Here is a 230,686-nt window from a genome sequence, read left to right as displayed (position 1 = left end):
GATTCTTCGTCTGATAAGCCTACACGAACCATTGCATCTCTTACTTGATCTGCGATACCGATTCCAGCCGTACCAGCACCAAACACAACGACACGATGCTCACTTAACGGTACACCCGAAGCTTTTACTGCCGATAATACGGCAGCAAGTGAAACTGCCCCTGTACCTTGAATATCATCATTAAATGTACAAACGTCATGACGATATTTATCTAAAATTTTTCGTGCATTTCGAGAACTGAAGTCTTCCCAATGTAAAAGTGCTTTCGGGAATTGTTTATTTACCGCTTGTACAAATGTATCAATAAATTCATCGTAAGCTTCACCTGTTATACGAGTGTGACGATTTCCAATATAAAATGGATTGTTTAATAATTCCTCACGATTTGTACCTACATCTAAAATTACCGGTAATACACGGCTAGGATCGATTCCAACTGCGGCCGTATATACAGCTAATTTCCCGATCGCAATGTTAATTCCACCAACACCCCAATCACCAATTCCTAATATACCTTCTCCATCTGTTACAACGACTAAATCAATATTTTCAGCTGTTGCACCGATATTTGCAAATGCATCTTCAATACCTGATGGATCGTTAATTGATAAATAAACCCCACGCGGTTTACGGTATTCATGACTATATCTTTGAATTGCTACACCAACAGTTGGTGTATATACAATTGGTAACATTTCACGTAAATGATCTGTTAATATACGATAAAATAATACTTCATTTCGATCATGTAACGCAGTTAAGTATACATTCTTTAATAAATCATCTGGCTGAGAACTAAATTGTTCATATGCTCGGCGTGCTTGTTCTTCTAACGTTAAAACCGCTGGCGGTAATAACCCTTTTAAACCTAACTCTTCTCTTTCCTCTTGCGTGAAAGCTACCCCTTTATTTAAAAGTGGTGTTGATAATACTTCTACTCCTCTTAATGTCGTTTCTAATGAACCATTAGAACTTACTGCAAACTTACTCATAACATCCCTACCTCTATTTATATATGGCATTTCTATATTGTAAACAAAGAAGATGGGCTTGTCCCCTCTCTTTTTTTAATTTTTCTTTAAAAGAGTTGCTCCTGCAATCCCTGGGTGTGTCATTTCAAATGGATCTAGAATTAACTCTAAGTCTTCTTGTGACAATACACCATTTTTCACACAAAGTTCTCGAACGGATTGACCTGTTGCAATTGCTTCTTTCGCAACACGAGCTGCTGCTTCATAACCGACATGAGGGTTCACGGCTGTAATAATTCCTACACTCTTCTCAACGTATTCTTTTAAACGATTTTCATTCGCTTCAATTCCTATTAAGCAATTATCTGTAAAGGCACGGAAACCATTATTCATAATGCTAATAGATTGAAGTAAGTTGAAAACAAGTACTGGTTCCATAACGTTTAATTCTAATTGTCCTGCTTCTGAAGCAAGGCAAATTGTATGATCGTTACCAATTACTTGGAACGCAATTTGGTTAATAACTTCTGGCATAACAGGGTTTACTTTCCCTGGCATAATAGAAGAACCTGGTTGACGAGCTGGTAGCATAATTTCCGCTAAGCCAACGCGTGGACCTGATGCCATTAAGCGAAGGTCATTCGCAATTTTAGACATGTTCATCATACATACTTTTAATGCTGCAGATACTTCAGTGTACGCATCAGTATTTTGCGTTGCATCTACTAAATCTTCCGCACCAACAAGCGGTAATTCACTAATCGTAGCAAGATGTTTTACAACTGCTTCAATATATTCCGGATCTGCATTTAACCCTGTACCAACTGCAGTTGCTCCCATATTTACTTCATATAAATGTTGACGTGATTGCTTAATACGTTTCATATCACGTTCAAGTACACGAGAATACGCTTTAAACTCTTGTCCAAGACGAATCGGCACAGCATCTTGTAAATGTGTACGTCCCATTTTAATAACATGATCGAACTGTTCTGCTTTTAATTCAAATACATCATGCATATAACCCATCGTTTGTAATAGGCCTTCTAACGCATTTAATGTTGCGATATGAATCGCTGTTGGGAATGCATCGTTTGTTGATTGTGCCATATTCACATGGCTATTTGGACTAATATAATGATAGTCTCCCTTTTCCATTCCCAATAATTCAAGGGCACGATTGGCAATGACTTCATTTGCGTTCATGTTCATTGAAGTACCTGCACCGCCCTGAATTGGATCGACGATGAAATGATCGTGCCATTTTCCATCTAGAATTTCTTGAGCAGCTTCTGCAATTGCTTTTCCCTTATTCAATTCCAATCTTCCTACATCTGTATTTGCAATAGCTGCGGCTTTCTTTACAATTGCAAACGCTTTAATTAAGCCTTCATGAATTTTGTAACCTGTGATTGGAAAATTTTCAACAGCACGTAAAGTTTGAATTCCATAATATGACTTGGTAGGTGCTTCCTTTGATCCCAAAAAATCCTTCTCAACTCGCATGTTCTTATTTGTAGTTGACATAATAATTTCTCCCTATATTAAATGTACAGCCGAAAAAAACAGATGAATCCATTATCAATTATCGTCAGATTTAAGTGTTAAATCATATGCTAAAGGTGTTTCAATAATCTCTTTAATTTCTTCTAATTTATTAGTTTTTCCAAGCGTCCACATCACTTTTGCTATGATGGCTTCGGTATTCATATCTCCTGATAATATTACTTGATGCTGCGCCACTTTCCTTCCTACTTCATAGAGAAGTATATCTTCTCCTTCTTCCAAGCATTGAGTAGTAATTACTACAGCAATCCCCATTTCAGACAGTTCTTGAATTTTCGAAAGCAAGTTCCTTCCTTCAAAAGGTAATCCACCGTTACCAAAGCTTTCAATAATGATTCCTTTATACAAATCTTTTAGACAATCAAATATCTCCGGTTTTGTACCTGGATACAATTTCATAAGAAAAACATCTGTACATAAATTAGTATTTACTGAGAGTTCATTATGAATAGAAGTTGGCTTCCAATGATATTTCACTTCATTTTCATTTACTTCAGCAACATATGGATAATTCACACTTTCAAACGCATCATAACTTTTTGTTCGCATTTTAACGGCCCTTGTCCCAATAATGACCCGACTATCAAAAACAATAAACACACCGCCAACATCCTCACAGGAAAATCTAAGGGCATCAGCTACATTTTTCTTTGCGTCTGTCTTTTTAAAACTGATAGGTACTTGTGAGCCTGTTAAAACAACTGGTTTTCTTAAACCTTGAAGCATATAAGAAAGCGCAGAAGATGTATAGGCTAACGTATCTGTCCCATGTGTAATCACAAACCCGTCGTAATCATCATAATGATTAAAAACAGCATTAGCCATTTCTATCCAATGCTCAGGCTGCATATTGGTACTATCAATATTCATTAAGATTTTGCAATCTATTTCTAAGTTTTGGGATGACTTTGAAAAATAATTCAACAATTCCTCAGCTGATAATCCTGGAACAAGCCCTTCATTTCCCTCCACAGATGCAATTGTTCCACCAGTTGCAAGTAATAAAATTCTCTTCATACAAAACACCTCCATAAAATAAACAACTATACATCGTTCGCGAAATGCGTATTTATAATTATCATTATAGAACTTAATTTGAAATAATCAAGGTTTCGTATTCAATACGCGTACTTTTTCTGTTTTTGATTATTTTCTTATGTTATAATTGATTTAATAAAAATAGATGGGGTATGAGACGAATGCTGGAACGTTTATCTGAATTAAGAAAAAATCGAAAATGGTCCTTACAAGATACAGCAGATCGACTTGGGATTGCAAAAAGCACCTATGCTGGGTATGAAAATGGTTATAGATTGCCTTCATTACAATCTTTATCCAAAATAGCAGATTTATTTAATACATCCGTAGATTATATAATAGGCCGAACTGAAAATTTATATCAAAACAAAGATGTAATTGATATTACAAAACTACTGAAAGATCCAGATCAAACACTTGCAATAGACGGAGAAGTACTATCAACTGAAGAAATAATTGACTTTATTGCTTTTATGAGAAGTAAACGCGAACTAAGTTCCAAAAGACTAGAAAATATTTTATCAACATTTGAAAATTGATTGAATAAAGAATAAGAAAGAACGACATTGTACTCTTTAAACTTTGAAGTACTTATACAATTTATTTGTAAACGACATGTATGCGATTAGTGTGGGAATAGTATTAATCAAAATTTATTTTATTAACTTTATATTTATAGTTTACTTTTTTGTTATTTTACGTAAAAAAAGAAAAGTATCCATTTCTAAAAAGATACTTTTCTTTTTTATCTTAGTGTAAACTATGCTGTCCTAATAATTATTCCTTCCTCATTTGAAATAGGCGTCTCATAATTTCTCCACTTACAGAATAATCTTCACGTGCTGATTTCTCTGAGCCAAATATCCTCCAAATTCACTATCTGCTTCAAAACTTATTTACTCAATTACATTTAATTACAGGTGAAATTATAAACTCATTTCTTTGCCTAATACAACAAGTTTCTTTTTATTTCCCGAATAAATAAACCCTTATTTAATTATGTTATAAATTCACATCAACATATCCTATGCCCACATTATTCTTCCGTTTCATAATGGACTGGTAACAATAACATCCAACGAACAAATGTATTTTCCCATGGGTTCACCTTTTCTTCACGCCTTTGTTTCACTAATTTTGGAATCTCCACAAAATGATTTTCAATATCGTCGCTTAATACTTGTTGTGTTTTAATATTTCATAATTTCTCGACTGCGTCAAATGAGTCGTAATAAGAAAATAAATGGAAATGATTTTGTGGACTGGAGCAAGCACTCTATCATTAGCTTTGGAATTAGATGAATGAAATTGAAAATAAAAAAACAGCAACTTTTATGCAAAAAATAGGGAGACATAAGGAACTATTGTGAGGTCGAAAGGCGCCGCCTTGTTTCTTGCTATCGATAATGAGCTGTTATGTAAATTTCACATGAATACAATATGCATAATTTTTGTTCTTTTTTGGAAATATAAAATTGTACGGTTTATAAGAAAAAGCATGGAATAATGAGAAATAATGAACCTTCTAAAAATAGCAATCCTGAATTATGGATAAGGAAGTGACCCACGAGCAGCTGCAGAGAAAGTGAAAACACCAGATATCTGGTTAACTGTAATTTTAGGTGGGCTAGTCGCGATGATGATAGGCGTTATTGTAGTTAAATTAGGTCAACAGTTTTCAGGAAAAACCTTTTATCAATATAGCCAAGAAATTGTAGGGAAATGGATGGGCGGGTTACTAAGTTTACTCCTTGTATGTTATTTTGTAATGATGTGTGGGTTTCATACTCGTGCATTAGCAGAAATAACAAGTTTCTTTTTGTTGGAAGGTACCCCGCCTTGGGCCATCGTGATGTCATTTATGTGGGTGAGTCTCTATCTAATCATGGGCGGCATAAATCCCATTGCGATTGGATTTTTTTTGTTGGTTACCTTTATAAGTTTTAAAATATTTGAGATAAATAATCTGCGCCCGGTACTGGGATTGGGAATCATACCAGTACTAAAAGGAATCAAAACAACCGCTCTCTCATATACAGGTTTTGAAAGCATGTTGATTATAATGGCGTTTATGAAACAGCCAAATAAAGCAGTAAAAGCTGTTCTAGTTGGAATTTCTATCTCACTGATCGTTTACTTGATAACTGTTATAATAGTCATCGGTGTGTTTTCCATCGATGGAGTGATAACAAGAACATGGCCGACGGTTGACCTCATGCGAAGTTTTGAAATACCTGGTTTGTTATTTGAACGATTTGAGTCTTTTTTGCTCGCAATATGGATTATGAAAATGTTTACTTGCTTTAGCATTGGTTATTATGCTGCTTCTTTGGGACTGGCGCAACTTTTTCAAAAGAACATTCATCCATTTATATTTGGTTTACAACCGCTGTTACTTCTACTTGTCTTAAAATTAAAAAAGAGCAAGCAGCTTAATTGAAAAAAGACAAAACCCGTTAGGGCTTATTACGTATGCGAATTTTTAAATAATCTACACTGATCCCCTATAAAAAGTAAAAAACTCCCCTGAAAATTTTCTAATGCAGTCTTAGCTTGATGGGCATGCGGCTGTACCCCTATATACCTCTCTTATAACAAATAAAAAAAGAGCTTTAATTCAAGCTCTTTTTAAATTAAGCAATAAATATTTCATTTTTATATTAATCCCAAAATTAGCATGCATGCATTTATATTTTTACTTGTTCTATACTTACATTACAGATTAATAAATTAATATCTTATTTTTTAGAATTTATTTTTTCTTCCAATTTCTTAAATCTCATTCGCTTGTTACAATCATTTTCCTTTTATTGTTAAGTAATTAATTTATTTCTCAACAAAGATATTCAATATGTATACACTTCTAATCATGCTTGGAACTTACATTAAATAACAAACTTTAATAAGTTAAGGTCCTTACAAGGCGAAAATCCAATAAAAAAGTACACCACTTTCTTTAAGTGATGTACTTTTTTATTTAACAGAGTAATTCTTCCTTTTTACTTTCTTCTTAATGGATTTATAACTTCAACGATTTTACCATCTTCTTTGTATACACGTGGAATTCTTCGGTCTAACATACACGTTATCTCATAGTTAATTGTCCCTAACGTATCAGCAATCTCTTCTACTGTAATCTCTTCATTACCTTGCTGACCATAAAAGACAACCTCAGCTCCAACATGTAAAGGCATAGCTTTCGTCACATCAAGCATGAGTTGATCCATACAAACCCGCCCAATAATAGGTACTTTTACACCATTAACTAGCGCATATCCTTTATTTGATAATTGACGGCTAAATCCATCTGCATATCCAATTGGAATTGTAGCAATCCATTCATCACCTGTCGCAACGTAAGTATTACCATAACTTACACCACGCCCCTTTTTCGCATGTTTCACATGAGCTACTTTTGACTTTAATGTTAAAGCTGGTTGAAGTGAAACTGTTTTATGGTCCACTTCTTTTGATGGATACATTCCATATACCCCTATTCCAACTCGAACCATGTTTTGAAATTCGTTATCTAGCTCCATTGTTCCTGCACTATTGGAGCTATGAATGAGCGGCAAATGAATCCCCATATCTTTCGCAGTATTTACAGCCTTCTCAAATAAACCTTTTTGCATAAAAGTATATGCTTTATCTACTTCATCAGCAGTTGAGTAATGTGTAAACATTCCTTCTACTTCTACATGTTTCATTTCTTTCAATTCTTGAAGAAACGGTGTCACTTCTTCTTCTTGTAAGCCAATTCTACTCATACCTGTATCAATTTTAATTTGAATACGTGCTTTCTTTTGCAGACGTTCCGCTATGCGGTCAATATTTCTTAAATCCTCAGTCCGATATACTGTCATCATAATATCGTATTCAATTGCATCTTCTACAGCTTCTTCTGGCGTATAGCCTAAAATTAAAATTGGTACAGTAATTCCTGCTTCACGCAGTTCAATTCCTTCATCTATAAAAGCAACAGCAAGATGACTTATTCCAGCTTTAATCGCTGCTTTTGCAATTTCAATAGCCCCATGACCATATCCATTCGCTTTTACTGCTGCCATCATTGCAATGTTTTCATCGCTTACACGTTTTTTAAATTCTCTTACATTATGTTTTACAGCATCTAAATTAATTTCAATAATTGTATTTCTTCCGTATCTTGAAATCATTATTCTAACTCCTAACTCAATAATTCCATTCTATTTATCATTCAATAGGACATTTAACAATATAATACTTTTCATTTTTTTCGTCAAACTACACGAATTTTCGAAATTTTTAGTATGATATAATACTCTTAAGATAATATTATAAACGGATGTGAGGAGAAATTCAATGTTTGTTCAAGCCACACTGCACCAATTAACATTCGGAATCGATTCTACAATACAGATGTTAGAACACGTTACTTCCGATGAATTACAACATCGCCCTATCACAAACAAGCGATCCCTCTTTGAAATTTATACACACTTATCTCTTATTTGTTATGCCGATCTTCCTATTTTAAACGGGGCATCATTGAATTGCCCAATAGAAAAGGAACGGTTTTCCGTCCCTTTCTATTTCTCTTATTTTTCATTAATAGTTTACTTTCTCTACATCCCAATAATACTTGCTAAACGCTTCTGCTAGTACATCAATAGAGTTATACAATTCTTCTAATGTATTATCAACACCACCAACCTCTACAAGTAGAGCGTTTGGGGATAAATCTTGATTATATGTACCATCCCCCTTATTTTTGTCTTTTTTAAAAATGCCTCGGCTGAGTCCATAATAATGGTTATCTAAATATGAGTTAATTGCGTTTGCAATTCTCATATTTTCTTCTCGCCCTTCATTTTCCATCCCAATAATGAAATAAAGTCTTGCGTATGACTTTCCATTAATCACTTTTGTTGTAACATTCTTACGCTGATCATCTCGGTGAATATCAATGGGAAATACGATTTGCTTATTTTGAGCTAGCGCTTCTTTTACATATCCATGCGATGCTTTATAAGCCTGATACCATTTCATCTTTTTCTGCGCTAATAAATCTCCCATGTTTGTCTTATCATGTAAAGCTTGAATTCCTTGTCCTTCTAATTGCTGTTTTAATCTCGTACCAAGGAGTGAAACATTTACATCCGGACTCGATGCTTCATCTGGAATTTTTGCTCCAGGTAATAACGGTAAAAACGATTCCCAACTATGCGTATGATAAATAAATACTGCATTTTTTCCCTCTATAGCATTTCCTTTCTTTTGAATAGGATTATTCTTTTCTGCTTCCTTAACTTTTTCTTTAGCCACTTCACGCTCTTTCGTAATTTCTTCTATCGGTACACTTGATTCATTTGGTATATTTGTATAATCTGTTCCTTCTCCAGCTACAAGAATGTCAGAATAATAGTTTGCCATTCCTGGTATTTCTTTTCCCATAAAAGTTCGAATATCTTGCAAACGCATATCTGTTGTTAATGAAAACAATAACGCTCCTACTGATTCTCGTTTCTTTGTTTGAAAATATTCAAAAGAAAAATAATGATTTTCCATTTCAATCATTTGCATAAATCCTTGTAAGGAAATTTTTCCAAACCATTGATTCACATAATATGATTTCATTGTATGTAACATCGTTGTAACTAACGATGCAGCCACTAAAATGAAAAATGCATAAGAACACAATAAAATTATTATCTTCTTACTATGTGCCTGAGAATGTACAAAATACTTTTTCATCGTACCACCCTTTCTATACATGGGTATGTACAAGCTTTATGCGATATACATTCTGATTTACACTATTATGTCCTGCACGTTTTGAAGATTAAATATATGCACATACTATCTAATTCGTATATGTATTTTCAGCTTCATCTTATTCAGAAATAAAGAATTACAAACATCCACTCCAAAAAAAGAAGAGAAATGGCAAGCATTTCTCTTCTTCGTTTCTATTGTTCTGTTGTCGTATCTATAGAAGGCTGCTTTTTCTCTTTAAACAGCTCTCCAATTGCTCCTAAGCTTCCTAATGTTTCAACGGCATTTGATGGAAGGAACACCTTGTTTGCTGGCCCTTTTGCAATCTCAGTTAGAGATTCAAACGACTTGTACGCAAGAATACGCTCATCAAGTCCTGCTTGGCGCAGCATTTGAATACGATTTTGTTCAGCTTTCGCAATTTCTTCAATTGCTTTTGCTTCCCCTTGTGCTTCTAATTCTTTCGCTTGTCGCAAACCTTCTGCCTCCCGAATGCGCGCTTCTTTGTCACCTTCAGCCATTAAAATTTTACTTTGTTTTTCCCCTTCCGCACGAAGTACTTTATCTTGTTTTGCTGCTTCTGCTTCTAGGATAATTGCACGTTTATTACGTTCTGCTTTCATTTGTTTTTCCATCGCTGCTTGTATGTCTTTTGGAGGATTAATATCAACAACCTCAACGCGTTCAATACGAACGCCCCATTTTTCTGTTGCTTCATCAAGCGCTAAACGAATTTCTGTTGAAATTTTCTCACGACCAGATAACGTTTCATCAAGCTCCATTTTCCCAATGATTTGTCGCATTGTTGCAGATGTAATATTACGAACCCCAAATTCATAATTTGAAATTCCATATGTCGCAAGCTCTGGATCAACAATTTGGAAGAAAATAATCGTATCAATCTCAACTTGTACATTATCTTTTGTAATTACTTTTTGCGGTGGTACATTCGTTTGTTGAATACGCAAATCATGATAAATACGTACGCGATCAATAACTGGGATAATCATATTTAAACCCGGATGCATAATGCGCTGAAATTTACCTAGACGCTCTACAACCCCTACTTTTTGCTGCGGAATAATTTTAATTGTTAACACAATAAATACAATAACAATTAATGCTAAAATAATCGATAATGTTAAACCAATCATTATAGTTCACACTCCCTTTTCACATGTACAACTGTACTATTCCTTTTTACAACAATAACGCTTTCTCCATCTAAAATTGGTTCATCAGAAACAGCAGTCCACATATCTCCATCTATTTTCACAATGCCATTTGCTTCATTTGTAATCGTTTTCACTATTATACCTTTTTTACCAACAAGTTGATCAACTGCATCTGTATACCCTTTTGCCTCCCGAAAATTCTTGGAAATACGTTTTGTAAAGATTGTCAAAATAAGACTGACAATAGATGCTATAACCACTTGGAGAAGCAAAGAATTGGGTACAAATAGTGCAATTAGACCTCCGACCACTGCACCTATTCCAATCCACAATAAGTAAAACGTAACAGTCAACATCTCTGCGATAAATAAAAGCCCGGCAATGACAAACCAAATCACCCATCCTGCCATGTACAACCCTCGCTTCCATTCTATTTTTTATATGTATATGAGAGAAAGAAAACTTTATCACGTCGTATCAAATAACCGTTAAAAAGCTAAGGCATCCATACACAAATAATAGAATTTTACTATCATTAAAAGGCATACCGTGTCCCATCGATTAATAGATGAAGAACACATTAAAATGTTATATTAATATATTCTTCATTACGCATGATAAATCCTTTCAAAAAATGACAAAAAAGTATTTTTTCAAAAATGAAACCATAAAATAAATAACCTAGATAAGACAAAATAACATTATTTAAATGTACATTTCCTACATATCAGCTAATTCGGTCATATATACGTCTTACTGTTGTTTACACTATGCTGTTTATCACTTATCGATACTTAACAGCAAAAAAGCGATATCTCTTAAATAGAAATATCGCTTTCTTGTTTACGTATATACTTTTCTTTTATAAAACATCGTCATTCCGCCATTTCCCCCTCAAAATTTAGGGGAAACAAAGAGGAGAAGATGGACCCCCCACTGATGGAAGTTTCACTTTATCCCGCATTAACGGGCAGTAAGACCCCTTAGAGAAAAGCGAAGAAGATAAGTTTGGGATAACTGCCCGTAAAAGCCCGATTGGTTCAACTAACCATCAGTGGGGGATGAGGCTCCCCACTGATGGAAGTTTCACTTTATAACTTCTTCTAAAGTGAACTGATTCTCATATAAATACATCGCATATGGATTCCCAACGTAACGAACATGCCACGGCTCATACGTATATCCTGTTATGGCTTCTTTTTCTTTCTCATAACGGATAATAAAACCAAATTTATGAGCATTTTCAGCAAGCCACTTTCCTTCCTTCGTATCTCCAAATAAAGGCTCTAATTGAAAATTTGCAGATTGTGATGTAATGTCGATTGCTAATCCTGTTTGATGTTCACTTGTACCGGGAACTGCACTAGACATCGCTGTTTTTGCTTCCCCATCTTGTTTTTTATACATCGTATTTAATGCTTTTTGCCGTTCAAATGAACGAAATGCGGAAACAGCATATAAAAAGATTTTTTCACTATTTGCTTGTTGAAACATGCGCTCTAATTCTGCAGCAGCTTCTTTACGCATTTTCTTTTTTTCATTATCGCCTTCATATAAAAAACGAACTTTTGGTATAACTAAATCGTGCGGTTCATACAAATGTGGTAAACGCCTTTTCTTATTCACTAGGACAAGAGTTGAGTCTGGATTGTTAACAACCGCAAGTCCTCCCTCTACTTTTGCAATTGTTTCTTGTACCTTCGGAAAAACAACGTTTCCTTGCGCTTCTATCGCTTGTTTTTCCTTATACTCTCTATATTGCAGCATTGCAATCGTAATCGTTCCAATGACAATCGCTATACTAAACAACATCCATTTTTTCTTCATATAACATCCTTTTATTCTAATAATTTTTCCACACAATACTCATCAATTTCTGTTACGCTCCATAACGGTTAATTCTAAACATCACATACCACATATTTTTTCCCATTCTCTCATCCTTTTAAACCATTCTCTTCAAATTATTTCCAAATTCCAAGTATACTTTTGCTTCTTATACTGCGATTTACCTATTCATTACGATTACGTTGTTTACATAATAAAATTATTTGCAAGAATCACTTTATAAATGAACATTCGCTACTTTTTTTCTAATTCCTTTCCCTTTTCCATAAGATAAAGAGACAAATTTCGATGCAAAACAAATAGCGTAAGCAACATTTGCTTACGCTTAACCATTCACTTTCTCCGCTTGCCAATAGTACTCACTAAATGCTTCCGCAAGTATGTCTATACTACGATTAAGTTCCTCTTCTGTATTATCAACACCGCCTACTTCAATTAAAATCGCTTGACCAGATAAATCTTGATTGTAGACCCCATTTCCTGAACTAAAATCTTTTTGAACTACTCCTCGGCTCAATCCAGGATACTTTTCCTTTATTGACTCATGCAGCGCTGTTGCCAATTGCAAGTTTTTTGCATAATTTTTGTTTCCCTTCCCAATAACAAATGCCAACTTTGCATATGATTTATCACCAATCTGTTTCGTCGTTACATCTTTCCTTGCACTGTCTCTATGCATATCAATAAAATATTGAAGCTGTCTATTGCTCGCCATTGCTTCTTGCACAATCTCACGAGACATTTTATAAGAGCTATTACTGTTTAATCCTTTACTAATTAATTTCCTACCTACATCCGTTGTATCATTTACTGCTCCAATTCCGTGACTTTCAAGCTGTTCACGAAATCTGTTTCCAAACAAAGAAATATTTGTTGTTGAACTCGTTGCTTTATTAGGATCCGGGTTATTCGTTAAATTTAATAATGGCAAATATGACTCCCAGCTATGTGTATGATAAATAAATACGATTTGCCTATTTCCTGTCGTTTGTGCTGGCTTCGGTTTCTCTTTATTCGATTCTGTATTTTGAGGTTGCCCTTTCTCTCCTGTCCGCTCTTTTACAAGCTCTTCTAGAGGTACACTCGATTCAATTGGCAAATTCGCATAATTTGTTCCTTCTCCAGCAATCACAATTTCCGTATCATATTTCGAAAACCCTGGGAGTTCTGTCCCAATTAAACTACGGACGTCATCAAAGCGGATATTTGTCGTTGCAGATAAAAGAAACGAAGAGATAGAAAAATCTGCGTTTAAATGACGATATTCTTGTGTAAAGTAACGATTTTCTGAACCAAGCACATACATATATCCATTCATAGAAAGGTCATTTAACCATTTATATAAATACGTTGACTTTGTTTCTTTTAATGATGTTACAATCATACTAACAAACAAAAAAGCAGCCATCATTCCTATTAAAAATAGAAAAATAAATTTTGGAAGACTTGTCCGTTTTACATAAAAATAGCTTCGATTCATTAAATCACCCTCTCTCTATGAACATATGTACAAGCTATAGAGAATAGACCAAAGAAATTTTGGCAATATTGGCAATGAGGTGAAAAGAATTGAAGCTGATAATTGGATTATTTCCTATTATATTATCTTGTTTTTTTGTCTTACTTGCGGTACATCCACGCATTCGCATTTTGTTAGATCTATTTGCATACGTTTGTTTATATGGATTTGGCATTATTGTTTCATTAGTTGTATACGATGTATTACTTCAACATACTGTTTTTATGACAACAATACATCGTATATTTTTAAATCCCCTGTTTCTGCTTACTGGTGCGTATATCGGTATATACGTTTTATATTTGATACTGCATAAACTCATTTCAAACGTAAGAAATTAAGGGAAGGTGATTTGATGAAAACGTTTATATGCTAATATATAATGTAGAAAATGTATTTATCGTAAACGTGATCTCCTTACAGTTGCTTTTTCACTACTTGAAAATTTTCTGCTGCACACTTTAAATATGTTTTTCTATGTCCCCTCCGACTTTTTAGCTGATCGCTGTCCCATTCGGCACTTCCATACCTGGTTCCAATAAAATAACGTCGCCTTTTTCAGGAACACCACCAAGCACAAGTACTTCAGATTTGAATCCAGCCACTCGTTTTGGCGGAAAATTAACAACCGTAACAATTTGCTTTCCAATGAGTTCTTCCGGTGTATATCGTCGCGTGATTTGCGCACTTGACTGTTTCATTCCAAGTTCACCAAAATCAATCTCCAACTTAATAGCGGGTACTCGAGCTTCAGGAAATACTTCTGCTCGATAAATCGTTCCAATACGAATATCTAATTTCAAAAAATCTTCAAAAGTAGCCATTTCAATACTCCTCCTTACCATTTATATTAGACAGTTACTTTTATTTCCCTTCAAAAAGAAAGATGCCTATGCACCTTTCTTTTTTACTCCCTACAATTCTTTCAAACTAGATAAAAAAATCCATCTCCTATTTCCAGAGATGGATTTCCCTCTTACTCTACAATTTCCACTTCTCGTGAATTTTTCATTTCTTCCACATGTATAACACGGAACCCGTGATCTTCTAAATCTTTTAAAAGTGGTTGTAATTCTTCTGCCGCAAATCCTTCTCCTAATGTAAACATAATTCTACGTACATATAGTGCGTTGTTATCAAATGTCATTAGACTTTGAATTCCACTATACTTTTTCAGTACAGTTGATAGCTTTTGAATAGCACCATTATAATCTTGCGTCCCGATCATAACTGAATACACACTAGAGTGAAGGCCCCATGCATCTTCTAATAACTCAAATACTTTTTTATGTGTTAAAATACCAAGAAAAAATCCGCTATCATTTACAACAGCAATATATGGTAACTCTTTAATTGTAAAGAACACTTTAAAGAATGAAGAATCTTCTTTGACATATCCATCTTTATTGCGCAATAACTCTTTCACATTATCATTTAAAGAACCTTTATATTCTAAAATATCTACTTTATAAATATTCCCTAAGAATGTTTCTTCATTTTTATCTAGAACTGGAACACAGCGATATCCTGTTCTATTTAAATGATCTAGCGCTTCTTGTAACGTATATGTATCCTTACAAAATAACACTTCTTTTTTTAAAACATAGTTTCCCTTTACCCTCATAAAAATCCCCCTTATGTTAAAATATATTCTGTGTCATAAATATATAATATTTTCAGAAAAAAATAAATAATTTATTTAACTTTTCTGACTTCTTTTATTATCTTTCATCATTTCTTCATAAATATTTCATTTTTTCAACAAATATGGAAGGAAATATTATATGAAAATTTTCTTTCCTATCGAAAAGAGATTGTATCTTCCAAAAAGAAACGTTAAAATAATAGTAATAATTTTCTGAATTTTATAAAAGTAGGTGAAATATATAGTGTCTTCTATTATCTCTTATGTGTATCGTTTTCTTTTGGGCTTTATAGCTATTATTCTTATTAGTCCAATTCCTGCTGTTCTTCTAAACAACAAACAATCCTATTTTGAAGTACTATATACCATCATCCATCATTTGGTACATTTTCGTTCTATCTCTATTCCGATGACAGATTGGATTCATGAATCATTCTTTTTTTCTTCTTACCAACCACACGATATATCAAAATCATTTAATTTACATGAAAATTCACCCCCGTTGTTCCCGTACATATGGAAATTATATTTTTTATCTATGATGCGATTCTTACTTTCACTTACTATCGGTTTTCTCATCAGTCTTAAAATTGGTCGATTTTTTATTAAATTATCTCCTAAAAATAGAAAACGTTTTTCATTTTTACGCTGGATTCCATTTTCATTTGGTACTGTCCTACTACAATGTATCATCATGACGCTTTTTCTATTCACAGCATCGTACATATCTTTTCCATACCTTTCTTCCCTTTTAATCATTTGTAGTACGTCCATGATTATTATTATACAAGCCATCAAAACATGGATTCCTTTCTTATATACAGTACAAGAAACAACTCATGTGCATGATTCAGCTTTTTTTAGTAATACACTTTTTACTTCGCTGCTTGCAAGCCATAAATCTATCGTTAGTTCCATATTGATTTCCTTTATATATATGGAATGCATTTTTCATGTAAATGGATTATTTCAATTGATTGTACAGTATTGCGTTAGCTCACCAATACTTGTTACAATAGGGCTTTTATTGCTGTATATCCCATACATGCTGATTTCTCTCTTACAAATATTATGGAAAAGAAATCGCCATATTGCGCATATTCATGCACTATCACGCACAACAATAAAGTGAAACTTCCATCAGAGGGGGGCTTTATCCTCCTCTGATGGAAAGCTCTTATCAATCGGGCTTTTAGGGGCAGTTATTCCCTACCTCTCTTCTTCGCTTGTCTTTGAATCTTGAGGTGGGGGGCTTACTGCCCGCGAATAGCAGGATAAAGTGAAACTTCCATCAGTGGAGGGGTTTTCATCCCCCACTAATCATATTCTTACGACCATCTTTTTGTAAAATTTCACATTTCTCCCTCCTTTCTTTGACTATTCTTTCCTTTTCCATATATTATTAAAGTAAAACTTTTATTCAGGAGGTGACATCTTTATTCTAAGTTTAGAATAAAGAATATCCTTGGACATACTAAAACTTTTTCTCATCGCTTTACTCATTCTTATTTCCGGCTTTTTCGTTGCATCAGAGTTTGCTGTTGTGAAAGTACGCAAAAGTCGGATTGACCAACTTGCCAATGAAGGTAGTAAACAAGCAATCCTAGCAAGAAAAGTTATTTCCAATTTAGATGTATACTTATCTGCTTGTCAGCTCGGTATTACCATTACTTCATTAGGACTCGGTTGGCTTGGTGAACCTACTGTGGAGCATTTATTGGAACCGCTTTTTGAAAAAATGAATATAACAGGTTCAATGAAACAAACCTTATCAGTTATTATAGCTTTTAGCGTCATTACATTCTTTCACGTGGTACTAGGTGAACTCGTTCCAAAATCATTTGCTATTCAAAAGGCCGAACAAATTACATTGAAGTTCGCAAGACCTTTAATTCTATTCGATAAAATAATGTATCCTTTTATTTGGTTATTAAATAGCACAGCACTCTTTTTCACAAAACTATTTGGATTACAACCGGTAAAAGAAAATGAACTTTCTCACTCTGAAGAAGAGTTACGCCTTATTTTAAGTGAAAGCTATAAGAGCGGAGAAATTAATCAATCTGAATATAAATATGTAAATAATATTTTTGAATTTGATGATCGAATTGCAAAAGAGATTATGGTTCCACGTACTGAAATGATCTGTTTATCAACTGAAAATTCATTAGCAGAAAATATGGAAATTATCGCTACCGAAAAATATACACGTTATCCCATTATCGGAAAAGATAAAGATGATGTTGTCGGAATGATTAATACAAAAGAAATCTTTCATGATCAAACAAAAGGGGCCAGTAAGCCGCTAGAGTCATACATACATCCCGTTTTAACAGTATTCGAAACTGTGCCAATTAAAAAGGCACTCATTCATCTACAAAAAAATCGTGTCCAACTAGCAATTATTATGGATGAATATGGTGGAACTGCAGGTCTTCTTACAATGGAAGATATTATTGAAGAAATTATTGGTGAAATTCAAGATGAATTTGATATAGATGAAACACCAATGATCGAGAAACGGAATCCAACATTAACATTACTTGACGGAAAAGTACTTATTTCTGATGTAAACGATATGTTTGGCCTTCATATCAATGATAGGGATTTAGATACAATCGGAGGCTGGTTCTTGTCACAAACAATTGACGTAAATATTGAGCCAGGCCATATTATTCAATATGAAAATTATCAGTTTAAAGCATTAGAATTAGATGGCCATCAAATAAAAAAAATTGCCGTTAGTAAAATAGATACACAAAAAGGAGCTACACTGTGAACGTCTTATTAACTATATGTATTATCGCTTGTTTCATTATATCGTTCATAGCGTTTATTTATCCGATTATTCCAGGTATACTTGCTTTATGGGCTGGATTTTGTATTTATCAATTTGGTATTAACGACTTAGAATTAACAAGCTCATTTTGGTTTATTCAAATTGTATTTACAATTATTATTTTCACTACTGATTTTATTACGAATAGCTATTTCTTAAAAAAGTACGGAAGTACAAAATGGAGCGAACGTATCGGCATGATTTCTATTATTGTTGGATCGTTCTTTTTCCCGCCATTTGGGCTAATTATTATCCCATTCCTTTCCGTTTTCGTAACAGAATTAATGCATAAAAAAGCACCACAAGAAGCCTTTATGGTTGGGGTTGCAACAGTTATCGGATTTTTAAGCAGCACAATAGCTAAAGCGATTTTACAAATCATTATGATTATTATATTTGTATGCTATATTATTTTTTAGCCATCCTTATGATAAGGATGGCTTTTTAATAGGCAATGCCCACCCGTTTTTTATAATGAATATCATGGTAAAGTAATTGATAAGCAAAACGGGCTGTATCTCCAACTGTGATCTTCACACCACCTAGTGGTAACACATCTTCTTCAGTTCGATAAGTAGCTATTTCTTCTCCATCTATTAAGTGTGTTGGACAGACAATCGTCCATTGTAATTTGCTATCCTTTAAAGCCAAATAAGCTGCTAAATGGTCTTCTGCTGCTGCCGTTGTCTTTCGACGTGATTCACTGGATTGAAAGCGATATAATTGCGGATTCGAACGTGCCTGTAAAATTCCAGCCGTTCCAATTGTTATAATTCTTATAATCCCTGCCTCGTTCATAGCGTCTATAATATATGGCAAACTTTTTGATAACGTTCCGTTTCCATCGGTACCAAGTGCACTAATTACAACATCTGCTCCCTTTACACACTCTCTCACATCTTCTTCATTCCATACATTTCCTTCTATTACACGAAAATTCTCATGTTGTATTTGTAGCTTCTCTTTATTTCTCACAAGCGCTGTCACCTTATGATTATCCCGTAATGCAAATTTTACAATTTCGACTCCAACTCGACCTGTCGCCCCAAATAAACATATATTCATACTAACTCACACCCTTTCACTCTCTCTATTGTTTCTGAAAAAGCAAAAATACACAACAAAAAAGCTTTCTCATTGATCGAGAAAGCTTCTATCATCATATAACACTTATTTCTTTTCACTAGAGCTAGAGGAACTATCTTTTGAATCTTTCGAACCGTTATCTTTTACTTCTCCACTCGTTTCTTTATCCTTGCTTGTATCTTCTTGTTGCGTCGTCTCTTCCTTTTTCTCATCTTTACTACAACCTACCATAAATAAAGAGCTAGCAAGTGCAACGGCAGTTAACGATTTAACCCATTTATTCATTTGCTTATCCCCCTTTTGATAGAATATGTACATTCTTATATTACTTTTCTATTTTGAAGAAAATATTAGAGATTAGTAAAGAAATGGTAAATAAATTATGAATTTTTCCAAAAATCACAAATGAACTATTTTAATTTCTTTCTCATTTCGTTTATACTAAAAAAAATTCGGAAGAAAGGTTGATTGAAATGGAACTTGGATTACAAGGAAAAACAGCGCTAGTTGTTGCATCAAGTCAAGGACTAGGAAAAGCAATCGCTATTCAACTTGTTACAGAAGGCGCAAATGTAATGTTGTTGAGCCGTAACGAAGAGAAATTACAAAAAATCCAAAAAGAACTCACTCAATTGAATACTGGAAACGTTGCTTATACTGTATGTGACATAACAAATACTGAACATATTAAGCAATCCGTAGAACAAGTCATCCGAACATTCGGAACGATTGATATTTTAATAAACAATGCCGGAGGTCCAACACCAGGTACATTTGAACAATTATCAGACGAAAATTGGTATCGTTCATTTGAATTAAATTTATTAAGCTACGTTCGGATGATTCGTGAAGTACTTCCACACATGAAAAAGAACGGCGGAAAAATTATTAATATTGCTTCTTCTTCTATCAAAGAGCCAATTCCTGGTCTACTTCTATCTAACACATTTCGTGTAGGTATTACAGGCTTAACAAAAACGCTCGCTTCTGAATTTGCACCGTATAACATTTTAATTAATACGATTGCACCAGGACGAATTGCTACTGAACGCGTTGCTTCTCTTGATACTATGGCTGCTCAGAAACGAGGTATTTCAGTAGAGGAAGTACAAAAAGAATCCAAAGCAGCCATTCCACTCGGAAGATACGGGCAACCTTCAGAATTTGCGACATTTGCCACATTCCTTGTATCCGATGCAAACACCTATATGACGGGTCAATCCTTTTTAGTAGATGGTGGCATGGTAAAAGGATTATAAAGAGTTTGAATTTCAAAAATTTAATTTTTGTTACATATTGAATGAAAAATAACAAAAAGACAGCGGTACCGCTGTCTTTTTCATCCATATTTCTCCACATCAATCCTTGTTTTCATGCTATACTCTTTTTTCATAACATATTGCCACACGCTGTATGCGTTTCGATTCATTTTCAAAAAACAACTTTCTAAAAAAGAACGAAATTCTGGATTTGCCACTTGGATCGCCACCTGTGCATACCCAAGTGCCAATCGCTTCAAATGTGAAATATACGAAAAGGCAATTTCTATATCATCTTTTTGTCCACTATAGTTCGTATGCACTGTTTCAATTGATGATGAAACTGGATACTTACCAATAACATGCTGTACATTTTCACCTTCTTGAAAGTTAATCTGTTCATTATACGCTTGTAATAAGTATGGTAAATGTTGCTGTAACAATTCTTTTAATTCATTATCACATACTTCTTTCATATACTCACCAATTACACATATTACTTCATAGCTATAACTCATGAGTTCGTCAATATAATCCATTCAATATTTCCTCCTCTCTACTGATATGTATGCTATAAATAGAACGACAGAACTTTTGATACTCTTGCAAGAAACTTATCCCACATATTCATTTTTTCAAAGTCTTTCTCTGAAAATTGTTTTGCTTCCTGGAAATCCCTTTGCAAACTACGTTGTATTTCACCAATGATTTTTCCTTCATAAATAAAACAATCTGATTCTGCATTTATATAAAAACTACGATTATCAAAATTCGCAGTTCCGATATCTGCAAACTTATCATCAATAAGAGTCACTTTCCCATGAAAGAAACCATCTCGATATTGATATATTTCTGCTCCAAAACGCAGTAATTTTTCCAAATAAGAATAAGCTGCCTGCTTTAATAGCAAAGCATCACTTTTGAAAGGGACAAGAATTTGTAATCTTACTCCCCTCTGCAATGCATTTTGTAATCCCGTCATCATTTCTTTACTGGGCACAAAGTAAGGAGTTGCAATAACAATTGATGTTTTCGCACTTTGTATCATCTCTTTGTAATATGTCGTCCATAAACCTTTTCCATCTGTAAATACATATCGATACTTGTTACTTCCTTGTATAGCCGTTATCTCATATGGGGATAACTCTTTCCCAGTATCCAATTCCCAATCTTTTGCAAACTGGCTTTTCATATCCTGTGCACCTGAACCAGTAATACGAACATGGTAATCACGCCATTTTCCAAAACGACGATCCTCGCCAAGGTATTCATTCCCTATATTGAATCCCCCTACATATGATATATTCCCATCTACTACCGCAATGCGGCGATGATTGCGATTATGAAGTGTATAAAAGAAATTTTTAAAACGAGGCTTTTTACTAAACGTAAATTGCACACCACTCTGCTCTAATTCTTGTATCGTTTTTTTATTTATTTTATATCCTCCAACCCGGTCCACAGACAATTTCACATCAACACCTGAAGCTGCTTTTTGCTTTAATAATTGTAAAAATTTTTTACTTACCTTATCTTTACCTACAATATAAAAATGAAGATAAATATACTGTTTCGCCCGATCAATATCAGCAAAAAGATCTCGATATAAATCATTTCCATCTACATAAAGCTTAAAATCACCATAACGAATCTGTGATATCTGATTTTCTTTTACACTGTTTCTGCCTACCTCTACATCTGCGTTCATCCATATCACCAAAATTCCTATACATAAAAGGAGGACCAGAAGTTGTCTCATCAAAAATCCTTTCCTTTCAAATCATCATTTTTATAGGTTTCCCCCTCACTATATCCCTATTCAATAAAAAACATCATTTACATGGCATATATCCCTGTCAAATCATTCTGAAAGTGCATATTGTATTCTGTAACCTAAAACAAAAGGAGGAAAAAACAATGGGCTTTGGAGTTCACGGCGGCGGGTTTGCGTTAGTTGTTGTATTATTTATCCTCTTAATTATTGTGGGTGCTGCTTGTTTTTGCTAACTAGCTATCCACTTCATACAACTTTTATGTAGACCAAAAAACTATGAAAAAGAACATCTAGTGATTAGATGTTCTTTTTCTGTTTATAATGATAATATGAACCTTTCATCAGTGGAATTTTTCTGTATCCCCCACCTAATCTTTGCTTTTAGCATAACTTTGAGGTAAGGATATTACTGTCCACGAATAGCGGGGAAAATTTTATAAAGTTTTCATTTATAAAAAAGAAGCCGATTTTATGAATCGGCTCCTCGGTATACATATGGATCTTTTGGAGATTCTACTGTACTCCATTTTGTAACTTCTAATACAGGTATATTTGCGTGAAACGGTTGATAAAACTCTGTTGAAATTGTTCCTTCAACTTGAATCCAATCATCATTCTTCCACTGAGCATCTTCTGGTTTCTTGACCAGCATCCCATACACACCTGAATCAGCAACACAGTGAATAATTCCAAAGCGGAATACAAAGTATTGTTCTTTTTTAGAAGAATCATCACGGAATACAAACCCCTTAAAAGAAATGGTTTTACCCGTGAATTGGCCAGGATAGTTATATACTACTTCCATCCCTTTCAAAAAGTCTGTATCGTTTAAAGCAATTTTATCTTTTGTTACGAATTGCTTCTTCTCTTTTTCCATGAGTTCCCGATAACCTTCTTGTCCATAGTAAATGCTCGTATCAGGTTTTAAAAACTGTCGATTCATAAACGGGTCTGTATTTCCTGGCTCCGCAACTGGGAAATGAAACCCTTTTGCTTTCACGATATCAGAATCTAATGTTGCAATTGGGAGAAAGAGCCCCGTAATAATCGGAAAACAAAATATTGTATACGTGACAATACGTTTCCACCGTGTGTTTTCGTCTTTTGAATGATCATGACCACAATGACTTGTATTGCAACCACATTCATGATCATGGTCATGTTTACCATGCTCTTTTTGAAATGCGATAATCATTTGAATCACAGTTAAAAAACCTAAAATAATCGCTGCTGTTTTTGATAAATACGCATATTTCATATTGATATATTTCGTGATATCACCCGAAATATGAAGTTGTGCTAACAAAATTGTAAATCCAAGTAAAATATAAGCTCGAAACATCGATTACCACCCCATCGCATAAATGAGTAGTGAGCTTGCATAAACAACAACTGTAATTAAAACAATAACTACAATAACAAAACGTGTTTTAAAATTCGCAAGCATCATAATCATATTTTTAATATCTACCATCGGTCCATATACAAGAAAGGCGACTAGAGCCGGTGTTGCAAATGTACTTTGGAATGAAGATGCAATAAACGCATCAGCTTCTGAACATAGCGACAAAATAAAAGCAAGTCCCATCATAACAATTGGTGAAGAATACGGTCCTTGTCCAATTGCAAGCAGTGTAGAAGTCTTCACAAAAGTTTGTACGCTTGCCGCAATAAGAGCACCGATAATTAAAAATTTCCCCATTGAGAAAAACTCTTCCACAGCATGTGTACATACGTCCCAAAATTTTTGACGAAATGGACGATTATGATCTACCACTGGAAAATTAGTATCTCGTAGTTGATGATCTTTAAACATAAACGATAATACAAGACCAACAATAACAGCTACAATAATAGCTACAATAGCACGATACCAAACCATATGCATACTGCTACCAAACGCTACATATGTCGCAAATAAAACGATAGGATTTATAATCGGTCCAGTCAGCATGAAGGCAATACCAGCGTAGGGCGGTACTCCCTTTCCGATTAGGCGTCGAACGATTGGAACTATTCCACATTCACAACCAGGGAACATCATCCCTAGAAAAACAGCTAATAATACAGACAGAAAACGATTCTTCGGCATCCATTTTGCTACCATATCTTCTGTCACAAACATTTGAATGAATCCTGAAATGAATACACCAATTAATACAAATGGCAATGCTTCAATTAAAATTGAAATAAAAATCGTATTCATTTGCAGGAACGCTTTTGGTAAATGAAACATTTCCATGATGCATATCCCCCATCTTTTCAGTAACAATAAGTAATTGTAACTGGAATCCATAAATTGAACAAGTAGTTATAAAAATTAACCTAAATGGCATATTATACATATTTCATTTCGCAGATTAATGAACAGCAGTGTGCAAAAATGCTAATTTCTCAGTACTTTATAGCAAAAAAGCTGTTTTGGAAATGTTCCAAAACAGCTGATTTTCATATTAAAAATAACGTTTCTTCCAAAAAACAAAGGCCATTACGCAAGATAATATTGCAGATATAATCATAGCCATTAAAAAACCATGAGGGTTTCCACTTAAAGGAACCGGAACGTTCATTCCGAAAAAACTGGAAACCATTGTTGGTACTGATAATATGATTGTCATAGAAGTTAAAAACTTCATAACACTGTTCAAGTTATTGGAAATGACAGAACTAAATGTATTCATCATACCACTTAAAATATGGCTATATATTTCGGCCATCTCAATTGCCTGCTTATTTTCAATTAATACATCTTCAAGTAAATCTTGATCATCTTCATACATTTTCAAAAATGTATTATTTCGCATCAATTTTTGAATCACAATCTTATTTGCCTTTAAAGATGTCGTAAAGTACACTAAGCTTTTTTCAAGTCCTAATAAAGTAAAAATCTCTTTATTTTTCATCGATTTATTGAGCTCATGCTCTAAATCCGTTGTTTTTCGATTAATCTGTTTTAAATAACGTAAATAATAAGTAGAAATCGTATATAAGAGCTGCAGTGCAAAACGCGTCTTTTTAAAAGTATAAAATTCTTTAATACGCTGATTAATAAAACGTTCAAAAATCGGATTCTCTTCCAAACAAATTGTAACAAAACATTCCGGCATGACAATCATACCAATCGGAATCGTATCATACATTGAATTTCCTTCTTCGTCATGTCTAACTGTTGGAATATCGACGATAATTAAAGCATTATCATCTTCTTTTTCAATACGTGAACGTTCTTCATCATCCAAAGGGTCTTTAATGAAGTCCAATTCTACGTTTAATGTTTGAACTAAAAATTGAATTTCTTCCTCTGTTGGATGAAGCACATTAATCCAACAGCCTTTTTGAATTTCCTCGATTTCTTGTAGTTTTCCGTTTCGGTCTGTTAAATAAATATTTAACATACTATCACCCCGATTCTTTTTACATGTAGGAACCAACCTCACTTTGAAATAACAGTCTATTTTAAACCGCCATTTTCAGCATATGAAACAAACGAGAAGATTTCAATAGAAAATTCCTTTGAAAACGCTTTCCATCACAAATTATTAAAATAGAAAAAGACAGAGCGCTCTCTGTCTTTTATTGACATTATGTTGCCTTTATAACATATTTGGAAAGTATCCACAAGTTAAATGAAACTGAAACAGTATAACCAGCATACGTTGCAATAATAAAACTAATATAGTCAAATTGCTGAAGCAATACAATATTTAGCACAATTTTTATACCTACTCCTATAAGCAAACCAAGCACCGTTTTTCGCTGTTGATTAATTCCTTGTAGCATGGCCGCTGTTACAGAAAAAAGTGAAAAAAGTATACAAGCCGGGGCGTAATAGCGTAAAATCACACTTCCTATTGCTGGATCATTCCCCGTCCCAAATAGTAATGTATATACTGGTTCAGCTAAAAGCATCATTCCTAACGATGCTGGAATCGTAATGAATACCACAAGCAAATTTGTCCTTGTAAAATGTTTATATAATAACTGTTCATTTCTTGCTACATACGCCTTTGTCATTTCAGGAACGAGCGACATGCTAAAAGCTGTAGCAACAGAAACTGGAATTAATACAATCATTTGTACAAGCCCAATAACAGCATTCATTTTTTCTGCTTCCCGTTGTAAATATCCCATCTGCATTAATAACTTATTAATTGTAAATGTATCAATTGTTTGATACAAAGGAATTGCAAGACCTACAACAACAAATGGAATGGAGTATGCAAATAATTCTTTATAAAGTGTAAAAGATGACTTTGTCGTTTGCGGAACACTCATACTTTCTTTTTTCTTTAAATGTCTTCTTCTCTTTATGTAATATCCAATTAAGATTCCAAGCCCTGCTACTGCCCCTACAAAAGCACCAAACGTAGCAACTCCAACCGCCAACGCTGTTGATCCTTTATATATATGGAGCACCGCAAAACTTCCGATTAAAATTGTTAGCACTCGAAAAAATTGCTCGACCACAACGCTTGAAGCAGATGGACCCATCGATTGAAACCCTTGAAAAAATCCACGTAATAAGCTCATCGATGGTACAATTAATAAAGCAAAACTCACGATTCGAATATTATATGTAACAGCCGTCACACTATTGCCCGTCTGATCTCCACTATCAATAACAATTTTCGCCAACTGAGGAGCTAAACAATATAACAATAAAAACGATATAACTCCCATAAAAATCATAAAAATAAGCCCGCTTTTCAATACTCGCTTCACCGTGTAATAATCGTCTAATTCATTATATTTAGACACCATTTTTGACACTGCTAATGGAAGACCCATTGTTGCAATACTAAGCATAATTGTATAAGGACGATAAGCATATGTATACAATACATATCCACCCGTTCCAACCATCGCAGTAAAAGGAATAACGTATATAAACCCAAGCATTTTCGAAATCATCGTTGCCATTGTTAAAAAGAATGTTCCGCGTAAAAACGGTGATCCTTTCATGAAATTCCTCCGCTATACTGTTTTACTACACCATATGGACAACTTTCTACTTTTAGAACTTATACAAAGTGAAACATTGATAAACTTAGCCCTTACCAATCGGGCCAGTTATTCCCACTTATCTTCTTAAGAAAAGCGGAATAAACAAAGAAAAAGCCAATGAAAATCCATTGACTTTAACGACCTGTTTTTCTTTTTTTTAATATTTTCATGCCTATGTATACAACAATAAAAAGAATGGCAGCTATTGCGAAATAATGCGTATAGTCAGCAGCGTATTCTTTAATATGACGCCAATTTCCACCAAGTTGTTCACCGAAATAAATAAACAAAATAGACCACGGAATAATTGCTAGTACCGTATATATTGTAAATCGTTGTAATGACATTTTAGCTAACCCTGCTGGAATCGATATCGCATGACGTACAACTGGAATAAAACGCGCAGAGAAAATAACACCTACACCATATCGATTAAACCATGCTTCTGCCACATCTAAATGTTTCTTTTTAATCAATATATATTTACCATATTTTTCAACAACTGGGCGCCCACCATAATATCCAAGCCAATAAAGGAAAATTTGTGCTAAAGTTCCACCAATCGTTCCGGCAATGACTGCCCCAACGAAATTAAGTTCTCCCTTTGCAACTAAAAAGCCCGCATAAGACAGTACAATTTCACTTGGAATGATTTCAATCATGAGTCCTAGCGCAATCCCAAAATACCCTAGGCTTATAAAAAATTGTAGTAACTGATCAATCAAATTTGCTAGCATTTTTCACTTATCTCCTTTTTTTACTTCACATACTTTCCTATTATTTCATAAAACCATGTCCTTGCCAATATGTCGTTACCTATTCGTATAAAACTATGTAATAATTAAAAGTATATACTAAAATATTTCGAATCAGAAGGGAGAAAGTGCTCGATGGAATATAAATTACTAGAAACTATTCCAAAAAACAGGAAAATAATAAAAGATTTATTGACCTTATACGAAGAAATTTTTCAAGTCTCCAATACAAATCTACTAAGAGAAATAAATGAAAAGAAACATTTACTTTTAATACTTGCATTCGATCATGAAACTGTAATTGGCTTTAAAATTGGCTATGAAAGAAAAGAAAAGCATTTCTATAGTTGGATTGGTGGTGTACATCCAAACTATAGAAAACAGGGCATTTCTTCAAAACTGATGCGTATGCAGCATAAGTGGTGCAAAGAGAATGGCTATAAGACAATCCAAACAAAAACAAAAAATAAATGGAGAAACATGCTTATGTTAAATATTAAACATGAATTTAATATTATCGATACATATACCGATGAAAAAGGTGAAACAAAAATCATATTAGAAAAAACATTGTAGTTATCAAAGTAACTTTACATATAATCTTTGTTATTTTTTCAATCTATTAATCTTTCTTTATTCGGATTTTTCATATAAGCAAACATTTGCCGGATTTGCCATTCCGTATTTCTTCCTATCGATAACTCCGGCAATTCGTCTTCTCCAAAAAACTGAACATCTTCTGTTTCAATACCGATTTGTCTTTCACCACCTACTATTTCACAGCTAATAAATATTTTGTATACATCAATTGCAGAAGGTGATGATTGATGTTTCTGCTTATCAAAGATAGATAGTAATCGAAAATTTTCTACTTTGTAACCTGTTTCTTCTAACACTTCTTTTTGTGCAACTTCAGTAGGTGTATAACCGATATCAGCCCATCCACCTGGAAGTGCCCATTTCCCATCACTTTTTTCTTTTACAAAAAGTAACTTCCCTTCTTGAAATACGACCGCTCGTATATCTACTTTTGGAGTTTGATAGCCCGTTTCATTTGCAAATAAATGCTCAACCACTTCCCAATCCATTTTTGTATAATGTGACATCATTTCAATTGATAAGTTCCGAAGCTCTTGAAAACGTTCTATATCATAAACATCTTTTGAATATGCTAATCCTGTCTGGGCAATTGCTTGTATTTGTTTTACCCATTCGATCCACTTTATCTCCATCACTTCACCTTCCCCCACCTAGATTACATTTATTGTATAACAAAAAAAAGAGATTGGTCTTTCAATCTCTTTTTTGTTCGCCTTCATAATTCATCTAAATGTTCTATTATAAATCCACGACGCTTTTCAACATATTGAAAAATCAAATTTGGTTCATTATCAAATGCATCTATTTTCTTTTTCATGTACGGATCTTGCAAAACATATGGCCGAATTTCTCCATGCATTCCTTCTACTTTCGATTTTATATAATCTACTGTAAACTGGTTTGAGAGAATCTCCTCCAAAATTTTCCGATACTTCTTCCTAAATACATCAACATCAAGTAATCTAGCACTTAATGTATTAAATCCTTGAATGCGAGAGTAATCATATCTCATCTCTCGACCTCGCACATCTCGCCCCCATGTTGCATCATAATCCCATGGAATCATTTCAAACAACTTTGTTTCTTCATTATGATAGAGTGCATAATTGTGAACAAATCCATCGTAGTTTTGCGTGAATACAACACCGGCTAACCATCGTAAATATTTATCAACATCTACATATTTTACAATCTCTTTCTCATACGCCGCTCGCGAAATTGTATTTAACTGATAGACAAATTCACTTATATATTCTTCGCTATGTTCATTTCTACATTTGAACTCATATCCGACTGATAATTTCGTTTTTATACCCTTATCTAGTTCACTCATTAAAGAGAAATTAGCATCATCATCGATTGCATAATAAATTGAGCCGCTTGGCAAATTACGGCTACGTAAAAAGTTTTCATCTACAGATTCTAACTGTAAATAAACGCCCTCAAATCGATTATTAATCTTTACAAGAACATATTGCGACTTTGGAGATAACGTACCTATGTCAGAAAAAAAGTCCAGTGATAACTTATTTCTAATTAAAGACGAATCATTAAATTCGGAATTTAAATGCATTTCGTGTACACCTTGAAAAAATTTCGGCTTGTAAAACATTACATGATATGATTTTTTCTCAAATTCCCGAATGTGAGAGCCGCGATATACGATATCAATATCATACTTTCTTTTTCCATATGTTAACTTAGCTGGAACAGGATCATCAGACCAAACATCTTTTCGCAGCGCTACAATATTCATTGGATGAATATAAAATTCATAAGAAGGTAACATATTCTCCCTTCCCTTCTCTTTCATCTACAATCAATGTATGCTTTTCCTTTTCCTCTTGCCACATCCGCTATATGTTTTTTATTACATTTTAACGCTTTTTCAGGCAAATAAAGAAATTCCTTCATAAAGTGAAACTTTAATCAGTGGGGGGTTTTTCATCCCCCACTGGTTATTAGTTGAACCAATCGGGCTTTTACGGGCAGTTTATCTCCCACCTAACTTCTTTAGAAAAGCGGAAGCGGCTCGCTCAGAATCGCAGGACGCCCGCGCCCCCGTCAGAGAGGCGCTCTTTGCCTCGTCCGAGGGGGCGAAACGACCGAAGATTCTAGCCGCTAGAGCTGGACAATGCTTTCACTGAATTTTGAGGTGGGAGTATTACTGCCCGCGAATAGCGGGATAAGTGTATACAAAAAGGCTTAATCTTTTGGTCTATAAAGATAAAAAGAGGGAGTTATGAACTATGATATTCGAAAAGTAATAGAGGAAATAAGGCTTACTGGAATAAAATAACTTTCATATCAAAAGCCCTGTTCCCACAATCAGAAATGTGACAATGTTCCTACTGTCCAAAGATAAAAAAATGCACTTCTATGACGAAATGTATCCGCTATTCAAAATACACTACCAAACAAAACATTCCTGTAGATCAAAAAATTTAACTATTAATAGCATAGTTTCACTAAACAGAGTAGACTACCTACCGCAGACCCTCCCTTAGGATAAACCACCATTTTCCAAAAAAAATAAACACAATCCATCTGCTTAACATATTTTATTAACAGAAAACACATTATTTAAAAATAGATGGAAATCTTATTTCTTTCTAAGGGGGATTTTGATAGATGTATACCAAAGATGATATTCAAAAAGCAGTAGAAGAAGTGAAGAGCGCTGGCATGGAAGACTTCTTGAGCCAAGAGCCTGAGTCCTACTCTAAACGTTCTCGTTCTAAACGTTCTCGCTCTTGTCGTTCCCGTTCCGAACGTTCTCGCTCTTGTCGTTCTCGTTCCAAACGTTCTCGCTCTTGCCGTTCTCGTTCTAAACGTTCTCGCTCTTGCCGTTCTCGTTCTGGACGCTCTCGCTCTTGCCGTTCTCGTTCCAAACGCACTCGCTCTTGTCGTTCTCGTTCCAAACGTTCTCGCTCTTGCCGTTCTCGTTCCAAACGCACTCGCTCTTGCCGTTCTCGTTCCAAACGCACTCGCTCTTGCCGTTCTCGTTCCAAACGCACTCGCTCTTGCCGTTCTCGTTCCAAACGCACTCGCTCTTGCCGTTCTCGTTCCAAACGCACTCGCTCTTGTCGTTCTCGTTCTGGACGCTCTCGTTCTTGCCGTTCCCGTTCCAAACGTACTGGTCCTCTCAGTCGTTCTGGACGCTCTCGTTCCAAACGTTCTCGCTCTTGCCGTTCCCGTTCCAAACGTTCTCGCTCTTGCCGTTCCCGTTCCAAACGTTCTCGCTCTTGCCGTTCCCGTTCTGGACGCTCTCGCTCTTGCCGCTCTCGTTCTGGACGCTCTCGCTCCAAACGTTCTCGTTCTGGACGCTCTCGCTCCAAACGTTCTCGCAGCTAATATCATATATGCTCAAAACACATACGAATTCATTCCTTACTCTAACAAATTCAAAGTGGCCTTAACTTTTTTTAAAACACAAATAGACCGCTTTAAGCGGTCTATTTATCTATTAACTTTATAAAACTATAATCTCTTTATATCTCCTCAAAATGCGCAATATCAGCAAACATGTGAATTATACTTTGTCCTTCTTTAACTTCAATCATACTTAAACTTGCACTATGCATGAAAGGACCATCCCATATTTTTTCGATAGAGCGTTGTTCAAAGTGTCCCATCATAAGCAATGATGTAACAGCATGAGAAACAATTAAAACACTCTCTCCCTCATGCTTTTTAAGTATGTATTCAAGCCCCTTTAATACACGCGCTTTTGTGTCATAAAAATTCTCCCCTAAATTTGATTCATATTGATGCGGTGCATTCCAAAATAAATCAAACTCTTTCGGGTATTTTTCTTGCAATTCAACTTGTGTATATCCTTCCCAAACTCCCATATCAATCTCATATAAATGTTCATCTGCTACAATCGGAATATCTCTATCACCTCTAATTAACTGAGCTGTGTGCATCGTTCGTCCGCTTGGACTACTGTAAATAATATCAAGCGGCATATTTTTCATGCGGTTTCCTAATTGTTTCGCTTGCAGCATTCCAGTTTCGGTTAAATTAGAATTTTTTCTACCTTGCATTCTTTTTTCTACATTCCATTCTGTTTCCCCGTGACGCGTAATGTATAACATCGTTTTCATAATTATTTTCTCCTTTACCAACTCGGTCTATCATCCCACGGTTCTAATGTTCCCACAATCCATTCCTGTTGTTTATTTTGTAATCCTGCTATAACACCACTTACAATTTCAGTATGTGTTAGCCATCTAGAACTTTTTTCTTCTACCACAAAACCTAATATAATTCGATAATAACTACATAAAGAAGAGTATCTTACTTTTTTATCAGATTTATAAGCATTGCTTCCAAGTATATGAAATAACTCCCATTTTTTCGAAAACACTTCAATCTCCTCACTAATCATTTGCAATGCATCTACAGCTGTGGAATGAATCCAAGCAACAACAAGAGTAATTGGGCCATTGTTTTTTATTGAGTTTTTAATTTTAGCACGCAATTCATCACTATCATGATAATCAACAGCTAAACACGTAACTCTTTCAGAAGCCTTACATATTTTTTTAATTTCCTCTAAACGCTTTACATTCCGACCGATTACAGAGGTATGAAAACCTTGTTCAACAAACCACTTTGACACTTCCTGTAACATTCCCGTTCCACCAACGACAAGCACATGCATGACTTCTCCTCTCCCTCCGATATTTAGTAAAATACCATATGCGGTTTTGCTTCTTTGTAATATTGTACTCTCTCTTGAAGTGTCCCTGTATGAAATTCAAATTTATGACCATCTGGATCAGTAAAATAAATAGAATCACAATCTCGCACATCACGTTCTCGTCCTTGTAAAATATGTACCTTATTAGATTCAAGACGATGTAATAAGGCTGCGAAATCCTCTTTTTCTACCGAAAAAGCAATATGTGTATACGACTGATTAATTTCATTTCTTGGAATATCCTTTTCTTCATTTAACGCAAACCATATTCCACATACGTCAAAATAGGCGAACTTTCTACCTTTTACAAGTAACTTTCCTTCCAACACGTGTTCATAAAACTGGATTGATTTCTCTAAATTAGACACAGAGAAGCAAAGATGATTCATTCCTTTTATCACTGTCGTTATCTCCTCTCAACAAAAAAGATGCGCAATATTCGCGCATCTTTATCGTACTATTTTTTTGTAATATATGTCCATTTATAGCTAAAATCTCCGCCAAATGTATGCTTAACAGTTCCTTTTACCTTAGACTTTTCAAGGAAAGCAACGCTCTGCTGGTAAACTGGAGAAATTGCAGCATCATCAAATAAGATTTTTTCCGCTTCAGAAAGTGCCTTCCATCTTGCTTTCTCATCTGTTAGCAACTCACCTTTTGATTTTGCAACTAGTTCATCATATTTTGGGTTAGCATATGCCATTTCATTAAATGCGCTATCTGAAGTAAACATATCAATATATGTCATTGGATCTGGATAATCCGGGCTCCATGCTGATAAAGAGAAATCATATTGTAACTTCTTCTCTAAATCTAACTTTTGCTTAAATGGCTGCTGTTTAATATTTACTTTTAAACCAGGTAAGTTTTTCTCCAGTTCTGATTTAATGTATTCTCCTACTTTTTTCAAATTATCTTTATCGAAGTTTAACATTTCAACTGTAATCGTATCTTGACCTAACTCTTTTTTCGCTTCTTCCCATTGTTTTTTCGCTTTTGCTGCATTATCTTTACCATCACGGAAGTTTTTATTTGTTTCACGGAAGTCTTTTCCATCCGGTCCTTTTGTAAATTTTTGTGGTACTAAGTAATATGCAGGTAACGAGCCATCGTTTAAGATCGTATTTGCAATTCCTTTTTTATCATACGCTAGGTCAATAGCTTCACGTACTTTTTTATTCGCAAAAATTGGATTCTTCTCATTAAAACGAATAAAATACATACGTGGGTCTAACTCTGATTTAAATTCTTTGCTGTTTCTATACTTATCAACAAATTCTGAACTTAAAATTACTCGATCTACTTCGTTAGTGTCATATAAATTTACAGCTGTTGATGTTTCCTTTACAACGCCTACATTAATTTCCTCTAACTTCACATTATCTTTATCCCAATAGTTTGGATTTTTCTTTAATTGATAACTTTGTTCATGCTTCCATTCACTCATTACAAATGGTCCATTATACAATAATTTATCTGCCTCTAATGCGTATTTGTCACCTTGTTCTTTCACATACTTTTCATTTAGCGGGAAAAATGTTGGGAACGTCGTAAGCTCTAAGAAATACGGTGTAGGTTTCTCCAATTCCACGACTAATGTCTTATCATCTTCTGCTTTTACACCGAGCTGTTCAAGCGGTAGTTCCCCTTTATTAATTTTCTCGGCATTTTTTACATCAAACAAAATAAAAGCATATTCTGATGCTGTTGCTTTATCAACAGCACGACGCCAAGCAAACACAAAATCTTGTGCTTTTACAGGCTCTCCGTTTGACCATTTTGCATCACGCAAATGAAATGTATACGTTTTCTTATCAGCGCTAATTTTTACATCTTTAGCCATACCAGGCGTTGGCTTATTATCTTTATCCAACCGATATAATCCTTCCATTGCGTTTACAAATACACGAAACGATACAGTATCAGTTGACTTTGATGTATCCATAGAAGGAATTTCTGCTGTTTCGAGTAAATTTAGCACTTGTTTATCAGCAAGCGCTTCATTGCCGCTCTTTTCTGTTGTTGATGCTTTTTCTCCATTTCCACATCCGGCAACTAACACACTTGTAGAGAGTGCAATTGCTGTAATAAGTGATGCTTTCTTCTTCATAAACCTTTTCCCCTCTTTCTATATATAACAATTAAAAATAAGACCAAGTACTCTTGATTAGTATTATACATAATTTTCTGATAATTTCAAATACTATCTGTAAAAAAAGAAAAAGTGACACATGTCACTTTTATCTCACAATTAACGAAAATATAATTCTGTTAGTATAAGTTTTACTTTGTAAAATACCCTTATCATCTCATGAGAACAGATCTTAACAATTGAAAGATTTGTTCTATTATCTTAAAAACCCTTCATGCTTTAATAACCATTCTTTCCGCCAAAGTCCACCTTCATAACCTACTAATTTCCCGTTCTTCCCAATAATCCGGTGACAAGGCACAATTATAGAAATCGGATTTCTACTGTTTGCTCCGCCAATAGCACGTACAGCTTTTGGATTTCCAATTTTCTCAGCAATATCAAGGTAAGAGGCACTTTTCCCATACGAAACACTGCAAAGCGCATTCCATACTTGCTTCTGGAATGGAGTTCCTATTGCTTGGAGCGGTACAGTAAATGCTGTTCGTTTCTTATGAAAATATTCATCTAGCTCCATTACACACTGCTCAACGATCGGATGAAGAACATCTTCTTGTTTTTGTTCTACAAATAATACTGAAGAAATGCCGTTCTCATCCCCTTTTACTTCAATCCATCCAAGTTCACTTTCATAATATGCTTGATACATAAAAACCTCCTAGTTTTTCATTTATTTGCTATTGTATCATGACGTAAACCTTTCATTCTTAAACAATGGGATTATAGTGATTCACTAAACGTAGACTAATCATAACATAATATTTCTTTAAGCATTTCGTTATGGAAAAAAAGAACGCGATGCTACAATATTATCAAAACGATTCATTCAACCATTCTGGATTTATAAACAAATTAAGATTGAATCATTCCCATTTAGACGGAATAAAGGAGGATCATTATTGTGAACAGCCAGTTATTTTCACCGTATACAATTAAAGATGTTACACTAAAAAATCGAATTGTTATGTCACCTATGTGTATGTACTCCTCTAACAACGAAGATGGAAAAGCAACAAACTTCCATCTTGTTCACTATGCATCGCGTGCAGCTGGTCAAGTAGGGCTTGTTATGTTAGAAGCTACAGCAGTAACACCTGAAGGACGCATTTCCCACAAAGATTTAGGAATTTGGGATAATGAACACATAACGGGTCTACGTCAAATTGTCGATATAATTCATGAATATGGAGCAAAAGCAGCTATCCAAATTGCACATGCAGGTAGAAAAGCTGTTCTCCATACAGATCCTATTGCACCATCAGCTATTCCTTTTGATTCTTCTATGAAAATTCCTGTACAGATGAGTAAAGAACAAATACACGAAACGATCACAGCCTTTCGAAATGGAGCGGCACGTGCAAAAGAAGCTGGATTTGATATCATCGAGTTACATGGAGCACACGGTTATTTAATTAATGAATTCTTATCTCCATTAACAAATCACCGTACAGATGAATATGGGGGATCCCATGAAAACCGCTATCGTTTTTTACGGGAAATTATTGATGAAGTGAAAAAGGTATGGAATGGTCCGTTATTCGTTCGTATCTCCGCTCATGATTATCATCCAGAAGGTTTAACTATAAAAGACTATGTAACATTTGCGAAGTGGATGAAAGAGCAAGGCGTTGACCTTATTGATTGTAGTTCCGGGGCTGTTGTACCAGCACATATTGATGTATATCCTGGTTATCAAGTATCTTATGCAAAACATTTAAAAGAACATGCTTCTATCGCTACAGGGGCTGTTGGACTTATTACAAGTGGCATACAGGCAGAAGAAATTTTACAACAAGGTTCTGCTGACTTAATTTTTATCGGCCGGGAGTTATTACGAAACCCATATTTTCCAAGAACAGCCGCGAATGAACTTGGTTTTGAATTAACTGAGCCATTTCAGTATAGCCGAGCTCCAGGAAGAATTAAAAACACTACCAAATAAAAAGAGAGAGAAGGCACCTTCTCTCTCTTTTTATTTCATCTTAGCAATTTCCGAAGATTCATGTATATGAACCCCTGACTCTTCACGCAGCGCTGTTACATACATTCCTCTTGCCACTTGCTCTGCTGAAATCGGCTTATATTTTGTAAAAGACCCTTTAAATAAAAACGGCATAATACCTGAAATCTTTTCTCCCAGTCTTTCTCCAAAACGAAACTCTTCTCGCTCTCCAAGTAAAAGAGATGGTCTGAAAATATGAATGCCTCCTATGACTAGCTTCTTAATATCTTTCTCCATCTGTCCTTTTACTTGTGAATAAAAAAATAGTGACCTCAGATTCGCACCCATAGAAGAAATAACAAGAAAATTTTGTACTCCTTGTTCTTCTGCTAAACGAGCAGCACGTATTGTATAATCATAATCAACTTTTTTAAAGTTTTCTTTCGTTTTTGCTTTTTTAATTGTCGTACCAAGGCAATTAAACACATCATCTACAGCAAAAAATTCTTTATATTGTTCTAAAATCGAAAAATCCACTTGCTTTTGCTGCAATTTTTCATGTTCCCATTCCAGCGGTTTTCTTACAAAAATCGTAACTGAATCGTAATAGTCCGAATCAATCAGTAACTGTGTAACTTCTTGCCCGACTAGGCCACTAGCTCCAAGTACTAATGCGGTTCTTGTTTTCATCCGTTTCTATACCTCTTTATTTTCTAATATCTTTCTCTATCATAAGCACAGCGTAAGACAATATGCAAGCGCTTTGTTTATTCTTTTTCTCTTTTTGGCATCTCAGTAATTGTATTTGGATCTCCTAAATTCCGAATAAGTGCTTTTAAAAAAAGAAGCACACATGATAACGGACACACAACAGCCAATATCAATAAAATCGCTTCGATCCCATATTCCACTCACTCATCCCCTTTTCTGCACCCTCTATCACACTATATGAAAGAAATGGAAAGATATATGCAAAAACATAAAAAATAAACCATAGCATTGTGACAAATTTAGAACAAATTATAAATCGTAATCATTATTATTTATTGCAACATTTCCAAAGATGTATTATACTAAATCGGTGAATCAAAACGTAATTATTCCGTTTTATTTAAAAGAAAGATATTCTTTCTTTTTGTTAGAGAAAATGAATGCTAGAAAGTAAAGAGATGAGGAGCATAAAATGAAGAAAAAATCACTTATATTTTCATTCGTACTAATATTTACCCTTATATTTGCTGGATGTTCGAAACAAAATAACACAGCAAATAAAAAAGACGGCAAACTTTCCATTTATACAACTATTTTCCCCTTAGCTGACTTTGCTAAAAAAATCGGTGGTGATTATGTAGACGTAACAGCCATTTATCCACCAGGTGCAGACTCTCATACGTATGAACCAACTCAAAAACAAACTGTACAAGTTGCCAAAGCAGATTTATTTGTATATAACGGAGCTGGATTAGAACCATTTGCTGAAAAAATGGAAAAAACATTAAAAAATGAAAATGTTAAAGTTGTGAATGCATCAAAAGATATAGAACTACGATCTTCAACTGAAGAAGAACATGAAGATGGACATAAAAACGAACATCATGATAAAGACCCTCATGTTTGGTTAGACCCAACACTTGCCATGAAGCAAGCTGAAACAATTAAAAATGCTCTTGTAGAACTACAACCTGAACATAAAGAAGTATTCGAGAAGAATTTCGCTGCATTGCAAAAAAAATTCACAGATTTAGATAGTCAATTTAAAGAAGTGGCTGATCATGCAAAGACAAAAGAAATTTTAGTTTCTCATGCTGCATACGGATATTGGGAGCAACGCTATGGTTTCAAACAAATTCCAATTGCAGGTATCTCTGCTTCTGATGAACCTTCTCAAAAAGACTTGGCTACTATCGCAGCAACGGCCAAAGAGCATGGTTTAAAATATATTTTATTTGAAACATTCTCTACACCAAAAGTAGCAGAAGTCATTCAAAAAGAAACAGGAACAAAAATCTTACGTTTAAATCATCTTGCAACAATTTCCGATGATGATGCGAAAAAAAATAAAGATTACTTTACATTGATGGAAGAAAACATTAACACTTTAAAAGAAGCTACAAACTAAATGCACCTTCCCTTTCAGACAGCTGAAATTTTTTCAGCTGTCTTTTTCATAGGCTACAGTTTGACTTAAATACAATAGCAGAAAGTACAGATCAAAACTACGTTCGAGGTTTAATAATAAACACCGAAAATTCTAAAATAGTAACCAATTTCTTTAAAAAATAAAATGAAACTTCCATCAATGTTTTTTTCATCCCCCACTGATGGAAATCTCTTACCAATCGGGCTTTTACTGCCCGCGAATAACGAGATAAAATTTAAATAACCAAAATTCATGTTAAAACAGTTATTGGTTCAAAAAAGCTAGTTGAAGCTGGAAAAGATTAATTGCACACTAAAAACAAGCCTGCAGTTCAAAACGCAGGCTTATTTTATACATTCCTGAAAATGCTCTTGAAACCATTCTTTATTTAAGTCTTTACCAATGAAAACAATCTCACTGACACGTTCTTCTCCTTCTTGCCACTCCCTGTCATATGAACCAGCGAATAACGTGTGTACACCTTGGAAAACTATGCGGCGATTTACCCCTTCAACAGATAATATTCCTTTATAACGGTATAAATACTCTCCTAATTCTTGTACAACAGCTGACATCCATTCATTTATCTTTTGTAAATCAAGAGGACGCTCTTCCCTTAGCACAAATGACTTTACACCTTCTAAATGATGTTGTTCTTTATGCGGATAAATTTCTAACTTATCACGCGTTTTAAATGTTTGTATATCTAGTAATGAGGGAATATCTACTTCACAATTTGTTGTTGGGATTAATTTTGCAGTTGGATTAATCCCTTGTATTTCAATAAGCAAATTTTCTTTTTCTACTGGTTCTATTAGATCCAATTTATTTACTAAAACCATATCAGCAAAAGCAATCTGTTCTTTTGCTTCTAAACCTTTTTCAAAGTGTTTATGTATATGATAGCTATCTAGTACAGTTACTACACCATTAATTTGGTATGCAGACTGAATAATAGGGTCTAAAAAGAATGTTTGAATAATTGGGCCCGGATTTGCAAGCCCTGTTGTCTCAATCACTAAACCTTCAAAATCCATTTGACCTGTCGCTTTTACTTCTAGTAAATGCTTTAGTGCGACAAGCAAATCTTCACGTACAGTACAACATAGACAGCCATTTGTCATTTCCATAATTTCTTCTTCTACATTCATTATTAATTGATTATCGATACCAATTTGTCCGATTTCATTTACAATAACCGCAAGTTTTTTTCCATGCTCTTCAGATAAAATACGATTTAATAAAGTTGTTTTCCCTGATCCGAGAAACCCGGTTAATATCGTTACTGGAATCACTGTTCTACATCTCCTTGTTACATATATGATTACGTATTATATCATACGTTGTCTTCTTATTTTCTAAATACAAAACATATTAGTTGTAAGCATGTCTACACGAATATATAATAATGGTAAATAAGAAAACCTTTTCATATTGATTAGGTTCATACATATCAGCAAGGGGGACCTTCATAAATGGAACGTATTCAAATGGCTCAAAACCTAGAATTTTCTCGAATTATCCAAGGGTTTTGGCGCTTAGCAGAATGGAATATGACAGATCAAGAATTACTTTCCTTCATTGAATCTTGTATGGAGATGGGCATTACAACGTTTGACCATGCCGATATTTACGGCGACTATACATGCGAAGCTTTATTCGGCAAATCGCTTCAATTAAAACCAGGTTTACGTGACAATATGCAAATTGTTACAAAATGCGGAATCGCTCTCACATCACCTAAATTTCCAGAACGCTATGTCGTTCACTATAATACAAGTGCTGAGCATATTATAAAAAGCGCAGAGCAATCACTTCGAAATCTGAATACAGACCATATCGATGTATTACTTATTCATCGTCCAGATCCATTCATGAATCCAGCAGAAGTTGCAGAAGCTTTTTCTCGTTTAAAACAAGATGGAAAAGTACGACACTTTGGTGTATCCAACTTTCTTCCTTCTCAATTCAACATGTTAAGTTCATATTTAGATTTCCCGCTTGTTACAAATCAAATTGAAGTATCCGCTATGCAACTTGAACATTTTGAAAAAGGTACGATTGAACATTGTCAAGAAAACAGAATTTCTCCTATGATTTGGTCTCCTCTTGCTGGCGGTGAAATTTTCAAAGGGGAAAGTGAACGTGCAATTCGCTTACGCCATACATTGGAGAAAATTGCCACTGATTTTGGCATTACTGGAATCGATTCTATCATGTATGCATGGCTACTCGCTCATCCAGCCAATATGCTGCCGATTGTTGGCTCTGGTAAACTAGAACGTGTCAAAACAGCTGTTGAAGCAACAAAACTAACATTAGACCGTCAGCAATGGTTTACAATCTTTGAAAGTTCAAACGGTCATCCAGTTCCATAAGTACACAAAAAGAACAGGAGATTCATTCTCGTGTTCTTTTTACATCTGTAATTGATTTATTGCTGCTGCGCTACGAATTCCTGATTCAATTGCGCCTTGTATCCAGCCATGATACAACGTAGTATGATCACCTGCAAAATATATTCTTCCTTCTGGTTTCACAATATCATCCTGTAATTCTGATTGTTGATTTGCCTGAAAGACTGCAAACCCTCCTAATGCGTACGGGTCTAATGTCCAACTTTTCGATATCCCAGAAATAAATTCATCATACACTTGATGTCCAAGTATTGTCCCTAAATTTTGCAAAGTATAATAAATACGATCACTTTCAGATAAGCCATCCCACAACAATGCATCATACGACCATGTATAACTTCCAAGTACCATTCCAGGACCTTTTGTACCAATACCATGACTTGGATAATATGCATAACGAATAGGCAAATCAGTAATAATGCGGCCACCAAGTTGACCCTGTTCTTCCCAAAAGCGACTTTTAAACTGAATTCCTATTTTCGTAGCAGCCATATAATGTAGTTCTCGAATGGCTCTCCATTTTCCATGAGAAACAGAATCATACGGATCAATTTCAACAAATCTCATTGTTGTAAATGGAATGGTAACAATGACAACATCACCTGTAATACTGCTGTATTCAAACGTTTTTTCATTACGCAAATATGCTGTAATTCCTTTTTCGTGCTGCGCTAGTTTCATTAATTTTTGTTGAAAGACAATATCATCTTGTAATTGCGGTAAAAAAGCTTTGGGCAATGCGTCGTTGCCACCTTCAATTTCATAAAACCCTGTGGATTGCTGTAAAATATAAATAAAGCGCAATGTTTCTACAAATGCTCTTTCTAAAAATCCTTCTAAATCAAGAAGTACCCCTATCATTTCTACTGCAGCTGGTGAAAAAGATACTTTATATTGGTGAGGATAATCTTTTAAAAACTCTGCTGTAGAATACCTACCAAAATCTTTCTCTACAATACTCCAATTTTTTTCTGGGTCTCTTTTAATAAAATCAAGAATGGGTTGTATTGCTAACATCAACAACTCTTCCGATGATTTTCCTTCTTCATTCACTGCAACTGGATAACGTAAAATACTCGGATTTTTCTCATATTGTTTCAATGTTGTCTTGCGACCATTTGCATATATAATATCCGTGTCATTTCGATTAATAAATGGGTTTAACTTTAACCCAAACTTCTTATTGTATGCAAGTGTTAGTTCATGTGTATAAGGAATCCGCATTGCCCCAACATCTAGATATAAGCCTGTTTCTGGCATCCTAACTGTATAAATGCGCCCGCCAATTCGATCATTTGCCTCTAATATTTTCACGCGATGACCGGCGGCCTTCAATAACGATCCAGCCACTAACCCTGCCATGCCCGCTCCAATAATAATAATGTTCTTCGGTACTGTCGTTTTCGGTAATCCATTGTCAATAATAAAAAGCATCTCGTTTGTTGTAAGACGGGATTGCATATTTATTTGCATCATCCCACACCCCTACTCATCAGTACAAAATCATAGTTCAATGCATTGTATTCACGGAAGGAATGTACTATTCTTAGTCTTTTGAATTTTCATAAAAAGTTAAAAGGTTATGCACCCATTTCTTTTATTTAACCGTATAATGAAAATGTAGATAGGAAATGTAAGGAAGGGGATGGAAACATGAAACGCTCTTACAACTATCATGAAATTAAGAAACAATTAGAAAATCAAAAATCTCAACTATGTAAACGATTAACAGATGTAAAATTAACAGAAAGTGAGCGCGATGAAATCAAGAGAACGATTGATAATTACGAATATATTCTTACTTTAGTTGAAATGAATCATTTTGAAAGAGGAATTTCTCATTAAAAATAGATATGCAAATTATAAAGACTTAAAAATTTAAAATAAAGGTAAGTATATATTAGTTATGTTTAATATATACTTACCTCTTATTTTTTGTTCAATACAAACGGCACCATAGATTAGAGGAAAAGCCAGTAGTTATTATTGTTCTTTTCTTAACTCCTGAATTAGTTTGAGCGTATCATTATACAAGCTTAATTGATATCTATAGGGCTCTAATTCTGGTGAGATATTGATTTGTACAGAAATCGAAGATAAATCCAGTAAGTCTAAGGTAAATTTAAAACTCTTAGAGTTTTGATGTTTTTCTGGACTTACGTTAAGTTGCTTTTCTATGTATCTCCCCAACATTTGTAATTGAATAGCCCACTGTTGTTGATCAACTTTTGAAATAACATCTGTTTTAGACCAGTCATTGAATGTGTTTAGTATATTGGAAATATAGTTATACCCTGTCTTTAACTGCAAGAGAAATTGTTCGTTTTGTTTTAATATTTGTTTTTTATTCTTAATAAATGGATTTAATTTCAAACTTTTTTCTGCCAGCTTAAAATCTTCTTGTACTTGATGCAGTTCCTGGAGTAGATTTGTTATATTCTTTCTTAAATCTTGTCCTTTAACAGGGTCGCAGTTAGTATTTACCCAATGGGCTGTCTTTTCAAACAGCTGTACAAGATGGCATCCAAATTGATTTAACGTCCAACGAGCTTCTTTCAAATAATTGGGTGGAAAAATCAGCATATGAACAATAATGGCGATAAGCGCTCCTACGATAGTATCTCTGATTCGATCGGAGACATAATAGCTCGTTTTATGCACAAAGACAAAGACTAGTAAAATGGTTAAAGCCACTTGATGAATGATGGTTTTGTGTACCCTTAGTATAACTGGAAGCAACATTCCTCCTAACAGTAATAATCCTATCGTCCATCCGTTCACTTCTAAATGGCTGATAATAAAAACGGTAATAGAAATTCCAAAAATAGTGCCGATAATTCTGTAAAAAGCATACAGGGCAGAATGCTGGACAGTTTCTTGCATCGAAAGAATAACAGTTAATGGTGCCAAATAAGGGTGTTTTGATCCTAACATTCTTGCTAATTCCCATGATACACCAGAAGCTAAAGCTATTTTTGTTATAAGTATTAATCCTTTTAGTAATCCTGTTTTTTGTTTACCCGTTTTTTTCATAAAAACTCCCTTGTTCAAAGAATAATCTTACATACATTTTTGATATGTTACAGTTCTTGCACTCCTACATTTACTGTAAAAATGGTTACAAAAACGGATATCTCATGGATATAATTATTCCCCTGCCCTGTTCTATACTTTTTATCCCCTCATTAACCATATAGTTATATCTTTTCCAACAGTCGAACTTCCGATAACACTGATTATGTAAAAATAAAACCCCTTCAGATTTTCTTAACAAGTTTACTTGTGAGGTGTAAAGCGTAAAATAATACACTATTTTTTAGTACAAATCGCAGATAATTCACATTACAATTCACACAAAAAAAAGAGCCTGGAAATTTCTCCAAGCAAAAGTTGTTGAAAATTCTTAGAATAGTTACTGCCATTTGAGCATATGTTGGATTGAAGTTTGCATAAATGTAACTCTTGCTATCGCCTCTGGCTGTAACAAGCGGTCTTTCTAATATTGATAACCTTCTTCTCATTTGTTGCATAAAGTTGTTTGTTGTTCTATCGCTTACTTATAAAAACCATATCTGCAATATACTCAGCATCATTTGAGCTTAAATCTATTTTACAATCTACAAGAAAATCACCTTTATCTTTTGATGGTAAAGGATGCTCAATTAGTTTGCCAATCTTAAATAAGCCAATTTATAAATGGAATTTGGACTAAATCCTTTTTTATATTAAATCTCTAAATGCATCATTTTGTGTGATAAAGGGGGATTAAATTTATGAACAACTTTAACTTTCTTTGCGAACAATTTGCTACAATCCTTAAAGGAAAAAGTAAAATAGATCAAGGAGCTTGTTCAGTATCTTTCCATCGCAATTTTAAGGTACTTGTTCAAGGGAAACCAAGTATGTCTGTAATACCCGCAGGAGTGAGCTTTGAATCTTTAGATCAAAACGGTAATGCGTTAAATTTAGGGGAAATTGCTATTTTGCAAGAAGAAATTCCTTCATTTATGCAATCCATTGTACAACAGGGAATTATTGTTAGTGCTCTACATAATCATTGGTTATATACAAATCCAGTAATCATGTATATTCATGTCCAATCAGTAGAGCCACCATTAAACTTTGCAAAAAAAATGGCAAATTCTTTTTCGGCCTTAAGTAGCTATCCCGTTGCTGATAGATAAAGTAAGCATTTTATTATACATTTTTAGTAAGTAGATATATAATACCACGTAAATAACAAATGAGAGGTATTATATATGATAAAATTAAGCGTTCTTGACAAATCTCCTATCGCAGAAGGAAGTACAGCAATAGAAGCGTTCTCAAATACAGTTCGACTTGCACAAGAAGTTGAACAACTTGGCTATACTCGTTTTTTGGTATCCGAACATCATGACTCTACTAGTTTAGCGGGTTCAAGTCCGGAAATATTAATTTCTCACATAGCTGCTAAAACGAATCATATTCGAGTAGGTTCTGGCGGTGTTATGCTCCCTCACTATAGTCCTTATAAAGTAGCCGAAAATTTCCGCGTGTTAGAAGCACTATACCCAAATCGTATTGACCTTGGAGTTGGACGAGCTCCAGGCGGAATGCCTATTGCCACACGGGCTCTCCAAGAAGGTAAAATGGTTTCAATCGATCAATACCCTGAACAAATTCAAGATTTATCCCTGTATTTACACGACCGTTTACCAGATAATCATCGCTTTGCACATTTACATGCTTCTCCACCTATTCCAACTGCACCAAATCTTTTTTTACTTGGTTCTAGCGGAGAAAGTGCGATGATTGCTGCTAAACAAGGTACAGCTTTCACTTTTGCACAATTTATTAATAGTTATGGCGGTCCAGAAATCATAAAAAATTACCAAAATCAATTCCAACCTTCTTTCTTAGGAAAACAGCCGCAATCTATCGTAGCTATTTTTGTCATTTGTGCAGAAACTGAAGAAAAAGCACAAAAAATTGCATCTAGCTTAGATCTAGCCCTGTTATTAATTGAACAAGGTGTACGTTCAAACGGCACACCATCTATCGAAAAAGCCCTGAATTATCCATATAGCGCATTTGATTATTTACGTATAAAAGAAAATCGAAAACGAATGATTGTTGGCAATCCAAATCAAGTAAAAAAACAAATCTCTATTTTAAGCACGGCTTATAATACAGACGAATTCATGATTGTAACAATCACGCATGATTTTGAAGATAAATTAAACTCCTACCGCTTATTAGCAGAGGCTTTTCAATTGTAAAGTGAAGCCTCCATTCATTTTGTTCGTACATTTATGAAAAAACTTTCACCCATGCATCATGAAAAGTATTACAGACACTGCACTTATAAAATTCGAAATGAAACTAATACTAGAACGAAAAATAAAATCTATGTATAAAATAAAACGCCCTTTCAAAAAGAGAGCGTTTTATTTTACTTATTCATTCAGCACCTTTTTCACCTGAATTTTTCGTTCTTGTAACAAACCGAACATCACAGAATATAAAAATGCACTCAAAAACGCAAGTACTGCAATGATGTAAAATGTGTATTGATAACCTATCCATGCTGTTAAGGGGATCGCAATTGGTGCAATTGTTCGGCCGACAGACCAACGAAGTGTTGCTGCCGCAAAATATTGTCCTCGCATATGTTCAGGCGCCAACTTAGAAACGAAACTATTTTGGATTCCAACAACGAATAGCTCTCCAAACGTGAAAATGAGCATAGCAATAATAAGACCCCAGACTGATATAGTGTGAGGAAAAATAATCATTGCTATCCCATATGCAAAAGAAGATAAAAGAAAGATAGTCCGCTCAGAAAAATAATTTGCTAGCCTTGTTACATATACAGTAAATAGAGCAACCAAAAATCCATTTTCTGCAATAATCCAGCTAAACAATGTTTCTCCATTTAAAATTAAATGAAAAAACTCTTGTGTAGGAACATTTTCTTTTATGTATACGGCTAACAATAAGTCAAGCTGAGTGAAAGTTTGAGCAACAAGAATACCTGCAATAATGAATAATAGAAAGACACGATCTTGAAAAATAATTCGATAATTCTTAATCTGCTCATTCACAACAGTAAGCCATCCTGTTTGCTTTTCTACTTCTTCCCTCTTCTCTGGTAACGTCTCTTTTATAAACTTAAGTAATACAAATGCAACTATAAAATTAATTACAATACTTGCTATTAACAATTCAAAGCGATGAGAAAAAAAGAAATAAGCTCCTAAAATCGGCCCCAGCACAACATTAATATTAATCATTGTATAAAAAACAGCAAATACTTTACTTTGCTGTTCTTCAGATACTAAATCAGCAACCATTGCTGCACTTGCTGGATAATATAAAGAACCCATAATGCCAATAATAGAAAAAGCTATAAATGTTAAGATAGGCGATTGCAACCACGGCGAATTGGCAAAGGCAAATAGTACAAATGCAGCACTTTGTACAAATGCAGCAAATACCATCATACGCTTACGACCATATGTATCTGCTAAATAACCACCTACTAAATTAGCAAAAACAGATAAAACTTGCGATAACACAAGTAATATTCCAGCCATCGTTTTCCCTAGTTCTTCCGCGAAATATATCGCCATAAACGGAAGAAGCATCCAAAAGAACAATCCAAAGAGCCATTCTCCCACCAGACGAATCTTTAAATTTAAATCCCATTCTCTCAAAATCATGATGTCCCCTCATCTCTATACCCTTGCGCATAATATTTACAAAAAAAGACAACAATTCTTCATTGTTGTTTCTTTATTGTACAATACTTTTATTCATTTTATCAGGCTTGCTTGTCACTAAATAATGTTTCTCTGATATATATAAGTCACGTTCTAGCGTCCTTTTTAAGTATGGTCCTAATTTTATCGAACATATAAGCCGATTCGCATTGCCTTCAACGATTGGAAAGGATTCTTTTTCTGTTACATATTGATCGACAGCACGCTGTACATCATCAATTTCTTTAACAAGAGCAAGATTTTCTTGTGTATTCTCAAATACTTCAAGTGTTTCCTTCGTAATAATAAACGCATTTATAGGAAAAGCCGGTAAATATGGTTTTAATAAATCATAATTAACCGTATAATCATCATTTACTAATACCGTATATACCACGTTCGCATTCGTTTCAAGAAATTTTGCCATAGCAAGTTCTAGCTCATCTTGTGTAATTTCCCTTTCTTCCTTTCCTTTTTTAAAAAAGCGAAACATCTTCTTTGCCCCCTTTTTTGCTTCATTATACCATAAATTACAAGATAAATATGAATAATACAAAAAATCACATTTTATCGTATGTTTGTCCAAACTCCTTCATATGTATGTAATAAAGTGAATATTTCAGCAGTATGGGCTTTCCCCCTCATTGCTCATTAGTTGAACCAACCCTTGTGGATGGACCCTCACCTCGAGATTCAGAAAAAATAAAGAAGACAGGTAGGGAATAACTGCCCATAAGAATCCAATTAATCGTGCTTTCCATCAGTAGAAATGAAGGAAATTTTTACTGATGGAAGCTTCACTTTATCCCTATTTACTCTGAATGTTAGGGTGAGGGTGCAAGATAAATCAAACGCATCATACAAGAAAGAGGGATTAAATGGATAATCAACAATGGAAAGTAGCAAAGAAAATTGCTGCTACTTATATAGGTACTGTTGTTGGAGCTGGTTTTGCAACAGGAAGAGAAATCGTTGAGTTCTTTACAATCCATGGTACATACGGAACAATTGGTATTTTGGTAAGCGGTGTTTTCTTCATTTGGTTAGGTACAAAAATGATGATGCTTTCCTCACAAATCGGAGCATTTTCTACTCAAGAATTTAATAAATATTTATTTGGAGATATCTTTGGTAACGTTGTAAATATTTTATTGCTTCTCGTATTATTTGGTGTAACAAGCGTCATGCTTTCCGGAGCTGGAGCGGTGTTTGAAGAACAACTTCGCCTACCAAGACAGCTTGGTATCTTTATAACGATACTTGCTTGTATTGTAATTGGTAGCAGAGGATTACAAGGAGTTTTTGAAGTCAACTCGCTCGTCGTACCAATTATGATGATTTTTATTGTAGGACTATCTATTACAACCTTCTTTCATGATGCAACTTCTCTTTTCAACATAACACCTTCTGAAAATTGGAATGTCAAATGGATTACAAGTCCAGTCACATATGTTGCACTCAACCTCTCTCTCTCCCAAAGTGTACTTGTACCATTAGCAAGTGAAGTGAAAGATCAGCAAGCTATTAAATGGGGGGGGATATTGGGGGGAGCGGGTCTTTGTTTAATTTTGTTATGTAGTCACTTTGCTATTTTATCTGTTGAACAATTTTATCAATACAATATTCCAATGGCAGAAGTTGTACGCCGCTTCAATGCTACTTTTCATTTCTTTTTTGTGTTAATTATTTTTGGGGAAGTATTTACAACACTTGTTGGTAATGTATTTGGTATGACAAAACAGCTTCAGTCTATCACTGGTTGGAAAAGTAACATCATTATTTATTTCATCTTACTAATTAGTTATTGCTTTAGTTATATCGGTTATAGCGAATTACTTCATATGCTATATCCTGTAATTGGCTGGATTAGCTTAATTCTTCTTCCAATTATCGCTTTCAAACAACAGCAAAAAACATAAAAAAACATCCGTTAGTAACGGATGTTTTTTTATTCACGCACTTTTTCATTACACTTTAAATCGTTCAATTAACACTTGTAACTCTTCAGCCATTTGTGATAGTGTTCCAGCTGCTGAACTAATCTCTTCGATAGACGCTAATTGTTCTTCAGCCGATGCTGCTATACTTTGTGTACTAGATGCATTATTTTGTGCTGTTACCGCAATTTCACCGACTGACACTGACACTTCATCTGCCCCTTTGGACATTTTTTGTGCTACCTCAACCATACTACCGATTTGTTTTGCAATTTCATTTGTAGATTGAAGTATTTCTGTAAAACTTTTCTTTGTTTCATTCGCAATGAGAATACCAGACTGTACTTCTGTATTTACATGATTCATAGAGCTAACTGTCTTGCTCATATCTTCTTGAATTTCTGTAATTAATTTTCCAATCTCGTTTGAAGATGTGCTAGATTGTTCTGCCAATTTACGAACTTCGTCCGCAACAATCGCAAAACCTCTTCCATGTTCTCCTGCTCGTGCTGCTTCAATTGCGGCATTCAATGCTAATAAATTCGTTTGATCAGCAATATTTTGAATCACTTCTAATATATCACCAATTTGTTTCGATTTATCAGCTAACAATTGAATGACTGCATCAGATTCTGAAACTGACTCACGGGTGGATTGCATTTGATTTACTGTTTGTTCAACAAGTTTGTCCCCAGCTTCTGCTTTTTCACGTGTATAGGCGGAGGAATTGGAAATAGCAGAGGAATTATCCGCTACAAACTGAATTCCTTCTGTCACCTCTTGAAGCAATATCGCTCCTTGTTCAACACCTTTTGTTTGTGTTGCTGCGCTGCTTGAAACTTGGTCCATTGCCGCTGTAATTTGCTCAGTCGCTTCACTCGCTTGTCTCACACTTGCCGTTAATTCTTCGGAAGCAGCCGCTACCTGTCCGGCTGAAGAATTAATTCTTGAAATCAACTCACGTAACGACTGAGCCATTTCATTGAAGCCTTTTCCAAGCTGTCCAATTTCATCATTCGAGCGCACTTCAATCGTTTCTGTTAAATCACCTTCACTAATCCTATGGGAAGAAATTACTAATTGTTTTAAAGGCTTCGTAATAGAACGTGTGATGAAGTAAATAATGGCTCCTCCTAATATGAGAGAAATTGCCGCAATTAGTAACGTATTATAAAAAATAGGTTCTGCCGCTTTAATAACTTCATCTGTATACATCGTACCACCGATTTTCCAACCGGTTTTTATATTTGTTGCATATACCATTTTCTTTTCTTTATCCCCATATGAATATGAAAACGTTCCATGATTTGTTTTATACATTGGTTTCGCCCAAGCATCAGGTGCTTTTGTAGCCGGCTTCTCTTCCGGATGGGCGATAACATTTTGGCTTTGATCTAGAATAAATGCATATCCCTTTTTACCAATGTTAATCGTTTTTGTTGTTTTTAATAAATTTTCAAGCTTCAAATCAATACCGATAACGCCACTGCCATCATCTAATTTTTTGGCGATTGTAACAACAATCTGCCCGTTTGATTTAGCTTTGTAAGGTTGTGTTAGAATAATACCTCCATTTTTTTTCATTGCATCTATGTACCAAGGGCGCTCTTTCGGATTATACCCTGCAGGCATTTGCACATAAGGCTCTTCTATAAACACCCCATTATCAGTTCCTACATAAATTTGCATTACTTCAGGGTGTAAATTTACATATTGCGCAAATAGTTTCCTAATATTTTCTCCATTTTCCGTTTCATACATATTACGCTGAATTATTTTAGAAAACTGTGTAACATCATTATATCTTGCGTCAATCATGTCATTAATTACATTATCTAATATTTTTATATTGTCATTAGCACTACTCATAATTTGATTTTCAAAATTCTTCTTTGCACTTTGATAAGACATGGTACCAATTATAGAAACAGTAGAAATTAAAATGACAAAAAATGAAAGTAGAAGTTTTTTTCCTACATTCATATTCTGAAATGGTTGAAACAACTTTGACATACAGATCCCCCTTTATGTTCTCTCCAAGATGATAATTTAAAAGTATATGAAATGAAGAAAAAATATGAATGAGTGGAATATATGACATTTTTCGACTCATACTTTGTAAATTTTATATAATTAATTTCTTTTTGTCCATATATAGGTATATATTAATTTAAAATATAAAATATAGAGATTTACTTCTAACAAAACTTCCCCCCGTACTATTTTCTTTCCCACACTTTTACTTAGTTGAACGAATCAGTCGCATGCCAGAAGTTATTCTCACCTAACTTCTATCGATTTTTTAAAATCTTGGGGAGAAAAAATGCTAATAAAAATGTCAATATCTTGCTAATCAGCATATATTTCAACAGCAAATTAGCAAGATAAATAACAAGCAAAAAACGCTCAAATTTCTGAGCGTTTTTTGACGAAATATTTTACTATTCTTTACTCCGTTTGATTTATATTCGAAACAGTTTTAGCACTAGTTTTAACAACACCACGTAAATTTATGTGATAGTTTCAATTTGTTTGCATATTGATGTGCTAATTATTATGCTAAATTGACTAAAACATTGATATAACAACAAAAACAGGGACAACAATTCATATGTAAAGTGTTGTCCCTAATTAAGTTGTTATTTATTGTTTTCTCCCCAATAACCGAACCCGTTAATTAGGAACGGATGTTTTTTTACTCACAATCTTCACATACTTCCCAGTACAATCCCATTTCAATTGCAAGAAATGGTTTTAACTGTAGTCGAATCATGCGACTTGGCATACGATCTAATACAAATTGAAGGGTTTCCTCTTCTTTTATAATATCCACCTTTTGGACAGCAATACGTTGAATCGTTGTAATCGGCTGACCATCTTTATATAAAACGAGACGAATCTCATCATCTTCATTAAAAAATAATTCTATAATTGTACCTTTCGATAATATTTCTTCTGTTATAGAATACGCACCATTTTCCTCTTGAATGTAATATTTCCAGCCTCGATTATTTCCAGCTTCTTGAGGAAGAACTTGAAAAAATGATGCAATCTTCTCATGTAGCATAACATAACCCCTCTCATACCTCTTGCTCATTATACCCTATTCTATATAGTACATTTATTGTACCACAAATGACTGTAACAGCTGTATTTTCCCGTCCGAAACTATATAGTATTAATACTCATAAAATAAAAAAGATGACATACATCATCTCTTTCACTCATTAATAAGCTATTTTTATCATAACTAAAACGAAAAGTGCGTGGATTACTTTTTCCACGCACTTTTTCATTACACTTTAAATCGTTCAATTAACACTTGTAACTCTTCAGCCATTTGTGATAATGTTCCAGCTGCTGAACTAATTTCTTCAATAGAAGCTAATTGTTCTTCAGCCGATGCTGCTATACTTTGTGTACTAGATGCATTATTTTGTGCGGTTACCGCAATTTCACCGACTGAAACTGATACTTCATCTGCCCCTTTGGACATTTTTTGAGCTACCTCAACCATACTACCGATTTGTTTTGCAATTTCATTTGTAGACTGTAGTATTTCTGTAAAACTTTTCTTTGTTTCATTCGCAATGAGAATACCAGACTGTACTTCTGTATTTACATGATTCATAGAGCTAACTGTCTTGCTCATATCTTCTTGAATTTCTGTAATTAATTTTCCAATCTCGTTTGAAGATGTGCTAGATTGTTCTGCCAATTTACGAACTTCGTCCGCAACAATCGCAAAACCTCTTCCATGTTCTCCTGCTCGTGCTGCTTCAATTGCGGCATTCAATGCTAATAAATTCGTTTGATCAGCAATATTTTGAATCACTTCTAATATATCACCAATTTGTTTCGATTTATCAGCTAACAATTGAATGACTGCATCAGATTCTGAAACTGACTCACGGATGGATTGCATTTGATTTACTGTTTGTTCAACAAGTTTGTCCCCAGCTTCTGCTTTTTCACGTGTATAGGCGGAGGAATTGGAAATAGCAGAGGAATTATCCGCTACAAACTGAATTCCTTCTGTCACCTCTTGAAGCAATATCGCTCCTTGTTCAACACCTTTTGTTTGTGTTACTGCGCTGCTTGAAACTTGGTCCATTGCCGCTGTAATTTGCTCAGTCGCTTCACCAGCTTGTCTCACGCTTGCCGTTAATTCTTCCGAAGCAGCAGCTACATGTCCTGCTGAAGAATTAATTCTTGAAATCAAATCACGTAACGACTGAGCCATTTCATTGAAGCCTTTTCCAAGCTGTCCAATTTCATCATTCGAGCGCACTTCAATCGTTTCTGTTAAATCACCTTCACTAATCCTATGGGAAGAAATCACTAATTGTTTTAAAGGCTTCGTAATAGAACGTGTGATGAAGTAAATAATCGCTCCTCCTAATATGAGGGAAATTGCCGCAATCAGTAACGTATTATAAAAAATAGGTTCTGCCGCTTTAATAACTTCATCTGTATACATCGTACCACCGATTTTCCATCCGGTTTTCGCATTTGTTGCAAATACCATTTTCTTTTCTTTATCCCCATATGAATATGTAAACGTTCCATGATTTGTTTTATACATTGGTTTCGCCCAAGCATCAGGTGCTTTTGTACCCGGCTTCTCTTCTGGATGGGCAATAACATTTTGACTTTGATCTAGAATAAATGCATATCCCTTTTTACCGATATTAATCATTTTTGCTGTGTTTAATAAATTTTCAAGTTTCAAATCAATACCGATAACACCGCTGCCATCATCCAATTTTTTAGCAATTGTAACAACTATATTTCCAGTCGTTTTATCCTTATAAGGCTGTGTTACAACAATACCACCATTTTTTTCCATTGCATCTATATACCAAGGACGCTCTTTCGGATTATAACCCGCAGGCATTTGTACATTTGGTTCTTGAATAAATGCTCCGCTATCAGTTCCTACATAAAGTTGTATTATCTGAGGATGTAAGCTTACATACTGGGCAAGCATTTTCCTAATGCTCTCTCCATTTTCTGTTTCATGCATATTACGCTGAATTACTTTGGAAAAATGCGTAACATCATTAGATTCTGCGTCAATCATTTGATTAATTAAATTATCTAATATTTTAACATTGTCACTGGCACTACTCATAATTTGATTTTCAAAATTCTTCTTTGCACTTTCATAAGACATACTACCAATTATAGAAATAGTAGAAATCAAAATGATAAAAAATGAAAGTAGAAGTTTTTTTCCTACATTCATATTCTGGAATGGTTTAAACAACTTTGACATACAGCTCCCCCTTTACGTTCTATCCAAGGTGATAATTTAAAATTATATAAAATGAAAAAACAGAAAATATAATACGAATCAATAAACTATATGACATTTTCCGATTCATTATTTGTAAATTTTATATAATTAATTTCGTTTTGTCTATATATAAAGATAATATTAATTTAAAATATAAATACATTAAAATAAAACATTGTATATAGTACAATCTTCAACGATGATTTCACGCTTATCTTCTTTGACTTCTTAAAATCTTGAGAGAGGCGCCTTACCGTCTGTTAATGCGGGATAAAAAGAAAACTCCAAAAGCACATGCCTTTTGGAGTTTTCTTTTTATTTTTTCTGTTTCATTTGCTTCGCAATCTTTTTCCACTTTTCACGCTCCGTACGAGCCAAAAGAGCATCTTGTTTTCTCATCGCGTAAGCAATTTCTTTTTGCAATTTTTTATAATTGAAAAATCGCGCTTCTTCTAATGTTCCCTCATCAAGTGCAATACGAATTGCACAACCTGGTTCATTTTCATGTTGGCAATCACGAAAACGACATTTTTTTGCAGCTTCTTCAATGTCAGAAAAGGTTGCGTGCATCGCTCCGCTTCCTTCCCAAAGCTGCAATTCTCTCATTCCTGGTGTATCAATAACAAGTGCACCAGTTGGTAATTGGAACAATTCTCGGTGCGTTGTCGTATGCTTTCCTTTACTATCACTCTCACGAATTTCACCTGTTTTTGCCACTTCATTTCCCATTAAAGCATTCAATAACGTAGACTTCCCTGCTCCAGAAGAACCAATAAGCGCAATCGTTTTTCCTGGTTGTAAAAACCGTTGTAACGTCTCTATTCCTGTTTGATGCAGACTATCAACCGCAAAAATAGATGCACCAATTGCAACAGCCTCTGTTTCCATCACCTTTTGCTGTACATCTGCACATAAATCACTCTTTGTCAAAATAACAACAGGCGTTGCTCCGCTCTCGTATGCTAACAGTAAATAACGTTCAATTCGTCTCACATTAAAATCAGCATTTAAAGCATTAACTAAAAAAAGATAATCCACATTTGCTGCGACAATTTGTTCCTCCGTTTTCTCCCCAGCTACTTTTCTTGAAAAAGAACTTTTTCTTGTAAGCACACCATGAATAATTGCTTTCTTTTCTTGTGGCAGTTTTGTTATACTTACCCAATCACCCACTGCAGGGTAATCACCTTTCTCAATTACTTCATATCGAAATTTCCCTGCTAGCTCGGCTATATATTCACCATCTTCACATATAACCCGATACATATGTTTATGTTCTAATAAAACACGGCCTACTTCATATTGCTCCAATAATTGGTCTTCAAAATATAAATCCCATCCAAATGTTACTAAATGATTACGATTCAAATTCGTATCCTCCCTAAAATGTATACTGCGGAAGGATATAGCGATTCTTTACAAAGCTCCGCCCATTCCTTCCGTATTTGCACTCATCGTATGAATCATATAAACAATCGTCATAATACATCACTCCGTTCTCGTTAGATTTAATTTTATTATATGAAATTTCAATTTAAATATCTACCATTTATGACAGAATTTTCAGTACAATAGAGGTACCCACCCTAAACCAATTTTCTCAATATATGGTATATCAAGTTCTAAAAGGAGTATCTGTAATATAAACAGAATTGTATTTACTAAAAGGAGTGGATTTGATGGATATGTATTCGTGGCTAACGGCTCTTCTCGTTGGTGGAATTACCGGTTTTGTTGCCCATCTTATCAATCATCAAGGCAAATTGTTGCTTCCACGCCGATTAAAAACCTTTTTCCATCTTGGTTTTTTTGCTGATATTATTACTGGTAGTCTTGCTGCACTATTAGGTCTTGTTTTATTTGACGCGACAACAATGAAAGAAATTATTAAAGTTGCAATCGTTACTGCAATTTCTGGTCAAACATTTTTACTCCATCAAGCACTTGGAGGAGAACAAGCAAAGAATATACAAATAAATAAAGCAAATGAAAAAATTCAAGAAATTGACAAATTATTAAAACGTTAATATGTACTATAAATAAGGAATTGTTGATATAATGAAAAATAAAATTCTGAATTGAAGTGTCTGTCAGAAGAGAGGGTGTTTCGTATGACAAATAAAAAGATAGAAGATTTCTTAACAGACCCTGAAAAAGAGGAGCTGATAGAAAACTACAAATGTTTACGAGAAGCCCGCACAAAACAAGAAGCAAACTATTTTGGTGAAGCAGTAAACAATTTGTTAGATAAAGCAAAACAACGCATTATTAAAGAAGCTGGTATGAAAGATGAAAATGCTGCAACGATTCAATCAAAACGAAAAGCACTGTTTTAGTATATACATGAAAACAGTGCTTCAACATTTCAGTTTACATAACATTTTTATTGTTTATTATAGAACCCGAAACTACTTTTTGCTTTGTTTCAGATTCTATGCTTCTTATATTCCCGCTTCTTTTAAATGTAAATAGCGAAAATACATACAAGCTAGCTGTAAACATTCCGATTGCTAAATCCACACTATCTCATCACTTTAAAGTATTACGAGAGTCTGGTGTTATGTATACAAGAATCGAAGGGACACAACGTTTCATCTCTATTAGGACAGAAGATTTAAACAAGAGATTTCCTGGATTATTAGACACTATTTCACAAGCGACAGAACCTTATTAATAACACAAAAAAGTCTATTAGTTCATATTACTAACAGGCTCTCAATTCATATAATCAAATAAATTTATATAATTATATGAATATATTATTTTAAAATCTTCCATACCCTAAAAAATGATTACTCGTATACGAATCATTTACACTAGCAGTTCTAACCCCATCATTATCAGCATGAATATATTTTCCATTTCCTATGTAAATTCCCATATGGGAAGGACCTGCTTTATATGTATTTTGTAAGAATACTAAATCTCCAGGTTGTGGTGTACTCACTTCCCTAGCTCTATCCCAATATGAAGCAACATCCATTCTACTTATTGAATAGCCATTTCGACTAAATACATAATAAATAAATCCACTGCAATCAAATCCTCCAGGAGCAGATCCTCCCCATTGATATGGAGTGCCAAGTTGCCGCTTCGCAAGTTCTACAATACCATTGGCAGTGTTCACCCAATAACCATTTCCATCAAATGAATAAGATACACCTTCAATTGTAAGTTTTTCATTTGTGGCTAGTCCGTAATTTCCTGGAACATAATATACCCATTTCCCATTCAACTTTTTCCAACCTTCTTGTACTTCTAAATATCCATTCTCATCAAATTGATACCATCTTCCGTCAATTTTTTTCCAACTATTCACAACAATGCCCTTATCGCCTTGATAATAAACCCATTGTCCGTTTAACTTTTCCCAGCCTGTTTTATTGACTAAATAACCATTCCCATCAAATTGATACCATCCACCATCAATATATTTCCAAGCATTTGTTACAATTCCATTAGTTCCTTCATAATACATCCATTGTCCGTTCAACTTTTCCCAGCCTGTTTTATTGACTAAATAACCGTTTCCATCAAATTGATACCATCCACCATCAATATATTTCCAAGCATTCATTACGCGCCCCTGATTATTGTCTATATAATAGACCCAAGCCCCATTCTCTAGTTGAACCCACCCTAATTGATTTGCAGCCTCTTTTACCGGTTGCAGTTTGTCTTCACCATTAGCAAACGCAGTTAGTGGTGCGCTCATACATAGAACACCCACAGCTAAAAATGTATTTTTTATTTTTTTTAAATTCATCGATACCATTTCCCTCTTTCAAATTTATAATCTATTATATAAAAATATGTAAAGTGATATATTTTAAAGTGAAAATTTTTCAGCGAAAATATATAATAACATTAACAATATTACCAATAATTACGTCATATTCCAAGAAAAACTGAAATTTCATATGACGAATAATGATGAAATTCACTTAATCTATCAAAAAAATAATCATCATTATATAATGATGATTATTTTTACGTACACTAGTTCTTGCCTCCTCTACTAAATCTTTAACAAGTTATCACTTTTTATAGCAGTCAGTAACACTCTAACATTCAAAATATATTTGCACAAAAAAGAAGAGCATCTTTAATTAGATGCCCTTCCACACAATTTAATAAGCAAATGTAATTGTTAATAATGAATATCCATCTTGCCCTTGATAAGGAGCTACCTGGTATGATACTCTCTTTGCTCCTTTTGGCCAAGAAATTTCATTCAATACCTTCTTAACATCATGCATGGTGTGATCGACTGTTTGATGGTAACGAAGCTCTACCTTTTCTTGTTTAGATGTAAATTTTTGCTGTAATTTTTGCTTTAACTGGTTGTAATCTTCCGCCCCAAATTCCGGTGCTAAATAAACAAGATTTGTATCTGTTAATATTTGTTGATAGCTAGAGGACTTCTTACTACCTGCTTTAATTTTTGTCGTTAACTCATTATAATAGTTTGTATTTGCAACTGGATATTTACTACGATCCCATTGATGATCTTTACTCATTTGCTCATCAGACAAATTAAAATAAGAATACATAACACGTCCCTGTTTATCTGGAACTGGATCATCAAATGTCGTATCGAGGTGGTACCATTTACCATCAATACTTACAAGATTCCATGCATGTGACTGACCATTTCCAGTTCCTATTACAATATGAGATTGAATTCCTGCTTCTTTTAATAGCTGATAAGTTAATAATGCATACCCTTGACAAACCGCCGAACGATTGACTAATGCGTCATATGCGGTGTAAGAACGAAGCGATGTGTCATATGAAACATGCTTCACTACATAGTCATGAATGGCTTTTACTTTTTCATTCTCATCCATTCCAGTTGTAATAATTGAATTTACAATTGATTTCGCTTGTTTCATTACATACTGTGATTGCTCTTTCGTTTCACGATATGAAATATTTAGTGTAAATGAGTAATTCCCTGGTAAACCACGAAGCGAAAACTTAGCGTTGCTTACATTGTATTTTAAATATTCATCTTTTTCTAACGTTTGATTATAAGCCTGCACCAATGTATCCAAAACCTCTTGTGCATTAGCATGTTTCGTCTTATATTTAATTGTAATATTTGTTTCATGGTTATTTAGATGTTTTTGTAAATCTTGTTGAAACTCTGTAATCAATTTCGAATCATTTACAGAATTAGCCGTCTCTCCTACTTGTTTTGTAGCAGCATATGAGACTGAAGGAATATGAAGCGCTCCAGTTATAATAGCTGAACAAAGTGCCACAGTAGATACATATTTTATAGATTTTTTCATTTCATCACATCCTCGTAACATAAAATAATCTTAAACTAGCTTTCTTACATATCTCAACTATATACGAATTTTCACAAAAAAGAAAATCCGATTTTTTACAATTATACAACTCAATTCAATTATAAAAGCAGCTTCCGTTATACACGTGAAACTGCTTCTTTTTACTTTATAAACTTTGCAAAATACAACAAGCCTTCTCAAAACGTCGCTGCTTTACATCTTCATTTGCAATACAGAAATATAACATTCCCATATCACCCCACATCATGTTCAAATGTTCCTCATCTGAATCTACTTGAAATAATAATGTTATCTCGCTATGATGTACACCTAAATATTCCTGTGCTTCTTCAAACACTTCTGTTTGAACTGAAAATGGTGTACCGAAAATTTGATGATTGTCATAGTAATCAGGTATTAATTCCTCTAACAATTGTAAGAAACGATCCGAATCATCTTCGTCCTCAATAAACAAATCTGGAAGTTTTTGCGCTATTTCAAATGTAACCCTACATTGAGTATATTGTGCCTTCACTTGATTCGTTTTTTGTACATCATCTATTTCTCCTTCATAATATAAAACACGCCAACCTTCTTTTATATTTAAATTTCCATATACTTCGCAAAGAGCCTCCTGCTTATCATCAGCAAAATAGAAAAAATATAACATGCCACTTTGAGGCAAATCATTCTTCATACCTACAGCTTGAAGTTCAGCTAAATTAAACTGTGCAACAAAATGAAGAGGATGTCCTTTATATGTAGGATAGTCTAACGTTGTTGGTAAATCCGGATATCCTCCCACTTTTGAACACCCTACTGGTAATACCTCTTCTTGTTTTGGTACTACTTTTATACATTCAAATGCTGTAGCCAACAACTCATCTTTTATATGAGTCAATTGATATTTTTCAATTAATTCTTCAATATGTTTCGTCATAAAAACTCCTTATTTAACTTGATTTCCTACATCATATCACAAAATGTAATCGTGTTTCTTTCACGTTTTTCTTTATTCATATCTATACCCATTATGAAAAAAGGCTTGTTCGTCATAATCGAAACGCTTCCTTATTACATAATATACAGTGTTCCTACAAACATGCAATCTCATCATCACTTGTAATACACCCTCATAAACTTCACTTTGTTCACCCAAAAACTTTTCATATTAAGGAGGAAATAAATATGGGTTACGGATATGGATATGGCCCCGGTTGCGGAGGATTCGGATACGGTGGCGGAGGATGCGGATGCGGATTCGGCGGTTTTGCTTTATTAATCGTTTTATTTATCCTTCTCATCATCATTGGAGCTAGCTGCTTTGGAGGCTTTGTCTGCTAAGTAAACTTTAACAACTATTGTAAAAAAGCACGCACTTGCCGTGCTTTTTTGCTGTTTATTTCATATACAAAAATAAATAATGGATCGAAAGGAATTATTTTCATGAAAATAGATGGTGTCTTTGAAGGAGGCGGAGTCCGAGGAATTGCACATGTCGGAGCAATCTGTGCATTAGAAGAGCATAATTATGAATGGGAGCGAGTCGCTGGTACATCAGCTGGTGCTATTATCGCAGCACTTCTTGCCTGTGGATATACAGGAAAAGAATTAAAAACAATTATAAATGGGGCTGATTATACAAATTTCATTACAAAAACATGTATAGATAAAATCCCTATTATCGGAAAAGGAATAAATGTATGGGTTAAAATGGGGATATATAAAAATGATTTTATAGAACAATGGTTAGAAAATTTATTATCTAAAAAAGGTGTGCATTGTTTTAGTGACTTACCTAACCCTGAAGGCTTAAAAATTATTGCTTCCGATATTAGTAATGGTAAAATGGTCGTTTTCCCAGACGACTTACTACATTATGGATTTCCTAATAAAAAATTTTCTATTGCAAAAGCAGTGAGAATGAGCGCTACAATCCCTTTCTTTTTTCAGCCTGTTAAATGGAAAACTCCTAAATGGAAGCAGCCTTGCTATATAGTCGACGGAGGCATTCTCAGTAATTATCCGATATGGATTTTCGACTCACCAAATATTCCACGTTGGCCTACCTTTGGATTTCATTTTGTGAAAGACGAAATTCAAGCTGAACCTGTTCATTACGAAGAACCTATTTCGATGTTTAAAGGGCTATTTAAAACAATGATGCAAGCCCACGATTTACGTCATCTCAGCACAGAAGTAAGAGCACGTACTATTAAAATCCCTACTGGAAATATTACTAGTACCAACTTCCATTTAAGTGATGAAGAGAAAGACTGGCTTTATCGCTCCGGTTATCAAGCAGCTGAAAAATTTCTACACTCCTGGAACTTTAAACAATATATAAACCAATATCGAACTGGATCTCCACCTAGTACTACAAGTAGTCGAACCAATACTATCGACAAACAATAAAGTGAAACTTCCATCAGTGTTTTTTTCATCCTCCACTGATGAAAAGCTCTCACCAATCAGGCACATGCCAGCAGTTATCCTCCACCTATCTTTTTTATTCTCTACAAATGTTGAAATAGAGGTCTTGTTGCTTGCACAATAACTAAATAATTTATTGTGCAAGCGTAAAAAAATGGTAACCATCTCTACCATCTTTTTACGGATATTGCAATCCCTCTGCTTCTTCCTCTGTAATAACGATATAGCGTTCTCCAGTCCTTAATCCTAACAGTTCTGCTTTCTCAATTGCCTCTTGCTTTGTTTCTGCATAAGCGGCTAAATATTTTGTTTCATTAATAATTTGGCAAATTACATAGCGGTTCATTTTAGTTCTCCTTCGACATCGTATTTTACATTTCTTTATTGTTGTATTTCTTTTATAATCATCGCTAATTTCTCAATCCCTCTTTCAATATCGTATAAGGATGCATATGAGTATGAAATTCGTAAATACTGATTAGAATTTCGATCATACAAATTTCCTGGATTAAGCAAAATCCCTGCCTTTAAAGCTTTATGAAACAACTCCTGGATAGAAAATACGGGGATTATATGCAGCCATATGTAAAAGCCTCCTTTTGGTATATCCCACGTCGCAATATGTGCAAAATGCTTTTCCAACGCTTGTAACGCAACGTCTCTGCGTGTTTGCAACTCTTTTCGAATATAGCCTAAATGTTCTTCATACAATCCACTTAAAAACCAATGCGCAGCAACTTGTTGCGACAAAGAACTAGATCCATAATCTGTCTGCATCTTTATATCTGCTAATCGTCCAATCACCGGCTCTGGTCCTACAATCCAGCCAATTCTCAGCCCAGGACTAACTGTCTTAGACATACTTCCTACATAAAGAACATTCCCATTTCTATCATATGCTTTTAATGGTTTCGAAGGTAAAGAGTCCATCCACAAATCTTGATACACCCCATCTTCTATTATAGGCAATCCAATCTCATTGCAAGTTTCCATAAGAACTTGTCTTCGCGCTTCATTCATTAAAATACCAGTTGGATTATGAAAAGAAGGAATCGTATAAAGAAGTGAACCATGGAATTGTTTTTTATATTTTGAAACAAGCGTTGGTTGTACTCCGTTTTGATCCATTGGAATCCCAATTAACCGCATCCCTGCAGACTGAAAAATATTAAGAGAAAATAAATAAGAAGGCTTTTCTACTAGAATCGTTGCCCCTTTCTGTAATAATCCCATAGAAATTAACTGCAAAGCCTGTATGCCACCTGATACGACTAAAATAGATGAAGAAGATGTCTGTATGCCTAACGTTTTTAAATACTTTGCTAGCTGTTCACGCAGTAAAATATCTCCTTTCGGTTCTTCATAGCCTAAAGGGATACTTTGTTGTGAAAGTGTACTTATAATACGTTGTGTTTTCTCTTGTGGCAAAAGTTCTGATGAAAGTTCACCTGTTCCTAATCGAATCATGCTTGAATCAAATTCTGCTCGGTTAATCTCTTGAACCGTTGGTAAATTAGGATAATGAAGCCCTGTCTCAACATACGAATTCCAATCAGGCAGCGATGAAGAAACTAGCAAGTCCCATGTATTGCTTATAACCCTCGTTCCTCGCCTCCCATTTCCTTCAATTAATCCTTGAGCAGCTAACTCATCCAATGCTGTTACAATTGTACTTCGATTCACTCTAAATGCATCAGCAAACACTCGCTGAGACGGTAATTTCGTTCCTATTGTCCACTCCCCATTGACAATTTTCATTTTTATATACTCTTCAATTTGCTTATATAAAGGAATAGAAGAAGATACATCTGGTTTCCACTCAAACCATTCCATTAAATCACTCCAACTAACTTTTTATACTTGTAGTATATACTTTGGTTGGTTCATCATCCAACCATATGGATGGATACAATTGATATTTTCATTTATATAATAAAACAAAACTTCCATCAGTTAGAAGTTTCTACTGATAAAGAGCTCTCATCAATCTTGATTTTATGAGCAATATTCTCCGCTTCCTTTAAATTTTGACATAGGAATGCGGGATAAGGTGAAACTTCCATCAGTGAGCGATTTTTTCACTGATGGTTAGTTGAACTAATCGGGCGCATGCCAGCAGTTATCCCCCACCTATCTTCTTCGCATCTCTCTCAATCTTGAGGTGGGGGTCTTACTGCCCGCAAATAGCGGGATAAAATTATAATTCTACATAGGAGGAGATAAAATGAGTGAAGCCATACTTCACGGAATTGTTCTTGCATTTGGACTTATTATACCTTTAGGGGTGCAAAATGTATTTGTTTTTAATCAAGGTGCTAGTCAATCTACCTTATTGAAAGCTGTCCCAGTTGTTATAACAGCGGCAATCTGCGATACTATTTTAATCTTAATTGCTGTGCAGGGCGTATCGCTTATGCTGTTAACATTTTCATGGTTAACAACTACACTCTATATAATAGGGTTTTTCTTTCTTCTTTACATGGGCTGGGTGATATGGAAAAGTGAACCTACTGTTTCCCAAAATGAAGTACAAACGATGACAATCCAAAAACAAATTGTATTCGCGGCTTCTGTCTCTTTATTAAATCCACATGCCATCTTAGATACGATTGGAGTAATTGGAACAAATTCTATTCAATACATAGGTGCTGAAAAATGGGCATTTTCCTTAGCGACAATTTTTGTTTCTTGGATATGGTTTATAGGATTAGCCATTGCTGGACGAATGCTAGGAAAAGTAGACTCATCCGGAAATAAAATCAAACTATTAAATAAAATTTCCGGTGTTATTATTTGGGGGGTTGCGTTTTATATGTTAGCAAAGCTTGTCATAAAGTAAAACAGCCGCTTGTATCAGCAGAAAAATCAGTTTATTATAGAAGAATTACTGGATTCTCAGATGAATTGAGGTGAACTGATTGCGTCCCATTTTTTTAGGTGTTTGTGCAGCATTCTTTTTTGCTTTTACATTTGTTCTAAACCGCGCTATGGAATTATCCGGCGGAAGTTGGATTTGGAGTGCGTCACTTCGATATTTCTTTATGGTTCCGTTGCTTTTGCTTATTGTTATGAGTAGAAAAAATTTACGTCCTCTTCTAAAAGTCATGAAAGAACAACCAAAAACATGGATATTATGGAGCATTGTAGGATTTGGATTATTTTATGCCCCTCTTTGCTTCGCAGCAACATATGCACCAGGTTGGCTAACTGCTGGGACATGGCAAATTACAATTATTTCAGGTTCATTACTTGCGCCATTATTTTCAGAAACGATTGAAACAGCAGATGGTCCAATAAAAGTTAGAGGTACCATACCATTTAAAGGTCTCGCAATGTCACTCATTATTCTTTTTGGTATTACTTTTATGCTATTAGAACAAGCTAATCACATTTCTTTAAAACATGTATTATTAGGTGTACTTCCTGTACTCGTTGCTTCATTTGCTTATCCACTTGGCAATCGTAAAATGATGGAAGTATGTACAGGGCGTCTAGATGCATATCAACGTGTATTAGGTATGACATTAGCTAGTTTACCATTTTGGATTTTGCTATCAATATATGGTTTCATTACTGTTGGTATGCCCAGCAAAGAACAGACAGTTCAATCTAGTTTGGTTGCCATTTGCTCTGGAGTAATCGCAACTGTACTATTCTTCCATGCAACTGATCTAGTGAGAGGCAATATGCAAAAATTAGCTGCTGTCGAAGCAACGCAGTCTATGGAGGTATTATTTACAGTATTTGGGGAATTAGTTTTATTAGCATCTCCATTCCCTTCTGCTTTATCGTGGTTTAGTATGTTTCTTATCATGCTTGGTATGATTTTACACAGCTATATTTCACAAAAAAGAAAAGTTACTCATAATCAGGAAATTAGCGCTTAAAACTTACAATCTCCATGTAAAAAGCCATGATAACATTGCCTCATCGGATGTTGTCATGGCTTTATTTTTCATTTCAAAAATGTTCCAAATTACCTATATACATCTGTTGTTTATACAGAATTTGATGTCCAAATTCTTGAGATTTCATATTACTACTAACTTATCTGCTTTCTACTTCCACTGAAACGCTTTGTTCCATCTCTTTTAAAGAGGTATATAAATCAGTTGTATATAACTTTTCAGAAGCTGATACCATCATTTCTAATTGTTGATAACCGCTATCTATATCTTTAATTTTCACACGTTTCACTTGCAAATTTAAATGCTTAATTTGTGTAAAAATTTGATTTAGCTCTTGATGCTTATTAACAACTATTTTTACTGATAAATCCCTTTGCCTCAAAGAATAAGGCCCTGCCAATTTAACAAGATATGGAAATACATTAATTGCCAAAATAATTAAGACCATTGCCACAGCTGCTTCTAAATAAAAACCTGCGCCAATCGCAATTCCTAAGCCTGATGCCGCCCAAACCATAGAAGCAGTTGTTAATCCAGAAATCACATCATTATTTCTCCGTAAAATAACACCTGCACCGAGGAAACCAACTCCACTAACAATTTGTGCTGCAAGGCGCATAGGATCCATATTCGTATGCCCTGGTGATGAATATACATTTACTGATTCAATAGACACAATCGTAATTAAACAACTTGCTACCGAAATCACCATACTCGTTTTCACACCAAGCGGTTTATTCTTTAGCGGTTTATTCTTTAGCTGTCTATCAATTCCAATTAACAGTCCAAGAAAGAGTGCCAGACCTAGTTTGAGTAAAAATTCAAATGTCATATTCATTTCCCCTTATTCATTTAGTATTATTGTTTTAAATTTTTTTATGGTGAAATAGTAACTATAACTGCTTTATACTTTCAATATTAGTCCTTTCTTTTCCTTTTTAAATTATTTCCTCAATTTTATTCGTAGACTCCGCTTCTTCCTCCGATTTTATAGTTAACTATCAAGCAAACGTTTCATTAAAATATCCTTATTCATTTTTTCAAAAATAAATATATCGAACTTTAAAAGGTGGCTGATTCAAATAGAAAAAGGTTGGCTTTTCGCCAACCTTTTCTCTATTTATTTAGATACCGATTTCTCTGTAATACCAAGATGTTCATTCAATTGTTTTGATATTTCTTTTACATTCTGTTCATTTGGTTGGTAATAATAAATTCCATTAATACGTTTGTCTGTGCCCTGTACTTGCATTTTTTCGATGTTTAAGTCTGTCCCTGCCATATTTTTCGCAATCGCTAGCATGTCATCAAATGTTAAGTTTGTTTTTAAGTTTTTATCAACTGCATCTAATAATGAGCTCAGCTTTGTGATTGATTTAACTGATAATGCTTTTTTTGCAATTGCTTCGATTACAAGTTGCTGTCTTTGACCACGCATTGCATCGCTATCGATTTTACGTGTTCTCGCTAACGCAAGCGCTTGTTCTCCATTTAAATGTTGATAACCTTTTTCAAGATGGATTGCACCAGCTTGGTCTTTGCTGTCTTGTTCAGTAAAGGTAACTGGCACATCAATATCAATACCCCCAAGTGAATCTACTATTTTAATAAAAGATTCAAAATTAAATTTCACATAATAATCAACAGGTACATTAAAAAAACGTTCAACCGTATCACGTGTACTTTCCACCCCACCAAATACGTGCGCATGTGTAATTTTATCTAATTTTTTTCGTGATGGAATATATACACGCGAATCGCGAGGGATACTTACTAATTTTACTGATTTATCATCTTTGTTAATCGTTGCCAATAACAAAGCATCAGTGCGAACAGCTTCACCGTATTGGCTTTTTCTTTGTTCGCTTTCATCTACTCCCATAATTAAAATAGAAATATTATCTTTTAAAGGTGCCACCTCTTTATCACGTTTACTAGACTTATTTATTTCTGCATAAGAATTACTTACAACCGCTTTCGCCTTACTATATATAAATGAACTGTAACTTATCCCGCCAATAATAAGAAGTACAAAGGGAATTATCAGAAACCATAAAAAGCTTCTTTTTTTGGAGCGCATGTTTTTCTTTTCACTTCTACTCGTTGCTTCTATATCTTCTGTCATTTCGACTCTCCTTTCAAAACACTCTCCCTTACTAGTTTAATTGAAATATAACATTCTTTGTATCGAATTACATTTCATTATCCTTACATTTTTGTAAGGATTTTTAAGCACTAATAATACCTCTTTACAACATAAAAAGTAACATCCACTTGTTATAACCTGATAAGAATTTAATCTAAAAAAGAATATTTTTTGGGATTTTCAAACGGTTTTTTCTTATTTGGCACTATTTCCAACAATCTTTATAGAATCATTTCAATCTTAGAACTACAGCAATTTCTTATACACAAATAGAAAAAACTGCATCTTTTACATAATTATAAACCTTCGAACTATCTCCACCTTCATATTATTAAATTTCAATATCGATATAAAAAAATATAACCTTCAAACATTTGAAGGTCATATTTTTTAACTCGCTTTAAAGCCACCGCCTAATACATCACGTACATCATGAATAACAACAAATGCATTTTCATCTTTTCTACTCACGACTTGTTTTAATTGAACGAGCTCTTGTTTATTAATAACAACATATAGTACTTCCTTATTATTTCCTGTATAACCGCCTCGTCCTTCTAACACTGTTACACCGCGCGTCATGTGCTTCATAATGGATTCTCGAATAACATCTGGATAGTTTGAAATAATCGTCACAGCTGTTCTTGTGTCCATTCCTTCTACAATAAAATCAATGACCTTCGCGCCAATAAAGACCGCTACAAGTGTATACATCGCTTTCTCCTGTCCGATAATAAACACTGAACCAGCAATAACAACAATATCAATAATTAATACGCATTTCCCGACACTCCAGCCCAAATATTGATTTGCTAACCTGGCTATGATTGCTGAACCACCTGATGTGCCACCTGCTCGAAACATAAACCCTAAACCAACCCCAACAAAGCTCCCTGCAAAAAGAGCCGCTAATAATGTATCATTATTTACCGGAGTTGCAACGCCTTCTGTGATATATAAAAAGAAAGATGTAGATAGTATCCCAAGAACTGTATACACCATCGTTTTTTGATCAAAAAATTTATAACCGATTGCAAGTAAAATGGCATTCATTATAAAGTTTACAACACCAGGAGACCAGTCAAACAAATAGTAAGTAATAACAGTAAGACCGATAATCCCCCCTTCTGATAATCGATTTGGAATAGCAAAAAAGTTAATCCCAATCGCAAATAATAATGATCCAACTATAACAAGTAAAATCTCTTTCGTACGTTCATTCATTACATTTTCCTCCCATCTATGCCTTTACATGTATGTTATAATTCAACATCTTAGGAAACTAAGTTGTCTCTCTCCATTTCTCTGCATGTTTCTCTATCATTTCAATTAATTTTTTCATCGCCGAAGTCAACCATTTATTTTTATGGTATGCCAGTTCCGTTGTAACAAAATCCTCACTGTATATCCATGGAAGCGCGATTAACTTGCCACGCTCAATTTCCTCCTTAACCGTAATAAGCGGTAAATACGATAATCCTAGTCCACACATGACGGTTTGTTTAATTGCCTCAATACTCCAAAAGTGAATACTTGAGCAATTAACACCTTCCTTTTTTATCCATTTTTCTAATAAGTCTCGATAACTTCCCGGCTCTGTAAGCAATAACATTTCTCCTTCTAAATCAGCAGGAGTAACGATTTTTTGTTTTGTTAGCGGATGCCCTGGCGGAGCAACAAGCACAACTGTTTCTCGAACAAGGGAATGAGTGACAATATCTAAACCAAGCTTTTCCGGATTTGTAAATAAAGCAAAATCAAATTTACCTGACTTTAACTCATTATGTAACTCTTGGCTCTCTGATGGCTGTAAAATGATATGAACTTGCGGATATTTCTTTTTAAATTCATATAATATCACAGGCAATCGATATATCATTAAAGACTCGTTTGCCCCAATACGTATCGTCCCTGATGGTTTACCGTTCATTTGAGATGACTCCAGCGCCTCATTAGATAATTCTAATATTTTTTGCGCATAAGAAAGCATGTGCTCTCCTACTTCAGTTAAAATCACCTTTTTACCAAGACGATCAAACAAGGGGCTTCCAATTTCTTCTTCTAAGGATTGGATATGATTAGTAATTGTTGATTGTGTATATCCGAGCCATTCTCCAGCCCGTGTAAATCCACCGCTTTCCGCTACAATAATAAAAGTTTTCAAATGACGTAACTCCATAATGCCACCTCCTGTTGTACAATCGTTATTTCATCTTTAATAGCATAAATTACGGTTTACATTATATAGAAAGGTTACATATACTTTTCTAACATCAATTTATTGTTATACCTATATTTCCATAAGAACAAAAATTGGCGTTACAAGATATACAATAACAAAAATAAACATGTGTTGTATTCATGTGAATTTTTATAAATGACTTTTCTCTGTTATATATAAAATACATACAGTAAAATTTATCTCGAAACACCTATGAAGCTAACTATTTTCTTAGAAATAGTTAGCTTCATGGACAACCTTATATACTTTTAACCATGTATACTCGAATCGAAAACGATTGATTCCAAACTTAAGCTGCTAGTTTATATAAATGTCCATACTCAAATGATGTATACAGCATATAAAGGAACTACATAACATTTCCTCTTCACACTCACCTAATCGCTATTATATATTTAGAATGAGAATAAATAAAATGAATTATTTTAATAGAAATCATTTAAAAAAATGATAGATTAATTAAAATATAAAACATGCCATTAAATTGGCATGCTTCTCTACATTATACAATTTTCTGAAAAATACTCTCCAAATTATAAAGTGAAACTTCCATCGGTAGGGATTTTCTTCATCCCCCACCTATCTTCTGTAGAAAAGCGGAAGCGGCTCGCCCAGAATCGCAGGACGCCCACGGATAGCGGGATAAATTAAAGCTCACTTATCACTACTAAGACTATATCGACAAGTTATCTTTACAAACTATATAACCATCTAGTATTATTACCTAGTACTTAAAAATAATAACAAACACCAATACTCAATCTATTAAACATTCAAAATGAAAACAAATTAACTTACCAAAACTTATTTTAAATTCATAAATAAATTTTATTTTTCATTATATTAAAAATCGTTCTCGTATATATCCTCAACGCAGATGAGCAATTCTTATTTCATGTTTTCTATCATTATGAATAGCAAAGTAGTGCCTATATACTGATTTACAATATATTTTATACACACTGCATTGCTAAACTTGATATTACAAAAATGGTAATTAACACCACATAAATTACCTCAGTTCATTGATAATGATGACATTCTAGTAGAACGTATTTTCTTTTTTCCAACATAGATTTGAAAGGGGCATACTTTTTGCAAACACAACAGGATCTTAGTAAAAAAACTATCATATTTATCCATGGATTAGTTGGGAATCGTCGTGCATTTAAAAAAGAATGTAAACTATTTTCCTCATCTTACAACATCATAACGTATGATTTACTCGGTCATGGTGAGGATAAAGGAGAAGCAATTGATTTTTCTTTAGATCAATTAGTACAGCAATTAGCAGATCTTTATGAAAAAGAAGGAATCCAGCAAGCTCATATTTGCGCCCTAAGCTATGGATGTTATATTGCTACTATATTTGCTCATCAGTACCCAGAAAAAGTATTAAGTCTTTGCCATATTGGAGGTCATTACAATAACCCCTCTAAGTTATTTAATGTCTTTCAAAAGTTTTGGGACAAACGAAATAATGAGTACTCTTCTTGGCTTCATCAGTATGCAAGTACTATATTTCCAAGTGGCATTCTAAAAGCAAATCCATTTGCGATCGTTTCTAAAAATATTTACTATCGATTTGGATTACAATTACACAAATCTATTATTCGAGAATCACTACGCCATCGTCTAGAATTTGATTTAAAATCCCGATTACGAGAACTTACACAACCAATTTTATGGGTAATGGGAGAACATGATCATCTCTATAAATCTTGTTTATTTGATTTAAAATCCATTCTTCCAAATGTTTCATATAAAGAAATTCCATTAGCTGGTCATGCTGCAAATATATTTCGACCAAATTATTTTTATGATCTTTACTCTCAATTTTTACAAGAAACATTATCCTAAAGTCAATTATTTTTATTAAATAAAGAGAGTCGCATTCCATTGCGACTCTCTTCTCATGTACAAGACATATTTTAAATGCAATCTCGGTTTTTCTATATATCCCTAAAAATCTTTCTCGCTACTAGTCTAATACGAAACTAGCTTTTTTAGAAGCACTTCAAAAAGTGTACCTTTTTAAACGATTTTAAGTAAAAAACCTTTTAAATTTAAACATACTGATACTATCAAATTAAAAGGATGGGATTCATCATGTCTAAGTGAGCTCAAGTGGAAAGATTTCCATCCTGATCTCATATTGTATTCCTACTTATTTAATGTGCTTCACTACAAGAGAAGCATATGCCTCTGCCCCCGTCTTCGTCAAATGGACCCCATCTGGTTCAAAATATGCTTGCTTTCCAGCGCTTGCTGAATGCCAATCAACTAGTGTAATATTTGAGAAATTCTTCGCGGCTTCTTTTAATCTTTCATTAACTAATGATTCCCATGGACGCGGCACTCTTGTATTAATCAATATAATTTTACGTTCATTACCTATTGATTGAATCAATGATGTTATTTGCTCAGTAGTAAATGCTCCATTTGTACCTAATCCAATAATAACGTAATCTCCTAAATTACCCTCTTTTTTCATTTTATCCACCGTAGCGATCGCTTCAGACATTTGTCTTCCAATCTTCGCGTCGATCTTAATATTAGGAAAGGCGTTTTTCAAATATGGAGATATGTCAATCATAATGGAATCTCCAATTGCTGTAACTGTTGGAGGTTCTTTAGGCTTATTAGAAACAGTTCCTTTTTCTTCTTTATTTTGAGCTGGTTTATCAGCCTGTTCTGTTTGTACTTTTTGCTCTTTTTGTTCTGTTTGTACTGCTTCTATACTAGCTTTTTTAGAATTCGCTTTTGCTTGGCTCCCTGTTACTAAACCGAAACCAGCTGTCACAGAAACCAATAGTGCAAATGTTAAAGCTAGCTTACTACCTAACGCCAAGTTTCTTATTTTTAAGTTATGTAAATGAATATTCTTCAATGCACCTTGACGAATTGGATTTTCGATAAATTTCCACGAAAGCTGTGCCATAAACAGAATAAGAAAAAATTGAAAAATAGCCCTCGTAAACTGAAATCCTCCAGTACTTACTTGCGGACTTGTCAATGTGATAATCGGATAATGCCAAAGATATATCCCGTAGGATCGGACACCAAGCCATCGTAAAGGTCTAAACCTTAAAAATGCACTAATTCGGCTAGTTGGATGAGCAAGGTTCGCTACTAATAATGCCGTAACAACCGAGAACAGGAACATTCCTCCGCGGTATAGGAATGGATCATATTGATTTGTCTTCCAAAACATAACGAGAATCACAATAAGAGCAATTCCTCCAATTACATCAAGAACGAGGCGAGCTGACGGGATAATGTTATTAGCAAGCCTACTGCTCGGCCAAATGAAAGCGAGTGCTGCACCAATCAGTAAGGAAAACGCTCTTGTATCGGTACCATAATAAACCCTACTTGGATCAGCGCCTGGTACATATATCATTGCCATTGCAACAGCTGAAGCAATCGCTCCGAGAAAAATAAATAGAGTCATACGTGACTGTTTTTTTATATAGGAAAATCCTAAACTAATTATGAGTGGCCAAACTACATAGAACTGTTCCTCAACAGCTAATGACCAAAAATGATTCAGTGGAGAAAGTTGGCCAAAACTATCAAAATATGATAATTTGTGAAATATATACCACCAATTACTAACATAAAATAACGCTGCTAACGAATCTCCCCACATTTTTCCAAGTAAAGAACTATGAAAAATTGTAATCCATGCTAAGATTATAACAAGCATGATAAGCATTCCTGGAAGCAATCTCCTTGCCCTACGTAACCAGAAATTCTTCAAATCAATCCTCTTATTTTCCTTCCATTCAATAACAAGAAGATCCGTAATTAAATAACCAGAAAGTACAAAAAATACAGTAACGCCTAGGAATCCTCCAGGCATCCACTTAAAATTGAGATGATACAAAATAACACCTAGTATGGCTAGGCCTCTTAGACTGTCTAATCCAACCATATAACGACTATTTTTCTTTAATGGTGTGGGCATTTACAGTCACCCCCCATCTTTTTCTAAAAACTGTGTAAATAGTTACACTATGAAATTCTATCAATTTATACTTAACCAGTATAAACTAAATAAAAAATAAAAGGTTTACAAAAATAGTACAAGATACATTAACAAACATACTTGTTTTTTATAGTAATGTACACAGTACATAAAATTCTATCATGTCATCCGTTATTATAAAACTGTTAATACAAATAAAATCCATTACAACATTTAGATTTCCCGATAATGATACATTACAATAGAAAGATGATTTTATTAAATCCTTTAAATAGTCCCCAATATATAAAAATAGTCTAAGTCATATTATATATTTTGACTTAGACTATTTTTATATATTTCACAAACTAAAATTTACCAATTCATTTCACTCTACTGCTTTCTTATTATTAAAATAAATTGCATTCCAATTGCAACTACTAATATACCAGCTGTAAAGTATGGCAAATCGAAAGGATTTATTCCTTTTTCTAAAAATATACCATTTGCCAGTGTTCCCATGGAACCAGCAAGATAATTAATAGAACTAAGCAAGGCAATCGGAATAGCAGCATGTTCTGGGCTCATTTCGACTAATGTTTTTTGTTGTGTTGCTAACGCTGCCCAGCCAGTAGCTCCCCAAAGAATTAAACAGATAGCTACCAAAATCGCTATTTGATGAGAAATCCCCATAAATATTAAAGATGAAAACATGATAACCATTAAATATATTAATATGATTTTAGGCTTCTTATAGAAATCGATAATATATCCTATTATAAAGCTTCCTCCTATGCCACCTATTCCCCACATCCATATAAAGATTACGGATTTTTCAAATCCATAGGAAGCTATTATGAGATCTAAGTATGTGTATAAACCTAAACTACAAAAACTCAATATCATCGTTATAATCATTACAAGTGAAATACCTTTATTTTGGAACATCGTTAGTCGTTCTTTTAGTGTTGGTAAATGAGTAGATTTTATCACAGGGAACCTAAACAATAGGGACAATATTCCCAGTACACCGATTACGACAATAAACAACATTGTTATTCGCCACCCATACATATCGGAAATATATATACCGAAAGGAACACCTATTACAGTTCCTGCACTCATTCCAAGTAATATCATTCCTAACGCTCTACCTCTTTTGTTTTCATGAACAAATGTAACAGCTGCCGATGAAGCGAATGGTGAATACAGACCAGCTCCTATACCTGCTATTCCTCTAGAAAGTAATAAAATGATAAAATTGTTCGTAACTGCACTTACTACATTGGCTGATACGAAAATGGATAATGCTATTAATAATGTATTTTTTGCATTCGTTTTACTCATCATTGCAGCAAACAAAGGTGCTGCAATTGCATAGCACAAAGTAAATATACTTACTGTCTGTCCCGCTTTACCTATAGATACACGAAACTCATCTGCAATACTAGGTAAAATCCCTGCCATTACATAAGCGTCTACACCTAACGCAAACATACCTATCGCTAATAAGAAGATCTTGTTCAATGTTCATCACCCTTTTGTTAATTATTCCATTTTTTATCATAAAGGGTATAATGAAATTAGTGAAATTAATATTTAGCATAGGAGGTATGAATTTAACTCATGACAATAGCAAGATATGAAGTATTCCAAAAAGTGGTTGAACTAGGGAATTTCACAAGAGCAGCTGAACAACTTAACATAACACAATCAGCAGTAAGTCATGCTATTTCTAGTCTTGAAAAAGAGTTTGGCTATCCCTTACTACATCGTAATAAGCAAGCAAAGATTAGTAAAACTTCGTTTGCAGATCGAATTCTCCCGCATATCCGACAAATTTTAAACAGTGAAGCTATTATTAAACAAGAAATATCTCTTCAAAACAATCAACTAGAGGGCACTTTAAAAATAGGTGCATTTACAAGTGCTGCAGCTCAAATATTGCCAAAAATGCTATCGCAGTTTAAAAAGAACTATTCAGAAATTAAAGTAATACTATTTGAAGGTACTTATATAGAGATTGTAGAGTGGATTAATAACGGCACTGTAGATATAGGATTCATTATAGAAGAAGATATAAAAAAACAGTTTCAATCAGTACCTATTACAAAAGATGAAATTGTCTTAGGATTACCGAAAGATCATCCACTGGTTAATGAAAAAACAATTGATATAAAGACAATTTCTAATATGGACTTTATTATGCCAAAAGGTCCCTATCAATCATTAGTCTTAGAAAATTTATCTGCTCATAATGTACGCCCAAACATTATTTTAGAAGTATTGAATTGCGAAACGATTGTTAATATGGTTTCACAAAATATCGGGATTAGCATGGGCCCTGAACTATTTTTTAAATCTCATAAAAATATTGAAATAAAGAAATTAAAACAAAAAAAATATCGTCAAATTAGCCTTGCTTTTAAAGAAAAAACTCCTATCATACATGCTTTTCTAGTATGTAATCAATTATAACAGTATACATGAAGCCACAAACGTATTGTTTGTGGCTTCATGTATACTCATTTTTGTTTCATTCGTTTCACTAATAATTGTTTTACCTCGTTATATGTTAAACCAGATTTCTTATTCAGCTCTTTCACTTCTTCAATATCAGTGCCAACAACAGTGTATTTTTTCTCTTTGTTCATGCTGCACGTCCTTTTAATTTATGAATTATACTCATTTTCAGCAAATATGATAAGTTTCCGCCTACATGTAAAATAAATAGTATGTTCCTTATCTATTCCCTAAAATGAATGCTCTCAAACAGCAGAAGTATACTTCAATTCACTAAAAATAAACAAAACCTCGAATTATCGACTCTTTACAAGCTTACGTAATTCGAGGTTTATTTTCGTTGACGTCCTTATCATTAACTTTCTAACATATGAAAGTTGCTATTGACTTTACTTATGATTGACAATATTGTTGAATTTGCTTTATACATATTCCTCTCATGCTGGTATTCATATTATAATTTTTATACCATTCAACCGTACTGTCTAATGCCTGTTGAAGAGACCACTTTGGGCTCCAATTAAGTTTGAATTTTGCTTTACTAATATCGAGATTCAATAATGTTGCTTCGTGAAATTCTCTCTGTACATCTAATATCCCCCAACTCCCCGATCCCCAACTCTTTACTATACGAGTAACTACTTCTTCTACTGGGACAATGCTACTTGGAGTTGGCCCAAAGTTCCATGCTCCCGAAAAACGAGCTCCTTCTGTTAAAATTTTTTCCGTTAAAAGTAAATAACCACTTAACGGTTCCAAAACATGTTGCCAAGGGCGCACTGCATGAGGGTTTCTAATTATAATTTTTTGATTCGCTTCCAATGCACGTATACAATCAGGAATGATCCTATCTACAGACCAATCGCCTCCACCAATTACATTGCCAGCTCTAACACTAGCAATAACTTTCTGATGATGCTCATATTTTTTCTCTGGGAAATAAGAATTTCGATAAGAAGAAATTAAAAGTTCACAGCACCCTTTACTAGAACTATAGGGATCATGCCCACCCATAGAATCATTTTCTCGATATCCCCAAACCCATTCTTTATTTTCATAGCATTTATCACTAGTAACTATAATACATACTTTAACCGATTCATGTGATCTAACTGCTTCTAATATATTTAGCGTTCCCATAACATTTACGTCGTACGTATATTTTGGATGATGATATGAATAGTTAACAAGTGATTGTGCAGCCATATGAAATACAATTTCGGGTTTATATTTACTAAAAACATTATTTAATTTATTAAAGTCTCTAATATCTCCTCGTAGATCAATTATGTCACTTTGGAGATTTGTTACAACAAAATTGTCCTTTTTATTTTTAGGGCCCAAAGAATATCCTATAACGGTCGCACCCAGTTCCCTCAACCATATCGATAACCAAGAACCCTTGAAGCCCGTATGTCCTGTAATAAGAACCCTTTTTCCTTGAAATACATTATTAAAGTTATGATTTAACAAGTGATTCACACCTTTAAATGATAAAATTCCTTATAAATTTGGATACAAATGTTTATTATGTTTATACCAATTAATTGTTCTTACTATGCCTTCTTCAACATCTATTTTCGGTTCCCAGGCAAGCATCTTTTTAACTTTATTAATATTCGGCTTAGGGACCCATCTCTCATTTTCTCTATATGGAAGCGCACCATAATTTGGTTTTTTATCTGTCTGTAAATGTCCAAAGAGTAACTCTACATAATACTTTAATTGATGCACCTCACCACTTCCAATATTAAAAATATCATTCTGTACAGAATCATTCTCAATCGCTAAAATACAAGCGTCCACAATATTATCTATATAACAATAATCTCTCAATTGATTACATAAAGTTAAATCCACGTTCCTACTTTGCAATGTTTGTAAAATGATGTGAGCAAAAAGTTTATGTGATGCTTCCATTTCGCCAAATACGCCAAAGGGTCTGAGGGTTATTATGTTAATATTGTTTTCACGAGCGATTTGATGAGCTATTATTGTAGCCGCCGCTTTGCTGCTTCCGTATATATCTACAGGAGTTAATACCATATTTTCATCAATCAATTCAGTCTTATTTCCATATTCCGAACTACTTCCCAGATTAATAATTTTTTTACAATCTACTAACCTTGCAGCTTGAATAATATTTATAGTTCCTATAACATTCGTTTCAACAGCACTCATATAGTCTTTATGAGTTGGATTCACACCATATGCAGCAAAATGACAAATATAATCCGGATGAAATTTTTTTACTGTATTTTGAACTTGAGTTTTATTTCGTATATCTGCTTCATACACTTCAATACTACTTAATACATTATTAAGCCGCCATGAATTTGATGATTCTCTTGTCAAAATACCTACTTTTGCTTGAAGTTTTAATAACCTCTGTATGAAATGGGAACCAATAAATCCATATCCACCAGTAACAAGTACTCTGCAATCTTTAAAAAGGCTATTCATTATTATTTTCTTACATCCCTTTTTATAGTTTTTTATATAAGCAAAAGTGTAAAATAATTGTTGCATTTGTATAATTTTCACAAAAATATAAAAGTCACATTTTTAAATGAAAATCTAAATTGGAGTTTAAATTTGGTAGGGAAGAATACTGAAAATAGTTTTTGGCTGAAGATTTATTCGATGTTTCTACATATAAAGGGATGAGCTGCTTCATAAGGCTCCTATAGAGGATATGGCATGTCTTTCTTATACTTTCGATGTAAGGAACATAAATTCCCTTTAAAATGAGTTGGTCAATGTTAAGAGTTTCATGTTTCCATAAATCAAACTCATTCATATTAAAAATTTGCATACTGCCAAAATGAAAAGAAACTAATTCATCGTTATTCACAAGAACCTTTTTGTTTTCAATTCTTATAGTATCTTGATTATTTAAAATTAAATTCCACGGTGCAGCATTAATCCCTTTTTGATTTATAATTTTAATATTAGAAAATAAATTAGGAATATGGTTTAAATATTTTTGATCTCCCCATCTATTATATTCAATATCATACTTATCTTCACAGTACTCGAGACACTTATCTCTCCACCATTCTAAAATTCCTATACTATTTTTATCATTTTTAAATCCAATTAATCCAGCTTGATACATACCATGTATGTTTTCAAGTTCTGTTGTACCTCTTTGCGTGCAAAGAAAAATAGAATATTTCCACCATTCACTTAAAATTATGTTAGGATCAGAAAAAAAGTACATATCTGCATCGCAGTATATAATATGATCAACTTCGGGATAATGTTTCAATATATGAAGACATAATGGAGCTTTTAATGTCCAGCAATACTCCTTCAAGCTTCTTTTATTCTTTACATTTAGGAGTTCTTGATTTTCGACTTCTTTAACGTGAATGAGTATAGCATGTTTCAACTGCAATTTTATTAAAGTTTGATAGGTAAAATCATCCATACAACAAATCCATACATTAAAGTTTTCTCCCTGATTTGCTAGTGAATAATAACAGGTTAGCCCTTGAATAATATATTTTTGACTTATAATTAATGAGAAATTTAAGAAATTATTCCACTGATTCATTTTTCTTCTTAATTTTGAATCCTTATATGGCGTTGTTGCTTCTTTAATATCTTTACTACTTAAGAGTTTATTTGTCACTTTACCAATTTTTAATTTTAATTCTCTAAGAATGAATTGAATTCGACTTAAATATGGAGTGTAAATACATTCTAGTATATTATTAGGTATTTCAATTTCTCCTAAAGACCAAAGATCAAATTGATCTTCACTAAAAATTGTAATACATGCAAAATGATAGACAACTAATTTATCCGTCTCAATATAAACCTCATTTAGATTTTTTGATATATTAAAATTATTATTATAAATACAATTCCATGGTGCTGCGTTTACTCCTAGATTTTTTGATATCTTAACCATCGGAAAATACATAGGAAAATAGTCCAAATATTTTTGATCTCCAAACCTTCCAATATCAGGATTAGAACCACACCAATCCAAACACTTATCTTTCCACCATCCAACACTTTTTAATCCATATGAATCATTTTTAAAGCCGATTAATCCTGCTTGATATTTACCATATGTTTGTTCTACCCAATCACGGTCCCTCTGAGGACAAAGAAAAACAGAATTCTCTCCCCATTCATCAAATATAACAGCGGGGTTAGAGAAAAAACATAGATCTCCATCACAATAAAGTACGGATGGTAATTTATAGTTTACAAGCAAATATTCTATGAAAACAGGTTTCAAAGTCCAACAATATTCATTAACTTTTCTATTTTTCTTAATACTTTTTAATTGTTCATCCTCCATCTCTTCTACTCGTATAAGCATTACTTGATTCAAATTCATTTCCTTCAATATATAATAAGCAAATGAATCTATACAACAAATCCATAACGTGCACTCTTTTGTGTTTTGCATTAAAGAGTGCTGTAATGCAATTACTTTTATGACATATTCTGTTCCTGCTATGACGCAAAGATGATTCTCGTGTCTAAAGTTCTCATCATATTCTAATTGAGAATTCTTATTGACTGTAGAATGTGTGGAACGATTTTTGACAAAATGATTTTGCGATAGTTGAAAATTTATTTTTTCTTTAGAGGGAATATATGGGCGAGGCAAATTCTCTTTTCTATTGTTAGAGTTCAATATTTTTCACTCCTTTTAACTATCCTTTATTAGGATCCCAATTTTCATTTGCATCTTTCAGATCTTTTGGCGTATCAACACCAATCCAAAAACCATCATATTCAAAAACCGCTAGTTCGTTATTTTTTATTAAATTACGCAATGGTTCTTCCTCGAGGATACACGTGTCTTCATCACTTAAGTAACTAAATATCGCTTTATTAAATACAAAAAAACCTCCATTTATTAAAGTATCAATTAGGGGTTTTTCCTTAAATTCTGTAGCAATTCCGTTTTCAACCTGTAATAAACCATACTGACTATTCTTCCTAATTCCAGTCAGTGTTGCGATTTTTCCTTTTTCTTTATGAAATTTTATAAGCTCATTAATATCTACGTGTGCTAACCCATCACCATAAGTTACTAAAAATAAGTCATCCTGCAGATGATTTTCAAGCTTTTTCAATCTTGCTCCAGTCATTGTTTCTATTCCTGTATCAATAAATTTTATATTCCACGATTTCGGTTCCTCAAGCAAGTGATACTGATTTTTTTGGAGATCTAACATAAAATCATACTCTTTCCAGTTATAATCCACGAAATATTCTTTGATTTTTTCCCCTTTATATCCTAATGGCAATATAAATTCTTGATGTCCAAATTTACTATACCAGTTCATAATATGCCAAATGAGAGGTTTTCCCTGTACCCTGACTAATGGTTTAGGAACATCTTCTAGAATCCCCTGCATCCTTAGTCCTTTCCCCCCACAAAAAATTATAACTTTCATACTATCTCTCCTGACAAGATTGGATTATATAACTAATTTAAGATATGCGGACAGAGTATGAACTGTATACACTTATGAACTAAAAGGACAAATTTCTAGAAAAGCCGTTTTAAATCCTTAGTCTTCTTTTCATCTGAAATATTCCATCTTTAGTTTATTTAATCTCCTTATCCTTCTTATATTTTCATTTCAAATAAAAAAAGAACAAAGCATGAATACTGGTTTTTCATGCTTTGTTCCTAAGTTCTAAATAGTCCCTGTCGTTACATAAACAGGTTCTTTACTAACAAGCGGCAAAATTCCACTTAAAAGCTATCTTAAATAAAAGTCTTTTTATTCTATCTCACTTCTCAAACACAAAATTAATCTTATTATCTTTCCACTCTAATTTCGCATCAAACGTTTTATCGTTCTTCTTGAAACCTTTCATTAGTTCCGTCTGTTCACCTTTTAATAGCTTTTTCATATTTTTTTGCGAAATTGTTTTTCCTAATATCTTTTTAGAGATTGTGAAATCACATTTCGTTGTATTATAGTTCGAACATCCATAAAAAGTAGATTTATCAATGACATCTCCATCACACTTTTTACATTGTCCGACCTTTTTACCGACTGTAAATTTAGAATTGGATCGCTCAATAGATTCTACATGTAATCCCGTAAAATCCCATTTCTCAGACATTTCAATTGCATCTTCAATAATTTTCGCTGACAGCTTTTTCGTTTGTTCCATAAACGTTGCTGGTGAAGCTGTACCTTCTCCTATTTCAGCAAGGCGCTGCTCCCACTTTGCTGTCATTTCTGGAGAAGCTAATATTTTATCGCCAATTGCAGTAATTAATACTTTTCCTTTATCCGTCGCATACACTTGGTTCTTCTTCACATCAATGTACTTACGGTCTTTTAGCATCGTAATAATACCAGCGCGCGTCGCTTCAGTTCCTAAGCCTTCTGTCTTTTTTAACACCTTTTCCAGTTCTTCGTTCTCTAAATACTTCCCAGCTGTTTTCATTAACGTAATAAGCTGACCTTCTGTATAACGCTTCGGAGGCTGTGTCTTACCTTCTTTGACTTTCACTTTTACAACTTTTCCTTGTTCGCCCTCTTGTACAATAGGAAGAATTGTTTCTTCATCTTTCTCGTCTTGGAAAATGACTTTACGCCAACCTTCTTGAATTTGCTGTTTTCCTTTTGAGATAAATTCAGCACGTCCATCAACGAGCGTTGTAATTGTAGTATAGTCAAAAATCGCAGCTTCATAATGCGCTGCAATCAATCTTCTCACAATCATATCGTAAATTTTTCTTTCATCACCAGATAATTTACTTGGATTTGTTACTTGTTCTGTTGGAATAATGGCATAATGATCTGTAACCTTCTTTTCATTCACATAACGCTTATTATTTATAATAGAAGCAACTGGCGCTGGTAATACATCTTTATATTCTTCAAACTGGCTTAATTTCTGCAAAATATCAGGAAACGTTGCAGCTTCTCCTTCTGTTACATAGTTAGAATCCGAACGCGGGTACGATACAATGCCTTTTTGATATAAAGCTTGTGTTATATCAAGTGTCTTTTTCGGTGAAAATTTAAATGCTTTATTCGCCGTTGCTTGTAACGATGATAAGTTAAATAAAAATGGTGGCTGAAACTCTTTTCGCTCTGTTTTCATTTCTTTCACTTCAGCCGGCTTATTTTGACAAAATGCAGCAATTTTATTTGCCATATTCGGATCTTTTAAGCGAGATTCATTATCTTGTTCCCACTTACCTTCATATTTCTTTCCTTCTATATTAAAGGTTGCAAATACTTCCCAAAAAGGCTCTGATTTAAAGTTTTCAATCTCTTTCTCACGTTTCACAATTAATGCAAGTGTTGGTGTTTGTACGCGTCCCGCTGAAAAAACATCATTCATTCCTTTTTTCTTTAGTAAAATACTAAAAACACGGGAAGCATTCATCCCAACAACCCAGTCCGCACATGATCGTGTATATGCTTCGTAATATGTATTCACCGTATCTGCTTCATCAAGTAAGTTTTTAAATCCTTGATAGATTGCTTGCTTCGTTAAAGAAGAAATCCACAGACGCTTCATCGGTTTTTGTACATTACAAAGATTAATGATATTTCGTACAATTAATTCCCCTTCACGCCCTGCATCTCCCGCATGAATAATTTCTGTTACTTGCGGATTATGTAACAACTGTTTCACAACATTAAATTGCTTATACTTTGACTTTGTTACTTCAAATTGAAAACGCTCTGGAATCATTGGCAACGTATCTAATGACCATTTTTTCCACTCTGCATGATAATGTTCTGGATTACATAATTGCGTCAAATGACCAATGGCCCACGTACAATAAGCTCCGTTTGGAAACAATTCATTTGCTTCCACTTCCAAATAACCGTCTTTTCGTCGATATTTAAATTGAGAAACGAGCGCTAAACCTTGATCTGGTTTCTCGGCAATAATTAATTTCATTTTAAAACTCCCTATCTACATTCCAGTATTGCTTCAATAATATCTCTTCAATTTTTATATAAACTCTTTAAAGCCTTCAAAAATTTTCACATAAAAGTATAACCTACACTTTTGTGTACTCTACTATAGACTCCTAATATTATACGCTTAAATTTAGTACCTTCACAATAGGAACTCAGTATATAACTTATTACTTAAGGTTCTAAAACAATATGAAAAAGACGCCCCCAATTTAGGCGCCTTTGTTCTTCTTATTTTGCAACAATCTGTCTATCCTTCACGTTTGGATTGTGTACCCTCATAAAATCTTCAATCTCTTCAACTGTTCGGATTATATCTTTTGACAGATTTTCATTTCCATTTTCGGTAACAAGAATATCATCTTCGATACGAATTCCAATCGCTTCTTCTTCAATATACAAGCCAGGTTCCACGGTAATAACCATACCGGCCTCGAGCACTCGGTCTTTGTACGAACCTACATCATGAGTATCCAAGCCAAGGAAATGACTCACTCCATGATAATAGTAGTTAGAGAGTTCCGAGTCTTCTTGGATTAAACCAATTTTCTTACATTCTTCTGCCAGCACCTTTTTCGTATGCTCATTTAATGCAGCAAATTTTAATCCCGGTCTCACAAGCTCAATTGTTTCCCTCAACGCTTTTAACACAATATTATAAATCTGTTTTTGACGATTCGAAAAAGTTCCACTTGATGGGAATGTATAGCTAATATCAGCATTGTAGTAATCCTTCTGAGCTCCTAGATCAAGCAGCACTAAGTCACCTTCATTAATTTTAGAATCATTGTCCTCATAATGCAGCACGGTTGCATTTTTCCCACTTGCCAAAATCGTATTGAATGCATGATGCTTTATACCAGATGATTTTAGTGTAAAATCAAAATGGGCTTCTAATTCATATTCCATCAGGTCCTCTTTCGCATGCTTGAGTACATTGTAAATGCCTTCTTTTGTAACCATAATCGCTTCCTTTATCTTCTCAATCTCTTCATCCGTTTTATATACACGTAATTCAGAAATATTCGGATAAACGTTGCCTATCGAAAGGTGTGGATAACGTTCCCTTACATGTTTAGCAAATGCTAACGTCCTTGTCTCTGTCCCTGAAAACTCACGGCGTTCCAAATCTAAATATACATGCTCCACATGTTCTGTAAAAAACGTTCGCGCTATTGATGATTTAAAACTTTCTAAGTACAAAATCGTTTTTAAACCTGAAATAGCTTCTGCCTCTTCTCTTGAAATTGTTTTGCCTACCCATTTTTCAAGAACTGGATCTGCTTTTTCAATGAAGAGCATTTCTTCTACTGTATCGCCTACTTTTTTTAACACAAAAATAACATTCGCCTCATCAATACCAGTCATATAATAGAAGTTTCGATTTGGCACAAATTTATAATGTTCATCAGCTGACTTATAAGTTGCCTGGCCAGCAAATAGAACCGTAACAGATTTATCTGGCAATGTTTCTGCTAATCTTTTTCGATTTTCAATAAAAAATGATTGCTTCATAACAATCCCCCTTAAATTCTATAAATCCCCTTAAAACTGACTACCCAGTTTAGTTTATTGTATTATTGTTGTAATTTTCCGTCAATTAATTAGAAACATGAGTGCTATAATGCCCTATGAAAATATCGTTATTTATTCTTGAAAAAATGCAGCGATTTCATTTGCCATACTTGGCTCTTTTAGGATCTACTTACTTTTAGCATAAATACAAGTATCAGTTATATTACACAAACAACGTATGGTGAAATTCACAGATTATCAGTGATGTATATCACTATATAAACTTAAATTTATTGATATTTTTAATCTAGATACAAAATTTAAGCTTTATGGAAACATTCATATGGAACATGTATTTACTGAGACTTCTGTGAGTGGTGATATTGTTACGCAATTCCCGAAAGCAAGCGACCTTTTCAAATCATATAGAATAGATTTTTGTTGTGGAGGTAACAGACCACTTATCGATGCAATTCATGAGAGAAATTTATCTGTAGAAGAGGTTATTACAAACTTAAATACTCTTTATCATGAAACAAAAATATTAAATGAATCAAAAATTGACTGGACAACCATCTCATATAGTGAATTAGTTGACTATATTGTGAATAAACATCCTCGCTATTTAAATGAAGAATTGCCACATTCAAGTCCATATGTGACAAAAGTATTCCGCGTTCATAGATCAAAGCAGCCTCATTTAGCTAAAATTCACAAGCTATTCCATGAATTAAAAACAGAATTAGAACAACATATAATTAACGTTGTACTTTTACGAACGAGATGATAAGAAATTGAATACAGTATTAAAAGTAACAATTATATCCAACATATTTCATCCTGATTTTTCTAAAGTTAATGAAATGAAAAGGCTCCTTGATAAACAAGGAGCCTTTCTAAATTTATGAAGTTGATCTAACTGAAATATGATGGTCATTAATGTTTTTAAAATATTACAGATAACTATAAAATTAAACAGAAAAACTTTTTGGTTTTATAAATATATCTTTTACAAATCTCTCTACTTCCTCAGATGTTGTCATATTTAAAATTTGTTCAATAACTAAGTTTATTTCCGCTTTTGATAACTTAAGAATTTGGTTTCTTGCTCGTAAAATAGAAGTGGCACTCATAGAAAATTCGTCTAATCCTAAACCAAGAAGAATAGGGATCGCGATTTCATCCCCAGCCATTTCACCACATATACCTGCCCATTTTCCTTCTTTATGTGCTGCATCAATGACATTTTTGATTAGGCGAAGGATCGCCGGGTTATATGGCTGGTACAGATAAGAAACACGCTCATTCATGCGGTCTGCTGCCAGCGTATATTGAATTAAATCATTTGTTCCGATTGAAAAGAAATCAACTTCTTTTGCAAACAGGTGAGCCATCACAGCGGAAGATGGAATTTCCACCATCATCCCTACCTCAATACTTTCGGCAACGGTTGTACCTTCAGCTTGAAGTTTTTCTTTTTCCTCTATTAAAATCGCTTTTGCTTGACGAAATTCATTAAGTGTAGCAATCATCGGGAACATAATTTTCAAATTACCGTGCACACTTGCACGCAACAGCGCACGAAGTTGTGCGCGGAACATGTCCTGCATTTCTAAACATAAACGAATCGCACGGAACCCTAAGAATGGATTCATTTCTTTTGGAAGATTTAAATATAGAAGCTCTTTGTCGCCCCCGATATCCAGTGTACGAACAACAACCGGCTTACCTTCCATTCGCTTTAATACCGTTTTGTAAGCCTCAAATTGTTCTTCTTCTGTTGGAAGTGTATCGCGCCCCATGTATAAAAATTCAGTACGGTATAAACCTACTCCTTCACCACCATTTTCAAGGACACCTTTTACATCCTCAGGAGTACCAATGTTGGCAAAAATTTCCACGTGATGTCCATCAGATGATAATGTAGGCTCATTCACAAGCTTGGCCCACTCTGCCTTTTGAGCTTCGTAAACAGCTTTTTTATCTTCGTATATCTCCACAACATCTTCTGTTGGATTGACGATTACTTTGCCATCTAAACCGTCGACGATGACTAATACTCCGTTTTCGATAGCATTTGTTACTATCTTCGTACCAACGACCGCTGGAATTTCCATAGAACACGCCATAATCGCTGAATGCGATGTACGTCCGCCTATATCCGTTGTAAAACCTTTTACATATTTGCGGTTTAATTGGGCGGTATCAGATGGTGTTAAGTCTTCTGCGACAATCACTACTTCTTCTGAAATCATGCTTGGATTGGCAATGGTCACACCTAAAAGATGCGATAACACGCGTTTTGTCACATCACGAATATCAGTAGCACGCTCTTTCATATATTCGTTGTCCATTGTCTCAAACAAGTTCACAAACATAGTGGCCACTTCGTTTAAAGCAAACTCCGCATTGACTTGCTCGTGTTTGATTTTGTCCTTAATTGGATTGATTAGTTCCGGGTCGCTCAACACGAGAAGGTGTGCAGCAAAGATTTCTGCTTTATCTTCGCCAAGTTCTTTACGAGCATGCTCTTTTATTCCTTCAAGCTCTGATTTTGATGTTTCGATTGCTTGTTCAAAGCGTTCTACTTCCTGATCTGTATTCGTTACTGCTACTTTTTCTACAATTAACTCTGGATTTTCTAAGCGAAAAGCTTTGGCAATAGCAATGCCTGGAGAAGCTGCAATCCCTTTAATTATGATGGACATTGTTTTATTAACCCCTTTCTCATGTTATTTTTTAACTCAAACTTATTTTAATTTTATATTTTTCTTGTACGTCTCAACATCCAGCTGTTCAAACGGATTTACACCAAGCAAATGTCCAATGTTACTTTTTTCATGCTCGTCTTTACATCTTTATACCTTATATGTGAAACTTTTATTTTTGTAATACAGTCACATAAATTATTTCTAACCACATATAATTGTAATTTGATAAGCTATATAGCTTCTGTGTTTCTATTAAATAATTTTGTGCTGACGTTATTGGCCAATCCCCTCACTTTTTATTAACTCTTCGAGCGCTTCTAATGCTTCTTTTGCATCGTTACCTTCAGCTACGATTGTGACTTCAGCCCCACTCGGAACCCCAAGAGCCATGATACCCATAATTGATTTTAAATTTATAGACTTCTCTTTGTACTGAAGAGCTATTTCTGCCCCATATTGACCTGCTTTACTGACCAGCTGTGCTGCTGGTCTTGCGTGAATACCGAATTTTTCGATAATTTTAAATGTTTTTTCTGTCATTTTATATTTCTCTCTTTCTTTACTAAATTTTAATATTCATTCTAGTATCTATTTTGTGTTCTAATACCGAATTTTCCTCTTTATCCGCCACTATGATGCTTTCTTAATACAGAAGCAGGAAACTCTGTACTTACTTCCCCTGAGAACATACGATAGATTGCTTCTGCTTCATGATTCCCAGTCACACCGTTTGGAATATGGATATGCTCTTTTAAAATACCAATTTGGTTAAACAGATGATGAAACATATAAAAATGGTAACTATTTGGATCATCTGATGATACCTTCGTAACATGCAAGTGAAGCCATGGATTATACGCAATTCCTTGTTCCGGGATGCCATGCTAATGCTATGTCTACATCATCAAACAATCCTTCCCTTACCATAAACGTCTTACCGCCGCCAATTCTCCAGGGCAACGGTAATAACGAACGGTTCCTTCTATATTGTTTTCTTCCATGTAATAACGAAGTGCCATAGCTGCTGCCAGTGAACCTGCTCCGAGTAAGTTATGTCCGCTATCATGTCCATTTCCATCATTTTCCACCGGATTATATTGTGGTACGCCACCTGAACTGTAACCAGAGGGAAATTTCGGAATGTATAATGGGGTATTGTAAAAATAGATCAATTGAATCACTCATAAACAAATGTTATGAGTGATTCAACGATTAGGTTAATTCAGTGTAAAAGCGGCAGCGATCGCCCCGCACTATGGATATACAAAATTCAACAGGCACACCATTGACATCGTAGGCAGTTCGTTCAAGCAAAAGTGCGGGACGACCTTCCTCCGTTTGCAGATATTCACTTTCGTCGGCACGGATGAGAACGGGTTCAAATGCCTCGTTTGCTCTTGTTACCACGGTATTAAACTGTTGTGAAAATAAATCATATAAAGAAATTTCGCCTACCTTTTTTAACTGCCCTATATCTGTAACAACATGTTTCGGAATAAAAGATGATTCTAAAATAAACGGCTCATCTTCAGCACAGCGAAGGCGTTTCATTTCAATGACATTCACGTCTTCACTCAGCTGCAGCGCTTCTTTGATTTTGGCAGTCGGTTTGACTTCTTCTATTTTTAGAATGATATCCTTAGGGTTCAAGCCTTTTTCTTTCAATACTTTACTAAAGCTGTAAAATCCCATCAATGACTGCTGCAATTTTGGCTTTGCCACGAAGGTACCTTTTCCTTGGATTCGGTATAGAATTCCTTCCTGTACAAGCTCCTCAATCGCTTTTTTTGCCGTGTTGCGACTCACACCAAATTGATCCATTAACTGATTTTCTGATGGGATTTTATCACCAAGTGCCCAATGACCTTTTTCAATTGAATCCTTTAATCTTTTCATTAATTGATGATAAAGCGGGATTATACTTTCATGCTGCAATGGTTTCATTTTACTAAACCTGCCTCCAAACCATACTAATGTTCTTTTAATAACCTAAATTATACCATCAACACTTGTAGCGTCAACCTAGCAACCAGGTTCTATAACGGAATAGTTTCTACCATACTATAATAATGATGGTTTATCAAAATCGCTATTAATATCCTCTATTATTGTAAAATATTAACAGACTCCTTAATCGGACCGTTTTCCGTTTCCAGTCAAAACGACTTTTAAAAATAAATCAAAAAATAAGGAAGCGCGAGAACCTTCCCCACACTTTCTTACCTCACTTCCTTACCCTGAGATTTTTACAAACCACGGGCTTGCTGTCTCTTTCAGGACAATATTTAGTTCTTGGATATTTTTTTGGCCGGTTTCTTGTAACCAAGCACGTCCGGCTTGTTCACCATTTTCGGCAAATTGAGCGACGCCATTTTTCCATGTTGCCCGGCCGCAGAGGACACCGTTAAAAGTTGAGCCGGATTTTTTCGCAAACATCAAGGTTTCTTGGAACAATTCTGCACTTACGCCGGCGCTTAAGAAGATAAACGGCAGATCTGTTGCCTCACTTTGCTCTTTGAAATAAGCAGCCGCTTTTTCCTTGCTGTAGGCTATCTCGCCTTCTGCGTAACCCTCTACAAACTTCATATCTACTGGAACTTCTACCTTTAAAACGTCCACCTTGTATTGCGGCTTAGAGAATTCCCTCATGGCCTCGATAACCTTATGAGGCTTCACTTTAGCATACTCCATGCTTTTCACATCATCATTTTTGGCATCGTAAGACACTATTTCAAGGAAGAATGGAATGTCTTCCTCCGCACACTCAGATCCAACTCGTTCCATATAAACGTGCTTATAGTCATTAATTTTTTCATCTTCATCTACATCATAGTATAATAAAAATTTAACCGCATCTGCTCCAGCTTCCTTCAGGCGTCTAACGGACCACTCTGGCAATAAATCAGGCAATCGGCCCTCGGCTGTTGCATCATAGCCTGTTTTTTCATACGCCACCAATAACCCAGCGTCCGAATGACGGACTTTCGAAGCCGGCAGACCATATTCCGGATCCAATAGAATCGACGTTGCATATGGTGTTAACTCTTCAGAAACCAATTCTTTGAAGCGAATGATGCCCCCATCCCCGACATTATTCTCACCTCCAGCTTCAATCATTTTCTTTAATGAACCGCGTTGATCGATCGCCAAAGCCCCGATAATTCCATTTTCATCCGACAAACGCTTGAGAGCCGCTAATTTATTATTCGTTAATTCTAACATCAACAATCACCTCTATTAATCTATTTTAATGACCTCTACCATTTCAAAAAATTGATCGAACTTCTCCGGATCAATATAACCTGTTCCCTCTTCCATCGTATTGAGCATTCCCGTCGTCATCGCAGTTTTCAGGATGTCCGAAACGGATTGCTTTCGTTTCAGGGCAACCGCTAATCCCGCAACGGTCGCATCACCCGAGCCAACAGGGTTCACGACCTCGATAGCAGGAATGGTAACCTGGTAATAATCTCCACCATACTTAAAAAAAGCACCTGCCGCTCCCATCGAAACGACAATCCATTCAATCCCATGAAATAACTTATTAGTTAACAGTTGCTTCAAGCTGCTTATACTCTCCTCCACTTCCATGCCAAGAAGCTGGGACAGTTCTGAGATATTCGGCTTGATCGCAAAGGGTTTTACATTATGGTTCAAAACCTGTCGGAGCGGCTCCCCTGATGTATCAACAATCACGGGAATTCCCTTCTCCCGGCCAATTTCGACCATCTGACGGTAAAATCCAGACTCAAGCCCTTTTGGCAAACTACCTGAAATAGTAACAAGAGAAACTTCAGACAGCAGTTCCCGATATTTTTCTAAAAAGGCTGCTCCTTCTTCCGCGGATAAAATTGGCCCGGATTCGAGGATTTCTGTCTGCTTGCCATCATGGAGGATTGCGATACAGTTTCTTGATTCTTGATTGATTTTATAAAAGTGATTCCTGATATCACTTTTCGTTAATTCTTGAATAATGTAATCGCCAATAGTCCCGCCAATTACACCTGTGGCCAAAACGTCTTCGCCCATCTGCTTGACAACCCGGGCGACATTTAAGCCTTTTCCGCCGGCGGTTTTACGAACATTTCCCACACGATTTACATCATCTAGCTTAAAATCTCGAATTGGATAGGAAATATCAACGGATGGATTCATGGTGATAGCTAAAATCATTGCACTCCCTCTTTCCCTATCAAGTTTTCAGCCTGAAACCGGCAAACTCCATCAAGATACGTGGCAGTTAATTCGAGCTTCGGTGTTAAGACGATAAAATCGGCATCATAACCGCTCACAATTATACCGCTTTCCCCATCCACGGGTGCTGTACTTGCCATATAGAAGGCTTCCTCAGGGGTCGCAATTCCTTTCTCACGATCCACCTTGCCCGCTACACCGACACCAATGTCTTCCATGTCCGCTAGCGAATAAGTAGAATCTTCAAGAACTTGTTCTAGCGCCACTGCCACTTTAACAAACATCTTTTCTCTGTCAAAAGGATCGCTTTTTACCTCCGCACGCTTGAGCAATTCCCCTGTTTCCGAAATGATGCCTTCTGCAATCTTTGTCCCGCCAATATCAATGCCTATTGCCATTTTCATGTTTCTACACCTCTATTTATTCTAGTGTACCTGCTCATCTGTTTTAAAAAATTGATGTAATCAGGAAGACTAGCTTTTCTTCCAAAAAACCAATTGTAACATCGGGTTGTTGGTACAAGTTAAAGTGAAAGAAAAACTCGTAAAAACTAGATTATGAGAATAATAATTAGATTGTTTTAAGTAATTCTATTATATTACGGTAACTCGTAGGCTTAACCCACCAATATTAAAACATTTAATGCAGCCGAATCCGTCCGCATTAAATGTTTTAATTTTCAAGGAAAAAAGATCGACAACCTAGCCACCCTTACAATATTCAATTGTAGTTCCGTTCCATCATATTCCTTATCGGGGCCCGGGAGTCACAATTATTAGACTTATAAATTGTTATCGCTTTCATTACATGCTAGACTCTTTGAGTCTTGGACGCTCCGACTTTTGAAAACCTTTAATCGCTTCTTTACCAGTATTGATTGCTAAATCTCTTAATCCATCGATTTGAAGTCCGTCCTTTAGTAAAGCAGTTTCGATTACCATCGCAAGATTTGTTCCGCCAACCACAGCAGAATCTTCTCTCCCATTCGTAAGCGAAACGGCCGTTTTAAACGGAGAACCGCCAACTAAATCACATAAGACTAAGATAGATTCACATTCTTGTAATCTTGAAAAAGCCTCAAGCAGCTTTTTCTCAAGGTCGCATGTTGAATCGCATTCAAGAAAATCCACGTATTCCACATTGGGTTGATCTCCAGCGATTAGTTTTACCGAAGATTGAAGACCCGTCGCAAACGATCCATGACCGCTAATAATCAAACCATTCATTTTAAAAATCCTCCTAACATGCTAAATATTATAAAATGGTTCCAAAAGGAAATGGAATTTTACCAATAATACCGATGATAACGGTAATGATAATTAGCTTAACTGGAGAAAATCCCTTTTTTAATAGATAGTACATCAATAAAGTGTATGCTAAAGGCAATAAGTTTGGCATGAGTTTATCAAGTAAATCCTTTTGCAGGGCAATTTTTGCCTTACCAGCATGGATCACTAGACTTGATTCTAACTTTACGAATGAAGCAATCAATGCGCCAACAACTGTTAACCCTACAATAGATGCTGCATGTGCTACTTTTTTAGTATTTTCCTTTAAAGAACTGATAGCATTTGTTCCGGCACTATAACCGTAATGCATTAATCCAAATCTAAGAGCAAAATGAACTGCGTTAAAGATTAATAGGAAGATCACTGCCCCCATAGGGTTTCCATCTTGCCCAAGTGAAGCACCTATACCAACACAAATGGGAAGGAGGGTCAGCCAGAAAAGTGCATCACCAATTCCTCCAAGCGGTCCCATCATGGCTACCCGAATGGCTCTAATCGTGTTTCGGTTTTGTTTCTTTTCCTCCAGAGCAAGGACAATCCCCATAATAATGTTTACAAGGAATGGATGCGTGTTGAAGAATTCCATATGACTTTTCATCGATTCACTTAAATCATGCTTATTTTTGTGAATCTTTTTCAAACCTGGCAAAATCGAATATAACCATCCTGCTGCCTGCATTCTTTCATAGTTAAATGACGCTTGAAGTAAAAGGGATCGCCATACCATCTTATTTAAATCTTTTTTGGTCAAGACCTGTTTTGTTGCACTGTCTTGATAATAATCCGGACTGCTCGTATGATCCACTGTCGTTACTACTTGTTTAGATTCCACGTTTTGCAACCCCCTTTACTGATCCATCACCAGAATTTGCTTTGAAGTAATCGTATAGCGCGATGGCAATCCCAATTAAAGCAACAGCAATGACTGGCATGTTCATATATGTGACTAAAATAAATCCGACGATTAAAAAGGCAACATATTGTTTTTTCAACATAATTTTTAATAGCATCGCAAAACCAATTGCGGCCATCATTCCCCCGGCAACACCAAGGCCACTAATAAGCCATTTTGGTAAAGCCTCTACGACCCCTTTAGCAGCGTCTGCGCCAAAATAAATTGGTAAAAAAGCAATAACAAAATAGAATACAAATAATGTAAGAATCCCTAAATAATTAATCCGTTCAATTCCCTTTGTATTAGCTTCTTGTGCATATTGGTCAGCTTTATGCATAACCGGAGAAAAAGCAGTAAACATGAGGGTGATACATGCCTGAACTGCAACGGCAAACGGAACAGCAATACCGATTGCCACTTTTGGCTCTTGTCCTGTCAGAATCGCAAACGACGTTCCGATTATTCCCCCAATAACAACGTTTGGCGGCTGTGCCCCAGCGAGCGGCACCATACCGGCCCACACTAACTCAATGGCAGCACCTGTCATAACCCCTGTTTTTAAATCCCCAAAAATCAAGCCAATAATAACACCCGTTACAATTGGCCGGTGAATGTGGAACAACCCGTTAAATAGGTCTATTCCTGCAATGCCAGCCCATATGGCAACTAATAAGGCTTGAAGCAGCATGTGATTATCCATTCATTCTCACTTCTTTCTATAAGTATTTATAAATATCATCTAGTCTTTCATCCGGAACACGACGTACCTCAAGTTTCACTCCCAAGTCACGCAGCTTCCTAAAGGCTTCTTTATCATCTTCATCAACGGAAACAGTGGAGAATAATTGTGTTTTCCCTTGAGAAAAATGCATATTTCCAATATTTACTTTGTCAATTGGCACGCCGCCCTCTACAAGTCGCAACACATCTTGTGGTGTTTTTACAACTAAAAAGATATGCTGTTCATCTGCTGCATTGTGAATCACATCAATGGTTGTCTGGATTGAGAAAAAGCGAATTCCGATTGACCCCGGAACAACCATTTCCATTAAATCCTGTTGTACCTCATCTTCAGACACTTCATCATTTGCGACGACAATTAAATTAGCTCCTAAATGATTAACCCATGTAACCCCTACTTGACCATGGACCAATCGGTTGTCGATTCTTGTTAGCAAAATATTCGGCATGATATTACCCCCTATAAATATGATGAATATATTTTAACTCCTTTAACAACCCGGTTTACCATACCAGATGGTGATGGGTTATCTAGAGCTATTCCCAAATAAATCGAATGGAATAATGCAAAAGGCAGACCATAAAGCAAATAGTTCAAGGAAAGGAAAATACGATATAATCAGGTAGACACGTCATTACCAGTTAGAGTGTACCTAGGTTAATTTTCTAGGCGAACACGGTAACGACAAGCACCATCAAGGTACGTCGCCATTAATTCCAGTTCAGGATTCAACACAATAAAGTCAGCAGCGTAACCCTTAGCGATTTTCCCGCATTCCTCATCCATCCCAATACTTTTAGCAGGTGTGGTACTCGCCATATAGATTGCTTCCTCCGGGGTGGCAATCCCCCAATCAACGACATTTTTGACTGCATCTTTCAGCTGTAAAATACTGCCTGCTAAACTACCGCCCTCGATATGGGCCGCACCAGCTTTCACCTCTACAGCATATTCGCCGAGCTGATAGGTTCCTTCCGGCATTCCCCCAGCCATCATACAATCGGTGATCAAAACGGTTTGATCTCTGCCGCGTGCATTCATTAAAATATTGGCGGCAGCAGGATGAACATGTTGTCCGTCACAAATGATTTCCGCAAAAACATCTTTTAGATTCATAGCAGCGCCGGCCATCCCTGGCTCACGATGGTGCAGCGGGCTCATTCCATTGAACGTATGAACAAAAATCGAAGCCCCTCTCTCAACCGCTTGCTTTGCTTCTTCATAAGTTGCATCACTGTGAGCTAACGCCACAGCTATCTCTTCACCGACAGCATATTCAATAAATTCCGCTGCACCTTTTCTTTCAGGTGCAATCGCAATTTTTTTAATAGAATCATTGGATAATCTCTGCCAAACTTTTAACTTTTCAACGGATGGGTCACAAAAATATTTCGTATTTTGTGCCCCTTTATGCTTTTCGGTAAAAAACGGCCCTTCTAAAAAGATGCCTTTAATTTTGGCTCCCCTGACTTTCGTATAAGTGGCACCGATCATTTCAACGACGTGATTCAACGCTTCTGTTGAAGCTGTTAAGGTTGTCGGCAAAAACGAGGTAACTCCGCAGGAAAGAAGTCCTTCAGATATCTCATTCAATCCTTGAAAATCATTGTCCATAATGTCGTGATTTCGAAATCCATGAATATGTGTATCTACTAAACCAGGAGCAATCCAATACCCTGTGTAATCAATGATTTCTACCATTTTATCAGGCCGTTTTTTAGAAAAAATACCAAATTTCCCATCTTTTATTTCCAAAAAACCAGGACCTACGACCTTCCCCTCAAGAAAAAACTGATCGGCAAAGATAAACATCGACTTGCTGCTCTCTCTCCCCGAATTACTGGTATTCATAGATGGTTACCCCTTTAACGACACGGTTCACTATTCCTGTCGGCGACGGGGTATCCGGTGTATTGCCAACCTTTATCGAAGCCAGCAATGAAACCGTCTGACCAACCATGAGATAAGGTAAGGCTAGATAAGCATCTGGTATAGATTGGGCCTCCCTGCCGAAACTAAATATGTTCCCATCATAATTGGTTTCGCCATCAACCTCGATGGCACATATATAGCTGGCAATGTTGTCCTGCTGCATTTCTTTTAACATATCTAAATCGTATTGACGTGTATAAGGCTGGTTGGAAACAAACACAAAAACCACGGACTTTTCATTCACAAATGATTTAGGACCATGCCGGAAGCCTAACGATGAATCAAAGGCAGTGACTATTTTTCCAGCTGTCAGTTCTAATATTTTTAATTGTGCTTCTCTCGTTAAACTTTCTAAACTGCCAGAGCCTAAGTAAATGATGCGGTCAAAATCACGATCGATGATCGCTTGAATGACGTCTTCTCTTTGAATGACACTTTCACCCATTTGCCGAATCGTTTTTACAATGGCCGTTTTTTCTTCTAGGGGCATAGGATCAAAAACGAGCAAAGTCGATAGTGCCATGCACGTATAACTTCCTGTCATCGCAAATCCTTGATCATTCGATTTTTCAGGCATCAAAAGCAATAAATTATTTTCATCCCCTGCCGCCTGCTTGGCCAATTGACCATCCTTATTACAAGTAATTGTTAGATGATACAAATCGGTCACAATTTGCTCCGTTAATTCGACGGCAGCAACACTTTCTGGGCTGTTACCGCTTCTTGCAAACGAAACGAGTAAGGTTGGAAAATCCGCTTTTAGGAATTGATAAGGATTGGATACCAAGGTTGTTGTCGGAATACTCAGCAATTCCCACTGTTTTTCATCCACTTGTTCTTTTAGGTATGGAGTCACGGTATCACCGACATAGGCAGATGTTCCGGCACCGGTAAAAATAACGCGAACTCGATCATGTTTCATTGATATTTTTAGTAAAAACTTTTCAATCTCACTGCTTCTATCCGTATACAATGCAAAGGTTTCAGCCCATAGATCAGGCTGCTGTTTTATTTCTGCGGTTGTGATTTGTGCACCTAATGGTACTAATTTTTCTTCACTGAACGTAAACATATCCGACCACTCCTCTTTAAATTCTTTCGAATACTCGCAATCCTGCACCAACAACACCATTATTATTCAAGTGTAACTGCTCATCTGTTGAAAAAGTTGATGCAATTGGGAAGACGAGCTTTCTTCAAAAAATCCACTCCATGCCCTTTATAACATCGGGTTGATGGTATAAGTTAAACAGAAGAAAAACTCATAGAAATTAGACTATGAGAATAATCTAAATATTGTAAGTAATTACATTATACCATATCAAAACGTAGGGTCAACCCAACAAGTTAAAAAAATTTAATTTTCAGATAAACGAGTTCGACAACCTGTTGCGGTTCCCCTTTGTTCCACATAGACCAGTACTTGATTGTGGTTTTTCCTGAAGAAGAACTGCTGCTGCAAGCTGTAAGTAATAAAACAGCGACCAACAGGAGTGAAATAATTACACTGCTGATCTTTTTCCCACTTATTCTCCTCTAATTTTTGTAAAATACAAATTATTCTTATAATTGAAATATACAATACACAGGTTGATGGGTCAACAGCACATTAAAAAAGAAAAGCTTTGTCCTTTGCTATATTTACAAAGCCTGCCCCGGCCGCAGAAACTTTTGTTGAACTTGAGTTACTGCCAATTGGGAGTATAACGCTCACTACAATGGCAGTAGACAAGAACATCGACAGCACCTTTTTCATATATATTATTTTCCCTCCAATCATAATAAAGGTTGTGTGTTAGGGTTAACGGGTTAACCCTAACATCACTAAGGTAATAAGAGACTTTTATTTTTATTTAGCTACATAGGCATGATTTTTCGCAAAAACTTCTACCTCTGCAACAGACAGCATAAGCGGTCCACTGTGCGATTCCTCAAAGTTAAGCGCTAGTTTTGTAAATTGGGTTCCAGTCGGTATCCCAGCTTCAGCAAGGTCAAAAGTGACCGACTTATCGTCAAATAGAACAGTTTTGGCGCCTAAGTCATATTCCTTTCCAGCTTCGGTATACGCCTTGGCACTTAGTTTTTTAATTTTTCCATTCGTATATTGCGGGCGATTATACACGATGAATTTCGTCATTTCTTGCGGTTTGTTAAAGTTGATATCAACGGGTAACGGTAATGAAATTCCATCTTTTTCAGTGAGGTTCCATTTCAATTCCGCCAATGAATTTTCACTTATCTCACCGTCAATCAGCTTGGCAAAAGCTGCTGCGCCGCCCTGCATCTTTTCCCCTTCACCCGTAACCGTCATATCCTTATTCGATAACTGTAGTTCCTTAGGCTCTTGTGGCTTTTCCACCTCTCCCGGTTCCTGGCCTGGATTTAAAACCTCTCCTATTTTATCAATGGTGTCAAAGGCTGTGTTTATCAGTAATGATCTAGTGATCGGGATATCGAATTGAAGATCTTTTTTAGCCTTTAACTTAATCGTGGCTAATGTCTGCGTACCTTCTAATGTATTTTGTGTTCCCCTGTTAGAAAATGCAGCCATAATTCGTTGTTCAGAATTTCCAATACCCGCAAGCGCGGAGTAATTTAACATATTAGCTGTTTCATTGGCAGGCGAAACAATATTTCTACCACAAGTCCCGTCAGGTTTACACTCTTTTACTAATTCATATTTGTTCGGGTCCAGCTTTAGTTCCAGATTAAACGCATTGATATCCTTTAATCCTGCTCCTATTATGTCTACTGAAAATTCCTCTCCTGCTTTTAACTGCTGCTTACTTGGCCTAATGTCCAATAGTCCTGCAACCGGTCTGCCTGTTGCAGGAAGAGGTTTTTCACCTAATTGTGATGCTACATACATTAAATCGTAGGCATCAATCACACCATTAAAATTAATATCAACCCTTGATACCTGTCCCCAAGCTGTATCCGTTTGATCAACACCCATATAACTTGCAAAGAAGAGCAGGTCATCTTCATCAATGACTCCGTTCGGTATATTCTCACCTACAACCGTTCCTTCTGTTTTATCCTTTTTGTATGGCCTAAACTCCTGTGCACTCCCATATCCGCCTACAGAATTTGTAATGGTTAACTTAATATACCTTGCAGTAACATTTTGCTTAAAATCTATGACTTTTGTTTCATTATTTCTCTCAAATGTTCCATCCGTGATGATATTTTTATAAGTTTTGCCATCTAGGCTTACATCTAAATTATATTTTAATATTGTCCCATTCCCTGCATCTGGTCTTGGAACATACTCGAGCTTATCTAATTCATAGGCTAACTTCATATCAATCTCAAATGTATGTGGCAGTTTATTGCCCGCATCCCCCCATGCAGTATGCCACAATGTATCATCTTTTCCATCGACTGCTAAAGATGCTTCTTGTCCCGGCTGTTCACTATCTGCTTTTGCAGTCATACCCTTAGGGACATTTCTATATCGATCAAGCTTCGTTCTTATTTTGATCTCATCACTCCAGCCAGATGACCCTTTGGTATTCGTTGCTCTTATTCGATAAGAATGTTCTGTATCAGATGTTAAACCTGTATGAAGATAGAATGGTGCTTGCTCACTATCACTTGACTTAAACACATTTGTATGAACAATACCATCAATCATTAAATCATAGGTTATATTCGAACCATCAACCTTATTCCAATTTAATTTAATATCTCGATCGGTAATGTTGGCCTCATCAGCATTAAGCCCCGATGGAATTGTTGGTACTTCTTTATCTACTACATCCTTCTTTTGAGTATTATCGAAGCCATCTACTGTAAAAGTTATTTTATTTTTCGTGATATCTGTTTTCCCTACCTTAATATAAAGCTTTGGTGATGTAATAATGTCAGTCTTTTCAAAAGGTGAGCCTTTTGTAGAATATTTGTTCAGGTTTGGATGTTCATTATAGAAGTACACATTTTCTGAGTTTTTATATTCCTCTTCATTCGTAACTTTCCTTAATTTAACATCTTTATTTCCAATCTCAACCGTTATATCCCTTGGGTTTACACGTGTATTGACAATTACTTCTGTGCCCCTGTCTTTAACCATCCCTTTATAGCCTTTTCCTTTTGCAGCATCAACGGTTATAACAGCTTTTTCCTTACTTACCTTTGAAGTGACCTTCGTTGTTGTATTTTTCTTTTCCTTATACTCAACAGTTTTACCATCATCTTCATATAGAGTAAACTCTGATTTTCCTGATGGATAAACATCAAATATTCTATTTTCAGAACCATTTAATTCATTAATAGAATTATTTTTTGGTGCCATTGGAATAATTGCACCAGCCTTAACAAATACGGGAGTCTTCCATAGTGGGGCGCTAAAGTTATGAAGAACCGAACCTCCCTTATATTGCTCACCTGTAAAATAATCGATCCAAATTTGATCTTTATCTGGAAGATAAATATCATTCCTTACTTCAGCTGCATTAGAGTTTCCATCATATATTGGTGCCACTAATAGATTTGGCCCCCACATATATTGATATTGTGTTTGCGTCCCGTACGTATATGGATCATTCGGATATTCTAACATCATCCCTCGAATCATTGGCATAGATTTTGATGTGGATTCCTCAGCAATCGTGTAGATATAAGGCAACATCTGTGATTTTAGATTTAAATACATCCTATTAATCGAAGCATAAGGTTCACCATAATTCCAAGGATTTTTAGACTTACTATAATCTTTACCTCCGGATGCCCAGCCATCCATGTCGATTTGGATAGGAGTGAACGCTTTCCATTGGAAATCACGTGTCTGTACTTTTGCATCTCCGCCAAATATACCATCCATATCTGAGCCGACGTTTGGATTTCCTGATAAGCCTGAGCCAATGTAAGTAGGGATATGCATTCTTATATACTCCCAATTACCACCATATTGGTCGCCTGACCATAATGAAGCATAACGTTGAGTACCAGCCCACCCATCTAGCGAAAGAACAAATGGTCGTGCACCGCCTGAATTATCTTCTTTTTGAATTCCTTCTGCTGCTTGGCGTGTGGCATTTAAGGCCATGGAATATCCTTGTCCAACCCAAGCTACATCCGTCTTTATTGCTCTTACACCTGCTTTAACTTCCCCGTCAAGGTCTCTTCGTAAAGGACTATCAGCGGGTAGATTAGGATCTGGATAGAGATTGCTTTGTGTCCATAAGCCTACCTCTACTTTTTGATCATTTGTTTTATCAACAAACTGCTTCAAATTATCCAGTCCGCCATATCCGCATCCATATCCATCATTTGGTAAAAACCATCCTAGAGGCATATCATTATCTACATATTGATTTACAGTATTTAACCCAGTAGTCAGAAGTGTTCGTTGGTCCTTATGACCATTATGAGTTCCATTAAAACAGTCTGCATGCCCTAAATAGAAACTGTATTTTGGCATAAGGGCCGGTTTCCCAGTTAATTCTGTATAATCGTTAATGACTTTTGGAATTGAATCATCTACAAAATAATAAGCATCAAATCTGTCTTCATTGTGAGTAAAGGTAGCCGTTTTTGTAAAATCATAAACACCTGGCTTAAAAGTATTTCGCATGACTCCGTAGCCTTCTGTGCTTATATAGAAAGGGACTGGACTTGATGCAGCTCCTGCATCCCAACCTCCCCCGATTGCAATTTTTATGGAATTATTCTTATGGGCATAAAACCCATTCTGTTGACCTCCACCATAAAAATATTCACTTTCTTTTGTATCGAGGGTTTGAACAGTACTTCCGCTCGAATGTTTTAGCGGTTCACTTTCACTCCAAAGAACCTTTGCTCTTTTTTTATCGTACAGGCTCATCTTTGAAGTAGCTTTATCTACTCTTAACTCTAAAGCATTAGTAGATATTTTATAGACATTGTTATCTCTTTCATCGACCTTAATGTCAATTTCTCCATATTCCTTTTTGTAATCGCTAACATTTTTGTCGATAATTTTCGTCTCATGCTCAGGTTGATTTGGAGTTGGATATTCTTCAAAAACACCCTTTGGGTCCAAATTCAATCGAAAAACATTATTTTTTAGAAAGTTAATTTTTATTTTTTCTCCTTTTTCTAAGTCAAAGTATACGTTATTTCCTTCTTTCGTAATCTTAGTAATTTTACCTATAGTTTTATAGGTTTGATTATCAGATACATTATTCATAGAGTACTCCTTTTTAATTGCAGCAGCAGCAGATGCTGTTGGAAGCATAGAAAACAACATACCCACTGATAAGCACAAGCTTACCAGTTTTTTAGACCTAGCTCGACATCTTGGCATATTCTACCTCCGAATATAATAATGGTTTACCAAAAATGAATTCCAATAGTCTTTAACTCTTCTTATGGATAATTGGCGTATCAACTCCTAGTGGATCCAATCGCAAGAAAAGAAAGACAGTCCCCTTAAAAACTTAAAAGCTTGCAATTTGTCCTGTTCATGGATAACGATCTTTTTTTGACTTACAAAAAATCATTTATAACACCACCCCTTCCATGTTTTTTATATATTTATACTTCTAAATATATAATCATAATTAAGTGAGACCTTTATAAAGTCTTAGTTTGAGGTTATATATGATGAAAAATGAAATTTGGTATACTAGCAGATCACGTAAAATCTATATTGATAGGAAATTTGCGAGTAAGAAATGATCGTCGATTAATGTTAGAGGAATGTGTTGTCATTATCAATTTAGCCCTTCGTTGCCTCTTTATTTGTAATGCCCTTGCTGCCTACTGGGATGTATTTTCTGTTTTATTTCTAATATAAGATCCATCCTCTCCTCTCTTTCATTCTTAATTTATCGAATTTTCTAACGATTATAATATATAACAAATCGGGTTGATGGGTCAACCCTTTAATATAAAAATCCTGATAGGGGTAGCGTCACATCGCCATCAAGTTAAGAAATTGAGTATTCTCCAAAATGAAAAAATGAATTGAATTGTTATAAATAATTGTGGGAAGATAAAATTTTCGTTTTGGGGGTAATTCAAAATTTTATCTTGATGGGCATGTGATGTGACCCCTATTTTGGGATAATCGCTTAACTTCTGCATTGGTGGATCGTTTGGTTCACCATGCTCACATCATTGCATTTACAGGAGAAAGTTATCGCTTAAGAAATGCCCTTTCTTTTGCGACTTCAGAAATTGATATGTAAAAAAGAGAACTGCAAGCCTCTGCATTTTCCGCTGCAATTCTCTGTACTTTCTGCTTGCAAAAAACATATTTAGAATCAAAAAAGGGATACAAGCCTCAAATTTATCAGATATAAATATATAATGTTACACATTATATAAAAGGAAAAGAAGAGGATAGATACGAGCAGAGACACTGTCTGTTCTATCCTTTTTTGTACCACAAGAAAGGACAAACTAAAATAATGCTACCTCAAATAAAGAAGTAGCATTATCTTATGCAAACCTTAAATCATAATAAAACGTCAACATGATTGTAGAAAAACGAAAAGAACCATTCCTTCTTCTATATCATGTACCGCAAAAAGTTCGGTAAGGACATGATGATGGCGCAGGTAGTGTCGCGTACTCATCTTGTTCAGGGGAGTGCGCGTAAGGGTTTGAAAGGACATGAAGAAGACGCTCCATCACGCTGTAATCTCCATGTTTCACAGCAGCTTCTAGAGCTTCTTCTACCCTGTGATTCCGAGGGATTATCGCAGGATTGTTTTTCCGCATCAATAGATGTGAAGAATCTTTTGATTCTTCCTGTCTACCTAGTCTTTCCTGCCACTGCTCATGCCACTGGTGAAATTCTGGAGTTTTAAACAAGTCCATATCCTCCAGCTTATTAAAAGTTAACGCACGGAAGGTATTCGTATAGTCTGCACGATTCTTCTCCATGATAGTAAGGAGGTCTTCAATAAGGGATTTATCCTGCACTTCTTCGTTAAATATCCCCAATTTAGCTCTCATTCCCGCGAGCCAGTTAGTATGATATAACTCGTTATAATTCAAAATTGCATCCTGAGCCATTTCCATAGATTTTGCATAATCACTATGCAACAGTGGTAATAAAGTTTCAGCAAACCTTGCAAGATTCCATCCACCAATATATGGCTGATTGCCATAAGCATAGCGACCTTGAATATCAATGGAACTGAATACTGTTTCTGGATCATAAGTATCCATGAAGGCGCAAGGACCATAATCAATGGTCTCTCCACTAATGGTCATATTGTCAGTGTTCATTACCCCGTGAATAAAACCAACAAGTTGCCATTTTGCAATCAACGAAGCTTGACGCTTAATTACTTCCTCAAGTAGGAAAAGATAGCGATTTTCAGCAGTATCACCGTCTGAATAATGTCGCTGTAATGTATAATCAGCCAGAGCTCGAAGCTCTTCAACTGTGCCCCATTTAGAAACGTACTGAAAGGTGCCAACGCGCAAATGACTTGCAGCCAAACGAGTAAGAATTGCACCAGGCTGCTCGGTTTCACGAATAATTGATTCACCAGTTGTTACCACCGCTAGGCTGCGAGTAGTAGGAATATCAAGCGCATGCATTGCTTCGCTGATAATATATTCTCGTAGCATCGGTCCAAGTGCTGCTCGACCATCTCCCCGACGAGAGTATGGTGTTCTACCAGAACCTTTCAGATGAATATCAACTCTCCCACCTAAGGGAGTGATTTGCTCGCCAAGTAACAGAGCTCGGCCATCCCCTAACCGGTTAAAATGTCCGAATTGATGCCCCGCGTAAGCTTGAGCAAGAGGAAAAGCGCCTTCGGGAATCCGATTTCCTGCAAGCTCAGCTACCCCATCGTCACTTTCCAGTTCCTGAATGTTCAATCCTAGAGATGTTGCCAACGAATCATTGAGAATAATCAATTTCGGTGAGCGAACAGGAGTTGGATTGATGCTGGTGAAAAATATTTTCGGTAGACGGGCATAACTGTTATCAAAGTTCCATCCTGTTTCTATTCTTTCTTTTTTCGTCATCTTATCACCGTCTCTTATCTTTTTTATATTAGACAAAGTTTAAATGGAATGATAATTATGTATTTCTACATCTGTACAAAAGAATCCCTTTTAATTTCTACTTCCACCAATTTATTATACCCTTTCTACCGAAATAAGGAGAAAGCAAATCATGTTTTATTCTACATAAATGTACCTTATATCTAAAAAATTAAAATAAATTTATGTATTTATAAACTGTTTTATATAGAAGTAAATCCCAATACAAAAAAAACATACAACCCTACCAGCAAAACAAGGTTATATGTTTCTTATATATTATTTATATGTATTTACAAGCATTACAGTCCTTTTTGTACAATCTTAGCACCTTCATATAATTTATCCGCATAATTTTTAAGATCCTGCCAGCTATCTTTCGCTGTCTTAAGATCTTCTTTTACAAACGAAAGCTGATCTGGACTAATTGATTCAACATTTTTTAGTAAAGAATCATATTTTGATCCTATTGTATGCCACTGATTCGATATATTTTGAAGAGCAGTAATAGCTGTATCAATTGTTTCAGTCATATGTTCAGTTTTATTTTTGGCATCTGTCAAAATAACTAATTCTGCCTCTGCTCCAGAAATTCTGGACTTTAATTGTTCTATTTCTTGTTGTGCAGATGCGATATTCTTGTCAGCAGTGACAATCAATGGTATACCAACCCAAGGCATAAATACAGCTAAAGCTATATATCCACCACGCCTGTCATAGTTTTGTTTAATTGTATTATTACAATTGTTGATTTGTTGTTGTAGAAGCGGAATACCGGCGTTCGTACTTTCTAAAACAGACTTCAATTGATTGGAATCTTCTTTAAAACTTCTTGTATCCTCAGCCATTTTATTTCGGAATGTTTTTAACTTTTCTAGCAGTCCATCTACTTCTTGACTATTTTTCAAAATACTATTATATAATTTCTCCAATTCATTTTTAAATTTCCCTGTATCTTTTTGATCTAAAGCAGTTAGCAATTGATTATAACTCGCTTGAAACGTATCATTATAACTCACGCTATTCTGATTCGTTTTCATAATATGAGGCTTTAGATCATCTAACCAATATGTTGCATTCGTTTGCGCATCCTTTTGATGCTTAATCATGTTTGCTTGTAAATTACTATTTATAGAACTTATTTTACTTAAATCTGTCTGCTGTTGATTACGGATTGTTTGAGCATATGAATCCATTGTAAGGATACTTGCCCCCATTTTCTCCATTACTTCTTTAAATTCATCAGGACCAAGAGAATAGTTCTTATTACTTTCTTGCTGTTGGGACACACTATTTTGTACAGTTTGTTCTGCCGCAAAAGTATGAAGTGGCACTACATTACTCGCTGCTATTCCGGTAATGAGCGTTGATAAAATGATTTTCTTATACAATTTCTTATTCATCTTTTTTCACCTATTCTTTCAAATGCATCACATATTTTATTAAATTCATAAGTTTCTATTCTTTACTTCAAATACATTACGTTCATTGTAAATAAAACAACATTTTAAATAGGAGTTTTCATACTGTCTTATTCTATAATCTTTATCAAGTTTCATAACTATATAGGAAATCTCCTGCTCAAACTTGAACAGGAGATTCTCATTATAGGCCCTTTATAAGAAGAAAATCAGTCTATTCTTTCCATCTTGTTGACAATTATCGGAGCTATATTACATTTTGTCCTCTACTACCTTAATTTCACTGCCTTGAAAATCTTCAGCATACTTTTTAACATCGCTCCAGCTATCTTTAGCTGTCTTAAGGTCTTCTTTTACAAAAGCAAGATCTTCTGGAGTAACATTATTAACATCTCTAAGTAGATTCTTATATTTCGCTCCCATCGTCTCCCATTTATTTGAAATATTTTGCAGTGCATTAATAGCTAGATCAACTGTTTCTGTTAAACTTTCAGTTTGCTTTTTAAGGTTTGTTAATCCGACGACTTGTGCTTTTGCACTTGAAATTTCTCCTGTTAACTTTTGAATCTCTCCCTGTGCTCTATCAATTTCTTGCTTTGCTAAAACAACTCCTGTTATACCCGCTGCTAGTCCACCTACACCGACTATAATAAGTGTAGTACCAACTCCAGCTGCTGCACCGGTAGCAACTAAAGCTGCACCACCTATAATAGCAATTGGGCCTAAGGCTGTTGCAACAGATGCGCTAATAAGAATTGCGTTATTTTTATTAATGCTCTCTAGGTTTGTTGAGATTTGTTTTTCTAGAAGAGGGACTCCTGAATCTTGGCTCGCTAAAATAGACGTAATTTCGTTGGCATCTGTTTTAAAGCCTTGCGTATCGGATGTTAATTTAGTGCGAAAATCTTTCAAATCTTTCACTAACTTGTCCACTTCTGCTTTATTCGCTGAAATACTATTACTTAATCTTGTAAGTCCATTTGCTAATGTCGCTTTGTCTTTATTATCTACAGCCGCTACTAAACTATCATAATAATTTTGAAACTTCGCATTATAATTGATAATATTTTGGTTCGTACCAATCAGTTGCGGTTTCAGATCATCTAACCAGTGGTTTGCATTTCCTCTAGCAACACCTTGATGTTGTATAATCCTTGATTTTAAATCATCTTTAACTGCAGTTATATCATTAAAATTAGCATTTGCTTGCTTAAGAATTGTTAAAGCATACAGATCCATTGCTAAAACATTTGATCCTGTTTTTGCTACTGCATCTTTAAGCCCTTCTGGTCCTAATGAATACTCAGCATATTTATCTGCTACATCTTTAGCATAAATAGGAGCTGGTTTTGTTATGTTTTCCGCTGCAGATGCATATGATGGCATGATGCCCCCTGCTGCCATTGCTGCTATTAATGTGGATAAAGCCATTACTTTATAAGGTTTTTTTGTCATTTTCCTCTCTCCTTATATGATTTAAAATTGTTATTTTTCACTCAATAATTAGCCTTAGTTTACTTCTATTTTTGTAGCAAAATCTTCATATTGTTTTATTTGTTTATTCATTTCATCTGTAAACGTTTTAAGTTGAGTTAATTGTGTTTGTAGTGCCTTAGAATCTATATTCGTATCAGTATCCAGACCTGTCTTCATTTGAACCATTGTTTCATTTAATGCTTTCCAATCGTTTACTAAACCATCATAAGCCTTAAGTTGTTTCTTAATTAAGTTTGTAAAGCTACCTACTTGATCGTCAATAAGAGTCATTTGAGTCGTTTGAATTTCATACTGTGATAATTTTTGCAACAATAGGATTAATTGTTGTCGTTTCTGCTTAATCGTATTATTAGCTTGTTGTGTTTCACTATCAGCAGCATCTAAAATACCGTTACCAAGTTCTTGAATAGAAGTAAAATCTATCGTTTTCGTTTCCGCCCCTGTTTTAGCGATATCAACACTCTGCTTTCCAACCTTTATAGAACCATTAAGAATTTCTTTCGATCGATTTAAAATTTTTGTAAATTCATTTTGAATTTCTTCTTGAGTTTGTTTAATTTCTGCTCTAAGTTTTACAACATCTCCGTTTGCGCCATTTAAAGTTTGAACCGCTGTGTTAACTCTCTTAGAAAGGCTATCACTATCTTCAATCAATTGATCTTTATACCCATTTAAGTCTACTGAAGTTCTTTCCATATTCGTCTGAACCGTTTGCACTTGATTTTGCAATCTATTAAAAGCACTTATAAAGTCTGCTTTTGCTTGCGGATCTTCATTCATTTTTCCAGCTAATTCAACTAATCGATCATAATAGTTTGTAAACCTTGTATTAAATCCCTTCATCTCTTGATTTAAATCGAATAGTTTCGGATTATATTCATCCATCCATTCTTTAACATGTTCTCTTGCAATGCGTTGATCAGTTGTTAAACTACTCATAGCATTTACTTTAATGTCTGGCTGTTTTAATATAACTAACCCGTATCCTTGAATTAAAGGAGTTTGTGATCCTAATGTTCTAATCGAATTTGATAGCGTATTCATAATAAATGCATTTTGAATATTTGCTTGTTGTAATTGAGGTTGCTTACTTTCTGCAAAAGCATTTACAGGTACGAAGCAACTTGTAGATACCGCTGTAACTAATAACCCTGCGACTAACGTTTTTTTCATGTTAATTCCTCCTATTAATTAGTATTTCTTGATAAAACAGTTAGACTAAATTTTAAATGTTTATATTTCTAGGAAAACTAGCCCTATAACTGTTTATCCTTATAGAAAGTTTTAATGATGTAAATTTTGAGAATCTGATTATAGATTATAAATATTTGTACATAATGCCCTACTATAAACCTATTCCCTAAGCGGCTACATAAAAGACACGCACGAAGATAAACTTGATTTTGTATCTCATAAAATGTAACTAACGAGCTTATGCCCCTATTAAAACATTATGTTTTTACTAAGTAAATCACAAAATTCCGTTAACCATACATTTATTACCGTATATTCAAATTCTAAGATGGAAAAATAATTATATTAATAAAAAATTAGTAAACCTATTTTTATGTAATATATTAATTTAAATTTGATATTTCTGTGTAAAATATAATTTATATAGGTATTTATTCCTAATAAAATGTTTTTGATATAATAAAATACCATTTTATACACTAATTCCCTATATTTGGATATGTAAAATTACATAAAGAATGAGGGCAAATTACGTTGTAACAAGATCTTATTTTTAACATTTTTTCGCAAAATAACTTTTTATATTATTATTCTAAAAGAAATAAATATATAAACCCAGTAACGTGAGAGTAAGTATAAAAATACACAAAAAGCCCGAATCATGGACTTTTTTAAGTGTTCACAATTCGGGTATAGTTCAATTAGAATAGCTTCTTTATTTTTATTTATCGTTTTCAAATCATACAATACTTACCTTTTGTTAGAATAAATCATCTATCGTAAATGCACCTGGCAGCAATTGTTCAACTGTTACTTCTTTTTCATCGCCTTTTTGATTTGTCAATAATACTGGCATTTGTGGATCACAAAATTCTGCAATTACTTGTCGACAAGCTCCGCATGGTGAAATAGGACCATCCGTATTACCTGTTACTACTAAATAACTGAAATCGCGTTCTCCTTCTGACACTGCTTTAAATATCGCTGTTCTTTCAGCACAATTACATAAACCGTAAGATGCATTTTCTATGTTACAGCCTGTATAGATTTTACCATCTTTCGTAACGAGTGCTGCTCCAACAGGGAATTTCGAATACGGAATATAAGCTTTTGACAACATCTTTGTTGCTTCTTCAATATATTTTTGTTTATCCATATTATTTCCTCCTTAGAGTACATTCAATTCTACTAACCATTAATCAGTAATAATAGTATGAATTAATGTTGGAGCTTCGGCCTTTTCTGATATGGAAATATTTTCATAAATTTTAGCTTTTACATCTTCAACATCTTCACGATTTGCATAGATCGTAACTAACGATTCGCCTTCTTTTACAGCTTCGCCAACTTTTTTGCGTAACATTAAACCAACCGCTAAATCAATTTCATCCTCTTTTGTCGCACGGCCTGCCCCTAGAAGCATCGCAGCAATACCGATTTCGTCTGCAACAATGTGAGACACAACACCTGAAGTTTTAGCTGGTACATCAATTACATATTTCGCTTGTGGTAACTTTTCTGGATGATCTACAATCAAGCTATCACCGCCCTGATTACGTAAGAATTCTTTGAATTTCTCAATCGCTTTTCCATTCTTCATAACTTCTTTCAACATTTCACGTGCTTCTTCTAATGTATTTGCTTTTTTACCAAGTACAACCATTTGACTTCCTAATACAAGCACTAATTCCGTTAAGTCTTCTGGCCCTTCTCCTTTTAGCGTATCAATTGCTTCCTTCACTTCAAGAGCGTTACCAATCGCAAAGCCAAGTGGTTGTGACATATCGGAAATAACAGCCATTGTTTGACGGCCAACATTATTTCCGATTCGTACCATTGCATGTGCTAATTTTTTCGCATCCTCTTCTGTTTTCATAAACGCTCCTGCTCCTGTTTTAACATCAAGAACAATTGCATCAGCTCCAGCTGCAATTTTTTTACTCATAATCGAACTTGCGATTAATGGGATCGAATTCACAGTTCCCGTAACATCACGTAGTGCATATATCTTTTTATCGGCAGGTGTTAAATTACCTGTTTGTCCAATAACTGCAACCTTATCACGATTCACTAAGTCAATAAATTGTTCTTTCGTAATCTCAACATGGAATCCTTCAACTGCTTCTAATTTATCAATCGTACCACCTGTATGCCCTAGACCACGTCCAGACATTTTTGCAACTGGTACATCTAAAGCAGCTACTAATGGTCCTAAAACTAATGTTGTTGTATCACCAACACCGCCAGTTGAATGTTTATCTACTTTAACTCCTTCAATCTCTGATAAATCAATTGTCTCTCCAGAATTCACCATAGCTATTGTTAAATCAGCACGTTCACGATCAGACATGTCTTGGAAAAAGATAGCCATTGCTAGTGCACTTACTTGATAATCAGGTATTGATCCATCTGTATATCCTTTAATAAAGAATTGAATTTCCTCTGTTGTTAGTTCTTTACCGTCACGTTTTTTTGCAATAATATCTACCATTCTCATCTTAATCACCGATCCTTTTTATTTTAATTTGCAAAGGGTAAACTTATTAAACTCTCAATATATTAATCCAACTATTGTTGCGGATAAAAAGCTTACTAAAGTTGCTCCGAAAAGCAGTTTCAAACCAAATCTCGCTACCACATTCCCTTGTTTTTCGTTCAAACTCTTAACAGCACCAGCGATAATTCCGATTGAAGAGAAGTTTGCGAATGAAACAAGGAATACTGAAATGATAGCAGTCGTTCTTCCTGAAAAATTAAAGTTTCCTTGTGCTAAATTTGTCATAGCTACAAACTCATTTGATACAAGTTTCGTCGCCATAATATTACCGGCATTAACAGCTTCATGCCAAGGAACCCCCATAATAAATGCAAATGGTGCAAATACATAACCAAGAATCTCTTGGAATGAGATACCAATTACTCCTTTAAAAATGGCATTAATAAAAGCGATTAAAGCAACAAATCCAATTAGCATAGCAGCTACTGTAATAGCAACTTTAAAGCCATCTACTATATATTCCCCTAATACTTCAAAAAAGGTCTTTTTCTCTTCCTCTTGTACTTCTAAAATATCTTCTTCTTCCGTAACCTCATAAGGATTAATAATAGAAGCAATAATAAATCCGCCAAACAAGTTTAGTACTAAAGCGGTTACAACGTATTGTGGTTTTAATAACACCATATAGGATCCCACTATAGACATAGAAACCGTTGACATCGCAGACGCACATAATGTATATAATCTTCTTTCCGATAGTAAACCTAACTGCTTCTTAACAGAAATAAATACTTCTGATTGCCCTAAAATCGCTGAAGCTACAGCGTTATATGATTCAAGTTTCCCCATTCCATTCACTTTGCTTAAAGCTAAGCCAATATATTTTACAATGAACGGTAATACCTTAATGTGTTGCAAAATACCAATTAAAGCTGATATAAATACAATTGGCATTAATACTCCTAAAAAGAATGAAAATTCTTTTTGATTTAACAAACCACCAAATACAAAATTAACGCCATCAGCAGCGTACTTTAACAATTGTCCAAAACCATCTGCAATTCCAGTTATTAGTACGTTTCCTGCACTTGTATTTAATAGTACAAAACCTAGAATGAACTGTAATATAATCATCGTTATAATAGGACGATATTTAACTTTTCTTCTATTATTACTAGCAAGCCATGCAATGCCTAAAATCATTACAAGTCCTATAATGCCTATTAAGTACTTCATAACATTCTCCCTCCTTTTCGGTATCCGCTTACATTTTTTTGAAATGTAAAAGCAATAGATACACCATGCTCTTTTGCAATTTGTGTATCTATTACTTCCAAATTTTTATGAATTAATAGTTATCTGAAGCGCCTTCTTTGTCATTTAAGACAATTGCAACACTAGCACTTGCACCGATTCTAGAAGCTCCAGCTTCAATCATTTTCTCTGCATCTTCACGTGTACGAACGCCGCCTGATGCCTTCACACCAACGTTTTCTCCAACAGTTTTGCGCATTAATGCGATATCTTCAGCAGTTGCGCCGCCAGTTGAGAATCCAGTTGAAGTTTTTACAAAATCAGCCCCAGCTTTTACAGATAATTCACAAGCTCGAACTTTTTCTTCATCTGTTAATAAACAAGTTTCAATGATAACTTTTACAAGTGCTTTTCCTTTTGCAGCTTGTACAACTTCACGAATATCGTTTTCAACGAATTCATTATCTCCATCTTTTAAAGCACCAACATTGATTACCATGTCTACTTCAGTCGCACCTTTTGCAATTACATCATTTGTTTCAAATACTTTTGTCTCAGTTGTATTTGCACCTAAAGGGAATCCGATTACTGTACAAACATCCACATCATATCCTGCTAATTCTTCAGCAGCTAATTTTACCCATGTAGGATTAATACAAACAGAAGCGAAATTATATTTCTTTGCCTCTTCTAAAACTTTCATAACGTCTGCTTTTGTAGTATCCGGTTTCAAAACTGTATGATCAATTAACTTTGCAATGTTCATTTTCTTCACTCCTCATATCTTTTAACAACTTCATTCTAACTCCACTCTGAACAAATGTAAACATACTTTTGAAATTTTGTTCAATATTTTTTTGAGATAGTGAAATAAGTTTTTAAAATTGACACAAAAAGGGCGCTGCCATATTAACAGCTCCCTCATAAAACACAACATTTATTCATTCATAAAAAAATCTATTTCACAAATTTCTTATGCAAACCATTACTTCATCATGAAGTTTTTATCGAAAAACACATATGTTGCACAACCATATACTAAAAGAAGGTTTCTCAAATTTTTATTTTTGAGAAACCTTCTTTTTCAATCTTTTTGGTAATGTAATAACTCTTTTGCGGTATGCTGATCGATAATCAACACATTCGCATATCCGCCTCTTAACGCACCATCAATTGCTTTTACTTTTCTAGAACCTCCTGCAACAAGAACAGAACGCTTCTTTAATCGTAACTCTTCTAAATCAATACCAATTGTTCGTTGATTAATTTCCTCACTGCATATATTACCGTCTCCATCGAAGAAACGCGAACAAATGTCCCCAACAGCTTGTTCTTTCAATAAGTTCATTTCTTGTTCATTCAAATAACCTAATCGAAATAATAAAGCCTCATCTCTAACAGTTCCAACTGTGAAAATGGCAATATTAGCTTGTTTTCCCATCTCAACAATATGATGAATATGCCTATCCTGCTCTACTAATTCTTTTGTAACTGCATTATCAAATATAACTGGGAGTGGTAAATTTCGTGGTGTTGTTTGAAAAGCATCTGCAAACAAGGCGATTGTTTCACTCGCATATGTATTTACACTTGAATGACTAATACCTCCTTTTAATTGGACAACTTCTACCCCTTTTACATGCTGCGGGACAATTTTTCTAGCGACTTCATACATCGTCGTTCCCCAACTCACACCAACAACATCACCATTTGTAACAGTCTTTTCCATATACTCAGCAGCATACTTACTAATATACTCCGTAATGGCCGTATATTCTGGTACTGGAGAAAATACGACATGCGCCTCTAATAAGTTATATTTTTCTTTAAGTAGGTTTCCCACATTATCTAAATCAGCAAATGGATCAGCTATTTTAATTTGAACAAATCCTTTTTCTTTTGCATATTTTAACAATCTCGAGATCGTCGGCCTTGAGATATTCAATTTATTTGCAATCTCTTGTTGACTATAATCAGATTGGTAATATAACCTTGCAACTTCAACGCTCAATTGTTGTTTTTCTTTATCCATATTCGTTATTTCTATACCCCTTCCAAACTAATTCTCTCTTAATGGAATCATAACATTTCATGTTAGAAAATTCGACTATCTAAATTGGAAATAAACGTATTTCACAAAAACATTTTTTCATAGTTCCCCCATTACGTTTGTCTGTTGATGAAGTGACATGTTGGAATAAGATGAACATTCTAACGTCAAATGACTAAGAAACCATGTACTAAGGTTACGCCTAAAAAAAGATAGCTGTTCTGAAAAAGAACAGCTATCTTTTTTGTTAATTCAATCATCTATTCTCTTACGGATTTGTAGACCATAATCCAGCAGATTTAATGAATGTACGTTTATTTAATTTCAGCTGTGCTACAATAAATTCGGCAATATCTTCAGCTTGCATAACTCTATCTGGATTACCATCTGTCAAACCTAATTCTACTGCCATATCTGTTGCAACTGTACTTGGTGTTAATGCTGTAACACGAATATTATGTTTACGTACTTCCATTGCTAATGATTCAGTTAAACCAAGAACACCAAATTTAGAAGCACTGTACGCGCTTGTTACTGGTGCTCCCTTTTGTCCAGCTGTCGATGAAATATTAATAATATCACCGGACTGCTGTTCAATCATTCCTGGTAACGCAGCACGAGTTACATAATAGACGCCCATTAAGTTCACTTGAATGATTTTTTCCCATTCTGCAACTTCTAGTTCTAGGAAATTGCCAAATTTAGAAATTCCGGCATTGTTAATTAAAATGTCAATAGAACCTAAACCATTTTTCAATGTTTCAATTGCTTCACTTACTTCTTCGTATGAAGATACATCAGCAGTAGCAATTACAGCTTTCACACCTTCTGCCTCAACCTCTTTTGCAACAGCCTTTAAATTTTCTTCTGAACGTGCTAAAAGTCCTACATTCACGCCTTCTTTTGCTAAAGCAATTGCGACAGCACGGCCAATCCCTCTTCCGGCTCCTGTAATTAATGCATTTTTCCCTTGTATTAATTCTGCCAAATCTAACACTCCTTATTCATTCTAATTTGCTAATTTTTTCATATCATGAATTTTATCTATATATTATTTAAAATACAATACTGCACTTTAATGTGCGTAGGTTACCTATAAGTAACTATAAGGTTCATTATCAGTTAAAAAGCCATTTTCTAGTGTATTAAGCACTATGCTCAATTTGCTCCCTCTTCTCTTTTTTCTTATGCTGTTTCCATTTCACCAGTTTCCTAACTGTTCCTAACATACCTGTCGGAAGACCTAATAAGACGATAATATACAATAAGCCAAGAAGAATTGTCCATCGTTCAAAAATTGGATACTGCGCAGCAAGCTCTGACAAATAGTATTTCAAAGATTCAATCATCCCTGCCCCTATTATCGCTCCTACTAATGTCCCAATGCCGCCAATTGTCGTCATTAATAAAGCATTTAGTGTCATATCAATTGAGAAAACGGTCGTATTTACAAAGCGAAGTGTAATAACAAATAATCCGCCGCTCACAGATGCTACAACTCCAGCTACAACACTTGCAATTACTTTATAGTGAAGAATTTTATAACCAAGTGCTTCCACACGTTGTTCATTTTGCGAAATCGCTTTTAATACGTTTCCAATTGAAGATTTCGTAAACAGTTGTAGTAATAAAAAAATAATCACTAAACTTATTAATGTAATATAGTAAAATGTGAAACGATCTCGAAATATATCAGGTACACGGAATGTAAAACCATCGCCGCCATGCGTGACAGTTCGCCATTTTTCAGCGAGCACAAAAAATAATTGAGAAATAGCTAGTGTTAGCATCGCATAAAAATGGCTTTTTAGTCGTAAGGAAAGCATACCGACTATATAGCTAATGACTGCTGATAAGGTTACTGCTAATATAATCCCAGTAAAAAAACTCGATATCGTTGTCTCTTGTCGGTCTAATAGGAGTGCAACGCAATAAGCACCGATTCCAAAGAACATACAATGTCCAAACGACACAATTCCCGTATAACCTAATAGAATATCAAAGCTCATTGCAAAGATTGCGAAAATGAAAATTTGTGTAAACAAGATTAACATGCTCCTTGAATCGTTTATAAAAGGAAATATGATGAAACAAAAAAGAATTGCACCCCAAAAATATAAGCTAGCCCGATTAGATGATGTAGCCATAACAATCTCACCCCTTTTCGCCAACAAGTCCTGTTGGCTTAACTAATAAGACGAATAACAGCATCAACATGTTTATCGCAAGCGATAAATCCGGAACATAGTAGGCTGTAAAAGCCCCTGCTAAACCAACAATTAAGGATGCAATTACAGAGCCTTGTACACTACCTAATCCACCAATGATTACAACGATAAAAGCTAAAATAGCATACTGCATCCCCATTTCGGCAAAAATAATACCCGAATAAGGCGCAAGAAGAAAGCCGCCTAACGCCGCCATTCCAGCTCCTAACAAAAACACGAAAGAAAAGATAGCTTTCACATTAATTCCAAGTGCTTGAACCATCTCTTTATCCATTACACCAGCACGAATCATAAGCCCGATTTTCGTTTTTCGAAGTAACAATACAAATCCAATGTACACAAATAAACCGATTAAAATAACAAATAAGCGATACTTGATTAATATGATTCCATCAAATGTAAAACTTCCTTGTAACCAATTTGGTAACTTAGCTCCTATCGGATTCGGCCCCCAAAATACTTTGATACATTCACTTAGCACGAGCATACCACCAAGTGTAACCAGAAGTTGGCGAACATGATTTCCATAAACCGGACGGATGAGGAATCTTTCTAATATCCAACCAAGAAACATGCCCATCACAATAGCACCAAATAATGCAAACATATAACTGCCTGTTACATTAAACAACCACACCCCAGTAAAAGCACCCCATGCAAATAGCCCACCATGAGCAAAATTAAGAACACTCATTAAACCGAAAATGAGTGTTAGGCCAGATGCTAATAAGAAAATAAGCACACCTGTCGAAACACCATTTACGAATAAATTAACTAACACATCCACGTTTTTCACCTCACCGATATCAAGGTTAAGAAATCCCTAAATATTTATGACATGTTTCCTTATCTTCCTTCAGTTCACTCATCGGACCATTATGTACAATTTTCCCATTGTCCATAATGTAAAAATAATCGCCAATTTGACTGGCCATCATAAAGTTTTGTTCAACAAGCAAAACAGTTGTTTTCTCCTTCATTTTTAAAATTGAGGTCATCAACTTCTCAATCATAATTGGTGACAATCCTTTACTAGGCTCATCAATAAGCAGTAGGCCTTCACCGTTAATGTAAGCTCTTGAAATAGCGAGCATTTGCTTTTGGCCTCCACTTAATAATCCACTCTTTTTATGCCAAAATTGTTTTAAATCTGGAAAGAGATTCAGCATCCATTCTACTTTTTCATCTGTTTCTTCATTCTTTTTTGTTTGAGCAAGTGCAAACGTTTCTTCAACCGTTAAGTCGTAAAATATTCCTTGGTTTTCTGGCACATACCCTATACCTTTTCGAGAAATCATATGTGTTGATAGCCCATTTACTTTCTCGTCTCCAAAATAAACTGCTCCGTTAGAAATGGTATGAAACCCCATAATAGAACGCAGCGTTGTCGTTTTCCCTGCTCCGTTTCTTCCAAATAAGACTGTAATGGTCCCTTCCTCCACCCCAAAAGAAACACCTTGCAAAATATGAAACTGATCTAAATACGTTTCTATATTATCCACTTTTAATAGTGTCACTGTGTAACCCTCCTAAATACGCAGTTTGCACACGTTCATCCTTCATGATCTCCTCTGGTAAGCCTTCAGCTAGTAACTCACCTTGAAATAACACAATAAGATGATCAGATAAATGAAGAACCATATCCATTTTGTGCTCTATTAACACAATCGTATTTTCACGATTATTTTTTATATTTTCAATTACTTGGAGAATAGCAGGAACCTCTTCAATAGAAATACCCGCTGTCGGTTCGTCTAACAACAACATATCTGTTTTAAGTGCTAAAAGCATTGCAAGTTCCAATTTTCGCTTTTCTCCATGAGCTAAACCTTTTGCAAGTACTTCTTCCTTTTCATTCAGCAACACAACCTCGAGTAAATGGCGTGCTTCTTCTTGTTGCTGCTTATACTGAGACGGTCGCGGGAAGAAGCTATAATAATCTTTCGCATAAGACTGTACACCAAGCCGAACATTTTCAAGAACCGTTAATTCTGGAAAAATGTTTGTAAGCTGAAAAGAACGTCCCATACCAAGACGCGTTCGATCTGGAATTGATAACTTTGTAATGTCTCGTTCCTTAAAATAAATCTCTCCTTTTGTCGGAGAAAGTTGACCGCTTAACAAATTAAAAAGGGTGGTTTTCCCTGCTCCGTTCGGCCCAATAATGGAAATAAGTTTCCCTTTCGGTATCATCAAATTTACATCTTTAATAACATGATGTTCTCCAAATGAGACACAAAGATCGCGAGTCTCTAACAAATTCTCCACACTATGTCCTCCTCACAAAGAATTCCTTAATTCCCTACTGATCACTAGTCTCCACCTATCTTCTTCGTTTTCTCTGAATCTTGAGGCTCAGATTTTACTACCCGTTCATACGAAGTGAAAAGTTTTCCATCCCTTTATGATAGGAATGGAAAACTTTCACTGTTCGTTACAATAAGACTTATTTTTTTATTATTCAGATTATTTATTACGAATTGGCGGTTCTGTCTCTGTCATTTTTAATTCCCGCTCTAAAACTGGAACAGGATAATCAATTCCATCTTGTTTTTTCAATGTAATTGAATAAAGCGTTTGCAAAGCTTGATGATCTTCCGCACGGAATTTCATTGTTCCTTTTGGTGTTTCAAATTCCATTCCTTCCATCTTTTTAATGAGCGTATCAGCATTAGTATCGCCTTTCGTTTTCTTTAAGGCCTCGACGATTGAAATAGCAGCTGACATCCCTCCAGCTGTAAACAAGTCTGGAACAGCACCGTTAAATCGTTTTTTATGCTCTTCTACTAACCAATCATTCACTTTATTTTTTGGAAGCGTATGATAATACACTGAAAATCCTTGCATGCCAACTAACGCATCCATTGTTTTTAATGCTGGAATATCAGGTGCACCCGTTGAAATTTTAATACCTTGCTGCTCCACATTCATATCTTTTAATTGCTTCCATGGCGAATTTGCACCTGCCCAAACAATAAATAAATAATCTGGTTTTGAGCTTATAATATTTTGTATATTTGCCGTAAAATCAGTAGAATTCGCATCAGCATATTGCTCATTTACAATGTTTGCGCCTAACTTCTTTGCTGCATCTTTAAATGCCGCAATCCCTTCTCTTCCGAATGCATTGTCTTGAGCTAGTGTAGCAATCTTCACATCTTTCTTAGCAATTGATGCTGCACCAGCAATTGCATCTTGAGATGAATTCCGCCCTGTTCTAAAAATATATTTATTCCAGTTCTTCCCCGTAATACTATCTGCTACAGCCGGCTCAACAACCATTATTTTTTTATACTCTTCAGCCAATGGTAAAACTGCTAACGTATCACTTGAACTAGATGAACCAACTAAAAAGTCTACTTTATCTTCTTCTAATAGTTTCGTAGCTTTCTTAACGGCTACATCCGCTTTTGTTTCCGTATCTTCTACAACAAACTTAATCTTTTTTCCTTCCACTTTTCCTGTTCCACCTGTTGCATAATCTAGACCGAGCTCAAATCCATTTACTGTTTGTTTTCCATACGATTCAAGTGGTCCAGTTAACGAAGCAAGAACACCTACCTTAACTGTTTTTGTTTCCTCATTACCTGTACTTGCTTTTTTTCCAGAGCACCCAACTGATACGAACAATGAACCAAGTATACAACTTGTGCACACCATTTTTAGCCACTTATGTTTTTTCACTGACATCATGATTCCTCCCCTATCATTTATCTTCTTAGAGAATTGAATACACTGAGGTGAACTATCCGTAATAATGACATTTATCAATATCAATCGCTACTATGATATAAAATTTCTTGAAGTACCTCTAATTTCTCTAACTTTTCCCAAATCCCTTCCAATTAAGTTGTAAATATTTACTAATAACATGTTCGTTTCTTAACTAAAAAAGGGAATGACTAAAAAACTAGTCCTTCCCTCTCTAATAAAATTAATATATTCATCTGAAAACAACCGTATACAAACCTTACAACTCCACTTGTTCCAAACTCTCTAGCTCCTTCTTCAGTTTCGCTTTATCTAAATTCTCTCCAATAATTACAAGGTTTGTAGGGAAACCAAAATCCTGCTCCATTAAAGATGGCACACCAAATGAGTATTGCAGCAAAGTTGGGTATTTATCACCATGAAATTTCACAAACCCTTTTACACGATAAATTCCCTCAGGTAAATTAGAAAGCCACTCGTACAATTTGCCCTGATCAATTGATTTTGTAAATGGATAGGTCATAGTTTGAATATGTAAATGCTGGTTCACATGTAATTTTTCATGATTTTGATTACTTGTTACCTTTACCTCTTTGAAATCCTCTAAAGATATATTACAATACTGTGTTTCGTATAATTTTGCATGTCTATTTATTAACGCTACTTCCTCAACAACCTGTTTCTTCTCTTCGTCCCTAAGCAAATCTGATTTATTGATAAGAACATGACTTCCATACTTCATTTGTTCGTTTAAAAGTTGTTGCACGCTTTTACTTAATGTTTCCCGATTTAGCCACCTGATTGCATCTAATACAACAATAATGGACTTCACTTCAATATAAGGAGCTAAAATAGGTGAGAGACAAGCGTCTAATACTTCAATCGGATGCGCAACTCCCGTTGTTTCTATATAAACTACATCAGGTCTCTCGTCCTGATATAAGGAATGTAGCTGAATTTCTAATTCATCTTTCATCGTACAGCAAATACAGCCTCTTAAAAGTTCTCTTAAAATATTTTCTCGTCCTACAATATCTGTATCTACGGAGTATTCGCCTATTTCATTCATTAGCACTGCAACTTTTCGATTTTTCTTCTTTTCAGCTAATAATAAATTTTGAAGCAGCGTTGATTTCCCGCTCCCTAAAAAACCACCTAAAATATGAATTTCTACTTTGTTCATGTTATCAACCATCCATTTCTTTGTTTCTGACTATACTTGCAGCTACTTCTACAACACCGCCATAAAACGTAACTATTACGATTTATACTCATTATTCTAGTAAATTCAATTTTATTTGTAAACAAAACACGATTATTTTGGTAACAGATTATACCTATTCGAAGCCTATCACATTTAACGATACAAATTATTTATCATTAAATGTGATAGGCCGCTTTTAATCAAACGGCCTTTTTACTAAGAATTATTGAATTTCCCTATTTACTGCACATCGTATCCTTGATCTTCAATAACTTCTTTCATTTTTTCTACATCTACTTTTGCTTCATCATATTTTACATTTACAGTTCCCTCTTGCAGGTTAACTTCTACATTTTGTACTCCCGCTAACTCTGTAAGTGCATTTGTTACTGCCATTTTGCAATGATTACATGTCATTCCTTGTACGTTTAATGTGATAGTCATCATATATTCCTCCATTTTATTCATTTATATTTTAACGCGTTTCAAACGAAGTGCGTTAGTCACAACAGATACAGAGCTAAATGCCATTGCCGCTCCGGCTACCCAAGGCTCTAATAATCCAAATGCCGCCACAGGAATACCGATTGCATTATAGAACAAAGCCCAAAACAAGTTTTGACGAATATTTTTCATCGTCTTACGACTTAACTCAATTGCTTTTGGTATATGTGATAAATCACCGCCAACTAACGTAACATCTGCAGTTTCAATTGCTACATCTGCACCTGTTCCAATTGCCATACCAATATCAGATTTCGCAAGAGCTGGTGCATCATTAATACCATCACCTACCATTGCGACTCTCTTTCCTTGTTTTTGTAAATCCTCTACAATCTTAGCCTTATCCTCTGGCAACACTTCTGCAAATACATGGTCAATATGAACTTGCTTTGCAATCGCCTCAGCTGTACGTTTATTATCACCTGTTACCATGTATATTTCAATTTCCATTTGCTTGAGTGTTTGAATTGCATCCTTCGAACTTTCCTTTACAGTATCAGCAACAGCGATTATTCCAGCAAGTTTCCCATCAATTGCGACAAGCATCGCTGTTTTACCTTGATACTCTAGTTCTTTCATAACCTCTTCACGCTGTGAAATTTCTACAGATTGCTCATTCATTAATTTACGCGTTCCAACAAGAACCTTTTTGTTTTCAATATCCACTTCAAGACCATGACCTGGAATTGCTGCAAAGTGCTGTAACTCTTTCAATTTGATCTCATGCTGTTTTCCATATTCAACAATCGCATGGGCTAACGGATGTTCAGAAGCACTTTCAGCTGAAATCGCATAATCCAGCATACCTTCTTGAAATTCTAATACATCGGTGACTTCTGGTTTCCCTTTTGTTACGGTTCCTGTTTTATCCAGCAACACTGCATTGATTTTATGCGTCCCTTCTAGATATTCACCTCCTTTAAAGAGAATACCCTTTTCTGCTCCTTTTCCCGTACCAACCATAATCGAAGTTGGTGTAGCCAAACCTAGTGCACACGGACATGCAATGACAAGAATCGCAATCCCTACTTCCAATGCTTTTGGTAAATCTCCTGGTGTTATAAAGAAATACCATACAATAAAGGCAACTAAAGCGATCGCTACAACAATAGGAACAAAAATACCTGAAATAATATCTGCTAATCTCTGAATCGGTGCTTTAGATCCCTGCGCTTCTTCAACAATTTTAATAATGCCCGCTAACGCTGTGTCTTTTCCAACTTTTTCAGCTTGAATGGTCAGCATCCCATTTGCATTAATCGTCGCACCAATAACAGAATCTCCTTCTTTTTTATCCATCGGAATAGATTCTCCAGTAATCATAGATTCATCAACAGAAGATGCCCCTGAAATCACGATACCATCCACCGGTATTTTTTCACCGGGTTTTACAATCATGATATCTCCAATCACAACTTCTTCTAATGGCACTCGCACCTCTTGACCATTACGAACAACAAGCGCATCTTTCGCCTGTAAACTTAACAATTTAGAAATGGCTTCTGTTGTACGCCCTTTTGCCATTGTTTCAAAGTACTTTCCGACCAAAATTAACGTAATTAAAACCGCACTTGTTTCAAAATATAAATCAGGAGTGTATGCAGGATTTCCTAACGTTTTCAAAGTTTCATATAAACTATAAAAATAAGCTGCTGATGTTCCTAAGACAACTAAAACGTCCATATTCGCACTTTTATTTCGAAGAGCCCGATAAGCACCTACATAGAAGTGTCCTCCAATATAAAACTGAACTGGTGTTGCTAATAAAAGTTGAAACCACGGATTCATAAGAATATGCGGTACTGGTACTCCTGTATCAAATGGCATATGTCCAAGCATTGTATAAAGTAAAGGTAAGGACAAAATAATAGAAATAATAAGTTGACGCTTTTTCTCCTTAATAACCTCTTCTTTTCTTTCCGAACGCTCTGCATTTTCGTTACGGATTTGTCCCTTATATCCAATTTTCTTTATTTTTTCTAAAATATTTTCTGTAGAAACTAAATCTTCATTGTACTCTACAACGGCGCTATTTGTAGCTAAATTAACAGTTGCATGTGAAACGCCTTCCATTTTATTTAGTACTTTTTCAATTCGGTTTGCACAAGCTGCACATGTCATTCCTTCAATATCAAAAGTAACTTTTTCTGCTGATACGTCATACCCTAACTTCTCAATTTTCTCTTTTATATTTGAAATTTCTTGCTGAGAAGAATCATATTTGATACTTGCTTTTTCCATTGCTAAGTTTACGTTAGCTTCTACCCCATCCATTTTATTTAGCACTTTTTCAATCCGGTTGGCGCAGGCTGCACATGTCATTCCTGTAACTCCAAGCGTAACATGTTTTTGTTTATCCATCTTATACCCCTCCTATTTTGAAAATTGCTTTATTACACTCATCAATTCTTGAATCGATTCGTCCCCATTCCCCTCATGAATCGCCTTTGCTACACAATGTTTTGTATGGCGCTCCAATAGAGAAAAACCTACTTTATTTAAGGCTGCATTAATCGCTGAAATTTGAATTAAAATATCCACACAGTAACGGTTATCTTCTACCATCTTTTGAACACCACGTACTTGCCCTTCAATACGCTTTAAACGTTTTATAACACTTTGAATTTCCTCTTCTGTTCGAGGAACCATTTTTTGATTTATTTCATTATCTTTACAATGATCCATTTATATCACCTCATGTATTGTAATTACCAATCTTTATATACATTATACGGGTAGGGGGTATAAATTACAACTGTTTATATACCTATTTTTTGAAATTTTTTGAAATTTTTTGAAAGAAAATACATACAAGCACACTTGTATGTATTTTATCAGAACAACTATTTTCATTCTCTCCCTTAAATTATGCAGATATTTTGCAGACATACATAGGCATAAGTGCTCTACATTTGCACATATGATGAAATGAACAAAAGGACAGGGAGGTATCACTATATCCACTTATACGTTAACTACCCTAACGCTTTGTTTTATCTTAGTTATTGTTACAGCATTTATTACTAAATCTAAAGGTACCCTAATGGAGTATATGGTATTTATTATGTCTTTTAGTATGAGCACCGGATTAAGCATAGGATTCTATCTTGGTATTATTTTGAAAGGAGACTTGTTGCATTCTACTTTACTTTCTATGTTGATTAGTGGCATAGTTGGACTTTTAGTTGGGCTATCCTTTCATCTCTACTCTGCTTTAGAAGGTATGTTTTCTGGATTGATGGCAGGTATGATGGGAGCTATGGTGACGGAAATGTTGAATGCTCAGCAAGCACACAGTATACTTCTTATTAGTATTTTGTTCACAATTGCCATTACTACGTCATGTATCATTCAATTCTTGTCAAAAATTTTCTCTTCTTACATTCACCGCTGGTTTCTATTTTTACTTTCAGTTAGCATTATAATTCTTCTCACTGTTTTTATAACATTTCCAGATCATAATTCACCTTCTTCTCAACACAATCAACACATACATTAACTGAATCAAGATTTCAAAAAATAGTATATAGTGAAACTTCCATCAGTGGGGGTCTTACTACCTGTTTATACTGGATCGATTAAACACTCCATACAACATATCAATAAAGCAGCTCTCCAATTGGAAAGCTGCTTTATATTATCTATAATAAATTACACAAATTTTACATCACTCTGGCATATTAGGAATATTAGGATTTGGAACATAATCAGATTTATAATCTTTATATTTCACTTCTGTTACCATCCCTGCAGATGCATGATGCAAATCATGGCAATGGAACATCCATTCACCTGGATTATTCGCTACAAATGCTACCTCATATTCTTCACCTGGTTTTAAGTTTAAAGTATCTTTCACAATTGGAGAACCTTCTATTGGTTTTCCATTCTTGCTTAATACTTGGAAGAAATGACCGTGTAAATGCATCGGATGATCATCCATTTTAGAATGATTTACTAATTTTACTTTTACTAGATCGCCTTTTTTCACTTGAATTGGATCAATATTAGGGAATGTTTTCCCGTTAATTGTATATACCATTCCATTGCCATTCATTTCTGTGTTCAAATCCATTGTATATGTTGCATTATATTGCTGATCTAATGTGAAGCTTCCTAATTTCTTAGAACCATATTTCGTCATATCTAATTTTGGAAGTTTTTCTTTTTCATTCGCTTTATCTTTCATATCTTTGCTGCCATCATACTCAATAACAGCTTTCATTCCTTTTACACCCTTTCCTTCTCCATGATCCTCAACATACCATTTCCCAGGGTTATTCGCCGTAAACTCAACATCATAACGTTCCCCCGGTGCAATTGAAATCACTTCGTCTTTTACAACCTTTGGTTCATTTATTGGCTGTCCATCTGTTGCAATTACTTTTATATCATGACCATGAACATGGATGTTGTGTGATAAGTAACCAGCATTGATAAATCGTAGCCGAACTTTATCTCCTTTTTTTACTTTCAACGGCTCTATTAAATCCCCGCTTTTCCCATTGATTGTGAATAGATCATACATACTCATATTATGACCTTCCATATTCATATTTCCATGATCCATTCCTTCCATATTACCTGATTCTTTTTTATTACTTCCCATATCCATACTAGAATGATCCATACCGTTCATATCATCATGCTTTTCCATATTTCCATGATTCATACTAGACTTATCCTCATCTGATTTTTCGGTTTTCTTTTTTGTCATTTCCTTAATTTGTTTATCAATTTCTTTTTTATCAGTTACCCACTCGTCTAACATTAACGTGTAATCTTTATCATATTTTTCATTTGTATCTTCTACAACAAGAGCACCGTACAGGCCTCGATCTAGTTGATTAACGGAGTCTTGATGCGAATGATACCAATACGTTCCTGGTACGTTTGCTTCAAATTCATACGTAAAACTTTTCCCTGGCTCAATCGCGTCTTGCGTAACGCCTGGAATTCCATCCATATTGTTTGGAACAGGATATCCGTGCCAGTGGATCGATACCGGTGCAGATAGTTCATTTTTTAATGTGACCTTAACCTTTTCACCTTTTTTCACACGAATTTCTGGTCCAGGAGAAGAACCATTAAATGTCCATACTGGAACAACAACACCGTTACTTAGCCTTTGCTTCTCTTCTTTCGCCACTAGCGTAACTTCAGGACCCTTTATCACTTGTAATGGTTTTGTTGCTGTTTCAGTCTGTGTGGTCTTTTTTTCGTTCATATTTTTATGATCACTTGCTATATTTGTAGTTGCAGAACATCCAGCAATTAAAGAAATTGCTACGATTGAAATCCCTGTTAATACCGTTCTCTTCATAAAAAATCCCTCCCCAGTTTGTTCGTAATTATTATATAGAACAATTATCAAGAAATTATGGAGAGACAAAGACAAGAAAACACATAACGGCCTGCACAATTTCTTCAATATCTTTTAGTAAAATATTTTATATTTAGGTATCATTTAATTAAGGAGGGCCTATATGATTAACATTCTATTAGTAGATGATGAACCACGTATGCTAGATTTACTTTCATTATATTTAGCCCCTAGGGGGTATCGCTGTACTAAAGCAACTTCTGGCAAAGAAGCGATTTCTTTATTAGAAGAAAACGAATTTCGATTAATTTTACTAGACATTATGATGCCCGAAATGGATGGTTGGGAAACTTGCGCGAGAATTCGTGAGTTCAATAGTGTACCAGTTATCATGCTAACTGCTCGTGATGATACACAAGATGTTGTACAAGGATTAAAAAAAGGAGCTGACGATTATATTACGAAACCGTTTCATGAAGAAGAATTATTAGCTCGCATAGAGGCCGTTCTACGCCGAACAAAGCAGCATCATAAAATAGAATATAAAGGATTGGTGTGGGATGAAGCAAAACATACCGCTTCTGTGCATGGAAATGAACTGTTATTAACTCCAATTGAATTTTCGCTACTCGGTTTATTTTTAAATAATGTAAATTACGTATTTAGTCGTGAGCAACTTATTGAACGTATTTGGGGTCATACATCAGAAACAGAGGATCGAACTGTAGATTCGCATATTCGTAACTTGCGCGAAAAATTACGAAAATCTTCATTTCCAATTCATGATCACCTTAAGACGATATATGGAATCGGATATCGCTGGGCAAGTGAAGAGAAAGATATATGATATTACTAAACAACAAGGATCGTGAAGGTTTATGAAACGTATCTCAGTAAAATTTGGATTTTATTTTTTTATTTGTACTTTTCTAATTGAAAGTATATTGTTTCTTCTACTGTATTACAGCTTGGTCAATACGAGAGTTCAGGAAGAAGTAAAATCTCTCCTTACTAGAGGAAATAATCATCGTGATGTACTGGAGAAATACTTCGATGATCAAACTATATCTCATGTGGCTCTCATGGAATCAGAAGCAGAAACTAAAGTTGTCATTACTTCGAAAAATGGAGAAATTCTTGCAAAATCAAGTAATGTAGATCATTCTATGGAAAAACATTTACATACAAAAATGCCCCCTGTTAATAAAAATGGCACAGTGGTGGAAGATCATTGGAAAACATCTAATTATATTTGTACAATTAGTCCCATTCAAGTTGGCAGTGATACGAAAGGATATGTATACATGTTTCTAGGTACTGACTCTATTAAACAAATGATTCAGCGTTTAACATACCAATTCATAGTTATTGGTGCCATTACCTTTATCCTTACTGTTATTACCATGTTCTTATTATCAAAACTTCTCACTAATCCTTTAATTAAAATGAAAAAAGCAACAGAAAAAATGAGTAAAGGGGATTTATCCGTATCTTTAAATATTAATAGAAATGATGAAGTAGGAGAACTAGCGCAGTCTATCCAAAAACTTGCAGATGATTTAAATTATTTGAAAAAAGAACGAGGAGAATTTCTAGCTAGCGTTGCACACGAACTTCGAACACCGTTAACATATGTTAGAGGATACGCTGATATTCTTATTAAAAATCAGATTTCTGCACAAGACCAGAATCATTATTTATCTATTATTAAAGAAGAAGCTGATCATGTAACACGGCTTGTTCAAGATTTATTTGAATTAGCTAAAATGGAAAAACACAATTTTATTATTCATACAAAGCAAACTAATCTATATGATTTATTAAAAAACATATTAACAAAAATCCAGCCAGCTTATACCGATAAAAATATTCGTATTATTTCCTCGTGTCCAGAAGACGTTGTTCTTCTACTCGACGAACAGCGTTTTGAACAAGTTATTCTCAATCTGTTAAACAATGCATATTCTCACTCTGACATAAATTCTAAAGTATTTGTTACAGTTACAGATAACAAGGAAATCGTTAAGATTAGAGTAAAAGATGAAGGAGAAGGCATCCCTGAACAAGATTTATCTCATATTTTCGAGCGGTTTTATAGAGTCGATAAATCCCGAACTCGCGCAACAGGCGGAAGCGGTTTAGGTCTTGCAATTGTAAAAGAAATTATTGAATTACATGGAGGTAATATTTCTGTAGAGAGTAAATTAGGTTATGGGACTATTTTTACTATCTATCTAAAAAAATGAAATATGTTATTTAAAAATTAACTCGTCAACTATTTGGCGAGTTTTTAATTATAATGAGAATTTTCTTATATATTTCTCATATTTTCATCATTCCCCTTTCATTCCCTTCTCACATCTAGGGTTTACACTAGGAATCACTAAAGATATAACGAGGTGATATATTCAAACAAAAACATTCAGATTTTGACTCTATCAAAAGTAGTTCTAGATTCATTTTTTCTTGAAACATTATGAATCATAGATGGAGGTGAACACATGAAAAAGAAAGAGAACAAATGCAAAAAGCTGCGCTGGCTAAAATGGATTTTAATCCTTCCCCTGGTTCTTACTTTACTATTCTTCGGACTACATAGTATGAAGCATGAAAGATGGAATCATGAGAAGCATAGAAAAGCTGAATATGCCGTTGCCTCCCATAAAGAGGGACAAGCTTTCTTTACGAAGAAAGAGCGCTTTGCTGACTCTGAAAGACATATTCATCATGAAAAGCATCATGAAAAAGAGTTTGGTGATGTATTCTTTGCACCATTCCTATTAGAACTTGGCTTTGTTCTTTTCGGTTGGTTAATTCTTCGCAAATCTGAAGGAAATATGGCTAAGAAGTGGACAGGAGTGCTACTCCTTGTTATCGGTTTATTCCCGTTCATTCCAATACTTGCGCTTGCCGCAGTTATTACTTGGGCGTATAGAAAATTCAAACAAAAAAGAACGATAGCAAATGAGCATATCGATATTCACACATATAATTTTTCAACAATGCAAAAACAAATAGACATTTTAGATCAATGGGAACGTAATATTCGTAAGGAGGAGAACTAAACAATGGGTATCCTAAAACGCATTAAAAATATTGTAGTAGCAGATGTACACCAAACGTTGGATAAGCTAGAAAGCCCTATGAGCATGCTGAAGCAATACTTGAGAGAGACAGAAGAACAAATTACAAAAGCGCAAAAAGCACTGGCTCACCAACTATATTTAGAAAAGAAATATGAAGCATTAATTTTGGAAGCTGATGCTCTTATCGCAAAAAGAACTCGTCAAGCTGAACTTGCGGTATCTCGCGAGGAAGATAACATGGCACAGCTAGCTTTACAAGATAAAATCACAAATGAAAAGAAAGCTGCATTATATCGTGAACAGTACGAAATAACAAAGCAACAAACAGCTGCATTATATGAACAAATTGACAAACTGCAAGAGAAATATCAAGAATTACAATATAAAGAACTTGTACTTGTTTCCCGATTAAATGCGGCGCAAGCCATAAAAAATAGTAACACTGCACTTGCTTCTTTCCATACAGAAAATGCAGTGAAAGGCTTTGCACGTGTCGAAACTTACGTGCAGAAACTAGAAGCAGAAGCAGCTGCAAGTAACTATTTTTATCAGCTAAACGCTCCTAATCAAGCACAAATTTTAGACCAAAATCTACAAGAAGAAGTACAACAAGCATTAGCAAAATTAAAAGAAAATAAATAGTTTCTTTTTCAATTAACTATTATGTAATATAAAAAAGCCCTTATGAAATGGGCTTTTTTATATGTAAAATTTCTCATAAACAAATGAAAGTAGCTGAATTGTTACTCATAAAAAAACGTCTCCTATTTTTTGTTTGTGTAGCATTGAAATACAGTTGAACCAATCGGGCTTTTACGGGCAGTTATCCCCCAACTATCGCTTCACACTTGACGTGGGGATAAATCGCCAGATATGATAAAAAGTGTATTAATTTAGTAAAAAGTCATCTATATCTAACACTACCCTCTGTATGTCATCTACTAAAGGAGAATGGCCCGTATTTAGGACTTTATAAGTCAAATCAATGTCATGTTCCTTCATGTCATTAATAATTTCTAATGTCATCGATTCTGATGTCATAAGATCACTTTTTCCCCATAATACAAGTACTGGGGCAATAATATGATTTACTTCTCCTGTACCTTCAATAATCCCATTTGAAACCGAACTAATATTAAATCTATTGGCTGCATCAGCTACATCAATTATATTTTGTTGACGTAGTGCCCCCTCTAAATATTTCTCAAATCTTGCTTTTTCTGGTTTATTAACAGAATATACTAGTTGATTCATAGCTTCTTTAAAGAATATTTTTTCCCCATTAATTTGTGCATTTAACATGCTATTAATAATAGGATCGGAAGCAATTTCTGCTCTAGAATGAAGTCTTTCACCATTAGAATTATAAGCCGGATACCCGCGTGTTGACATAGAAGCCAGTAAAATTAGTTTTTTTACTTTGGAAGGGAAACTAGCTGCAAATTGCATTGCCACTCCACCGCCATTTGACCAACCTATTAAATGAAACGTTTTTAAATTTAATTTGTCACAGAACAACTTTATATCCATGGCAAAATCATTAAAAGTTTTTATAGATTTATTATAAGTAGATTTTCCGTAACCACGTAAATCAGGTGCATATATTGTATAATTAAGAGGTAAGTGCTCCATTAGTAAATCCCACTGATCTGAAGATGCTAAATTTCCATGAAGTAAAAGAAGAGTATTTTCTCCGCCATCCCTTTTTCTATAAAAAAGTGTCTCTCCATTACTCAATGTAATCTCCATATTATTCACTCCCCTATTTTCCCTTTAATATATTCTACTTTTTCTACAACTAACCTGCTGCGATAGTTCAATAAGAGAACTGAATTTTAGATAATTCCGGTTTATCTTTTTTATAAATAGTTCATCTCTGTTTTAAATCAATAGTTTGTGTGGTTACTTACAACTATAGTGAGGGTCGATTTTTTGTGTACCTATTAAAAAGGGCTGTCCCATAAGTCAGTGTAACTAACTTACGGGACAGCCCTTTTATATCATAAAAGTACGATTATGCTTTTGACACGTTCTTCTTCATAACCTTTCTAATTATATAGACGGCTAGTATGACAAGCGCGCCGATCATAATATACTTCACATACGGACCAGACACTTGATTAGCTTGTTCCCATCTGCTTCCTAATACATTACCTAAGTAAATAAAAAGCATACTCCATGGAACAATTGCAACCACTGTGTAAAGCGTGAACTTTGTTGCAGACATTTTTGCGATTCCTGCTGGAATAGAAATAGCATGTCTTACTACTGGAACAAATCTTGCAGAAAAAATCACACCTGATCCATATTGTTGGAACCATCTTTCAGCCACTTCTAAATGCTTAGGACGAATTAACAAATATTTTCCATATTTTAATAAAAAAGGCCGGCCAGCATAATATCCTAACCAGTATAGGAATAATTGAGCAATTGTGCCTCCAATCGTTCCTGCAAGAACAGCCCCCCAAAATGTCATCTGTCCTTGTGATACAAGAAATCCTGCGTAAGATAGAACAACTTCACTCGGAATCACCTCAATCATAAGTCCTAGCATGACACCACCATAACCAAGCTTAGCCAAAAACAAAGAAATTGCATGAATTGCTGCGTGCATTATCAAAACCTCCAAAAAATTACTGCCTTTGGACATTCTAACAATGAAAACTAAATAATAGATGAAAACAAGATTAAAATCACATTAGAAATGTAAAGTAATTTACATTTTCAAAATATACACTTTTCTATCTAACTCTTCTTGTCAAAGTTATCATTTTTACTATACACAAATACTCATTTCAAAACACCCTATTTATTTAATGTTTCATAAAGTGAAATCCCCATCAATGGAGGCTTACTGACCGCGAATAGTTGGATAAATACTTAACTTACAAATCCACTGTATGTATAAATAAACTAGCACAATTGTTTCCTAATGTAATATAATTTGCACAAAGGAAAAATTTATGTTCAAATAAAAGAAATATAATTTATGTATTTTAATTTAATAAAATAAATTGCGCCAAGATAACAAAAGGGGAAACAAAATATGACAGAAAGCATAAAAGAACGAGAACACCTTCCTCCAGAAAGTAAGACGATGCAATCAGCACAATTAGCTTTAAGTGGTGAAACAAAAGGACTGAAACGATTATTACCATTTTTGGGACCCGCTTTTATTGCATCTGTAGCTTATATTGATCCAGGTAACTTCGCTACGAATGTTGCAGCTGGATCTCAGTACGGTTATTTACTACTTTGGGTCATCCTTGTTTCAAATTTAATGGCTGTATTAATCCAATCCTTGTCAGCTAAATTAGGAATTGCAACTGGAAAAAACCTTCCGGAAGTTGCTCGGGAGCATTTTCCAAAGCCTGTTTCTATTGGTTTATGGATACAAGGTGAATTAGTAATTATGGCGACTGATCTCGCTGAATTTATCGGTGCTGCCTTAGGATTAAATTTACTATTTGGCATTCCACTATTGCCCTCAGCATTAATTACGGCAGTAGGCTCATTCATTATTCTAGAGTTTCAACGCAGAGGGGTTCGTCCGTTAGAAGCAGTCATTACTGGTATGGTCTTTATTGTCGTTATTGCTTTTGGCGTACAAGTATTTTATGCAAAGCCAGAATTAAGTCCTCTTCTATCGGGACTTTTCGTTCCTAAATTTCAAGGTGTAGATAGTATTTTACTTGCCGCAGGAATTTTAGGGGCAACGGTTATGCCACACGCAATTTATTTACATTCTGCTTTAACACAGCGCCGCGTTGTAGGAACGACAGATGAACAACGAAAAAAGATTTTCCGCTTTGAATTTATTGATATTGTAATTGCGATGGTTATTGCCGGAGTAATTAATGCAAGCATGTTAATTGTAGCAGCTGCTCTGTTCTTCAAACATGGCTTGCATATTGAAGACTTAGATGTTGCCTTTCACGGATTTGAACACTTAGTCGGACCAGCATCAGCAACTCTTTTCGGGATTGGTTTATTAGCTGCCGGCTTATCTAGTTCTTCCGTAGGTACGCTGTCCGGTGATATTATTATGCAAGGATTCGTCCGTATGCATATCCCTTTATATTTGCGACGATTTATTACAATGGTTCCGCCGCTTGTTATTATTGCATTAGGTGTGAATCCAACTCACGCCCTCGTAATGAGTCAAGTCATTTTATCATTTGGGATCGCATTTGCATTAGTTCCGCTCATTGTTTTCACAAGTAAAAAGAGCATTATGGGTGGTCTTGTCAATCATCGTGTTACAACAACACTTGCATGGTTGATTGCCGTATTAATTATCGCTTTAAATATATTTTTGTTGTATCAAACATTTGTTGGCTAATAAGAAAGAGAATGTCTTCTACAAATCTGAATGCATTAGATTTGTAAGACATTCTCTTTTTATTTTGCTATTTGTGAAATATAACAAAAAAGCGCTAAGACTTCCCAAAAGCTCTTAGCCCTTTTATATCCTACCTATTTCTCTTTTCGACTTATATAAGCATGTTTATACGTATAAACACCACCAAATTGATGCATTTCAATTCCTTTTACATATTCCTTTTGAAGGTATGCTGAACCAGTATGATAAAGCGGTGCAACAGCAGCGTCTTCTAATAATATTCTCTCTGCTTCTTGCATAGCTTTCCAGCGTTTTTGCTCTTCCAATACAAAATCATTTTTCGCACTATTTATAAGTTCATCATAATGCTGATTAGAATAGTTCATTTTATTATTTGGATTATCTGTCGTAAATAATTCTAAATAACTAATCGGATCTTTGTAATCCGGTCCCCATACAACCATCGATATATCATACTGTCCTGTTTGTTCAAGTTGTAATTTTTGTTTAAATGGTTGTGGTTTTATTTTTATTGTTAATCCTTGTAAATTCTTTTCAAGTTCTCCTTTTATATATTCCGCTGTCTGCTTCGCTTGATCCTGTTCGTACGTTAAAAATTCAAGTGTTATCCGTTCTACACCAAGCTCTATCTTCGCATCTTCCCAAAGATTCTTTGCCTTTTCAACATTATATACGGCAAGGTCACCGTTCTCTTTTCTGAAATCTTTTCCATCTTTTTCATTTTTGTATCCTTCTGGTATTAATCCTTGAGCTGCTGTTGCACCGTTGTTTAGAAAATGATTTACTACTGCTTCTTTATTTAAAGTCATAGAAATTGATTGTCGTAATTGTGTATTTGCTAGTGCAAAATTCTTTTGATTAAAACGTAACATAGCTATAGCAGGATCTTCCGTTGTATGAAAATCACTTTTCCCTTTATATTTATCAACAAACGAAGAATTAATTGGAGTACGATCGATACTACCAGTTTCATACAAATTAACAGCTGTTGCTGTATCTTTTACAATATGAAAATTAATTTCTTCTAACTTCACGTTATTTTTATCCCAATATGTATCATTTCTCTTCAACTTAAATTCTTGTTCATGTTTCCACTCCGATAATACAAATGGACCATTATAAATCATGTCTTCTGGTTCTAATCCATACTTACTTCCTTTTTCCTCAACAAACGATTTGTGCTGTGGTAAATAAATAGGAAGTGTCAGTAAATTAAGGAAGTAAGGAATCGGTGTCTCTAACTGTACCTCTAATGTAACATCGTCAATGGCTTTTACACCTAGTTGATCTACAGCTAAGGCTCCTTTATTTATTGCTTCTGCATTTTTTATATAAAATAACATGTATGCATATTGCGATACTGTTTGCGGGTTCACTGTACGCTGCCATGAATAAACAAAATCATTTGCTGTTACAGCATCCCCATTCGACCATTTTGCATCTTTACGTAAATGAAAGATATATGTTTTTCCATCTGTACTTTTTTCAAAAGATTTTGCAACACCAGGCACTGGATTATCTTTCTCATCAAGTACATATAATCCTTCAAATATATTTTGCATTACATGCGATGATGTACCGTTCATGGATTTTGCAGTATCTAAGGACGGAATTTCTTCTGATATCGTTACATTTAATACTTGTTTTTCACTTACTTCCTTCGGTTTACTCGAGTTATTACTACAAGCTGAAATCAATAAAGAGGTGGCAAGTATAACTCCCATCATTAGTTTTTCTTTCATAAATCGGCTCCTTTAATTAAATTACAAAACGTTATATATTATAACAGAATAATTATCTCAAAAGTGTTACATTTCACTGAATTTTTATTCTTTCAAATATAAACAAAAACGCTATCCTTTCATTTGATGAAAGGATAGCGTTCTCTTATTACTTACATATTCAATCCTTGTTTATAACGGCTTGCTTCAAAAATAATACGTTCTTCATCTAACGTTTTACACTCACCGTTCCAAACAATTTGTTTTCCATTAATAACAACATCTGAAACGTCTTTTCCGCTCGCTGCGTATACAAGATGTGACAATACTTCTTCTGCAGGTTGTAAATGCGGCTTATTAGATGGATCAATTGTAATAAAGTCAGCACACTTACCTACTTCTAGTGAACCTGTTTGGTTCATCCCGATTACCTCTGCCCCTACTTTTGTTGCTAATGTAAGAAGTGTTTCCACTGGTAATGTTGTCGCGTCTTTATGAACACCTTTTTGTAATAAAGTCGCAATGCGCATTTCTTCAAACATATCTAAATTGTTATTAGAAGCAACGCTATCTGTTGCAATTCCAACTTTTATGCCGCTCTCTAACATTGCTCGAATATCTGCTATACCCGATCCTAATTTTAAATTACTAATCGGATTATGAGCAACGCGAACATCGTTTTCCGCTAAAAAAGCGCGCTCATTATCATTCAGCACAACACCGTGAGCAATTACAGTCGGTCTCTTGAACAACCCACAATCTGCTACATACTCTACCGGACGTTTTCCATATTGCGCTTCAATATCCTGAACTTCACGATCTGTTTCGGAAAGATGAATATGAACCATCGTCTTATTTTCCACTGCAATTCGTGCGCACTCTTCTAACATTTCCGTAGAACATGCATATGGACTATGTGGAGCGACCATCGTCGTTAACATACCATCTTCATTGTAATAACGTTTCACATACTTCTCCGCTTCATGAATTGCTTTCTTTTCATCTTCTTTCGTTCCGAAGCTAAATAATGTTCGCGAAACAGCAGCACGCATTCCGCTTTTACGAACAGCTTCCATAATAGAGTACTGATCTACTCCGATTGGATTAAACATATCAGAAAATGACGTTGTTCCACTTTTTACCATTTCTAACAAACCAAGCTCTGTACTAGCAACAGCAAGCTCTGGCGTAAATTGGCTTTCAAGTGGCCAAATTCTCGTTTCAAGCCATGGTTTTAGGAGCATATCGTCACCAATTCCACGTAAAATACTCATTAAGACATGCGTATGCGTATTCACCAAACCAGGTAAGATCCACTTTCCATGAAGATCAATAACTTCATCCACTTGTTTCTCACTAGGTAATTCTCCTGATTGCACTTCTATAATTTGACCATCTTCTACAATGATATATCCGTTTTTCAATACTTCATTCTTTTCATTTAAAGTCACGATTGTGGCGCTTACATAAGCTGTTTTCAAAAATATTTCCCCTCTCGACTCTTTTTGATATTAACATTCCTTCTCAATAAGTTACTACGACTATAGTAACTTATTGATCAACAAGAGTCAAAAGATAATTATTACGAAATAACTTCCTTTATATGGATATAAACATTTTGTTTTAAAGTATTATATTGTGTCTTATTTGTATCTGCAAATGCTTCCTCTCTATTAGAAGGAACGTCCATATATATTATCTCTTCTAAAAATTGCGCTGCTGTGAAATCATATCTTTTCCCCTTAATAATGTTATAAAAGTGCCAGCCTTCCGAAACTTTTGTCTTCATGATTTCCCCTTCAAACAAATCATGGATTACTAATGCTGTTACACCGCATTGCCCTTTCGCTGGATTATCCGTGGTCCATTTTGAACTCGTCTCTATTGACCAAGATTGAAATAAAATATCTCTCATTTTTTCTATTTTCGTATACACCGCACTTAGCATCTCCTAACTAAATTCAAAATATCCAATGAGAATTAATTTACAAATCATACCGTAAAAGCGGCAGCATGCGATTTTTAAAAACAGTAGAAGGTATTTCTCCTATTTGTTTCGCTCCCATTTTTACGTAATACCCTTTTGCATTCGGATCACTATCAATCGTAAAACTCTTAATGTTTAATTCCACTGCTTTTTGAACAACACTTTCCCAAAGAATTCTTCCATAGCCTTTCCCTTTATACTTAGGATCTAAATATAGAAAATCAAGACTGTCTGCTTCTTTTCTTTGGAATGAAAAAAATCCGATTATTTCATGGTTTTCTTCTAAAATATACACATAATTATTCTTAATATATTGTTCCGTAATTGTTAAGTCTTCCTTACACGCTAATACAAATTCTTCGCTATAATTCCAAGTTGCTTTTGAGGATAATGCGAGGTTACTTAGCTCGTTTGCTTCTTTTAATAACGCTTCTCTAACAATCATTAATTTTTCTCCCTTTTCTCTTTTATGCACACAGAATATAAAATTCTTTTATTTCTGAATATTTATTATAACAATTGTTTTTTATCCTGAAAAAAGAAACCTCATCTTATTATGAAATGGCGGATATTTAAAAGGAGATACTGCAAATGAAGCTAACGGGTTCCCTTTTGAGGTGCAAGCATTGCAAATCACAGCACATTTTTTGTCACTAATATCAATGCAATTCTCAATGGAATTCTCTGAGTAAATAACATCAATAAACGCAAAGAAGGGATAGCCATTAAGCTATCCCTTAATTTCTCTGTCGACTTCCGGTAGTTTTGTTGTCTGTTTTTATAGAGTATCTTCGTCGCTTTTGTACTCCAAAATATCACCCGGCTGACAATTCAAAGTCTTACATATCGCTTCTAATGTTGAAAAACGAACCGCTTTTGCTTTCCCATTTTTCAGAATGGAAAGATTCGCCATAGTAATTCCAACCCTCTCCGAAAGCTCCGTTACGCTCATTTTTCGTTTTGCTAACATCACATCAATATTAATAATAATTGTCATATCCTCCACCTCAGACTGTCAAATCATTTTCTGATTTTATGTTAATCGCTTCTTGTAGAAGCCGTTGGAGGATAGCAGCAAAAACGGCGATAACCAACGAAGCAAAAATGATGATGAGTCCCATTAATGCAATAGGAGGGTCAACTTTCTTCGCTATAAAATGAAAGAGTGGCAAACCTAATACATACAAACCACTGATTGTAATCGCACAGCACTTTATGTTCTTTAACGCCTTTACAGATAATTCCGAGAACGCTGTGTTCTCGTCAATGTACCGTAAAAGATTGAAAGCCTGATAGAGAGCAAAGTAAAAAGGCACAGCCGCTCCATACATCACGATGAAAACGAGATATTTCATTGGGGCAATATTTGGATACAATTTTGCTGCGAAATTCGCCATATGGGGCACTAAAAATATACATAAAGCAAGAACCGGTAGTCCTATAATAAAAACAGCTATTTTTAAAAACAATGTTGTGACTTCTCTCAAAATAAACACCTCACTTATTTAATAACAACATGATTTTAGCATACTATTTATCGTTTTACAATAAATTCGTATTGTTTTTCATTATGTTATTATTGTTATTGAAATATCCTTTTAATTTTGACAAAAATAAAAAGCATTTCTCATTACAAAGAAATGCTCTTACTTTAAAATGTTAAATTTAGTTGCTATTGATAAATTCAAACCGGTTAAACTTTATTTTAAAGATACGTCTATATAAAAAGAGAGGCTTTCACCTTACACAATATACTCGTTTAACCATGAAATCACATCTTGAAATACTTCCTGTCTGTTCACTTCGTGGAACATTTCATGCCTTCCATTCTCATATAAACGAATTGTTACATCTTTAACACCGCATTTTTTATACATATCATATACTTCTTGTACACCCTTTCCCATGTTTCCAACCGGGTCACGGTCTCCAGAAAAAATATAAATGGGAAGCTCTTTTGGTGTTTTCTTATATTCTTCAAGTTTATTTACCAACAGTACACCGTTAAATAATTCACGATAAAAGCTCGTTGTACAAATAAATCCACATTGTGAATCTTCTATGTATCTATCAACTTGATTCGTATCCGAAGACAGCCAATCAAACTTCGTACGGTTTGGCTTAAAGTGTGAGTTAAAATTACCAAATGACAAGAAGTTCAGCATTGGACTTTTCTTTTTTGCACCGCGAAGTTTCATTTCAATTGTTGCGACTTTATGACCAACCACTCCTAATAATCCTGGATTCCCACCTGTTCCTGAAATAAGAAATCCATTATATAACTCACCGCGGAGCTGCACAGCACGTCTTGATATGAAAGATCCCATACTATGCCCTAATAAGAAAAGTGGACAGATGTGTTCCTTACGAATAAGCTCTGAAACGAAGATTACGTCAGAGATAGCTTGATTCCAGCCTATATTCGGCTCAAAATGACCATAATCTTCTTCCTGCTTTACTGTTTTTCCATGCCCGCGATGATCATGAGCATATACCCCGTATCCAGCTTCCAATAACGCTTCAATACATTCTGTGTATGCACCAACATGTTCCGCCATACCATGCGCAATTTGAACAATCCCACGAGGCTCACTTTCTGGTAACCATTGACGTAAATAAATTTCCGACCCATCCGACGTCATAACGAAGCCTTCTTGTCTATTCATATTTGACTCCCCCAACCCTATAATCTATTTCACAGCAATATGAATCTATACCCCTATAAAATGAACCACTATTCATTTTTCTTACTATAAATTATATGTAAAAGCTTTCCTTTTTACAAATTATGATATTTTAATTCCTGCCACTTCATTCTTGACGAAATTAATTTAAAGTTGTATAGTTACTTACATAAAGTAATTTAATTATTGGAGGTAAAATAATTATGATGCCATCATTATTTTTAGCACATGGTTCTCCTATGTTAGCCATTGAAGATACCGACTATACAAAATTTTTAAAAACACTTGGTAACACATATAAACCAAAAGCAATTGTCATTTTTACAGCTCATTGGGAAAGTGAAATTTTAACTATTTCTTCTTCAGACAATGCATATGAAACGATTTATGATTTTGGTGGCTTTCCTCCTGAATTATACGAAATAAAATATACTGCAAAAGGGTCATCCGTCCTTGCAACAATGCTAGAAGAGAAATTTAAAAACCGAGGTATTGCCGTTCAAAAAGATACAACGCGCGGATTAGATCATGGCTCTTGGACACTTCTACACCGTATGTATCCGCAAGCTGATGTACCTGTCGTTCAAATTTCAGTAAATCCTTTCCTTCCTGCAAAAGAGCAATATGAAATCGGAAAAGCCATTCAGGAACTTGGAAAAGAAGATATTTTAGTCATTGGCAGTGGTGTTACAGTGCACAATTTACGAATGTTGAAATGGGAACAAACTACGCCTGAACCATGGGCTGTTGAATTTGACGAATGGCTCATTGATCAAATTCAGAATAACAATATCGACGCCCTATTCAACTGGGAAACTGAAGCTCCTCATGCACGTTTAGCTGTTCCGAGAGCAGAACACTTTGTTTCTCTTTTCATTGCAATGGGAAGCGGCACTGCAGAACCAAAAGTAGTTCATCGTAGCTATGAATATGGAACTTTAAGCTATCTTTGTTTACAATTTTAATTCTTAACATTATAGAGATATTAATGGGGAAAAAGTCCAGTAATTCAACGCTGGACTTTTCTTTGTTCCCCTTTATCAAAACAAACTTACTCTATACTTTCATTGAAGCTATTTTCACATCTATTTATCACTCGTTAATGCGGGATAAATATTGAACCATAAACACTTGCTCATTTGCAACTGTGAATCCCGCTTCTTTTAAAATACGAACAACCATCTCATTGGAAGCAGGTAAATTCATTGTCATTCTTTTTATTTGATCTTGTAAAGGGGAAAATATTTCACTTAATCCGAATCGAACAATATCCTCTTGATCTAGACGCTTTGTATCTACATAACTTTGATACAATACAGTCGCCTGTTGTTTTCCTGTCTCATCAAGTACTTTTTTATAGAGAAAATACGCTAATTCCTCATTTGTATTATCATACACAGTTAATAATTCCCCATCTTTTCTTACACTCATCCATTCCGTCTGCCAAGGTTTTATCTCTTCATTTGATATTTGAATAGTATGTATATCCTGTGCTGTACCTCTTTTTACATGATATGTATTACTCTTTTGCAACTGAAAAGCATTATCTTCTAGTTTTTCTGTATGCTGTAACATCAAAAGTTGATCAACTACTTCATACCCCATCTTTTTATAAAGATGAATAGCTGCATCATTTTTACTAATTGCCTCAAGTGTCGCGATATCTACTCCTTCTTTTTTATACAGCTCTAAAGAAGCTCTTACTAACTCTCTCCCTACCCCTCGATTACGAAATTGAGAAACAACGCCTGTTCCGCCATTCCACGCAATTTTTTTACCATGCATCATTCTAATTCCATTTAAAATAATGCCAACCGGCTTACCGTTATGAAATGCTACAAGCGAAAAAGATGGGGACAATTCCTCCAGTGTCATTCTTGCTAAAAAAGCATCCATTGTCATTTTAATTTCTATGAAATATCCTTCGAATCCAGCGTTCCACAAATCTGTAGCCTCTTCGAATGATAATGCCCCTAACGATTTTATTTCATACATCTCATCCCAACTCCCTTCCCTAAATAACTATTACCACACCAAAGCATCTTCCTGCTTTTTATTAAAAATAATGTGTATACCCATACATGATAGAAACAAGAACAGCCGTTACAAGTATACCCGGCAATAAATTTGCTACCTTAATTTTAATAATCTCAAGTAAGTTTAATCCAATAGCAAAAATCATGATTCCGCCTGTTGCCGTCATTTCTACAATAAAATTATTCATTAAAGTTTCTGGTACAAAACGATCAATTTGCGTAGCAAAAATAGCAATCAATCCTTCATATAAAATAACGGGAACAGCTGAAAATAATACACCCATTCCTAGCGTAGTCGTTAAAATAAGTGAAATAAAACCGTCTATAATCGCTTTCGTATATAAAACATCATGATTTCCACGAATGCCACTATCTAAAGCACCAATAATCCCCATTGCTCCCATTACAAATATTAATGTTGCAGTTACAAACCCTAGCGATATACTCCCTTTTCCACCTGATCCTATCTTTTTCTCTAGCCAATCTCCTAAATTTTTTAATTTCTCTTCTAACATAAGCAATTCTCCGATTACCGCTCCAACGACAAGACTTAAAATGACAATTAAAAAGTTTTCACTTTTTAACCCCATTTGCAAACCAAGCACAGTTACTGCTAAACCAATTGCATGCATAACAGTCGATTTTACATTTTCCGAAATGCCACTAAAAATTCTGCCTAATAATGTCCCTGCAATAATACATAGTCCATTTACTAAAGCCCCAAGTAAAACCATTCTCTCCCACCTATTCTTTCTATATATAAAATTATAAGTAAAATTATAGACTATTTTTTTAAAATTTAATATTTTCATTTCACATGTTGTTCTAATGAAGCTACTCATGTTACCTTGTTATTTAAAATCATTATAAGTATATATCAGAATATAATTCCAAATTAACATTTAAGATATTTATTTTATTAACTCGTAAGGAAGGGTTTTTATGAAAATTCAAAAAGGAACATTACTAAAACGTACCGTACTGTTAGCCATACTTTTTACCCCTATAATCTTATTGATCAACTATGCGCTAAATTCAGAAACGAAAAATGAACAAAACACAAAAGTAAAAAATAAGCAAACAGAAAAGGCAAAAGGAAAAGAACCAACAAAAAAACTGAAAGAAGATCCTGAAATTACCCTTACATTCTCGGGTGATACAATGTTTGATTGGCAACTACGCCCTGTTATTCAAAGTAAAGGTGCTGATTATCCATTTCAGCATGTAAAACCGGAAATAGAAAAAGCGGACTACTCATTTGTAAATCTAGAATCTGCGTTTACAACTCGCGAGAAAAAATATCCTGGCCAACTATTTTGGATTAAAAGTGATCCCTCCACATTACAAGCTATTAAAAATACAGGGTATGATATTGTTAATATCGGAAATAACCATACACTCGATTATTACCAAGACGGCTTATTGGATACAATTTCCCATGTAGAAAAAATAGGCCTTCCCTATATCGGTGCAGGCAAAAATGCATCAGATGCGTATACAGCAAGGGAAGTTACAATTAAAGGTAAAAAATTCAAGTTTATCTCATTTGTTCGTTTTATGCCTGATTCTGCATGGGTAGCTACAAATGATAAACCTGGTATTGCAAATGGTTACGATTTAAACCTAGTCACAAAAACAATTAAAGAACAAAAGAAAGATGCCGATTATATGATTGTGTATATGCATTGGGGTGTCGAAAAAACAAATCGTCCAGCTGACTATCAAAAAGAATATGTACAAAAAATGGTAGAAGCAGGTGCAAATGCAATTGTCGGAAGCCATCCGCACTGGTTACAAGGCTTTGAATATTACAACAAAGTTCCTGTTGCATACTCACTTGGAAACTTCCTCTTCCCTGATTATGTAACAGGACATAGTGCAGAAACTGGTGTACTAACAATTAAGTTTAAAGGAAAAAACGTACAAATGTCATTTAATCCTTATATGATTCGTAATAACCAAATTACACCGCTTCAAGATACCGAAAAACAAAACATGCTGCAATATTTACAGTCTATTTCTAATAATGTACAAATCGATAAAGATGGAAACATTATTAATAAACGGACACAATAATAGGGCAGAATAACATGCTACAAAATAAAGAGGAAACCTTTTAAGGCTTCCTCTTTATTTTGCATATAAACATTTATAAAAAGATTACTTGATAATCAGTGGGGGTTTTCTTTATCCCCCACCTATCTTCTTCGCTTTCCTCTGAATCTTGAGGTGGGAGTCATACTGCCCGGGAGAAATCAGCTGCAACAAATCGTACCATACCTTCAACAAAACGAAGATTTTCATACGCTTATTCCATTACCATTTTTTCAATTTACATCTCCCATTGAAATGGATCTGTTAAGGTACTCCAATCAGATTCAAATTCTTCTATTGTTAATAAACATTTATCTAATTCCGCTGTAATTTGCTGTGGGTTTAAATCTGTTCCAATAAAAACAAGTTTTGTAATCCGGTCTCCATATTCAACATCCCACTCATCTAATAAGTGCGGGTTTTCTATTAAAATTTGTTTCCTCTGTATTTCAGGTAAAGAGGCTACCCAGTATGATACGGGTTCAATTGAAACAGACGGTCCAGCTTGTGACATAAGCAAGGCCATATTATTTCTTGTTGCACACCATGCAATTCCTTTTGCTCGTACAATATGGTTTGGCATTGCATGTATCCATCGATAGAAGCGTTCTGAATGAAATGGCAACTTTCTTTTATATACGAAAGAAGAAATATTATATTCTTCTGTTTCAGGTGTATGATGCTGGTGTCCGGATGTAAGTTCTTTAATCCATCCTGCTGAAGCTTGTGCCTTTTCAAAATCAAATAAATTTGTATGTAACACTTCCTTAGGATTAAAATTCCCTTTTATTGTGCGAATCAATTTTGCATCTGGTTGTAGTTTTTTAAGAACCCTTTCTAACTTGTCTAACTCTTCTTCTGCTACTAAATCACACTTATTTAGTATTAACACATCACAAAATTCAATTTGATCAATTAATAAATCTGCTATCTCCCTTGTATCTAGGTCACTTACTGCTTCTTTCCGATCTAATAAGCTTTCTCCTGAATGAAAATCCTGCCAAAATCGATTTGCATCAACAACTGTTACCATCGTATCCAATTGACAAAAACGTGTTAAATCTATCCCTAATTCTTCATCTATATAAGAAAACGTTTGTGCTACTGGAATTGGTTCACTAATACCAGTAGATTCAATCACAATATAATCAATATTCCCTTCCTTTGAAATTCTTTCTACTTCCCATAATAAATCTTCACGTAGCGTACAGCATATACATCCATTAGACATTTCAACGAGCTTTTCTTCTACCCTTGATAATCCGCCGCTTTGTTGTACTAACTCTGCATCAATATTAATCTCACTCATGTCATTTACTATGACAGCAACTCTTAAACCTTCTTTATTTTGCAATATATGATTTAAAATCGTTGTTTTACCTGCTCCTAAATAGCCACTAAGTACAGTTACTGGTATCTTTTTGTTCATATAAGCACCTCTTCGATAATAGTAATCATTACGATTTATTCTTTATACTACTAATAATTTTTTCTGCAGCTTTTCTAGCACCGGCAATATTTCTCGACACAGGCCCAACTTCTAATTCTGCTAAAGCTCCTGCAACATATAAACCTGGTGCCCATTCTAAAGATTTCGTGATAATTGGATATCCACATGCAGCACAACTTAAATCTTCTTGCTCAATTAAAGAAGATAGCCACTCTTGACCTGGTAAAGTATTTTGAAATCCAGTTGCAAGTAGTATACTTTTTACATTCAATTTGTCGTCTGATTGTTTTAAATCTAAACATATGTGATTTTCATTTAAATTTATGGAAAATGAATCTACCTCACCATCCATAATGCAGAGCTTTTCCTTTTTTTGAAGCTGTCGTAACGTCTGATACAGATTGTTTGGTATAGATCCTTTATGACGAGCTTGCTGAATTTCTTTCCTGCGTTTGTTAAAGTCTTCTATCTTATGAAAAGCGTTTATATTTTTAGGTCCTAACCAACCAGGATCACTATCGAAATCATAGATACGAAAAGGATGCCTCTTTAATAAGATTACCTTCCCAGGAAAACGCCTACTTAATGTAATTGATAAATGAGCAGCAGTTATTCCTCCACCGATGATAAGAAATGGTGGTTCGAATAAATCCAACTCTTGTGAATTTTTATCATAAATATGAGCTACATGATTTGGATAAACATCTTGAATATGCTTTGCCCATTCTGGCAGAAATGGCTGTTCATTGACACCAATTGCAATGACTACATGCTTTGCAGTTCTAGCAGTCCCATCTTCTGTTGTTACAGTCCATCCATTACCTGTTTTCATAATATGATTTACTCTTCCTTGATTCCAACAATCATTCAATTCAATTTCATTGAATATACTTTGACAATGCGCGTTAAATAATTGTAAAGAAGGTCGTTTATATGATCCATAAAAATGATTGTACTCCCCACGACTTCCAGCAAATTTTTGTAAATGAAACGGTTCAGGCTCGATATGATGTACAGATGGTGAACGAAGAAATTCCATCCCAATCCTATTTGCCATACAACTCCAACTATGGAGTGGTTTAGAATGCGAATCAATAATGCATAACTGTTTTTTTGTTGTCTTATTGCTTTTCAATAAGAAAGTGGCTACTGTACAACCTTGTATACCGCCACCGATAATAATCCAATCTAACAAGAAGTTTTTCTCCTCTCTACCATAAATCGTAATCATTCCTATTTAAGAAATAATAATAGGAACATAATATAAAAGTCAATGATTTTTTCGCCTTTCTTCCAGACTTTTCCCTTGCTATCACAAACAACATATACGATACTATATAAAACATATCAATTTAGGGGGATTACACGCGATGGAAGAAAAACAATATGAACTTGCAACTTTTGCTGGTGGTTGCTTTTGGTGTATGGTAAAGCCATTTGATGAACTGCCTGGTATACATAAAGTTCTTTCAGGTTATGCAGGAGGACATGTTGAAAATCCAACATATGAAGATGTAAAATCTGGGGAATCTGGACATTTAGAAGTTGTTCAAATTACATTTGATCCTACTATATTTCCTTATCAAAAGTTATTAGATTTATATTGGCCGCAAATTGATCCAACTGATGATGGCGGACAGTTTTTTGACCGTGGTCCATCTTATCGTACAGCAATTTTTTATCACAACGACACACAAAAAGAGCTTGCTGAAAAATCAAAACAAGCATTAGCAGAAAGCGGTATGTTTAAAGATCCCATTGTAACAGAAATTCGCCCAGCTGCTCCATTTTACGAAGCAGAAGAATACCATCAACATTTTTATAAAAAGAATCCAGAGAAATATGCCCAGGAACGGAAAGAGTCTGGTCGTGAAGACTTTATCAAGGAAAATTGGCAGAAAAAATAATTAATAGACATTTTTTAAGACTGATGAAAAGTTGTTTCATCAGTCTTTTTATATTTCAATATAATAATCACCCTCTTACTTATCTTCATTTTTCATCTGTAAAGCAATTAAGCTAGCAAAATCATGCACAAGTGTTGCTGCTAAAAGAGAAGTAATTTGAGCTTGATCATATGGCGGCAATACTTCTACTAAGTCGAAACCGATATAATTAAATCCACTTAATGAACGCACCATGTTTAATGTCTCGCGACTGTTAAATCCCCCCACTTCTAACGTACCTGTACCAGGTGCACAAGATGGATCTACAAAATCAATATCAAATGTTAAGAAACATGGTGTATCACCAATCGTTGCTCGCATTTGCTCAAGAACGCTTTCAAAACCACGATCACATAATTCAGCTGTTGTAATGACGTTATACCCTAAATCATTACTAGCTTCTATATCACCAGGATGATTTAATGTTCCACGGATACCAATTTGGAATACTTTTTCAGGTTGTAGTAACCCTTCTTCATGTGCACGAATAAATGGGGAACCGTGCCAATATTTCTCTTCGTAATATGTATCCCATGTGTCTGTATGGGAGTCGAAATGAATCATTGCAACAGGTCCATGAACTTTCGCTGCTGCACGAAGACTTGCTAATGTAACTGAATGATCCCCTCCAAGACCTATCGGGATAATTCCTTGTTGCATTAATCCAAGAACAGTTTCTTCAATTACATCATAGCTACGATGAATATTGTGCGGGATTACAGACACATCACCAATATCAATTGCATTTGTATCATCAAACGGATAAACATGGTGAATCGGATGATATGGGAACAAAGTCATAGACGCTTGACGAATTGCTTGCGGAGCAAAACGCGCACCAACGCGAAAAGAAGCAGCCGTATCAAACGGCATTCCTAGAATTGCAATCTTTGCTTGTTCATTACTTGATGGTAATCTCATAAATGAACCTGTCGTACAAAACTCTGGTTTTACATCTGGCGTTAGTGGATATTTCATACGTCATTTCCCCTTTATCAACATAATTTTCACATTCAAAAAACTTTCCTGAATCTTTTTTATTAAAATGCAAAAATCATGCCATGCAAAAAATGATCCTTTCCCCACTGTCCATCTTTTTTCATCTATGCAAAATTGAATAAATTATGCCATATAGCATGAAAAGGATGATAAAAGATCACCCTTTTCTGTACTTATTTTTTTACTATAAGTTATTTTCTCAATCTCTCAATAAAATCATATAACTTATCCAGTGAAGTCATATTCTGATTACACGCTACGCTATCTTGGCAAATGTAGTTTCCTTTTTGAACAAAAGTACCTGGTACATCCCCTTTTATTTCAACTAGAAACATACCTACTTCTTCATGGCCATGGCACAATGCACAAATACCTTTTTTGTTTATACTTTGGAATGTGCCTTGTAAACCAACAAACTTATTTTTATTCTTTGCTATAATAAACTTTCTACTTGTGCCTTTATCAATCCAACCTAGATAAGACATCTCTTTCATATTTATTCCTTCCATTTCAGGAAGCTTCAATTTTTTAGCTTTAGGAAATAATTTTTTTAACGTTTGCGGCGTAACTTTCTGAAACGGAATGACATACGGATTTAACTTGAATAAAAACGCTTCTGCGTCCTCCCTATTTCTAACCGTCAAAATCATATCAATTAATTCTTTTTGGTCATCAGTAAGATTTTCAAAAACATCTAACACTTTTTCTATCGCAAGAGACTTTAGAGCGGCAATAACGCCTCTATCGTTTGCTGTTGCATGTCCATTCACTAGAATATGAGCTTGTGATTTTATAAAATTATATTGATCACTTCTAATAAAAGCTTCCATTTTTATCACTCCATACAAATTGTTTATCTATTTTATATTTTATACAATGCATGTTCTTTATAAAATGCATTGTATAATTTAGAAACAAACTTTACACAAAAAAGCACTAATTATTATTTATACAATAATTAGTGCTTACAATTTCTATTTTGAATACACTATTTTTTTTATCGTTTCAACAGCAAGAAAATATTCTTCTGCTAATTGATGAATGGATACTCCATCTTTAAAAGCATGTTTAATTGCCTGATTTCGATCATCAAGTTGCTTTCTTCCGCCAGAGCGCGTGCCCCACTTATGATGAGCATTTTCTGGTTTTGGAATATAAATTGTTTCTCCTTGCACATACTTTTGAATTTCTATAATTAACTTTTCAGGTAAAACAGTCGCTGCTTTTACATATTTCATTTCCGCTCGCCCCTTATTTTTTATGTTTCATCTAAATAAGGTGCAAAGCCAACTATAGGAGAAATGATACAATTCCATTTAGGCGATTGTATGTTAGATTATTTGTCTACCTCATGCAAAGTATCGCCTTTTCCATAATTGGCTTTGCATGAGACGCTGCAGTATCTGACAATTTTATTGTAATCGCCATATCAACACCTCCTAATATTCCTTTCGATTCAATCCTATTATATGACAAATTCTCCCTACTTGCATCTTCATGCCTTTTTAAAAATTGTATTATTAAGAAGCGTTTAAGCCAAAATTAAAAAAGATGATCCTACTTTTTATAAAATTGGAACTTCCTACTAAAATCCCACAAACAAACACACTTTGTAAAAATACTGTAATAATTATTTTAGTATTTTACTTTATAAAATACCAAGACAAGTTTATAGTAGAAAAAGATGATTCTTAAGCAACATGAGTAGGAGGAAGTATTTTGTCTACTTCAAAAGTATTAAAAGGCACTGCCTTACTAAGCGGCGCCACAATGATTTCACGTATTTTAGGTTTTATTTATTTCTTCCCATTTCAAGCTTTAGTTGGGAGTGATGGAGTTGCTTTATATTCTTATGCATACTCCTGGTATGGAATTTTATTAAGCTTTTCAACAGCAGGTATCCCTATCGCCGTTTCAAAATTTGTTGCCAAATATAACGCTTTAGGAGATTACAACACAAGTAAAAAATTATATAATTCAAGCTTAAAAGTAATGCTGGTTATGGGATTCCTTGGTTTCTTAATTTTATTTTTCGGGGCACCTTATGTATCCGAATTAATTATTCGCTCTAAAACACCAGATCCTGGATTCGTTGCGGATGTAACACTAACAATGCGGGCGCTAAGTTTTGCACTTATTATCGTGCCAGCAATGAGCGTGACACGCGGTTATTTCCAAGGTTTTCAGCATATGAAACCAAGTGCTGTTTCACAAGTTGTAGAACAAATTGCTCGCGTTATATTTATTTTAGTTGGAAGCTTTATCGTTTCTAAACTATTAGGCGGATCAGTTGCATCTTCTGTAGCAGTCGCAACATTTGGCGCTGTTATTGGAGCAATTGCCAGTGTCTCCATGCTTGTTATGTATTGGAAAAAGTACAATGGACTACGCGCGCCAGAAGGTGAACGAAAAGTGCGCTCTTCTTCGATTCCCTTAACAAAGATGTATATGGAACTACTTCGCTATGCGATTCCAATTGTTTTTGTCGGTATTGCCATTCCACTTTATACATTAGTGGATCAATATACGGTTGCCGATGCACTGCAAGCAATAGGCACACCACTAACTAAAGCAAATGCTGTTTTTGCTTACATTACGAACTATGCTCAAAAACTTATTATGATACCAGCATCACTGGCAACAGGATTTTCGCTCTCAATCATCCCGGCAATTACACAGTCATTTACGGGTGGAAAATTAGATGAATTGCAAAATCAAATTGAAAAGATATTTACAATATTATTATTTTTCACAATTCCAGCATCATTTGGACTTGCTAGCATCGCTTACGATGCATTTCGCATGGTTTATTTTGATCACAATACAGCATTAGACGGATCACAATATTTGATCTCATTTGCACCATCTGCTGTAATGAGCGCCATTTTCACCGTATCAGCAGCTATCTTACAGGGTATTGATTATCAGCGTAAAACGATGATTGCTTTTACTGCAGGGATCATTGTAAAAGTTCTTGTCAATACACCACTTCTATATGCACTAGGTGGACACGGTGCTGTATTAGGAACTATACTTGGTTACCTCGTTTCTGATGTAATCATGTTATACTGCATTGTGAAATATACAAAGTTTAACATTATAGAAACTGGTAAAACCGTATTACTTATTACAATATACTCTGCAGCAATGTCTGCTGTAGTAGTTGGGGCAAAAACGTTATTGAAATGGTTAATTCCAGGACAAACATATATAGAGTCTTTAATAATTGTAGTCGTATGCGGTGCCCTTGGCGGACTTGTTTACTTCGCTTTTGTATTTACAAGCGGGCTTGCTTCTGACATTCTTGGTGATCGTATCAATCGTCTGCCGTTGTTGAAGAAATTAAAACGATAAGCATTGAAAAGGTGTAACTTACATTTGAAGTTACACCTTTTTTATTAAAATAAAGTAACTACCATTTTAGAAAGTAATATAATATGTACGATATTTATTTAAAATACAGTTGAACAACTTATTTTCTTACATTACACTAACGTAGTAGGTTAGTTATAGTAAATACTTATCTAAAAGACATCTTTTCTTCCCCCCTAAATATAACCAATAATTGATTGTGAAATTATTCAGTAATAGTATGTCAACTACCCACCACTTAAACGCTAACACGTTTTGAAGTGGGGGCTTGAAAAAGCCCTGGTTGTCTAGCCTCGGTCTTTCGTGGACTCCGTTCGTAGGTTGCATACCCAAGAATGATTCCCTAGTTCTTGGCTCTATGGTGGCTCTGTAACAGTTCTGATTGGGAAGGAACGGTCAACCACAAGCCTTCTTATATAAGAAGTTGCCAACACCTACAAACATTGGCGAAGGGAAACAAACTCTTAGGAGGGACAAAACATGCGTGTATTTGTCAAGAATTTACGAGGAGAACCACTTATGCCTTGCAGTCATCGTAAGGCACGGCTTCTTCTCAAACAAGGAAAAGCAACGATTATTGGATATACTCCGTTTATCATTCAACTTCTATATGCCACAGGTGAAACAATGCAACCCGTCACAATCGGTGTTGACAGTGGGGCAAAGCATATAGGCATTGCGATTGCCATGGAAAACAAAGTGCTAGCAAAAGGAACCATTGAGTTGCGTCAAGACGTCAAAGAAAATCTTACACTAAGAGCTACATTACGCAGAGGTAGAAGACAACGAAAAACAAGATATCGCAAAGCACGTTTTCTCAATCGGAAAAAGAAAGAAGGATGGTTGCCACCATCGATTCAAAGCAGAGTGGATAATCAAATTCATTGGATTGAAATATTTCGCTCGTTATTACCATTTCCAAAAGTGATTGTCGAAGTAGGAAAATTTGATGCACAAAAGCTAAAAAATCCCGATATACAAGGAATAGAATACCAACAAGGAGATACCTTTGGCTTTTGGAATACAAGATATTACGTATTTGCGAGAGACAACTATACGTGTCAAATTTGCAAGAAAAAAGGTGGTATCTTGCATACGCATCATATCATCGAACGATGCAGTGGCGGTTCAGATATGGCAGATAATCTTGTAACAGTGCATGATGAATGCCATCAAAAATTTCATCAAGGGAAAATCAAACACAGTTTCAAAAAACTAAAACAATATAAAGAGACTGCTTTTATGAATATACTGCGTTTGCGAATCATGAATCGTTTAGATTGTGACATTACGTACGGCAGTTACATCACACCAAAGCGAAAAAAAATGGGTTTATCAAAAACACATGTAAATGACGCGATTGCGATTACCCATCCAACACAAATACAAGAATATAATCAAAGCGGTGAGTTTCGAATTAAGCAATTTAGAAAGAAAAAACGCTCCCTGCATGAAGCAACCGCAAGAAAAGGAAGGAAAACAAAGAATACAAGTGCAAAACGGAACAAGAAAAATACATCACATATAGATGGAATCTATTTAGGTGATAAAGTAAAGGTATTTGGACAAGTAGGATTTGTGACAGGATTTACAGGAAAAATGGTATACGTACAAGATATACATGGACAATATATACAAAATCCTGCGAAATCCTATAAGCAAGTGAAGATGTCAGATATGGAACGTATACACCATACGAACAATTGGCAGTTCTTACAAATCAGTTAGGCTATGCCTAACCGAAATTCATCCCCACCTTACCGCTGGGCTCTTATACGTCACGCGCTTGAAGATGAGGACTTCTTTCGGAAATACATTAAATTGGAATGCGCTTTTTAACATACATGAAGCAACAACCAAACTATTAATCTTATCTATTAATTTATAAAATTAATACGAAAACTAAGGAGGTCCACATATTGATCGGGAATCATAATTATCCAAAACACGACTTGAATCATAACAATTTGCGCGCTGACTGTGAAAACTGTTTCGGCTTATGTTGTGTTGCACTACCCTTCGCAGCTTCGGCAGATTTTGCAATTAATAAAGATGGTGGCAAACCCTGCCCTAATCTGCAATCGGACTTTCGCTGCGGTATTCATAAAGATCTCAGACAGCAAGGGTTTAAAGGATGTACCGTTTTTGAATGCTTCGGCGCAGGACAAAAGGTTTCCCAAGTCACTTTCGAAGGAGTAGACTGGCTTAAAGATCCAAAAAGGGCGCAGAAAATGTACAATGTGTTTCCAATTATGCAACAACTCCATGAAATGCTCTGGTACTTAACTGAAGCCTTAACATTGAAAGCAACTCGTCCGATTCACCGAGAGCTTAGCCTCGCTTTTGATGAGACAGAACGACTTTCTCAACTGAGTCCCGATTCACTCATGGAGCTAGACGTTCCATTACACCGAGCAAATGTCAACGCTCTGCTTTTAAAGACAAGCGAACTAGTATGGACGGAGGCACGTCGCCAACATAAGAATTCAAAAAAAAGCAAGAGAATTAACCATCGGGGAGCAGATCTCATGGGTGCAAAACTTAAAGGAGCAGATCTCAGAGGAGCAAATTTAAGAGGAGCATACCTTATTGCTGCCGACCTCCGAGGCGCCGATTTGAGAGCGGCTGACCTTATCGGTGCTGATTTACGAGACGCCGACCTTAGCGGAGCAAATCTCACAGAGAGTATCTTTCTCACCCAAGTTCAGATTAACTCAGCAAAGGGCGATTCACACACAAAATTACCTCATTTGCTTTCTCGTCCAACACACTGGTCTGTTTTGAGTAAAAAAACAAATAAAACAAATTAAAAGAATCCAAGATGCTACATACTGAAAATATGTAACAAACAGAAAAAGAGGATGTATGTTTCATATACATCCTCCTTCATAGCAATCATTCAAATAACCCCATACTCAAATACCGTTCTCCTGTATCTGGCGCAATACATACTACCTTTTTCCCGACACCTAGTCTTTTCGCTAGTGTAATCGCTGCAAAAACAGAAGCTCCGGATGATGGTCCTACTAAAATCCCCTCTTCTTTCGCAAGCTTTCTCATTGTCTCAATTGCATCTTCATCAGCAATTTGAATGATTTCATTATAAATCTCTGTATTTAAGTTTTTTGGAATAAATCCTGGACTTGTTCCCACTAATTTATGCGGGCCCGGAGTACCACCTGATAAAACGGGAGATCCTTTCGGTTCCACAACTGCAATATATAAATCAGGAAGCCTTTCTCGTAATGTTTCGCCTGTCCCTGTAATAGTTCCACCTGTTCCAGCAGTTGCAACAAATGCATCTAATTCACCGTTCATTTGTTTATAAATTTCAACTGCTGTTGTAGTGCGATGAATATCAGGATTTGCTTTGTTCTCAAACTGCTGTGGAATAAAGCTGCCTGGAATTTGCTGCTGCAATTCCAATGCTTTTGCAATTGCCCCCGGCATCCGTTCAACAGCTGGTGTCAGTACTACCTCAGCTCCGTATGCCTTCAGCAAGTTAATGCGCTCTTTAGACATATTGTCTGGCATAATAAGAATTGCTTTATATCCTTTCGCAGCCGCATTCATTGCCAACCCTATTCCTGTATTACCACTTGTCGGTTCAATAATTGTATCTCCAGGTCGTATAAATCCATTCTCTTCTGCCATATGAATTAAATTATAAGCCGCACGGTCCTTCACACTACGTGACGGGTTAAACATCTCTAATTTCACATATATATCAGCCGCATCTTCCGGAACAATACGCGATAAACGCACAACAGGTGTATTTCCAATTAACTCTGTAACGTTATGATATATTTTCATATTCGAGGCTCCTATTCCATCCATTTCTACATCGTTTTACGATCATTTGGCAGTAACCATGATGATAAACCAATTAACGGCAACATGCTACATAGCAACATAATAAAGTTAAGGCTATATATATCTGCCAATTTCCCAAGTATAACTGCTCCTAATGCCCCAAGTCCAAATGCGAGTCCGACAATTAAACCTGATACCATGCCAACTTTTCCAGGAACAAGCTCCTGCGCGTACACAACAATAACACTGAAACTACTAGAACTAATAAATCCAATACAAAGAAATAACGGGACAACCCAAACAAGCGAAACATGTGGCAATAACAGTGCTAGAGGTGCTGAGCCAAGCATGGAAAAGACAATAATATTTCGTTTTCCAAACCGGTCAGCTAACGGTCCTCCAAAGAACGTTCCAAGTACGCCGGCAATCATGAAAGCAAATACATAAAACTGTGCATTTTTAATAGATAGTCCGTAATGCTCAATTAAATAAAATTGATAAAAGTTTCCTATTCCTGCCCCATACCACGAACGAACAAACGTTAAAAATACAAGTAAAACAATAACAAACTTAACACGGCTGCTTATTACTAGATTTTCAGCTTCTAGTGCAGCTCGTTTCTTCCTTCTTACAGCCCCGCTTGCTAACTCCCCTTTATACCATGTAGAAACAAAGTATAATAAAACAATGCCAACTACCGCAAAGCCCGTAAACCAAACAGTACCGATTTGACCAAGTGGAACAAATACGAGTGCCGTAAAAATTGGCGCAAGTGAATTCCCGGTATTTCCCCCTACTTGATAAATTGATTGTGCTAAACCACGCTTTGCTCCTGCTGCCATATAAGCAACTCGAGCACCTTCTGGATGAAACACAGCTGAGCCAAGCCCAATAAATAAAACGGATAAAATAACAATAAAAAAGTTCGGTGCAAACGCAAGTCCAATCATCCCAAGCATGCTTGAGAGCATTCCAAGTGGCAATAAATATGGGGAAGGCTTCTTATCTGAATACATTCCAAACATCGGCTGCATAATGGATGATGTCATATTCAAAGCAAAGGCAATCCACCCGACCTGCATATAAGATAAATTCATCGACTTTTCCAAAATTGGAAATAGCGCTGGCACAACTGCCTGCATCGAGTCATTAAGAAAATGACCGAAGCTAATCGCAAATAAAATACGGTAAATCGTTGGTGTAGTCATCGCATTCGGCTTTTGTGCTATCTGCATGTTACACGCTCCTCTCCTTCTGTGCTGAAAATAGCCTGTGCATATATTTCATACACCGCTTATTTTTCTGACTTTTTAAACAAAACCTATTTTATACCTCTTTTTCACCTTTTTCCACTTCTCTGCTTACTGTCGTATGATAAACGCATAAAAGTTGAAATCTAGTAAATACCTTTTTATTAGTTTTTAAAATTCAGAAAATCATTTACCATATACATCCATTCAAGTATCATAATATGAAAGAACAAGTAAGGAGTATCTAATATGAATCCATTATTATTAAACTTTCCTTCTGAATTTTATACCGAGAGACTTCTCATACGAATACCAAGACCTGGAGACGGAAAAGAAGTATATGAAGCGATCAATGAGTCTATTGAAGAATTAAAACCTTGGATGCCTTTTGCTCAAAAAGAACAAACGGAACAAGAAGTAGAAGCAAACATTAGAGATTCTCATGTGAAATTCTTGGCACGAGAAGATTTACGTTTACTCGTTTTTCTGAAAGAAACAGGTGAATTTGTTGCCTCTTCAGGATTACATCGTATTAACTGGGATATTCCGAAATTTGAGATTGGTTATTGGATTCATTCCCGTTTTAGCGGACAAGGATACATGACAGAAGCCGTTACAGGAATTGTAGATTTTGCCTTTAAAGAATTAAGTGCTAATCGAGTAGAAATTCGCTGTGACTCAAGAAATGTAAAAAGCCGTGCTATACCCGAAAAACTAGGCTTTAAATTAGAGGGCATTTTAGAGAATAACAGTGTATCTGTAGATGGTGCTGAATTACGAGATACATGTATATATGCAAAGAAAAAATAACGAAAAAAAGAGTTGCAATACAGCAACTCTTCTCTTCATATTTCAAACGAATTCTTTAACATATTACATACTTTTTATATTTTTCAAAATCACTCGTTTTACATTCCACGGTAATTTTCGTACCTTCATTTTCGTAGTCCGTCGATAAAACATTAGCATGTTCGTTAAAATAAGAAATTAATTGCCCTTGATCATAAGGAATTAACATTTCACACTTTGTATAATCTTGATAAATTTGCGTACGAATCATTTGTACAAGTTCATCCATACCTACTTTTTGTTTAGCTGACAAATACACACGATTATCTTGTACTTTTGGAATTTCAATATCCATAACATCTGCTTTATTATAAACGTAAATGGTTGGGATATTTTCAACACCGATTTGTTTTAACATTTGATTAGTAATATCGATGAGATGCTCATAGTTTGGATTTGCATAATCCACAATATGAATGAGTAAATCTGCCTCCGCCACTTCTTCTAACGTCGAACGGAACGCTTTCACAAGATGATGCGGCAATTTACTAACGAACCCAACTGTATCTGTTAATAAAAATGATTTGTTATCTGGCAATTGAATATTTCGCACAGCTGTTTCGAGCGTCGCAAATAGCATATCTTTCTCAAATACTTGTTTCTCTGTAGATCCATTAAATATTTCAAGCATAGCATTCATCGTTGTTGATTTACCAGCATTTGTATATCCTACTAACGAAACAACAGGTACTTCATTTTTCTTACGCTGTTTACGCTGCGTTTGACGATGCAGAGTGAGTGCTTCTAACTCTTTATTTAGCGCGGCAATTTGCTCTTCAATCTTACGGCGATCAAGCTCTAGTTTCTTTTCCCCGACACCTTTGTTTCTCGTACCAACACCGCCGCTTTGCCTTCCAAGCGATTCACGCAGGCCAATTAAACGAGGCATCATATATTGTAAATGTGCAACTTCAACCTGTAATTGCGCCTCTTTCGTTTTGGCACGCTGCGCAAAAATATCTAAAATTAAAATTGTACGATCAATCACTTTACAATCTATATCCGCTTCCAAATTTCGGATTTGTGAAGGAGATAACTCATCGTTGAAAATTACCAAATTTGCATCTGCTTCTTTCACAAACGCTGACACTTCTTCAATTTTACCCGTTCCAATATAATGGGATGGATTCACACGATGTAAATTTTGTGTAACTTGCCCTATCACTTCCACATCGCACGCTTCCGCTAAATTCGCTAACTCCTCCATCGAATATTCGAAATCACTTTGACTATTTAAATTCACTCCGACTAATATTGCTTTTTGTACTAATTTTTCCATATATTTATTCCTCCATTTCGATTACGCGCAAAATAAAAAACACAAGCTACTGCCTGTGTTTTTCATAAACGGATGAGAGTACGACAAATAAGCATAAAAACATCGTCTCTAGCTTGTTCAATGGTCGTCAAACCCAGCATACTATACCAATTCTAAAAATTGTTTGTATACATGCATCGTATCATTCTGTTTTTAAAGGCAAAACAAAAAGAGGGCGTATTCGTCCCTCCCTCTTTTCACATATAAGTTTAATAGGGTTCCTTTAAAGAGACAGACCAATCCCGTTCACTCTGCACACAGACAGAGCCTTTGAGCGCTATTCAATTATTGGCACAAAGTATTGAGACGTAATCTGATTAAGATCAAAGGAGACCCCTCCGTTCATTAAAAGTTACATAAATTTTAGCACAGTTATATAGCTGACACAAGAATGAAAACTCCCGCCACTTATCTCCTTCGGATCTTGAAGTGGGGGTTTCTCGTGTATCATCTTCAAGAGATGCTTAACACGAGTGGAGTTGACACAGCTGCCTGATGGCACAACCCCTCTATTCCATCGGCAAATGCCTTTGGAACTACTTTTTTTAATATGTTATAGGCACCATTCACATCTGCGTTCAGTAGTTTATTCTCTCTCGTGCGATACAAGCCACGTTTGATCCGTTTTCCACTGAACTCAGGAATGTCTTCCTCACCGTAAGTGGGGATATCATCATTGTCTAGAAAGGATGCCTTGCTTGTATACGATTCTTCCACGACTTGTACCATGACGCCCTGTCGCTTTGCCTTGTAGTTGATCATTTCAATGAGTAGATTATGTGGGATATGGCAAAAGGATTGATTCTGTCGTTTTCCCATCTCACTGTTTTGTTTCCATGATGTATTTTTCCCAATCACAATCATAGAAATCTCATGTTGAATCGCGAACTGAACAATATGATAACTAATTTTATGGAAAAGGTCTTTTATTTTGAGAAATCGCTTTTCATGAAGCCTCTCTAGACACTTTGATGTGTGTGGTCCTTCTTTTGGTTCTTTTCCATGACGAAGAATACCCGTGAAATAAGCCTTTTTCTTGTTGTAGTATTGATTCATACTTTTAATTACATTGCCCTTTACTAACACAGGAGTAGCACCCGTATTCGTTATGATAGTTGCAACATTATTGACCCCTAAGTCAATACTCATATAACGATTGTTTTCAACACCCTCAGGTGCTGGTTCGGACTGTTCTGTCACAATTTCAACTTTAAACTTCCCGTAAGTAGGAGAAACACGTACCTCTTTGAGATTACCAATCCGCCCAAACAATTTACCGATATTTAATTTTATGTTTGTTTTTGGAAAACGAATGTACTTATCTTGGAGTTTACATACTTGATTTGTAAATACAATTTCTTTCATAGATGATTTGATATATTTAGGAATGCGAGGTCTGCCCGTAAAAGTGGAAGGATGTTTTTGGTATGCCTTGATGGAAGCGAAGAATGATTTCCAGTTTTGATACAACTTCTTCATAACTGCTTGATTCGTTTGCGCTGGCAAGTTCATATAATCTTGTTGTTTCATTGTTTTAAACAAACAATCTAAGAAATGATACGATAGGAACGATTTCTCTTTTGTCGGGAAGGTAAACAAGTTACATTTTATATCTTTCTGTTCTTTAACAGGTTTTTCTTTTTGTTTTTGTACGCGTTTTTGGTATGCATGCAGTTGATTTTCATTCATGATTTCAATATGTGCTTGTAATGTATGAAGAACTTCTTGTTGAAGTGGCTGTAATGGTTGATCCGTACGTAAGGCCGTATACACTTGGCGAATATAGAAGTTTGTTGTATTGTAGAGATTTTTTGCGTTTTGACACATTTCTAGGAAGTAAGAGTATAACTTATGACCTTTCTTGATCCAAATTTGATAGGTTGCATATTCTTTTTCGTTTGTCATGATTTTCACCTCCTTCTTCCCTTAATGATACCATGAATTCTCACAAAAAGAACATATATTCGTATCATTATCAAAATTTTTTTGCGAATGCAAGGGCAATACATCCCCACCTTAAACTAGGCTATGCCCTGCGCGTTTTGAAGATGGGGTTTTCTTGCCAAATTTCCGATAAAGAAGGGATAACTAGCCCCTGCTTTATATAACTAGATAAAATCAATACTATAATCATTTAATAAGATTCACTTCATACAAATTTAACGACTTATATCTTAAACTTGTTCGGTTTCCTCTTGCTTTTCTTCTTTCATTTCATGATAGTATGATGGCAGTTCTATACCATGTTCTAAGAAATAGTCCTCAATTAATGAAATTATCACTTTCAATGTTTTTACACGCGCATACAATTTATCATTGCCAGGTATAATATTCCACCTTGCATTTGGTTTATCTGTTTTTTCAAACATATCTTCCATTGCCTCGACATATTCATCCCACTTTTCACGATTGCGCCAATCTTCATCTGTAATTTTCCATTTCTTAAGGGGATTTTGCTCTCGCTCTTTAAATCGCGCTAACTGTTCATCTTTGCTAATATGATAGAAAAATTTCGCTACTATGTAATGATCATCTGTTAATAGTTTTTCAAAATCATTGATTTCATCGTATGCTCTAGTCCACTCTTCCTTTGTAGCGAAACCCTCTACACGTTCAACCAATACACGACCGTACCAAGAGCGATCGAAAATAGTGATTTGGCCATATTGCGGGATTTTCCGCCAGAATCGTTGCAAATAATGATAACGTTTTTCATGAGGAGCAGGCGCACCAATTGGATTTACTTGCAAGCCGCGCGGATCAAGGTGCTCGGTAATTCGTTTAATTGCCCCCCCCTTTCCAGCAGCATCCCAACCTTCCATAGCCAAAATAACGGCTATTTTTTCTTCTCGTAAAATCTGCTGCAACGCTAGTAAACGCATTTGATACTTTTCAAGCTTCTTATTATATTTTTGTTTCGATTCAATTTTTTTGGTTAAATCTACTTTTGCAAGACGATCTTTTTTCATAATAGAATCCCCCTTTTTAAACAATTAACATTATTTTAACATAATTTTCAGTATTTTATGTATACATATCCCACTAAAGAATACCAACACGTATCACAAGCTATACCATTTACTTTAGGTAGTATACCTTTGATACTTTGCTTATTTATAATACAATGCAAGAATGAATGATACGATATGATAGAAAAGGAGTTTTGTTGAACTTTATTTCTAATTACTATATACACAATCATTCATCGACTTCCCAATACAAAGAAAAGTGACTTAATCTCTCCCCTTCTATCTCCTCTATATCCATTCTTTTTATGTAGTAAAGAGGTTATTCTGTCACTGTTTTGTCAATTTATTATTAAATGATAAAGAATTCATAATAAAAATATCTATTCACTCGCTATCAATTGTGATATTCTGTTCATTGGAAAATTTATATATTGGTGGTGCATCCATGTTTTCATCGTTCAAAAGGTTTTTAATTGGTAGACCCCTTAAATCAAATGCCTTAGGCGAACAAAAATTAAATAAGCTAAAGGCATTGGCTATTCTTTCATCTGATGCTCTTTCTTCTGTTGCGTATGGAACGGAACAAATTTTAATTGTTCTTGCAGCACTTGGATCGATTGCCTTTTGGTACTCTATTCCAATAGCAATTGGGGTTCTTATTTTATTAACCGCACTGATTTTATCGTACAGACAGATTATTTTTGCCTATCCGCATGGAGGAGGAGCTTACGTTGTTTCTAAGACAAATTTAGGTATAAATGCCGGACTCGTTGCTGGCGGCTCCTTACTGGTAGATTATATCCTTACCGTAGCTGTAAGTGTATCAGCGGGAACAGATGCGATTACATCTGCGTTTCCGGTTTTACATCAGTATACCGTTCCAATCGCGGTCATACTTGTTATTTTCATTACAATCCTAAACCTTAGAGGAGTAACAGAATCCGCGTCTATTCTAGCTTATCCTGTCTATCTCTTCGTATTAGCACTCATTTTATTAATTACTGTTGGAGTGTTTAAAATCGTAACTGGACAAGCGCCAGCAACCTTACATACACCTATTGGTACTGTAGTACCGGGAGTTACATTATTCTTTTTATTAAAAGCATTCTCATCTGGATGTTCTGCATTAACAGGGGTAGAGGCTATTTCAAATGCCATTCCTAATTTTAAAGAACCCGCTGCTAAAAATGCGGCCAAAACATTAGTTTTGATGGGAACAATTCTAGCAGTCTTATTTACTGGAATCACGGTTTTGGCATTTTGGTACGGTATTGCTCCGAAGCCTACTGAAACTGTTGTATCTCAAATTGCATCAGATGTATTCGGAAGAAGTTATGTTTACTACTTTATACAAGGAACAACAGCACTTATTTTAGTATTAGCTGCTAATACGGGATTCTCTGCATTCCCATTATTAGCTTACAACCTAGCATCAGATAAATACATGCCTCGTATGTTTTTAATGCGCGGTGATCGCTTAGGATACTCAAATGGAATTATGACACTAGGAATCGCTTCTATTATTTTAATAATTGCGTTTCAAGGAAAAACAGAACAACTAATCCCGCTATACGCAGTTGGTGTATTCCTTCCTTTCACCTTGTCGCAAACAGGAATGATTGTAAAATGGTTACGCGAAAAACCACAAGGATGGTTACCTAAATTACTAACAAATTTAGTAGGGGCGCTTATTTCACTATCTGTATTATTGATTTTCTTTATCACAAAGTTTACACAAGTATGGTCTGTCGTTATATTCCTGCCAATTATTGTGTACACCTGTCATCGTATTTATAAACATTACGATGCCGTTGGAGAACAACTACGTATCAATCCAAATGCAGTTTCTCACAAATTTGAAGGAAATATTGTCATCGTACCCGTTGCAGGAATCACAAAAGTAGTCGAACAATCCATTAATTATGCCGAAGCTATTGGTGATACTGTCATCGCAGTATATGTAGCCTTCGACAAAGAAAGTGAAATAAAAATGCAACAAAAATGGAAAGAATGGAAACCAGATGTTCGTCTTATTACAGTGGTTTCTTCTTACAGAAGCTTAATGAGACCTATTACAAAATTAGTAGCTATGATTCAAGATAAAGCACAGGAAGATCATCAGTCAGTTACTGTGCTCATTCCGCAATTTATAACCAAAAAAAGTTGGCATAACATCTTACACAACCAATCAAGTGTTTTATTAAGAATATACCTTTTATATAAAAAGAATGTTATTGTTTCAACTGTTCCGTTCCGATTTAAGAAATAGCTAGTAAACTATTAAATTTTTCTATCCTTGCACAAGAACAAGACCCCTAACTATAAATGAGTTAGGGGTCTTGTTTTTATTGGTTAGTCTTTAATACTTCTTCCCACTGTATCTATTTATTTTGCATGCGGAGAAATTTTTGAACATGCATCTCTTATCTCTTAGTTTTCACATCACATTTGAAATGCGTAGTGTTTGCAAATAAATGCCTGCTTTATTAGGTTAGTTGAACAAGAGGTTATGATAACAGGACAAGGAAAATCCCCTTATCCCTTTAAACATCCTGAATATGTTTAAAATCGGTCACTTCTTGACCATCATGAGCAATTCTTATTGTAATTTCATCAATTCCATTTCCTGTATGTGCTTCATAATAAGAATGAACTCTAACTGTTACTTCATAAATACCTCCAACACCAGTCAATTGTTTTATATTTACAATCTCAGTCTCCCATCCTCCCCATTGAGGAACTCCCTTTGAAGCATCCTTATAAATTTCTGCCAAAGCGTTATTAATTGAAGGTGCGAGACTTACAATTAGGGCGTACTTAACCATTTCATTGGTGGTTTCTGTTTCATTCGCTTGAACAGGGGCAGAAAAAAGAGAAAAAATAAACATTGATACGCTAATTAAAATTAAGATCTTCTTCATAAGCATCACCTAAACCTAATATCCTTCTTTCAAAGAATCTTATTCAACTAATGAGGAGCTCAGTGGAATAACATATGATAATTTATTGAGGTGAAAATTTTGAAATACGTAGTTTTTACCTCAATAAAAAAGAATCTAAATTATTAACTAACGGGTTCGGTTATGGAGTACAAAATCTAAAAAAACAATACAATTGGCAGTGCAATTCTCATTTGAATTAGCATTGCCAATTGTATCGATATATAAGGGGTTCCTCCGTTTTATCAAGCAACATAACAAAACAATTAACATACCAATTAGCAAGCGCCTGCTGGACAGCAGACAAGCTCCAAAAGGAATGCAAAAATGAGTGTTAAAAAGTGTGCTAATTGAGTGGCCAAATTTTTAAGAATACTAAAAATCGTTAAATATGCAATGCAATAGAAAATATCATATAGGCAATCCTAACCATATAAAAAGTATGGGGTGAATCCTATGAAGAAAATAACGTTAATGTTAGTTATAGTGTTTTTCTTTATTGCTGGAAATGCATATGCTTCTAAATTTATTGAGACAGGAAAAGAAGTAGAGGTAAAAGATTACGCACCAAAGATGTTTATATATCAGTCACTACACGTATGGATGACACATGATGTGTCAGAATATTACCGCAAAAAATATAGTGCAAAAAAATCAGTAGAGTGGGAAGGTCCAAATCCAGATAAAATCCGTATCTGGATAAAGGAAATTAAACCAGGTTCAGTCGATAGAACACACACACATATTGTAAGAGTCTTCTTGCCTTATGAAAAAGTAATTATTGACGATAAAAAGGAAATAAAGGCAGCAGATACATTTATTTATGCAATTAACGCAAATTTACTTTCACTTTGTCCTGAATCGGGTAAATCTGAAAAAGAAATAAAACTAATTAATTCTTACCATAAGGTACGTCCTTAAATAAAAGTATAAGTATTAAGTGTAATCTTTAATAGTGACACTTTTGTTTATTAAAGTTATTGACAAAAGTTAATGAACAATACGATTCTATATAGAAACAAAAAGGCACTTGATTCGAAATCAACTGCCTTTTTTAGTGCTAATTTGATGTTCATAAATTATGCTAATTGATATGCAAACTCGGTTGTGAGCTACTGTTTTGTACTTCAAAACCGAACCCGTTAATGTGTACACTCCCTTCTTATAATGGACTTTCAAAAGTATATGTAATATCCACTGTCCCATCTTGATGAATACTAATTTTTTGAATTAACGTCTGAAATACATGGATTAAATCTTGCTCTTGGTGTTGCAACTGTTCAAAAGCTTGTTTTATTGTTTTAATATCCATTTGCACAGCATCACTATTTTGTAAGATAAGCAACTCATGATTCGCTTTCGTTATTTCTGTTTCAAAATCGTTTCGTTTTTTTTCAAATTCTTCTTTATTGATGAGTCCTTCTAAATACAGATCCAGTAGTGCTTTTTTCTTTTGCTCGTTCACATTCATAATCTGTTGTAATTTTTTTATCTTTTTCTCTTGCCCCTCTTCGACATTACTTTGAAGTTTTAAAGTAACAGACGCCCCTTTTTTCACTAGCAAATCAATAATGAACTGACGAAAATCATGATATTGAATGGGTACATGATTTACACAACCATGCTTCCCAGCTCTTCTATACTGTGAACACTTTAAATATTTCCATTCTGTCCGTTCACCACTCTTTTTTCGAAGATGGGATTGTACAATAACCATATTCGAACCACAGACTGCGCATTTTGCTAAATTACGAAATTCATTCCAGGCTGTAATTTTCGTTTTATTATCCGTTATATTTTTCTCATTTACTTGACTCCAAGTTTCTCCATCTATAATTGCTGGATGATGATTCGGAAAAACAAACCACTTTTCTTTTGGATTTCGAATTTGTTTTTTCTTGCCACCGACTTTAACCGATGTATATTGATTAAGAATAAAAGTGCCCTTGTAAATAGGATTTCGAACAATTCTTTGCACAGATGTCATTTGCCAAACACTTTTATTTTTAGGCTTTATTCCTAATCGATTGAGCTCATTGGTAATTTTTTTAAATCCCCAACCACTGTTATACCAATCATAAATCCTTTTCACAACGTTTGCTTCTTCTTCATTTTTAAATAAAAATAAACATTAAGAAATTCCTATATGTACAATGTATGAAGATTCACTTGTAGGACAACACTGAAAGTCCACATTATACGAAGAAAAAAACGGAGCACAAAAGCTCCGTCCGCATACTTTATTGTCTCTCTATCCGTTGAATGTCTGTTTCTACGGTAAAAACTCGTCTGTTTAAAACTTCTGTCTTGTCATTAACATGTTCTATAATTCTTTCTGTACCAGCAGCAAAACTTTCAATAAAGTCCTTTTGCAATAGTTCCAGCATTTCCTTTATTTCCGCTATATCTTTCCGCGCCGCCTGTAACTCGTTAAGAGTTTGTTTCAACAATTGTTCCATCGCTGCGACCTCCACATATTTTTTCATTCCAACGTACCATGCTTTCTTTCCTTTTTAGAAAATTTTTCTTTAAGTCAAATTTTCCACAACAGATTGTGCTGTTTATATGACTCAATCCATCTCTTTCACCCTTTCTTCGTTTGAAATATGATAACTAAAAAAATAGCTATTTGTTGAAAAAAAGGAATAAACCCTAAAAACAGAAAAATCTCCTGCTCAACCAGGAGATTTACTATCTTTCTTCTTTATAAAATACACTTCTAAAGCTCGAAGAAACGCTTCTTGAACTTTTATTGTGCCGTATGATTCATTTCCAAGTTTGAGTGGGGATGCTTTTTTGACCATGAGACATCACCTCACCCCCAATATATGCAAGTTAATAAGTGAGACAATCCTACTAATTTATTATAAAGTTAGCAAATTGTTCTCCTACTAGCCCATTCCAATATTCTTCTACTTAAGAGTGATACATTTATACTTCTACACATATATGTATTTCCGCATCATATATTCAAAATGTAAACATTTACCAAAGTATAAGAGGAGGATAGATAGGATGTCCCAAAATAACAGACAACCTGAACCATCCCAACCTGAAATCGAAATTACACCTACAGAAGATTTGATGCGGGAACATGGTATTTTGAAAAGACTTCTCTTAATTTATGAGGATGCGGAAAAACGATTACGTGGGTATAAGCCGCTCCAACCACATATTGTCTATCCTGTTATTCTGCAGACTGGTACGATTGCAAAGAATTTTATCGAGAACTACCACCAAAAGTTGGAGGAAAATTACATCTTCACTAGATTCCTTCAGGAGCAAAGCCACGTTGACTTAGTGCGCACCTTACAAGAACAACATATAGCTGCCACTAAACTAACAGCTCTTATTTTACAGGCTATTAGTCAAGGAGATCAGTATATGCAAGGTAGGAACTATATAGCCCACTTACTTTCCTTATATAAACAAATGTATGAACCTCATGAAGCGCGTGAGGATACAGTTTTATTTCCTGCATTCCGTGAAATCGTAACCCCAGAGGAATTTCAAGCATTAGGAGAGAAGTTTGAAAAAATCGAAGAAACAATGTTTGGTAAAAATGGATTCCAAACCATCCTTAAACAAGTGGAACAACTCGAAAAAGCCTTAGGTATCTATGAATTATCACAATATACGCCTCATTTTACAAAATAAACACCTGCAGACAAAGCAGGTGTTTTATCTTCTAATGATAAAGGGAGTTAAGACATATAGACGTAGTTAAAGATTAGATTACAGTACTTAACACACAGTAAATCGGCTGATTTTATGTCGGAAATTACTTAGCGTACAAAATCTGCGTTTGTGGATGCCCCCCATACCCATCAACTTAAGATTTTGAAGTGCACCCAAAGCGAAATTTTTTCTCGCTACATTTATTTATGATAATTAAGTTCACTTTTTTCGTTTTAGGGTATTTTTATTTGTTAGCTTGATGACGACGGGGCGGAACCCCAGACTATTGGGGGTTATTGTATTATCTCTTCTTTAGGTTGGGTAAAAAAGAAGATAAAAGTAATTAAAGACAGAGCTAGAAGAAAGACTCCATTTTTAGATGGCTTAATAGAAGGAATATCGGTTAAAGCCATGTCATCATTCCTTTGTAAGTATTTTTAATAAATTAGGATTAACATCAAAATGTTTGGACACAACCTTTTGAAAATAAGTATAATCTCTTTTCAAGTAAGGAAGAGTAGGTTCGAGTTTAGGAACACCAAAAATGGGTCCACCAACAGTAATGCTAAATCTGCCAGATGCAATGAAGCTACCCTCAACACCAATTTCATCATTGAGTAATAAAACTGCGAGGATAACGTCTATTACATCAATAATCACATTCGTAGTTTGTTTTTCAAATTTACCTTCAATTCGACTTCCCCCTGTTAATGGTCCTCCTAATGCAACGCGAAACCCTCCTGATGTCACAAAAACTCCTATAATGGTGATTTGTCCAGTTAACAATAGTGCGACTGTCACAATATTGAGATCGCGTTGGATAGACCTTATGACTTGTAGATTTTTTGTAATTTCAATGTTTTTTTCCAATATTGTCACACCCTCTAGATACATATTATTCTGAGTGATGTTAAATGTGAGAAAGGATAAGTATGAAATATAGGAATTTATGTAGTAGTGAACCAAATTATCTTCAATAGACACATTAATTATAAAAATACATAATATAACTTTATGAATAAATGTGAATTAGGCCTCCATTTATTACAACCCCGTCGGTGGGACCTCACATTATAGATGGACAAATTCTTTGTTTTGAGGCGGGAGTTTCCGCTCTTGCTACCGCTGCTGGACAAGCAATGATTCCGATTCTAATTTTAGGCGCTGTTATCGGAACCATTGCAGCAGACACATTCCTTTCCATCTCAAAACACTAAATTCTCCCCCCTATCTCTCTATAATTTCAATTTAGCATTTTTATAATCATCTTTATTCCGGTTATTAAGATTTAAGCATACATTTTGTTTAATCTTGATAAATATTTATTTGTATTGACTTAAAAGGAAAATAAATGTATTTTTGTGTTAGGTAAATTTTTTTTACCTAAGGCAAATTTCGGATAATTCCAAATTAATGCCATATTCTTCCTCTGTAGCCCCCATTACTATCTTGGGGGCTACTCCCCAGTTTAAAAATTAAACATAACACCATTTATTGATAATACAGAAAAGAACTAGATTAAAAAACACATTTTCTTACCCTTTAGGAGATGTTTTATATGAAAAATAATAGTAATCTTAAAACAAATATGCGAATTTCCGCAGAAGAATTATTAAAAATACTGGCAGATGATTATTTTAAGTTTGATAACTCAAAAAATATAAAGATTAGAAAAAACTATAAAGATGATCATTCATTATTACCAGACAACTTACTAATTTTAAGTTTTGATATACATGTATTGTCATCAAAATATGTGTTAACCATCCATAAAATATTTAATGAAACAAAAGGAATAAAAACTATACATAGCTCTATTTGGAGAAAAAAAGATAGTAATTGGAATTTGTTTTTTCAGCAAGAAACAAAAATAAATTAAGGATAACCATTCATAATTAGGTGTACAGACCCATCGTCATCAAGCTAACAAATAAAAATACCCTAAAACGAAAAAAGTGAACTTAATTATCATAAATAAATGTAGCGAGAAAAAAATTCGTTTTAGGTGCACTTCAAAATCTTAGTTAATGGGTATGTGACAGGACCCCTAAATCAACTTACACTTCATCCCATGTATTTCTTACCTTCTTAGAAGATTCCATAAAATTAACACAAGTCTTTTACAAAGCCAAAAATAAAAAAAGGAACAGCTAATTAGCTGCCCCTACTTTTTCTTATCGCACTTGTAATTCAGCAATCATATCTTCCAAACGTTCTTTTTGCGCTACTAATTCTTCTACAGATGGTTGGTAAGATCCAGCTCCTTGAGGTGCTCCTCCACCAAATACTCCGTTTGGTTGTACAAGACGTTGTAATTGCCCACCATTTTGTTCATATAAACGGTATCCTACCGCTCCTACAACTGCTCCAGATACAAAACCCATTAAGAAATCTCTGTTTAATGCCATATTCTTTTTCCCCATTTCATATTATTTTATTTTATATAAATTCATATAATGTTATATGAAAATACAACTTAAATTGTATATCTCATCTGATTACTAACACGCATTTCATGTAATAATTCTAATACATTGACTGCCCATGTTACCATTGCCACTTGAAGCATATTAGACGGTCCAAATGATAAAATACTAAGTACACCTGTTAAAATATCAGGGTGGCGTAATTTATTGTTGTTTCCATGTGATAATACAGCGTATCCTGTTGCAATTACAGCACCATAGACGAGCGCATCTGGACTTTTCATAGATGGTTTACGAATATACGCGAATAAAAGTAGTGCACCAGCTACCAATGAACGAAATACATCGCTACGTACACTTGGTGTAACGTGAATCATAATATCATCTAGTGGATCTAAACGAGTTTGGTGAAAAAACAGTGATACATACTTTAACACATGATTACGTGAAACTTCTGTTACATCGTATTGAATCAACATAGTCTGAATTAATGGCTGAATACGTACAAATTGAATCCCCTTTAGCGATGAAAACATCATTTGAATTTCATCATATTTCGTGTTATCTCGCAATGCTGTAATTTGTAACCTAAGGCGTCCTGGTATATCATGCAGGATGTAAAACTTTGGTCCCATACCTCCCGTCTCCTTCCCATAAAATTCTTGCACTGTTAAATACAACACCAATGGTTGCTGCATTATGAATAGCTGCTCCTATAACTGGTGAAAAGATCCCAAATGCACCGAATAAAATGGCTGCCCCATTAATCACAAAAGTTGCAATAAAATTCTGCTTAATAATCTGTATTGTTTTTTTGGATAGTCCAACTAATTTGGGTAACATTTCTGGATGGTCAGATGTAATAATAATGTCACTTGCCTCTGATGCGATATCCGTTCGCTTTGCGCCCATCGTTACTCCTACATTTGCGTGAGCCAATGCAGGGGCGTCATTGATTCCGTCTCCTACCATCATTACTCTATTTGTACGTCCGTATTGTTTCACATATGTTGCCTTCTCTTCAGGCAACGCTTCCGCATGATACCAGTCAAGACGAAGACGCTCTGCCATTTCTTGTGCCACTGCCTTTTTGTCACCAGTTAGCATCACAACATCTTGAACTCCTTCGTTGCGTAAATCTTGAATTGCACGGTACATGCCAGAACGAATTTTATCAAAAATGCTAATAACTCCTACTAACGCCTCGTCGTATGCAACATAAATAACATTTTCATCCTTGTCTAATTCTTGGATGAAACAGGTCATGTTTACCTCTAATTCGTTCATAAAGCGTAGGCTACCCACTGCAATGCGCTTTCCATCAAAGAACGTACAAATCCCTTTCCCAACAATTGTTTCGACTTGCACATTTTCATCTCGTTTCGGAATCTCTATTCCCCATTCATCTGCTTGTCTTACAATTGCATCTGCAATTGGATGAGATGAGTTTTTTTCGGCAACAGCTGCCCATTTAATGATCTCTTCTCTTCGATACCCCTCACAAGGAATGACACGTTGTACAATTGGCGTTCCTTCTGTAATCGTACCCGTTTTATCAAGAATAACTGTATCTAACTTAGCCATTTCTTCAATATGATTACTACCTTTAATAATGGCACCTTGTTTTGCCGCTTTCCCAAGCGCAGCATACAAAGCCGTAGCAGTTGATAATTTAATACCACAAACAAAATCAATAACAAGCATATTCATCGTACGATTCATATTTCGTGTTAAAACAAAAGTAAAGAAAGCGAGTGCGAATGAGACAGGAACCATTTTTTCCGCTAATGTATCTGCTAAATTTTGAATTGGAGCTTGCTTTTCCTGCGCTTCCTCTAATAGCTTCACAATTCGCGAAATGGCTGTATCATCTCCGACTTTTTCCACAAGAACCGTTAGTTGTCCGTTTTGCAAAATACTCCCCGCATAAACTTGCGCATTCTTCCCAACCTCTTTTGGCATATATTCTCCAGTAATAGATGCTTCATCTACCAACCCGTTACCTTCTAAAACAATACCGTCTATAGGAATTTTTTCTCCTGTGAAAATCACAACAGTGTCATCAACTTGGATTTTTTCCAAAGGAACCTTTTCTTCCACTCCCTGCTCATTCAATCGCCATGCATATGTCGTATCAATTTCTAAAACAGAATGAATATACTGTTTCGTTTTTTCCGACGTATATTCTGTTAATAATTCACTAATGGTAGACATCAGTGTAATCACAAGCGCTGAACCTGGGTTTTTTAAATATAAAGAAGCAAAAATAGATGCTGCCGTTAACGTATTGGCATTTGCTTTTTTTTCTGTAAAAATATTACTTATCCCATCTTTTATCACTTCAGAAGAAGCAAAAACGGAAGTTGCCATTGCTACCCAATACGAAGCTGTTTTCCACACAAGCCCAAGCTGACTACCTTGAATATACCAATTTGCTAAAAAGACCCCCGCACAAGCTGCAACAGGTGCCAACTGCTTCCATGAAAATGTACCATTATGTATCTTCTTTTCAGGTAAAAGAAAACGAGTTAGCCATATTTTCAAGTTGTACAGAGATAAATTTACATCATGGTAAATAAGCAAACTCCCTGTTTCACGAGTATACGTTGCTGAAAATACTTGCGGAAGGGAACGAACTAAGCTTTCTATCATAGCGGGATGATCAGAACTTTTCACCTGCAATCGTGTTCTTCCAGGTAAGGAATGCACCACATGAATTGAATCAAACATGCGGCCCTTCACTTCCTTTCCCCTTTATAATAGAATACGCCCAGTAAAATAGGCTTGCAGAAAATGTAGGAGCACTGCTGAATCCATGTATTCCTTTACCTAATAAAAACAGTACAAATAAACTATCAAAATCAGCAAATCCATTCGTCTGTCTTTTAATTCCTACGTCTACCGTCTCTAACGTTCTTTTCATCCCTCTCATAAGTGAAGCATCTGTATAGAGAAGAGCGTCCGATGCCGTCTGCACAATAAATTGAAGAATTTCATCTAAGTCTTGCTGACTAATATGAGGAACAACAAATTCTAACGTAAGACTACCTGTAATGTGAGAAGCCTTAGAAGTTAAAATAAGCGGATGCTTTTCTACTTTTTTATCTAAAATTTGAGCTACGATAGTATTTTTCCAATTGTCACACTGTATGCGCAATCGTCCTGGCATAGCATGTATAACTTTTATCTTTTGGTCTCGAAATTGAGACATAATCTTTGGAGCAAATAAAGAGGCTCCTATCCCCACAATCGTTGGTATCAAGCTGTCTCTCCCCCTATCCTACATATTCAGTCATGTATACTTCGTCTAGTATTCTAAACCACGTCTCTAATTCTTTCATATTCGTAACATAGGAGGCATCATATGTGATAACTAGACTTCCTGTTTCTTTTGTTGACTGAACAGAAAATACAAATGGTTGTACTTGAAGCTGTTTTATAATTTTTTCTACTAAAATATCTTTTACTTTCCATTCAGCAGATTGAAGCCGAATACGTCCTGGAATAAAGTGAACTACCTGAATGTCATATTTCCCAAGCTTTCGCTCCACATGTTTCGTTATCATAAATTCCGTAACTTTTCCAAACATAATAAAAAACACCAACTCTTCCATTATTTTATCAATATATATTTCTTATAGCAATGATTTCAATACAACAATGTAAATTTTATCAAAAAAATGTAAATAAAATCAATTTTTATACTAGACTAAAAAAGTTGGTCGAGGTAAAATATCGAAGTAGAACACCATGTTTTTGGCTCTAGGGAAAAAATCAAACCATATTTTAGGTTTTTAAATATAAAAAATACTATATTATCTTTCATTTCACAAATTCAAACAAGTTAAAAGGAGAGGATGCATTATGGAGGAATTAGAAACCGTCAAAGCGCAAAATGCGGTTGCTGTATCACACCAGGAAGGATGGCGCCAACAAAACAGCGATCCTAGTTTACGAGAAGTGCACAAAAGTATGAGGATACCGAAGAAAGGAAATGCCCTTCGAAAGCTCCTTGCATTTATGGGGCCAGGTTATCTTGTTGCAGTAGGGTACATGGATCCTGGAAACTGGGCTACATCGATAGCTGGAGGATCTGCTTATAACTATACGTTATTATCTGTTATTTTAATTTCTAACTTTATGGCTATTATTTTGCAGGCACTATCTGCAAAGTTGGGGATTGTAACAGGAAGAGACTTAGCGCAAGCATGTCGGGATCATTATAGTAAGCCTGTATCGTTCGCTTTATGGATGTTATGTGAATTAGCTATTGCAGCTTGTGATTTAGCAGAAGTAATAGGTTCCGCTATCGCATTAAATCTTTTATTTCACATTCCTCTTGTATGGGGTGTATGCATTACTTCATTTGATATCTTACTTGTACTATTATTGCAAAATAAAGGATTTCGCTATATTGAAGTTATTGTCATTAGTTTAATTGTAACAATTTCAGTTTGTTTTGGTGTGGAACTTTTTATGTCGCAACCACAATTGAGTGAGATTGCAAAAGGCTTCGTTCCAAGTAAAGAGATTATTCAAAATCCACAAATGCTGTTTATTGCACTTGGAATTTTAGGGGCTACGGTTATGCCACATAATTTGTATTTACATTCTTCTATCGTACAAACGAGAAATTATGAAGAAACGCCTAAAGGAAAACGAGAAGCGATTAAGTTTTCAGTGATTGACTCTACGATCGCATTAATGTTGGCTTTATTTGTTAATGCATCAATTTTAATATTAGCAGCGTCTGCTTTTCATAAAACAGGACATACCGAAGTAGCAGAAATCCAAGATGCTTATCAATTGTTAAATCCGATTCTTGGAAGTGGGATTGCGAGCGTATTATTTGCGGTTGCTTTATTAGCCTCAGGACAAAATTCTACGTTAACAGGAACGTTAGCTGGGCAAATTGTAATGGAAGGTTTTTTAAATATTCGTTTACGACCATGGATTCGCCGCTTAATTACGCGTTTAATTGCAATTATCCCTGCGGTAATTGTGACACTAATATATGGAGAAAAAGGAACAACAGATCTTTTAGTATTAAGTCAGGTTATCCTATCTCTTCAACTTTCATTTGCAGTTATTCCACTTGTTATGTTTACGAGTGACAAAAAGAAAATGGGTGAATTTACAAACTCACTTTGGACTAAAGTGATCGCTTGGTTCATTGCCATTATTATCGCTATTTTAAATGCCTATCTACTCTTTACTACATTTTCAGGATAAAAGTATTCTAAATATAGAGTATTTGTATTATTCCCATTAATCTACACTACAGAAATAAAAAAAGTCCCTTATGTTGAAGGGACTTTTTTTATTCTCAATCTTCTTTATTAGAATGAAACAAAAAACCAACTAACATAATAAAAAACCGCCTGTTTAACCAGAAGATTTTCTACCTTTCTTTTTTTTAAGTTTTATAACAACTTTTAATTCCTTTTTATAAGTTATTACATTCTCATTCAAATAATAAATTTCCTTTTATATAGTCTATACATTTGAGGTTTACATAACCTCTCATTATTGAAAGTAAGAAAAGCAACTTATTCCTTATCCATCCAATAACAAACAGACGTGTAATTTACCCCTCTGTTCTTTTTTATCTAAACCTCTTGAGCCCATGAATTATCGTTTACGCCCCGCTCGACGTATCCTTTGCATACCTCAACCTCACTGTCACCTTTCAAAACATGAAAAAATATTTTACGCAAATATAAAGTGAAACTTCCATCAGTGGGGTTTTTTCATCCCCCACTGATGGTTATTTGAACCAATCGGGCGCATGCCAGCAGTTATCTCCCACCTATTTTCTCCGCTTTTCTCTCAATCTTGAGGTGGGGGGCTTACTGCCCGTTAATACGGGATAAACTGTATATTCTATACATCTCATTATTAAAATTCAATGTGTCTAATAAACTATAAAAACTGACACAAAAAATATTTATCCATTAGTCAGTTAACTCTACTTGTCTCATCAAATAGGCTGTTTTCTATAATACGAGCATTCTTTCTTACAATTCGTACAATATTTTCACAATGCAGCGTCAGTATATAGTATGTACCTATGACTATATACTTGTTATAATCCAAATCGAAATGATTACGTTTTCTACCTGTTAAATGGGTGTATTGGTTATACAATCCAAGAAGATGTAAGAACAACATTAACTTCCCTTTTAAAGCTAAGAGTATCAAACGTGTTTTAGTTTACAGCTGGATAGTACAACAAGGAGGAATTACATTGCCTTTATCAAAAAATTATAAGATGGTAATTGGAATTTTATTGATAACACTTTTTATATTTCTTTTTTTCTTTATTGATTATACAAATCTTGCTTATTTAAAAAGCGTCATTCCGACAAGTTGGTTAAATGTAAATACGATTTTTTTAAGTATTTTTTTTGAAGCCATTCCGTTTGTGTTAATCGGTGTGTTTATTTCAGCTTTTATCCAAACATTTATTTCAGAGGATACATTAAAAAAAGTGCTTCCTAAGAATTATCTTCTTGCCATTATTCCTGCAGCATTCATAGGACTTATTTTTCCCGTTTGCGAGTGCGCCATTGTACCTATTGTAAGAAGGCTTATTAAGAAGGGAATGCCTCTTCATGTTGGAATGGTCGTTTTAGTAAGTACACCTATTATTAATCCTATTGTATTTGCCTCAACGTACTATGCATTCTCAACATTTCCCAACATGGCTTATTATCGCTTGGGACTTGCAGGTTTTGTATCCGTAATTATTGGACTTATCGTTTATTTTCTATACGGAAACAGCGATGTATTACGCGAAAGCAAGAAACCAGAAACACATCATCATGGAACTCATCATGTTCATAGAAGCCGTTGGCAAGAAACATTGTATCATGCCAGCGATGAATTTTTTGATACAGGAAAGTTTCTTCTTATAGGCGCTTTTGCCGCTAGTCTCTTTCAAACGTTTTTTGATCGTAGTTTTCTGATGGGACTTGCTTCAAATATACATCTGTCTCCCCTTGTCATGATGGGGTTTGGATTCGTTCTTTCTGTTTGTTCAGAAGCTGATGCTTTCATAGCCGCCTCTTTAAGTCATACATTTTCTGCCTCTTCTTTGCTGGCATTTTTAGTGTTTGGACCAATGATTGATTTCAAAAACACCCTTATGTTATTTGCTTATTTTAAAAAAGGGTTTGTTATAGAATTTATATGTATTGTTGCAGCAGTTGTATATATTGCCGTTTTATCTGTTCCTATTCTTTTCATAGGAATACGGTGAGAGAGGAGAGAAAAGTATGGGCCACAGAGAAACACAATCGTTTCATATGTACGTTCGTGGAATTATTTTAATTGGTTTTGGAATGCTGCTGCTTAAGTTACTTATAACGGGACAAATTGAGAACTTTATTGCTCCTAAAATGGTGAAATTTATTTATTTTACATTCTCTGTTGTGACATTGTTAGGTATTGTCCAAATCTGGAGAAGTGGTGAAAAAGAGAAATCTGGGCGTGGATGCTGTGATCATGATCATTCTCTTCCTCGTACTAAAAAAGGATCCCTGTTGTTCTATTCTCTCTTTCTTACTCCAATTATTACAGCGTTCCTGTTTTCAGATCATACAATTGATGCAAGCATTGCTGCGAAACGCGGAGTGAATTTAGCACAGGGACAACCAAAACAGGATTCAAATGAACAACCAGAACAAAATACAGGAGATCAATCAGGACAAAGTTCAAGTGGACAATCAGGACAAAATACAGGAGATCAATCAGGGCAGGATTCAAGTGGTTCCACTACAACTCAATCGTCCACGGACGGAGGAGAGCAATCTCCAGGAGAGTATTATGATACATTACAAAAAAAGTTGATGAGTATGAATACAATTCAGATAGATGATGATAATTATCTGCCCGCAATGCAACTAATTTTGGGTAATGTCGCAGGATTTAAAGGAAAGAACATTACGCTTACTGGATTTATTTTCAAAGGAAAAGATTATAGTAAAAATGAAGTTTTTATTGCAAGATATGAAATTACCTGCTGTGTGGCAGATGCCACAGTATGGGGGATGTTAGCAACAGGTAAAGAAGTATCCTCTCTAAAGAATGGAGAATGGGTTACGGCCACAGGTGTTTTAGATCAAACAACCGAGAAGGATACTTCATCACCCCTTATAAAAATTAGTGCAATAAAAAAAATTACTCCTCCGAAAACACAATATGTGTATCAAAAGTTTTAAGTTAAGCAATGTTATCAAGATTGAAAATAAGGCTCTAGTGCAAAATATTTATTAGAAATACAGGGCCATTCGTTTCTTTCGCATTCGAGGAGTAAAAATATAACTCGAACCGTTTGTAGATAAGTTCCTTTTGATGTTGTGGTCACACCACATCGCTATCAAATTAACAATTTGGAATAGAAAAAATCCCTTCAGACATGAGAGCTGAAGGGATTTCTTATTCCTATACCTAAGAAACCACTTTATGAGCACTTATATATTTCAAAGACACTCACTTTTCTTACTAGATAAGCTATTCCCTATAATACGAGAATTCTTTCTTACAAGTAGTACCATGTTTTCATAAAATATTGTCAGTATATAGTATGTATTTATGACTATATATTTGTTATACTTTAAATCGTAATCATTACGTTTTAATTCCAATATGAGGAGGAGAAATATGAAAAATATACCCGTTTATATCATCTCAGGTTTTTTGGGAAGCGGAAAAACAACGCTATTAACTCATATTCTAGAGTACTGTAAAGCCAAGAATATGAAACCTGGCATTGTACTGAACGAGCTAGGGAAAGTTAACGTTGAGGCACACTTATTTGAAGATAATCATGTGTTTGAACTGTTAAATGGATGTATTTGTTGTACAATCCAAGAAGATTTAAGAACAACTTTAACTTCCCTTTTAGATTCACATGTTACAGATCCTATTGATGTTCTATTTATTGAAGGAACAGGTGTTGCGAATCCATTAGAAATTGTAGAAGCGATAGCTAGTCCACCTCTTGTTCATTCATTTGACATTCAATCTATTATCAGTGTTGTTAATGCAAGTAGTTATTTAGATGAGCAGAGTATTTTTGCATATAAATCTGTTCGTAATTTACTTAAGAATCAAATTACAAGTGCCACTGTGGTCGTGCTAAATAAAGTAGACTTAGTAAATCAAAAGCAATTACAGAAAGTTCAAATGAAACTTGCGAAGGTTATAGATGCAAACACACAGGTGATGGAAGCTTCTTATGGAAGTGTAGATGTTGAAGAATTATTACAAAAGCGAGCAAATACTATTGTATATTCATCTCATCATTCTACATGTAGTCACACTCATCCTGAGCAAGACCATCACTCCTGTGACCATGATCATACACATCATCATGAACATCACAATGGAATTAAAACTATTACAATCCAGGATGTACCTCCAATATCTAGGGGGCAATTTAAAAAATGGTTTACTTCTTTACCAGCAGGTATAGTGAGAGGCAAAGGATATATAGCATTAAAAGAAAGAGAAGGTGTTTATCCATTTCAATATAGTTCCAACCAATTGTACATTAGTAAATTTCCTCAAGAGCAAACTATGGAACCTTGCATTGTTTTAATTGGACGAGATGTAGATATTACTCACGTTCAAAACACCTATACGTCTCAATTTTCTTTACAATAAGTGAATTTTGAGATTGATATAAAATGAAAAAAGTGGCTCCCCTACCCTTTGATTGGAAAGAATCATATGAGTATGGATAATTGAAGAATAAAAGGTGGTATTCCCCTTTTTATAAATCGTAATAATTATTATTTATATTAAATTTCAAAAGGAGAATGAGTACATCATGAAAAAATGGAAATATGGTGCATTAATAACCGCTTTGGCCCTTTCGACTGCTATTGCGGGCTGCTCTAAACAAGATGAGGCAAAGGGTACTACAAAACAAGACAAGTCTCTTAAGGTCGTAACAACCTTTTATCCTATGTACGACTTTACAAAAAATGTGGTTGGATCGAATGGAAAAGTAGATGTGTTAATTCCTGCTGGGACAGAACCACACGATTTCGAACCCTCTCCAAAAGATATTGCTAAAATTGAAAGTGCCGATGTGTTTGTATACAACAGTGACTCCATGGAAACATGGGTACCTAAAGTATTAAAAAGCCTTGATAATAAAAAAATAAAAGTGGTGGATGCAAGTAAGGATATTTCACTTATGGAAGGAACCGCTGAGGAAGAAGATAAGCATGCTGATAAGGCACAAGAACATCCGATGGATCCTCATGTATGGTTAGATCCAGTGTTAGCCCAAAAAGAAGTAGAAAATATTAAGCAAGCAGTTATAGAAGCAGATCCAACTCATAAACAAGACTATGAAAAAAATGCAGATCAATTTACTGCAAAACTAAAAGATTTAGATAACGAGTTTAGAACAACTCTCGGTAATGCAAAACGTAAAGAATTCGTGACGCAACATGCAGCATTTGGGTACTTAGCAAAAGAATATGGCCTTACTCAAATACCAATTGCTGGTCTTGCTCCTGATCAAGAACCAAGTCCAGCCAAATTAGCGGAACTTCAAAAGTATGTGAAGGACAACAATATTAAGATCATTTATTTTGAGGAAGTAGCTTCTCCAAAAATAGCAAAAACCCTTGCGGATGAAACAGGAGCAAAAACAGTTGTATTAAGTCCAATTGAAGGAATTACGAAAGAAGAACAAGATAAGGGAATTGACTATATTAGCTATATGAAAAAGAATTTGGATGCACTAAAACAATCTGTTATGCAATAGTAACAGTAGTGCGTTTTACAATCATGTAAAACGCACTTTTTGTGCTTGTACCTAAAGAAAAAGGGTGTATTTCGTCAACTACACATCACATTTGTGAAGCGGTGAACACCAATATGCTTTATTCCAATTGACCTGTATCAGAGATTAAAACTAACTCCATTTCATCTTGGATGATTAAAAAAATTATATATATCTTACTACGATGCTCCATTTCCATTATCACAAGAATTCATACAATGGAATTATTATGTGGCGAAAAAATTCATCTGATTTTATAACTAAAAAGCTGCCCGATAATCAAAACGGGCAGCTTCTTTCTGTGCTTTTTATCAAAAGTACATTATGAGTTAATGTTATTTTATAGATACGTCTAAATCTTTAGCAGCTGTATTTAGGTTATCGCGGTTAACTTTAATAAGATCTAAAGCCTTGTTTTTATCTTTACTGTTTAATGCATCTTCCAATGCATCAAATTTGCTGTGCATATCATTCGCATATGTATCTCCCTTTTTGTCTTTCAGAGGACCAAGGATATTAGAGTGATATTCCTCATGCATCCCTTCAAGCGTATCACCAGCACCTTTAAAATCGTCTTTGTTAACGTCCGACTCGATGGTTGTTAGTCCATTTAATTCATCTTGTATTGCTTTGGCTATTTGGGTTTTATCAGGTACGGATTTTGATTGGTCCGATTGATCATGTGTATGTTTTTGTGCAGTACTACATCCAGCTTGGCCTAAACCCAATAATAGAATGAGTGAAACTGTTAAAAAGCTTTTTACTCTCATTAGTTATATCTCCTTTTCATTTGTTTAACTACTACAGTTTTGTACGATGTTTTGTTTTAAACCACATCCATATACCTGTGATACTCAAAATAATCATACAAATTGCACCCAAGTCAGTTAACCATTTTATTGATATATTACCCAAAGTCCCAGAATGAAGAGAAAAAAGGAACATTTGCATTTTCATTGCTGTATCTGAATTATATCCAATAAGAGAACGATGATTAAGTAATATTCCCGTTATCGCCATTATTAAAACTAACAAAGCACCAATTATTCCAGCGATTCGGTGAATCACTCTTAAAATTCGTAACATAAATTTATCCCCTCAATCAGCTGTATACACCTAACTAAACCATTATACTTCTTAATAGAAATATCAACTATTACAGGTGTTTTTTCAAACAGAACATTTTAAATTTAAATACAAACTTTTTTCTCAAAACTCTTACTTAGTGTATGTTACATTATTTCTTTTAGCCATGTAGAAGATTTTTAAATGAATTCAAGAAGATTTCACAAATCCCTCACACCTATTATTTATATTAAAAATCGGATTTATAATCCTTGATGACATGTGTAAAGAGAAATAAGGCATGAAAGAGATAGGGGGAGAACAAAGTATGTTTGCAGAACAACAAAAAGTAAATCACACTGCAACAGAAAATGCAGATAAGTCAGAGATTTCAAAGGCGCAATCCTTATATCGAGCAGTGTGGCGTTGGCATTTTTATGCTGGTATTATTTTTGCCCCATTTGTTATTTTATTGGCAATTACAGGTATCATTTATTTATTTAAACCGCAAATTGAGAATGTAATGTACAAAAATTATTACTATGTACAAGCAGGGCAAGAAAAGATGACAACCGAAAAGCAAATTGAAGCTGTCAAAAAAGCTTATCCCGATGCTTCTGTCACACGATATAAACCTTCTTTTGCAGCAGATCGTTCAGCAGAAGTCGGCATCACTGATAAAAACAGAGCAATGACAGTATTTGTAAATCCCTACAATGGAAAAATCTTAGGAGACTTAAAGGATGACGAGAAATTCATGAATGAAGTGGAACGCCTGCACGGTGAACTCATGATGGGGACAACAGGAGATCGAATCGTAGAAATGGCTGCTTGTTGGGCAATGATTTTACTTATTACTGGATTATATTTATGGTGGCCACGCAATAGAAAATCCATCTTTGGCACGCTCATCCCGAGATTTTCTAAAGGAAAGCGTATTATGTTAAGGGATTTACATTCCGTTCCTGCTTTCTGGCTTTCTTTATTTGTCTCTATTTTTATACTAACAGGTCTTCCTTGGTCTGGATTATGGGGAGATTTCATTAACCGAATTGCAACAACTACACATACAGGATATCCAACAGGATTATGGGACGGTAATTTACCAAAGTCAACAGTTCCATCTAAAGATGTAGCGAAAGTTCCTTGGGCTGCAGAAAATTTGCCAGTCCCAGAGTCTAAAGTAAGTGTAACCCCTCTTTCTGTGGAACAAATCATGAAAATAGCAGATGAAAATAAAGTAGGGAAAGGATACTCTATTACCTTTCCAAAAGGAGAAAAAGGCGTATACACAGTAACTGTTTCCCCTGATAAACCAGAAGGACAAGCAACTTTGCATATTGACCAATATAGCGGGAAAGTGCTGGCAGATTTACGTTTTAAGGATTATGGAATTCTGGCCAAAGCAATTTCTATCGGAGTGGCATTACATGAAGGGCATTACTTTGGCCTAGCAAACCAATTGTTAGATCTCATTATCTGTCTTGGCTTAATTGGTATTTCTTTGACAGGTGTTATGATGTGGTGGAAACGTAAACCATCTGGTACGTTGGGTGCTCCTTCTTTACCCAAAAACTTCAAATTAATGAAAGGTACAGCAGTTCTTATTATTGTACTAGGTATTGTGTTCCCGTTAGTGGGTGCTTCATTACTTGCTGCTCTTGCATTGGACTGGTTGGTAATAAAGAGAATACCGTCTGTGAAAAAATGGGTAGGATAATAAATTGCAGCGTACTATTTTAGAGTACTTATAGAGTAAAGGAGACTATATGAAAAAGAAAATCTTATCCTATATAGCAGCTAGTGTTTTAGTAGCAATTGGTGTGTACTTGTTTATAGACCACAGCAATAAAACGCAGGAAGCTAAAGATACATCTACACCACCTTGTCATATAAAGAAATAGAATGCAGGAATTATTCATATTTTTCTGGAAAGTTTAAGAATGGATAAAAAATAAACCCTCAAAATCTCCTGTTAGCCATCCATGCGGCGAGGCGCGACATGAATGACTAACAAGAATCAATAGCCCAATAAACGAAAAAAGCCAATCCTTCCTTAGTGTACAGGAAATTGGCTTTCTCTATGTAAAAAATCGCTTAGCGTACAAAATTCCGACAGGACCCTTTCAATAGTGTTAACCTTCTTTTTTATATTAAATCCCCCTTTTCTTTGCAAACACTACACATCACATTGTTAATATGATTACGGACAAGCCTTCTTGTTATTAAACATTACAGACTACTCTCCTTTCACATAATCAGTGTTATCAGAATCAGATATCAATTCCCCCATAATTTTTCGCTAATCATTTAGTACATATCACCTTTTATTTCAGGAAATAGTAAATAAGATAAGATCCTGTACTTTGGAGGTTGGAATATGCGAAAGATAACAGTTGTTCTTTTTGGTATGATATGTTTTATATTCAGTAGCAATATATTAGCGAAAGCTTCCTCGTTTAGTAATCTTCCTATATCAAAGTCCTCTGATCGTTGGTATTTAAAAGTTAATAAAGCTGACAATGAGCCAAGGCTTTCAAAATCAAAATCAGGCGCAGTTAATACATATAGTCTAGATGTGAAGAACCTCGGAAAAAATGCCTATAATTTAGATGTAGATATATACAGTAATTTTAACGATTCTAAAATTTTGCGGGCAAACATGGACGCACCAGAAACTGAGAGAACAGTTCCAAATAATGAGTGCCATTTTTCTAACTTTCCTGTGTCAGTAAAAGCAAAGGGTATTACTGTTATCATTACATGGCAGGAAGAGCTACCTAAGACATTGTCTAATGGTAAAACGATACAAGCAAGAAAATATAAAGAAATATTTGTGTTCGATCAAAAATAAATGATAAAAAGCCCTCCTTAATAAAGTGTACTGAACCCCAAAAGTTGGACTTTTTTTCGGAGTGATTCCTCACTCCGATTTTTTTTCGTTATTATCCCGTTTCGATACGATTTCAAGTATGCCTTTTGAAAATTTACTAAATCATAGTTCTATCCAGTAACGCTGAACAATTTCGCCAGTATCAGGGGAAATTACTTCATTTTCTAAGAGACCTCCAACTTTTTGAATGGTTTTGGCAGAGCCAATATTTGCTTTGTCACAAGTTATCAACACTTTCTCCAATCCTAATTTTTTCGCTTCAAATAAGGAAAGCCGAAGTTGCTCAGTGGCGTAACCCTTTCGACGTTCGGCGGGGTGCACGCTATAACCGATATGTCCACTCTCCATCAGTAGTTCTGGTGTTAATCGATGGCGGATATTGATTAAACCGACTAATTCCCCATTTTCAATACTCAAAAACTGAGTGGATGGAACTCGATTTGGCGGTAAATTTTCTCCTTTTTCTTGAATTTTGACTTTTTCAAGCCATTCGTCAATGGAATCAAAATGTTGTAAGGAACAACTACCATGCGGTTGTTCTCTAGAATTTAGAAATGCCTGCCGATAAGCCATAATTTGTTTCCTATGCTGGTGTGTTGGTTTCACTAATTTTATTGTCATCATCTTTCTCCTATATCATCTTTTATTCCAGTTTATAACATTCACAATAAATCGAATAGAGTAAGAGGAGTTTTTCTTTTTAGTCTCTCTGCACCAAACTTTTTATACAGATTAAATCCCACTTTATAGTGTATGTCTATGGTGTACAAGAAAACATTACGGACTACTTTTTTTCACATAATCTATGTTATCGGAAGTGAAAAATAATATTGAGATTAAAGGACATGATAAACAATACAGTATATTGCAAGTATTTTTAAGGAGAACCCATTAATGAGTAGAAGACATAAAATATTGATATCAATACTTTTTGTTTTAATTATCAGTGTTATTAATACTCCTGCTAAGGCTCAAGAACAGCAGTCTTTTGAAAAGTTTTTGTATAAGGTTGGTTATAAATCTATCGGAAAAGCAATAACTGAATGCGAAAATTTATTTCAACGAGGCATTACATTGCCGACAAGGCTACCATCAGTAGAATTTACTCATCAATTTGGACGTTGTAATAACAGTGAAGATAATATAAATGATAGTTTTGAAATTGATTATATAAATGAGCATACGGGTACGAAACATTATATGATAAGAGTCCGCCCTTTAAAGTATAAAATTCCAATTAAACAAGAATTGACTAAGGGTGTATATACACTGAAAGATAAATCGAAAGCAATATTATTTCGTATAAGGGAAAGTTCAAGTCTTGATACTCTTACATTTGAAAGGAATGGTTGGCAATATATGCTGATTATTGATAGTAGAGGATTAGATAAAGCTTCATCAAAAGTCTTAGTCCAAATTGCAAATACGATTGAGTGATGAATAAAACAAAGAGGTCTATTAAGACCTCTTTGTTTGTTTAATTAACATAAGTGCCGTTCTCGGAAGTTGAGAAACAATCTATGTAATAACTTTTGATAGCTCTTGAAGAGACTTTATTACCATAATGTCTGGGTGCTTTTGTTTATTATCTGTTCGATTTAACCATATGCCTTTCATTCCAGCCATTTTACTGCCTAATGCATCTGTATCTAATCGATCTCCTACATAGTAACAATCTTTAATCTGTCTTTTTACACGAGCACAGGCTTCTTCAAAAATGGATTTGTCTGGTTTTGCTACACCTATTTCACTGGAAGTAGTGACACAGTTGAAATATTCCTTAATGCCCATACGTTGCAGCTTCTCTATCTGTTGCTCATAATCACCGTTACTAATCACTCCTAATGTATAACCTCTCTGTTTTAGCTGATCTAAAGTCTCTATGACGTCCTTATAAACTTTCCAGTTTTTCTTATAAAATGACAAATACATTTTAAACTTCTCATCAGCTTCTTGATCACTTAAATCAATTTCAGCTATCTTAAAAAGATTGATCATTCGTAATCTTTTTTGTTCATGGAATGCTAACTCATTAGCTAGAAATTTCTCAAAATATTCTTTAGATAGCCGTTTCCATAGATCAATAGATTGCTGTTCAGTAAAAGAAAAATAATGATTGTGAGCACGAAAAAAATCTAGAATTCCTTCCTGTTCTGCATAATCATAGTCAAGCAATGTACCATCGATATCAAAGAAAATCATTTTATCCTCCTCTAATAAGCCTTTTATATGATTATATAGTTTTTTCTTAATTAGAATTAGACTACAACAATCAGTATCAGAAATGTATACTCTATACATGTGAAGTTAACATAACGTATTATTATCAACAGTAACCAAATCCCAGAAAGCTATTCATACCGAGAGTTTGCCCCCTTCTTTGTATGTAAGACTTCATGCACCCCTGTCACAACGGCATTTGGCAGTTCAAACCGTTCTCGTAGTCTACATGAAATCCTGCATATCCTTAGCGTATAAAATCCACGTTTTGTTGGCGAGACCTCAAAAAGAAGTGCGAAACGCACTTCTTTTCTTTGTAATCCCTACATATCACATTATTAATATAGTAACAATGTAATACACCCCTATAAAAATTTATTTTAGAAGACCTATTTCCATAACTGTCAGCATCTCTTTCGTCGTAAGAATGGCAGCAAATTCCTCATGCAAGTTAGCCAGTAAAATAGCATGAATTTCTTCTGCACGATAGTAAGTATCATTTGGTTCTTTCATTTCAAATGCTGCATTATCTATTTCATATAAATTTATATTCTCTCGTCTAACACATTCAAATTCTATTAAAATTAACTTCCTGTACTCGTAAATGCACTTAATCCAAATTTCCAGAAACGATAAGCAATGAAACATAGTATTATAGCAACGAATGGTGTGCACAAAGAAATCCATTTATACCCCTTATCGAAGAAAAAGGCAGCTGGGTAAAATGATGTAAAACTATATGGAATAATAAATGTTAAAATAAATGCTATAACTTTATTATAAATCGTAATCGGATACCGCGAAAAATCACTTAAACTGAATACTGCTGATACAACAGGAATGCTATCTGTCATCCAAAAAGAAAACGTAATAAAAAACAGATTTAATGCAACAAAAATAAACCCGCTGGATATAATCATGACAAGCAGCATTAATACATTTCCTACTGTTATAGCAATATCTAGATGACTAATGGAATAATAAAGAACAACTCCCCCTATTATAAGTTGGCCAAATCCATCCTGTTGAACGCGCTCTGCTACAATTTGGAATAGTGGGTTAATAGGACGGATAAGCAAACGGTCTAAATTTCCTGTCCGAATGTATTGCCATCCAATCGTCCACAAGTTATCAAAGAAAATATGATGAATTGCCCTTCCTGCAAAAGCAATTCCATAGATTAAAAGGATTTGATAAAAATTCCACCCCTTTAAAGTTTCAATATGATCAAATACCACCTTTATGAAAAAGATGGAGGCAAATTGTTGAATGAAAACAGACGAAATTCCTATGAGAAAGTCTACTTTATACTCCATCATAACTTTTAAATGCTGTTTAAAATAAACAGTGTACAAGAATGCGTACCGTTTAAAAGTATGTAACACGTCACTCACCCCCCAAATATTGTGATTTTCCGAATTGCGAGAGCCCATAAGAATCGGGCAAGAACTGCAATGAGAATGAACCATATAAATTGTGTCGCAATGGCTATGTAAGCCGCAGAACCTGAAATAGCACCTGTATAAATAGAAACAGGTATATAGACCATAGACTGAAATGGTAAGAATATACTAATCTCTTGAAACCAGTGTGGATAAAGCGATAATGGGACGAGTGCACCAGAACAGAACTGAATAATAGAGTCTCGCAGAAGGCGCAGCCCCCATACGTTAACGGTCCAGAATGCTAATATACCAATAATAAGGTCTAATTGTGTCCCAATTAAAACACCTAATATTACACTGATGATAAATAATACAAAAGACTCTAATGATTGTGGTAGTTCTATCCCTATAAACCAAATGGAAAACAGTAACATAGGAAAAGTTGTCCGAATAGAATTAGAAACTTTTTGTCCTATATCCATAGCTACCAGTTTGTCTAACAAATGGTACGGCTTCATAAGTTCCAGTGCTATGTCACCTTGTTTAATCATTCTAGCTAAATTGTCCCCAACGCCTGATACATATTGTTCCAATAATAAAGCAATCACCATATAAGTTAGCATATTAGTTAGTGAAAGTGCTCCAACAGTCTGTTTATTCTCGTAAACAGCAGTCCAAAAATAATACAACGTACATAATTTAACAATAATCGCAAATGTACCTGCCCAATACCATGCTGCATAAGAAGTATCTAGCTTTATCTGCACTTTAAGCATTTCCCAATATTTCCTCAAGGGATTCCTCACCTCCATGCTGATAAAGATCTTTAATAATCGTCTCTAATTTAGGATTTGAAATAGTCAAGTCTGATATTTTATTGTGTCTTGCAAGTTCTGAAAGCACAAACTCAGATGAAACAGTCTTTGTGTGAAAACTTAGCTCTACGTGAGATGAACTTTCTGCTTCACTTTTATGTATCACGATATCATTTTGTAATGATACAGGAATTTCAAACATTGTGTGCTCTTCTAATTCTAAAGATAGGATGCGGTTATAAGAAAAACGATCTTTAAGATCTTGTAGGTCCCCATCATACATAATAGACCCTTTATCAATAATAATAATCCGCTGGCAAAGCTCTTCTATATCCTGCATATCATGTGTAGTTAATACAACTGTTGCACCCAGTTTCTTATTCATTTCCTTAATAAAACTACGTATTTTCACCTTTACATCAATATCTAGACCAATTGTAGGTTCATCTAGGAACACAACAGAAGGTTGATGAAGAAAGGCAGCAGCCAACTCACAACGCATTTTTTGTCCGAGTGATAACTGTCGAACAGGTAATGGCATTAAAGTCCCTAAATCCAATACATCCTCAAATAAATGCAACATTTCCTGATATTTTGTTTCTGGAATCTCATAAACATGTTTTAATAGTTCAAAAGACTCTCGCACCGGTATATCCCAAGCAAGTTGTGTACGTTGGCCAAAAACGGCTCCAATATTTTTAGCATTTTCCTGTCGGTTTTTGTATGGAATAATTCCATTCACCTTAATTTCACCAGTATCTGGAGTTAAGATTCCACACAACATCTTAATAGTGGTTGACTTTCCAGCACCATTGAATCCGATATATCCGACCATTTCTCCTTTTTCAACAGAAAAAGAAATTGGTTTTACGGCTTGCTTATCATAATATTTACGTTTTATTAAAGCTTTTATTGCACCCATTAAACCTGGCTTTCGCTCTAAAATCTTATAGCTCTTCGTAACATTCTTTACTTCAATCATTTATAAATCCCCTACTTCCCCTTTTACAAATATTAGCCGTTATATAGCTAAAGTATGATAGCAATCAAATAAATTTCTTCATCCTATTACACCTGCCTTCTATAAAATAAAGATTAATTGTAAATTATAAACTAACATCCACTTCTACGAAAACGTTTGCATAAACAGAAACTAGTATAATTTTACAGGAGCATTTACATATTATCAACAAATTTAAGCAGGGTATTCATTACGCAACGAGCTAATGATGATGAAATTGGCACTGGAACTCGGGGATGTTCTAAAAATAAAATAAAATTCGAAGAAAGTCTACAAACAGTACTTGTGTGAGAAATTAAAGAGGTATTGTGGTTAAACGTTTCAATTGAAAAGATTTTATATGCAACCATTTGCAAAACTGGCCCAACGAGACAGGTAATTATTCTTACATACTTATGTAGAAACAAAAATGTACAGGCAAATAAGTGTATATTTTATAAGACAAGAGATTTTAACTTTGCATATCAATAACACTGATTACAAATAGCTATGTGTAATTCCTATATGATACATAAAGTTATATCCCTTTCCTCAAACTAGCTTAGAGATTAGTTAAAAACAGAGCTTAAGCAGTTAACAGTTGTTGGAAAGAGTTTAGCTTTAGTTAAACTAGAACAAGACTTTGGTAACTATAAGATTTCAGAAACGATTCCTATGTTTAAGGAATCACATCAATGGAAATTGATATTCGGTCAGAGATTAACTAGTGATTCTATTCCTATAGGTACAAATGTACAGGGAATTAAATAAGTAGAATTGACTAATTGTTTCTAAAACACAAAGGGCTGCCTCTGTACAAAAGGCAGCCCTTTCAAATGATTATGTTACTTCTCTAATTCAATAATAATGTCTTTTAATACCATATTCTCTTCACCTCTTAAAATAACACGCGGAGTTATAATGAGTTTTGTGGCATTCTGATTAATTTTTTGAAACGTTTTACTCAAACTCATATAAGCTCCTTCCCCTTTTCCTCCATTTCCTGCACCTGAATAACTATTCCCTAAGTCATCTTTAATTGTTAAATCAACGTATATTTCATCCCATGTATTTCTTACCTTCTCGGAAATTTCTTGGTTGTAATAAACAATAAATGACATTGGTGATATAGATAATTTCTCAATAGACACTTTTACTCCATCTTTTTCTACACTACTATGAATCAATTTCGATTTGCTTTCTGTTGCCTTTTGAGTAATTTCAAAGTTCCAATTCCCTTTTATTTCTTTTTGCTTATCTGGAATCTTAATACTGTCTATTTCCCATTTTATGTTTACAATATCTTCTTCATTCGCTTCTAGGTTACTAGCAGTTAATAATCCCACATATTTATGTTCGTCTACTTTCTTAATTCCATTGCCTCCGCCTAAGGCTGTGCCCCCTTTTATTTTTAGAGAATCAGAAGTAAACGGGTTTTCACCTAAATCTTGATTACTTTCAATAGAATAGGTTAGAGATACTGTCTTTCCATCATAAATTGCATCATGTATCGTGAATTTGACCCCATTACTTTCTTGAATAAGATTGATTTCATTCGAGTATTGCTTATAATCTTGATGAACCCCAGTTCCTTCCTCCTTATTCATTTTAACTTCATCGTGAAGTTCAGTTCCTCCCTTATCCAAAAATCTAAAGATATCTCCTATTACAGGAATACTTCCAGCAGAAGCTGGGAACGTTAATCCAAGCGTTGTAGCTATTAAGCCAACTATGATGGAGGCTATTGCTGCATTTTGTTTCCATTTTTTCATTTTTTTCTTCTTACTATGTAAAAGATTCTCGATATTCACATATTGAGGAAATGAAGTTCCATTTACTTTTTCACGAAATGCCTTCTTTATTTCTCGATCCATACACTCACCTCCGTATCACGGTCTAGAAAAATGTTATGAGCTAAATGATCTTTCAACTTTTCTTTTGCTTTATAAAGACGAGATTTTATCGTTCCTTCTTTCACATCCAATACTTCCGAAATTTCTAAGATAGATAAATCTTGATAATAAAAAAGAATAATAACGATTTGATGTTTAATAGACAATTGTTGCACAGCATCTAGAATCATCTGTGATTCTTCTTTTATGAGACAATTATGTTCTGGTGTTTTGCCATCTTTTATACGAAACCATGTTTCAGGTTGCAAAAGAGAAAAACGTTTTTTCCGTTTTTGTTTTAATGTTGTATGAATTAAAACTTGATGAAACCACGTTTTAAACGAGGCAACCTCTTCATTAAAACGATGAATAGATTTATATGTTTGTATCAGCGATTCTTGTACTGCATCCTCCGCTAACCCCTTATCATCTAATATGAGATAAGATGTTTGATATGCTCTTTGTATATAGGGCTGCAACAATTGATTAAATGCCTCATTATCCCCTTGTTTTACTTGTTGAATTAACTGTTGCTCATCCAAAGTCTCCCCTCCTTATTTTTCATTCTATATACTTATTACCATCAAATCTGAAAAAAGTTCACTTTCTTACGAATATTTACATATTTTTTCTTCCGTTGCTCGCTCTGTCATACGTCACTTTATAAGTATTATGAGAAAAAGATAAATTTACGTATTTCTTACTAAAGCTATGTTAAAGAATGAAATTGCTCTTATTCTTTAACGACTGAGCCAAGTTAGTTGAATAATTGCTTTCTAGATTCATCCATAATATCCAAACCAATGTCAGGGAATATTAACCTTTGATACCATTCTAAAGGGGATATTTTGAAATGAAAATACTGCTAATAATCTTACTCTCATTAGGATTTTTAAATTCTTCTACACTTGTTTTCGCTAGCGAGAATCAGAAGGAACATCTAATGAAAATTGTTATGGAGTTTATACCGTCAAATTCGCTACTTGTAAGCCCTGAAAATCTTTTTTCTGCAAAGCCAATTCAACTCTACGACTTCAACCAGGATGGACAGAAAGAAATAATCGTTACTTTTCAAATTAAAGCAAAAGAACAACCCTCTCCCTCCCAGTTTGGAGTAATAGTTTTAAAGAGAGAACATAATAATTGGCAAAAAATTTGGGAGACAAAAACTCAAGGCGTGAGTTTGGAGTTTTCAGGTTTAGCTGATATTACTGGTGATGGTATAAAAGAATATTTATTTGGTGTTACGATTGGTGCAGCAACAGGAAATAAACTTGAAGTTTTCCAGTGGAATAATAACTCATTCAAAAAGATTGCAGATGTTTCTTATCATAAGATGGACATTTTGAATGGAAATCAAAAAATAGGTTTAGCAGTTTGGCAGTGGTACCTTGCTGATAGCTACCTTGTAGATGTATTAAAGTGGAACGATAAAAAATTAGCTTTTGATGCTGAATTATATTCCCAATACTATCCTGCCATTGAAAAATTTTATAACGATAAAATTTCAGAAATGGATGCCTGGTTTTATTGGTATTGTCTTGCGGATGCTCAAATAAAAGCAAATATATTGGAAGAAGCCTCTAAATCCATTCAAAAAGGGCGTTCATTAGCAAAGCAATTATCGATGCCAGATGTAGTTCAAAATTTTAACGAATTAACTGCTAGACTTGAAGAAAAGAAAAAAGACTTTTCCTATGTAAAAAATCGATTAGCGTACAAAATTCCGACAGGATCCTTTCAATAGTTTTAAGCTTCTTTTTTATAGTAAATCCCCTTTTCTATGTAAATACTACGCATCACATTGCTCTCGAGATGTGTAGTATTTACAAAATATTTACCACATTAAAAACTTATATCTTTGCTATCGTCTTCTTATTTTGCTGCAAATAAAAAAAGAAGGAACAGCTATGCTGCCCCTTCTTCTTCTTATCGTACTTGTAATTCAGCAATCATATTTTCCACCTCCAATTTCCATGCATAGAGAAAGGAGGATTACAGAAGTAAGCCTCCTCCTTTTATCTCATATGAACTTTGTAACAAGTATTATTTTACAAGAATGATTATTATTTATTTTTTTGTTGTAACCATGTTTTTATTTCTAACAAGATTGGAGATATATTGTTAGAAAGATAGGTCGTTTCTTCAAATATTTCATTCATTACTTCTTCATATCTTTTTGCGTTAATGAAAAAACGTTTTGTTTTGTCTTCTTGTGGTTCTTCTCGAGTCTGAATCCAATATGCATTTGCTTCAAACTCTTTTATATTTCGGGCTACTTTTCGCTTTAGTTCAGATGAAAAACGTTTATATTTCTCGTACAATTCACATGCATAATCAAAATGTTCTCTCTTTGTTTGACCTTTTTGTTTGAGGTAAGTAAAGAGTTCTTCCTTTGATAATGGGAGCTGCGTTTCTCCGTTAATGATACAAATATGCAATAAGAGTGCATGTTCAAAGTGCATATTTCTCACCTTCTTTCTGATAAATTTACGTTAAACCTATCAGATTTACATGTTCAGAAAAGAAGATGTTATAACCAACTATGAAATTTCTTGATATATAACTGCTTAAGAAATTGAGTCAATACGGCATATCCTGCTAAAATTCCCACCAGCCATGGGAAATAGCTAAGTGGAAGTGGTTGTAATCCAACTACTGCACCTAATGGTGAGAATGGAACATAAATACCAATAGCCATAATGAATACTGTTAATAAAAGTACTGGAACAGAAGCTGTACTTTGAATAAATGGAATTTTTTGTGTACGAATCATATGCACAATCAATGTTTGCGTAAGTAGTCCTACTACAAACCAACCAGATTGGAACAAGGATTGTTTTGCAATTGTATTAGCACCAAATACATTCCACATCACAATAAATGTTATAATATCAAAGATTGAACTAATAGGACCAATACAAATAATAAAGTTACGCAAATTTGAAGTGTCCCATTTTCTAGGCTTCTCTAAGAATTCTTTATCCATCTTATCCCACGGAATAGAAAGCTGAGATAAATCATATAGCAAGTTTTGAATTAATAGATGAATAGCCAACATCGGAAGAAATGGAATAAATGCACTCGCAACTAATACGCTAAATACGTTTCCAAAGTTAGAACTTGCCGTCATTTTAATGTATTTCAAAATATTCCCGAATGTTGTACGCCCTTCAATAATTCCTTTTTCCAGTACATCCAAACTTTTTTCAAGTAAGATAATATCTGATGATTCTTTCGCAATATCTGTAGCTGTATCAACAGAGATACCCACATCGGCATCGCGCAGTGCAACCGCATCATTAATACCGTCACCCATGTAACCTACAGTATGACCATTTGCTTGTAATGCTTTGATAACACGCGACTTTTGCATTGGATTTAATTTCGCAAATACAGTTGTTCTTTCAGCTAATTGTGCTAATGCCTTTTCAGGTAAATCATCAATCTCATAACCAAGTACAGGCTCTCCTATATCCAATCCTACTTCTTTACATACTTTACGCGTTACAATTTCATTATCACCAGTTAAAATCTTAACTTGTACACCTTGTTTTTGTAATGTTTGAATTGCAGATGCTGCGGATGGTTTTGGAGGATCTAAAAATCCAATATATCCTGCAAGAATCATATCTGATTCATCTTGAATAGAATAAGCTTTCTCGTTATTAGGCGCTTCAAGCTTATAAGCCACTGCAATTACGCGCATGCCGTCTTCATTTAATTGTTCGCTCAAATACTTAATTTTGCTCATTGCTTCTTTCGTAAGAGGAAGTATTGCATCGTTAATATCCGTATGTGTACAAATAGATAAAATTTCTTCTACTGCACCCTTACAAACCATTAAGTTCATATTATTTGTATCTTTAACAACGACAGACATACGACGTCGAGCAAAATCAAATGGAATCTCATCTACTTTATGAAATTCTGTTGTATCTAATTGATGTTTTTCTTCTGTATGGTCAATAACTGCCTTATCGATAAGGTTCTTTAATCCTGTTTGATAAAAGCTATTTAGATAGGCAAGTTGTAATACACTTTTACATTGGTTTCCTGTTGGATCAAGATGACGGACTAATACGACTTTATCTTCAGTCAATGTTCCTGTTTTGTCTGTACAAAGAACATCCATTGCCCCAAGATTTTGAATTGAATTTAACTGTTTCACAATTACTTTCTTTTTAGACATCTTCACGGCACCTCTAGCTAAGTTTGCCGTTACAATCATCGGAAGCATTTCTGGTGTCAGTCCTACAGCAACTGCAATTGCAAAGAAGAACGCTTCATTCCAATCACCTTTTGAAATCCCGTTAATGAAAAACACAATAGGAGTCATGATAAGCATAAATTTGATTAAAAGCCAACTTACTTTATTAACTCCCTTATCAAAGCTTGTTTCTGGACGCTTTCCAACTACACTCTTTGCTAATGAACCAAAGTAACTATTTGCACCTGTTGATACAACCACAGCAGTTGCAGTACCACTTACGATATTTGTTCCCATAAAACATAAATTATCCATTTCAAGTGGATCGCCATTTCTTTTAGCATTAATGTTTGAATTTTGATAATTTTCGTGTTTTTCAACAGGCAAAGCTTCACCGGTTAAAGCAGATTGGTTTACAAATAAATCTTTAGCAGAAAGAATGCGGACATCAGCTGGAACAATATCACCAGCAGAAAGTTTGATAATGTCCCCAGGCACAAGATCTTCAATAGGAAGCTCCAGTGTTTGGTTGTTATTTATATCAACTTCTTTATCCGTGTTATTTGTGAATTCTTTTGTTCTCAAAACCGTAGCCGTCGTACGCACCATTGCCTTTAATTTTTCTGCTGCTTGTTGAGAACGGAATTCTTGTAAAAAACGGATGGTAGCACTTAAGACAACCATTACAGTTACAACAATTGTTCCCTTTATATCATCAGTTAAGAAGGATAAGACTCCTAAAGCCAATAATACGAAAATAAATGGGTTTTTAAACGAAAGAAGTAATTGAACATACCATGCTGGTGGCTTTTCATGTGCCACTTCATTTCTTCCGTGTGTATCAATGCGTCTTTCAGCTTCTTTTTCAGAAATTCCGTTTGGAGTTGTGTCTAAAAAAGCTAATGCTGATTGAACATCTCTTGCAGCGACTTCCACTAATATTTCATTGTTTTGCTTCATCACTTCTTGATTATGAGAAGTTTGTTTGTTTCGTTTTGGTGTACCTTTATTTGTTTGATGCATGTCCACTTTAACATCTTCAATTTGTTTTTTTGCACGTAACATTGGTAGTTTCCTCCTTTATATGTGTAGGAGGAAATTCGTTGTTTCTCGACTATCTACTTTTTTAGAGAGGGAGGAACAAGTCGTTTCCTACCTACATGATGAAATATAAATGTAAAACATATGGGTATCGGGCTTGGGTCTCCAAATGACATCGTTCCCCACCTCCTTATCCGAATCAATTATCTTGAATATACTATGTAAGGTGTAAAAGAAAGGTGCATCATTACAATAAAAAAACCTTTACTCATCAACGAGTAAAGGTTTCAATACATCATTAAACACAGCCTAATAAAACTACTTATTTTAAGCAGTTTTTATCAGTCATAATCGCACCTCTCCCTCGTTGAGCTTTAGCACTGTATAGCATAGGTTCAAACCAGCTACGTTAAAAAAGACCTTCATTCCGACCTTTCCTGTTGACCCATTGGCGTCTCTCGACATTTTTGGGCAGTAGCGTCTCTCTATACAGGAGCCTCACCTAACAGAGACATATTTAATTTCCATTTAAAATCATACGCCTTCTAAAAATAAGAATCAACACTTTTCGCAAGTTTTAAATTTGATATATATTTCAGTCACTTATCACGAATTTAAGTAATAAATTTTTTACTCAATTTTAACTTATATAGAAGTTTTATGTTATCGGTCATGAGGAAAGCACAATTCTCGTTATTTTAAATGGATTGTGATTATTAAAAGGAAATTCATTAAATGGGTTCCCATTAGGAACCCGTTTTTTGTATTTGTGTCTTAATTTAACAGGGATGGATGTACTACCACCTCCTCATCAAATCAAGGAGAATTCGTGTTTCAACTTTTGAGTCATACGAGATAGATATACCTCAACAGCATATACTAATTGAGCCCCTCTCAAACTTCCTATATTGTCTGTTAATAAGTACATATGTTTCATAACAAAAGTAAACATATTTATATTCACCTATCTTCTCCCTTTTGCATAAAATTGAATCACATATCATATTTTACACTAGACTAAAAAAGTTGGTCAAGGTAAAATTTAAAAGTAGAACACCATTTTTTTGACTACAGGAAACAATTAAACCATATTTTAGGTTTTCAAATAAAAAATACCATATTGCATTTCACAAACTAAAACAAGTTAAAAGGGGGAGGATATGTTATGGATGAATTAGAAACAGTCAAAGTGCAAAATGCGGTTACTGTGTCACACCAGGAAGGGTGGCGCCAACAAAACAGCGATCCTAGTTTACGAGAAGTGCACAAAAGTATGAGGATTCCGAAGAAAGGAAATGCCCTTCGAAAGCTCCTTGCATTTATGGGACCGGGTTATCTTGTTGCAGTAGGGTACATGGATCCTGGAAACTGGGCTACATCGATAGCTGGAGGATCTGCTTATAACTATACGTTATTATCTGTTATTTTAATTTCTAACTTTATGGCTATTATTTTGCAGGCACTATCTGCAAAGTTGGGGATTGTAACAGGAAGAGACTTAGCGCAAGCATGTCGGGATCATTATAGTAAGCCTGTATCGTTTGCTTTATGGATGTTATGTGAATTAGCTATTGCAGCTTGTGATTTAGCAGAAGTAATAGGTTCCGCTATCGCATTAAATCTTTTATTTCACATTCCTCTTGTATGGGGTGTATGCATTACTTCATTTGATATCTTACTTGTACTATTATTGCAAAATAAAGGATTTCGCTATATTGAAGTTATTGTCATTAGTTTAATTGTAACAATTTCAGTTTGTTTTGGTGTGGAACTTTTTATGTCGCAACCACAATTGAGTGAGATTGCAAAAGGCTTCGTTCCAAGTAAAGAGATTATTCAAAATCCACAAATGCTGTTTATTGCACTTGGAATTTTAGGGGCTACGGTTATGCCACATAATTTGTATTTACATTCTTCTATCGTACAAACGAGAAATTATGAAGAAACGCCTAAAGGAAAACGAGAAGCGATTAAGTTTTCAGTGATTGACTCTACTATCGCATTAATGTTGGCTTTATTTGTTAATGCATCAATTTTAATATTAGCAGCGTCTGCTTTTCATAAAACAGGACATACCGAAGTAGCAGAAATCCAAGATGCTTATCAATTGTTAAATCCGATTCTTGGAAGCGGGATTGCGAGCGTATTATTTGCAGTTGCTTTATTAGCCTCAGGACAAAATTCTACGTTGACAGGAACGTTAGCTGGGCAAATTGTAATGGAAGGTTTTTTAAATATTCGTTTACGACCATGGATTCGCCGCTTAATTACGCGTTTAATCGCAATTATACCTGCGGTAATTGTGACCTTAATATATGGAGAAAAAGGAACCACGGATCTTTTAGTATTAAGCCAGGTTATCCTATCTCTTCAACTTTCATTTGCCGTTATTCCACTTGTTATGTTTACTAGTGACAAAAAGAAAATGGGTGAATTTACAAACTCACTTTGGACCAAAGTGATCGCTTGGTTCATTGCCATTATTATCGCTGTTTTAAATGCTTATCTACTCTATACTACATTTTCAGGATAAGAGTAATCTACACTACTGAAATAGAAGAAGTCCCTTCGAAAATAAGGGACTTCTTCTATTTTCAATCTTCTTTATTAAAATGAAACGAAAAACCAACTACCATAATTAAAAACTTCCTGTTTGACCAGAAGGTTTTATAACAACTTTTTTACAATACCAGAAACACCTTGGTTACATAAGTCCCGATATAGTAGGTTCATCACTACATACTATATCAGGACTTATATTCATTTACAAAAGACTAAGCAACATAAATTTCAATTCGTTCTTTTCCTTTTCCAATATTTTTTCTTTTTAAGGTGATCTCTCCAATTTCTCCCGTTTTCTTTAAATGAGTTCCGCCGCAGGCAACTCTGGCAAATCCACTGATTTCCCATGTCCGACGCTCATTTTCTTCATCGCTAAAGCTACTAATGATATCATAGTTTGCTTGCACCAACATATTTGCCTCTTTTTGTAAAAGTGGAAAGTATGTAGATATATTTTCATCCATTTCAAAGTCGATGCGTGATTTATCCTGTGCAATATGTGCACCAATCTTATATACGTCTCCAATCCGTTTATATACGAGTTCTAAAATGATTTCTGCTGCAAAATGTAGTCGCATCAATCTGTATCTTCTATCCCAATCTATTTTCATTGTAATGATATCGTTCACACACAACGTATGTCTCTCTTCTACTGTGTAAATGATCTCCTTCTGTTGCTTTCTTGCTTGTAAGACATGATATGCTCCAATTGTTCCTGTATCACTTTCTTGTCCTCCTGAAAAGGCATAGAATATAGTTTGTTCAACAGTTAAATCAGCCCCGTCTACACTCGTAATTCGAGTTTGTAACTCAGTCAGATAAGGATTGTCCCAAAACACTTTCTTTGTCATTTTGATATCCCCTTTCCAAGTCAATATGTAATCTCCCTAAAATGTTTGTTATAGCGTAACATATGCATTGTATACTAAACAATATAAAGTGAACCTTCCATCAAATAATATAAAAAAAGCTAATCATCTATTTATATTCTGTAAATAGATGATTAGCTTTTGATTTATAAAAGCAATATATTTATTTTGTCTTTAATTGTTTCAATAAATCTTTAATTTCATTTAATTCACCTTCTATACGGTGAAGATGACTTTGCATATCATCAATTTCTTGCTCTGCTTTATAATTAATCGCAAAGTCAATAACAGATTCATGTTTGTCACGTGCAGCTTGACGGTTTTGGCTCATCATAATAACAGGGGCTTGAAATGCTGCTATAAACGATAAACATAAGTTCAACAAAATGAATGGCGGAGCATCGAAGTGTGCTCCTTTTGTGATAGACAAGCCATTCCAAATAATCCAGACACCAAGAAAACATGCAAACCAGATAATGAATCGCCAGCTACCTCCAAACTGTGCAATTTTATCAGCTAGTCGGTCTGCCCACTTTGTTCGTTGTGTATATGCACTATCAAGTTGATGAAGGATTTCTGATTCATATCGATCTACAAGTCGGTCAATACGTGTTAAGCTTTCTTGGTTTAAGTCAATATCAAAACCTTGGATTTTCGAAGCTTCTTCTTTTTGTCCTTTAATTTGATTCCAGATTTTTTGTACCATTGTACAAACCTCCTCACTTATTGAGGAGTCATCTTTCTGAAATTCACATGAAGCAGAAACTATTCTTACGCAGTAATCCGCTTCGGATATTCAGTTGTATGACTGCCTCTGATGTCGATCTTATATCTGGCTCTCCTATGCTAGGATTACTCATAAAACAGTTCCACCTCACCTTTTTTTAAAATCCTTTCTCATTATATGTTATCTCGTCTCTTCTGACTATGTGTTTATTGTAAACTATATTTTAATTATCTTACATTTTCACATAAAGAACATTCATATAAACAACAGTTTATGAATATACCCTAAATCATTCATTTCCATCATGCTTTTTTTAAGTTACCTTGTTATTTAGTAAATGAAACATACGTTGGTGGTGATCTGTTATTAGACTATTTAACTTTTCTACATGATTATGGTTGAGATGTTTCCCTAATTTCCAAGGTACTTTTTCTTTATATTGTTGATCTCCTGTAAAATCTGCCTGATTTTGTTCTTTAAGTGGAATATTACCTTCGTTCATTATTTACTCTCCTTTATACTTAAAATGGATAAATATTGACAAGGTATTTATATAATTCCTTTTTATAGCTTATTACATTCTCATTCGAATGATAAATTTCCTTTTGTATATTCTATACATTTGAAGTTTACATAACCTACCATTATCAGTAGTAAAACTTTATATTTTGATTTTGTTTATACTAGCAACATGAAATAAAATGCAATAATTATAATAGTTACCATAACTAATACAGATACCCATATAATAAATGTTTTAGGGGCTCGAAATGTTTGAAAATTAATCCCTTTTCGTTTATCAAGATAATTGATTGTTGCAAAAATAATAATTATCACTCCCAACAAAATTGAACCTAATCCAATTCCAGTAGCAAATTCATTATATAATGGTGTAAGTTCCCCACGAATGGCATGATGTAGATTCGCCACGAGAAAACCTAGACCGCAAATTGCAATAGCGGTACGTATCCAAGCTAAATATGTTCTTTCATTTGCTAAATGTTGTTGAATATATTTAGAATCTATGGTTTCTGATAACTTTACTTTTGTATTAGACTGTTTCATCAAAGGTTTCCCCAATCAATCAGAGTTTTATGAACAGACAACATATCCTTTTTACGTCTGCACCATACAATAAACGATCTTTCAATGATACAAACAATAATAGATACTAATTGAGCAATCCTTATATAAGAAGTTAACATCAAACTATCTAAATACAATTTACACTGTAAATTAGTGATTTAAACCATAATAAGAAAAAAACAAGGTAAGCACCATTTTATTTTTCAAATAGCACTTTCCTTGCTTTTTTCCCTTATCAAAGTTGTTACCTGAAATTTTAGCTATATCTCTAGAAAAGCCTCAGATATCTATATTTGACGTGATTCATATTCATCACAACTTACATTTAAGAAACTCTATGATTTTTTGAATTATGTCTTCGTTTCTCTGATAGTATGTCCATTGATCACATCTTACAGATTCTAACAATTCATTTTTTTGCATCATAAAAAGATATTAGGAAATGGTTGATTAAGAAAGGTTTTCTTGTTCTTGAGTTTGAATATAATAATATCTCCTATAAAACAAATTAAATATTCTCAATCCCCTTCTAATAATTGTATATCTAATACCCTCTTGAATATTCAAAATTATTCTATTTAGTGAATTGCTATCCATCAACATTTAAATAAAATAATTAAAAGTAAAGATTGATTCAAACTACTCATATTAACAAAGACTTACAATTATTTTTTATCTCTAGCCAAATTACTTTTATTTTTTCCGTATAACGTATAAATAACTAGTCCAATCAACATCCAAACTACAAAACGAATCCAAGTAATTTCAGGAAGACTAACAATAAGATACAACGAAAAACAAATTCCAATTAATGGGATAAAAGGAACTAAAGGAGTCTTAAATTTCCTTTCTAAGTCCGGTCGTTTTTTTCTTAACACAATGATAGATGAACAAATTAGAACAAACGCCGATAACGTACCAATATTAACTAATTCAGCCACTTCACTTATAGGAGTAAAACCCGAGATAATCGCTGTAATAACCCCAATTATCACAGTCGGACGATGAGGTGTTTTGTATTTAGGATGCACTTTTGTAAACCATTTTGGCAATAATCCATCTCGACTCATTGCAAACCAAATTCGTGAACCTGCAAGTGTGAACGAAAATAAAACAGAAAGTATGCCTGTAATAGCTGCAGCAGAAATAAATAAAGTAATCCATTTTAATCCTGCATCACTAAAAATCTTAGCTACTGGTGCAGCATTATTCAATGTATAATATGGTGCCATCCCTGTAATCACTAAAGACATTCCAATATACAGACATAATGCAATAATTAACGATATAACTACAGCCCTTGGTAAATCACGTTGTGGATTTTTTGCTTCTTCTGCTGCTGTAGTTAATGTGTCGTAACCAAATACAGCAAAAAATACAAGAGCAGCACCACTCATTACACCCTTGAATCCAAAAGGCATAAAAGGATGCCAATTAGTAGAATCAATATAGAAACTCCCTACAGCAATTACTACTAAAATAATACTTAACTTAATGATAACCATAAGGGTATTAAATTTAGATCCCCATTCCATGCCTAATGTCAATAAACCGGCAATAGCAAGACTTATTATCATTGCAATTAAATCTACCTTATGCCCCGCACCTGTACCTGGAGCCCCTTGAGCCCAAATAGGAATATGAATTCCAATTTGTTGAAGTAGTTCTTGCATATAACCAGACCATCCAATAGCAACTACTCCAACTACTAAAATATACTCAAGTAAAAGATCCCATCCAATTAACCAAGCTACCCCTTCCCCCAGTACAGCATAGCTGTAGGTATATGCACTTCCAGCAACAGGGATGAGTCCAGCAAATTCCGCATAACATAATGCAGCCGCTGCACTAGCTAATCCTGCAATGATAAAAGATAAAATAACTGCAGGTCCAGCGTGTTTAGAAGCTGCTACCCCCGTTAACACAAAAATACCTACTCCAATAATACCACCTAAACCAATTGCAGTAAGTTGCCACAACCCTAGAACTCGATTCAATCCATTACTTTTTCGACCTTCTTCTTGTAAATGGTCTATAGACTTTTTTCTAATAAATGCATTCACTTCATGTCCCCCTACTATGATGTCTAAAAACAAGATAAATTAATTAGAATTTTAATTATTTTATCATAATTGAACATTCTTGTTCAATTCTCTCGTCAATAGATATAAATATAAAAAATATGGTAATCCATTGACTAACACATCCCATTTTATATAGGACTCTTATGTTAATTCACAAGTCCTATACACTACATTATGTATACGCCTACGTACAAACCTTCTTTTGAAAGTTATACTTCTAATCTATTTTCTAAGAAATATTGGCTATGTCCCTTTGGATAATCATATATCAAATTCATGTGTGGTTAACATAACCTCTAATTATCAGTAATCAATATATCTAGAAATCGATAAAAAACCTCTCCAGATAACTAAAGGAACTTTTCATTTACATGTCCTAGATTATCAGAAGCGAGAAATCTTTATATACCAAACTAAAAACTACGTTTTATTATGCACAGCGGGTTTATGTCGTTCAATCATACAAGTAAAATATTGGTTGTTACCACCGTTACGGTGAACTGTAACACGACTAAAAAAAGAGAGCAGGTTATCTACTCTCTTATGATACCTCATTATGCCGAGGAGATTGCTCAACACTTCCCATTCGTCTAAGTTTATTCCACCCTACCGCTATTCCTCGAATAGAAGAAAGTATGGATTTGATTACAACGTAAGTCATAAATTGACGATAAATAAGGCGTTGTAAAATTAACCAAACTAGTGGTTTAGGATTTTCCTTTTCTAATTTAAAGGCAAAGAGTGAAGCAAAAAGGTCAATTCCAAAGAATAAAAGGTAAAATCCCAAAACTTTTAGGGGATGACTACTAAATATACCCATAATCATTAATAGATCTGCTAATGGAGAAATCGACTGCAAAATAAATTGGAATATCCACATATTTGGTAGCGCAACAAATCCTAATGTTTTATGCTTTACATTAAATAAGGCTTTTCGATGCTTCCAAAGACACTGTAGTGTTCCATACGTCCAACGATAACGCTGTTTAATGAGACTTTTCACATCTTCAGGCGACTCTGTATAGGCATATGCTTTTTCTTCATACACAACTCGATATCCTTGACGCAAAAGAGTTAGAGTAAGATCCGTATCTTCCGCAAGTGTATCTTCACTTAAATATCCCGCTTTTTTCACACGTTTCTTATGCCATGCTCCGATAGCCCCAGGAACTACAGTGATACAATTTAACTCATCAAAGGCTCTTCGCTCTAAATTAAAACCTGTAATGTATTCAACATGTTGCCATGTAGTCAACAGATTTCGTCTATTTCCCACTTTAACATTACCTGAAACTGCCGCTACGTTATGATCTTCAAAATGTCTAACCATTAAAGAAATAGCATCTTGAGCAATAATGGTATCAGCGTCTAAAGAAATAACAACTTCTCCCCGTGATTTTTTGAACCCTAGATTCATCGCGGAGGATTTACCACCATTTTCTTTTTGAATTAAACAAACTTTAGGATGTTTATGAAATGCTTCTTGGATTGCTTTTGAAGTACCATCTTTTGATCCGTCATCAACAATAATGATTTCAAAATCATGATAATCACTATCCAAAATAGAACGAATCGTCTTAGCAATAACCTTTTCTTCATTATATGCTGCTATCACAACACTAACGAAAGGTTGATAAGCAGAGTTAGTAAAAGAACGAGATGTAGTTCTCCTTTTTTGCTTAAACGCAAAATAAATTAAAAATAGAAACCGGAAAATACCTAATCCAATAGCAATATAAAAAATAGTCGTTAATGTGTGATTAAAATATCCCGCTCCTGAAAAAACAGCTCGATCAAAAGGTAGGTACGACTTATCATTAGAGGAAACAGAAGGCATAACATCATCCCGTTTTTTACCCATCAAATCTGAAATCGTCACAAAACTATATCCGTGTTTTTTTAGATCTTCAATAATAATTGGCAACGCCTCTACCGTATGGGTACGATTCCCACCTGCATCATGAAGGAGAATAACATGTCCCTCATCATTATAAATAGGTTTAAGAACACGTTTTACCAATTCATTCGTCGATGGTTGCGTCCAATCTTCAGGATCAACTTTTTCCCCGACCATCGTATAGTTCATATTTTGAGCACGCAAAATAGGTAGTATCTCATTTGGTAAATACGGCTCAGCATCTGCTTCGTATGGCGGTCTAAATAAAGACGTAGAGTGGCCAGTTATTTCTTGAATGAGTCGCTGAGTTGTATTCAACTCCACTTTTGTACGTAGTGGAGAAGTATCTGCTATGTTAGGATGTGTAAAGGTATGATTGCCAATTTCATGTCCTTCGTCATATATCCTTTTAATAATACTGGTATTTAATTGAGCATTTTCACCAACGACAAAGAAGTCAGCTTTTATTTTATACTTGTTCAGTATATCTAAGATTTCCGGCGTGTAATGAGGATCAGGTCCATCATCAAATGTTAGTACTACTTGTTTTCCTTTCGGTTGTCCATAGCGCTGCACTTGATATGAAGCAGGAAGCGACTGATACACTTCATCTGTAAGATAATTATCTTTGCCTACTTGGAGATCCCTGAATCCATTTTGCCCTGCACTCGTAACCCTTAAGATTTCTCCTTGTCCAGAATAACCTACTTGATCTATACTAGTGATTTTACGTAATGAGCTCGGGTCATTTTGTATCCCTATAGGATCTTTTAATGATTTCCATACAGTAGGGTCTTCTGCTCCTAATCTCCAGAATGCAAATCCTTTTGCATTATTTTTCGATGCAATTTTCATTTGATTGTAGAGAGTAACACCATCTAAAAACCAAACAACATGTTCGTGTGCTCCTTCTTTATATCGAAAATATGGGTTTCCACTTGTCTTATCCCATTGAATTTTTAAATTTGAATCATGAACCATCTTCATGACGTCTGAGAAAGTTAAAGACTCAGCGAAATTTTTGCTATCCACTGCCCAATCATATCCATAGTTCCCGAAAGCGACTATAAGTTTTTCTGAGGGAATATCTAAATGATTAAGTGTATCCTCAAACCATTTATTTGAAGCAATTGGTCCAGGATCCCCCCCTTCATAGTGTTCATCATACATCATGACAATCATGCGATCTATTTCTTTAGCTAATACTCCATAATCAAAGGCATTATCATCAGTAGGAACATCTTCTGTTACAAGCAAATGATGTTGGTGAAACACAGTAGTAAGTTCTTTCATAAAATTCGTTAATTCATTTCGATCTTCCTCAGGTATTGACTCAAAGTCGATATTAACACCTGCAAATTGATTAGCTTCGATTTGTTTTTCTAAATCATTAATAAACTTTGTCTGTACATTAACAGGAGCATGCAACAACTTATCAATCACTGCGCCATCAGGACCAGAAGTTTTTTGAGTAAAGTTGTTGATTAAAGGCATAATTTTTACATGATTCGCTTTCGCTAACTGCACAATATCAGGTTTAATCTCACTACTAATTGTTAAATCTGCATTTAAGTGATACCATTCCGGTACTAACATGGTTAATGAACGGATATTATCCTTTAAAGAGGTCGTACTATTTTCATCCCAGTTTACATAAAAGCCATAAACTTCTTTAGACTGCTTACTATTAGCTCCTGAACTTTGAGAGTATTTCGTGCCATCTATTTGGGCATTAGAGTACTTAGATTCTTCATTTTTTAATTCTTCCTGTAACTGCTGATCACTGAGTTTTTCATTAATAGACACGATTTTTTCATTTTGATTTCCAAAAAATTTCATATGCGGGAAATTCACAGTTGATAAAATACTGCGAGAGAAAAAATAAAAAACAATAATCATAATAATTATCGCGAGACATAGAAACCAATTGAAAAATATTTTTCTTCTTCCTTTAGCATCATAAAAAATAACTTTAGGCTGAGCTTTCTCTTGTTGCGTTTTTTTCTCTATCATTCTTTTAATATACTCCTTTTCTTTCCTCCTAGTACAAACATAAAATATTTTACTAGTTGGTGACTTCCAGCTTAATTGATTGTTGCAAGTAATTATGATGCAAAAAAACAAACTAGAATGTTCTTGCTCATTGTACGTTGCAAACATGTATACTTTCTCTTTCACTTCTAGAACAACCGCTAATAAGGATTAGATAGACTGAGGATAAATATCATATATCATGCATTAAACTGTTTCTCAATTCCTCTTATATAACATTCGAACCAACGAAACATTTTGTGGGGGTAGTTTTCTTGAAACCCATGCATTATTTGACTCTCAAAATAACCCTACAAATTCCAAAAGAAATTTACATCTACCACCCATTAGATATCCCCTTCCTCTATTTAATATAGAAACATTTCACACAAATAAAGCACCTATTTTTTGAAATTTCACTTAACAACTTGAATATTGAAAGTAATTCGATTATATTCTAATTAGATATATATCAAAGTAGGTGAATTCTAAATGCAATTATACAAAATTGTTGATTTTCATAAGGCGTTAGGTGATCTTACACGGGTTCGTATTATTGCCCTGCTCCAACAAGGTTCTTTGAGCGGACAAGAGATTGCTGGGAAGTTAGGGCTCAAGCCACCAACGATTACACACCATATCACGAAGCTGCGAGAGGTTGGACTTATAAAAGAACGCCGTGATAAAAATACTATCTATTTTTCCCTTAATACAAAAATATTAGAAATGAGTGCTAAGGCTATTTTTACTGTAGGAACAGGAGGTGATTCAAACATGGAAATGTCGGTTACTGAAAAGGAACGTTCAGCTATTATCAATAATTTCTTCACAAAAGATGGAAAGCTGAAAAACTATCCTGCACAACGAAAGAAAAAGCTTGTCGTACTTTCGCATATGATCAAAGGGTTAGAATTCGGTAAAGTTTATCAAGAGAAAGAAATCAATGAATATTTAAAGCAGTTTCATGAGGATTATGCAACATTAAGACGTGAGCTTATTATGTGTCAATATATGTACCGAGAAAATAATCAATATGAGTTAAACCCCGTTGAGATATGGTGGTTGAAGTAAAGGGTGTCACCCGACGCCCTTATTTTTTCGCCCAACTAATTAGATGATCATAAAATTAGATAAGTATAAAATAAGGAGGATAGATATGATTATTTCATTTATAAATGAAGAAAAACAATATCGGACAAGAGGTACCATTTGAGATGTACCTCTTGTCTTGTAAAGACTTTCTCCTGTTTATCAAAAATAAAAAGCCCTTATCTTTTACAAATCTAAGGGCTTTTCATGCAACAAAATACGTTTATGTTACTATTGGATACATTATCTCCTATTCCTTTGCTAAATGCCACTTAATGATATGTCCAGCATGCGTAAGACCTCCCCCAAACCCATAGAGTAAAAGAGTATCCCCATTTTTTAGCTTTCCTTCGTTCATACCTATGTCTAATGCTAATGGAATGGAGACAGAGGAAGTATTCCCCATATATTCTACACTTGTTAATGTTTTATCTAGTGGGAAACCTGATCTTTCACATATAGATTCAATCATCCGTAAATTAGCACTATGTGGAACAAACCAGTTCACTTCATCCAGGTGTAATTCTGCTTGACATAACAATTCTTTAATACCAATTGGTAGCGTGCGTGCTGCCCACTTATATACTTCTCTTCCGTTTTGCACCATCTTTCCATGTGTTCTCAAACGGTTCCCAAACATGGTAGTAGATAAATTCGTACGATATACATGCATGCCCCCTTCCCCATTTGTCCCAATATGGGTAGCTATGAAACTAGACAATTCTTCATCTTTCTCGACTAAGACAGCTGCAGCTGCATCTCCAAATAAGATACATGTAGTTCGATCTGTATAATCTGTAACTTTAGATAAGGTTTCTGTCGTTATAACTAAAATCTTGCGATGAAGACCAGATGTAATCAAACCATTCGCCAGATGTAATCCATAAGTAAAACCAGCACAAGTTGCATTGAGATCAACAGCACCTGTATGTTGAATATTAAAATACTCTTGTATTTGACAAGCTACACTTGGAAAAGCGTAGTCAGGCGTAGTTGTTGAAACAAGAATACAATCCACATCGACAAGATTTTTATGATAACGTTCCACTAAATTTTCAATGGCTTTAAAAGCTAATGTAGAGGCATATTCGTTATCACCAGCAATTCTTCTTTCCTTCATACCAGTTCTTTGTATAATCCATGCATCATTTGTATCCACTATTTTTTCTAAATCATCATTGGTCAGTTTTTTTTCAGGTACATAGGTACCAATAGCTGTAATTCTTGCTTTTGATTGCATTCATTTATCCCCCTTACTGTTTTTATACATGTATTTATAATCAGATATTAGTATCAAGTATTAAATTTATCAATATTCAAACATGGAAATTAAATAACTATACTATCTGGTTATGATATAGAGAGACTCAAGTTCAATACTCAACAAATTAAAGAAATTATTCCACATCGTCCCCCCCTTTTTATAAATAGAAAAACCTTTTTGGTTTAAAATCCCATCTATGTCTAGCCATTTGTAGTCAGGAACAAAACTTGTTAACCATATAATATTTTTTACATTTCTCTTACTCTGCTGTGATTGTCAAAAGTTACTTCTCTTCCATGTATTTGTATTACTCTTAGCTGGATTTCTACTTTCCCCTCGCGAATTAAACGTTTCAATTCAAATCCAAAAATAGGTTTAACAAAACATTTCCTATTCATTTTCAAGAATATTTTGACAAACATGTTAGTAATGACTAATATGAATGGAGTGAATACAATTGTGCAATGCAAATGATTTAGGTATAAAAGCCAAATTTATTCGTAGCTTTACTGATAAAACGAGGCTTCAAATTCTCCAGTATATGATGGATGGCGAAAAAACGGTATCTGAAATTGTAGAAATAACCAATGGGAATCAATCAAATATATCCCAACATCTGAACTTTCTAAAAGAATGCGGCATTATCCTTGGAAGAAAAGAAGGAAAGTATGTCTACGATTCTTTACGAAATGCACAAATCGAACAGTTACTCACGATGTTTGATGTTGTATTTCATAAAGTACAGAACGAGGTAGCATCATGTGATAAATACGAAACAAGTAATCTATAAGGAAGAAATGAAAGGGGATACATATGAAAAAGATTCGTAACATCACACTACTGATGATTGTCAGCATAATCGTATTTTTAAGTGCATGTGGAGAAAAAAAATTGGAAAACTCATTGGACTGGAAAGTAGAGAAGTTTTCGTATACCGATCAAAACGGAAAACCTTTTGGTCTTTCGGACTTAAAAGGAAAAGTATGGATAGCAGACTTTATTTTTACAAGTTGTGAAACGGTTTGCCCGCCTATGACAGCCAATATGACAAAACTTAAAAACATGTTGAAAAAAGAAGGAATCAAAGATGTAGAATTTGTTTCATTCAGTGTAGACCCTACTGTGGACAAGCCAGAAAAAATGAAAGAGTTTATGAGACGCTATGATACCGATATGTCTAATTGGCACTTTCTAACAAACTATACACAAGAAGAAATCACTGCTTTTGCCAAAAGTAGCTTTCAAGCATTTGTAGATAAACCAGCAAGTACAACACAAGTCATTCACGGAACAAATCTCTATCTTGTAGATAAGAACGGAACTGTCGTAAAGAGCTACTCAGCCCTTACCAATACACCGTATGAAGAGATTATTCAAGATATTAAAACGATTCGTTAATCCATAATAGAAACCAAATGTAGATAAAAATGAATATACTGGAATTAATAAAATATAACTGAAGGAATGGAATATTATATATAGCATATGAAAAAAGGAATCATAACATTGATTCCTTTTTTCATAGTTTTATTAACATTGATGTGTACGATATACTATAAAGTTATTTCCCTATTTGATATAGTCTTCATCATTACAAGTTTAGAAATCTATGCACTTCATGACGAAGCTATCCTTTTTCTCTATTTGCCTTAGTCATGCTTATGTTTATGTTTATCTTTTTTATCTTTTTCTTTTTTATCTTTTTCTTTTTCTTTTTCTTTTTTTTCTTTATCTCCATCATGACCTGAGTTTTCACTCTCATTTTCTTTACTATCGTCCTGTTCCGGATTTTGAGCTTCCGGTGAAACAACTGCGGATGGCGCCATGGACGGAGCTGCTGCTGGCGGAACAGTGTCAGGACTAACTCCATTAATGTATAGCTCATTATTCATTTGATATACGCTGCTCGGCTGTTGGAATCTAGCTGTGCCTGTTCCAAATGTTTGCATCATTGCTTTAAAAATAAGGTGTGAGATTTTTGTTGTATCTCCGAGCATATAATTACCTGAGCCATTTTTCGCATAGCCAGTCCAAACAGCCATCGTATATTGTGGTGTATAACCGACAAACCAACTATCATTTGTCGCTTTAGATGGATAGCCGAACTGACTAAGTGTCTTGTCATCAAAGTTTGTTGTTCCCGTTTTCCCTGCAATATCAAGACCTGGTACATTAGCTGCTGTACCTGTTCCGTTAGATGCATTCACTACCCCACGAAGCATATCGGTAATCATATAAGCCGTATAGTCATGCATAACGCGTTTACCTTTCGACTGAAAACTTATTTCTTTACCGTCTGGGAAAACAACCTTTGTAACGAAATGCGGTTTTGTATACACACCATCGTTTGCAAATGCACCGTATGCCCCTGCCATTTCAAGAGGAGACACAAGGTTACTTCCAATTGCGTAAGACTCATAAACCTGATTACCGGAAAACGTAATTCCGAGTGATTGTGCAAACTCTTTTGCTTTATTCAAACCAACTTCCTGTAATGTCTTCAAAGCTGGAATATTACGTGACTCTACTAAAGCATTTCGTATAGACATAGGACCTTTATAATCCGTATAAGCGTTTCGTATAGGTTTTCCATTTGAGTAATGATACTGTTCGTCCACAAGTTGGTGGTACGTTGACCATTTTAAATTTTCAATCGCTGGACCATAATCAAAGATTGGTTTAAACGTCGAACCTGGTTGACGGTTTATATCAATAGCGAAATTATTTCCTCGAAATGTTGCCTTGTATTCATTACGGCCACTTCCAATAGCACGCACTTCACCCGTTTTCGAATCCATAAACGTAAAAGCGGCCTGGAAACGATCGTTCGGATAACTCACAATATCTTGTGTATTCATGATTTTATCGGCATACTGCTGCGCTTTCGGGTCAAGTGTCATATAAATTTGAAGACCATCCGTACCGATATTGACGTCTTTCAACTTGTCTTCAACTTCTTTTGTTGCAGCATCCAAAAACGCTTCATAAGGCATACCTTCTTGATTGGTTTTCGGAACAATACCTTTCGTTACCGGAACCTTCATTGCATCCTGCATTTGTTGCGCTGTGATATAACCTTGTCTATGCATAGAGCTTAAGACAAGGTTACGACGCTTTGTCGCTGCTTCCTCGTTTTCCGGTTTAGACGGATCGTAGTTATTCGGGCTTTGTGGCAGCCCAGCTAACATGGCAGCCTGGGGAAGCGTCAATTTTTTCAAATCATTCGCTTCAATACCGTAGTAATTTTTCGCTGCAGCAGCAACGCCGTAAGAGCGGTTTCCAAGATTAATTTTGTTCAAGTACATTGTTAAAATATCTTGTTTGGAATATTTTTGCTCCAGCTTATACGCCAAGTACCATTCCTGTATTTTTCGTTTTAACGTTTTTTCTGGAGACAAAAATGAGTTTTTAATAACTTGCTGTGTAATGGTACTTCCACCCTGAGATCCAAAGTTCCCAGTCAAGTTTTCCAAAATTGCTTTACCAGTTCGCTTTATGTCTATGCCATGATGTTCATAAAAATGAGAATCTTCTGTAGCAATAAATGCTTGTTCCAACACCTTTGGAACTTGATCATAAGTAATTTTTGTTCGTTTTTCCTTTCCATATTCATAGATAAATTTTCCGTCTTTATCATAAAACTTCGTAGATAGTGGATCCTCCAATTTTGAGGCCTCTATTTTTGGAGCGTCTTTAATCATAGAAAAAAACATAACAACTCCTGCTCCTACTATACTGAGGCCAATCAGCAAACAGGCAAGTAAGACCTTTTTCAAAAATAATCCTTTTTTGGAGGACTCTCCACTTTCTGTTTGTTTTTTCTTTATTTGTTTTCGTTCCTCACGAGAACGATACGTCTCTGTCATTATTCTTCTCTCCTGCGTTTCGTTTACGTATGAAAATTGTAGACTATGTTAAGTAAGCCCCTTTGTTAGCTTACCGTCTACTAAATTATGAGTATTATATTTGACCTAACACTTTCTCATCTATAACGCGTATGTAACGTACTAAATAGGAATTTATTATATAATCTCCTTCGTCACTTTTCGCAACAAAAAACTTGTCATGTTTCACCTTTTCTAAGACTTCTTGTATAACCTCTTCCTTTTTAGCATCTAATCCTTTTATTATTTTTTCTTTTTTAATATCATTATCCAAAGTATAGCAAACAGTAAATTCCTTCAAGTTAAATCTCCCTTTCTAGTACGGTTTCCATTGTTTTAAGTAGAAGTGAATCTCTATTTATGCAGACCATTATATGCGTAAAATTCATATACAACATACACACTTAGTTATCTCTCAATTTTGTTTTTCATAGGCTTCATACAAGAAACAAGCTCCCTTATCGCTTCCTTCCATCCATCTATACTTATTTCGCAAGGAACCTTATTTTTAAGGGGGTCGTAAGAGTTTTTTCAGAAAAAATTCTTATGAATTCCCAAAGAATGTAGTTTATCCCGCTACTTTAGGGCAGTAAGACTCCCACCTCAAGGTTTAAAAAACAAGGAAGATAGGTGGGAGATGAAGCCCCCCACTAATGGAAGATTCACTTTATCCCCTGGATAAAAAATGCTGGATATGTGTTAAGGCTTCTATAACAATTTTTTATCCATATACAGAAAATGAAAAGCAGATAATCATCTAATATATAGTAGGCAGTTATCTGCCTTTTTCTTTTAATAGACTTTTTCAATTCTGGGAATCTCTCTGAAAGTAATTGTGCCGTTTTCACCCTTACAATTTTCCATTTGAATCGTATGGACTTCTTTTAAACAGGCTTGTTCATCTCCTACCAGTTTCTTCGTTTGAATGCAATATACGCGCGGGTCTTCACCAAACTTCGCCTTCGCTTCCTCATACGCATACTCCTCTACTGTAAATGTAAACGAAAACTCTGGCCACGGATTGTCGTACACACGCTCTTCCGGCAATTACGGATGTTTGGTATAATTTAGAATGTAATATATATAATTACATTTTATAAACTTGTTATATTTAATACATTCAAAAGAGGAGATAGTATGAATATTAGTATTGTAGATGATAACAAAAATATTCTAGATCAAGAACTTAATTTATTAAAATCCATACTTAGTAAAGAAGGTATCATTTCTGAAATAACCACTTTTACTTCGGGAGATTCTTTCTTGTTTGCTTTAGAAGACAAGATGTTTGATTTAATACTTCTAGATATAGAAATGCCAGATATAACTGGAATAGACATAGCAAAAATTATAAGAAAGAAAAATAAAAATTCATTAATTATTTTTATAACATCACATTTAGAATTCGCTATTGATTCTTATGAATTAAATATTTTTCGGTATATTCCAAAAAGTAGAATGGAGGAAAAGTTGCCTCTCGCTCTTAAAGATGCTATTAAAATAATAAACTTACAAAATAAAAACTGTTATACTATTCAAACTAAAACAAGGTTTCAAAAAATACCTTTGAATAGCATCTTATACATATATAAAGATGGGAAAAATTCAGTTTTTGTCACTGAAGATGATTCCATTAAAGTGAGGAAGCCCTTGGCTGCAGTTTTTTCAGAAATTAATTGTAAAGAATTTTTTTACATCGACAAGGGAGTTATTGTTAATTTATTACATATAATAAAGATCAAAGATAATATGGCTGTTTTAAAAAATAATGAAATTTTATCAGTAAGTAGAAATCATATTAATGAATTAAAGTCTAAAATTCATATGTTTTGGGAAGAGAATTTGCTATGATATTTTGGGAGTTAGATTATTTAACTTCAATTTTTTCAATTATAATTGGTTACAGGGTATTAAATTTATTATTACCAATTCGATTTAACAATAAACAAACAATTGGATATGAAATTTGTTTCTCTATTCTTTTATCATTGATTATTTGCATTCTGAATATTGTTGAATTACCGGTTTTATTAACACTTTTGTTTTGTATTATTTTTTTTACAGTTACTTCAATATTTTTATATAGTACTAAGATGAAATTTATATTTTCTTTCGTATCTTTTTATTTTTCTACGATTTTATTGTGTAATAGCGTTGCATTTGTTATTACGAATGCAATAAATAATTATAATGGTTGGAATACATATAATCACTCAACGAGTTACATATTTATTATTTACATAATTAGGATTACAGAAATAATAATTTTTTATCTCTTTTATAAAACTATTTTAAAAAAATATGATGTAGACGCTATTTTAACAAAGTACAAATACTTCTTATCGATTGCTATTTTAGGCTTAGTTACAGCTTATTTTGTTACAAAAAAATCATTTATTTATGTGAATCAAGGGATTGTATCAAGTTGGATTGCATTCATTATTTTAGGAATATTAACACTGTTTTTAATCATATTATTTTTTACTAATTATGAAAAAGAAGAGGAAAAGAAAATAATTGAGTTCAAAAATAAGATGTTACAAGAAGATTTTGTTAAAATGCGTGAACTTTATGAGAATAACGCTAAAACTTATCATGATTTAAATAATCATATGACAATTTTGTATAAATTAATTAAAGGCGGTAAAAGTGAACAAGCGTTGGATTACATCAATAATATATCAAAACCCATATTGAGTAATTATGGACAAAATGTTTTTACTAACAATACCATTGTAGATTTTGTAATCAACAATAAGCTGGAAATAATTAAGGAAGAAAAAATTCAAAATACTATTGAGGTAGAAATTCCCCAAAAATTGAAAATAGCTGATAATGACATTGTAGCTATACTTTCTAATCTTATTGATAATGCGATCGAAGCATGTCAACATATTGAACAGTTTGATAAACGTTGGATAAAGATTACAATAAAAAAAATTAATGAAATGATTTTTTTGAAAATAGAAAACAGTATTTCAATTAAACCAAAGCTTTTAAATAATCACTTTTTAACTACTAAGAAAGATAAAAAATTTCATGGATGGGGTTTAAAAAGTGTAACATCTATAGTAAATAAGTATGAAGGATATATTAGGTATGAATATACAAATAAATCATTTAATGTAGTAATATCTTTGTCAGATATTGATAAGCTAAATTAAATATTAAATGAAAGTAGCTGAATTATTACTCATAAAAAAATTGTCTCCAGTTTCTTATTTTTGTTTGTATGGTTACTTACAATTATATAGAACGAGGCGTTTTTTTGTACGTAAAAAGAGGGCTGCCTATAAGTCGGTTTCACCGATTTATGGGACAGCCCCTTTGTAATAGTTTAGATACTATAATTCCTTATGTTGAGTGGCATAAATAGCAATCAATATAGAATCCCTAAAACTATTATTATCAATTTAAAAATAAAATATTTTGCGATTAAATTTCCCATTCATCAAAAATAATTTTATAGTTCATCAGTAAAAGAAGATAATGGAACATAATATTCTTCCTCATTTTCCTCTCCAACACTTAATCTTTCAGCTACTTTTTCAATAGTTTCTAATTGAAAGAGCTCCTGCAATGTGATACGAATTTTAGTTTTCATCTCTATCATATTAACTAATCGAATTGCTTTAAGAGAATTTCCACCCATATCAATAAAACTATCTTTCACGCTAAGATGACAAATGTTTAATACATCTTGGAAAATATCAAGTGTAATTTGTTCCCATTCATTTTTAGGTAGTACCTGTTGTTCTTTTCCTTTGAATTCCGGTACTGGTAAAGCCTTAGAATCAATCTTCCCGTTAATAGTTACTGGTAATTCTTTAAGGCGTATGAAATATTGTGGAATCATGTATTCCGGTAATTCCTCTCGAAGAAAGCTCTTAATTTCTTCCTCATTTATGTCTTCATCTTGAATTAAATAAGCACATAAATAATCAAAACCATTATCATTTCTTAGTAAAATTGTTGCATTCTGTATACTGTTTAATTTTTTCAATCGATTTTCAATTTCCTCAAGCTCTATTCTAAACCCATTTAACTTAACTTGTTTGTCAATCCTTCCCAGATAAATTAAATTACCTTCATTATCCCATTTTACTAAATCACCAGTTTTATAAAATCTTTCACCATTGATATCTTTATCAATTAAAAATTTATCTTCATTCAGTTTATTGTTATTTAAATATCCCCGAGCTAATCCTGGTCCTCCGATATATAGCTCTCCTGGAATGCCTATTCCACAAATCATATTATCCGATTTAACTACTGCAGATGTATTAGTAATAGGTTTACCAATCGGTATTTTTTTATTGAAATCAATACTATTATCAATTGGATAGAATAAGGAAAATGTTGTTGCTTCGGTCGGACCATATACATTGTATAGTTTTAAGGATTCCTTTTTGTTTTCCATTAATCGCTTTACATGTTTATTAGAAGTAGCTTCTCCGCCAAAATAAAGCTGCTTCAATGAATTAAATATTGTTGGATCAATTTCTACATATTGATTAAATAACGCGGTTGTGATAAACATTGTATTTATTTGTTTTGACAATATATTTTCTTTAAGCAATTCAATATTAGATAAAACCTCTTTATCAGCAATATGCACATATCCACCATTTAATAGTGAACCCCAAATTTCAAAATGAGATGCATCAAATGATAATGAGCCTGTCTGGAGTATTGAAACACCAGAAAAATCAGCATAATTAGCATCTTTTACTAACCTAATTATACTTTTATGTTCGATCATAGTTCCTTTAGGATGACCTGTTGTCCCAGAAGTGTAAATTACACAAGCTATATCATTCGGATTCATATCTAGTGATTGGTATACGTTCTCCTCAATTGTTGTAAATTCTAGTTTATTTGTATTAATCATTAAAACTGAATCATCAATAAAATTAGCTAATCTATCATCCTGAACTAAAACAATCTTTAATCCACTATCACTGATAAGATAATTAATTCTATTTGGCGGATAATCTGGATCTATTGGTAAATATGCATAACCGGCTTTTAAAATAGCTAACATTGAAACCACTGTATATATATTTCTTTCAACAACCAATCCAATATAGTCATTACCTTTTTCTGAATCATTTAGTAGCTTGCTAGCTAACCTATTGGCTAATTGCTCTAGTTCTAAATATGTCATTTCATTATTATCATCACTTAATGCAATTTTATAAGGTGCTATCCTAACTTGTTGTTCAAATAATTCAAGAATAGTATGTTGAACGTTAGAAATTTCGTTACATTTACTAAACGAGTCTATAATTTGTTTGATTTCATCTTTGGATGAAATTTGAATATTTGATACTGGAATAGATGGATCTTGAAGTACTTGTTCTACAATGTTTAATAATTGAAAGAGTAATTTTTTTGATATATTTTCATCATAACAATTAGCATTAGTCATCAGTTTTAATTGTAATTGTTCACTCTGATAACCTACTAAAGTCATATCATAATTAGTTTGCTCTCTATTATCTTTTAATTCAAATTTCAATTTATTATCTTTATCCTGCTCCGTTTTATAATAATTCTCAAAAACAACTGCAGATTTAACTAAATCTTTCCCTAAATTCGTACATTCTGTTTGAATTTCAGCTAATGAATAGTGATCATATTCATTACTTGAAAGGGCTTGTTTTTGCATTTCCTTAAGCAAATCATTAAATTGGCTCTTCTGCTTGGTAACTACTCGAACAGGAATAGTATTTATGAAAAGCCCAATTGTAGATTCGATATTATTTATTTCAACATCTCTTCCTGAAACAACTTTTCCAAACACTACGTCTCTTTGTCCTATATGTTTTTGAAGTAATACTCCCCAGATTGTTTCAAGGAATGTATTCATTGTAACACCAGTAGTACGGCAAAGTTTTTCTAGTTGTGTTGTTGTTTCGATGCTAAGTGATGTTTCAGAAATAATAATTTCTTCTGATTCTAACTCGCAATTAGAATTTATTTCAATTTGAGCATTTGTATCATATCCATTTAATAATTCTGACCAATATTTAATCGCTTCTTCTTTCTCAATGAACTTAATAGTTCGAATATATTCTTCATAGTCATAATGACTATGAAGTTCTTTACTGATTTCATGCTTTGAAATACCAGATTCTAACTTAGAATAGAATTGACTTAAGTCATTCATTAAAATCGACATACACCAACCGTCCATTATAATATGATGGAAGCTAATTACTAATTGAGGCGATTCATTTTCTAAGTGAATGAAAGCTACACGAATTAAACTATCGTTTTCTAAATCAAAACCTCTTCGAACATCCTCTTTTAAGAAGGCTTCTCTTTCCTTTTCTTGATTTTTTGACTGAGAAAGATCTATTTCATTAAATTCAATATCTCTTCCTTTTAACATCACTTGCCTTGGCTCACTTACATTCTGATAAGCAATACTCGTTTCAAGCACGCCGTGCTTTTCTTTTAATAAATCCAAACTCATTTTCAAATGCTCGACAGAATGTAAGCCACTAACAGAATATACACTTTGAACAACATACTCACTTGACTCTTCATTTAACAATTTGTGATACAACATTCCCTCTTGCATCCCTGTCATCGGGATAATGCGATCAACCTCATATCCCTTTTCCGCGTATTTTTGAACAACATGGTTATATTCTTCAAGTGACCAATTTTCTTCCCCAAGGTCAAAAGGTGTTCGGATCGTTTCTTTTTGTTCCAAACAATGTTGAATGACTTCTAATAATTCATCTTTAATTGCTTGGATGAAAGCATCCATTTCCTCCTTTACGTACTCTGAACCATTGAAGCTTAAAACTACATTTAATTTTTTATCTGAGATTGCACCATCTAAAGATAATTTGGTATGGAAAGTATCCTTTTCTGAAACATCCCTTCCATGTGAAAGACTGCTCTCTGAAAAGTCTTCTCCAGATTGACTAAATTGAAACTCTCCAAGATAATTAAAGGTTAAATCAGGTTCCACTCCTTCAAGAACAGTCTCTCCCAATTCATTAAGAATGCCATAACCAATTCCATGATGAGGAATTCTCCGTAAAGTTTCCTTCGTCTTACTAATATCCATTCCAATAGAATCGCCAAGTTCCTCTAAGACAACTGGATACGTACTAGTAAACCAACCGACAGTACGATCAATGACCATAGAGTCCACAATTGCTTCACGTCCATGCCCTTCCATATGAATGGCTAAAGAAGTTTGACCTGTGATCTTGTTCACCGCACGACCAACTGCCGTTAATAATAAATCATTAATTTCAGTTGAATAAGCTGTGCCGGCTTTTTGTAGTAGGTTCTCAGTCTCTTTTTTAGATAAGGACATTGTTACTTTTTGAGGATCTAAGTATAATCCCCCTTCTTTTACAGGCAATAACAATTTTCCTGTATTCACCTTAGACTCAACAGTCTTCCAATAATTCACTTCAGACTGTAATTGAGAGCTTTCGCGATAAGATTGCAGTGCCAAGCCCCACTCCTTGAAGGAGTGAGTTTTAGGAGGTAATTGAATCTCCTTTCCATTTTTAGCAGCTTCATAGGCTACTTTAAGATCCTCTATCAAGATTCTCCAAGAAACTCCATCTACCACTAAATGATGAATACTTAATAGAAGATAATCACCATCTTGTAGCTGAAAGACTCCAGCTCTTAAAAGCGGACCGTTTTCCAAATCCATACTAGCTTGAATTTTAGTAGACTGTTCATCAACCATGGCATATGCTTTTTCCAATGGGAATGCGGTGTAATCATAGCTTTCTACCGCTACAAATTCACTATCCGCTACAGATAGAATGATTTGTTTCCCATCTCTATAAGTAGCTCTTAACATATCATGATGAATGGTCAGCGATCTTAACGCTTGCTTCAAAGGTAGAAGCGCTAATCCCGTAGGGATTTGTAAGAACACGGATTGGTTAAAATGATACTTGTCCATTCCTTTGTGAGCGATAAACGCTTTTTGAATTGGAATCAGTGGAACTTCTCCTATAACTTCCGATTGGTCAATCTCTAGCACTTCCTCTTTCACTTGAACGCATTGTGCGATTCTTCGAGGTGTTTTTTTGTCCATAATATCTGGAACTTTTAAGCTATATCCTTTTTCTCTTAACTTCGAAATAATTCGGATGGCCTTAATAGAGTCTCCACCTAATGAAAAGAAATTCGCATCGATTCCGATTAATCCATCAATATTTAGCACATCTTGAAAAACTTGTACAATAGCTTCTTCTCTCTCATTTCTAGGTTCAATATATTCTTCTAGGTCTGTAAAACTAGGGTCTGGCAAAGCTTTACGATCTAATTTACCTGTTCGAGTTCGCGGAAATTCTTCCAACTGAACAAAGCATGCAGGTATCATATATTCTGGTAAGTTTTGACTTAGTTCTTCTTTTAAATAAGCAGGCTCTACAGAAGATTCTGTAATAATGTACCCGCAAATGATCTTCGATCCATTATTTTCTTTCACCAACACTACAGCGTCTGACACTTCAGGTAGTGCTCTTAGCTTACTTTCAATTTCACCCAATTCAATACGGAAACCTCTAATTTTTACTTGTTCATCTATTCGACCAAGATAATCAATATTTCCATCTGGCGTCCATCTCGCTAAATCACCTGTTCGATACACCTTTTGTCCAGGAAGATATGGATTTTCTACAAACTTTTCTTCTGTTAAATCCGGTCTATTTAAATATCCCCGAGCTACCCCATCACCACTAATACACAACTCTCCAGGAACCCCAATTCCGCAAATCTGATTCTCATTTAAAATGAATAGTTGCGTATTTGCAATTGGCTTACCAATTAAAACAATTGAAAGATCCTCTTCACTATTAAAGTTATAACCAGTAGAACAAACTGTGCATTCAGTAGGACCATACAAATTATATACATCCTCTATTTTTTCTCCAATCAGTTCTTTGAGTTGACGTACCAAATCGATTGGCACACATTCTCCTCCAAGATAAACCTTTTCAAATAAAAGTTCTTTTTTACTTGATTTTGTATAATCTACTATAATTTTAAACATTGACTGAACCATTATAACTTGTCTATTTCTCATCAATTCTAATAATTTTTCCGGATTATTTCT

General features: G+C 34.6%; 200 protein-coding genes, 12 pseudogenes and 1 riboswitch (2 of these 213 only partly in view). Of the genes and pseudogenes, 61 read left to right on the top strand and 151 right to left on the bottom strand.

Translation table 11 applies throughout. The features are described from left to right. The 3 genes from malS to ansA all read right to left on the bottom strand — a co-directional run. Positions 1–992: the 5' portion of an oxaloacetate-decarboxylating malate dehydrogenase gene (gene malS / locus AB1284_RS08150; protein ID WP_429750273.1), read on the bottom strand. The gene continues 721 nt to the left of window position 1, outside the view; 992 of the gene's 1,713 nt are visible here — the first part of the coding sequence; it begins with the start codon at positions 990–992; its stop codon lies off the left edge, out of view. A 75-nt stretch (positions 993–1,067) separates the two neighbouring features. Then, positions 1,068–2,498 carry an aspartate ammonia-lyase gene (gene aspA, locus AB1284_RS08145; RefSeq protein ID WP_429750275.1) on the bottom strand — a complete coding sequence of 477 codons (1,431 nt, stop codon included), beginning with the start codon at positions 2,496–2,498 and terminating at the stop codon, positions 1,068–1,070. Positions 2,499–2,552: 54 nt separating this feature from the next. Then, the gene (ansA, locus tag AB1284_RS08140) at positions 2,553–3,554 is read right to left on the bottom strand and encodes an asparaginase (RefSeq protein ID WP_429750277.1); all 1,002 of its coding nucleotides are present in this window, start codon (positions 3,552–3,554) and stop codon (positions 2,553–2,555) included. A gap of 182 nt (positions 3,555–3,736) precedes the next feature. Here ansA and AB1284_RS08135 point away from each other — a divergent pair, with 182 nt between their 5' ends. After that, positions 3,737–4,114 (top strand): helix-turn-helix domain-containing protein, encoded by a 378-nt coding sequence (locus tag AB1284_RS08135; RefSeq protein WP_429750279.1) that lies wholly within the window; start codon positions 3,737–3,739, stop codon positions 4,112–4,114. Between the two features lie 515 nt (positions 4,115–4,629). On the opposite strand, the pseudogene AB1284_RS08130 reads toward AB1284_RS08135, so the two are convergent. Next, positions 4,630–4,824: pseudogene (locus tag AB1284_RS08130) on the bottom strand (Rpn family recombination-promoting nuclease/putative transposase); the annotation flags it as partial. Positions 4,825–5,139: 315 nt separating this feature from the next. Between AB1284_RS08130 and AB1284_RS08125 the strand changes: the two are divergent. Further along, positions 5,140–6,009 (top strand): annotated as a pseudogene (locus tag AB1284_RS08125) (GerAB/ArcD/ProY family transporter); the annotation flags it as partial. A 565-nt stretch (positions 6,010–6,574) separates the two neighbouring features. On the opposite strand, the gene alr reads toward AB1284_RS08125, so the two are convergent. The 6 genes from alr to spoIIP (AB1284_RS08095) form a co-directional block, all read right to left on the bottom strand. Beyond that, positions 6,575–7,750, bottom strand: a complete 1,176-nt coding sequence (gene alr / locus AB1284_RS08120) for an alanine racemase (protein ID WP_429750281.1) — start codon at positions 7,748–7,750, stop codon at positions 6,575–6,577. Positions 7,751–8,162: 412 nt separating this feature from the next. Beyond that, positions 8,163–9,308, bottom strand: coding sequence for a stage II sporulation protein P (gene spoIIP / locus AB1284_RS08115; RefSeq protein WP_429750282.1), 1,146 nt, complete (start codon positions 9,306–9,308; stop codon positions 8,163–8,165). Between the two features lie 215 nt (positions 9,309–9,523). Further along, the gene (locus AB1284_RS08110; protein ID WP_429750284.1) at positions 9,524–10,483 is read right to left on the bottom strand and encodes an SPFH domain-containing protein; all 960 of its coding nucleotides are present in this window, start codon (positions 10,481–10,483) and stop codon (positions 9,524–9,526) included. Next, the gene (locus tag AB1284_RS08105) at positions 10,483–10,914 is read right to left on the bottom strand and encodes an NfeD family protein (protein WP_429750286.1); all 432 of its coding nucleotides are present in this window, start codon (positions 10,912–10,914) and stop codon (positions 10,483–10,485) included. Before AB1284_RS08105 ends, AB1284_RS08110 begins: the two co-directional genes overlap by 1 nt. A 676-nt stretch (positions 10,915–11,590) precedes the next feature. Beyond that, on the bottom strand, positions 11,591–12,331 hold the full coding sequence (locus AB1284_RS08100; protein ID WP_429750287.1) for a M15 family metallopeptidase: 741 nt from the start codon (positions 12,329–12,331) through the stop codon (positions 11,591–11,593). A 346-nt stretch (positions 12,332–12,677) separates the two neighbouring features. After that, positions 12,678–13,832, bottom strand: coding sequence for a stage II sporulation protein P (spoIIP, locus tag AB1284_RS08095; protein ID WP_429750289.1), 1,155 nt, complete (start codon positions 13,830–13,832; stop codon positions 12,678–12,680). Between the two features lie 89 nt (positions 13,833–13,921). On the opposite strand from spoIIP (AB1284_RS08095), the gene AB1284_RS08090 reads away from it, so the two are divergent. Next, on the top strand, positions 13,922–14,212 hold the full coding sequence (locus AB1284_RS08090) for a hypothetical protein (protein WP_429750290.1): 291 nt from the start codon (positions 13,922–13,924) through the stop codon (positions 14,210–14,212). A gap of 153 nt (positions 14,213–14,365) precedes the next feature. Here AB1284_RS08090 and csaA read toward each other — a convergent pair whose 3' ends face one another. Both csaA and cbpA read right to left on the bottom strand, forming a co-directional pair. Next, entirely contained in the window at positions 14,366–14,695 is a 330-nt protein-coding gene (gene csaA / locus AB1284_RS08085) for a chaperone CsaA (protein ID WP_429750291.1), read from the bottom strand. A gap of 152 nt (positions 14,696–14,847) precedes the next feature. Next, positions 14,848–15,495: a cyclic di-AMP binding protein CbpA gene (gene cbpA / locus AB1284_RS08080; RefSeq protein ID WP_429750293.1), complete on the bottom strand. Its 648-nt coding sequence runs from the start codon at positions 15,493–15,495 to the stop codon at positions 14,848–14,850. 265 nt (positions 15,496–15,760) lie between these two features. Between cbpA and AB1284_RS08075 the strand changes: the two genes are divergently transcribed. From AB1284_RS08075 to AB1284_RS08065, 3 genes are all read left to right on the top strand, one after another. Beyond that, on the top strand, positions 15,761–16,648 hold the full coding sequence (locus AB1284_RS08075; protein WP_429750294.1) for a hypothetical protein: 888 nt from the start codon (positions 15,761–15,763) through the stop codon (positions 16,646–16,648). A gap of 333 nt (positions 16,649–16,981) precedes the next feature. Beyond that, positions 16,982–18,295 carry a hemolysin family protein gene (locus AB1284_RS08070; RefSeq protein ID WP_429750296.1) on the top strand — a complete coding sequence of 438 codons (1,314 nt, stop codon included), beginning with the start codon at positions 16,982–16,984 and terminating at the stop codon, positions 18,293–18,295. Beyond that, positions 18,292–18,774, top strand: coding sequence for a DUF456 domain-containing protein (locus AB1284_RS08065; protein ID WP_336480316.1), 483 nt, complete (start codon positions 18,292–18,294; stop codon positions 18,772–18,774). The genes AB1284_RS08070 and AB1284_RS08065 overlap by 4 nt, the downstream gene beginning before the upstream one ends. A 25-nt stretch (positions 18,775–18,799) precedes the next feature. Here AB1284_RS08065 and AB1284_RS08060 read toward each other — a convergent pair whose 3' ends face one another. After that, on the bottom strand, positions 18,800–19,420 hold the full coding sequence (locus AB1284_RS08060) for an NAD(P)-dependent oxidoreductase (RefSeq protein ID WP_429750298.1): 621 nt from the start codon (positions 19,418–19,420) through the stop codon (positions 18,800–18,802). Between the two features lie 105 nt (positions 19,421–19,525). Further along, positions 19,526–19,726, bottom strand: a complete 201-nt coding sequence (locus tag AB1284_RS08055) for a hypothetical protein (protein WP_429750300.1) — start codon at positions 19,724–19,726, stop codon at positions 19,526–19,528. A 188-nt stretch (positions 19,727–19,914) separates the two neighbouring features. Between AB1284_RS08055 and AB1284_RS08050 the strand changes: the two genes are divergently transcribed. After that, positions 19,915–20,700, top strand: coding sequence for an SDR family oxidoreductase (locus tag AB1284_RS08050; RefSeq protein ID WP_429750302.1), 786 nt, complete (start codon positions 19,915–19,917; stop codon positions 20,698–20,700). Positions 20,701–20,780: 80 nt separating this feature from the next. Here AB1284_RS08050 and AB1284_RS08045 read toward each other — a convergent pair whose 3' ends face one another. Continuing rightward, positions 20,781–21,239: a spore coat protein gene (locus AB1284_RS08045; RefSeq protein ID WP_429750304.1), complete on the bottom strand. Its 459-nt coding sequence runs from the start codon at positions 21,237–21,239 to the stop codon at positions 20,781–20,783. 32 nt (positions 21,240–21,271) lie between these two features. Then, positions 21,272–22,459, bottom strand: a complete 1,188-nt coding sequence (gene cls, locus AB1284_RS08040; protein WP_429750306.1) for a cardiolipin synthase — start codon at positions 22,457–22,459, stop codon at positions 21,272–21,274. A 158-nt stretch (positions 22,460–22,617) separates the two neighbouring features. Between cls and AB1284_RS08035 the strand changes: the two genes are divergently transcribed. After that, complete coding sequence (locus AB1284_RS08035) at positions 22,618–22,707, top strand: YjcZ family sporulation protein (RefSeq protein ID WP_098310481.1); 90 nt, start codon at positions 22,618–22,620, stop codon at positions 22,705–22,707. 236 nt (positions 22,708–22,943) lie between these two features. On the opposite strand, the gene AB1284_RS08030 is transcribed toward AB1284_RS08035, so the two are convergent. From AB1284_RS08030 to AB1284_RS08010, 5 genes are all read right to left on the bottom strand, one after another. Beyond that, on the bottom strand, positions 22,944–23,816 hold the full coding sequence (locus AB1284_RS08030) for a TIGR03943 family putative permease subunit (RefSeq protein WP_429750308.1): 873 nt from the start codon (positions 23,814–23,816) through the stop codon (positions 22,944–22,946). 3 nt (positions 23,817–23,819) lie between these two features. Next, positions 23,820–24,716, bottom strand: a complete 897-nt coding sequence (locus AB1284_RS08025) for a permease (protein WP_429750310.1) — start codon at positions 24,714–24,716, stop codon at positions 23,820–23,822. A 211-nt stretch (positions 24,717–24,927) separates the two neighbouring features. Then, positions 24,928–25,869: a magnesium transporter CorA family protein gene (locus AB1284_RS08020; RefSeq protein ID WP_098310478.1), complete on the bottom strand. Its 942-nt coding sequence runs from the start codon at positions 25,867–25,869 to the stop codon at positions 24,928–24,930. Between the two features lie 187 nt (positions 25,870–26,056). Continuing rightward, on the bottom strand, positions 26,057–27,436 hold the full coding sequence (locus AB1284_RS08015) for a putative polysaccharide biosynthesis protein (protein ID WP_429750311.1): 1,380 nt from the start codon (positions 27,434–27,436) through the stop codon (positions 26,057–26,059). Between the two features lie 176 nt (positions 27,437–27,612). Then, positions 27,613–28,215 (bottom strand): DedA family protein, encoded by a 603-nt coding sequence (locus AB1284_RS08010; RefSeq protein WP_429750313.1) that lies wholly within the window; start codon positions 28,213–28,215, stop codon positions 27,613–27,615. A gap of 153 nt (positions 28,216–28,368) precedes the next feature. Here AB1284_RS08010 and AB1284_RS08005 point away from each other — a divergent pair, with 153 nt between their 5' ends. Beyond that, positions 28,369–28,809 carry a GNAT family N-acetyltransferase gene (locus AB1284_RS08005; protein ID WP_429750315.1) on the top strand — a complete coding sequence of 147 codons (441 nt, stop codon included), beginning with the start codon at positions 28,369–28,371 and terminating at the stop codon, positions 28,807–28,809. A 38-nt stretch (positions 28,810–28,847) separates the two neighbouring features. Here AB1284_RS08005 and AB1284_RS08000 read toward each other — a convergent pair whose 3' ends face one another. Both AB1284_RS08000 and AB1284_RS07995 read right to left on the bottom strand, forming a co-directional pair. Continuing rightward, positions 28,848–29,465, bottom strand: coding sequence for an NUDIX hydrolase (locus AB1284_RS08000; RefSeq protein ID WP_429754321.1), 618 nt, complete (start codon positions 29,463–29,465; stop codon positions 28,848–28,850). Positions 29,466–29,548: 83 nt separating this feature from the next. Beyond that, the gene (locus AB1284_RS07995) at positions 29,549–30,622 is read right to left on the bottom strand and encodes a CotH kinase family protein (RefSeq protein WP_429750317.1); all 1,074 of its coding nucleotides are present in this window, start codon (positions 30,620–30,622) and stop codon (positions 29,549–29,551) included. 842 nt (positions 30,623–31,464) lie between these two features. Here AB1284_RS07995 and AB1284_RS07990 point away from each other — a divergent pair. After that, positions 31,465–31,533: pseudogene (locus AB1284_RS07990) on the top strand (CotG/ExsB N-terminal domain-containing protein); the annotation flags it as partial. A gap of 17 nt (positions 31,534–31,550) precedes the next feature. Here the strand turns inward: AB1284_RS07990 and AB1284_RS07985 are convergent. The 6 genes from AB1284_RS07985 to AB1284_RS07960 form a co-directional block, all read right to left on the bottom strand. After that, positions 31,551–32,171 carry a hypothetical protein gene (locus AB1284_RS07985; RefSeq protein ID WP_429754454.1) on the bottom strand — a complete coding sequence of 207 codons (621 nt, stop codon included), beginning with the start codon at positions 32,169–32,171 and terminating at the stop codon, positions 31,551–31,553. Positions 32,172–32,324: 153 nt separating this feature from the next. Next, a complete protein-coding gene (locus AB1284_RS07980; RefSeq protein WP_429750318.1) occupies positions 32,325–32,942 on the bottom strand; it encodes a phosphoserine phosphatase 1 in 618 nt (205 codons plus the stop codon). Between the two features lie 14 nt (positions 32,943–32,956). Next, a complete protein-coding gene (locus tag AB1284_RS07975; RefSeq protein ID WP_429750320.1) occupies positions 32,957–33,502 on the bottom strand; it encodes a short-chain dehydrogenase in 546 nt (181 codons plus the stop codon). A 23-nt stretch (positions 33,503–33,525) separates the two neighbouring features. Then, the gene (gene fosB / locus AB1284_RS07970; RefSeq protein WP_429750321.1) at positions 33,526–33,942 is read right to left on the bottom strand and encodes a FosB/FosD family fosfomycin resistance bacillithiol transferase; all 417 of its coding nucleotides are present in this window, start codon (positions 33,940–33,942) and stop codon (positions 33,526–33,528) included. A 56-nt stretch (positions 33,943–33,998) separates the two neighbouring features. Continuing rightward, positions 33,999–35,651 carry a peptide ABC transporter substrate-binding protein gene (locus AB1284_RS07965; protein ID WP_429750322.1) on the bottom strand — a complete coding sequence of 551 codons (1,653 nt, stop codon included), beginning with the start codon at positions 35,649–35,651 and terminating at the stop codon, positions 33,999–34,001. Between the two features lie 238 nt (positions 35,652–35,889). Then, positions 35,890–36,342 (bottom strand): methylated-DNA--[protein]-cysteine S-methyltransferase, encoded by a 453-nt coding sequence (locus tag AB1284_RS07960; RefSeq protein WP_429750324.1) that lies wholly within the window; start codon positions 36,340–36,342, stop codon positions 35,890–35,892. A gap of 252 nt (positions 36,343–36,594) precedes the next feature. Between AB1284_RS07960 and namA the strand changes: the two genes are divergently transcribed. Continuing rightward, positions 36,595–37,635 (top strand): NADPH dehydrogenase NamA, encoded by a 1,041-nt coding sequence (namA, locus tag AB1284_RS07955; protein WP_429750325.1) that lies wholly within the window; start codon positions 36,595–36,597, stop codon positions 37,633–37,635. Between the two features lie 30 nt (positions 37,636–37,665). Here the strand turns inward: namA and AB1284_RS07950 are convergent, their stop codons facing one another. Then, positions 37,666–38,325, bottom strand: coding sequence for an oxidoreductase (locus tag AB1284_RS07950; RefSeq protein ID WP_429750327.1), 660 nt, complete (start codon positions 38,323–38,325; stop codon positions 37,666–37,668). A gap of 77 nt (positions 38,326–38,402) precedes the next feature. Next, on the bottom strand, positions 38,403–38,546 hold the full coding sequence (locus AB1284_RS07945) for a hypothetical protein (RefSeq protein WP_429754455.1): 144 nt from the start codon (positions 38,544–38,546) through the stop codon (positions 38,403–38,405). A 272-nt stretch (positions 38,547–38,818) separates the two neighbouring features. On the opposite strand from AB1284_RS07945, the gene AB1284_RS07940 reads away from it, so the two are divergent. Further along, the gene (locus AB1284_RS07940) at positions 38,819–39,754 is read left to right on the top strand and encodes a metal ABC transporter substrate-binding protein (protein ID WP_429750328.1); all 936 of its coding nucleotides are present in this window, start codon (positions 38,819–38,821) and stop codon (positions 39,752–39,754) included. A gap of 365 nt (positions 39,755–40,119) precedes the next feature. Here the strand turns inward: AB1284_RS07940 and AB1284_RS07935 are convergent, their stop codons facing one another. Beyond that, positions 40,120–41,070, bottom strand: a complete 951-nt coding sequence (locus AB1284_RS07935; RefSeq protein WP_429750330.1) for a CobW family GTP-binding protein — start codon at positions 41,068–41,070, stop codon at positions 40,120–40,122. A gap of 180 nt (positions 41,071–41,250) precedes the next feature. On the opposite strand from AB1284_RS07935, the gene AB1284_RS07930 reads away from it, so the two are divergent. Then, positions 41,251–42,153, top strand: coding sequence for an aldo/keto reductase (locus AB1284_RS07930; RefSeq protein ID WP_429750332.1), 903 nt, complete (start codon positions 41,251–41,253; stop codon positions 42,151–42,153). A 39-nt stretch (positions 42,154–42,192) separates the two neighbouring features. Here the strand turns inward: AB1284_RS07930 and AB1284_RS07925 are convergent, their stop codons facing one another. Then, on the bottom strand, positions 42,193–43,665 hold the full coding sequence (locus tag AB1284_RS07925) for a flavin monoamine oxidase family protein (RefSeq protein ID WP_429754323.1): 1,473 nt from the start codon (positions 43,663–43,665) through the stop codon (positions 42,193–42,195). A 180-nt stretch (positions 43,666–43,845) separates the two neighbouring features. On the opposite strand from AB1284_RS07925, the gene AB1284_RS07920 reads away from it, so the two are divergent. Next, positions 43,846–44,037 (top strand): DUF3896 family protein, encoded by a 192-nt coding sequence (locus AB1284_RS07920; protein WP_154713261.1) that lies wholly within the window; start codon positions 43,846–43,848, stop codon positions 44,035–44,037. Positions 44,038–44,175: 138 nt separating this feature from the next. Here the strand turns inward: AB1284_RS07920 and AB1284_RS07915 are convergent, their stop codons facing one another. Both AB1284_RS07915 and AB1284_RS07910 read right to left on the bottom strand, forming a co-directional pair. Beyond that, positions 44,176–45,225: an FUSC family protein gene (locus AB1284_RS07915; protein WP_429750334.1), complete on the bottom strand. Its 1,050-nt coding sequence runs from the start codon at positions 45,223–45,225 to the stop codon at positions 44,176–44,178. 350 nt (positions 45,226–45,575) lie between these two features. Beyond that, positions 45,576–45,855 (bottom strand): annotated as a pseudogene (locus AB1284_RS07910) (insertion element protein); the annotation flags it as partial. A gap of 110 nt (positions 45,856–45,965) precedes the next feature. Here AB1284_RS07910 and AB1284_RS07905 point away from each other — a divergent pair. Both AB1284_RS07905 and AB1284_RS07900 read left to right on the top strand, forming a co-directional pair. Beyond that, positions 45,966–46,376, top strand: coding sequence for a DUF1259 domain-containing protein (locus tag AB1284_RS07905; protein ID WP_429750335.1), 411 nt, complete (start codon positions 45,966–45,968; stop codon positions 46,374–46,376). Between the two features lie 75 nt (positions 46,377–46,451). Then, complete coding sequence (locus tag AB1284_RS07900) at positions 46,452–47,453, top strand: LLM class flavin-dependent oxidoreductase (protein WP_429750337.1); 1,002 nt, start codon at positions 46,452–46,454, stop codon at positions 47,451–47,453. A 177-nt stretch (positions 47,454–47,630) separates the two neighbouring features. Here AB1284_RS07900 and AB1284_RS07895 read toward each other — a convergent pair whose 3' ends face one another. Both AB1284_RS07895 and AB1284_RS07890 read right to left on the bottom strand, forming a co-directional pair. Further along, a complete protein-coding gene (locus tag AB1284_RS07895; RefSeq protein WP_429750339.1) occupies positions 47,631–48,896 on the bottom strand; it encodes an MDR family MFS transporter in 1,266 nt (421 codons plus the stop codon). Between the two features lie 73 nt (positions 48,897–48,969). Beyond that, complete coding sequence (locus AB1284_RS07890) at positions 48,970–49,428, bottom strand: DUF3939 domain-containing protein (protein WP_429750341.1); 459 nt, start codon at positions 49,426–49,428, stop codon at positions 48,970–48,972. A 385-nt stretch (positions 49,429–49,813) separates the two neighbouring features. On the opposite strand from AB1284_RS07890, the gene AB1284_RS07885 reads away from it, so the two are divergent. After that, on the top strand, positions 49,814–50,854 hold the full coding sequence (locus tag AB1284_RS07885) for a YkvI family membrane protein (protein ID WP_429750342.1): 1,041 nt from the start codon (positions 49,814–49,816) through the stop codon (positions 50,852–50,854). 48 nt (positions 50,855–50,902) lie between these two features. Here the strand turns inward: AB1284_RS07885 and AB1284_RS07880 are convergent, their stop codons facing one another. The 6 genes and pseudogenes from AB1284_RS07880 to rsgA form a co-directional block, all read right to left on the bottom strand. Beyond that, on the bottom strand, positions 50,903–51,721 hold the full coding sequence (locus AB1284_RS07880) for a methyl-accepting chemotaxis protein (RefSeq protein ID WP_429761872.1): 819 nt from the start codon (positions 51,719–51,721) through the stop codon (positions 50,903–50,905). 120 nt (positions 51,722–51,841) lie between these two features. After that, positions 51,842–52,741, bottom strand: a pseudogene (locus AB1284_RS07875) (HAMP domain-containing protein); the annotation flags it as partial. 826 nt (positions 52,742–53,567) lie between these two features. Then, positions 53,568–53,939, bottom strand: a complete 372-nt coding sequence (locus tag AB1284_RS07870; RefSeq protein WP_429750343.1) for a DUF3979 family protein — start codon at positions 53,937–53,939, stop codon at positions 53,568–53,570. A 228-nt stretch (positions 53,940–54,167) separates the two neighbouring features. Beyond that, positions 54,168–54,986 (bottom strand): methyl-accepting chemotaxis protein, encoded by an 819-nt coding sequence (locus tag AB1284_RS07865; protein ID WP_429761871.1) that lies wholly within the window; start codon positions 54,984–54,986, stop codon positions 54,168–54,170. A 120-nt stretch (positions 54,987–55,106) separates the two neighbouring features. Then, positions 55,107–56,006 (bottom strand): annotated as a pseudogene (locus AB1284_RS07860) (HAMP domain-containing protein); the annotation flags it as partial. Between the two features lie 480 nt (positions 56,007–56,486). Then, a complete protein-coding gene (gene rsgA / locus AB1284_RS07855; RefSeq protein ID WP_429750345.1) occupies positions 56,487–57,539 on the bottom strand; it encodes a ribosome small subunit-dependent GTPase A in 1,053 nt (350 codons plus the stop codon). 311 nt (positions 57,540–57,850) lie between these two features. Between rsgA and AB1284_RS07850 the strand changes: the two genes are divergently transcribed. From AB1284_RS07850 to AB1284_RS07840, 3 genes are all read left to right on the top strand, one after another. Continuing rightward, entirely contained in the window at positions 57,851–58,198 is a 348-nt protein-coding gene (locus AB1284_RS07850; protein WP_429750347.1) for a DUF4257 domain-containing protein, read from the top strand. 84 nt (positions 58,199–58,282) lie between these two features. Next, positions 58,283–58,507 (top strand): hypothetical protein, encoded by a 225-nt coding sequence (locus tag AB1284_RS07845; RefSeq protein WP_336484368.1) that lies wholly within the window; start codon positions 58,283–58,285, stop codon positions 58,505–58,507. Positions 58,508–58,557: 50 nt separating this feature from the next. Continuing rightward, the gene (locus AB1284_RS07840) at positions 58,558–58,845 is read left to right on the top strand and encodes an ArsR/SmtB family transcription factor (RefSeq protein ID WP_429750349.1); all 288 of its coding nucleotides are present in this window, start codon (positions 58,558–58,560) and stop codon (positions 58,843–58,845) included. Between the two features lie 90 nt (positions 58,846–58,935). Here the strand turns inward: AB1284_RS07840 and AB1284_RS07835 are convergent, their stop codons facing one another. From AB1284_RS07835 to AB1284_RS07825, 3 genes are all read right to left on the bottom strand, one after another. Next, positions 58,936–59,886, bottom strand: coding sequence for an NlpC/P60 family protein (locus tag AB1284_RS07835; protein ID WP_429750351.1), 951 nt, complete (start codon positions 59,884–59,886; stop codon positions 58,936–58,938). Between the two features lie 415 nt (positions 59,887–60,301). Continuing rightward, positions 60,302–61,468, bottom strand: a complete 1,167-nt coding sequence (locus AB1284_RS07830; RefSeq protein WP_429750352.1) for a transglutaminase domain-containing protein — start codon at positions 61,466–61,468, stop codon at positions 60,302–60,304. Positions 61,469–61,634: 166 nt separating this feature from the next. Next, entirely contained in the window at positions 61,635–62,408 is a 774-nt protein-coding gene (locus tag AB1284_RS07825; protein WP_429750354.1) for a YwqG family protein, read from the bottom strand. A 248-nt stretch (positions 62,409–62,656) separates the two neighbouring features. On the opposite strand from AB1284_RS07825, the gene AB1284_RS07820 reads away from it, so the two are divergent. Beyond that, complete coding sequence (locus tag AB1284_RS07820) at positions 62,657–62,812, top strand: YjcZ family sporulation protein (RefSeq protein WP_429750355.1); 156 nt, start codon at positions 62,657–62,659, stop codon at positions 62,810–62,812. A gap of 102 nt (positions 62,813–62,914) precedes the next feature. Beyond that, positions 62,915–63,883, top strand: a complete 969-nt coding sequence (locus tag AB1284_RS07815) for a patatin-like phospholipase family protein (protein ID WP_429750357.1) — start codon at positions 62,915–62,917, stop codon at positions 63,881–63,883. A gap of 196 nt (positions 63,884–64,079) precedes the next feature. Here the strand turns inward: AB1284_RS07815 and AB1284_RS07810 are convergent, their stop codons facing one another. Together AB1284_RS07810 and AB1284_RS07805 are read right to left on the bottom strand one after the other, a co-directional pair. Beyond that, positions 64,080–64,247 carry a DUF3933 family protein gene (locus tag AB1284_RS07810; protein WP_429750358.1) on the bottom strand — a complete coding sequence of 56 codons (168 nt, stop codon included), beginning with the start codon at positions 64,245–64,247 and terminating at the stop codon, positions 64,080–64,082. 35 nt (positions 64,248–64,282) lie between these two features. Next, the gene (locus tag AB1284_RS07805; protein ID WP_429750360.1) at positions 64,283–65,734 is read right to left on the bottom strand and encodes a PLP-dependent aminotransferase family protein; all 1,452 of its coding nucleotides are present in this window, start codon (positions 65,732–65,734) and stop codon (positions 64,283–64,285) included. Between the two features lie 391 nt (positions 65,735–66,125). Here AB1284_RS07805 and AB1284_RS07800 point away from each other — a divergent pair, with 391 nt between their 5' ends. Together AB1284_RS07800 and AB1284_RS07795 are read left to right on the top strand one after the other, a co-directional pair. Then, positions 66,126–66,740 (top strand): LysE/ArgO family amino acid transporter, encoded by a 615-nt coding sequence (locus AB1284_RS07800; RefSeq protein ID WP_429750361.1) that lies wholly within the window; start codon positions 66,126–66,128, stop codon positions 66,738–66,740. 79 nt (positions 66,741–66,819) lie between these two features. Beyond that, positions 66,820–67,788 carry a DMT family transporter gene (locus AB1284_RS07795; RefSeq protein WP_429750362.1) on the top strand — a complete coding sequence of 323 codons (969 nt, stop codon included), beginning with the start codon at positions 66,820–66,822 and terminating at the stop codon, positions 67,786–67,788. Positions 67,789–67,948: 160 nt separating this feature from the next. On the opposite strand, the gene AB1284_RS07790 is transcribed toward AB1284_RS07795, so the two are convergent. The 4 genes from AB1284_RS07790 to AB1284_RS07775 all read right to left on the bottom strand — a co-directional run bounded on the left by AB1284_RS07790 (position 67,949) and on the right by AB1284_RS07775 (position 72,134). Beyond that, a complete protein-coding gene (locus AB1284_RS07790; protein WP_429750364.1) occupies positions 67,949–68,641 on the bottom strand; it encodes an MgtC/SapB family protein in 693 nt (230 codons plus the stop codon). A gap of 288 nt (positions 68,642–68,929) precedes the next feature. Beyond that, positions 68,930–69,934 (bottom strand): LCP family protein, encoded by a 1,005-nt coding sequence (locus tag AB1284_RS07785; protein ID WP_429750366.1) that lies wholly within the window; start codon positions 69,932–69,934, stop codon positions 68,930–68,932. A 411-nt stretch (positions 69,935–70,345) separates the two neighbouring features. Further along, positions 70,346–71,179, bottom strand: a complete 834-nt coding sequence (locus AB1284_RS07780) for a YitT family protein (protein ID WP_429750368.1) — start codon at positions 71,177–71,179, stop codon at positions 70,346–70,348. Positions 71,180–71,237: 58 nt separating this feature from the next. Continuing rightward, positions 71,238–72,134: a LysR family transcriptional regulator gene (locus AB1284_RS07775; RefSeq protein WP_429750370.1), complete on the bottom strand. Its 897-nt coding sequence runs from the start codon at positions 72,132–72,134 to the stop codon at positions 71,238–71,240. A 1,140-nt stretch (positions 72,135–73,274) separates the two neighbouring features. On the opposite strand from AB1284_RS07775, the gene AB1284_RS07770 reads away from it, so the two are divergent. Further along, positions 73,275–74,057, top strand: coding sequence for an alpha/beta fold hydrolase (locus AB1284_RS07770; protein WP_429750372.1), 783 nt, complete (start codon positions 73,275–73,277; stop codon positions 74,055–74,057). 307 nt (positions 74,058–74,364) lie between these two features. Here the strand turns inward: AB1284_RS07770 and AB1284_RS07765 are convergent, their stop codons facing one another. Then, on the bottom strand, positions 74,365–76,167 hold the full coding sequence (locus AB1284_RS07765; RefSeq protein ID WP_429750374.1) for an acyltransferase family protein: 1,803 nt from the start codon (positions 76,165–76,167) through the stop codon (positions 74,365–74,367). A gap of 393 nt (positions 76,168–76,560) precedes the next feature. Continuing rightward, positions 76,561–77,694, bottom strand: coding sequence for an MFS transporter (locus AB1284_RS07760; protein WP_429750375.1), 1,134 nt, complete (start codon positions 77,692–77,694; stop codon positions 76,561–76,563). Positions 77,695–77,793: 99 nt separating this feature from the next. On the opposite strand from AB1284_RS07760, the gene AB1284_RS07755 reads away from it, so the two are divergent. Beyond that, a complete protein-coding gene (locus tag AB1284_RS07755) occupies positions 77,794–78,645 on the top strand; it encodes a LysR family transcriptional regulator (RefSeq protein WP_429750377.1) in 852 nt (283 codons plus the stop codon). Positions 78,646–78,692: 47 nt separating this feature from the next. On the opposite strand, the gene AB1284_RS07750 is transcribed toward AB1284_RS07755, so the two are convergent. The 7 genes from AB1284_RS07750 to AB1284_RS07720 form a co-directional block, all read right to left on the bottom strand. Further along, positions 78,693–78,821 carry a hypothetical protein gene (locus tag AB1284_RS07750; RefSeq protein WP_302850598.1) on the bottom strand — a complete coding sequence of 43 codons (129 nt, stop codon included), beginning with the start codon at positions 78,819–78,821 and terminating at the stop codon, positions 78,693–78,695. Positions 78,822–79,083: 262 nt separating this feature from the next. Continuing rightward, the gene (rfbG, locus tag AB1284_RS07745; RefSeq protein WP_429750379.1) at positions 79,084–80,163 is read right to left on the bottom strand and encodes a CDP-glucose 4,6-dehydratase; all 1,080 of its coding nucleotides are present in this window, start codon (positions 80,161–80,163) and stop codon (positions 79,084–79,086) included. A 30-nt stretch (positions 80,164–80,193) separates the two neighbouring features. Next, the gene (locus tag AB1284_RS07740; protein WP_429754326.1) at positions 80,194–81,153 is read right to left on the bottom strand and encodes an NAD-dependent epimerase/dehydratase family protein; all 960 of its coding nucleotides are present in this window, start codon (positions 81,151–81,153) and stop codon (positions 80,194–80,196) included. A gap of 94 nt (positions 81,154–81,247) precedes the next feature. Next, positions 81,248–83,350: a glycosyl transferase gene (locus AB1284_RS07735; RefSeq protein ID WP_429750381.1), complete on the bottom strand. Its 2,103-nt coding sequence runs from the start codon at positions 83,348–83,350 to the stop codon at positions 81,248–81,250. 19 nt (positions 83,351–83,369) lie between these two features. Further along, positions 83,370–84,119 carry a sugar phosphate nucleotidyltransferase gene (locus AB1284_RS07730; protein ID WP_429750382.1) on the bottom strand — a complete coding sequence of 250 codons (750 nt, stop codon included), beginning with the start codon at positions 84,117–84,119 and terminating at the stop codon, positions 83,370–83,372. A 343-nt stretch (positions 84,120–84,462) separates the two neighbouring features. Then, positions 84,463–86,607, bottom strand: coding sequence for a DNA topoisomerase III (gene topB, locus AB1284_RS07725; RefSeq protein ID WP_429750384.1), 2,145 nt, complete (start codon positions 86,605–86,607; stop codon positions 84,463–84,465). Positions 86,608–86,858: 251 nt separating this feature from the next. Next, positions 86,859–88,142: an aminopeptidase P family protein gene (locus AB1284_RS07720; protein WP_429750386.1), complete on the bottom strand. Its 1,284-nt coding sequence runs from the start codon at positions 88,140–88,142 to the stop codon at positions 86,859–86,861. 343 nt (positions 88,143–88,485) lie between these two features. Here AB1284_RS07720 and AB1284_RS07715 point away from each other — a divergent pair. Continuing rightward, positions 88,486–88,902 (top strand): annotated as a pseudogene (locus AB1284_RS07715) (DUF542 domain-containing protein); the annotation flags it as partial. 211 nt (positions 88,903–89,113) lie between these two features. Here AB1284_RS07715 and ptsP read toward each other — a convergent pair. The 15 genes and pseudogenes from ptsP to AB1284_RS07640 all read right to left on the bottom strand — a co-directional run bounded on the left by ptsP (position 89,114) and on the right by AB1284_RS07640 (position 106,191). Then, the gene (gene ptsP / locus AB1284_RS07710; protein ID WP_429750387.1) at positions 89,114–90,850 is read right to left on the bottom strand and encodes a phosphoenolpyruvate--protein phosphotransferase; all 1,737 of its coding nucleotides are present in this window, start codon (positions 90,848–90,850) and stop codon (positions 89,114–89,116) included. Between the two features lie 276 nt (positions 90,851–91,126). After that, complete coding sequence (locus AB1284_RS07705) at positions 91,127–91,393, bottom strand: phosphocarrier protein HPr (RefSeq protein ID WP_429750389.1); 267 nt, start codon at positions 91,391–91,393, stop codon at positions 91,127–91,129. 80 nt (positions 91,394–91,473) lie between these two features. After that, positions 91,474–91,692: a hypothetical protein gene (locus AB1284_RS07700; protein ID WP_429750391.1), complete on the bottom strand. Its 219-nt coding sequence runs from the start codon at positions 91,690–91,692 to the stop codon at positions 91,474–91,476. 16 nt (positions 91,693–91,708) lie between these two features. Further along, positions 91,709–91,932 (bottom strand): annotated as a pseudogene (locus AB1284_RS07695) (amidohydrolase); the annotation flags it as partial. Positions 91,933–92,065: 133 nt separating this feature from the next. Beyond that, entirely contained in the window at positions 92,066–92,797 is a 732-nt protein-coding gene (locus AB1284_RS07690; protein WP_429750392.1) for a GntR family transcriptional regulator, read from the bottom strand. A gap of 288 nt (positions 92,798–93,085) precedes the next feature. Next, positions 93,086–94,075, bottom strand: a complete 990-nt coding sequence (gene lacD / locus AB1284_RS07685; protein WP_429750394.1) for a tagatose-bisphosphate aldolase — start codon at positions 94,073–94,075, stop codon at positions 93,086–93,088. Positions 94,076–94,090: 15 nt separating this feature from the next. Next, entirely contained in the window at positions 94,091–95,026 is a 936-nt protein-coding gene (lacC, locus tag AB1284_RS07680) for a tagatose-6-phosphate kinase (RefSeq protein WP_429750396.1), read from the bottom strand. Next, entirely contained in the window at positions 95,023–95,445 is a 423-nt protein-coding gene (locus tag AB1284_RS07675) for an ROK family protein (RefSeq protein ID WP_429761870.1), read from the bottom strand. The genes lacC and AB1284_RS07675 overlap by 4 nt, the downstream gene beginning before the upstream one ends. Before the next feature lie 405 nt (positions 95,446–95,850). Then, positions 95,851–96,273, bottom strand: coding sequence for a PTS galactosamine/N-acetylgalactosamine transporter subunit IIA (gene agaF, locus AB1284_RS07670; RefSeq protein ID WP_429750399.1), 423 nt, complete (start codon positions 96,271–96,273; stop codon positions 95,851–95,853). A 28-nt stretch (positions 96,274–96,301) separates the two neighbouring features. After that, on the bottom strand, positions 96,302–97,168 hold the full coding sequence (locus tag AB1284_RS07665) for a PTS system mannose/fructose/sorbose family transporter subunit IID (RefSeq protein ID WP_429750401.1): 867 nt from the start codon (positions 97,166–97,168) through the stop codon (positions 96,302–96,304). Further along, positions 97,158–97,931, bottom strand: coding sequence for a PTS N-acetylgalactosamine transporter subunit IIC (agaW, locus tag AB1284_RS07660; RefSeq protein ID WP_429750403.1), 774 nt, complete (start codon positions 97,929–97,931; stop codon positions 97,158–97,160). Before agaW ends, AB1284_RS07665 begins: the two co-directional genes overlap by 11 nt. A gap of 16 nt (positions 97,932–97,947) precedes the next feature. Beyond that, on the bottom strand, positions 97,948–98,421 hold the full coding sequence (gene agaV / locus AB1284_RS07655; RefSeq protein ID WP_429750408.1) for a PTS N-acetylgalactosamine transporter subunit IIB: 474 nt from the start codon (positions 98,419–98,421) through the stop codon (positions 97,948–97,950). Positions 98,422–98,630: 209 nt separating this feature from the next. Then, positions 98,631–99,824, bottom strand: a complete 1,194-nt coding sequence (gene nagA / locus AB1284_RS07650) for an N-acetylglucosamine-6-phosphate deacetylase (protein ID WP_429750410.1) — start codon at positions 99,822–99,824, stop codon at positions 98,631–98,633. Further along, complete coding sequence (locus tag AB1284_RS07645) at positions 99,811–100,977, bottom strand: SIS domain-containing protein (RefSeq protein WP_429750412.1); 1,167 nt, start codon at positions 100,975–100,977, stop codon at positions 99,811–99,813. The genes nagA and AB1284_RS07645 overlap by 14 nt, the downstream gene beginning before the upstream one ends. A gap of 777 nt (positions 100,978–101,754) precedes the next feature. Then, on the bottom strand, positions 101,755–106,191 hold the full coding sequence (locus tag AB1284_RS07640) for a discoidin domain-containing protein (protein ID WP_429750414.1): 4,437 nt from the start codon (positions 106,189–106,191) through the stop codon (positions 101,755–101,757). A 751-nt stretch (positions 106,192–106,942) separates the two neighbouring features. Between AB1284_RS07640 and AB1284_RS07635 the strand changes: the two are divergent. After that, positions 106,943–107,077, top strand: a pseudogene (locus tag AB1284_RS07635) (ATP-binding protein); the annotation flags it as partial. A gap of 328 nt (positions 107,078–107,405) precedes the next feature. On the opposite strand, the gene AB1284_RS07630 reads toward AB1284_RS07635, so the two are convergent. The 19 genes from AB1284_RS07630 to AB1284_RS07540 form a co-directional block, all read right to left on the bottom strand. Then, positions 107,406–108,878 (bottom strand): protein adenylyltransferase SelO, encoded by a 1,473-nt coding sequence (locus tag AB1284_RS07630; RefSeq protein ID WP_429750416.1) that lies wholly within the window; start codon positions 108,876–108,878, stop codon positions 107,406–107,408. Between the two features lie 320 nt (positions 108,879–109,198). After that, positions 109,199–110,299: an HBL/NHE enterotoxin family protein gene (locus tag AB1284_RS07625; RefSeq protein WP_429750418.1), complete on the bottom strand. Its 1,101-nt coding sequence runs from the start codon at positions 110,297–110,299 to the stop codon at positions 109,199–109,201. Between the two features lie 270 nt (positions 110,300–110,569). Continuing rightward, the gene (locus AB1284_RS07620; protein ID WP_429750420.1) at positions 110,570–111,772 is read right to left on the bottom strand and encodes an HBL/NHE enterotoxin family protein; all 1,203 of its coding nucleotides are present in this window, start codon (positions 111,770–111,772) and stop codon (positions 110,570–110,572) included. 54 nt (positions 111,773–111,826) lie between these two features. Continuing rightward, positions 111,827–112,987 carry an HBL/NHE enterotoxin family protein gene (locus AB1284_RS07615; RefSeq protein ID WP_429750422.1) on the bottom strand — a complete coding sequence of 387 codons (1,161 nt, stop codon included), beginning with the start codon at positions 112,985–112,987 and terminating at the stop codon, positions 111,827–111,829. 781 nt (positions 112,988–113,768) lie between these two features. Then, positions 113,769–114,164, bottom strand: a complete 396-nt coding sequence (locus tag AB1284_RS07610) for a cytidine deaminase (protein WP_429750424.1) — start codon at positions 114,162–114,164, stop codon at positions 113,769–113,771. Between the two features lie 39 nt (positions 114,165–114,203). Then, positions 114,204–115,505, bottom strand: coding sequence for a pyrimidine-nucleoside phosphorylase (locus AB1284_RS07605; protein ID WP_429750426.1), 1,302 nt, complete (start codon positions 115,503–115,505; stop codon positions 114,204–114,206). A 54-nt stretch (positions 115,506–115,559) separates the two neighbouring features. Beyond that, positions 115,560–116,741, bottom strand: coding sequence for a NupC/NupG family nucleoside CNT transporter (locus tag AB1284_RS07600; RefSeq protein ID WP_429750428.1), 1,182 nt, complete (start codon positions 116,739–116,741; stop codon positions 115,560–115,562). Positions 116,742–116,853: 112 nt separating this feature from the next. Then, on the bottom strand, positions 116,854–117,525 hold the full coding sequence (deoC, locus tag AB1284_RS07595) for a deoxyribose-phosphate aldolase (RefSeq protein ID WP_429750430.1): 672 nt from the start codon (positions 117,523–117,525) through the stop codon (positions 116,854–116,856). A 318-nt stretch (positions 117,526–117,843) separates the two neighbouring features. Beyond that, entirely contained in the window at positions 117,844–118,791 is a 948-nt protein-coding gene (locus tag AB1284_RS07590; RefSeq protein ID WP_429750432.1) for a sugar-binding transcriptional regulator, read from the bottom strand. Between the two features lie 286 nt (positions 118,792–119,077). Next, on the bottom strand, positions 119,078–119,797 hold the full coding sequence (locus AB1284_RS07585; protein ID WP_429750434.1) for a 3-ketoacyl-ACP reductase: 720 nt from the start codon (positions 119,795–119,797) through the stop codon (positions 119,078–119,080). A 157-nt stretch (positions 119,798–119,954) separates the two neighbouring features. Next, positions 119,955–120,956, bottom strand: a complete 1,002-nt coding sequence (locus AB1284_RS07580) for a branched-chain amino acid ABC transporter permease (RefSeq protein ID WP_429750436.1) — start codon at positions 120,954–120,956, stop codon at positions 119,955–119,957. Positions 120,957–120,963: 7 nt separating this feature from the next. Further along, positions 120,964–121,824, bottom strand: coding sequence for a branched-chain amino acid ABC transporter permease (locus tag AB1284_RS07575; protein WP_429750438.1), 861 nt, complete (start codon positions 121,822–121,824; stop codon positions 120,964–120,966). 25 nt (positions 121,825–121,849) lie between these two features. After that, the gene (locus AB1284_RS07570; protein WP_429750440.1) at positions 121,850–122,554 is read right to left on the bottom strand and encodes an ABC transporter ATP-binding protein; all 705 of its coding nucleotides are present in this window, start codon (positions 122,552–122,554) and stop codon (positions 121,850–121,852) included. Then, positions 122,532–123,305 carry an ABC transporter ATP-binding protein gene (locus AB1284_RS07565; protein WP_429750442.1) on the bottom strand — a complete coding sequence of 258 codons (774 nt, stop codon included), beginning with the start codon at positions 123,303–123,305 and terminating at the stop codon, positions 122,532–122,534. Before AB1284_RS07565 ends, AB1284_RS07570 begins: the two co-directional genes overlap by 23 nt. 198 nt (positions 123,306–123,503) lie before the next feature. Continuing rightward, complete coding sequence (locus AB1284_RS07560; protein ID WP_429750444.1) at positions 123,504–124,727, bottom strand: substrate-binding domain-containing protein; 1,224 nt, start codon at positions 124,725–124,727, stop codon at positions 123,504–123,506. A 280-nt stretch (positions 124,728–125,007) separates the two neighbouring features. Beyond that, the gene (locus AB1284_RS07555) at positions 125,008–125,931 is read right to left on the bottom strand and encodes a CobW family GTP-binding protein (protein WP_429750446.1); all 924 of its coding nucleotides are present in this window, start codon (positions 125,929–125,931) and stop codon (positions 125,008–125,010) included. Between the two features lie 261 nt (positions 125,932–126,192). Next, a complete protein-coding gene (gene copZ, locus AB1284_RS07550) occupies positions 126,193–126,396 on the bottom strand; it encodes a copper chaperone CopZ (RefSeq protein ID WP_429750448.1) in 204 nt (67 codons plus the stop codon). Between the two features lie 24 nt (positions 126,397–126,420). Further along, complete coding sequence (locus AB1284_RS07545; protein WP_429750450.1) at positions 126,421–128,817, bottom strand: heavy metal translocating P-type ATPase; 2,397 nt, start codon at positions 128,815–128,817, stop codon at positions 126,421–126,423. A 12-nt stretch (positions 128,818–128,829) separates the two neighbouring features. Next, entirely contained in the window at positions 128,830–129,141 is a 312-nt protein-coding gene (locus AB1284_RS07540) for a metal-sensing transcriptional repressor (protein ID WP_429750451.1), read from the bottom strand. Positions 129,142–129,412: 271 nt separating this feature from the next. On the opposite strand from AB1284_RS07540, the gene AB1284_RS07535 reads away from it, so the two are divergent. Next, positions 129,413–129,955, top strand: a complete 543-nt coding sequence (locus tag AB1284_RS07535) for a hypothetical protein (RefSeq protein WP_429754327.1) — start codon at positions 129,413–129,415, stop codon at positions 129,953–129,955. Between the two features lie 168 nt (positions 129,956–130,123). On the opposite strand, the gene AB1284_RS07530 is transcribed toward AB1284_RS07535, so the two are convergent. After that, positions 130,124–131,779 (bottom strand): multicopper oxidase domain-containing protein, encoded by a 1,656-nt coding sequence (locus tag AB1284_RS07530; protein WP_429750453.1) that lies wholly within the window; start codon positions 131,777–131,779, stop codon positions 130,124–130,126. A gap of 163 nt (positions 131,780–131,942) precedes the next feature. Here AB1284_RS07530 and AB1284_RS07525 point away from each other — a divergent pair, with 163 nt between their 5' ends. The 4 genes from AB1284_RS07525 to AB1284_RS07510 all read left to right on the top strand — a co-directional run bounded on the left by AB1284_RS07525 (position 131,943) and on the right by AB1284_RS07510 (position 135,507). Beyond that, positions 131,943–132,626 (top strand): response regulator transcription factor, encoded by a 684-nt coding sequence (locus tag AB1284_RS07525; protein WP_429750455.1) that lies wholly within the window; start codon positions 131,943–131,945, stop codon positions 132,624–132,626. Positions 132,627–132,657: 31 nt separating this feature from the next. After that, positions 132,658–134,025, top strand: coding sequence for a HAMP domain-containing sensor histidine kinase (locus tag AB1284_RS07520; protein WP_429750457.1), 1,368 nt, complete (start codon positions 132,658–132,660; stop codon positions 134,023–134,025). Between the two features lie 255 nt (positions 134,026–134,280). Then, entirely contained in the window at positions 134,281–134,844 is a 564-nt protein-coding gene (locus tag AB1284_RS07515) for a hypothetical protein (RefSeq protein ID WP_429750458.1), read from the top strand. A 3-nt stretch (positions 134,845–134,847) separates the two neighbouring features. After that, entirely contained in the window at positions 134,848–135,507 is a 660-nt protein-coding gene (locus AB1284_RS07510) for a PspA/IM30 family protein (RefSeq protein ID WP_429750460.1), read from the top strand. 246 nt (positions 135,508–135,753) lie between these two features. Here AB1284_RS07510 and phaZ read toward each other — a convergent pair whose 3' ends face one another. Beyond that, positions 135,754–136,614 carry an intracellular short-chain-length polyhydroxyalkanoate depolymerase gene (gene phaZ / locus AB1284_RS07505; protein ID WP_429750462.1) on the bottom strand — a complete coding sequence of 287 codons (861 nt, stop codon included), beginning with the start codon at positions 136,612–136,614 and terminating at the stop codon, positions 135,754–135,756. A gap of 265 nt (positions 136,615–136,879) precedes the next feature. Then, positions 136,880–137,482: a DedA family protein gene (locus AB1284_RS07500; protein ID WP_429754328.1), complete on the bottom strand. Its 603-nt coding sequence runs from the start codon at positions 137,480–137,482 to the stop codon at positions 136,880–136,882. A 429-nt stretch (positions 137,483–137,911) separates the two neighbouring features. On the opposite strand from AB1284_RS07500, the gene AB1284_RS07495 reads away from it, so the two are divergent. Next, a complete protein-coding gene (locus AB1284_RS07495; RefSeq protein WP_429750464.1) occupies positions 137,912–139,207 on the top strand; it encodes an Nramp family divalent metal transporter in 1,296 nt (431 codons plus the stop codon). 134 nt (positions 139,208–139,341) lie between these two features. Here AB1284_RS07495 and AB1284_RS07490 read toward each other — a convergent pair whose 3' ends face one another. From AB1284_RS07490 to AB1284_RS07460, 7 genes are all read right to left on the bottom strand, one after another. Beyond that, a complete protein-coding gene (locus AB1284_RS07490; RefSeq protein ID WP_429750466.1) occupies positions 139,342–140,970 on the bottom strand; it encodes a peptide ABC transporter substrate-binding protein in 1,629 nt (542 codons plus the stop codon). 152 nt (positions 140,971–141,122) lie between these two features. Next, positions 141,123–142,430: a bifunctional S-methyl-5'-thioadenosine deaminase/S-adenosylhomocysteine deaminase gene (locus tag AB1284_RS07485; RefSeq protein ID WP_429750467.1), complete on the bottom strand. Its 1,308-nt coding sequence runs from the start codon at positions 142,428–142,430 to the stop codon at positions 141,123–141,125. Positions 142,431–142,531: 101 nt separating this feature from the next. After that, entirely contained in the window at positions 142,532–142,864 is a 333-nt protein-coding gene (locus AB1284_RS07480; RefSeq protein WP_429754329.1) for a YunG family protein, read from the bottom strand. A 70-nt stretch (positions 142,865–142,934) separates the two neighbouring features. Beyond that, positions 142,935–143,381 carry a GNAT family N-acetyltransferase gene (locus tag AB1284_RS07475; protein ID WP_429750469.1) on the bottom strand — a complete coding sequence of 149 codons (447 nt, stop codon included), beginning with the start codon at positions 143,379–143,381 and terminating at the stop codon, positions 142,935–142,937. Positions 143,382–143,714: 333 nt separating this feature from the next. Next, complete coding sequence (locus AB1284_RS07470; RefSeq protein ID WP_176524649.1) at positions 143,715–143,933, bottom strand: helix-turn-helix domain-containing protein; 219 nt, start codon at positions 143,931–143,933, stop codon at positions 143,715–143,717. Between the two features lie 10 nt (positions 143,934–143,943). Further along, positions 143,944–144,423, bottom strand: coding sequence for a DUF2975 domain-containing protein (locus AB1284_RS07465; protein WP_028399940.1), 480 nt, complete (start codon positions 144,421–144,423; stop codon positions 143,944–143,946). 255 nt (positions 144,424–144,678) lie between these two features. After that, positions 144,679–145,602: an alpha/beta fold hydrolase gene (locus AB1284_RS07460; RefSeq protein WP_429750472.1), complete on the bottom strand. Its 924-nt coding sequence runs from the start codon at positions 145,600–145,602 to the stop codon at positions 144,679–144,681. Between the two features lie 221 nt (positions 145,603–145,823). Here AB1284_RS07460 and AB1284_RS07455 point away from each other — a divergent pair, with 221 nt between their 5' ends. After that, complete coding sequence (locus AB1284_RS07455) at positions 145,824–146,585, top strand: DODA-type extradiol aromatic ring-opening family dioxygenase (protein WP_429750474.1); 762 nt, start codon at positions 145,824–145,826, stop codon at positions 146,583–146,585. Positions 146,586–146,712: 127 nt separating this feature from the next. On the opposite strand, the gene AB1284_RS07450 is transcribed toward AB1284_RS07455, so the two are convergent. Together AB1284_RS07450 and AB1284_RS07445 are read right to left on the bottom strand one after the other, a co-directional pair. After that, entirely contained in the window at positions 146,713–147,615 is a 903-nt protein-coding gene (locus AB1284_RS07450; protein ID WP_429750476.1) for a GNAT family N-acetyltransferase, read from the bottom strand. 61 nt (positions 147,616–147,676) lie between these two features. Then, the gene (locus AB1284_RS07445; protein WP_429750478.1) at positions 147,677–148,390 is read right to left on the bottom strand and encodes a DUF554 domain-containing protein; all 714 of its coding nucleotides are present in this window, start codon (positions 148,388–148,390) and stop codon (positions 147,677–147,679) included. A 208-nt stretch (positions 148,391–148,598) separates the two neighbouring features. Between AB1284_RS07445 and AB1284_RS07440 the strand changes: the two genes are divergently transcribed. Then, positions 148,599–149,732 carry a CapA family protein gene (locus tag AB1284_RS07440; protein ID WP_429750480.1) on the top strand — a complete coding sequence of 378 codons (1,134 nt, stop codon included), beginning with the start codon at positions 148,599–148,601 and terminating at the stop codon, positions 149,730–149,732. 256 nt (positions 149,733–149,988) lie between these two features. Here AB1284_RS07440 and AB1284_RS07435 read toward each other — a convergent pair whose 3' ends face one another. Together AB1284_RS07435 and AB1284_RS07430 are read right to left on the bottom strand one after the other, a co-directional pair. Continuing rightward, on the bottom strand, positions 149,989–151,179 hold the full coding sequence (locus AB1284_RS07435) for a GTP-binding protein (protein ID WP_377884204.1): 1,191 nt from the start codon (positions 151,177–151,179) through the stop codon (positions 149,989–149,991). A gap of 28 nt (positions 151,180–151,207) precedes the next feature. Further along, a complete protein-coding gene (locus AB1284_RS07430; protein WP_429750482.1) occupies positions 151,208–152,395 on the bottom strand; it encodes an FAD/NAD(P)-binding protein in 1,188 nt (395 codons plus the stop codon). A gap of 175 nt (positions 152,396–152,570) precedes the next feature. On the opposite strand from AB1284_RS07430, the gene msrA reads away from it, so the two are divergent. Next, the gene (msrA, locus tag AB1284_RS07425) at positions 152,571–153,107 is read left to right on the top strand and encodes a peptide-methionine (S)-S-oxide reductase MsrA (RefSeq protein WP_429750484.1); all 537 of its coding nucleotides are present in this window, start codon (positions 152,571–152,573) and stop codon (positions 153,105–153,107) included. A gap of 75 nt (positions 153,108–153,182) precedes the next feature. Here the strand turns inward: msrA and speB are convergent, their stop codons facing one another. The 3 genes from speB to AB1284_RS07410 all read right to left on the bottom strand — a co-directional run bounded on the left by speB (position 153,183) and on the right by AB1284_RS07410 (position 155,383). After that, positions 153,183–154,124 (bottom strand): agmatinase, encoded by a 942-nt coding sequence (speB, locus tag AB1284_RS07420; protein ID WP_429750485.1) that lies wholly within the window; start codon positions 154,122–154,124, stop codon positions 153,183–153,185. 212 nt (positions 154,125–154,336) lie between these two features. Next, positions 154,337–154,975 (bottom strand): FusB/FusC family EF-G-binding protein, encoded by a 639-nt coding sequence (locus AB1284_RS07415; RefSeq protein ID WP_429750487.1) that lies wholly within the window; start codon positions 154,973–154,975, stop codon positions 154,337–154,339. Positions 154,976–155,119: 144 nt separating this feature from the next. Then, entirely contained in the window at positions 155,120–155,383 is a 264-nt protein-coding gene (locus tag AB1284_RS07410; protein ID WP_429750489.1) for a CD3324 family protein, read from the bottom strand. Between the two features lie 481 nt (positions 155,384–155,864). Between AB1284_RS07410 and AB1284_RS07405 the strand changes: the two genes are divergently transcribed. The 3 genes from AB1284_RS07405 (at position 155,865) to AB1284_RS07395 (ending at position 160,327) form a co-directional block, all read left to right on the top strand. After that, positions 155,865–157,499, top strand: coding sequence for a putative polysaccharide biosynthesis protein (locus AB1284_RS07405; protein WP_429750491.1), 1,635 nt, complete (start codon positions 155,865–155,867; stop codon positions 157,497–157,499). 498 nt (positions 157,500–157,997) lie between these two features. Further along, positions 157,998–159,245, top strand: coding sequence for an RNA-guided endonuclease IscB (gene iscB / locus AB1284_RS07400; protein WP_429750492.1), 1,248 nt, complete (start codon positions 157,998–158,000; stop codon positions 159,243–159,245). Between the two features lie 188 nt (positions 159,246–159,433). After that, positions 159,434–160,327 (top strand): pentapeptide repeat-containing protein, encoded by an 894-nt coding sequence (locus AB1284_RS07395; RefSeq protein ID WP_429754330.1) that lies wholly within the window; start codon positions 159,434–159,436, stop codon positions 160,325–160,327. 85 nt (positions 160,328–160,412) lie between these two features. Here AB1284_RS07395 and cysK read toward each other — a convergent pair whose 3' ends face one another. Continuing rightward, on the bottom strand, positions 160,413–161,330 hold the full coding sequence (cysK, locus tag AB1284_RS07390; RefSeq protein ID WP_429750494.1) for a cysteine synthase A: 918 nt from the start codon (positions 161,328–161,330) through the stop codon (positions 160,413–160,415). Positions 161,331–161,356: 26 nt separating this feature from the next. After that, positions 161,357–162,565, bottom strand: coding sequence for an MFS transporter (locus tag AB1284_RS07385; protein WP_429750496.1), 1,209 nt, complete (start codon positions 162,563–162,565; stop codon positions 161,357–161,359). Between the two features lie 264 nt (positions 162,566–162,829). On the opposite strand from AB1284_RS07385, the gene AB1284_RS07380 reads away from it, so the two are divergent. Next, complete coding sequence (locus AB1284_RS07380; RefSeq protein ID WP_429750498.1) at positions 162,830–163,390, top strand: GNAT family N-acetyltransferase; 561 nt, start codon at positions 162,830–162,832, stop codon at positions 163,388–163,390. A 55-nt stretch (positions 163,391–163,445) separates the two neighbouring features. On the opposite strand, the gene hflX is transcribed toward AB1284_RS07380, so the two are convergent. From hflX to AB1284_RS07365, 3 genes are all read right to left on the bottom strand, one after another. Further along, positions 163,446–164,708, bottom strand: a complete 1,263-nt coding sequence (gene hflX, locus AB1284_RS07375; protein WP_429750499.1) for a GTPase HflX — start codon at positions 164,706–164,708, stop codon at positions 163,446–163,448. Between the two features lie 492 nt (positions 164,709–165,200). Continuing rightward, positions 165,201–166,652, bottom strand: a complete 1,452-nt coding sequence (locus AB1284_RS07370; RefSeq protein ID WP_429750501.1) for an RNA-guided endonuclease InsQ/TnpB family protein — start codon at positions 166,650–166,652, stop codon at positions 165,201–165,203. Positions 166,653–166,921: 269 nt separating this feature from the next. Beyond that, positions 166,922–167,716, bottom strand: coding sequence for a polyphosphate kinase 2 family protein (locus AB1284_RS07365; RefSeq protein ID WP_429750503.1), 795 nt, complete (start codon positions 167,714–167,716; stop codon positions 166,922–166,924). 445 nt (positions 167,717–168,161) lie between these two features. Here AB1284_RS07365 and AB1284_RS07360 point away from each other — a divergent pair, with 445 nt between their 5' ends. Continuing rightward, on the top strand, positions 168,162–169,985 hold the full coding sequence (locus AB1284_RS07360) for an APC family permease (protein WP_429750505.1): 1,824 nt from the start codon (positions 168,162–168,164) through the stop codon (positions 169,983–169,985). A 274-nt stretch (positions 169,986–170,259) separates the two neighbouring features. On the opposite strand, the gene AB1284_RS07355 is transcribed toward AB1284_RS07360, so the two are convergent. Then, entirely contained in the window at positions 170,260–170,637 is a 378-nt protein-coding gene (locus AB1284_RS07355) for a DUF3888 domain-containing protein (protein ID WP_429750506.1), read from the bottom strand. A 474-nt stretch (positions 170,638–171,111) separates the two neighbouring features. Here AB1284_RS07355 and AB1284_RS07350 point away from each other — a divergent pair, with 474 nt between their 5' ends. Then, positions 171,112–171,576 carry a hypothetical protein gene (locus tag AB1284_RS07350; RefSeq protein ID WP_429750508.1) on the top strand — a complete coding sequence of 155 codons (465 nt, stop codon included), beginning with the start codon at positions 171,112–171,114 and terminating at the stop codon, positions 171,574–171,576. Positions 171,577–171,817: 241 nt separating this feature from the next. Here AB1284_RS07350 and AB1284_RS07345 read toward each other — a convergent pair. The 3 genes and pseudogenes from AB1284_RS07345 to AB1284_RS07335 form a co-directional block, all read right to left on the bottom strand. Then, positions 171,818–172,768: pseudogene (locus tag AB1284_RS07345) on the bottom strand (recombinase family protein); the annotation flags it as partial. Positions 172,769–172,895: 127 nt separating this feature from the next. Continuing rightward, a complete protein-coding gene (locus AB1284_RS07340) occupies positions 172,896–173,114 on the bottom strand; it encodes a hypothetical protein (protein WP_429750510.1) in 219 nt (72 codons plus the stop codon). A 216-nt stretch (positions 173,115–173,330) separates the two neighbouring features. Beyond that, entirely contained in the window at positions 173,331–173,459 is a 129-nt protein-coding gene (locus AB1284_RS07335; protein ID WP_429750512.1) for a hypothetical protein, read from the bottom strand. A gap of 211 nt (positions 173,460–173,670) precedes the next feature. On the opposite strand from AB1284_RS07335, the gene AB1284_RS07330 reads away from it, so the two are divergent. Continuing rightward, positions 173,671–174,312 carry a hemerythrin domain-containing protein gene (locus tag AB1284_RS07330; protein WP_429750514.1) on the top strand — a complete coding sequence of 214 codons (642 nt, stop codon included), beginning with the start codon at positions 173,671–173,673 and terminating at the stop codon, positions 174,310–174,312. A 438-nt stretch (positions 174,313–174,750) separates the two neighbouring features. On the opposite strand, the gene AB1284_RS07325 is transcribed toward AB1284_RS07330, so the two are convergent. Further along, positions 174,751–175,212, bottom strand: coding sequence for a hypothetical protein (locus AB1284_RS07325; RefSeq protein ID WP_429750516.1), 462 nt, complete (start codon positions 175,210–175,212; stop codon positions 174,751–174,753). A 679-nt stretch (positions 175,213–175,891) separates the two neighbouring features. On the opposite strand from AB1284_RS07325, the gene AB1284_RS07320 reads away from it, so the two are divergent. Continuing rightward, positions 175,892–176,212: a DUF4440 domain-containing protein gene (locus AB1284_RS07320; RefSeq protein WP_429750517.1), complete on the top strand. Its 321-nt coding sequence runs from the start codon at positions 175,892–175,894 to the stop codon at positions 176,210–176,212. A gap of 295 nt (positions 176,213–176,507) precedes the next feature. Here the strand turns inward: AB1284_RS07320 and AB1284_RS07315 are convergent, their stop codons facing one another. The 5 genes from AB1284_RS07315 to AB1284_RS07295 form a co-directional block, all read right to left on the bottom strand. Then, entirely contained in the window at positions 176,508–176,741 is a 234-nt protein-coding gene (locus AB1284_RS07315) for a hypothetical protein (RefSeq protein WP_429750519.1), read from the bottom strand. Positions 176,742–176,809: 68 nt separating this feature from the next. After that, positions 176,810–177,394: an HMA2 domain-containing protein gene (locus AB1284_RS07310; protein ID WP_429750520.1), complete on the bottom strand. Its 585-nt coding sequence runs from the start codon at positions 177,392–177,394 to the stop codon at positions 176,810–176,812. Continuing rightward, positions 177,366–179,501, bottom strand: a complete 2,136-nt coding sequence (locus AB1284_RS07305; protein ID WP_429750522.1) for a heavy metal translocating P-type ATPase — start codon at positions 179,499–179,501, stop codon at positions 177,366–177,368. Before AB1284_RS07305 ends, AB1284_RS07310 begins: the two co-directional genes overlap by 29 nt. Beyond that, entirely contained in the window at positions 179,482–180,021 is a 540-nt protein-coding gene (locus AB1284_RS07300) for an HMA2 domain-containing protein (protein WP_429750524.1), read from the bottom strand. Before AB1284_RS07300 ends, AB1284_RS07305 begins: the two co-directional genes overlap by 20 nt. A gap of 13 nt (positions 180,022–180,034) precedes the next feature. Beyond that, the gene (locus tag AB1284_RS07295) at positions 180,035–180,349 is read right to left on the bottom strand and encodes an HMA2 domain-containing protein (protein ID WP_429750526.1); all 315 of its coding nucleotides are present in this window, start codon (positions 180,347–180,349) and stop codon (positions 180,035–180,037) included. Between the two features lie 274 nt (positions 180,350–180,623). On the opposite strand from AB1284_RS07295, the gene AB1284_RS07290 reads away from it, so the two are divergent. The 5 genes from AB1284_RS07290 to AB1284_RS07270 all read left to right on the top strand — a co-directional run bounded on the left by AB1284_RS07290 (position 180,624) and on the right by AB1284_RS07270 (position 187,545). Then, positions 180,624–181,991 carry an Nramp family divalent metal transporter gene (locus AB1284_RS07290; RefSeq protein WP_429750528.1) on the top strand — a complete coding sequence of 456 codons (1,368 nt, stop codon included), beginning with the start codon at positions 180,624–180,626 and terminating at the stop codon, positions 181,989–181,991. A 1,039-nt stretch (positions 181,992–183,030) separates the two neighbouring features. Continuing rightward, entirely contained in the window at positions 183,031–184,020 is a 990-nt protein-coding gene (locus AB1284_RS07285; RefSeq protein ID WP_429754331.1) for a permease, read from the top strand. Between the two features lie 16 nt (positions 184,021–184,036). Next, complete coding sequence (locus AB1284_RS07280) at positions 184,037–184,981, top strand: TIGR03943 family putative permease subunit (protein WP_429750530.1); 945 nt, start codon at positions 184,037–184,039, stop codon at positions 184,979–184,981. A 442-nt stretch (positions 184,982–185,423) separates the two neighbouring features. Continuing rightward, on the top strand, positions 185,424–186,428 hold the full coding sequence (locus AB1284_RS07275) for a CobW family GTP-binding protein (RefSeq protein ID WP_429750531.1): 1,005 nt from the start codon (positions 185,424–185,426) through the stop codon (positions 186,426–186,428). Positions 186,429–186,594: 166 nt separating this feature from the next. Then, positions 186,595–187,545 (top strand): metal ABC transporter substrate-binding protein, encoded by a 951-nt coding sequence (locus AB1284_RS07270; RefSeq protein ID WP_429750532.1) that lies wholly within the window; start codon positions 186,595–186,597, stop codon positions 187,543–187,545. A 353-nt stretch (positions 187,546–187,898) separates the two neighbouring features. Here the strand turns inward: AB1284_RS07270 and AB1284_RS07265 are convergent, their stop codons facing one another. Further along, entirely contained in the window at positions 187,899–188,333 is a 435-nt protein-coding gene (locus AB1284_RS07265; RefSeq protein ID WP_429750534.1) for a hypothetical protein, read from the bottom strand. Between the two features lie 31 nt (positions 188,334–188,364). Next, complete coding sequence (locus tag AB1284_RS07260; RefSeq protein ID WP_429750536.1) at positions 188,365–188,649, bottom strand: hypothetical protein; 285 nt, start codon at positions 188,647–188,649, stop codon at positions 188,365–188,367. 280 nt (positions 188,650–188,929) lie between these two features. On the opposite strand from AB1284_RS07260, the gene AB1284_RS07255 reads away from it, so the two are divergent. From AB1284_RS07255 to AB1284_RS07245, 3 genes are all read left to right on the top strand, one after another. Beyond that, entirely contained in the window at positions 188,930–190,348 is a 1,419-nt protein-coding gene (locus AB1284_RS07255) for a PepSY-associated TM helix domain-containing protein (protein WP_429761851.1), read from the top strand. 49 nt (positions 190,349–190,397) lie between these two features. After that, positions 190,398–190,532 carry a hypothetical protein gene (locus AB1284_RS07250; protein WP_429750538.1) on the top strand — a complete coding sequence of 45 codons (135 nt, stop codon included), beginning with the start codon at positions 190,398–190,400 and terminating at the stop codon, positions 190,530–190,532. Positions 190,533–191,008: 476 nt separating this feature from the next. Further along, positions 191,009–191,482: a hypothetical protein gene (locus tag AB1284_RS07245; protein WP_429750540.1), complete on the top strand. Its 474-nt coding sequence runs from the start codon at positions 191,009–191,011 to the stop codon at positions 191,480–191,482. Between the two features lie 141 nt (positions 191,483–191,623). Here the strand turns inward: AB1284_RS07245 and AB1284_RS07240 are convergent, their stop codons facing one another. Further along, positions 191,624–192,136 carry a GNAT family N-acetyltransferase gene (locus AB1284_RS07240; RefSeq protein WP_429754333.1) on the bottom strand — a complete coding sequence of 171 codons (513 nt, stop codon included), beginning with the start codon at positions 192,134–192,136 and terminating at the stop codon, positions 191,624–191,626. Positions 192,137–192,415: 279 nt separating this feature from the next. On the opposite strand from AB1284_RS07240, the gene AB1284_RS07235 reads away from it, so the two are divergent. Continuing rightward, positions 192,416–192,958: a hypothetical protein gene (locus AB1284_RS07235; protein ID WP_429750542.1), complete on the top strand. Its 543-nt coding sequence runs from the start codon at positions 192,416–192,418 to the stop codon at positions 192,956–192,958. An 81-nt stretch (positions 192,959–193,039) separates the two neighbouring features. Here AB1284_RS07235 and AB1284_RS07230 read toward each other — a convergent pair whose 3' ends face one another. From AB1284_RS07230 to AB1284_RS07200, 7 genes are all read right to left on the bottom strand, one after another. Next, the gene (locus AB1284_RS07230; RefSeq protein WP_429750544.1) at positions 193,040–193,723 is read right to left on the bottom strand and encodes an HAD family hydrolase; all 684 of its coding nucleotides are present in this window, start codon (positions 193,721–193,723) and stop codon (positions 193,040–193,042) included. Between the two features lie 393 nt (positions 193,724–194,116). Further along, on the bottom strand, positions 194,117–194,254 hold the full coding sequence (locus tag AB1284_RS07225; RefSeq protein WP_429750546.1) for a hypothetical protein: 138 nt from the start codon (positions 194,252–194,254) through the stop codon (positions 194,117–194,119). A gap of 71 nt (positions 194,255–194,325) precedes the next feature. Then, positions 194,326–195,126 carry an ABC transporter permease gene (locus AB1284_RS07220; RefSeq protein WP_429750548.1) on the bottom strand — a complete coding sequence of 267 codons (801 nt, stop codon included), beginning with the start codon at positions 195,124–195,126 and terminating at the stop codon, positions 194,326–194,328. A gap of 5 nt (positions 195,127–195,131) precedes the next feature. Further along, entirely contained in the window at positions 195,132–195,902 is a 771-nt protein-coding gene (locus AB1284_RS07215) for an ABC transporter permease (RefSeq protein ID WP_429750549.1), read from the bottom strand. Continuing rightward, positions 195,895–196,923: an ABC transporter ATP-binding protein gene (locus AB1284_RS07210; protein WP_429750551.1), complete on the bottom strand. Its 1,029-nt coding sequence runs from the start codon at positions 196,921–196,923 to the stop codon at positions 195,895–195,897. The genes AB1284_RS07215 and AB1284_RS07210 overlap by 8 nt, the downstream gene beginning before the upstream one ends. Before the next feature lie 863 nt (positions 196,924–197,786). Then, the gene (locus AB1284_RS07205) at positions 197,787–198,815 is read right to left on the bottom strand and encodes a DUF4179 domain-containing protein (protein ID WP_429750553.1); all 1,029 of its coding nucleotides are present in this window, start codon (positions 198,813–198,815) and stop codon (positions 197,787–197,789) included. Continuing rightward, the gene (locus AB1284_RS07200; protein WP_429750554.1) at positions 198,800–199,375 is read right to left on the bottom strand and encodes an RNA polymerase sigma factor; all 576 of its coding nucleotides are present in this window, start codon (positions 199,373–199,375) and stop codon (positions 198,800–198,802) included. The genes AB1284_RS07205 and AB1284_RS07200 overlap by 16 nt, the downstream gene beginning before the upstream one ends. A gap of 401 nt (positions 199,376–199,776) precedes the next feature. Between AB1284_RS07200 and AB1284_RS07195 the strand changes: the two genes are divergently transcribed. Beyond that, positions 199,777–200,580, top strand: coding sequence for a hypothetical protein (locus AB1284_RS07195; RefSeq protein ID WP_429750555.1), 804 nt, complete (start codon positions 199,777–199,779; stop codon positions 200,578–200,580). A gap of 319 nt (positions 200,581–200,899) precedes the next feature. Here the strand turns inward: AB1284_RS07195 and AB1284_RS07190 are convergent, their stop codons facing one another. Continuing rightward, positions 200,900–201,298: a hypothetical protein gene (locus AB1284_RS07190; protein WP_429750557.1), complete on the bottom strand. Its 399-nt coding sequence runs from the start codon at positions 201,296–201,298 to the stop codon at positions 200,900–200,902. Between the two features lie 68 nt (positions 201,299–201,366). Next, on the bottom strand, positions 201,367–204,066 hold the full coding sequence (gene mgtA, locus AB1284_RS07185) for a magnesium-translocating P-type ATPase (RefSeq protein ID WP_429754334.1): 2,700 nt from the start codon (positions 204,064–204,066) through the stop codon (positions 201,367–201,369). A 369-nt stretch (positions 204,067–204,435) separates the two neighbouring features. Continuing rightward, positions 204,436–204,601, bottom strand: a riboswitch (M-box (ykoK) riboswitch). A gap of 648 nt (positions 204,602–205,249) precedes the next feature. On the opposite strand from mgtA, the gene AB1284_RS07180 reads away from it, so the two are divergent. Then, entirely contained in the window at positions 205,250–206,617 is a 1,368-nt protein-coding gene (locus tag AB1284_RS07180) for an Nramp family divalent metal transporter (protein WP_429750558.1), read from the top strand. A gap of 241 nt (positions 206,618–206,858) precedes the next feature. Here AB1284_RS07180 and AB1284_RS07175 read toward each other — a convergent pair whose 3' ends face one another. The 7 genes and pseudogenes from AB1284_RS07175 to AB1284_RS07145 form a co-directional block, all read right to left on the bottom strand. After that, on the bottom strand, positions 206,859–207,497 hold the full coding sequence (locus AB1284_RS07175) for a hypothetical protein (protein WP_429750560.1): 639 nt from the start codon (positions 207,495–207,497) through the stop codon (positions 206,859–206,861). Between the two features lie 181 nt (positions 207,498–207,678). Further along, a complete protein-coding gene (locus tag AB1284_RS07170; protein WP_429750562.1) occupies positions 207,679–208,221 on the bottom strand; it encodes a DUF1003 domain-containing protein in 543 nt (180 codons plus the stop codon). A gap of 334 nt (positions 208,222–208,555) precedes the next feature. After that, the gene (locus tag AB1284_RS07165) at positions 208,556–208,744 is read right to left on the bottom strand and encodes a hypothetical protein (protein WP_429750563.1); all 189 of its coding nucleotides are present in this window, start codon (positions 208,742–208,744) and stop codon (positions 208,556–208,558) included. 176 nt (positions 208,745–208,920) lie between these two features. Beyond that, positions 208,921–209,307 carry a YidH family protein gene (locus tag AB1284_RS07160; RefSeq protein ID WP_429750564.1) on the bottom strand — a complete coding sequence of 129 codons (387 nt, stop codon included), beginning with the start codon at positions 209,305–209,307 and terminating at the stop codon, positions 208,921–208,923. Continuing rightward, positions 209,307–209,465 (bottom strand): annotated as a pseudogene (locus AB1284_RS07155) (prolipoprotein diacylglyceryl transferase); the annotation flags it as partial. The gene AB1284_RS07160 and the pseudogene AB1284_RS07155, both read right to left, overlap by 1 nt. Positions 209,466–209,993: 528 nt before the next feature. Next, the gene (locus AB1284_RS07150; RefSeq protein WP_429750565.1) at positions 209,994–211,391 is read right to left on the bottom strand and encodes an amino acid permease; all 1,398 of its coding nucleotides are present in this window, start codon (positions 211,389–211,391) and stop codon (positions 209,994–209,996) included. Positions 211,392–211,953: 562 nt separating this feature from the next. Further along, a complete protein-coding gene (locus AB1284_RS07145; protein ID WP_429754335.1) occupies positions 211,954–215,319 on the bottom strand; it encodes a glycosyltransferase in 3,366 nt (1,121 codons plus the stop codon). A gap of 513 nt (positions 215,320–215,832) precedes the next feature. On the opposite strand from AB1284_RS07145, the gene AB1284_RS07140 reads away from it, so the two are divergent. Next, positions 215,833–216,411 (top strand): metalloregulator ArsR/SmtB family transcription factor, encoded by a 579-nt coding sequence (locus AB1284_RS07140; protein WP_429750566.1) that lies wholly within the window; start codon positions 215,833–215,835, stop codon positions 216,409–216,411. 268 nt (positions 216,412–216,679) lie between these two features. On the opposite strand, the gene AB1284_RS07135 is transcribed toward AB1284_RS07140, so the two are convergent. After that, the gene (locus tag AB1284_RS07135; RefSeq protein ID WP_429750567.1) at positions 216,680–217,669 is read right to left on the bottom strand and encodes a ketoacyl-ACP synthase III; all 990 of its coding nucleotides are present in this window, start codon (positions 217,667–217,669) and stop codon (positions 216,680–216,682) included. 481 nt (positions 217,670–218,150) lie between these two features. Here AB1284_RS07135 and AB1284_RS07130 point away from each other — a divergent pair, with 481 nt between their 5' ends. Next, on the top strand, positions 218,151–218,483 hold the full coding sequence (locus AB1284_RS07130) for an ArsR/SmtB family transcription factor (RefSeq protein WP_429750568.1): 333 nt from the start codon (positions 218,151–218,153) through the stop codon (positions 218,481–218,483). Between the two features lie 23 nt (positions 218,484–218,506). Beyond that, positions 218,507–219,091, top strand: a complete 585-nt coding sequence (locus AB1284_RS07125; RefSeq protein WP_429750570.1) for an SCO family protein — start codon at positions 218,507–218,509, stop codon at positions 219,089–219,091. A 251-nt stretch (positions 219,092–219,342) separates the two neighbouring features. Here the strand turns inward: AB1284_RS07125 and AB1284_RS07120 are convergent, their stop codons facing one another. The 3 genes and pseudogenes from AB1284_RS07120 to AB1284_RS07110 form a co-directional block, all read right to left on the bottom strand. Then, positions 219,343–221,559, bottom strand: a complete 2,217-nt coding sequence (locus tag AB1284_RS07120; RefSeq protein ID WP_429750572.1) for a transglycosylase domain-containing protein — start codon at positions 221,557–221,559, stop codon at positions 219,343–219,345. Between the two features lie 94 nt (positions 221,560–221,653). Continuing rightward, positions 221,654–221,878, bottom strand: a complete 225-nt coding sequence (locus tag AB1284_RS07115; RefSeq protein ID WP_429750573.1) for a hypothetical protein — start codon at positions 221,876–221,878, stop codon at positions 221,654–221,656. A 494-nt stretch (positions 221,879–222,372) separates the two neighbouring features. Beyond that, positions 222,373–222,639 (bottom strand): annotated as a pseudogene (locus AB1284_RS07110) (glutamate synthase); the annotation flags it as partial. 75 nt (positions 222,640–222,714) lie between these two features. On the opposite strand from AB1284_RS07110, the gene AB1284_RS07105 reads away from it, so the two are divergent. Together AB1284_RS07105 and AB1284_RS07100 are read left to right on the top strand one after the other, a co-directional pair. Beyond that, complete coding sequence (locus AB1284_RS07105; protein WP_429750575.1) at positions 222,715–223,428, top strand: LytR/AlgR family response regulator transcription factor; 714 nt, start codon at positions 222,715–222,717, stop codon at positions 223,426–223,428. Further along, positions 223,425–224,741, top strand: a complete 1,317-nt coding sequence (locus tag AB1284_RS07100; protein ID WP_429750577.1) for a sensor histidine kinase — start codon at positions 223,425–223,427, stop codon at positions 224,739–224,741. The genes AB1284_RS07105 and AB1284_RS07100 overlap by 4 nt, the downstream gene beginning before the upstream one ends. A gap of 299 nt (positions 224,742–225,040) precedes the next feature. Here AB1284_RS07100 and AB1284_RS07095 read toward each other — a convergent pair whose 3' ends face one another. Further along, positions 225,041–230,686, bottom strand: partial view of an amino acid adenylation domain-containing protein gene (locus AB1284_RS07095; protein ID WP_429750579.1) — the 3' portion only. It continues 5,235 nt past the right edge of the window; only the last 5,646 of its 10,881 coding nucleotides appear in the window; its start codon lies beyond the right edge, outside the window; it ends in the stop codon at positions 225,041–225,043.

Source organism: Bacillus sp. S2(2024) (assembly GCF_050474045.1).
Lineage (GTDB): Bacteria > Bacillota > Bacilli > Bacillales > Bacillaceae_G > Bacillus_A > Bacillus_A yunxiaonensis.
This window is presented reverse-complemented; position numbering and strand designations above follow the sequence as displayed.

Coding starts and splice junctions, on each gene's coding strand:
- AB1284_RS07160 (WP_429750564.1), bottom strand. CDS start 209,307: ATGAAACAGTCTAATACAAAAGTAAAGTTATCAGAAACCATAGATTCT.
- AB1284_RS07780 (WP_429750368.1), bottom strand. CDS start 71,179: ATGAATGAACGTACGAAAGAGATTTTACTTGTTATAGTTGGATCATTA.
- AB1284_RS07805 (WP_429750360.1), bottom strand. CDS start 65,734: ATGGAATGGTTTGAGTGGAAACCAGATGTATCTTCTTCTATTCCTTTA.
- AB1284_RS07235 (WP_429750542.1), top strand. CDS start 192,416: ATGAGTAGAAGACATAAAATATTGATATCAATACTTTTTGTTTTAATT.
- AB1284_RS07275 (WP_429750531.1), top strand. CDS start 185,424: ATGAAAAATATACCCGTTTATATCATCTCAGGTTTTTTGGGAAGCGGA.
- AB1284_RS07790 (WP_429750364.1), bottom strand. CDS start 68,641: ATGACATTTGAATTTTTACTCAAACTAGGTCTGGCACTCTTTCTTGGA.
- AB1284_RS07190 (WP_429750557.1), bottom strand. CDS start 201,298: ATGCACTTTGAACATGCACTCTTATTGCATATTTGTATCATTAACGGA.
- AB1284_RS08060 (WP_429750298.1), bottom strand. CDS start 19,420: ATGAATATATGTTTATTTGGGGCGACAGGTCGAGTTGGAGTCGAAATT.
- AB1284_RS07975 (WP_429750320.1), bottom strand. CDS start 33,502: ATGCATGTGCTTGTCGTTGGTGGAACGGGAATGTTACAGGAAGTGTCA.
- AB1284_RS07280 (WP_429750530.1), top strand. CDS start 184,037: ATGGGCCACAGAGAAACACAATCGTTTCATATGTACGTTCGTGGAATT.
- nagA (WP_429750410.1), bottom strand. CDS start 99,824: ATGAATACCAGTAATTCGGGGAGAGAGAGCAGCAAGTCGATGTTTATC.
- cysK (WP_429750494.1), bottom strand. CDS start 161,330: ATGAAAATATATCATAACGTTACAGAGTTAATTGGAAATACACCTGTT.
- agaV (WP_429750408.1), bottom strand. CDS start 98,421: ATGCCGAATATTTTGCTAACAAGAATCGACAACCGATTGGTCCATGGT.
- AB1284_RS07180 (WP_429750558.1), top strand. CDS start 205,250: ATGGATGAATTAGAAACAGTCAAAGTGCAAAATGCGGTTACTGTGTCA.
- AB1284_RS07440 (WP_429750480.1), top strand. CDS start 148,599: ATGAAAATTCAAAAAGGAACATTACTAAAACGTACCGTACTGTTAGCC.
- AB1284_RS08020 (WP_098310478.1), bottom strand. CDS start 25,869: ATGTTAAATATTTATTTAACAGACCGAAACGGAAAACTACAAGAAATC.
- deoC (WP_429750430.1), bottom strand. CDS start 117,525: ATGAACATTGCAAAGTTAATTGATCATACAGTTTTGAAACCGGATACT.
- alr (WP_429750281.1), bottom strand. CDS start 7,750: ATGATTTCAAGATACGGAAGAAATACAATTATTGAAATTAATTTAGAT.
- AB1284_RS08025 (WP_429750310.1), bottom strand. CDS start 24,716: ATGGAAATGTTTCATTTACCAAAAGCGTTCCTGCAAATGAATACGATT.
- AB1284_RS07765 (WP_429750374.1), bottom strand. CDS start 76,167: ATGCCCACACCATTAAAGAAAAATAGTCGTTATATGGTTGGATTAGAC.
- AB1284_RS07290 (WP_429750528.1), top strand. CDS start 180,624: ATGGAGGAATTAGAAACCGTCAAAGCGCAAAATGCGGTTGCTGTATCA.
- AB1284_RS07255 (WP_429761851.1), top strand. CDS start 188,930: ATGAAAGAGATAGGGGGAGAACAAAGTATGTTTGCAGAACAACAAAAA.
- AB1284_RS07900 (WP_429750337.1), top strand. CDS start 46,452: ATGATAAAATTAAGCGTTCTTGACAAATCTCCTATCGCAGAAGGAAGT.
- AB1284_RS07105 (WP_429750575.1), top strand. CDS start 222,715: ATGAATATTAGTATTGTAGATGATAACAAAAATATTCTAGATCAAGAA.
- AB1284_RS07225 (WP_429750546.1), bottom strand. CDS start 194,254: ATGAAAGAACCAAATGATACTTACTATCGTGCAGAAGAAATTCATGCT.
- ptsP (WP_429750387.1), bottom strand. CDS start 90,850: ATGTCCATCATAATTAAAGGGATTGCAGCTTCTCCAGGCATTGCTATT.
- AB1284_RS07995 (WP_429750317.1), bottom strand. CDS start 30,622: ATGTTACCTTCTTATGAATTTTATATTCATCCAATGAATATTGTAGCG.
- AB1284_RS07135 (WP_429750567.1), bottom strand. CDS start 217,669: ATGCAATCAAAAGCAAGAATTACAGCTATTGGTACCTATGTACCTGAA.
- AB1284_RS07605 (WP_429750426.1), bottom strand. CDS start 115,505: ATGAGAATGGTAGATATTATTGCAAAAAAACGTGACGGTAAAGAACTA.
- aspA (WP_429750275.1), bottom strand. CDS start 2,498: ATGTCAACTACAAATAAGAACATGCGAGTTGAGAAGGATTTTTTGGGA.
- agaW (WP_429750403.1), bottom strand. CDS start 97,931: ATGGATAATCACATGCTGCTTCAAGCCTTATTAGTTGCCATATGGGCT.
- AB1284_RS08105 (WP_429750286.1), bottom strand. CDS start 10,914: ATGGCAGGATGGGTGATTTGGTTTGTCATTGCCGGGCTTTTATTTATC.
- AB1284_RS07540 (WP_429750451.1), bottom strand. CDS start 129,141: ATGGATCATTGTAAAGATAATGAAATAAATCAAAAAATGGTTCCTCGA.
- AB1284_RS07270 (WP_429750532.1), top strand. CDS start 186,595: ATGAAAAAATGGAAATATGGTGCATTAATAACCGCTTTGGCCCTTTCG.
- AB1284_RS07820 (WP_429750355.1), top strand. CDS start 62,657: ATGGGTTACGGATATGGATATGGCCCCGGTTGCGGAGGATTCGGATAC.
- AB1284_RS07620 (WP_429750420.1), bottom strand. CDS start 111,772: ATGACAAAAAAACCTTATAAAGTAATGGCTTTATCCACATTAATAGCA.
- AB1284_RS07370 (WP_429750501.1), bottom strand. CDS start 166,652: ATGACAAACGAAAAAGAATATGCAACCTATCAAATTTGGATCAAGAAA.
- AB1284_RS07865 (WP_429761871.1), bottom strand. CDS start 54,986: ATGGACCAAGTTTCAAGCAGCGCAGTAACACAAACAAAAGGTGTTGAA.
- AB1284_RS08110 (WP_429750284.1), bottom strand. CDS start 10,483: ATGATTGGTTTAACATTATCGATTATTTTAGCATTAATTGTTATTGTA.
- msrA (WP_429750484.1), top strand. CDS start 152,571: ATGGAAGAAAAACAATATGAACTTGCAACTTTTGCTGGTGGTTGCTTT.
- AB1284_RS07380 (WP_429750498.1), top strand. CDS start 162,830: ATGAATCCATTATTATTAAACTTTCCTTCTGAATTTTATACCGAGAGA.
- lacD (WP_429750394.1), bottom strand. CDS start 94,075: ATGTTAGAATTAACGAATAATAAATTAGCGGCTCTCAAGCGTTTGTCG.
- AB1284_RS07740 (WP_429754326.1), bottom strand. CDS start 81,153: ATGAATAGCCTTTTTAAAGATTGCAGAGTACTTGTTACTGGTGGATAT.
- AB1284_RS07260 (WP_429750536.1), bottom strand. CDS start 188,649: ATGTTACGAATTTTAAGAGTGATTCACCGAATCGCTGGAATAATTGGT.
- AB1284_RS08045 (WP_429750304.1), bottom strand. CDS start 21,239: ATGGATTATATTGACGAACTCATGAGTTATAGCTATGAAGTAATATGT.
- AB1284_RS07730 (WP_429750382.1), bottom strand. CDS start 84,119: ATGAAAGTTATAATTTTTTGTGGGGGGAAAGGACTAAGGATGCAGGGG.
- AB1284_RS07350 (WP_429750508.1), top strand. CDS start 171,112: ATGAAGAAAATAACGTTAATGTTAGTTATAGTGTTTTTCTTTATTGCT.
- AB1284_RS07340 (WP_429750510.1), bottom strand. CDS start 173,114: ATGGAACAATTGTTGAAACAAACTCTTAACGAGTTACAGGCGGCGCGG.
- speB (WP_429750485.1), bottom strand. CDS start 154,124: ATGAAATATCCACTAACGCCAGATGTAAAACCAGAGTTTTGTACGACA.
- AB1284_RS08055 (WP_429750300.1), bottom strand. CDS start 19,726: ATGAATAAATGGGTTAAATCGTTAACTGCCGTTGCACTTGCTAGCTCT.
- AB1284_RS07230 (WP_429750544.1), bottom strand. CDS start 193,723: ATGATTTTCTTTGATATCGATGGTACATTGCTTGACTATGATTATGCA.
- AB1284_RS07800 (WP_429750361.1), top strand. CDS start 66,126: ATGAGTGAAGCCATACTTCACGGAATTGTTCTTGCATTTGGACTTATT.
- AB1284_RS07435 (WP_377884204.1), bottom strand. CDS start 151,179: ATGAACAAAAAGATACCAGTAACTGTACTTAGTGGCTATTTAGGAGCA.
- AB1284_RS07330 (WP_429750514.1), top strand. CDS start 173,671: ATGTCCCAAAATAACAGACAACCTGAACCATCCCAACCTGAAATCGAA.
- AB1284_RS07315 (WP_429750519.1), bottom strand. CDS start 176,741: ATGGCATTAAACAGAGATTTCTTAATGGGTTTTGTATCTGGAGCAGTT.
- AB1284_RS07830 (WP_429750352.1), bottom strand. CDS start 61,468: ATGAAAAAATCTATAAAATATGTATCTACTGTGGCACTTTGTTCAGCT.
- AB1284_RS07520 (WP_429750457.1), top strand. CDS start 132,658: ATGAAACGTATCTCAGTAAAATTTGGATTTTATTTTTTTATTTGTACT.
- AB1284_RS07645 (WP_429750412.1), bottom strand. CDS start 100,977: ATGTTTACGTTCAGTGAAGAAAAATTAGTACCATTAGGTGCACAAATC.
- AB1284_RS07930 (WP_429750332.1), top strand. CDS start 41,251: ATGGAACGTATTCAAATGGCTCAAAACCTAGAATTTTCTCGAATTATC.
- spoIIP (WP_429750289.1), bottom strand. CDS start 13,832: ATGAATCGAAGCTATTTTTATGTAAAACGGACAAGTCTTCCAAAATTT.
- AB1284_RS07980 (WP_429750318.1), bottom strand. CDS start 32,942: ATGAAAACGATGTTATACATTACGCGTCACGGGGAAACAGAATGGAAT.
- AB1284_RS07210 (WP_429750551.1), bottom strand. CDS start 196,923: ATGATTGAAGTAAAGAATGTTACGAAGAGCTATAAGATTTTAGAGCGA.
- AB1284_RS07175 (WP_429750560.1), bottom strand. CDS start 207,497: ATGACAAAGAAAGTGTTTTGGGACAATCCTTATCTGACTGAGTTACAA.
- AB1284_RS07385 (WP_429750496.1), bottom strand. CDS start 162,565: ATGCAGATAGCACAAAAGCCGAATGCGATGACTACACCAACGATTTAC.
- AB1284_RS07885 (WP_429750342.1), top strand. CDS start 49,814: ATGGATAATCAACAATGGAAAGTAGCAAAGAAAATTGCTGCTACTTAT.
- cbpA (WP_429750293.1), bottom strand. CDS start 15,495: ATGAGGGTAAAGGGAAACTATGTTTTAAAAAAAGAAGTGTTATTTTGT.
- AB1284_RS07460 (WP_429750472.1), bottom strand. CDS start 145,602: ATGAATAGACAAGAAGGCTTCGTTATGACGTCGGATGGGTCGGAAATT.
- AB1284_RS07625 (WP_429750418.1), bottom strand. CDS start 110,299: ATGAATAAGAAATTGTATAAGAAAATCATTTTATCAACGCTCATTACC.
- AB1284_RS07690 (WP_429750392.1), bottom strand. CDS start 92,797: ATGAAACCATTGCAGCATGAAAGTATAATCCCGCTTTATCATCAATTA.
- AB1284_RS08005 (WP_429750315.1), top strand. CDS start 28,369: ATGGAATATAAATTACTAGAAACTATTCCAAAAAACAGGAAAATAATA.
- AB1284_RS07965 (WP_429750322.1), bottom strand. CDS start 35,651: ATGAAGAAGAAAGCATCACTTATTACAGCAATTGCACTCTCTACAAGT.
- AB1284_RS07205 (WP_429750553.1), bottom strand. CDS start 198,815: ATGGATCGAGAAATAAAGAAGGCATTTCGTGAAAAAGTAAATGGAACT.
- topB (WP_429750384.1), bottom strand. CDS start 86,607: ATGAAATTAATTATTGCCGAGAAACCAGATCAAGGTTTAGCGCTCGTT.
- AB1284_RS08035 (WP_098310481.1), top strand. CDS start 22,618: ATGGGCTTTGGAGTTCACGGCGGCGGGTTTGCGTTAGTTGTTGTATTA.
- AB1284_RS07125 (WP_429750570.1), top strand. CDS start 218,507: ATGAAAAAGATTCGTAACATCACACTACTGATGATTGTCAGCATAATC.
- AB1284_RS07295 (WP_429750526.1), bottom strand. CDS start 180,349: ATGTTTGGAAAAGTTACGGAATTTATGATAACGAAACATGTGGAGCGA.
- AB1284_RS07950 (WP_429750327.1), bottom strand. CDS start 38,325: ATGAAAACAAGAACCGCATTAGTACTTGGAGCTAGTGGCCTAGTCGGG.
- AB1284_RS07515 (WP_429750458.1), top strand. CDS start 134,281: ATGAAAAAGAAAGAGAACAAATGCAAAAAGCTGCGCTGGCTAAAATGG.
- AB1284_RS07455 (WP_429750474.1), top strand. CDS start 145,824: ATGATGCCATCATTATTTTTAGCACATGGTTCTCCTATGTTAGCCATT.
- agaF (WP_429750399.1), bottom strand. CDS start 96,273: ATGAATGGTTTGATTATTAGCGGTCATGGATCGTTTGCGACGGGTCTT.
- AB1284_RS07215 (WP_429750549.1), bottom strand. CDS start 195,902: ATGCTTAAAGTGCAGATAAAGCTAGATACTTCTTATGCAGCATGGTAT.
- AB1284_RS07285 (WP_429754331.1), top strand. CDS start 183,031: ATGGTAATTGGAATTTTATTGATAACACTTTTTATATTTCTTTTTTTC.
- AB1284_RS07775 (WP_429750370.1), bottom strand. CDS start 72,134: ATGGAGTTACGTCATTTGAAAACTTTTATTATTGTAGCGGAAAGCGGT.
- AB1284_RS07675 (WP_429761870.1), bottom strand. CDS start 95,445: ATGGCAATAGGCATTGATATTGGCGGGACAAAGATTGCAGAAGGCATC.
- hflX (WP_429750499.1), bottom strand. CDS start 164,708: ATGGAAAAATTAGTACAAAAAGCAATATTAGTCGGAGTGAATTTAAAT.
- AB1284_RS07940 (WP_429750328.1), top strand. CDS start 38,819: ATGAAGAAAAAATCACTTATATTTTCATTCGTACTAATATTTACCCTT.
- AB1284_RS07245 (WP_429750540.1), top strand. CDS start 191,009: ATGCGAAAGATAACAGTTGTTCTTTTTGGTATGATATGTTTTATATTC.
- AB1284_RS08015 (WP_429750311.1), bottom strand. CDS start 27,436: ATGAAAGGATCACCGTTTTTACGCGGAACATTCTTTTTAACAATGGCA.
- AB1284_RS07170 (WP_429750562.1), bottom strand. CDS start 208,221: ATGGTACAAAAAATCTGGAATCAAATTAAAGGACAAAAAGAAGAAGCT.
- AB1284_RS07705 (WP_429750389.1), bottom strand. CDS start 91,393: ATGACAGAAAAAACATTTAAAATTATCGAAAAATTCGGTATTCACGCA.
- cls (WP_429750306.1), bottom strand. CDS start 22,459: ATGAGACAACTTCTGGTCCTCCTTTTATGTATAGGAATTTTGGTGATA.
- AB1284_RS07890 (WP_429750341.1), bottom strand. CDS start 49,428: ATGTTTCGCTTTTTTAAAAAAGGAAAGGAAGAAAGGGAAATTACACAA.
- AB1284_RS07490 (WP_429750466.1), bottom strand. CDS start 140,970: ATGAAAGAAAAACTAATGATGGGAGTTATACTTGCCACCTCTTTATTG.
- AB1284_RS07140 (WP_429750566.1), top strand. CDS start 215,833: ATGCAATTATACAAAATTGTTGATTTTCATAAGGCGTTAGGTGATCTT.
- AB1284_RS07895 (WP_429750339.1), bottom strand. CDS start 48,896: ATGATTTTGAGAGAATGGGATTTAAATTTAAAGATTCGTCTGGTGGGA.
- mgtA (WP_429754334.1), bottom strand. CDS start 204,066: ATGCATCAAACAAATAAAGGTACACCAAAACGAAACAAACAAACTTCT.
- AB1284_RS07545 (WP_429750450.1), bottom strand. CDS start 128,817: ATGGATAAACAAAAACATGTTACGCTTGGAGTTACAGGAATGACATGT.
- AB1284_RS07880 (WP_429761872.1), bottom strand. CDS start 51,721: ATGGACCAAGTTTCAAGCAGCGCAGCAACACAAACAAAAGGTGTTGAA.
- AB1284_RS08135 (WP_429750279.1), top strand. CDS start 3,737: ATGCTGGAACGTTTATCTGAATTAAGAAAAAATCGAAAATGGTCCTTA.
- AB1284_RS07470 (WP_176524649.1), bottom strand. CDS start 143,933: ATGACAATTATTATTAATATTGATGTGATGTTAGCAAAACGAAAAATG.
- AB1284_RS07120 (WP_429750572.1), bottom strand. CDS start 221,559: ATGACAGAGACGTATCGTTCTCGTGAGGAACGAAAACAAATAAAGAAA.
- AB1284_RS07850 (WP_429750347.1), top strand. CDS start 57,851: ATGGATATGTATTCGTGGCTAACGGCTCTTCTCGTTGGTGGAATTACC.
- AB1284_RS07415 (WP_429750487.1), bottom strand. CDS start 154,975: ATGGAAGCTTTTATTAGAAGTGATCAATATAATTTTATAAAATCACAA.
- AB1284_RS07525 (WP_429750455.1), top strand. CDS start 131,943: ATGATTAACATTCTATTAGTAGATGATGAACCACGTATGCTAGATTTA.
- AB1284_RS07165 (WP_429750563.1), bottom strand. CDS start 208,744: ATGAACGAAGGTAATATTCCACTTAAAGAACAAAATCAGGCAGATTTT.
- AB1284_RS08000 (WP_429754321.1), bottom strand. CDS start 29,465: ATGGAGATAAAGTGGATCGAATGGGTAAAACAAATACAAGCAATTGCC.
- AB1284_RS07915 (WP_429750334.1), bottom strand. CDS start 45,225: ATGAAAAAAACGGGTAAACAAAAAACAGGATTACTAAAAGGATTAATA.
- AB1284_RS07365 (WP_429750503.1), bottom strand. CDS start 167,716: ATGAAAAAAGATCGTCTTGCAAAAGTAGATTTAACCAAAAAAATTGAA.
- AB1284_RS08010 (WP_429750313.1), bottom strand. CDS start 28,215: ATGCTAGCAAATTTGATTGATCAGTTACTACAATTTTTTATAAGCCTA.
- AB1284_RS07580 (WP_429750436.1), bottom strand. CDS start 120,956: ATGGCTACATCATCTAATCGGGCTAGCTTATATTTTTGGGGTGCAATT.
- AB1284_RS07870 (WP_429750343.1), bottom strand. CDS start 53,939: ATGCTACATGAGAAGATTGCATCATTTTTTCAAGTTCTTCCTCAAGAA.
- AB1284_RS07630 (WP_429750416.1), bottom strand. CDS start 108,878: ATGACGAAAAAAGAAAGAATAGAAACAGGATGGAACTTTGATAACAGT.
- AB1284_RS07360 (WP_429750505.1), top strand. CDS start 168,162: ATGTTTTCATCGTTCAAAAGGTTTTTAATTGGTAGACCCCTTAAATCA.
- phaZ (WP_429750462.1), bottom strand. CDS start 136,614: ATGGAGATTACATTGAGTAATGGAGAGACACTTTTTTATAGAAAAAGG.
- AB1284_RS07785 (WP_429750366.1), bottom strand. CDS start 69,934: ATGACAGAAGATATAGAAGCAACGAGTAGAAGTGAAAAGAAAAACATG.
- AB1284_RS08100 (WP_429750287.1), bottom strand. CDS start 12,331: ATGAAGAAAAAATGGATGTTGTTTAGTATAGCGATTGTCATTGGAACG.
- AB1284_RS07445 (WP_429750478.1), bottom strand. CDS start 148,390: ATGGTTTTACTTGGGGCTTTAGTAAATGGACTATGTATTATTGCAGGG.
- AB1284_RS07510 (WP_429750460.1), top strand. CDS start 134,848: ATGGGTATCCTAAAACGCATTAAAAATATTGTAGTAGCAGATGTACAC.
- AB1284_RS07590 (WP_429750432.1), bottom strand. CDS start 118,791: ATGGATAAAGAAAAACAACAATTGAGCGTTGAAGTTGCAAGGTTATAT.
- AB1284_RS07845 (WP_336484368.1), top strand. CDS start 58,283: ATGACAAATAAAAAGATAGAAGATTTCTTAACAGACCCTGAAAAAGAG.
- AB1284_RS07920 (WP_154713261.1), top strand. CDS start 43,846: ATGAAACGCTCTTACAACTATCATGAAATTAAGAAACAATTAGAAAAT.
- AB1284_RS07530 (WP_429750453.1), bottom strand. CDS start 131,779: ATGAAGAGAACGGTATTAACAGGGATTTCAATCGTAGCAATTTCTTTA.
- lacC (WP_429750396.1), bottom strand. CDS start 95,026: ATGATTTTAGCTATCACCATGAATCCATCCGTTGATATTTCCTATCCA.
- AB1284_RS07815 (WP_429750357.1), top strand. CDS start 62,915: ATGAAAATAGATGGTGTCTTTGAAGGAGGCGGAGTCCGAGGAATTGCA.
- AB1284_RS07250 (WP_429750538.1), top strand. CDS start 190,398: ATGAAAAAGAAAATCTTATCCTATATAGCAGCTAGTGTTTTAGTAGCA.
- AB1284_RS08050 (WP_429750302.1), top strand. CDS start 19,915: ATGGAACTTGGATTACAAGGAAAAACAGCGCTAGTTGTTGCATCAAGT.
- AB1284_RS07310 (WP_429750520.1), bottom strand. CDS start 177,394: ATGGGACCAAAGTTTTACATCCTGCATGATATACCAGGACGCCTTAGG.
- AB1284_RS07410 (WP_429750489.1), bottom strand. CDS start 155,383: ATGAAATATGTAAAAGCAGCGACTGTTTTACCTGAAAAGTTAATTATA.
- AB1284_RS07480 (WP_429754329.1), bottom strand. CDS start 142,864: ATGAGAGATATTTTATTTCAATCTTGGTCAATAGAGACGAGTTCAAAA.
- AB1284_RS07905 (WP_429750335.1), top strand. CDS start 45,966: ATGAACAACTTTAACTTTCTTTGCGAACAATTTGCTACAATCCTTAAA.
- AB1284_RS07960 (WP_429750324.1), bottom strand. CDS start 36,342: ATGTATCAAGCATATTATGAAAGTGAACTTGGATGGATTGAAGTAAAA.
- AB1284_RS07925 (WP_429754323.1), bottom strand. CDS start 43,665: ATGCAAATAAATATGCAATCCCGTCTTACAACAAACGAGATGCTTTTT.
- AB1284_RS07755 (WP_429750377.1), top strand. CDS start 77,794: ATGACAATAGCAAGATATGAAGTATTCCAAAAAGTGGTTGAACTAGGG.
- AB1284_RS07450 (WP_429750476.1), bottom strand. CDS start 147,615: ATGTATGAAATAAAATCGTTAGGGGCATTATCATTCGAAGAGGCTACA.
- AB1284_RS07195 (WP_429750555.1), top strand. CDS start 199,777: ATGAAAATTGTTATGGAGTTTATACCGTCAAATTCGCTACTTGTAAGC.
- AB1284_RS07640 (WP_429750414.1), bottom strand. CDS start 106,191: ATGCCAAGATGTCGAGCTAGGTCTAAAAAACTGGTAAGCTTGTGCTTA.
- AB1284_RS07355 (WP_429750506.1), bottom strand. CDS start 170,637: ATGAAGAAGATCTTAATTTTAATTAGCGTATCAATGTTTATTTTTTCT.
- copZ (WP_429750448.1), bottom strand. CDS start 126,396: ATGACTATCACATTAAACGTACAAGGAATGACATGTAATCATTGCAAA.
- AB1284_RS07320 (WP_429750517.1), top strand. CDS start 175,892: ATGAAAAATAATAGTAATCTTAAAACAAATATGCGAATTTCCGCAGAA.
- AB1284_RS07560 (WP_429750444.1), bottom strand. CDS start 124,727: ATGTCAGTGAAAAAACATAAGTGGCTAAAAATGGTGTGCACAAGTTGT.
- AB1284_RS07835 (WP_429750351.1), bottom strand. CDS start 59,886: ATGAGCGCACCACTAACTGCGTTTGCTAATGGTGAAGACAAACTGCAA.
- AB1284_RS07475 (WP_429750469.1), bottom strand. CDS start 143,381: ATGATTGTTAGAGAAGCGTTATTAAAAGAAGCAAACGAGCTAAGTAAC.
- AB1284_RS07335 (WP_429750512.1), bottom strand. CDS start 173,459: ATGGTCAAAAAAGCATCCCCACTCAAACTTGGAAATGAATCATACGGC.
- AB1284_RS07750 (WP_302850598.1), bottom strand. CDS start 78,821: ATGAACAAAGAGAAAAAATACACTGTTGTTGGCACTGATATTGAAGAA.
- spoIIP (WP_429750282.1), bottom strand. CDS start 9,308: ATGAAAAAGTATTTTGTACATTCTCAGGCACATAGTAAGAAGATAATA.
- AB1284_RS07810 (WP_429750358.1), bottom strand. CDS start 64,247: ATGAACCGCTATGTAATTTGCCAAATTATTAATGAAACAAAATATTTA.
- csaA (WP_429750291.1), bottom strand. CDS start 14,695: ATGGCTACTTTTGAAGATTTTTTGAAATTAGATATTCGTATTGGAACG.
- ansA (WP_429750277.1), bottom strand. CDS start 3,554: ATGAAGAGAATTTTATTACTTGCAACTGGTGGAACAATTGCATCTGTG.
- iscB (WP_429750492.1), top strand. CDS start 157,998: ATGCGTGTATTTGTCAAGAATTTACGAGGAGAACCACTTATGCCTTGC.
- AB1284_RS07610 (WP_429750424.1), bottom strand. CDS start 114,164: ATGGATAAACAAAAATATATTGAAGAAGCAACAAAGATGTTGTCAAAA.
- AB1284_RS07615 (WP_429750422.1), bottom strand. CDS start 112,987: ATGAAAAAAACGTTAGTCGCAGGGTTATTAGTTACAGCGGTATCTACA.
- AB1284_RS07555 (WP_429750446.1), bottom strand. CDS start 125,931: ATGAACAAAGTAGAAATTCATATTTTAGGTGGTTTTTTAGGGAGCGGG.
- AB1284_RS07600 (WP_429750428.1), bottom strand. CDS start 116,741: ATGAAGTACTTAATAGGCATTATAGGACTTGTAATGATTTTAGGCATT.
- AB1284_RS07720 (WP_429750386.1), bottom strand. CDS start 88,142: ATGAAGCAATCATTTTTTATTGAAAATCGAAAAAGATTAGCAGAAACA.
- AB1284_RS08030 (WP_429750308.1), bottom strand. CDS start 23,816: ATGTTTCGAGCTTATATTTTACTTGGATTTACAATTTTGTTAGCACAA.
- AB1284_RS07825 (WP_429750354.1), bottom strand. CDS start 62,408: ATGACGAAACATATTGAAGAATTAATTGAAAAATATCAATTGACTCAT.
- AB1284_RS07495 (WP_429750464.1), top strand. CDS start 137,912: ATGACAGAAAGCATAAAAGAACGAGAACACCTTCCTCCAGAAAGTAAG.
- AB1284_RS07100 (WP_429750577.1), top strand. CDS start 223,425: ATGATATTTTGGGAGTTAGATTATTTAACTTCAATTTTTTCAATTATA.
- AB1284_RS07265 (WP_429750534.1), bottom strand. CDS start 188,333: ATGAGAGTAAAAAGCTTTTTAACAGTTTCACTCATTCTATTATTGGGT.